The organism is Rheinheimera tangshanensis (genome assembly GCF_014645135.1).
GTDB lineage: Bacteria > Pseudomonadota > Gammaproteobacteria > Enterobacterales > Alteromonadaceae > Pararheinheimera > Pararheinheimera tangshanensis.
Genome location: NZ_BMLH01000008.1, coordinates 1 through 180,869 on the forward strand (window position 1 = coordinate 1; position 180,869 = coordinate 180,869).

The following is a 180,869-nucleotide window of genomic DNA, read 5'->3' on the forward strand; positions in this document are numbered from 1 at the left end:
AAAAATCAGTGGTGATCGTCACCGAAGACAAAAAACAATGGAAAGTGCCACCAGCTCTGGTCAATGTGGTGAAAAGTGTTTAGTTAATAAATTGGTCCGTCAATACGTCGTAGAGTGAACGGTTACCTGAAAGCGGACGTTTAAAGGAATAAATGAATTCTTATGCTCGAAATTTTGAAGCCTGAACACAAAACTGAAAACTGCCAGAACAAGTCTGAGCTAATACAATTAACGTGATTAAATTGGCCAAACTATCCGGTCGAAATCCGCTTGGCATTTGCTGGCAAAGTTTTTATCTACAGCTTTAGCAAATGATAAAAGGCCAATTATGTGATTTCTTAGTCCTATAATGGAGACAAAACCTTTATGTTGAGCATGCTCTACTGGTCCAACATTTTCACTGTTTAGAAAGAATAGATGTTGCCTTAATCTAGATTTAAATTCCTTTGTTAGCATCACCCCTTTCTCGGTTAGCATAAGACCTAAAATCACTTTTCTCGCTCCTGGATGCAATACTATTGTTTTTGTCTTATTAGGAGATAAGCCGTTAGACGCCATTACACGATATAATTTGTTAATTATGTTGCTACACTCATTTTTTTTCACATCTCGATGGATAGAGAGCACAATATCATCGGCATAGCGTGTATAGATAAAACCCTCTTGAGCGCAAAATTTGTGGATTTCTTGATCTAATCTCAGGGAAGCGAGATTAGAGAGCATTGGGCTTGTTGGAGCTCCTTGAGGGAGAAAGCCTTGTAGAAGCTGCGCGTAGGCAGAAATTGTCTCTCGTCTTCCTGTCGATATCCATTTTTTACTTCTAGATGGAAGCATTGCTCGTTTTTTAGTACAGATTCGAGCGAGCTCAAAAGACAAGAGAGCGTTAAACCCCAGCCCCCTAAAAACTCTGTATACAGATATCTCGTTTATAGATTCAAAAAAATTCTTCAGATCAACTTTGATTACCCATTTCGCGCCAACATGCGCATTTACAGCCTCTATTATTGAACTGTCTTTATGAAAAGCCATTGAGCATTGGTGTGGACTAACATGGGAAAGGATATGTTTATTAATCCACTGCTGTGTTTTCTTTAAATCATGGGAAGGTACATTTATATTTCTATATCGTTCTTTATCATTTTTACGGCGTTTCCGCTTCCGAATCTGAAAGGTTCGGTAAGAGTCTATCCGGTCATCACGGCTAACAATGGCTCTTAAAAATCCATAATCAGCTTTCGCCATGTAAGACAGATGCCGTAAGGAGAATATCGGGGTAATTTGAGAGTTTTTAAGCTGTATTAATGCGGCAGCGTTTAGGCAATTGTCTATCACATCTTCAGAACGTCCGAGCCGTCTAGCTTCTTTTTGAAATAACTGAGAGCTCCATCTGTTCATTTACTTCGACACCCGCAGGGTGAGGAGGACCGCGCGATTAGGCAAGGCCTCGACGCCATCCGACGCAGTCGGAATTGCGTGGTCATGCTTAGCATCAATCGGATGCTATTTCCAAGGAGGACAGACTCTGACTCCCCTCTACTCATAATAAAATTATGAGAGAAATGCTTAACACATTGGTCTACAGACGAATGCATTTTACATTGGTTCAAGCTAAACTCCATTTAGAGCTCTCAGTTGTTTAGGAACATAATATATAGGAACATTGTTGTCTAGTTGTTTAGCTAAAGCACCATGTTTTGTTCTCATAAAATCCAGTTGTTGCTTCCCGAAATCAGTGAGGATGTATTTTTCGTTTATGAATTTACTTGATATAGCTTCTTGATGTAATTCTTGAATCTCTGAAACTGTTAGCCCTGTTTGCTCTGATATTTCATTCCAAAATTTGTATCTATTTGCGGCCGCTAGGAATACGATCAATCTTGGGGAATGATCTGGTAGATCATTTTTCTTAATAAATGTTTGGATATTATTTTCACGTAATTTGATCAAAGCCTTTTCGATATCTAATTGGCTATTTCTCTCCAAAAGGGGAGTGATCGAGTAATCTATTACTCTACTTTTAAAAATAGGCTGCCATTTAGGTGACGCCCTGAATAGAATCTCAGGAACATTATTTGGAACTCCATAGGAAAACGACATAAGTGCTCCAATACCACGATAACCTAGAGGATCATATTTTGGTCTCGAGAAAAAACCATCATTTATTGTTTCTTTATTCGGAGCGTATTTGTTACACAAATCGATTATACTTTTTCGCTCTTTGATATCGCTAAATACAGTCCATATTGTTGGGCATGGCTCACCTATGTATATTTCTGGCTTAGCTTTGTGCCTTCTGACTGTCTCGCTTCCAATCTGGGTTGCGCTGTAAGCCACGACATGGAATTTTACTGCTTTTAGAGAGTTCCAACTTCTTATACTTTTAACTTTCCAAAAGGCGTCGAGGTAATCACAAATTCTTGTCCCGCTGCCAATAAAATCAGTAACAATAATTAGATGACGTACTTTTTGCCCTCTAATCTTATCTGGTCCAGGATGAGTTATAACTCGACTGCGTTTAGTTTTGCAGATTTGAGTGATTATGTTGGCTATTACTCCTTCACTACCTACATCCTGTTTATATCTGAATATAGGGTCTATTGCTTTTGGACCACTCCCTATGGCTCTCTTTACTTTAGTTTGAGTCTCTTTGAATATTTTATGCACAGAGCCTCTTGTTTTTCTAATTTCTCTCTCCGCATACAAACCAACAACGCCCTTTTGATTTTGTAGTATTTCGCCGATGAGGAACTTCAACTCCCTAGTTACCTTTTCGACAGAAATATGTCTAATCGAATTCAAAAGAGATTCTGCCTGAGTTTGATCTTGACACGAAAACTGTGACAACCAGCCTTTTGCTAATTCAGTTGAAATAAATGATTTCCTTTGCAATTAGACGCCCTCATTAAAAGTGTGATTTTTGCTTGAAAGCCAACTATAAACCTATCAACAGAATGTTCTTAGCCATCTGCGCATACAAGAAAGCTTCGCCAAGTAATGAGATGTTAAAATTTATCTAATGCCACTAAAATCAACGCCAGCGTTTCAAGTTGAGAGTTGTTCAAAATCGTCTACCTTTCCCAAATAGGGAAGCGTAAACCATGTACTTTGTTGTCAGGAACTAAAAAACCGACGCTGTATCTGGCTCGAGTGATCGCAACATACATTCTATTTTGTGCAGTTTCTGCGTCTTGAGAAAAAGGAGTGTTTCCATCCAAAACGAAATGCATTTGGCTATCGGCCGGCAGAATTAGTACTCGATCAAAGCTCAATCCTTTACTTTTACCAAAATTGCAGCAGCGAGCGTGAGCAGGAAGAATCTTCTTTCCTGATGAAATACTTGAGCGCAATACAATTGGGTCGTATGCATTGATGTAACCGTCTAAGTCTGATTGTTTAACAATAAAAACGCCGAGATGACTACGAAATTCTTCAGGTGTTAAGTCGACAGCAGATTTAGTTGCGCCATAAGTTCCTGCATGAACTGTATCGGCTACCTCGCAGATTTGCTGTATGCATCTTCGATTAGATGCCAGAACTTCTTCTTTAAAGCCCATCGAATTAAACGCTTTGATTTTGTCTGCAGCTACTTGAGGAGATTTGTGACCAAAGGATGTTTCGTATACAGTCTGTCTGAAATCGCCGACACAAGTGATAGGGCGTTTCATATATTTACTCAAACTCTTTAATACTTCGTAATCCCATCCGACCAAATCTTGTACCTCATCGAAATAGACCTGGCTATAGATATCACCAAGACGTGCTGCAGCCGAGTTTTTTGTTGCTTTCATAATCCGGACTGCTAGTTTTGCCAAAAAGCCTGTGTGTGCTTTGGTATGGCACTTGGTCAGGAAATGGTCTGGATTGAACTGCTTGTTGTTTAACTGTTCCTTGCGACCAAGTAACATAGCTGTTGAACCAGGCTTAAGATGAGGATTGCGTTCGTTAAAGAAAATTCCATCTATACGTTTGGGGAAAAACACTTGCTGATATGGTCTAACCAAGTCTTCCAAATAGAACGAGAACAAACCTTTGACCACGAATCGATCACAACTCCTACCAAAAGCAGCCAAAAATCGATTTCTTAGTTCTTGTTGGTTGCTGGTGGTGTAGGTCACTACCAGCACTTTGCCGCCGTTCTTTATCTTCGCAATTGATTCTGTAATTATTTTGTGGGTTTTGCCTGACCCTGCGCCAGCTATACATAATGTGTTAGACAAAAGTCAGCACCTCGTGAAGAAATGCTGGATACTTGAAAGTTTCGGTGGTTTCGAACAGTCTGATTGCTGAGTCAACTTTCTTTTTACCCTTACCATCGCCTTTCGTACTCGTAAACCACTCCATGATAAAAGATCGTTTTTCATTGAATGATGGTTTAGCCATGAGCTGCTTGTAGGTCTGTGTAGATAGCGTTATCTTTGCGAATATGTCCAACTCGACTTCAGTTGCAGAATTTGCTGAAATCAAAGCTGGTTCAAGTGAGAAGTCAGCTTTGTCAGTAGCAGAAAATAGTTTGATATTTGGGTGCGCTGCGTATGTTTTTTGCGGCTCGGCTACGTTGGACACGTAATCTCCGTCATTGTCGCGCAACACATGTATCGCGGTGCCTATCTCTTTTCCGATCTCTATAAATGTCTCAAACCCGACTCCACGCACTACAATAATATCTATACCGTCATACTCAGGGAGACGATTATTGTTCTCCCTTTGGTATATTTTTTTAAGTACCAATTCATCAGATGGCCCTTCGACCAATATAACCTTTTTTGATAGTGCAACCCTCAGCGTGTCGAAACCAGGTAATCGCTTAAGCGTTTTTACAACACCTTTGTCTAAGAGATGTAGCCTCTTATAAGAGCTTTGGAGTAAGCAGATTTTATCAATACTTAACTTGTTTAGAACGTAAGAGCTGTGTGTGGTAAGAAATAGTTGCTTATTACCACGCTGATCTTCGATGTCCTGTATCAGCTTACTAAGTTCAATGTGAGACAAATGGTTTTCAGGCTCTTCCATCATCACAAGATCTATATCTTTTGACTTATTGTGGAGAGCTAATTTGATCTGCACCTTGCTCTGTTCACCTTTGCCAATCATGTGGAAAGGTACAGTATCTACCTTAAGCTGCAATCCATTCTGTAAGGCGCCTATTGGCATTGTGTTGGCAGCAATAGTTAGTTTTTTATCAGTGATATTGTTTTCCGAGTCGAGATCTTGGTTGACTATCTTTACCTCATCAGTTCCATTGAACGACTGAAGAGCCTCTCGATAATTGAGACTTAAGCGATACTCTTCATCTTTTTTAAGAGCTGTGTTTAAGACGTTGGAAATATACTGATTTTTACCAAAGGTGGGGTGGATCCTCGTGGGGTCGATATAGAGCGCTCTGAATTGTTTGGTCATCGGCTTTATCGTGTTCCAAGCGAAATCCATCCATTCAACTTTGTAGAATTCGACAGGAATAGTCGTTATCTGTGCTCCAGTAGCAAGGTAGGCATTATATGCATCTGTAAAATCTGGATCAAAACACGCTATGACCCGCACTCCTTCGGCATCTTTAAGTAATTTATTATTGGTCCCCCGATAATCTGGCACATGCTTCATGTAAGCTTCTATAGAAAGGACTGGTAAGTCTGCCGGAGTCTTTGGAGAGTTCAGGAACGCAGTAACAATTTCGCTATTAAATAGATCTGGAGAAAACTCACTACTGAATGAGCGGCCACGATATTGGAAGTTAAGTACAATTTCCAATGCCTCTAAGATCGTACTTTTACCGGCATTGTTATCGCCAACCAGGATATTTACATCTTCGTTGAAATCAAAAATTTTATCCTTAAACTTCTTGAAATTCAGTACATGAAGTGACTCTACAAGCACTTTTCAACTCCCTCTGACACACCAGATATAGTGTTAAAGATAGCTTGTCATTTTAGCTATCTTTTTCCAATTACTTACCGATTATGGGATCGGACAATGATATTAGCAATAGAAGCAAATCAAACTTTTTAGGCCGTCGCCCATGCCTCGCTGTTCGCTATTAATAAAGTGGCACTCTGAATTTGGCCATCTGATTGGGACGGAAATGCAGGGCTCTCGAAAAATCGAATGTCCGCAGCTAAGGCAAAGCGGACATCCTTTTTTTGGGAGTGCTTGCTCTAGACCGTCGAAATTCGCTCAAAGTGCTGCTCTGTTCTTTGCCAAAAGCGGACTTTGGACGTGCATGTCCAACACGGTGTTATTTACTTTAACCATAAAGCAGGCACGCTTTGAGCATTGAACAGGCGCATTTATTTGTTGCTGCAGAAGAAAAAACACTCTAATTTAGAAACTAAACGTGTACCAACGTTAAAATAACAGGCCAGGGAAAAGTAATAATGCGCCAGTACGCTTTTGGACGCGACCAGCAATAGCTGGTTGTAAATAATTGAATTTTTATCAATAACTTAACGCTGGTTAGTTAAATGATAAAACCAAAGAACGCGAGTCAGCACAATAAAAAAATTGTTAGGCGCAAACCGTAGATCGAAGTCTCAATAAAAAAGGATGTACATGAAAAATCAGCCAAAGCCATTTGTTTTTGTTTTAATGCCATTCGATGAAGCACTCAATGATACCTATAAATTTGGTATCAAAGGTGCCGCTGAAGACGCAGGAGCATATGCAGAACGGCTTGATGAGCAGATTTTTAATGAAGGAATGCTTGATAGGATTTTCAATCAGATTAATAAAGCCGATGTAATTGTGGCTGATATGACAGGTCGGAATCCAAACGTCTTTTACGAAGTTGGCTATGCTCACGCTTTAGGAAAGTATGTAATACTCCTGACCCAAAGTGTCAAAGATATACCTTTCGATTTACAGCACCAACAACATTTGGTTTATGACGGCAGTATAAGCAAGTTGAAGGAAATGCTTTCAAGCAAAATTAAGTGGGCACTTGAGCAAGAAAGCCCTAAAAAAAGACAAAATGAGTTTCTTTCCTTAAGAATATTTGAAGTAGAAGTCCCAGCTAATGGTGATGGCGAAGTTCCATTAATCGGTGGCAGCATCCGCCGTCGAGATGAATATTTTACCCTTCCAATTTACATAAGAAATGAATCATCAAGACCTGTTACCCCAATAACGCATGCATATCTATTTTTAGAGTCGGACTCCGAAGTCGTTCCTGCAAGCTATACAACTCAACAAACAATTACTAATGCAGGAACGCCTCATAGCAAAGAAACAAAAAAAGTTATTCCTCACCAGCTACAAGCATTTGATACATTGGCATTTGAAAATGATGGTGTGCTTACACAGCAAGTACGAATTCCAATTTCTTTTGAGGCATTACCACCTGGTGCAATCGAAGATAGACAAATCGGCTTAATGTTCAGAGAAAATGTTCAAGATATGCAACAAAGGCGCTTTAAGCTTCGAGTTCATACTCAAGATAACATCTTTGAATATACATTTGATTTATGTATTGATATATCACTAAGCGTCTAACAATTGAACTTTCCTCGGAAATAATACTAATCCATTGATGAGATCCTTCAATTTATTGGAAATCTCATTAATGTCTTGGTCTTAAATTTGAGGGATAGGTCAGCTTATATAATCGAGTCTGAGGGATTATGGACAAAATAAAGACGGTACAGGAACTTCTGGTTGTATCAGAGAAACTCCCCTCAGATGACTGGGTTGGAGGTTGGTTTTATCGAGGTCAGGCAGATGTTTCATGGAAGTTAGTACCGAAGGCTTTCAGAGCCCCTTATGAGAAGGATTTTTATTTCAAATATAAAATGTGGATAAGACAAGCTAGCCGATTTCAAGAGTTACATTACGAAAATGAATTTGAATGTATGGCAATTGCTCAACATCATGGCTTTCCCACAAAGTTCCTAGACTGGTCTTCTAATATTTTGGTTGCTGCATTTTTTGCATGCTCAGACCAGCTTGAAAAGGATGCAAGGCTCACTGCATATTTTCCAACCTGGTACATCACTGAACCAGAGGAAAAAAGTTTCGAGGACTATGACGATGTTGTTGCTTTTCAACCACCACCAATAGCAGACCGTATTCGTGCTCAGTTGGGTAATTTTACATATCACCCTACGGTAAATTCAGTCATCAAAAATAGTATTTTCCAACCAACCCAACAAGATACGCTGCATGAATGGGTTATTCCGTCAGACTGTAAAATAGCAATTCTAAAATCATTAGACCGACTTGGGGTAAACTTTAAAAACATTTATCCGGATATTAATGGTTTATCTAAGCATTTCTGCCTGATTGATGAGATAAAAAACTTTAGCTAATAAACGCATATTGTCGGACTGTTTTTCTGCAGCGTTCCAAACTAGCTGCAAATAAGGGCGATATATTTCGAGATGGCAACTGCTGGTTCGTTCGGATGAAAGTTATGGAGTATGAAGATTTCAACGAGTGGCAAGTTTAAGGTGAAAATAGTAGGAACTTAGGGTGAATTTTGCATGGTCACAAAGAGCAAAAAAAAGTTAGACGAAATTGGTGAGAATCCATCTAACTTTTAGTGCCATTATCTTTATCGTTTTACTGTCAAAATTAGTGGAAAATTAGAGAAATTATGGAAAAGTTAGAGAACAGTCTTACAAACTACGTTTTTACTGGGTTTTCTAACCTTTTAATCTAATTTTTAGTTATATGTAATTCTTTAAAATTATGTAAACAAATTAGAGCGTAATTTTGCAACTGTCAAATTTCAAATTGTTGATTTAAAAGGAACAATCAAGCTTCAGGACGGCGCCATAACCAAATGGCTACAGCACAAAGAAAAGCAGGCAGCACAAGTTTGAGCCAAAGGGGTGCTGCAAAGAGCAGCAAAAGCAAAGCTGACATCGTCATCATCACAGTCGCCAGATATTTGGCTTTACGGGGTACAGCACCCTGTTCACGCCAGCGCTTGAGCGGCGGACCAAAGCTGGGATGGGCTAATAACCAAATTTCTAAACGTGGCCAGCCTTTGCCGGCAGACCAGGCGGAGAGCAGCAAAAAAGGCACTGTGGGTAAACCAGGCACTACCACACCTATGACACCTAAGAGTAAAGTGATACAAGCCACTGTACGCCAGAGGGAAAGAGTCAGCAGTTTTAACATCACCAGAACATCGCTTTAGCGGATCCAGCCTTTGCTGATAGTACGAAAGTTATCTGTGCCTGCTTTATCCAGCCACTCAAAGGCCAACATTTCTTTACTGATAATTTGCGCACCAGCCTGCTGTAAACGCAATAACGCCAGTTGACGGTTTTGTTCAGTGCGGGAGCCTACAGCTTCTTCGACAATAAATACCTGATAACCGGCGGCTAACGCATCCATCGCAGTTTGCAACACACAAACATGAGTTTCAGTACCTATGATCACCAGCTGAGTTTTGCCGCTTAGCTTTAGACGTTCAGCGATCAGAGGTTCACGCAAAGCACTGAAATGGATTTTCTCCATCACACAATCTTCAGGCACTAACTCGGCCAAAGCGGGCAAAGTGACACCTAAACCTTGTGGATACTGCTCCGTTGCCAGCACAGGCACATCCAGTTGCACAGCGATTTGTAGCACCCAGGCAGCAGCTTGTTCAACCTCTTTACCTTGATCGATAGCCGGAGCCAGCTTTTCCTGCATATCAATCAGCAACACTAAGCTTTCATTTTGCTTCACTAACATTTTTTAGTCCGGTTCATTGGCGGCCTGTTGCCGTTCTTTACGTTCCTGCATTTCAGCAAAAGCGGCATTGATCTCATCCAGCACAGCATTGATATCAGCAGCTTGCTCTGCTTCGGTAAATTCGCCTGTCAGTTCGGTATTTGGATTCAGGTTTCCAGCTTCAAATAAAGCCCAGATCTCTTTGGCATATTTGGTAGCTGCAAGTTCAGGCGCAAACTGAGCATAATATTGGGTGATGTTATTGACATCCCGCTCCAGCATCCACTGCGCATTATTGTTGGCAGCAGCGTCGACGGCTTGCGGTAAGTCGATAATGACAGGGCCTTGTGGGTCCTGCAGTACGTTAAATTCGGATAAGTCGCCGTGCACTAACCCTACGGCCAACATACGTAAAATATGCTGCATCATAGTTTTGTGGTCACGGCGGGCTTGTTCTGCCGTCAGTTGAATATCATTCAGACGAGGGGCCACATCACCGTCCTCATCTAAAATCAGTTCCATCAGCAAAATGCCATCAAAACAGCCATAAGGTTGCGGCACCCGCACTCCTGCATCGGCCAGTTTATACAAAGCGTCTACTTCAGCGTTTTGCCAGCTTTCTTCTGCCTGCTCACGGCCATAACTTGAGCCTTTTTCCATAGCCCTGGCTCGTCTGGAGCTGCGTACTTTTCGACCTTCCTGATACTGCACTGCCTTTTTGAAACTACGCTGACTGGCGTCTTTATAAACTTTGGCGCAGCGAATATGATCCCCGCAGCGAACTACGTAGACAGAGGCTTCTTTGCCACTCATCAGTGGCCTGAGTACTTCATCCACCAGACCTTCGTCGATCAGCGGCTGAATGCGTTTTGGAGTTTTCATTGCGCACTTATACCTTGTTTAACGCAGGGGTAAAAGAGTAAATCAGGATTTTTATCAAGGCAAAGAAAGAGCCGCTGCTTAAAATACTCTAAACACACCAAAGTAATTGGAGTTGCAGCGCGACGACAAGCGAACGAACCCCCAGCAGCATAGCTGCCTATGCGACTGGGACGAGAGAACGCCGTCAACAAAGCTGCGGCTTCAAGAACAAAGGCGGCTAGTACTTAATGCTGCAACCATAAGGTTTCGTCACCGCAGGGTTCGCCGGGTTACCTGCCAATACAGCAGTTACAGCGTCAGCAAAATAAGGCGTAGCCTTGGCGATGTCATCCACTTTGGCAGACGGAATGCTGTCGATACCTCCCATATATTGCAATACCCCTTTTTTATCAATTACATACATATGAGGGGTAGTTTTGGCGTCATAAGCTTTGCCCGTAACACCTGTGTCATCAAACAGCACAGCATCCGGCATTGCATTGCGGCTTGAAGTCAATTCATCAGCTTTGACGCCAGTGACATGACCTTGCTTGCCTGGGGCTGAGGAAATCACAGTCAACCAGACCACATCCTCTGTACCAAATTGTTTTTGTAAACTCTGCATATTGCCGCTGTAGTGTTTCACCACAAAAGGACATTCATGATTGGTCCACTCCAGCACTACTGTTTTGCCAGCGAAATCAGCCAGTGAGTGACTTTGACCTTTACTGTCAGTCAGGGTAAAAGCGGGCGCCGCCTGGCCTACTTGCGGGGCGGCAAACAAAGAGCCAGCAAAAAATAAGGCGGATAAACTTAAAGCAAATTTGAGTTTCATGGGTTAACTCCTGTGACTATTGATTAGTAATTAAGGGTTGTTTACTGCTCAATTGCTCTAACGCCTGACGTAACGAATCCGGCGTTAAAATTTGTGGCAACACTTCTGGCGGCTGCCCCGGCCAATACAACACGTACAAAGGCACACCGTCGCGCTGAAACTGGCGTAAATAGGCACTGATAGCTGGGTCTTTATTGGTCCAGTCCCCCTTTAAATATGTCAGGTTATACAACGCCATAGCGGCTTTACTGCTATCGGTATCCAGGGCCACCCGTTCATTGACTAAACAGGTAATGCACCAGTCGGCTGTCATATTGACCAACACCGGCTTTCCATCCTGCAGTAGTTGTTTTAAGCGTTGTTCTGACCAGACTTCGGCGTGATCGGTTTTTGCTGATTGCTGCGTTGCAGGCTGCGGATACCACAATAAAGCCACTGCACCGGCAAATAGCAGCACAGCCATCACTGCACTGGCCTTGCCTGCCTGTTGCAGTTGAAGCAGGCCCCATAACCAACAAGCCGCCGCCACAAACACCAGCCCAACCAGAGCCAAAGCCAGAGCGTCTATGCCCTGCTGACGACCATAGACCCAAAGCAGCCAAACCGCGCTTAAATACAACGGATAAGCCAGCCATTGTTTTAGCTTTTCCATCCAGAGTCCGGGTTTAGGTAATAGAGCCGCAAAACCCGGCGACCAGGCTAACGCCAGAAAAGGTAAAGCCATACCTAAACCCAAAGCCGCAAAAATAGCCAAAGCCGCTAAAGCAGGCTGCGTGGCGGCATAGCCTAAAGCCGTGCCCATAAAGGGCGCGGTGCAAGGACTGGCGACAACTACGGCTAATACTCCGGTAAAAAACGATCCTCTAGCGCCGGGCTTTTCTGTCAGTTGTTGACCTGAGTTCATCAGACCCAGCCCCAGTTGAACCACTCCAGACAAACTTAACGCCAATACAAACAGCAAGTAAGCCAGCAACCCTACAACCAGTGGGTTTTGCAACTGAAATCCCCAGCCCACAGCCTCGCCTGCGGATCTGAGCACTAACAGCATTGCCGCTAACAGCACAAAACTCAGCACTACACCTGCGCTGTACCACAAAGCTTCTGCCTTGGTGTGTTGTGCAGACTGCTGGCCGTTGACCAGACTCAAGGCTTTTAATGACAACACAGGAAACACGCAGGGCATCAGATTCAGGATCAAACCGCCGACGGCAGCCAGCGCTACCATAACCAACCAGTCGGTCAGACTAAAACTGGCCAGACTGATGGCAGATTGTTGCGGCGCACTTTCATGCTGCAGTTGCAGCAATACAGGCCCTGCTGCGGTATTTAACACCAAGTCAAACTGCTCGGGAGCCTGATTAAAATACGTATTCTGCTGCTGACGTAACAACAATTCACCGTCAACCCAGTCAATTTGTTGTGGCGCGGCGTGATCGACCAGTTCAGCGGCCGCGACAAAAAAAGCAGAAACTTTTAAATCCTCAGGCATAGGCACTGCCGCAGAGAACTGCTGATTTTGGACATCATAACGCCCGCGTAGCGGCACAGCTTTGGGCTGTTGCTGGCTGGCTTTCTCAAACAGCTTCAGATAGTCAGTCGCCAGCACCGCAGTTTGGGTCACGGGCAAGTTCAGCTCAAAACTGGCGTCAGCCGGAATACAAATCTCTTTGCACACCAGCCAGTCGACTTTGGCTTTGATCTGCAGTTGCGAGCCTTTGAAATCGACGGGAATGCTGAGCTCTGAGACTAAAATAGTTGGGCCTTCAAAACCGTAGTTCACCAATGGCGGCACCGAAATCGCCATAGGAGCAGGCCACTGAATGGCTCCTGCCTCAACACCGTCCGGCAAAGTCCAGTCAATACTGGTGGCTAAACCTGAATCTCCGGGGTTCTGCCAATAGGTATGCCAGTGCTCGTCCGGAATAAAATGCAGCGCAAGTTTAAAGCGTTGACCTGGACGAAGATCCTGATGATCACTGACCAACTCTGCTTTTAAATGACTGGCTTTAACCCAGCCACTGCTGTGCGCCTGAGCGGGACCAGTGAAAAAGAGCACGAATAGAATTGAGAAAAATAGTCGCCAAAACAAAGTCATCAGATCATTTCTGTAGCTGTATGTCAGGATATTTTTAGTGTACGGCAATAACAAAGCGGGGATCAGTCATCAAACGCAGCTGGCTGGGCTTCTGCCTCAGCTGCAGCCTACCGGGGCATAGGGGCGGGTGTTGCACCCGCCCGTCTGATAGTCCAAAAAACTCTTTATTGGGAATAGCTTCAGGGTTGTTGCAAAGCCCATTCGGTCAGCAAGCGCACACCGTAACCGGTAGCACCTTTGGTGTTCACCTCTTTGTCTGCTCTGCTTAACGCATTGCCTGCTATATCCAGGTGAGCCCATGGTGTTTCAGCGGTAAATTGTTTTAAAAACCAGGCTGCGGTTGATGCACCAGTGCTGCTGCCGGTGTTTTTCAGATCGGCAATGTCGCTTTTGAGTTCATCCGCAAATTGTGGACCCAAAGGTAAACGCCACAGCGGTTCATTCACTTTTTCGCCCGCTAAGGTCAGTTGATCCACCAGTTGCTGCTGCTCTGAGAATAAACCGGCATAGTAAGCCCCCACAGCACCTACTTTGGCTCCTGTTAAAGTTGCAATATCGACCATAGCGCGCGGCTGAAATTCTTTATTGGCATACCAAAGCGCATCGGCCAGCACTAAACGGCCTTCCGCATCGGTGTTGGTCACCTGAATAGTTAAGCCCGCGGCTGATTTGAGTACGTCGCCAGGCAGCATGGCTTTGTCCGATATCATATTTTCAGCCATCGCCATCACAGCCACCACATTGACCGGAGCTTTTTGTAAGGCTAATGCTTTGACTGTACCCAAAGCAGCTGCTGCACCCGCCATATCGCTGGTCATACGGACTATAGATTCAGAATCTGTTTTCAGGTTGTAACCACCGGTATCAAAAGTAATGCCTTTACCAACAATAGCCAGCGGCTTTTGATCGCTGCCCTGCCACTGCGCCACCACTAAACGCGGCGATCTGTTACTACCTTTCCCTACGGCTAAAAGAGCGCCCATACCCAATTTTTCCATCGCAGGTACATCCAGTACCCGGACTTTTACCCCGTACTTTTCCAAAGCCTTTGCTTGTGCTGCAAAAGTATCAGGTGTTAATGCTGCAGCAGGTTCATTCACCAAATCGCGGGCTAAAAATACCCCCTGAGTGACAGCCTGTAACTTACTGAACTGACGCTCTGCAGTTTGTTCATCTGTCACCAGAATTTCCAGCTTCTTCACTTCGTCTGCAGCTTTTTTACTGAAATAGCGATCAAAACTGTAAGAGCGCAACTCAATACCATGCGCCAGTTGTGCAGCAAAGTCGGCATTGCCTGACGCCGATTGCAGCGCTGCAGTATCTATAGTCACAGAGCGGGCTTTATCTTTTTTGACCCAGGCGGCAATATCTGCCCCCAGATTATTGCTGCTTGCTGCAGTCAATTGTGCAGGCTCACCTGTGCCTAACAGCATCACTCTGTTGTAACCCGCAACTGGCGCCAGAATATCCAGCTGAGCGGCTTTCTTCGCTGCAAAGCCTGTGGTTTTAATCGCGTGTTTGACAGCCTGATGCTGCAGCACTGCTGAGGAAGACTGCGCCAGTTGTTCCGGACTGACCAGCAACACCAGAGTGTCGGCATCAAGTTCTGCTTTCTGATTCATTTCAATGGAAGGGACTGCGGCAACGGCTGAATAAGACAACAGCACAGTGGCAATACTGGTCATAAGTGTTTTCATAGGGGCTTTCCTTTTTATTGTAATGCTGCCAAGAGTGGCTAAAGCCGGCATGAACAACAAGCTAAAATTGGTTAAATTGAAGAATTTAAGCGACCAAATCAGTTCAGCCCTCTACCCGTGCCTATAGTGTGTCTGTGCATAGCACAAGCTCACTCTAACATTCAGATTAAGTCGATTCAGGGCATATAGTTGGGTCACTTAATGCCGAAATCAGCCTGTCAAACACTAGTCTGACCCGCTCCGGCACAGGACCACGTTGTGGTCTGTAGACAGACAAAGGCCAGGGGTCTGGGTCAAGTTCAGGTAGAAGTCGAACTAAAGCGCCAGAGCGCAAATGCGGGATAGCCATACAAGATGCCAGCTGGGAGATACCCAGACCAGCCAGAGTCGCATCAGCTTCCGTTTCAGAATCATCCGCCACAAAACTGATTTTTTTGGGCGACCATAATTGACCCTCTTTAAAATACCAATGCCAAGCCCGACCTGTGGCTTTATCCATCAAGGCTGTGGTCGGCAGTTCAGCCAGTTGCTCCAGACTCTGTGGGCTGGGGTGCTTTGCCAACAACAACGGACTCGCTGTCAGGAACAGGCCTACAGACGAGACTTTCCGGGCAATAAATCCATTATCCCGTATTTGCCCAATCCGCACTCCTACATCAATTTGCTCATCCACCACATCAGCAATTTGATCGGACAAGCGCAGATCAAGCTGTAAAGCAGGATGTTGCTGAACCAGAGCACTTAACACTGGCATCAGTAAGGGTCGGATTACTCTTGGAGCAGCTACCCGCACCAGGCCGGCAATAAGATGAGTGGGAACCGCCTGATGCTGCTGAAACAAAGCATCCAATTGCTGCAGGCTATTTTTCGCCTGAACAGCAAAACCTTCGGCGAAACGAGTCAACCGGATATGGCGAGTGCTCCGATGAAACAAGACTTCGCCGGTACTTTGCTCCAGTTGTTGCACAGCCCGGGTCACAGCCTGAGGTGAAATACCAAGTCGTACAGCTGCTGCCTTAAAACTATCGCTCTCTGCCGCAGTACAAAAAATTCGCAATAATTCAACTTTATTCAGCATCCACTATTCCGTAATTAGGAATTATAAAATCAAAATATTTCCATTTTTTGGATTTGTCTATCCCTTCATACTGTTGTTGTCGAAATCAATTTTGTATAGCTCAACTGAGGACCACATCATGAGTCAGAATATTTCAGGAAAAACAGTAGTGATCACAGGCGCGAGCAGTGGTTTGGGTGAGGCTACGGCTTATCATCTGGCCAGTCTGGGCGCTCATGTAGTGTTAGGAGCCCGGCGGGAAGACAAGCTGCAACAGATAGTAGCCACTATTGAAGCCAAAGGCGGACAAGCGACTTATCTGGTCACAGATGTAACGAAAGCCAGTGAAGTCAGCGCCCTGGTGCAGTTAGCGGTGAGCCGTTTTGGTCAGGTGGATGTCATGATCAATAATGCCGGCTTAATGTCTATTGCCCCTATCAGTGAATTAAAAACCGATGAATGGGACCGGATGATCGACATCAATATCAAAGGGGTTTTATATGGTATAGCCGCTGCCTTGCCGATATTTGAACACCAAAAATCAGGTCATTTTATTAATATCTCTTCAGTTGCGGGCATTAAAGTGTTCAGTCCAGGTGGCACTGTGTACAGCGGAACTAAATTTGCAGTCAGGGCGATCAGTGAAGGCTTGCGCCATGAAGTAGGAGGTTCTATCCGCACTACGACTATTTTGCCCGGCGCTGTAGATTCTGAACTAAAACACGGTAGTAGCCATCAGCAAAGCGCTGAATTTGTTGGCAACTTCTACCAAATCGCTATTCCGGCTGATTCAGTAGCCAAAGCCGTAGCTTACGCGATAGCTCAACCTGCAGACGTTGATATCAACGAGATAGTTCTGCGTCCTACAGTGCAGGATTTCTAAACAGCACTACCACTCCAACTGAGTTTTATTGCGGAAAAATGCTCCTGTTGGGCCATCCTCATCTAACGTGGCTAGCCAAACAGGAGTTTCCGCACCTTGTTCAGGACTCAAATCTGCCGCATCACCGCCCATTCGGGTACGAACCCAGCCAGGGCAGGCCGCGTTGACCTTCACCTCTGGCATCAGCTCGCGCGCGCAGCTGACCGTCACAGCATTCAGTGCAGCCTTACTGATGGCATAGCAGGCAGGGCCTTCCAAACCTTCAGAGAAATTTCCCCAACTGGATGACACATTTACAATACGGCCATAACCCCGTTGTTTCATCAAATGACCGAATACCTTGCAGAGCATAAAAGGCGCTACTGTATTGACTGATAAACTGAGCAGTAAATCTTCCGCCTGAGTGTGCTGTAATTCAGAAGAGTGCAACACTGCTGCATTGTTGATTAACACATCAACAGGACCATACTGCCGTTCTATTTGCAGCGCCTTTTGTTCAACCAGCAAGGGATCAGTTAAATCAAGCCGAAGTGCAATACCCGCACCTAACAAAGCTGCTGCCTCTTCTGCATCTTTTTGCTGACGGGCTGCCAGCAGCACACGAAATCCACCTTGCTGTACTAATGTTTTTGCTATCGCAAAACCAATACCGCGGTTAGCTCCAGTGATCAATACTGTTTTTAGTTGCTTTGCCATATATCCGCTCCTGGAAATGTCGACTGGACTTAGTTTTTAGCCTTTTCACGTGAAATAGTCATGACTGAAGTGCAAAATTCCCTAAACTGAGCCACATTAATCAATGAAGCTCCTACTTAACAAAGGAAAACTTCTGATGTATAGCATCAGCTTACTGCAAAAAGCAGTGTTCTCGTCCCTATTTTGGTTTTTTTGCACCTCTATTGCGACGACTGCAATGGCTTGTGAGTTTGAAATAGAGCTAGAGCGCTCTTGTGCAGAGCAACTGGAAGAGGAGTTGATGGCTACAGTCCCCTTTCGGGTGCAACGCAACAGTAACTTTTTGCATTTGCAAACTCAGGCAGCAGCTTTAGCATTCCCTATTTTTCATGAAAAAACAGATGAAGATACCCAACCCTATTTGGTGTCCTATTTGCAAGCTGTGCACCTGGCAGTGGTATGGGTATTTGAATATCGTGGCCGCAGTGTCTATCTGGTGAATACCCAAACTGGCCTACAAACTCAGATCAACGGCTTCCCGCTGCTGTCGCCGGACAATCAACGTTTACTGGTGTATTCCGAAGCTCATTCCGATAAAGAAAATGCCAATCTGCTGGTCATTTATCGGATCCGCAATCACAAACTGCAGGCCGAACTGGTATTGAGTGGTGATGACAACAGAATACAACCCTGGAACCCACTGGATGTGCGTTGGGTCAGTCCGGATAAAGTCGAATTTACCAGATTGCATTACCACAATGGTGAAGAAGAACAAAAGCTGCAGAGCCTGCAGCTGCAGCAAGGAAAGTGGTTTTTACTTTGAAATCCCCTTTCTGACCAGAAGTACAGAGTCGTTAATGCAGATAAGACCCTTTGGGCACAGCTCGGGATAGTTGCCATTGCTTATATCTTTTGCAAGCCGCCTGATATTCGGCTCTGAGTTTGGCCGACTCCTGCAATACCGCGATACTAGCAGGATGATCGCCATCCAAACGCTGTAGCATCTGCTCAAACCAATTTAAACCATGCCTTAATGTAGTCTGACAGCGCCGCCAGCGTTGCTGTTGTGCATAAGTTTCAGCCAGATTCTGAATTGAAATGGACAGACAAAAAGTCGGTAACGAGGCTTCTTCACGACTCAATTCCGGAGGACAACAGACAAAAGCACAGTGATACCAGACAGGCCAGACATCTGAAATAGCCTGGCGATATAAGCTTTCGGCCGCGCTTAGGTGCCGTTCAGTAAAAGCCTGATTACCTCGTGCAATGATCTGCTGCCAGTGTTCCATAGATGCTACCCAATTGCGAATTTATATCATCTAGACTATTTCAATTGCGAGTAGTTCGCAACAACATCAAAAAATATTATCCCAGCCGCTATCAAGCTGTAATTCCAAATGTGAAATAGCTGTCCCCAAAATGATAGTCCACACTCTGCATTGCCGGTCAGGACCCGAATCAGGGCCGGAATTCTTATAACAACAGTTTGAGGACATCATAGATGCAACATCAACATTTACTCTTCCCACTTTTCGCAATCAGCTGCGCTGTCAGTGCTGCTGTGCATGCTAACAATCTGGCCATCACAGGTCCGGGTGCCGGCGCCGATGGTTCAAGTAAAGCCAGTGGTATCAGTTATTCGTCTGTCCGGGATGCTAATCTGCAAAGCTACTGGCAACCTTCTGCGAACTCAAATCAGCGGGTGTCGGTAAAATGGAGTTCAGCTGTCCAGCTCAATCAGGTGGTGCTGAAAGAATCCGGTTCGGCCGTCACCAGTTGGCGGTTGGTTAATAACGACACTGGCACAGAACTGGCCAGTGGCAGCAGTATTGGCAGCAATAAGGTGGTAAATATAAGCACTATCAGCAGCCAAAAGCTGAATCTGGAAATTATTAGTGCCAGCTCCGCACCCCGCATCGCCGAATTTGAAGTTTATCTGACCACCGGAGGTGGTACAGCGCCGGATCCAACAGATCCGGTTGACCCTACGGACCCAGTTGATCCAACAGAGCCTCCACCTACAGGCGAGGTGACCTCCTGCAGCGCCAGTCCACAAGGTTATGCCTCGCTGGATGGTGGTACCACTGGTGGTGCAGGTCCAAATGCAGTGACAGTCACAGCGACAACAGGGGCGGAAATTCTGGCCGCTTTGGCGAACCGGGATTTAAACCGGCCTCTAACTATCAGAGTCAACGGCACCATAACACCAGCAAACTCAGGCGGCGTCAGTAAGTTTGATATTAAAGATATGAATAATGTCAGCATTATTGGAGTCGGTAATACGGCTTTGTTTGATGGCATAGGGCTAAAGGTATTTCGCGCCAATAACGTGATTATCCGCAATTTAAAACTGCGTTACGTCAATACCGGGGATAAAGACGCTATTACACTGGAAGGACCGGCCAGCAATATCTGGATCGATCACAACGAAATCTACAACAGTCTGGATGTGGATAAAGACTTTTATGACGAGTTAGTCAGCGGTAAAAAAGACGTGGATAAAGTCACCATTTCCTACAACTACCTGCATGACAGTTGGAAAACCTCGTTATGGGGCAACAGTGATTCCGACAATTACAACCGTCGTATTACCTTTCATCATAACCACTGGCAGCGAGTGAATTCACGTCTGCCGTTATTCCGCTATGGTCAGGGCCATATTTACAACAACTACTACAGTGATGTGCAGGACACAGGCATTAACAGCCGCATGGGTGCTGTGATCCGCATTGAAAATAATGTGTTTGAAAACACCACTAACCCCATCGTCTCTTTTTATTCCAGCGCTTTGGGCTACTGGGATACCAGAGGCAATGAGTTTAGCAATACCACCTGGCAAGCTATGCCAGCAGAAGGTGTGATTGCAGGCCCAGATGTGCAGTCTACCGCTGTACTCAACCTGCCGTACAGCTTTGCTCTGCTGCCCACCTCTGAGGTGAAAGCTCATGTGCTGGCGAATGCAGGTGTAAACAAATGTAGTTTTTAGACCCCGTTAAAAGTAAAAACCACCTGCATAACAGGTGGTTTTTAAATGGAGCTCAAAGATGTGGTTAGTCTTTTTTCGCTAACAAAAAAGCCACCAGCGCGTCTAAATCCTGCTGGAAATTCTCTTGGCTTAAACCTGAAAACTTCACCAGATATTTGCCGTTCACCAATAAAGTAGGTACACCTCTGAGCACTTTGGCTTCAGAATAGTGATCCTGACTCTTTTTCATAGCTGCAACTTCATCATTCACAGCCTGACTGACCATACCTGAATCAAATAACATGGCAGGAATATCGTTGACCACCAAGAGGTTACGAATATCCTGTTCGTTGCTGAAGCTGGCGCGCTGATTATGCAAATAATCAAAAATCACATCGGCAATACGATCGCCCTGACCGGCATTTTTTGCTACTACATAAGCCTTAGCCAGAGACTGCTGTAACTCTGGTGGAGCCACCTGTAAAAAGTCGACATGATGTTTAGTCAGACTGACACCTTTTGGCAGACTTTTATCCAGGTTTTGAGCAAAAGGCTCAAAAGCTTTGCAATGTGGGCAATAAAAGGAAAAAAACTCCAGCACTTCAGGTTTAGCTGTCTCTTTTTCTGCGACGACTTCGTAATGCACTCCTTCCTGAAAACTGACAGGAGAAGCAGCAGAAGCAAAAGCCAGTACAGGGGCGAATGCCAAAGCGGCTAATAATTGTTTCAACATAAAAAATGCCTTTTGATTAAGATTGAGTCAGTAAAAAATTCACTAACTGCTTAAATTCTTCATCCTGATTTTCACGGCTCAGGCCCTGGTTCAGGATTTTGTATTTACCATTGATAATAAAAGTGGGTACACCAGTTAATACACGACGCGACGACAAGGCTTCCTGTTCTTTTTTCATCTGCTTGGCACCACCGGCAACAGTAAAACTTTTGATGGCTTTATCGTAAGTGTCTGCATCAATACCCTGAGCGACAACCACAGCTTTGATGTCGTCATCATTGGCAAAGGTTTTGCGGTCAACATGAATATGATTAAAAAAAGCACTGGCCACCTGATCCCCTTTACCCAGGTTTTTTGCCACCAGATAAGCTTTGGCTAAAGTGACCTGAATTTCCACAGATGCATGCTGTAAAAAGTCGACATGGACTTTTTTCAGCTCAGCACCAGCAGGCAACTGCTTTGCTAAAGCCTGTACTTTAGGCTCAAAACCAAAACAGGCAGGGCAATAAAAAGAGAAATATTCTTTCACTTCAGGCTTAGCTGTGGCTTGTTCTGAAATGACTTCGTAGTGTTTACCTTCTTCAAACTGAGCAGCAAAAGCTGCCAATGGCAATAACAATGCACCTACTAACAACGCTGTTAACTTTTTCATTATTCGAATGTTCCTTGGAATAAAACTGTCACTACTCTAACAAAAACTTACCACTGAGGCATCAGAGAAAGTGGGCTCTGGTCACAGAATTTCAGCTGTTCATCCAGCGCCCGCACTTGTTGCTGCCAGTATTGGTCCGTACTGAACCATGGAAAGTTCTTCGGAAAAGCCGGATCGCTCCACCTTTTTGCTATCCAGGCCATATACGACAAAATCCGCATAGCCCGCAGCGGTTCTATTAAACGCAGCTCTTTATGGTCAAAATCGCAGTACTGCTCATACTCTTCCAGCAATAACGACAACTGATAAGTTTGCTCTAGCCGATCACCATTGAGCAATAACCACAAGTCCTGCACTGCAGGTCCATTGCGGCTGTCATCAAAGTCCAAAAGCAAAGGCCTGTCATCATGCCACAGCAAATTGCCTATATGACAATCGCCATGCACCCGCCGGATTTTTTCTGGCTTATACAAAGGACCGACCTTGTCGCACAATTGTTGCATCATGGTCTGATAATCTTTTTCTAACGAGGGTGGAATAAGGCCCGACTGCAACAAGCTTTGCTGACTGTCGAGTAAAAACGTTTGATGGTTGATGGTGGGTCTGTGCAGAAAAGGCCGGGCAGCGCCCACCTGATGCACCATGCCTAAAAAACGCCCCAGCTGCAGCAGCTGATTTTCGTTGTCAGGCTCTAAAGTACGGCCGCCACGGCTTGGAAAGACGGATAAATAAAAACCTCCGAAGGATAAGACTTGCTGGCCATCCCGCTCAACAGCTTCGGCCACCGGCACTTCAATCTCTGCCAGTTCCCGCACAAACTGATGCTCCTCGTTCAGTTGTTCTAAGCTCCAGCGTTCCGGCCGGTAAAACTTCACCACCCAGCTTTTGCGATCATCGTCTCTAAACTGGCAGACTCTGTTTTCAAAGCTGTTCAGTTGCAATAAACCAGAGCTGACATCAAAGCCATAATGAAACAAGGCATCCAGCATTAAATCCGGACTTAAGGTAGAAAAATCAAAAGTGCTCATAAAATTCCGTAGCAACTATAAAAATGGGGTCAGATCACATTGTTAACAGTTAACAATGTGATCTGACCCCATTTTATGGGTAGCTTAGTCTAACGCTTTTAAAAACTTAACGGGCGGAAAAGAACTTGCTGCCCTGAGTTAAGCGGATATCCGGTTCGTCGCTGTCCTGCAGTACAAACTCAATTTCCAGTACAGGTCTTTTTGCATCCACAGGATCCAGCGATAAACTGATCGGCAAATTCGCAGTTTCCCCGCCTTTTAAGGTCAACTCTTTCTCGCCAAGCCACTGCGCTTCGTCTAAACCTTGTACCGACAACTGATAGGTTTGCTCCAATTGCGACTTGTTAATCACCTTTAAGGTATAGGTGTTTTCAATTAGCCCTTCGTCGGTTTCACGGTACAAGGCGCCGCGGTCACGCACTATGTCCATCACCACAGGCTTACGTACGACTAAGGTCCAGGCAAAGGCAGCACATACAGCCACCAGCACCATAAAGTAGCCGACTAATTTACCCCGCACCACTTTGGTAGTTTTACCTTCCAGACTATGTTCTGTGGTGTAGCTGATTAAGCCTTTGGCATACCCCATTTTATCCATCGTATCGTCGCAGGCGTCGATACAGGCACCGCAGTTAATGCACTCGTACTGCAGACCATTACGAATGTCGATGCCGGTAGGGCAAACATGCACACATAAATTACAGTCGATACAATCGCCTAAACCTTTGGCTTTGTAGTCCGTGTCTTTACGGGCGCGTGGGCCACGATTCTCACCGCGCTTGGCATCGTAAGTCACAGTGAAAGTGTCTTTATCAAACATGGCCGACTGGAAGCGCGCATAAGGGCAAATATGAGTACACATAATTTCGCGCATCCAACCGGCGTTACCGTAGGTACAGAAGGCAAAAAACCAGACCGATACTGCAGCCCAGAAGCTGGCTTCGAAGGTAAAAAACTGAATAAACAGCTGATCGACAGGAGTAAAATAACCAACAAAAATCAGCGCGGTAAGCACAGAAAAAGCCAGCCAGCTGAAATGAGTCAGGCCTTTTCTCCATAGCTTATTGAAGCTCCAGGGTTCCTGATCCAACTTCATACGCTGATTACGGGTGCCCTGGAGTTTCTCTTCAAACCACATAAAAATAAAAGTCCAGACGGTTTGTGGGCATAAATAACCACACCAAACCCGGCCATAGAAAGTAGTCACAAAAAATAAGGCAAAAGCGCCAATCACAAAAATCCAGGCCAGAATAGTGAAATCCTGCGGCCATAAGGTCATACCGAAGATATAAAACTTCTGCTCGACTATATCGAGCAAAATGGCTTGCTGGCCGTTAAATTGCAGCCAGGGTAACAGCATAAAAGCCGCCATAAATATAAAGCCAATATTACGCCTTAAGGTTTGATGCAAACCCTTCACCGCACGCACATAGATGCGATCTCTTGGGTTGTATTTGGCTTTTTTGTCCGGATCGGGTTTGTGCACCTCAACCGGAATATTTTTGATATCTATCTTATTATCCACGCCCATACCTCGTGCTGCTCTCTGATACTTAGTGTAGCAGGCTGTTTATTGCAGCTTGTTGATGCAGGACAAACCAAGCCTTGTTCTGACGAAACCTAAAGCAACTTACCTGTCTGCGATCGGTAATTTGCTCCAGCTGGCGGCTTATCCTGGCTGCTTTGTGTTTTAACCCAATGAACTGTCTGCAATAATTGAACCAAAGGTCTATAGTATATAACACTCTGATCCATATTGAATTTTAATCTTAGGCTCAGTTTTATTCTGTCAACCTGGTTGACACCCAAGGCAGTTCTGACTGCCTGGTTGACAGTGGCAGGCCAGACACACCGTGTGATAACCAATCAAGTCGCAGCTGAGGTAACAGGTGATGCGCAATTTTTTGCTGTTATGTTTGCTGATTGTCAGCACCCTGACTTTTTATGACCACCCACGAATTCTGCCTTACTCAGAACCCGTGCTGGACTGGCTGGCTGAACATATTTCATTGCCTGGAGTTCAGTCGGATTCAGTAATCACCCGCAAAATTCAGAAAGCTTTTTATGCGATAGGCCAGGATTACGGCACAGGCCAGCAAGAAGCTTTAGCCAAAGCCGCGCAGGACATCAACAGCCTGCTGCAATTTCGTCGCGACTACTGTCAAAACGGCGATTTTCATCCGGCCTTATTTGGCGATGCCATGCAAAGAGCTTGTGATGTGTTAAAGCAGTATCCGAAGCTGGAAGAGTTCATAGGCTAAAGCGGCACAACACTGAGTTTTGCCCTCTATCCGTCAAATCAGTGGGATGATCACCAGATAGGCCATGAGCCCCTAAATATCCCGAGGATTTTTTCTATACTTTATTCTCAAATAGAAATAATAAACCAATTCGAAGCCAAGCAAACCAACACCAAAAAACAGAGGGAACATCTGATAATACCAGTCGAGTAACGCTCCTATAAAACCACCGGATAATCCCCAAAAAATCAGTTGTTTTGCGTGTCGAATACCTTTAGATGCCATTTTTTATTCTCTTTTTTCAAAGATGAACGCCAATCAAACAGGTGGGCTTTGTCATTCCTTCGACTTATCCAGACTCCATTTGCCCCTTACGCATGCCATGTGATAAAAAAATACTTATTCACCACCAACTATAGTGTTATCTTTGACCATCTCTCGCCGCACAAGAAATAACGATAGCAATAAAGAAAACAAAAAAGAGCCAATCAAAATCAAAAAACCTTCAATTTTCGATGGAAACACAATTCTCGAAATTAGGCCAAAGAGAACAAAACAAAAAATAAAAACAACCAAAAACAGCGATCTATCATTTTGCTTCATGCGTATATCATCAGTAACCGCAAATCTTGAGATAAAATTTAAAAATGGCATAGACTCTATCTTATGCCTTATTTCTACACCGCTTATGAAAAGATAGCTAGGCAATACCATCGCACATGAGCAAGCACCAAAAAAAATAGAAAAAATAAAATTGTTGTTCATTAAATTTAAAGAGTACATAATCAAAGAACATAAAAATAAAATTTTTATATGTTGGTAACCCATTTTTAACTCCATAAAAAAGAATATTTTGATAATATTCTTTTTTTTATCTAATCAAATAGCTGGTAGTTATTGCACATTATCACTTACATAGTTACATTATCACTTACATAGTCATAAATGAAAATAAAAGTTCCCGCAACACCACCTACAACACCGCCTACAACAGCACCAGCAAGGCCGCCAACAGCAAAGCCTATACCTGCGCCTGTAGACCCCCCAGCTCCAGCGTCACCAATTGCCGCACCGACTGCACCACCAACAGTTACTTCACCACCGGCAATCACTTGCATTTTATCATTGTTTAATTCACGCATTATTTTTCCTTATTGTTGAGCTAACTCGTAAACCCCACCGATAACTAAGCCCGCAGCGATTATTCCCAAGCTAACAGGATTACCAAATGCTGCAACAGCACCTAAGGCCGCGAGCCCAGCATTTGCGCCAACCAATGCAGCCCCAGCGGCCCCCCCAGTTAAAGCACTGCTAGCAACATCAGCCCAATCACCGCCACTAACGCCTACTACTTGCTCAAAAGTTAACTCATGCATACTATCTCTCCTTGAGATGATTAAAGATTACAGCCTGCCTTTCAGGCTTAAGATCGGCTCAAACAACAATGCCATCAGGTTGCGTTGTTCCAGCACTATATCTGCGCTTAACGACATGTCCGATAAAAGCCAAACATCCGATGAGAGCATGGTGTTGCGACCGACAACTCCAACCTTACCTGAGTATTTTTATTGAATGAACTGGCAGTTCTGACAGGTTTTCGGCGTTTTTTTGCTGCTGTTGGCAGTAAAAAGGCAATGACAGGAGTGGGCATCTCAGAAAAGACAACAGGGCCCGCAGGCCCTTTATGGTTAGATTCAGTAAAGTAACGCTATACCTTAACTGCCGCTATTGAACTTAGCTGAACAGTAAATAAAAACACCTCTTGCAACTACAGGCGCTGTAATAGCAGAAAAACCACATAAAAAAATCCAAATTTATGGTATGCATCAAATAAATAAAACGGGATTACAAAGACAAGAAAAAATGTCAATAACAGAGAAAACACCAAAATAGCTGCATATCGGCTAGTGGACTGTTTTAGCATTTGATAACCCTGAATAACTGATTGTCCATCAGAACAAATTTACGCAATCCCATATCTATACATTCAGTGGCTTCAGATCGGTAGATTATTCAATCTAGAGTCTCAGCTCTATCTTTTTTCCAGATTTTTATTCAATCTACGAACATAATAAAGACCAAAAACAGAACCAAACACAAAACCTGTGACATGACTAATATTGTCAATAAGGTTTGGCATCACGGCTCCGGCGACAAAAATCAAAATTAAACCATGAAATATTTCGCGTGATTTATCAACAACAAGCAAAAAACTCAAAACAGAGATAACACCTCCAGATATACCAACCGAATAGCCAGACACAGAAAAAAAGCTGAATGATATTGCAGCCACAGGAACTGACAGGATAAAAGTAGATGCAAGATAGAGTCTTCTGTTATCGGACGAGTATTTGAGATCCCAAAACAAATAATATAACGCGTATAGGTTCAACCAAAGATGTAACAAAGAGGCGTGTGCAAAAGGCCCCAGTAGCAATCTATACCATTGATGCTCATAAAGCATCATCTTCGATACACCGTAGGTTTCAATCCATAGTGTACTGCCATAGAAAAACTTCCAGATGGATACTGATAAACAATAGATTATTGTGATTAAAACAAGTATTTTCATTTTTTACTTCGCAGAGATACCCGGTGAAATCACCGAGCATCTATTAAAATAGAAGACTTATGCAGCATTTTTTTCTTTCGGCTGTTGATGATCCAATTGTCTCATCACTTCTGAATAACCTCCGTATGCAGCATCTATTTTACCAAATAATATGGATCCTCCAGGACCAGCTTTGGTTCCTACTGCTACAGCCAGCCCTACGAATCAGTCGGAACCACCTAAAGCGCCTTGGCCTTGGCCTGCTCAGTTACATAACACTACTCTTTTTTTATCGGTGCATTCAGCGACCGACGACTCCAACCTTACCTGAGTATTTTTATTGAATGAACTGGCAGGTAAAGGACTACAGAAGATCGACCTTAATTTGTACATTCAATTTATAAATAGCGATATAAAACCAAGCATTATGGATACAATAGCGACCAACAAAACAATGAAAACCAGTAGTTGGGCGACATCTTTATCACCACATATAGATTCAAAAAACCCAACCAACGCGCCCTCACCTGTAAGTGAAGATATAATGTCTTTGATATCTTTCATAATTCAATTCACACAGAAGTCAGATTCAGAAAAGCAACGCTATACCTTAACTGCCGGTATTGCACTTAGCTGAACAGTAAATAAAAATACCTCTTGCAACCAGAGGCGCTGTAATAGCAGAAAAAATCACATAAAAGAATCCAAATTTATGGTGTGCATCAAATAAATAAAACGGAATTATAAAGACAAGAAAAAATGTCAATAACAGAGAAAACACCAAAATAGCTGCATATCGTCTAGTGGATGGCTTTACCATTTGATAACCCTCAATAAATGAGTTTCCATAAGAAAGACTTTGTGCACTCTTAGACCGATAATGTGCATTCAGCAGCTTCGGATTCGTAAATCATATTAGTTAAACTTGGACCTTGCTGAGGTGATAACAAAGTAAAAAACTGAAAACGCACCTAACAAAGGGATAGCATCATACAGAGTCATGCTCGCCTCCATATTAAATCTCATCAGATAAAAAATAGTGATCATATAGAGAATAAGCAGACAAAAAATGCCTGTTGACAAAAGCTCACGAGCTCTAAAATTATAAAGTGCGACGGCAGATAGTCCGATAAGAGACAGCCCAAAAAGGAGCTCCTTGACTTGAAAATCTGCACAATAAAGCTGGAAGGCACAACTTTTCACCAGTGAAAAATACCCACCAAAAATTAAAAAAAATAGCAGAGAGAAAAATGTCGCCGTCCTCGTTGCCAAATACATTTCATCACCTTTTTGATATTCAGGGTGTAAGACACCCTCAGGGTCATAACTTATTCTAAAAAAACAGCTACTACTTCTTTGAAAAACAGCTGCTGCGCCACCTACAATAGCACCAATACCAGCTTCAACACCTAAGGCTGATGCCAAACCACCAGCAGTTCTGGACGAGGCGGGCTCCCCCAGAACAACATGCCCGATAAAAGCCAAACATGCAGATGAGAGTGGCGTTGCTACCATCCCCGCTGCATAACAATACGTTGGTGCTGGCCTGCTCAGTTAGATAACACGGATCTGCTTTTTATCGGTACGTTTAGGGCCGACAACTCCAACTCTACCTGAGTATTTTTATTGAATGAACTAGCAGTTCTGACAGGTTTTCGGCGTTTTTACTGCTGTGAGCAGTAAAAACGCAATGACAGGAGTGGGCATCGCAGAAAAGACAAAAGGGCCCGCAGGCCCTTGTTCTCAAACATCAAAAATGAATCGCCGGGTGAAACAACCTAAAGCACTTCCACCTTAATTTTGGCAATCACATCCAGCGCTTTTTGTTTGGCCTGTTCGACATTGTCGCCTAAAGCCAAGGCCACCCCCATACGGCGCTCACCTTGCACTTCGGGTTTACCAAACAGGCGCAGGTCGGTGTCGGGTTGCATTAACGCCTGAGCTAAGTTGCCATAACTGATGTGCTGCGAGTTACCTGGTACCAGTAAGACAGCTGAAGCGGCCGGGCCGTATTGGCGAATCAGCGGAATAGGCAAACCTAAAATGGCGCGGGCATGCAAAGCAAATTCAGAGTAGTTTTGTGAAATCATGGTCACCATGCCGGTGTCGTGTGGCCGGGGTGATACTTCGCTAAACCAGACTTCGTCGCCTTTTACAAACAACTCAACGCCAAATAAGCCAAAACCACCCAAAGCTTCAGTTACTTTAGCTGCGTAATACTGGGCTTTTTCTAAAGCTGCAGCTGACATGGCCTGAGGCTGCCATGATTCGCGGTAATCGCCTTTTTCCTGACGATGGCCGACTGGTTCGCAGTACTGAGTGCCGGACACAGAGCGCACTGTTAATAACGTGATTTCGTAATCGAAGTCGATAAATCCCTCTACTATCACCCGGCCTTTTCCTGCGCGACCACCTTCCTGAGCATAAGCCCAGGCGCTTTCTAAATCGGCGTCGGATTTCAGCACAGACTGGCCTTTACCGGAGGACGACATAATAGGTTTCACCACACAAGGGTAACCAATATGCGCCACAGCGGCTAAATAGCTGGCTTTGTCATCGGCAAAACGGAAAGGCGACGTAGGAAGTTGTAACTCTTCAGCCGCTAAACGGCGGATGCCTTCACGGTTCATGGTTAAGTTGGCGGCTTTGGCGCTTGGGATCACGGTAAAACCCTGCTGCTCCAGCTCTACCAGGGTGCTGGTGGCTATAGCTTCCAGCTCCGGGACTATCAAAGCAGGTTTTTCTTTGATCACAATTTGACGTAAAGCCGCACCGTCCAGCATGGAGATGACGTAACAACGGTCCGCCACCTGCATGGCAGGCGCATTAGCATAGCGGTCTACGGCTATCACTTCACAGCCAAGACGTTTGAGTTCTATACATACTTCTTTGCCCAGCTCACCGCTGCCCAATAGCAGTATTTTAGTGGCGTTGGCCGCGCCCGGGGTTCCTATCTGGCTCATGCGTTGCACTTCCTCAGCGAAATTTAATGGCCAAGAGCATACCAAAAATCAGCGCTGAACACTTAATGATTTCAGCCGGAATCGGCTTGCTGAGGTATAGTAAAACACAGTCCAGACCGAGGTTTTTATGTCAGAGCAATTATGCCCTTTATGCCAGCAAAACAATTTATGCAAAGCTGGTACAACCGAACAAAACCAGTGTTGGTGTATGGCGCAGCAATTTCCGCCAGAACTCTTGGCACAGGCACCGGATCAAAGCAGCTGCATTTGTGCAAATTGCTTAGCGCGTTTTGTGCAACAAACAATAGGGGCGCAGCAGTTTACACCTGCATGATTTATTTGCTGTTTTGCCATTTGCCCGAACGTTTCATTGTACCCCAGCTGCTTTTGCTGTTGCGCGCCCAAAGCCACAAGCCTTTTAACCGCCACCAGGAATTCAGTTGGCGATAGCCAAAATTTTCCAGCACCGCCATGAAAAACAACCGCATGATGCTGCGCCCGCCCGGATAGACAGGATACGACATTTCTTCCAACACCAGCGCCACGACAGAAATCAATATGCCAAAACCTATGGTCACCACTAAAAAGGCCAATAAAGCGGCCGGGTCTAACCAACCGGCAAGCCAGGTAAATAACATAAATAAATAACCCATGACTTCCAGCGCCGGACCCAGAGCCTCAAATAACAAAGCAAAAGGAAAAGCCAGCCAGCCAACAGCACCGGATTTAGGATGGAATAATAACGACATATTAGCGCTTAAGCTTTCCAGTAAACCTCGTTGCCAACGCACGCGCTGCTGCGCAAGTGTAGCTAAATCTTCCGGTGCTTCAGTCCAGCAGACGGGGTCAGGAATAAAATAAATGCGGTACTTTCGTTTTTGCAGTCGCATATGTTTATGCATCCGCACTACCAGCTCCATATCTTCGCCTATGGTTTTATGCCGGTAACCACCCACTTCAATCACCAGATCTTTTTTAAACAAACCAAAAGCACCACTGATGATTAATAAGGCATTTAAAGACGACCAGCCTAACCGTCCAAACAAGAAACCGCGCAGATACTCTACTATTTGCAATTGCGGCAATAGTTTATTCGGTAAGGCAGCTTTGAGTAACAAACCATCTTTAACCTGGCAGCCATTGGCGATACGTACTGTACCTCCCGCGGCTATGGCGTCCGGGTCTTCCAGAAAAGGCCGGATAATGCGTAGCAAACTGTCGCGTTGCAAAATAGAGTCGGCATCCACACCACAAAACAGTGGAAAACGCGATAAATTCACACCAGCATTCAAAGCATCGGCTTTACCGCCATTGGCTTTGTCTATCACTTTTAAATTCGGGTAACGGCTGGACTGGTAAATACCGCGAATTTGTTGGCAAGGTAAACGAATAGGGCAAGTGGCTGATGATAAAGTCAAAGCAAAACTGTCTTTCAGTACCTGCAAGGTGTCATCTTTTGAGCCGTCGTTGATGACGATCACTTCGTATTCAGGATAAGTCAATTGCAATAAGGACAACACTGAACTGGCAATGGTTTCCTGCTCGTTGTAAGCAGGCACCAGCACAGAAATGGGAGTTAAAAAGCTGGCATAGCTGGCTGGTAATAACTCAGTGCGCGCCGACTGAATATGACTGCGCATCACCAGCAGAGCTACTAAATTCAGTGTCAGATAACCGACTGACAAACAGACAAAATAACCCACCAATAGCCACTGCAAAGGCACCAGCCATGGCGCTAAATCCAGTTGTTGTATCCACTGATGCGTCAGCTCTGTGAACTGCTGTACCCAGTCATATGCCATCAGGTTCTCCCTTGTTGCTGACGTTGTTGTTCTTCTTTCACTTGCAACAAAATCGCCAGCGCAAAAGGGTCCGTCAGTTGTTGTTGCCAGAGTTGCAGCTGAGCATCATCAATGCCAGGTAGTGAAATCAGGCTTTGTGCTGAACGATAACGTACCCACCAGTTAGGGTCTGACAGCATTTTTACTAATAAAGGTGCATCAGAACTATCGCCTAACCGCGCTAATGCCTTAGCGAGCTGTACCCGAACTTCCCATTGCGGGTTAGTAACCTGCTGGCGTAACAACGGCAATAAGTCGGGGGATACTGCGCAGGCAAAAGCTGTGGTCAAGAGTTCCATTTCATCCGGGTAATGCACTAAAGCGTGCTGGATCAAAGGCTGACTGTCGATGGGCGATAAAATATGCATCAGCTTAATTAAACGCCTTAGCTCTTTGGCTGTGGCTTTTTCGGCACATTCTGTAATAGACCGGACTATAAGGTCGTGAGGCAAACGCACCAACAAACCAGCGACCCGGCTAACAGACCAATCGTCCCGGTAAATTTGACTTAAAATGACAGGTAAACCCAGTTTGGCATCTATCGACAACAAAGCCCGGGCTGCCACCAAAGAAAAAATCGTTCGTTTATCCAGTACATGAGGCAGCAGCTCAGCAAAAGCCGATTTCTCCTGCACTATGCCAAGCGCCATAATGGCGGTTAGTTTTTTATCTGTACTGTAACCATGCAGCCACTGTTTCATTACCGGGATCAGATGTAAGCGCTGAGCCAGTTCGGCCAAACGACTGGATGCACTGCCGCGAACCGTTTGTTCAAGCTGCAACCATAATTGCACCACAAAACCAAAACCTTCCGCATTGAGCTGGGGTAAAGGCCCCGTATTTTCTTCCGGTGAATAAATCCAGGAAAACAGAATTGGAGTCCACTGTTCAGTCGCCTGCAGGCGGCTTTTTTCGCGCTGCCGCCTTTCGTAATGCATAAAAAGCGTCAACAGCAACAGCGCCAGTGTCATCAGTAACAACACAGCGCTGCTGTACCACACCAACTGTACTATCACATCAGAGTGTGTATCGGACACCTAAGCCCACCTCAGTTTTTTCGTATAACACATCTTGTTCAGACCAGCTCAGGTTGTATAACAAGCTCCAGTCGGTCGCAAAAGAAAATTGACCAAATAAGCCAATACGAGTGACATCCATCACCAATACACGGTTTGGCAAACGTTCCAGTTCTTTACCTTTGACCAGCAAAGCAGTCAGTGAATCCGTATCGTTAAAGTAATAGCTGGCTTGAATGAGATGGGTATTGGCTGAGCCTGTGTCTTCAGGTCTGGAGTGATACCAGGTATAGGCATAGCGCCATGAACCCCGATAATGTTCGTTCATCAGGCTATAGCTGCGACTGTCCTGCTGATCATCATTGGCAACCGACACTCCGGGTGTCACCACCCAACCTTTAGTCCATTGCCAGGCCAATTGATTACCGATAGATAATTCAGGCCGAACTCTGTTTTGCGGACTGTAACCGGCTTGCCCCAACCAGGTCAGATTATCACTGATTTTATAGTAGCCATCCGTCAGCCATTCCTGATCCTTTAAGTCAAAACGCTTACTGCGCTGCCAGCGGGCTCCCCAGCCATAATCTGTGGTCGCATGGCGTAATCCGGCATAATAAAACGAGCCATCGGCAAAACTATTCGACAACTGTTCATACCCAGCACCGGTTTCCAGTTGATAACTGTCTGCTGCCACACAACAGGCAGGAGTTAAAGCAGCCAGTATAAAGAGTGAGCTTTTCATCATCCTTGTTTCCCTATCAGACGACGTAAACGGGCACTGAGCTCAGGCGGCTGAAAGGGTTTCACTAAATAATCATCTGCACCTTTTTTCAGGGCTAGCGCTATATCGTCTTCGCCCATTTTAGACGTCAGAATCAGCACTGGAACACTAGCCATGGCAGCCTGATTGCGAATTAACTCCAGCAAAAATAAGCCATCAAAAAATGGCAGCATTAAATCCAGTACCACAGCACTAAAATCGCGACCGGATAACACCAACTCCTGCGCCTGCTGACCATCTTTCAGCCATTCCACCTGATAACCATCACGTTGCAGAATAAAAACCAACAACTTGCCAATCAGCTCATCATCCTCAACCAGCAATACAGTTTTAGCGCCCATTCATACTCCATAGATCTGGCTGTCTCTGGTTCCTTTCTTAAGCTAATTCCCCCACTTGTTCAAGCTGTAGAGAAAAAAAAGGCAACTGCGGCTAACAAACCAGGGTTAGTCACTGGATTTTGTATACAAATTAAATTAATGTATTCAAAAATTATGTATCAGGTGAACTTCGATGTGGCGCGACTTTAGCGTATCGACCATAGCTGCTGGTTTTGTGGCTGTCTTGGTGGGCTTTGCCAGTTCAGTGGCTATTGTATTTCAGGCGGCCGCTGCGGCTGGCGCCGATCAGGCCGTGATGGCCTCCTGGATTTTGGCTTTAGGTTTGGGTATGGGCCTGACTTGCATTGGTTTGTCTTTGTATTTTAAAGCCCCAGTCTTAACCGCCTGGTCCACGCCCGGAGCTGCACTGTTAGTCAGTAGCTTGCAAGGTCTGAGCTTAGCCGAGGCCGTAGGTGTATTTATCTTCGCTGCAGCTTTAAGTTTAGTGCTGGGCCTGACAGGTTGGTTTGAAAAACTCAGCAATAAAATTCCGCTACAAATCGCCTCCGCCATGCTGGCTGGTATTTTATTTAATTTTGGTTTGTCGATATTTACCTCTTTGCAGCAAGACTTGTGGCTGGTTGGTTTGATGTGCGTCACTTACCTGATCAGCAAACAGTATCAGCCCCGTTACGCTATTCCACTGGTGTTGCTGGTGGCTGTGCTTTATGCCAGTCTGCAAGGTCAATTGAGCCTGGCACAGGTGCATTTTGACTGGCCAGCACCAGTCTGGATTTGGCCAGAGTGGTCCATCAGTGCATTAATTGGCGTGGGCTTACCACTTTTTATTGTCACTTTAACTTCGCAAAATATTCCGGGTTTGGCGGTGTTTAAAAGCAGCGGGTACAACCTGCCGGTATCACCCCTGATCAATACCAGCGCTTTTACTACTATAGTGCTGGCGCCACTAGGGGCATTCTCTATTAACTTAGCCGCTATTACTGCCGCTATTTGTGCCAGCCCTGAAGCCCATGCCGATCCAGCAAAAAGATACAGCGCAGGTGTGGCTGCCGGTATTTTTTATTTGCTAACAGGCTTGGCAGGCGCTGCTGTTGTGGCTTTATTTGCTGCCTTTCCCACCACTTTAGTCACAGCTTTAGCTGGCCTGGCTTTGCTTGGCACTATAGGCACGAATTTAGCCTTGACCACACAAGCAGGGCCCGACAGAGAAGCAGCGGTAATCACCTTACTGGTGACAGTCTCAGGCGTCAGCTTTTTTGGTATAGCTTCAGCCTTTTGGGGTTTAGTGGCTGGGTTACTCTGTGTACTGGCACTTAAACTCCCAAAAAAGCAGGCGGCCTGAGATGACCAAAGCCAGTTTATATCAGCAGTTAAAGCAGGATATTCGTCAGGGTATCTGGCCTGCGGGTGCGGTGCTGAATCAGCAAAAGTTATCAGAGCATTACCAGGTCAGTCGTATTCCGGTGCGGGATGCATTACAGCAACTTAAAGCTGAAGCTTTAGTGGTGATGGCAGGTAAAGCCAGTTTAATGGTGCCGCCTTTGACAGCAGCGGAAGCTGAAGAGTTATACCAAATCCGCTTGCAACTGGAGCCTATGGCACTACGCCGTGCTTTTCCCCAGCTCAGTTTTAGCCTGCTGGGCCAGGCTGAAGATTTATTGCACAGAATTGAGCAGGATCAGCATTTATCTGCAGCGGACAGAGGCGCACTTAATTGGCAGTTTCACCTGATGTTGTATCAGGCCAGCCAGTGCCCACATTTACTGCGTTTACTGCACAGCCTGCACCAGCAAGTGGAACGTTATTTAGGTTTCCAGGAAATCAGCATGAATTACGCAGATACCAGCCATCAGGAACACTGGCAACTGCTGGAGTTATTAAGAGCTCAGCAACTGGAGACTGCCATTGCTTTACTCCAGCAGCATATTCAGCAAGCAGGTGAACTATTGGTGGCTCACCTGCGTGCATTAACCAAATAGCTTTTACCCAAGGTAATGGATGTTGCAGCCAGAGCACGCAGTCAACTGAGCTGCAACTTCAAGTACGAAGGGGTTAAACCTTAGGACGACGCCAGAAGGCCAAACCAGCCAAAACCAGTAATAAAGCAGAACCCATTGAACCACTGCTTGAACCACTGTCAGTCACCTGACCTATCAGCGTATTTGGCTTGGGATTCAGGTTGGCCGCTGTAGTTGGGCTGTCATCGATAATGGTCATACGTTCAATAGTTACCAGATTACTGGCTGTTACCGGTACCTTATTCGTCCAATCCGTCAGGCTGTAATTACGCAGCGGGGCTTCTCTAAAAGCGCCTCCCGGTACATACAGAGTATTGATACTGTCAACAATAGACATGCCGGTTCCAGTCACTACCCCAAACACCGTATAACCGCCATTGTCTTTGTCCAGGTTTGCAGAGTTATCTTTGATATTCACATACCAATTCGTAGTAGCGCTGTTCGGACTGTTGTTTATTTTTGCCATAGCTACAGTGCCACGTACATTCGATAATTTGGGTTCATTATCAACCGGGCCACGTGCCGGAATATCGGTAAAAGGTGCAGAGTTATTGCCGCTGTAGCGCTTGCCGCCGCCTTGAATCACAAAGTCTTTTAATGAGCGGTGAATGACAGAGTTGTTATAGGCACCATCTCTGACATAAGTCAGGAAGTTAGTCACAGTTTTTGGGGTAGTTTGGTCAAACAGGTTGATTTCAAAATCACCCATATTAGTTTCAACCAACACAATAGTAGCGGCGGCGTTATGGCTAATAGCTAAAGCAGCGGTAAAAGTTGCCGCAAGCACAGATTTTTTCAACATGGTATGGCTCTCTGATTTTAAAGTGACCAGACTTTAATCGAAGAACCGGAACTCAATCCAGCTGCATTACAATTGGTAACGAACTAGCTAACTTTATTAACTCTTTTGCCTTTCGCAGTAGAGGGAAAACGTCTTTTATTCTTATAGGCTGGCTTTTGTTGAGGGGCGGTTTTTGCGATTTCAACCGACACCTGTGCCTGTTGCACCAGGTTGATAATTTCTGGCTGCAACTGCGCCATAAACTCTGGATAATTTTTTTGTTGATGACAAATCTGCTCCAGCTGAGCTTCCCATAAAGCTGTTAGATCCGGTGTGGTAATACGCTCTGGCAAACTTTGAATAAAAACACGCCCTAGCTGGCTGGCCCGAATTTGTTTGCCATGGCGCTGCAAGTAGCCGCGTTTAAATAACAACTCCAGAATACCAGCCCGGGTCGCTTCAGTGCCCAAACCTGCGGTTTCTTTTAAGATACGTTTTAGTTCCGGGTCAGTGACAAAACGGCTGATCCCCGTCATGGCCGCTAATAAAGTCGCATCAGTGAAATAAGCCGGTGGCTGGGTTTGTTTCGACACTAATTCTGACTGACCTGACTGCAACTCTTGGTCTTTGGTTAAAGGCGGCAAGCTTTGTTGCTCATCAGTATCCTCATCTTGTTGCTCTTTTTGACTGGCTTTATAAAAAGCCTTCCAACCCAAAGACTGCTCTAGTCTGGCCTGAGCTTTAAATAAACCTCCGGCAATTTTCAGCAGCGCCTGCTGCTCCAGATAACAAAACGGCGGGAAAAACTGCCATAAAAACTGCCGGGCGATCAGCCAGTAGAGTTTGGCTTCAAAGCTATTCAGGCTGGCTGATTTCAATGATTTGTCGGTCGGAATAATAGCGTGGTGAGCGGTAATTTTGCTGTCATCCCAGGCTTTGCTGCGCAGGCTCATACTGGCTTGCTGTTGCATCTCTGCAAGCTCTGGGCTGTTCGCCACTATAGCCCGGCAGACAGCTGCAGACTGGCTAAATTGCTGCTCTGGCAAATGCCGGCAATCCGAACGAGGGTAAGTGATCAATTGATGGCGTTCATACAATTGCTGACAATTATCCAGCACTTGTTGTGCTGTCATGCCATAAAGTTTTGCAGCTTCAATTTGCAAAGCTGACAAGCTAAAAGGCAAAGGCGCGTACTGCTTTTTCGGCAGTTGTTGCACTTGCTCTACTACAGCGACTTGATGGCTGGTTTTACGTTGCACCAGTTCTGCCAATTCGCGGCTCAATACCCGACCTTCCTCATCCTGATAAGGGGCACAAGCTTCGCTGGGTTGCCAGATCGCAGTAAAAGGCCAGTCGGCTCCTGTTAAATGCGCTTTGACCTGATAAAAATCACGGCTGACAAAATTCTCGATTTGTAATTCACGCTGCACGACCAAACCCAACACCGGGGTTTGCACGCGCCCTACAGATAACACGCCCTGATAACCTTGCCTCTGGCCATGTAAGGTATAAGCCCGGGTTAAGTTAATACCATACAGCCAATCTGCCCGGCTTCGCGCCAGGGCACTTTGCGACAAAGGCGCAAACTCAGAATTCTGCTTTAACTGCTGTAAGGCCAGACGCACAGCGGCAGGAGTTAAATCGTTCAGCAACAACCTTTTGGTTTGCTTCAGTTTAGTTTGACTGATTTTACTGTGTTGCAGCACCTCATCCACCAGCAACTGGCCTTCCCTGTCCGGATCGCCAGCATGCACCAGTTCAGTCGCCTCTTTAATCAGTTGAGTCAGAATTTTCAGTTGGGCTTTGCTTTGTGTTTTGGCCACCAGCTTCCATTGGTCTGGCACTATAGGTAAATGCTCCAGTCGCCAGCTTTTAAAGCTTGGGTCATAGGCTTCAGGTTCGGCCTGCTCCAACAAATGGCCGAGACACCAGCTGACTTTATCGCCATTGCTAAGTTGCAGATACCCCTGCTGTTTTTGATGTGAGCCAAAGGCGTCGGCGATAGCACGGGCCATACTGGGCTTTTCAGCAATATACAATCTCATTAGCAATTCACTGTATGAAAACACAGTTAATTTAACCGTAATTTTTACCAAAAAGCAAAGACCGGAGCATTTGTTTTCTTATGGGCACGGAGTAAGCTAGAACTTTGCCGGTACAGACCGGAGTCAAGTCAGGTGAATTGTCAGTTTTGATCTCTCTTTCAGCCTTTAGTACCGCCTTAATCCGCAGCCTCTTGCTGGCTGTTGGTTACTTTTCGTTTGGATATCTTGCCTTGATGCAGGCCATAGCTCCGGGTCTGGCCACCGCAGTGTTTCCTTCTATTGGTATTGCCATCGCAGCCACTCTGCTGTGGGGGTACTCCATGCTGTTTGGCGCTTTCATTGGCTCTTTTGTATTAGTCTTCAGCATCGGCGATTGGCCGGACAGCAGCTTATGGCAGGAGCAACTAAGGCACTGTTTTAGCATGGCGGCTATCACTGTGCTCACTGTCGCTTTAGCCGTCTGGTCTGTTCGACGTTTTGCTGACTTTCACACCGCACTGACCCACGAACGCAGCATCATTGGTTTATTTATTCTGGCAGGCCCAGTTGCTTGCCTGGTCAGCTCAGGTTTATCTACTGCGGTTTTACTGCAGGGTAATTTACTCAGTGTCGACAATATCCAACAGAATTGGCTGACCTGGTGGATAGGTGACATGTTGGGCGTGATGATCTTTCTGCCTTTAACTTTTATGTTGTTTGCCAGACCCAGGGCTTTATGGCGGTCGCGCTGGCTGACCGTTGGTTTGCCTTTGCTGGTGTGTGCTGTTTTGGTAATCGCATTGTCTATTCGCGCCCGTTTTCAATATCAGGACTCTCAGCAGCAACGTTTTTTTGACCAGGCAGACCAAATCAATGCCACCCTCCAGTTCAGGGTCAGCAAAGTTCTGCAAAAAATGCAGTCGCTCGAGCGTTTATTTGCCACACAACCTGAAATTACAGAGGCAATGTTTCAGCAGTTTCTGCGTAATTATCCTTGGCAGGAGTCTGGTGTCTTGTATTTTGATTGGGTCGAACAAGTCAGCCATGCCAGGCGGCTTGAACTTGAATCTGAGTTCCCTTTTCTGGAATATGCCACGCCCGGAGTAAGACCTGCCGCGCTCAGACCCAACTACAGTATTATCCGCTATATGGCATCAGCAGCGGGCGACCGCCATTTAATTGGCCTGGATTTAAGCGCTGAAGCTAAACGCAAAGAGGCCATGGACTACGCCAGAGATCTGGGTGATATCAGTATGACAGCCCCGGTCAAGCTGGTGAATGGGGATGATGCAGTGCTGTTTTTCATTCCTGTGTATCAACATGGTACAGAGCCTAAAACTCTGGCCGAGCGCAGACAACAACTACGTGGTTTTGTCTGTGGTATTTTTTCGACAAAGGTGCTGATACAAACCAGCTTAAGCCAGTATGACAATTCAGAATTCCAGTTACAGATTAAAGATTTAGGAACGGGAGATTTTTACTACGGGACACCAGTAGCTTCATCAGGTGCCAGTTGGCTGAACTGGGTTAATTTCTGGTCTTATGCCGGCCGGACCATGGAGTTACAGCTGGTCCCAGGCCCCAAAATACTGGCTGCAAGTTCTGGCCATCAAAGCTGGTATGTGCTGAGTGGTGGATTGGTGTTGTGCAGTTTATTAGGCATATTTCTGTTGGTTCTGACCGGCCGCTCAGCCCGTATTGAGCACTTAATAGCACAGCGTACTAAAGAGTTAAGTTCGATTCTTGATAACGCAGTAGAGTCCATCATCATAGTGGATCAGCAGGGCATCATAGAGCGTGTTAATAAAGAAACCTCCTTGTTGTTTGGCTACACAATGCCTGCGTTGTTGCGTCAGCCCGTCAGCAAGTTACTGGCGTATTTACCCGAACATAAAAATCACCAGCTACTACAACCCTTAACTATCGACCAGTTGAACTTGTGGGTAGGCCACACAGTGGAGATCACGGGGCTGAGCGAAGAGGGTCAGCAAATACCGCTGGAAATGGGGTTAAGCCGGGTTGATGTTGCAGATAAACATTTATACACCCTGATGCTACATGACCTGCGTGAACGCAAAAAAATTGACCGGATGAAAAGCGAGTTTATATCGACAGTCAGTCACGAACTGCGTACTCCTTTGACCTCTATAAATGGCTCTTTAGGCTTATTAGCTGGAGGTGTAGTGGGCGAATTACCCCCACAAGCGCAGCAACTGGTGCAAATAGCCAAAACGAATACCGACCGTTTGGCCCGTCTGGTCAACGATATTCTGGATATAGAAAAGCTGGAATTTGGCCAGTTAAAGCTGCAGCCTTCAGAGGTTGAAGTGCTGGCTTTATTGCAGGAAGCCAAAGAGCAAAATCAGGCTTATGCTGATAAATATTTAGTACGACTGGATTTAGTTGTGCCATCAGATACCAAGCCTGTTTATTTGTATCAGGACAAATTCCGCTTGCTGCAAATTCTGTCGAATTTAATCTCTAATGCCATTAAATTTTCGCCCATTCATTCGGTCGTCACTTTAAGTTATCAGTTAACACAACAGCAGTTGGTGATCCAGGTGACAGATCAGGGTGCAGGCATAGCCGAATCCTTCAGAAGCAAGATTTTTCAGAAATTCGCTCAGGCCGACAGCTCAGACAGTCGCAGCAATCAGGGATCAGGCTTAGGTTTAAATATTAGTAAAACACTGGTAGAGATGATGCAAGGCAGTATCGACTTTGAATCAGAGCTCGGTAAAGGTACCTGCTTTAGCCTGACTTTTCCTTACTACCCACAATTCAATCGACACGAAAAAACTCAGCGGCCTGAGTAGAGACAAGCGGGCTTAAAAAAGAAATTTCGTGGTGTTGTCGATACTCATCCCCCCGGTCCGACTAAGCTGTGTGAATCATAAATCCATTACACAGCAACAGGAGGGCTTATGGCCAAAATGCTTTTTGTTAATTTACCTTGCAGCAACTTAACTGCTGCAATCGAATTTTATCAGGCACTGGGTTTTAGCCAGAATATGCAGTTCAGCGATAACACAGCAGCTTGTATGGTCTGGAGCGAGCATATTTTTGTTATGTTACTCACGCACGCCAAATGGCAGAGTTTTACCCAAAGACCAATACCAGACTCAGGCAGCAGCGAAGTGATGCTGGCGTTAAGTTGTGACAACAAAGCAGCGGTGGATCAGGTCTGTGCTGCGGCGGATAAAGCCGGTGGTACCGCCGACATCAATGCAAAACAGGATTTAGGTTTTATGTATGGCCGCTCAGTGTTGGATTTAGATGGCCATATCTGGGAGTTTTTCTGGATGGACCCGGCCGCAGTGGCTGGTTAGAGCATCAGGCGATAACCTATCCCAGCCTCGGTTTTCAAGTACTTAGGTTCGGTAGGGTCGTCGCCTATTTTTTGCCGTAGGTGGCTTACCACAATACGTAAATAATGGCTGTCCTGACCATGGGTTGGGCCCCAGATTTGTTCCAGCAACTGCTTTTGTGTGATCACGCATTGCCTGTGCTGAGCCAAGGTCGCCAGCACCGCATATTCTTTTGGCGTCAGTTCAACTTCCTGCGTTTTGCAGGTCACCAAACGGCGTGCCAGATCTATATGCAGATAACCATCGTCCAGCACAGCCGGGGTTTTATCCGGTAAACGGTCGCGTAATTGCGCACGCACCCGCGCCAGTAACTCTTCGACACTAAAAGGTTTAGTCACATAATCCTGAGCGCCTATATCCAGCGCTTTGATTTTGTCGGAGTCACCATTACGCACTGACAAAACTATGACAGGTACTTTGGAAAAACTGCGCAGTTCGCTTAATAACTCCAGACCGTCGCCATCAGGTAAACCTAAATCCAATACCAGTAAATCCGGCTGCTGGCGCACTAAAGCCGCCAGACCGGATTCGACTGAATCAGCTTCTGTCACCTCATAACCGACACTTCTTAATGCGATCCGCAGCATTTTGCGGATTTGCATTTCGTCATCAACAACCAGAATTCGGGCAGACAATAGACTTAGTCTCCTGCTTGGGTTTCAGGCAATGGCAATTCGACAATAAAACGTGAACCAGTGCCAACACGGGCTGAAGTGGCTTTGACCGATCCGCCGTGCGCACCAATCATGCCACGGCAAATCGCCAGCCCCATGCCGGTATTGTGCCTTTTACTGTCGCCATCGGCCACCACATAAAACATGTCAAAGACTTTTTCCCGCAATGCTTCAGGAATGCCGGGGCCACTGTCTTCAATTTCAATACGGCAGACTTTACCTTGCTGACTAACCCAAACCCGCACAGGCTCGCCATCAGGACTGTATTTAGCGGCATTTTCCAGAATATTAAACAGCCCTTGTTCCAGCAAAGCGGCGTGAGCATACAGCAATGGCAAATCCGGTGTTGCTTCGTAGTCCACTTCCACTTGTGGGAAAAAACGTTTTAAACGTTGTTTGGCACTGCCAATAATATCGGCCACCGACACCCAATCCCGTTCCAGTTTTAAGGTGCCATGACCTAAACGCGTCATATCCAGCAGATTCTGGATATAGCGGTCCAGCCGCTGACTTTCCAGCAGTATGGTGCTTAACAGCTCATTCCGATCTTCTTTGGATAACTGCTGGTCCAGCACCTGCAAACTCTCAGCAGAACCCATCATGGCCGCCAGCGGAGAACGCAAATCGTGTGACACAGAAGACAACAAGGCCGAACGCAATTGCTCCATTTCGGCTTTCAGTTTTGAGCTCTCCAGTTCCGTATTCAGACTAATGCGCTGCCAGACACTGACTGCCTGCTGGTTTAAAGTGGCGATTAAATCCCGGTCGTCCGGCCTTAACACCTGCACAGTAGTGGGAAACTGCAGCACTATGACGGCGATAGTTTTAGCTTGCACAACCAATGGCAGAGCTGTCCACTGGCTGGCATTGAGGGTATCGCTAAAACGCCCCGCCATTTGCTGATGCCGTCTGGCCCAGTCAATCATCGCCTGATCCAGCGCCAGCAACGGCTGATTCAGCGCAGGCAGAAGCTTCTGCTCTGATTCAAAACTGACCAGATGTACAGGGCAGCGCAGTGCTTGGGTCAGCTGGGTAGCCAAAATAGTCCAGAGTTCATCGGTTTGATGGATCACTGTTAATTGTTGGGCAAAATCCCGTTGTAATTCTGAGTATCTGTTGGCTTCTTTTAATAGCAACAATTGCTGCCGGATACGCGAAGCAGCAGGACCACAGGTCATGCCTATCACCAGCATAAAAATCAGCGTGGCGACATCATCGTTTTTATTCACGTTAAAGGTGAAATAAGGTTCGGTCAGAAAAAAGTTAAAGCTGAAAAACGACAACAAAGCGGTAAAAATAGCGGGGCGGGCGCCGTATTTCAGACCACAAAGCACCACAGCCAACACAAAAATCAGCACCAGATTGCCACTTTGCAGCCATTGGTCCAAAGCTAAAGCCAAAGCACTGGCGGCTGCGGTAAAAACTGCACCAAAAGCATAACCGGCTTTTTGGCCAAAGGTGCCCGAAGCAGGTGCTGACACTCTGGCTTGCTGGGTCGATTCACCAGAGCGATACACCGAAACTTCTAACGGTAAACAGCTATTAATCAGTTGTTGGTACAAGGGCTTACGCCAGGGTTGCATCACACGTTTTGTACCAGCACCAACCAGCACAGCGTTAATCCTATGCTCTGTGATATAAGGCAAAATGGTCTGTAAAGTAGAAGGACCACGCAAAATATCGGTCTGAGCGCCAAGTTCACGCGCCAGGGCAAAAGCCGACTGCAAGCGTTGTTGTGTCGACTGATACTGCATTTGTCCTGTGTCGACCCAAACCACCAGCCAGGGCATCTGCCGTTTTTCGGCGACACGGCGACCAATGCGGATCAGGTATTCATGGTCGCGGCGGTTGGAGATCAGCACCAGCAATTTATCCTGAATAAGATAATCACTGCCACGGGCTTTGGCGTCCTGCTCAGTTTTTAACTGCGCATCCACATGGCTCATCACCAGCTTCATCGCCATTTCACGCAGCGCTGTTAAAGTTTCCAGCTGGAAAAACTGCTTCACCGCCAAAGCGGCATAATCAGCGACATACACCTTACCTTGCTGCAACCGCTCCAGCAGGTGATTGGGCGCTAAATCGACAAAAACTAATTGTTGTGCACTGTCGATAAACTGATCAGGCACTGTTTCTTTTACGCGTATACCACTGATTTGCAGCACTAAATCATTCAGACTGGCGATATGCTGCACATTGATCGTGGTGTACACATCTATACCAGCGGCCAATAACTCAGCGATATCCTGATAACGCCTTTTATGCCGGCTGCCCGGAATATTACTGTGCGCCAGCTCGTCCACCAGCAAAAGTGCTGGCTTGGCGGCTAAAGCCGCATCTAAATCAAATTCGGTGAGTTGTTGGCCCTGATAATCCAGCTGACGCCGTGGTAACAGCTCAAAACCCTGCAGCAAAGCTTCTGTGTCGGCACGGCCATGTGTTTCCACTAACCCCACCATAACTGCTGTGCCTTGTTGCATGCGCTCGCGGGCAGCATTGAGCATGGCACAGGTTTTACCTACACCAGGCGCTGCACCTAAAAAGATCTTCAGCTGGCCACCCTGTTGCTGTTGCAGGTTTTTTAACAGCGCATCAGCTTGTTGTCTGCGGGAGTCTGTTACCACGGATTCTTTCCTTAAAACGTTTTGCCGACGCTGATAAGCCAGCGATTATCACAAAGTTCGCTGCAGGCTGAACTACTCACTGAAGTTCCTGCGTACCCCACAGACCAGTTCAGGCCCAGCTGGCTGGTGTTTAGCCTGACCCCCCAGTCGGTGTAGCCAGAACCATCTTCGCTTGCTGAAGCTAAAAAGCTGTTAAATTCCAATGCATTAGCAAACTTATTGTAGCCCAGATGCCATTGCAGCTGCAGCTGCTCCGTGAGTTGCTGATTCCAGTCCGCACTTAAGTACCAGAATTTACCCACACCGGCGCCAAAATAATCGTCGGTCAATGCCAGCCCAAAAGTCCAGTCCTGATAAATCAGCTTGCCGTACCCTTCGATAAAATTAAATTGATCGGTGCTGTTATCGCCCTTAGGGTAACGGTATTGCATCAGGCCCAGATCCACTGTCCAGTCCGGGGCTACAGCAAAGCTGCGGCCAGCAGAAATATCCAGCTCCATGCTGCCTTGACCAAATTTAATATTGGAACCCCAGGCACTGGCATACCAACCCGATTCGGTGGCCAAGGTCAGGCTCCCCTGCAATGCAGGACCTTCATCGGTTTGTGAAATACCGCGGAATAAATAATCTGAAATCATTAGCACAGAGCCCGTGCTATGAACGGTTTCAGCCTGAAGCTGGCTAACGAATAACAGGCCTGAACTCAGAATGGCCGAAGTGAAAGTCGATAATTGAATACGCATAATAAGTCCTGATTATTTCACTAGAAATTGCTGATCTACAGCCAGATTTAACAGCAGCACATTAACGCGTGGTTGACCAAAAATGCCCCACTGTGGTGCTTCTGTGTGTTGCTCCACTAATTTACCCAGCACCTCTGTTGGTATGCCGCGTGCAGCAGCCACCCGCTTTAACTGCAAAGCTGCAGCTTCAGGCGATATATGTGGGTCAACACCAGAGCCTGAGCTTGCCAGCAAGTCCACTGGCAGTTCAGTGGCAGGGAGTTGATAACGTTCGGTCAGTACCGCACTTTCTGCCGCTACTCTGTCGCGTAAAGCTGGATTGGAAGGCGCTAAGTTACTGCCGCCTGTGGACATAGGGTCGGTATTGACACTGCTTGGACGGCCATGAAAATACATATCGCCGCTAAATGGCTGGGCGACTAAAGCCGAACCTACGGCTTTGCCGTCGACTATCACCAAAGAACCACTGGCTTGCTGTGGAAATAACAATCCTGCTAAACCTGTGACGCTAGCGCTATAGACCAGACCACAAGTCACCAGCATTACAGCTGCTAAACCCAAAGCCGGACGCCAGATGGCGTGTTGTGACGAAAGGGCACTATCAGATACAGCACGGGAAATTCCAGAACGAGAAATTAAATCAGTGTTCATAGTTAAAACATCCAGTTCAGTAAAATATCAATCAATTTGATCGCGGCAAAAGGCAATAACACGCCACCTAAACCGAAGATCAACATATTGTTGCGTAACAGTTTTTCAGCGCTGATAGCACGGATTTTTACGCCTTTGAGTGCCAGCGGAATCAGGGCTGGAATAATCAGCGCATTAAAAATCAGCGCAGATAACACTGCCATTTTTGGATCCGGCAGCTGCATAAAATTCAGCGCAGCAATACCAGGCATAGCGGCAGCAAATACGGCGGGCACTATGACAAAGTACTTAGCGACATCATTGGCTAACGAGAAGGTGGTTAAAGCGCCACGGGTGATCAGCAATTGTTTGCCCACTTCCACCACGGCCAGCAGTTTGGTGGGGTCTGAATCCAGATCCACCATATTGCCCGCTTCTTTGGCGGCCTGAGTACCGGAGTTCATGGCTAAGCCAACGTCGGCCTGAGCTAAAGCGGGCGCGTCGTTGGTACCATCACCAACCATAGCCACTAAGCGGCCTAAAGCCTGTTCACGACGGATCAATGCCAGCTTGTCTTCTGGCCGGGCTTCAGCCACAAAGTCATCCACACCAGCAGCAGCGGCAATAGCACCAGCCGTAATAGGGTTGTCACCTGTGACCATAATGGTGCGCACACCTAAAGCACGCAGCTCGGCAAAACGCTCAGCCACACCAGGTTTAATCACATCAGATAACTGGATCACACCCAAAATACGTTGCTGATTGGCTACCACTAAAGGCGTTGCACCTTGTTGCGCCACTTTGGTGACTATAGGGTCCAGATTGTTAGGTACAGCCAGGCCGCGACTTTGTGCCCATTTCTTTACCGCATCGGCAGCGCCTTTCACCCAATGTTCACCGCTATCCAGTTGCACACCGGATAAACGGGTTTGAGCGCTGAATGGAATAAACTGGGCATTGTCGGGCAGATTTTCAGCTGCAGCACCTTGTTCCTGTGCCAGGCGCACCACAGACTTACCTTCAGGTGTTGGGTCCTGCACAGAGCACAGCACAGCACCACGCACCAGCTCAGATTGAGCCACACCAGGCAGTGCAAAAAACGCAGTAGCCTGACGGTCACCAAAAGTGATGGTGCCGGTTTTATCCAGTAATAAAGTATCGATATCACCTGCTACTTCAACAGCTTTACCGGACTTGGCCACTACATTGGCCGCCAAAGCGCGGTTCATGCCGGCAATACCTATGGCAGGTAATAAACCGGCAATAGTGGTTGGAATTAAGCAGACCACCAGAGCGATGAGCATCAACAGGTCGAGTTCGATACCAACAAAAGCGGCCATTGCAGGTAAGGTTGCCACAGCTATTAAGAACACCAACGTCAAAGCGGCTAACAACACTGTCAACGCCAGCTCGTTTGGTGTTTTTTGTCTGTTGGTGCCTTCCACCAGGCTGATCATTTTATCAAGGAAACTATGACCAGCTTCTGCCGTCACCAGCACAGTAATAGTGCCGTTTAATACCTTGGTACCGGCAATCACACCTGAGTGGTCGGTACCAGCTTCACGCAGCACCGGCGCTGATTCGCCCGTTAAAGCCGACTCATTGATAGTGGCAACACCCAGGATAATTTCACCGTCGGCAGGTACAAACTGGCCTGCTTCCACCAGCACTTTGTCACCGGCTTTGAGCTGACTGGCGGAAACCGCTATAGGTTCTTCGGATTCACGCAGCAACTGGGCTGTTAAATCACGACGGGTGGCCTTTAAGCTGGCGGCCTGACCACGGCCACGGGCTTCGGCTATGGCTTCGGCAAAGTTAGCAAACCATAAGGTGAAAAACAGGATCAGACTGCTGGCCAGTTCAAAGCCATAGTCTTTGCCATTGATGACACTGTTGGCTGTCATACCCAGCGCCAGCACTGTACCCACCCATACCACCAGCATCACCGGGCTTTTAATCGCCTGTTGTGGCTGTAGTTTTACAAAAGCCTGTACGCTGGCCTGAGCTAAGGCATTACTCATTTTAAATCACCTGCAATAGAAGTTAATTCCAGTGCTTCGCCAATAGGACCCAGCACCATCGAAGGTAAAAAGGACAGGAAATTCAGTATTAAAATCACTGTGACCAAAGTGACACCAAAGGTCAGGTTATGCAGAGGTAAGGTACCGTTGCTGAACGGGATCTGACGTTTTTTCGCCAATAAACCTGCAATCACCAGCGGGATCACCAGCGGTAAATAACGACCCAGTAACAGCACTATCACACAGCTGATATTCCACCACGGCGTATTGTCGCCTAGGCCTTCAAAACCAGAACCGTTATTGGCAAAAGCTGAAGTGTATTCATAAAACACCTGGGCAATACCGTGCAAACCAGGGTTGCTGTTGCCGGTAATGGCAGGGATAGCGACGGTAATAGCGGTAAAAGTTAAGATCACGGCACTGGGTAATACCAGCAATACACCCAGCCAGCTGATTTCGGTTTTTTCCAGCTTACGGCCAAAGATTTCCGGCGTGCGGCCTATCATCAGACCGGCAATAAACACCGCTATCCAGACGTAAACAATAAAGTTGACGAAACCACAACCAATACCACCCCAGATGGCATTGATCAGCATGCCGGAGCGGGTCACTAAAGCTGCAACAGGATTTAGCGAGTCGTGCATGGCATTGACTGAACCATTGGAAGTTTGCGTGGTTAATGTTGCCCAGAGCGCGGATAAGTCGGTGCCAAAACGCACTTCCTTGCCTTCCATATTGCCTGCCTGCTCTGCTAAACCACTAAAGGCGGCATTCGGCTGCTGTTCGCTGTAAATGGCTGCACCTACACAAAACAAACTTAAAAAGCCCATCACCGCCAAAGACATTCTGGCAAAACCGCGTTGGCGTAACAGACCACCGGCCATAAAGACGATCGCGATAGGGATCAGCACCAGCGCTATGGTTTCAATGGCGTTAGCAACAGGAGTTGGGTTTTCCAGCGGGTTAGCGCTATTAGGGCCATACCAGCCACCACCATTGGTACCCAGTTGTTTAATAGCCACCATAGCGGCCACAGGTCCTAACGGGATTTTTTGTTCAGTCAGTTGATCGACAGAAGCTTGGCCTTGTTCAACTACTGGTACTGTTGGGCTGGCCTGATAGGTCGAAGGCACGCCCTGGCTGGCTAATAACAGCGCAACCACCGCGGCTAAAGGCAGCATCAACCTCAGCACAGCACGCACTGTGTCCTGATAGTAGTTACCTAAATCACGTTCTTCGCCCTCTTCCGCATCCTTAACGTTACGACCACCCATCAAACCACGTAATACCGCCAGACAAACCGCCAGGCCCATAGCTGGGGTGACAAATTGCAAAGTAACAATGACAAAACCCTGGCTTAAATAGCTCAGTTGAGCCTGACCAGAATAGTGTTGTTGGTTGGTGTTGGTTAAAAAGGACACAGCCGTATGCAGCGCCAAATCCCAACTTAATGGGCCTATGCCATCTGGGTTCATCGGCAATACATGCTGAAACATCAACAGCAAAAAGGCGATCACGCCCAGCACCAGGTTACTGATTAAAAAAGCTATACCATAGCTTTTCCAGTTCATGCCTGCACTGGCGTTGATGCCCAGAATTTTAAAGATCCCTTTTTCAACAGGAGCAAAAACCTTATCACTCCAATGCTTTTGACCAGAGAAAATCCCGGTCATATAAGCACCCAAAGGCCATGCCAACAGCAAAGCCAAAGCTAAAATCAATAGAACGTCCATCAATGGCTCCTCAGAACTTTTCCGGTGCCAACATGGCGTAAATCAACAAAGCGCTTAAGGCGCCAATCAATATCAATAACAACCAGCCCATCACGGTAATCCTCAGTGGTGTAAATCCGCTGCAAAGCTTAGGAGCCAGAGGCGTAAAGTCTCCAGATGGATAAAAGTGAAGGGCGTAAAGAGATCGTAAAGATTGGGGGAAATAACTTTATTATCTGTAGGCAGTAAATCGATAACGTATGACCGAGCCCGCTAGGTGGATTTCCACAAAGGCAATAATTCCCATTGTTCAGGAAAACCCATTGCTTTTGGATTGGCGCTCGGATGTATCTTTGTCAGATGAATTAAGCGTTGTTTGAAGTGGTGATCAGGAGCAATAACATTCATAAAATGACACAAGATAGCCAAGGTATTATAAAGCTCTTTAGGACGTTCCAGATTTAAGCTTGACAACAGCTGCTGCGGTCCTCTGCGAGGCAGTTTCATGGTAATGGTAAAATCTCTGTTCCATAAACGAGCATGATGAGCACAGATATTTCTGACCATGGTCAGGTGGTGTAAGACTGAACAAAATACAGTTTCATTAAATTGAAAATGATCTGCGATATTCATTTTTAACGAGCGCCGGGCCAAACCGTCGACACATTTGGACAACCATCCAAAACTCAGTAACTCGCAGCAAATCCAAACAGCCGGAGTCGCCTCATCGTACTTATCCATTTGTCGCTTAATATTAGGCTCTGTGGTTCTGCCCAACTCCTGATGAACTGCAGCCATAAACCCATCATAGTCAAACTCTTTGGAGTTAAATAAACTCCGATCTAAATGAACAAAAGGGCCACCGTGATGAGCAAGATGATATGCCCATTGTGTTCTGACAGCAATTTCAATTCGTTCAATAGCGTCCAACACTAACAACCTTAATTCCCGGTCGAAAACATAAAGATCCAGAACCAGTTGAAAGGTTGTGCCAGCACGAAATTTATGGGTTTTATGATCATCGATAAAAGACCACCAATAAGTGCCTAATCGGTAGTAATTGATATGTGACAGGTAATAAGCAGCTAATTCTTCATCATCGACTGTAAGCCCACGAGAGATGAGTTGTTGTACTTGCTGTTGAATCGTAAACGGGGGTTTTGTGAACTGCATTCAATTGCCTGTTCTCAAAAAAAGTAACCCCTCACAGGGCGCTGATCTTACGGGTAGCGGGAGGGGTGTTGTTGCCGGGTATTATAGGCAAGTAAGCTCATAATTCAAGCGAAGTTTCCGATTAAGGTATTATTTTCTAAAAAAACCTCACTCCCAACTCACGCCTTTTTGCTCACGTATAGCCGCCTGCATTAATGCAATTAACGGCACGGCGCGGTGTTTAAGCGGAATCGCATTGGGTTTGTCCTGATATTTGTCTGCTGAATCATCAGGTAATTCAGCCTGCTGACGGGCTTCCAATTCGGTTAAACCTTGTTGCAACACAGCTAAAGCTTCGGCTACGTCTTCCGCAAATAAAGCGCCTGGCGCTTTAGGCAAACGGCCCATCAACTCTAACAGTTGCAAAGCAACATGACCAAACATTGGTACTGGCGCTGCGGCTACAGATTTAAAAGTAATTAACATAACTATCTGACTTCCGGAGAAATGAAACCTCAGCATGCGCTGTTCGGCTATAAAGCACAAGCGAATACCGTGATGCTCTGGCAGAGCCTATACAAAAGGCTCGTACCTCTTTAGAATTCAATAAATTTGCAAATTTTACATAAGCTAACGATCTGGTTACAAGGATAGTGTATGACAGTGTTGCCACGTGTTTTGTCTGGTCTGTATGTTATTTTTTCTCTGCTATTTTTAACCGCCTGTGGGGGTTCCGATAAAACTGAAGATGCTACTGCTGTTGCTGTCAGTGCCAGCACGGCCAGTCTGGATATAGGTTTTCCTGAGCGTTTTAGCACTATTTCCGCTACGGTCAGAGACGCGAACGGCGAGCTGTTACGCAATGCTACAGTCCAGTTCAGTACCGACTTAGGCAGCTTTAGTGCAACAGAAGTCATAACCCGCACAACAGCTGAAACGGGCCGTGGTGGTTCTAATGATGCTGGTAATGGTGTCGCTGCTGTACGTTTGTATCCGGGTCAAAGTGCAGGTTCAGCGACAGTGACTGTGTATGTCAATGGTGTGCAGACCACCACCACAGTCACTGTCGCAGGCACTGCAGTCGAACCTGAACGACCTGTACCCGCCAGCATCAGCATTGCGGCCAGTGAACGCGCTATTTTTGTCGCTGGTGTCGGCCAAATGGAAAGCAGCGCTATTACGGTACGTTTATTAACCTCTACGGGCGGTGCAGCTCAGGATGCGCCGGCAGGCATCAATAATGTGCGGGTGAGTTTTGTCACTCAGCCTAATGGTGGTGAGTTATTGCTCGGTACTCAGGCTTCAGGTCAGTTAGTACAGAACACTAAAACTCTGGATGTAGCCACCACCAATGGCGTTGCCACCTTAACGCTGAACTCAGGCCAGTTACCCGGAGTGGTGGAACTCAAAGCTGAAGCTTTGGACACAACAGGCGCCAGTTACAGCCCGGCGATCCAAACCACAGCGTCGGTACTGAGTATAGCCTCAGGCCCGGCTCACTCTATTGTGTTCAGTTATCCAATCGAAGCTGGTATTCAGAATATGGGTAATGGTACCTACAGAAGGGAAGGCGGTTTGCTGGTGACAGACAGATACGGCAACCCTGTGGCTGACGGCACAGTGATCAACCTCGGGGTGATTGACAGCGTGTTATTGTCCAACAGAGCACCACAAATTAACTACGGTTTTGGCAGCACTGTGACTGATGGTCGAGCCGCAACCACAGCTAATTCAGCTACGCTGACTGATTTAAGCAATGCCTTGTTTCAAAGTGCAGTCATTACCCGCAACAATACCAACCGTTTTATCGAAGCACAGGACAGGGTGTTGATTTTTAACGCTCAGGCCGAAGATAAAAGTCGTTTTGTCGCCGCCTTGCCTACTCAGGCCAGCAGCGTGACAGTCAATAAAAACTACCTGAATACGGACACTGAGCTCGAATACCTGATTGGGGCTTCATTATTAGGTATGCAGGTTGCGGGTGTAGACCCGGCCAAAGAAGGCCTGGTTAGCGGTCAGGCGGTAACAAAAGATGGTGCCGCCAGCTTTTACCTGACCTATCCGGCGAATCAGGATACTATTTCAACGGGTTGTGTGTCGCCTAATCTGGATACCCGTCATTCACCGCGCGGCTCGGCTCAGGTTTTTGTGGTGGCTGAAGCCAGTGGCAGCAGTGCCACCACTATTGATGACAGAGCCTGTTTCAATTACATCAGCCCTGCAGTGATCAGCTCCGGTATCACCAGCATCAGCGGTGACACTGTGCTGAGCCTGGAGATACGGGATCAAGGTGCAGTGCGCTTGCCTTTCCTTGGCTTTGATGCAGGTATTAGTTACGGTGCGTCAAACAGCGGGAATTTGCAGGTGGAGGTGGGACATTGTTTGGCAACGGCCAGCTTACGCACCGATTTGTATGGGCAATGCGAACTGCAAATCAACACCAGCGGAGGCACTTCGGGTGATACCGCCACCATCACTTTAGGGGTTTCAGGTGGCACACCTTTAGCTATCTCTGTCACTGTGCCTTAACTTTTCTGCTGCAGTGGCAGACTAATCACCGCCTGAAAACCACAGACAATACCCGAAGCTGCATAGAGGTTATGCAGCTTTAACTCTCCACCACAACTTTCCACTGCTCTTTTAGCAATACTTAAGCCTAAACCTACCCCGTCTTTTTTGCTTTGAGCGCGGAAAAAAGGCGTAAAAAGCTTGGCTAAATCATCGTGTGCCACACCAGTTCCCTGATCAGAAATGCGGATCTGCACCAGCTGTTCTAGCTGTACCAGCTCCACTGTCACTTCTGTATTGGGCGGGGTAAATTTGATGGCATTGCGGATCAGGTTTTCCAGCGCCCGGTACAATAAATCCGGGTCGGCCTGTATCTGTCTGGCCGTTTCCGCTTTCACCCGTAGTTGTTTTTGCTGCGACAAAGCCTCAAGCCGGCCATCTTCAGCCACGGATTCCAGTAACTCCAACAGATCGACTTGCTGTAACTTTACTGCAGCGGCACCACTTTCCAGTCGTGAGTAGGTCAGAATTTCTTCAACTAAGGCGTTGAGTTTCTGGGTTTCGGCTTCAACTTTATCCAGTACCATAGCGCTTTCCGAAGGGGTTTGCCGCGCCAGCCCGACCAAAATTTGTAAGCGGGCTAAAGGTGAGCGGAATTCGTGAGAGACATCATGTAATAAACGGCGCTGACCACTGATCGCTTGCTCGACACTTTTAGCCATGTCGTTAAAACTGCGGGCCACAGCGCCAAATTCATCATGCCGCCCTGTGACTTTAGGACCCAGTTGTGTCAGCCATCGGTCAGAGGCCAATGACTCTAAGGCTCGTTTTAATTGTCGCACTGGCGATGCAAAGTACCAGGCCAACCATAAACTGACAGATAAGCTGGTGAACAAAATAGCAGCCAGTAAAAATGCCGGATGAAACCAGACTGGAGGCATAGGCATAGCAGTTTTCCCCGCCATACCATGCATTGGAGGAGGCGGGCCTTTGTCATCAAAGTCAGGTGATTCAGGAAGATGAGGCGCAGCAGGCTTATTGGCCAACATGCCTCTGCCGCTGCGTAACCAATCCAATAAAAACTCATGGCGCGGCACAGCCAATAAAAACCAGCTTTGCCCGGATTTATCCTCTACTTTGTAGTCAGGTTGATCTTTGAGTAATTCGGCCCAGTTTGGCGGCACCTCACGCTGCAGATAATCTTTACCCTTGTCATTGAGCAGCAGAATTTTGTCGCGGGACATAGGGTCGTCTTCCCAGCGCTGTAATACATCGCCGAGCAATTGAATGCCGCCTGAGTCCACCATCAGTTGAGCTGAACCTAACACCAGACGCAGTTGTGGTCCTATCCAGACGGGCCTGGGCTCATCGTCTGCCGCACGACTCACTTCATTGACAGTCCAGACTAAAGTGCCAGCCAGGATCAACGCAGCCCAAAAAGCTACTAAGAACTTCCAGAATACCTGCCCCATGATTAGTATCTGTGTATCAGTTGGTAACCTTTGCCACGCACAGCTTCAATCCAGGCTTGCTCATCTTGCCTTTTACCGAGTTTTTGCCGGATATTACTGATATGCACGTCCAGACTGCGGTCGTATTGGGTTAGGGTTTTACCTAAAGCCTGCAACGATAACTCAGCTTTGCTGACTAATCTCCCCGCCTGACAAGCCAACACCCATAGCACACTAAACTCAGCACCAGTTAACTGAATTGGCTGACCGTGGACCCAGGCCTTACGTGAACCGGGTTCCAGAGTTAAAGGCCCGACTTTTACTTCGGTAGGTTCGTCTTGCTGCTGTTGCACGCGGCGTAAAATAGCCCGAATTCGCGCCACTAATTCGCGGGGTAAACAAGGTTTAGCGACATAATCATCTGCACCCAATTCCAGGCCCAGCACTTTGTCTATGTCATCTCCTTTGGCAGTTAACATAATGACAGGCACTGTGGAATGCTGACGTATTTGGCGCAGCAGCGATATGCCATCCAAGCCTGGCATCATCACATCCAGCACCAGGAGTTCATACTGACCAGAAATGGCCTGTCGCAAACCGAGCTGACTGTTATTGGCTACCTGCACGACAAAACCCTCGCGCTGTAAGTAAGTACTTAACATCGAGGTGAGTTCCTGGTCATCATCAATCAGCAATAGAGGGTTCAAAGGCTTGCACTCCGGATTCTGTTGGCCGCAGTTTAACCTTAAGCTGCTCAGTAATAGAGCAGCTTTACATTTCTATACATTAGCCGATGCTCAAACGGCAGCTTTTAGTTTAATCCGCAATAAATAGTTGGAAGCCGTGATGTATAAATACTGTTTATCCAGACTTAAAGCCACATTGGCGGCAGCAACACCAGTTTGAATAGTGCCCAGATGTTCGCCTTGGGCATTAAACACCAACACACCACCAGGGCCTGTTGCCAGCAAATGGCCTGAAGGCAATACTTTTAAGCCATCAGGTAAACCAGGTTTGCTTTTAACCCATGCCGTTGCGTCAAAAAACAGCTGACCTTCGCCTACAGTGCCATCTGCAGATAAAGGATATTTCCACCACTGCGCCGCTTGTGGGTCTGAGTTAGCGACATACAACCACTTTTCATCCGGTGATAAAGCCAAACCATTAGGTCGGGTTAGTTGATCAGTCACCAGCGTGACATCGCCACCTTTGAGCCAATACACGCCATTAAAAGCCAGCTGCTTTTGCTTGGAGTCATCCGCGTCTTTGAGGCCATAAGGTGGATCAGTAAAGAGGTAGCTGCCATTGCTGTGCTGCACCAGATCATTTGGGCTGTTAAACAACTTGCCCTGATAGCTGGTCGTCAGGCTTTGATACTGTGGCCCTGTTGCGCTGACTGAGGTTAATACAGCTAAACGTCTGTCGCCATGCTGCGCCAGCACCAGCTGACCTTTTTGGTTGAAAATCAAACCGTTAGAACCTTCTTTAATAGAAGGTTCGTCGATAAAACCTGTATGGCCAGAAGGGCTCAGATACAAAGTTAAACCGTCTTTGCTATTCCAGCGCCAAACTTTATTATCAGGCACATCGGAAAATAAAATATCTCCGGTTTTAGGTTCAGCCACAGGGCCTTCAGCCCAGCGAAAACCTTCAGCCAGTATTTCCAGCTGAGCGTCTGCAGCAACAACCTGACTCAGTTCAGGTTTTAATTGCTCTACCGGATTAGCCGGAATAGGAGATGGATTGGCAAAAGCCAGAGATGATGTAAATAAAAGCAGCGCTGCACTATGTCGCATCCTTGTCACCTTAGTTGTATTGGAAAGCTATTCATGTTTCAAACAATGTAGCATTGTTAGCGCAACCAAAGCACTGGCACAGACATAAAAAACCGCAGAATTAATCTGCGGTTTGTTCAAAGGCTGGCGTTACAACAAGCTTAGAAGCTTACGTTAACACTCATCCATAAGTTACGGGCTTTGTCTTTGTTATTGAAGTGGTCAACATAGCTGGCCTGATAGCCGTTTGCGCCATTCGCATCCAGAATACAACTGGTACCGCTGTCACACTCTACAAAGGCTAAATCGTAGGTGGTGAAGTCCTGATCAAATAAGTTGTTGATCCGCGCTGTAAAAGTGACTGAATCGCTGGCTGCATAGCTGGCACCTAAGTGGTACACGTCATAAGCTTTGTAGTTCAGCGGTGCATTCTTAACTGTATCCCAGGCGCGGAAACGTTTGGTGCGGATTTCTGACGTCAGGAAGACTTTTAACTCATCGGTCGCATTCCAGTCTATGGTCAGGTTCGCCATATGTTTGGCTGTGTTGGTCAGAGGCTGGCCTTTATTGGCACCACTTTTCTGTTCGCTGTCTGTGTAGGTGTAGTTAGCACGGAAAGCGACGCTATCGATAATCTGCCAGCGCCCTGCTACTTCGGCACCTTTAATAGTCACACTGTCGATATTAACGGTTTTTGTACTGGTGGCATACCCCAAATCGGCGTATTCACCTGTACTGCTGCACACCAGTGCAGTGGCAGCACCACAAGGCTGAGAAGCAATTTTATCGTCAAATTCATTGTTGAAAATGGTGACATTGAAGTTGTGGTTGTCAGGGTGTTCCCAGTAAGCCGCAATTTCAGTCGAGGTGCTGGTTTCCGGTTCCAGCTCCGGGTTACCAAACATAGGGGATGTACCCTGACCACCAAAGCCTACGACACCATCATACAACTGGGTTGTTTTTGGGGTTTTAAAGCCTGTGCTGACGCCACCTTTGATAGTCCACTGTTCTGTTAATGTATAAACACCATACAGACGTGGGCTCATTTCGCTGCCAAATATTTCATGGTCGTCACGACGTAAACCTGCAGTGATGGCAAATGCCTGAGTGGCGTCCCAGGTGTCTTCCGCAAATACGGACCACATATTGTGTTCCTGCACGCCGCCAGGAGTGCCGCTTTCCATACCAAATACACCGTCTTCCAGCTCACCACGGATCACTTGCGTACCAAACACAGCTTTGTGTTGGCCTGCCAGTTCAAATGGCATATCCATTTTGGCATCCAGAGTATATTGGTTACTGGCCATTTTACGTTGAGCACGAGGCAGGAAAGTCTCTTTAGCTATGGCTTTACGCTCGTCGACGCTCAGGCCCGCATAAGCGCCGGTGGCATCAATCATCGTCAGTAACTGCGCACGTTCTGCCAAAGTAAAAGGTAAAGTACGGCCATGGTTTTGGGTGTCGACATAAGATAAAGACACAAAACTGTTGCCCAGATCCCATTTGCCTTCGTGACTTAATGACCAGGTATCACGGCTAAATTCCTGAGTTGGGCTGTAGCCGACTTGTGGGTTAGCGCGGCGTGCCCAGGTACCACCACCAGCAGTACATTTTTGCTGTTGGTTGCCACCAGAGGTTGGTACAAAGCCTTTACAGAAATTACCTGCGGCCCAGATACTATCTATATTGTCGACTGTGCCTACAGGGTATTCGCGACTGCCATCATCGTTAATTACCGGGCTGTTATCGTATTCTTGGGTCGAAGTGTCGATATCAAACCAGACGGCCTGATTCTCAGCAGGAGTCCAGCTCAGACGAGCACCTAAGACTGTGCTGTCGTTATCTACGGTTTTACCGCCAGCACCAAAACCTAATGAACGGCTACGGACTTCACCATTTGGATAGACCACATCGGCGTATTCCGGAGTGGAGGCCATACGGTTGTATTCACTACCACGAATCGACATACCAAGCACACCAGGGATCAAAGGGCCCATCACGTTGAAGTCGGTGGTGATCTCTTCACCAAAGCTGTCATCTGTTTGCGCTGTGCGGCTATGGCTGACTGAGCCAGCCCACTCGTTAGTGACTTTTTTGGTGATGATATTGATCACGCCACCCAAAGCGTCGGCACCATACAAAGTAGACGCAGGGCCACGTATCACTTCAATACGTTCTATCGTATCCAGAGGTGGCATATGACCGAACTGGTTACCACCGAAGTTATTTGGGTAAATATCACCATGGTTATTCTGACGTTTACCGTCGACCAGGATTAAAGTGTAATCCGATCCCATGCCACGCATACTGATCGTGCCCTGACCTGTTTTATCGCGGGTTTCACCAATATCGACCCCTTCCAGATCGCGCACGGCATCCAGTAAGGTCGTGTATGGGCGGGTACGCAGCTCTTCTGCTGTAATAACGGAAATACTGGCAGGAGCATCCACCAGCTTTTGTTCAAAACCTGAAGCCGTAACCACAATGCGCTCTATAGACTCATCGTTAACAGCTGCTGCATCTTCTGCCTGAACTGTAGCTATCAGACCTAAAGCGAGCTGGGTGGCTAACACCAGTTTGGCCGGACGGGACTTGAACATAAACACTCCTGTTGTTCGAACAGATCATCGCAACGCGGATAAAATCTGACCTCGATTTGTAAAGATAAGTTAATAAATTCCAATGGCCGACAATGATAGTGATTCTCATTAGAAGATCAATAGCAATTGCGAACTATTTGCACTAGCAATTGTCGCGTTAAAAGGCTGATGACAGTAAAAATCAATAAGCATCTAAATCAGCTAGTTGCGAAAAACTTGCAAATAAGAACAATTCTCAGTAGCATGCTAGCTGTTTTTTAGGGGGTACTGTGAAGAGTTCAGCTTTAGCTCGTTGGATGCGTTGGTTACATACCTACAGCGCTATGTTGGTGTTGTTGCTGTTGTTATTTTTTGCCATCACAGGCATCACTTTAAATCACCCTGAAATCAGCAGTAGTTTGGGTAAAACCAGTCAGCAACTGCAGTTGGAGCTGCCGGAACAATTGCCGGATTTACTGAACTTGCCAGAGGATCAGCAGCAAGCCGCTATTGCTTTGTATGTCGACTGGTTAAAGCAGGAATATCAGTTACAGGGCGGTTACAACCTGAATTTTTCACCTGAAGATGAACTACTGGAAATCGACTTTAAACGTCCTGCAGGCTATGCCGCAGTGGTGATTGATTTAGCTGAGCGCAGCGCTGAATTAGATGCAGAATTTGCTGGTTATCTGGCCTTGGCCAACGACTTACATAAAGGCCGTTACGCCGGTAGTAGCTGGAAATGGTTGATTGATATTACCGCTGTATTTTGTCTGTTATTTGCCTTGTCGGGCTTTTATTTATTGTGGCGTCAGCCGAACAGAAGAGATTTTGGTAATGCCACAGCAGTCGCTGGTGTGGTGTTGGCTTTATTAGCTTATATAGCGTCGTTTCATTAATTTAGAGTTGTTTCACCGATTTATAGTCGTTTCAATGATCTTAAGTCGTTTCACTAAGAGGGAATTGTATGTACAAGTATTTAGTCGCTGCGTTGCTGTTGTGTTGCGGCTCTGCCATGGCACAGCAGGAACTGGAAATTCAGGTCGAACTGCCAAAAATTGATACCGGCACGTATCACAGACCTTATGTGGCGGTATGGATTGAAAACGAGCAGCAGCAACCCGTGCGCCTAATCGAAGCCTGGCTGGAAAAACCAGACTGGATTAAAGACTTACGTCGTTTCTGGCGCAAACTTGGCCGCAGTGAACCTCAATTAGTAGATGCAAAAACTGGCGCTACCAAAGGGCCAGGCAGCTACAAAGTGCGTTGGGATGGTAAAGACGAACAAGGCAAAGCAGTTGCTGCTGGCACTTATGTACTTTTTGTTGAAGCGGCCCGTGAACAAGGCGGCCGTAATCTGGCGAAACAAGCATTCACATGGGACGGCAGCAGCGTTCAGATCGAAATAAAAGCCAGCAAAGAGCTGGGCAAAATTCAACTTACTTCAGCACAGGGAAACTAATCCAATGAAAAAATCTATTCTGGCATCATTCGTGATTGCAGCTGCAATCAGCGCTCCGGCTATTGCTCATACTTTATGGGTTGTACCCAGTCATTTTGTCTTGTCGAAAACAGGCAGCTGGGTATCGGCTGATGTTAGCGCCGCCAACATGACTTTTGTGGCTGACAAAGGTATCCCGGTTGATAACGTATCTTTGTATACGCCAGAGGGTAAAAAGCAGGCTATTGAGCATAAATACCAGGGCAAACGTAAGTCTCAGGTCGATGCACAGTTAAATGCTGAAGGTACCTACAAACTGGAATTAGGTGGTCCTGTACGTTTCGGTACTATGTACAAAGTAGGTGATGAGCGCAAGCGCATCATGGCGGATAAAAAGACCCGAGCTAAAGAGCTACCGGCCAATGCCACCGATGTAGTGACCAGTCAAAGCCGCAGTCGTTCAGTCGCTTTTATCACAGTGAACAAACCAACCTCAGAAGTGCTGGCACTGAAAAACGAAGGTTTAGAATTTAAAAGCTCTGTGCACCCAGCTGACATAGTCGCAGGCGAGCCTGTTACTTTTACCTTTTTAGTGAATGGTAAGGCGCAAGCTGGTGTTGAACTGGAAGTGTCCTACGAAGGTGAGCGTTATCGCGATGAAGCAGGCAGAGTGCAGCATAAAACCGATGCCACTGGCCAGTTTACTTATACGCCTGTTGAAGCGGGTGTATTCCTGATTGAAGCCTCCTATTCAGCCAAAGCTGAATCTGAATTAGCCGACCAAATCCGTGAAGGCTTAACTTTAACGTTAGAAGCGGCTTTACCTTAAGCCAGACACAGCCTCCGTATCAGGCGGAGGCTGTTTTACCCTTTACGGATAGCGGAATTACGTACCACTAGTTCTGGCTCAAATACGTTTTCCACTTCAATATCATGTTTGTAGAGGTTCTTCAGTAACCACAAAGCGGCCATTTTGCCCATTTCATGAATAGGGTTATTCACTGTGGTCAGCTTAGGTGACACATAACGGGCAAAAGGAATATTGTCGTAACCGACAAAAGATAAGTCTTGCGGTATTTTCATGCCTCGTTCCAGACAGACCGAAATAGCACCGGATACCATCTGATCGTTCGCACAAACAACGGCGGTGAATGTTTTGTTTTGGCTGAACAGGTAGTTCATTCCTTCCACGCCACTGTCTTCTTTGTAATCACCTTCAAAACACAAAGCAGGATCAAAAGACACTCCCACTTCTGCCAAAGCTCTTTTATGGCCTTCAAGACGTTCTGTCGCATCGTGTTTTTTCGCAGGGCCTGAAATATAGGCGATATCGCGGTGTCCCAAATCAATCAGATGCCGTGTGGCCATATAACCACCCAGTTCGTTATTCAGATAAATACAGCAGTCGCTGATTTCAGCTATGTATCTGTTGATCAGCACTATAGGAGTGGAACTTTGACTGAGTTTAATCAGGTAGTCATCGGAGATAGCTTCGACGTCCAGGATCAATGCATCGCAGCCTTTACTCAGTAAAAACTCAACGCTGTCAATTTCCTGAGCCGCATCACTGTGGCCCACAGCGATAATGACATGGCGGTTATCAGAGCGCAGTGCAGCTTCAATTTCCGCCATCATAGGACCGTAATATGGACCATCCAGTTGCGAAACCAGCACGCCAACACTATTCGAGCAATTCGACGCCAAAGACTGAGCAAAAGTGTTAGGTCTGTAACCTAATTCGGCCATAGCGGCTAATACTTTTTGTTTAGTCTTTTCGCTGACATTAGTGTTTTTGTTCATCACCCTGGAAACTGTCGCCAGAGATACACCTGCAAGCTGAGAAACGTCGTAAATGGTCGCCATATAGTGCTGTCACTTCTTATTGAGTCGAAGAAAATCAGAAACCGCAGAGTAATTCAGCAAAAACTGAATTGCTCTGCAAGTTGGTCATACTATCAGCTTTTACTCTGCAGCTCTCTTCAATTCCAACGTGATTTCATCAACTTTTTGCGTGTTGAGTTTATAAGCACTCATCACAAAAGCGACAATTAAAGAACCAATAGCCGGATACAGACTAAAAGCCAATAATAACCCTGCTTTGGTTTCTTCGGTTTGAGTCACGTCAGCCTGATAGCCGATGCCAGCCAGTAACCAGCCGCCTAAAGCACCGCCTACTGCTATACCCAATTTGATAAAGAAAATAATGGAGGAATACACCATACCAGTAGTGCGAATACCGGTACGCCACTGGCCATAATCTACAGTGTCTGCCATTTTAGCCCACAGCAGCGGAGTGCCTGTATTAAACACCAGATTCCACAACACATATAAACCAATGGCCAAAGTCACATTGTCAGCCGCGACAAAATAGCTGCTGGCACAAAGGGCGGCCGCCAAAACCTGAATGCCGATATAGAGTTTTACTTTGCAGTATCGTTTTGCCAGCGGTTGAGCTATAACACAACCGACCATACTGCCGAGCATACCCAAAGTAATAAACAACGTGATGCTATCCGGCATTTCCAGATAATACTTCACATAATAAATAGCCAGTGTAGTGCGCAGCACATAACCACTCATCAGACACAAAGCCACCAGCGCTAACACCCGCCACTGATCGTTTTTCCACAACTGACGGAAGTTATCCATATAGCTGCGGCTGACCGCCTCTTTCGGTGGGTTGATGCGCTCTTTGGTGCCATAAAAACAAGCTAAGAACATCAGTACACCTAAGGCACTCATCGCCATAATAGTCAGTTGATAACCTTTGGCCCTGTCGCCCTGGCCAAAAAACTCGACTAAAGGCAAAGTTAAAGCCGTCACCATCAGTCCGCCCAGCATGGCAAAAACAAAACGGTAGGACTGCACAGACACTCGCTCTTTTGGATCGGCTGTCAATACAGCGCCTAAAGCACAATACGGAATATTAATAGCGGTATAGACCAGCATCAGCAGGGTATAAGTGACGAAGGCGTAGATCATTTTGCCTTCTTCACCAAAGTCTGGTGTGGTAAAAGCCAGCACGCTGATCAGGCCAAAAGGTAAGGCAAACCACAGTAAATAAGGACGGAACTTACCGTATCTGCTTTGGGTGCGATCGGCAAGAGCGCCCATGATAGGATCTGTCACTGCGTCGATAATACGCACAGCCAGAAACATGGTGCCGACAAAAGCCGGCGAAATGCCGTAGATGTCGGTATAAAAAAACGTCAGAAACAACATGACGGTCTGGAACACTATATTGCTTGCCGTATCCCCAAGGCCGTAAGCAATTTTCTCCTTTACACTAACCATGTCAGGCGCATCCTATAAAGTGTTGATTTGAAATTATTATTTTTTATAAATTAACGGTTACTGATTAAATTTTTGTAAGCCAGGCCGCTGTTTTTCACAGTTCTTTGCTGGCTGTTGTAGTCGACATAGACGATACCAAAACGCTTTAAGTAGCCTTCAGCCCACTCAAAGTTGTCCATTAAACTCCAGGCAAAATAGCCTTGAATATCGACACCTTGCTCAACCGCCTGATGCACTGCATTCAGATGCGACTGGTAGTAGGATAAACGCAGTTGATCATCCACTGCGCCATTGTGCAGTTGATCGGCTGCCGCTGCACCATTTTCGGTAATATAAACAGGTGGCAGTTTGTATTTCTGATGCAAAGACACTAACAGATCGGTAAAGGCCTGTGGATAAATTTCCCAGCCAATATCTGTTTTCGGCGCGTCGGCCATATCGACTTCAATAAAGTCACGGCCTTCAGTGGCCCTATACACAGTACGGGTGTAGAAATTGACGCCTAAAAAGTCCAGAGGAGCTTTGATAATGTCAAAGTCACCAGGCTCAATCACTGGCTTGTCTTCATCAGCCAGCAGAGCAAAAGAATCCGGGTAAGCGCCATCAAATACAGGCTTGATATACCACTGGTTAAAGTAGTCGTCAGCCAACTGCGCTGCTCTTTGATCGGCAGGGCTGTCGGTTAGCGGATAAGCTGGGGTGAAGTTCAGCACTATGCCGTTCATGCTGTTTGGACTGTTTTTCCGCAGTACCTGCATCGCCAGACCATGTGCTAACAATAAATGGTGTGCTGACTGACGGCCAAAGGCTTTTTTAGTTAAACCAGGCGCGTGAATACCAGCCTCATAACCTAAATACGAGCTGCAAAATGGCTCATTTAAGGTCGCGTACGAATAAACTCTGTCGCCAAAGGCTTTACTTAACTTGTCAGCATAATCCTGGAATAAATAAGCGGTGTTGCGATTCAGCCAGCCGCCCTGATCTTCAATATGCTGAGGTAAATCCCAGTGATACAAGGTGACAAAAGACTTAATATTTTTAGCTTTTAGCTCATCCAGAATGTTGATGTAAAAGTCGACGCCCCGCTGATTCAGGCTACCGTCTTTATTCATTACCCTTGCCCAGGCAATAGATAAACGATAAGCATCGACACCAAGGGAGCTTATCAGAGCGATATCGTCACGCCATAAATGATAGTGATCACAAGCTAAATCGCCGTTTGAACCATCTTTTACTTTGCCCGGTGTAGCGCAAAAAGTATCCCAGATACAAGGCAAGCGATCTTCAATGCCACCTTCAATCTGGAAAGATGAAGTGGCCACACCATAAGTAAATTCTTTGTTCAGCAGTCTTGAGCCTTTTGGCAATTCATAATTCATCGTTATCTTCTTTTCATCTTTAAAATTGGAGGGAGAACATGATCTTATTTACGCAACACTAGGCATGTAATCGCTTTCATTTTTTGTGTTGTCGTGACCATATTCAGTTCCTTGGTGTTATGGGTTCATAAGGTTTGGTTTTATACGAAATCGATAAACATGTTCGCCGTTAAACGCCCTGTGACTGGCGAACCATTGATGTCAGTAGCTACATCTACCAATGACGAATGCAGCAGATTACCGGGATAAATAATCAGTCTGTTCGCCTGATAAGGGATCTGGTGATACAGCTCATAATGTTGATTGCTCTGCACCTGATAACGCTGCGGCGGCGCACCATGCTGGTCGATAAACTGCTGCGCTGACTGAAAATAGTCCTGCCGTCTTTGCTCTGTCACTCGCTCAAAACCCGTAGGTTTATGCCGGAAAAAACCTGTACTGCCATGAGGACCGTCATTCAGATAATGCAACAGCGCAAAATAATAAGGCGAGCTGGTATCAAAATGCGGCATACATTGCAGCGGATGCAGACTGTTTTCTGGCTGAGTGATCAACGCATAAAACAGCATTTGTGGTTTTAACCTCAGCGTATCAGGTACCTGATACACCTGGTAAATGAGCTGATACACTGCATTTAAGCTGGCGGCCACATAAGCTTTTGGCAATACGGCACGCTGCCCTGGGTAATAGGTTTGACTCTCACGCATAAAATCGCTGTGCTGAGCCTGCTGGCGTAAACCAGACAAGTCCAGAGCAAAGTGATCAATCATAATCAATGGCGTTTTTTCCAGCCCGAGATAGATAACTTCGGGCCGAATGGCGGTATTGACCTGATAATTCAGCGCGTCCTGCATCATTGTTTCAGACCAGAGACGACTTGCAATAATGCTGAATAAACTCATGATGAGTCGGGAACTGACTCACAGTGCGTTTCACATTCTGTTTAATGCTCATCAGGAAATCATTCAGTTCAGAATCCGGCATTAAATCGACAATAGGATGGTACTGCTCTGGCATTAAGCCCTGACCAATCAGCACCTGTAACCAGGAGCTTTCGCCAAATAATTCCTGTGCAAACTTATAGACTTTGCCGGATTGCTTAAACAATTCCATCCGATGAGCAAGACTATCTGGGATTTCCATATCTTTGCAGTAACGCCAGAATTTAGTATCTGTGCGCTCCGTAGCTTTGTAGTGCAGGATGATAAAGTCGCGGATATTATCCATTTCGATCTTCGTCTGGCGATTAAACTCAGCCACATCAGCAGAATTTATGCCGTTGGACGGAAACATCTGCAGCAGACGAATAATGCTACGCTGGATCAAATGAATACTGGTCGACTCTAAAGGCTCCAGGAAACCACTGGATAAACCAATAGCGACACAGTTTTTATTCCAGTGCTGACGGCGTGTGCCGGTTTTAAATTTGATCAGCCGTGGCTCAAACATCATTTCGCCTTCAAGATTATCCACCAGCGTTTGTTTGGCTTCAGCTTCCGTTATAAATTTGCTGCAGAATACCAAGCCATTACCCACCCGGCTTTGCAGCGGAATCTTCCATTGCCAACCCGCTTGGCGGGCTATGGCTCGGGTATAAGCCACTGGCTCTTGTGTCGTTTTGGTTTGTACCGCATAAGCGCTATCACACGGCAACCAGTGGCTCCAGTCTTCAAAACCTGTGTTGAGTGTTTGCTCAATCAATAAAGCACGGAAGCCAGTGCAATCGATGAACAAATCGCCCTCAAGCAGCTCACCGGATTCCAGCAATAACGCACTAATATTGCCGTCCATATGCTGCTGTACTTCACGAATTTTACCTTCAATGCGTCTGATGCCATGTTGCTCGGACATACGACGCAGAAATTTGGCATATAAGGACGCATCCATATGGTAAGCGTGGTTCAGATCCTGATTCGGCAGCACAGCAAAACGGCCCTGACGGGCGCCTAAATGCTCAACACAGTAGTCACCTATTTCAGTCGCTATACCTTTTTGTTTAGCTTTAACCCAAAAATGCTGAAATCCACAGGCCCAGCAGTCTTTACCTAAAAATCCAAAGGAGTGAATATAATCTTCGCCTAGGTTTTTCCAGTTTTCAAACTGAATACCCAGCTTAAAAGTGGCATTAGTAGCCGCCATCACTTCAGATTCTTTGATATTCAGTAAGCGGTGAAAGATATGCATAGTGGGGATAGTGGCTTCACCGACCCCCACAGTGCCAATATCGTCGGACTCCACTAAAACCACTTCCAGGTTTTTGCCCAGTAATTTAGTCAGGCCAGCCGCTGTCATCCAGCCAGCGGTGCCACCGCCTGCAATCACGACCTTTTTGATTCTGTTGTGTTGGTTATTCATCTGTTCACCCTGTTGATTGGTGTCTTTATATTTTTAGTTGGTTGTCAGCGTTTTAATTTATTCAATAAATCAGCCCTGATCTGGCGTGCATTCAGCTCATCCAATGGCTTGGTTAACATCTTTAAAGCATCAGGCTGAATATGCTCCTGCGCTACATCGTCGTGCTCAAAAATGTAGTAATCAAAAATAGCTTTCCAGGCCTGACGCTGAGCTTTAGGCAAGCTACGCAAGCTCAATACTGCCATAGACAGCGCATTGTTAGGCCGACCTAAATAGGCTGGAGTATCGCGCCACCAGTGACTGATCAGCACATTAAAGGCGTCCAAGGCCTCGACATGGTGCCACCACATGCTGGGAATAAATAACACATCACCGGGTTCCAGTTCGGCTACCTGTGCATGTTTTAATGCTTCGGCAAACTTAGGGAAACGTTCAAAATCAGGCGCGGCAAAATCGACCATACTGACATCCTGACCTCCGGGTGCAAATTCCATAGGGCCAGGATATAAATTGCTGATTTGCTCTGGCGGAAATAAGGTAAAAGTACGGTGTCCGACCGCATTACAGGCCAGATTTTGCGGAAAGTCATAATGAGCAGCGATACGGGATTGATTACCAAGCCAAACACTGGTTAATGGACTGATGCCTGGCATGGGTAGCGTATTGTGCTCTGCCAAACCCGGAAACCAATGGTTGATCTCGGTTGAACCCATGTAATAGGTGGGCACTTCAGCTTGATTATTCAACGCAAAAAGACGGTCCAGCAACTGATTAAAGTCTATTTTTCCGCCCTGATAATTAAAGCCATTTTGCTCTGGATTATAAAACACCCGGCCTTGCTGATCGGGCTCCAGGTAACAGGCACTGACGGGAATCCCCTGATAAAACTGCCGAAGGTAATCTGCGGCAGACGAAGCGGAAATAACACCCGCCTTGACCAAGGGCCAGTCTTTACACAAGCCTTTGAAAATTAAAGGGGAAGAGGCCTTAGCTATTAAACTCAGAGCATCAGCTAAATCGCATCCTTCCAGAGTTTTTACTTGTACTAAAGGCGTTGTCTTGTGCATGGCTCGTCAGACCTTACTCAAACTGCTTATTCTTTAACTGCAATAAATGTCGGATATTGGCCTGCGACGCAATAGCCATATAAATAGCCTGCAAATAACCTTTTTGATGCAGCTGCGCTAAAAGCTCCGGCGATAAAGCCGCGAGGTTGTCCTCATGAATAGTATAAAAACCTGCCAACTGCTGCTTCTGGCCATTACTGAAGGTTAAATCCAGAGTAAAAGATTCCAGCAGTTGATGCTCAAGCAACAGATCAATAAAAGTTTTGCTGTCGAGCATGCCATGATGAATGGTTTCCAGCATGACTGCGACTTCATCCAAATAAGGGCTGTTGCCACCAAAAGGTAAAAACAGCGCTTCGCCTTCAGTTTGGCTAACGCGCGGGTTATCTAAGTCGATGTGGATCACTCGTTGAGTGGTTTCGATTCCATCCTCACGCACCAATTGCTGGCCAATCAAAAAAGGCTGACGTCTGAGCATCAGAGGAATATAACAACCACGCCAGTTATCCTGTTGTAAAAAGAGATTTTCCTGATCCTGAAAACCAAACAAAGTCACAGCGAAAAACTGATTGCTGTTGCTATCTTTGTGAAAAAAAATCGGGTAGTGCGCCTGAACAGTACGAAATTCTTTGGGAAAAGTGACAGTAAACCAGACTGCATCACCATAGTGTGCGCCTCTGGTCGTGATCACTTTCAGGTCTCTGTGTTCAACGCTGTTTAATAAAACATTTTTACTCATGCTATATCCCGACCTTTACCGTATATTTTTAGTTATAGTTTGATTAAACCTGTCGCTGGATACGAAAGCTACTGGTTTTTTGTTTAAGTACGAAGCTATAGAAAAAATGAAGAAACGGCATTCCCAACCCAGGCTGAAAATGCCGGAACAGAATGGGCCATATCCTTATGGCCCTGGATCAGCTTAGAAGCTGTAACGCGCACCCAGACTATAACGGGCACCTGATTCAACCAAACTTAACACTTGCTCGGTGGCACGACCGTGAACACGGATATGCTCATCAGTGACGTTTAAGGCCTCAACAAAAATAGTCAAACCCTCGACTTGCGGTAAGTCATAGCTGACCGACATATCAATTTGATGATAGGCCTCAGTATATTTAGGGTTAGCGCCAGTATCCTGTCCTTTAGAGTTCAGGAACTCATCTCGCCAGTTATAAGCGATACGAGCCTGGAAACCATCCATTTCATAGAACAAAATAGCGTTAGCGGTGTCACTTAAACCAATCACAGCTGGCTGATCCTGTAACAGGAAATTGTTATAAGACCTTTCGCTATCGACCATGGTGTAGTTAGCAATAGCGCCAAAACCAGTTTCACCAAAGGCGTGTTGTACCGCGAACTCCCAACCGTCAATAACATCAGAATCAGAGCCGTTCGAAGGAGTATCAATTTTGAACAGTAAAATTTCATCTTCACCAGCCACACCATCTATGGTGCGGTTAGCAACATCTACACCTGGTGCATTCGGGTAGTTAGCAAAAATCCAGTTACGAATAGCTCCAGCGTCATTCCCTACAGCAGCTACTGCTTCATCGTATTTTTTACCATCTACAGGGTTTGGAATACTGTAGATAGAGGACTCAACAATAGTGTTACTAATAAAGTTACTGGTATCCTTGCGGAAGTAGCCAACGGAAACGTAACTAGCTGGTGAATAGTACCATTCTGCCGACAAGTCGATATTTTTCGACTCTAAAGGCAACAGGCTTGGGTTACCTGCATTACCACCACCACCAGCACGGTTCGCTATAGTGGACACTACTGTACCGCCCTGAATCGAGACATAATCAGGACGACCTATAGTTTCACTGTAGGCTGCACGTAACATCACATCATCGATGACTTCGATATTGAAATTCATGCTAGGTAAGACGTAGTCGTAATCACCCGTTTTCGTCTGGAACTCGCGCTGACCGCTGGCTTGCAGAACGACTTCGGTATCAGCTACCCAACGCGCACCATTGTATGCAGCAACAGCAGAAGTTGAAGTTACATCTGTGGTTTCATAACGCACGCCTACATGAAGATCATACGGCATACCCGAGATTTCATTTTCGTAGTTGTACTGCACATAAGCAGACTGTGATTCTTCTTTGGTATAACGGTTTACGTCACTATCGTAATCGGTCGAAGGGCAGAAGTTAGTACCACAATCACCAGCACCGACGAAACCAGCCGGGGTATATAACTCTTCGGCACGAGCGCGAACCGTATTGAAGTCCCAGAAGAAAATAGTATTCAGCACTTCAAAATCACGATCTGGCATTAAGGAGAAATCACCTTTACTGCCGTTGAACTTGTCATGGATAGTGCCAGCCGGGAAGAAGGAATCATCGAAATCACCTGCCTGACCTACACCACCCCAGTCGTTACGTTGCACGTTGACTGATTTTGAATGGTTGTCTACGTTCGTCAGTGCAATACCAAAATCGATGCTGCTATTACTATTTTCAAAAATATACTCACCATCAAACTGGTACTGATCAATTTCAGATTTGTTGGTAGAGTTACCAAATACGCTACCTGTCACCACCATATCTGATGGACGAACTGAGTTACCACCTTCAACAGCTAGCAGTGGAATATCTCCGGTAAAATCTGTTGCAGCACTTTGACGAATAAAAGCCGCTGTGCTTAAAGTGTTGCTTGAGCCCAACACATGGTTTGGTTTGAATTCAGCGTCAGATTTGTGCGCATCAAAACTCAGTTTTAAGTTATCAGTAGCTTGCCATTCCAGATTCAGGCCTAAAGAGCCACTTTCGTTCCGAACACCGTAATCGCCAGCACCCATAGATAAATCTGCAGGAGTAGCATATTCCTCAGAATAAATTAATGGTGAAGAGATAGGGCCATCGGTCCAGACACTCCGTGAAGGCACATAGGTATACCAGGCAGACACGTCATTGTACTGAGTGTCGATATCATTGCGCATGTAAGTGTAGTCAACGCTGGCCGTCAGAGTATCTGTCGGTGCATATTGCAACACTAACTGACCATTGGTACGGGCACGTTGCTGTTCTTCAAATTTATAAATGGTCGTTTGTGGTACAGAGTACACATCATCAGCACCAGGGCGGTTCTCTTGGTTACCTACTGGAACAGCACCCCACTCACCGGAAGTGATATCGACAGAGCCAGGAAAACTACGCCAGCCTGTACCTACGTTGGCTTGCTGGCTACCACTTTCACGCTCCTGATAGCTGGCGGACACTAACACACCAAACTTATCATCGTTAAAAGTAGTGGAATACAAACCTGCTAACTCAGGAGTTGCGCTGCCTTCTTCTGTCGATCTGTCATCGACCATAGCAGCACTGAATACCGCTTTTTCACCACCAGCGCTTAAAGGTTTTAAGGTTTGTACATCAATAACCGAACCTATACCACCCGTAGGATTGGAGGCAAAACTGGTTTTGTTGACTTCAACACCGCTGATGGTGTCGGCAGAAATATTGGCGAAATCAAAAGAACGTGAACCCGTAGTCACAGGCATTTGACGACCATTCAAGGTCACTAAGTTTTGGTCCGGACCAAAACCACGGACTGATACTTTACTACCTTCGCCGTTGACACGGTCAATAGACACACCGCTGATACGCTGCAGCGATTCTGCCAGGTTAGTATCTGGAAATTTACCTATATCTTCGGCTGAAATGGCATCCACAATACCAGTGGAAGAACGTTTGGTGTCCATAGATTTAATCAGACTACCGCGAATACCGGTGACGCTGATCACTTCAATTTTTTCTTCGGCTTTTTGTGCGTTCTGTTCCTGCGCGTCATCCGCGAAGGCAGGCATAACAACGCCCACGCCAAGTACTAACGACAGACTGGTGGCGAGTCTGGTCTTTTTGAACGTTTTGGATTTCATGTGTAGTTCCCTGTCGACTGTTTTTGGTTTTTTACTTGCTACGAAATTCAGTTCACGCAGGACAGGTAGTTTTTTACTCCCCAAAACTAACTGTAAGCGCTTTCACAAAGTTAGGTGATTTTTTTTAACTCGTCAATACAGAAAAACTAAATCTTACAATTTGGTTAAAAAACAGTTGGCAATAACGACTTTATCAGCTAAAAATGAAACCGCTTACAATTACATTATTCCTGAAGAAACTGTGTATTTTCAGTCTTCACGACAGGAAAAATACAAAGCGCATAAAAATAAGAATAAGCAAATCATAGATTTGTATGCCGGAGCTTCATCATAAGCACCGGAGGACACGGGGACAGAATATCAAGCACCCATCAGAACTTTTGTATGCCTTTGCGTATATAAACCGCTGATCTGCCTGCCAACCCCGCCGATAAAAACTCTGCTGATACAGTGAAAAGACCCGACTTTCAGACGAAAGCGGACACAAAGGCAGACAGAGCTCAACAGGATACTCATTATGTTTCGATACACTCGATTGGCGTTATTGTGCAGTGCTGCCCTTATCACAACCTTGTCTGGCTGCGGCCCACAAAATACGACCACAGAGAAAGCGGCAGAGGTGAAAGCAGTTGCACCTGACAGTCTGAGTCTGTGGCCTGAATTAAAAAGCCCTTTAATCAACAACGACACAGAACAAAGGGTGCAGCAACTGCTGTCTGCTATGACGATTGAGCAAAAAGTAGCTCAGTTGATCCAACCAGATATCCGCTGGATGACAGTAGAAGATATGCGCCAGTATGGTTTTGGTTCTTATCTAAATGGTGGCGGCGCCTATCCAAATGATAATAAAAACTCTACAGCAGCAGACTGGGTTGCTTTAGCTCAGGCTTATTACGACGCTGGTGTGGATGCAACGAAAGATGGCAGCAGTATCCCTCCTATTTGGGGCACGGATGCGGTGCATGGCCACAATAATGTCATTGGCGCGACTATATTTCCGCACAATATAGGTTTGGGTGCAGCCAACAATGCAGAGTTAGTCGAAGCAATAGGTAAAGCCACCGCCACTGAAGTGGCTGCGACAGGTATTAATTGGATATTTGCGCCCACAGTAGCGGTCGCCCGCGATGATCGCTGGGGTCGCAGCTACGAAAGTTATTCTGAAGACCCGGCCATCGTTAAAGAGTTGGGCGCTGCTTTAGTCAAAGGTATTCAGGGCAATCCTGGTTCTGACTTTATGCAAAGCGGCCGTTTAATTGCTACAGCCAAACATTATTTGGGTGATGGTGGCACTGAAAATGGTAAAGATCAGGGCAATACGCTCAGCAACGAAGCCGATTTAGTCCGTCTGCATGCTCAGGGTTATATCACTAGCCTCAATGCAGGTGTGCAAACTGTGATGGCGTCTTTTAACAGCTGGCATGGCGACAAAATGCATGGCAATCATTACCTGCTCACCACTGTTTTAAAAGAACGCCTGGGTTTTGATGGTTTAGTGGTCGGCGACTGGAACGGCCATGGTCAGTTGCCTGGCTGTACCAACACTAGCTGTGCCGCGGCTATTAACGCTGGTGTTGATATTTTAATGGCACCGGAAGATGGTAAAGCGCTCTATACCAACACTCTGGCTCAGGCCAAAGCAGGTGAAATCTCAGCAGCGCGTTTAGATGATGCCGTCAGTCGTATTTTAAGAGTCAAAATCCGCGCTGGTTTATTTGAAAAAGGTAATCCAGCTCAGTCTGAACTGGCGGGCAAAGCAGAACTGATTGGTCATGCTGATCATCAGGCCATTGCAGCCCAAGCTGTGCGTGAATCTTTGGTTCTACTGAAAAACAATAACCAATTACTGCCCTTAGCTCCAAAACAAAAAGTACTGGTGACAGGCGATGGTGCAGACAATATCGGCAAACAAAGTGGTGGCTGGACTTTAACCTGGCAAGGCACAGGTAATGTCAACGCAGACTTCCCGAATGGCCGTTCTATTTACTCAGGCATACAACAGCAAGTCGAAGCGGCGCAAGGCACTGTCGAGCTCAGTGCTGATGGCTCTTACCAGCAAAAACCTGACGTCGCTATTGTTGTCATAGGTGAAAACCCATACGCCGAATTTGATGGCGATATCAAAACACTGGATTATCAGGCGGGTAAAAACACCGATCTGGAATTACTGAAAAAACTTAAAGCCGATGGTATTCCGGTAGTGACTGTGTTTTTAACGGGTCGGCCTTTATGGGTCAATCCTGAACTGAATCAGTCTGACGCTTTTGTCGCCGCCTGGTTGCCTGGTTCCGCGGGTCAAGCCGTGGCAGAGGTATTATTTAAAACTGCAGCTGGTGAAGTGCACTATGACTTTAAAGGCAAACTGCCTTTCTCCTGGCCAAAAACGGCAGATCAAACCCCGCTCAATCAGGGTGAGAGCAATTACGAGCCACTCTTTGCTTTGGGTTATGGCCTGACTTATCAGGATAACACCACCATTGCCAATGACTTGTCCGAGCAAATCAACAGTGCTCAGAGTGTTAGTAATGACAGCTTAAGTTTATTTGAACGCCGTCCAGCTTCTGGCTACAGCCTGATTTTGCAGGATGAAACAGCTGTGGTTACTGTCACAGGTAACAAAGCTAAAAGTGCCGACCAAAGCCTGAACTTAGCCGCTGTGAACTGGCAAAAACAGGAAGACGCTTTACTCTTGGACTGGGCTGCCAATTCGAAAGCCAAACTGGTACTGCAAGCAGCTGCGCCGCTGGATGCCAGTGGTTATGGTCAGTTGGTGGTCGATATGAAATGGAATGCAGCACCCACAGCAGCAGTCACTTTAGCCCAGTCTTGTGGCTCAGGTTGTGGGGGTACTTTGAATTTAGCTGAACTTATCGGCAGTAAAGCCGCTGGTCAATGGCATAAAGTGGTGATTGATTTAGGGTGTTTTGCCGCCAAAGGCGCAGCGCTGAATCATCTGCAGCAACCTTTTGTGTTGCATAGCGAGGCCGCTTATCAGCTGAGTATTTCTAACATTCGCCTGACGCCAGCCACAGCAACGGCCGATTTAAGTTGCCCTGCAACTTAATCTACTTAAACAGGAACTGATTATTATGCAATCCATTTCACAGGCCGAAATACAGAGCTCCGGCACCCCTGTCAGCAGTTGGGCTTTACCTACTCTGACGTTTCTATTTTTTATCTGGGGTTTTATTACTTGTCTGAATGACATTTTAATTCCACATTTAAAAGCTGTGTTTGACCTGACGTACACCCAGGCCATGTTGATCCAATTCTGCTTTTTTGGCGCTTATTTTGTAGTGTCATTACCTGCTGGAGCTCTGATTAACAGACTGGGCTATCAAAAAGGCATAGTGATAGGCTTAGCTATTGCAGGCTTTGGCACTTTAAACTTTATTCCGGCCGCCAGCTTTCACAGTTATCCCTGGTTTTTAGCGGCATTGTTTGTGCTGGCCTCCGGTATCACCATTTTGCAGGTCGCGGCTAACCCTTATGTCACAGTGCTTGGCAATCCAAAAACGGCTTCCAGCCGTCTGACCATGACGCAAGCTTTTAACTCTTTAGGCACTACTGTGGCTCCATTGATTGGCGCTGCTTTAATCTTGAGTCAACTCGATAGCACTGAAGGCGCAGACGCTGTGCAACTGCCGTATCTGATACTGACTGTCGCCTTGTTTGTCGTCGCTTTAATTTTTTCCCGCTTGAATTTGCCTGTGGTCGAAAATGCGACTGCTGCGGAAAAAATATCCATTAAAACGCTGCTGCCTTTTACCCATTTGTGGCTGGGTGCTTTAGGTATTTTTATGTACGTGGGCGCTGAAGTTGCTATAGGTTCAGTGATGGTCAACTTTATTGCCTTGCCTGAAATTACAGGACTGGCAGAAGCTGACGCGGCACACTATGTCGCCTGGTATTGGGGTGGCGCCATGGTCGGCCGTTTTGTTGGTGCTTTGTTGATGCAGCGCATGAATGCTGGTTTATTGCTGGCCATTCACGCTGCTGCAGCCATGTTATTGCTGGTACTGGTAATTACAGGTCAAGGACAACTGGCTTTATTTGCGCTACTACTCGTCGGTATCGCTAACTCCATTATGTTCCCAACTATTTTTAGTCTGGCTTTACATGGTTTAGGTAAATACACCAGTCAGGGGGCAGGTTTATTGTGTCTGGCTATAGTAGGCGGAGCTTTAGTACCTTTAGCTCAAGGCAAGCTGGCAGATACTTTTGGTCTGGCTTTGTCTTTTATTCTGCCGATCTTTTGTTACATCTACATCTGCTACTTCGGTTTACGCAGTCGCAAGGTGACAGGTTAAGGCGCAAGCCGGGGCAAGGCGCGTATTCCCGGTTGGCCTTGCCCATTTTATGCTTCAGGCTGAGTCAAACCTCAGCCTTTTTTCTGTCACTTCACTGTATTCAAAACACCTTGTTGTGCTGTGTTCCGCCGAAATTTACTTAACGCCAGATATACAGCTGGAGTGCTGTACAAGGTCAGCAGCTGACTAACCAGCAAACCGCCCACTATAGTGATACCTAAAGGCTGGCGTAGTTCTGAACCTTCGCCCATACCAAATAGCAAGGGCACAGCGCCTAACAAAGCCGCAAAGTTGGTCATTAAGATAGGTCGCAAACGTTGTGCTGCCGCCAAAGCGACCGCCTCTTGGGGTGATAAACCCAGATCCCGTTCGGCATGTAAGGCAAAATCGACCAGTAAAATGGCGTTTTTCATCACTATACCAATCAGCAAAAACAGCCCCAACAAAGCAATCAGGTTAAAGTCGGTATTGCTGACATAGAGCGCCAGCAAAGCGCCCAAACCAGCGCAAGGTAAAGTCGATAAGATAGTGATCGGCTGAATAGTGCTTTCATACAACACCCCAAGCAGCAGGTACACAGTAAAGATCACGCCAATAATCAACCACAACTGATCGCCGGTTTTAAACATGGCATTACGTTGATCTTCCCCATTGATGGTGTAAATGCCACTGGGCACCATGGCCCGCGCCAATACCTGGTCAATGGCAGCGGAGGCTTGCTGCAAAGTAACACCAGGTGCCAGGCCATACCCTATACCGACAGAGGCAAACTGACCATCGCGGCGGATACGGTCATTGGCCAGACTGTACTGATAACTGGCAATACTGGATAAAGGCACTCTGTTACCGTCGGCCGTCACCAGCTGCAGTTGCTTTAATACTTCAGGCTGAGCGGTATAACCTGGTGTCAGTTCCATCACCACACGGTATTGGTTCATCTCATCATATAAAGTCGCCACCTGCCGCTGGGAGAAAGAGTTATTCAGCAAAGTAGCAATAGTGCGCATATCCACACCTAAACGCTGTGCAGCTTCACGGTCTATCGTCAATGAAACTTGTTGTGCATCTTCGCCGCTTGGCGTATCCACATCCACCAGCTCCGGTAGTTCCTGCATTTTTTCCGCGACTTGTTTGCTCCATTTGCGCAACAACTGCAAATCACCGGAGAGCATCAACAGCTCATAATCACTGCGGCCAAAGGGCGATGACAAGCGGATATCCTGATCGACATTCAAGAACACCATGCCACCCGGAACTTTCGGGGCTGTAGCGCGAATACGATCGACCACTTGCTGAGCTGATATTTTGCGCTCCGCCAGAGGTTTTAACCGTACCCGCATCCAGCTGTTACTTATGCCCATATCGCCACCGCTGGACCCCGTCACATCAGCGATGGCCGGGTCTTTTAATAAATGCTGACGGAAGGCTTCAATTTTTGGCTGCATGATTTGAAAGGAAAACCCATCATCACCACGCACAAAACCATTCAGCTGGCCAGTATCCTGATCCGGCAGTAAACCTGTAGGCACTTTGGTGTATAACCAGGCATTAGCAGCGAATAACAAGACTAAAGCGGCCAGCAACCAGCGGTAATGACTTAAGCTCCAGCTCACGCTCTGGTGATATTTCTGCTGAAACTTCTCAAAGCCGCCGATCTTTGTCTCGCCAGGCTTTTTGCTTTTCAACAGCAGGGCAGACAGACTTGGCGTTAAGGTCAGCGAAATCAGCAGACTGATAGTCATAGCAGCAGCCAGCGTGATGGAAAACTCCCGGAATAAACGCTCGACCAAGCCGCCCATAAACAAAATTGACAGGAAAATCACCACTAACGCCAGGTTCATCGCCAGCAAAGTAAAACCAACTTCAGACGCGCCTTGTCGCGCTGCTTGCAAAGGCGTTAATCCCCGTTCTATATGACGTTTTATATTTTCGACTACGACAATAGCGTCATCCACCACTAAACCTGTGGCGACAATCAGCGCCATCACCGACAAATTATTCAACGAAAAATCACAGAGATACATCACAGTAAAAGAGCCAACCAAAGACACAGGAATGGCCAGACTTGGGATCAAGGCACTGCGCAGGCTGCCTAAAAAAGCCCAGACAACCAGCACCACCAAAGCCACAGCAATCAATAAACTGATTTGCGCTTCAGTTAAGGTCGCGCGGATCACCGGGCTGCGGTCCATCACTACAGCTAAATCCGCGCCAGCTGGTACCAAAGCTTGCAGTAGCGGCATTTGCTGGTAAATAGCGTCTATGGTTTCCACTATATTGGCGCCGGTGCGGCGACTGATCAGTAAAATCACCGCATTTTTATCGTTATGAAAACCTGCGCTGTAGCGGTTTTCTGTTGAGTCAGTGACTAATGCCACATCCGACAAGCGGATAGGCGCGCCATTGACGTATTTCACCACTAAATTCTGATAGTCCGACGCCTGCCGCAACGTCTGGCTGGTCGCCAACTGCCAGCGCTGATCGCTGCTCTCCAATACACCCAGAGGTACGGCGGCGTTAGCGCCGCTGATCGCACTGCGCACCTCATCCAAAGCCACACCGTATTGTGTCAACATACCAGGGTTTAATTGCACCCGCACCGCAGGCAAAGAAGCCCCTGTCACTTCAACCTGACCTACGCCAGTAATAGCAGCCAGTTTTTGCGCCAATACAGTAGAGGCCGCATCATATAGAGCACTGGAGGCCAAGTGCTCTGAGCTCAACGCCAGCGCCATGACAGGAGCCTGTGACGGGTTAAATTTGCGGTAACTTGGATTGCCCGGCATACCGGATGGCAACTGACTGCGGGCCGCATTAATAGCGGCCTGTACTTCACGGGCTGCTTCGTCGACATTACGGTCTAAATCAAATTCCAGCCGTATTTGTGCAGAACCCTGATTGCTGCTGGAACTGATGCGGTTAATGCCGGCGATGCTGCCCAAAGCCCGCTCCAGCGGCGTGGCCACAGTGGCCGCCATACTTTCAGGGCTGGCACCAGGTAAACTGGCGGTGACCACTATCATTGGGAAATCGACCGCAGGCAAAGGCGACACAGGCAATAAACGCCAGCACAACATGCCCAGCAACAAAATCGCGGTGGCAATTAAACCACTGGCGACGGGGCGCTGAATAAAGGGTTTAGCTAAATTCATAGCGCTTTTGCCTCAGCTTCAGGTAAGTGTTCTTGACGACCTTCTTTGCTACTAAAATAACGGTCAAACCACAGATACACCACTGGCGTGGTAAACAGTGTCAGCACCTGACTAACCAATAAACCACCCACCATCACCAAACCTAAAGGCTGGCGCAATTCAGCACCTGAGCCGCTGGCCAGTAACAATGGAATAGCACCAAACAGCGCTGCTAAAGTCGTCATTAAAATAGGCCGGAACCGCATTAACGCCGCCTGATAAATAGCTTCAGTCGGCGATAAGCCCTGATGGCGCTGCGCTTCCAGTGCAAAGTCGACCATCATAATGCCGTTTTTCTTCACTAAACCTATCAGCAACACTATGCCGATGACAGCGATCAAATCCAAAGGCTGACCCGCAATTAACAGCGCCAATAAAGCACCGACAGTAGCTGAAGGTAAAGTCGACAATATGGTGACCGGATGAATTAAGCTTTCATACAAAATACCCAGCACTATATACATGGTGATCACCGCCGCCAGCACCAGCCAGAGCGTATTGCTCAAAGAGGCTCTGAACGCTTCAGCAGCACCCTGAAAGGTCAGTTCCATTTCAGCTGGTAATTGCAATTGCTGCTGTACTTCTTCGATGGCTGCTACAGCCTCACCCAGCGAATAACCTTCAGCCAGGTTAAAAGACAAAGTGACAGAAGGGAACTGGCCCTGATGGTTAATCAATAACTTGGCAGGTCGTTGTGTCACTTTCGCCACAGCAGACAGCGGCACAGGCGTACCTGAGCTGGTGCTGATATAAAGCTTATTCAGCGCATCCACACCATTGATCTGATCCGGGTCTACCTCCAGAATCACCCGGTACTGATTAGCCTGAGTAAATAAGGTGGTGATCTGGCGCTGGCTATAAGCACTTTGCAGCACAGTACTGATTTGCGACACATTAATACCTAAACGTGCTGCGGCAGTGCGGTCAATATCGATATAGGCCTGCAAGCCCTGTTGCTGCAGGTCATGTGCCACTTCGGACAATTCAGGTCGTTGTTGCAAGGCTTCCACTAAAACGGGCAACCACTGGTTCAATACATCCTGATCCGGTGTGGTTAAGCTGAACTGGTATTGAGTGCGACTCACACGGTCTTCAATACTCAGTTCCTGCACCGGCTGGAACCAGCCTTTAATGCCAGGTACGGCCTGCACTTGCTGTTCCAGCTCGCGAATGACTTCCACAGCCGACAAATCACGTTCGCCATGTTGTTTCAGGTTGATCTGAATTCGGCCACTATTAATGCTGGTATTGCTGCCATCAACACCGATAAAAGACGATAAACTGCTGACGGATGGATGCTGCAAAATATTTTCCGCCAGTTCCTGCTGGCGCGATGCCATCGCCTGAAAAGAAATATCCTGTGGCGCTTCAGTCACCACCTGTATAACGCCACTGTCCTGCACCGGGAAAAAGCCTTTCGGCACCGCCAGATACAACAGCGCAGTTAAAGCCACTGTCGCCAACATACTGAACATGGCTAAAGTTTGGTGACGTAATACCCACTGTAAACCACGGCCATAAGAGGCAATAATGCGGTCCATCAAGCCATTTTGATCATGATGCTCTGGCAGCGTGGTTAATAAACGCGCGCACAGCATAGGGGTGAGCGTTAAAGATACCACCAGAGAAATCAGTATTGCCACAGCCAAAGTCACGGCAAACTCAAAGAATAAACGCCCTACTACATCCGCCATAAAAAGCAGAGGAATAAGCACGGCGATCAGCGAAAAGGTCAGGGAGATCAGCGTAAAACCAATTTCTTTGGCACCTTTCAGTGCAGCTTCCATTGGCGAAGCCCCTTCCTCACGGTGCCTTGCGACGTTTTCCAGCATAACGATAGCGTCATCCACCACAAAACCTGTGGCTATGGTCAAGGCCATTAAGGTCAGGTTATTGACGGAGAAATCCAGCAACACCATCACAGCAAAAGTACCAATCAAAGATAAAGGCACGGCCAGACTAGGGATAATAGTGGCCGGAATAGTGCGCAGGAAGGCAAACGTCACTAACACCACCAGCACTATGGCGAATACCAGCTCTTTTTGTACATCCCGCACTGAAGCACGAATACTGTGAGTCCGGTCCGTTAAGACTTCTACTTTCACAGCAGCAGGCATAGTGGCCGTTAGTTGCGGTAATAATTCCTGTACTCTGTCGGCCACATCAATCACATTGGCACCGGGCTGGCGCTGAATATTGACCAGCACAGCAGCTTTTTGGTTAGCCCATGCAGCGAGGAACCTGTCTTCAGCACCATTTTCAATTTTTGCCACGTCTTTTAAGCGCACAGGTGCGCCTTCACGGTAGGCAATAATTAACTCTTCGTATTCGTCGATACTGCGAATTTGGTCATTGGCTTCCAGCATAGTGGAGCGAAAGGCACCATCAAAACTGCCTTTGGGCTGATTGGTATTGGCTGCGCTGATAGCACTTCGCAGACTTTCGACACTTAAATCCAGGCTGGCCAGAGCAGCCGGATTAGCTTTGACGCGAATGGCAGGGCGCTGACCACCGGCCAGGCTGACCATACCCACACCAGTCAGCTGAGCCAGCTTCTGTGCCATACGGGTATCCACTAAATCGTAAACAGCAGGCAAAGGCAGCGTGTCGGAGCTGACAGCTAAAGTCAGAATAGGTGCATCGGCCGGGTTTACTTTGCGATAGACCGGAGGCGTAGGTAAGTCGCTTGGTAACAAGGAGGAGGCTGTATTAATAGCGGCTTGAACCTCCTGCTCGGCCACACCCATATCCACCACTAAGGCAAACTGCAACGTAATAACCGAAGCACCGGCCGAGCTATTGGACGACATTTGTTTCAGACCTGGTATCTGGCCTAAACGCCGCTCTAAAGGCGCTGTGACAGTGCGCGCCATAATGTCTGGGCTCGCACCAGGGTTAAAGCTAAACACCTGAATGATAGGGTAATCCACCTGAGGCAAGGCAGCCACAGGCAGCAAACGCCAGCTTAAAAGGCCAGCGATTAAAATCGCCAACATTAATAACGAAGTGGCAACAGGGCGTAAAATAAAAGGCTTGGACAGGTTCATCATTTACCCCTTAGGCGCGTCCTGGATCACCTCAACTTCGCGGTCTGGTCTTAAACGGTCTAAGCCTTCCAGTACCACTTTATCCCCGGCTTTTAAGCCTTCTTCCACCGCCACTAAGCCGTTATCGACAGCACCTAACTTCAACAAACGGATTTGCGCTTTGTTGTTGTCATCGATCATATAAACATAAGTCCCTTGGGCACCGTATTGCACGGCATCCTGTGGAATAGTGACAGCGCCACTTTGTACTGCCACATTCAAGCGCACATTGACAAACTGATTCGGGAATAACTCTTCGTTCTGATTAGCAAATTCAGCTTTGAGCTTCAAAGTGCCTGTGGCTATATCAATCTGGTTATCTAAGGTGGTTAAGGTACCGCTGGTCAGCTGCATTTGTTCAGCTCTGTCCCAAGCCTCCACCGATAAGGCAGAGCCTGCACGAAAGGCACTGCGCACTTGCTGCAACTGAGTTTCAGGAATAGTAAAAACTACAGCTATAGGTGAGCTTTGAGTAATAGTGACCAGACCTTCGGCACTATTGGCCTGAATTAAATTGCCTGGGTCGACAGCTCGCAAACCTAAACGGCCACTGATAGGAGCTTTAATTTGGGTATAAGACAACTGCAAAGCAGCGGCATCAATAGCAGCCTGATTCGACTTAATAGCACCTTTGAGCTGACTGACTAGAGCTTGCTGCGCGTTCATTTGCTGTGCTGCTATCGTATTTTGCTCTTTGAGTTTGGCAAAACGCTCCAGGTCCTGTTCCGCACTTTTCAGCAGCGCTATATTTTGTTCTTTCTGACCCTGCGCCTGAGCCAACTCTACTTTGTAATCGGCCGGATCAATCTGAGCTAACAACTGACCAGCTTCAACTTTCTGACCTTCTTCGAAGAATACTTGCTGTAAAGGACCGGAAACCCGACTTTGCACCAGAACAGTGTTCAATGGCGTTACTGTACCTATGGCTTTAATCTGCACTTTTAAATCGGTGGAACCCGCTTCAATCACCCGCACAGGAACTGGCATAGCCCAGGGATTATTGGCCATAGCAGGACGTGCTCCTCCTGGTCTTTGCCCCGCTGGTCGTTGTCCCGGGCCAGGTTTGCCTGCAGCAGCTTGTCCTGCCCCAGCAGGTTCAGCACTTGGCCAAAACCAATACAGAGCGGCAGCAGCAACAGCCAGACTAACAGCTAAAACAACAGGCTTTTTCAGCAAAGACATAAGATAAATCCCTGTAACAAAAATTAAGTTCAGTAAAAACGGGCTTACTCTAATTCAGCCGCGAAAGCCCTGCAATGAAGCGAGTGTCAAGATTGAGTAAAGATGACATGACATTCGGTCAGATGTCTTTTTACAGCGACCAATAGCTTTATGTGCAATTACATACTGTTTATACAGCACAAAGGATCAATGGAATGCGCTGATGAGCACAAGTGGAGCGTTCAGTCAGTAGCTACTGACATCTGAACTCAGTAAAGCTAAGCCTAACTCTGTGGTGGCTATCAGATTTGTGTTCAATGAAAGTGAACACTACTGACATAAGGTTGTCAGTCTGGACTGCTACTCTGACAGGGTCAAGTAAAAGGAGCGCATCATGACTGTGTTAGATACTGCAATTGATCGTTATTTTTCAGCGACTAACGAGCGAAATAATACATTGGCCGCTGAATGTTTTGACCCGGACGCCTCCGTCTTTGATGAGGGCGAGCAATTAACCGGGCTAGAGTCAATTCAGCGCTGGCTGCAGCAAACTCAACAAAAGTATCAACCCATGATTCAGGTACTGACTGCAGAACGCAACTATGGTGAAGTTTGGGTTAAGGCGAATGTATCTGGCCAGTTTCAGGGTAGCCCCATTCAACTGAACTATGTATTTGCCTTGCAGGATGGCAAAATCAGTCGGCTGATGATCCGTTAATTGCGCCAATACCAAGAGAAACAGATGAATCGTGTAGACAGATTACTGGCGTTAATTTTGTATTTGCAAAGTCGCCGCACCTGTACAGCCGAAGCCATAGCAGAACATTTTGGTTTAAGTGTTCGTACTATTTACCGTGATATTGCTGCCTTAGGCGAAGCCGGAGTGCCTATTCTGGCTGAAGCAGGTATTGGCTATAGCCTGATGAAAGGTTATTTACTACCGCCAGTGAATTTTTCGGAACAAGAGGCCTATGCCTTGTCCACTGGCGTGATGCTGGCGCAGCGCATGACGACTCACAGCTATAACGAAAAAATGCAATCAGCTTTAGATAAAATCAAAGCTGTATTGCCCAATGAAGCCAAACAACGACTGGAGTTGTTAGCCAAAGGCATGGCCACTCCAACGACAGAGCATCCGCAACAGGCAGATTTGTCCGTATTACAACAAGCCATAGCCAGGAAACAACTGTTGAGCTTTGATTATCAGAGTGCCAGCCAGACTCACAGCCAACGTGAAGTAGAGGCTGCAGGTTTAGTGTTTTATCTGGGCCGCTGGCACTTGATTGCCTGGTGCAGACTACGACAGGATTTTCGTGATTTTCGCACTGACCGTATCCACAATCTGCAACTGCACAGCGAACAGTTTCAGGCCAGAACTGATTTTAACGCCAAGGACTTTTTACAAAATAGCACTCCGATCGCCCAACTGACAGCTCAAGTCAGGTTTATCCCTGCAGCAGCGGACATAGCCAGACGGGAATGGTGGCAAGGTATAACGGACGAGCAACAGCATGATGAAGGGGTAGTGATGACGCTCAACTGCAGCGATTGGGGCTCTTTAGCCTGTTGGTTATTGTCCCTTGGCACAGCAGCGACAGCGCTTGCTCCTGATGAAATAAAACAGGAGCTATGCAGACAAAGCCAAGCTATTTTGGCTTTGTATCCGACAACTTAACAGTTACTTTCTGCACCCAGTTGCTGCAGTAAACGGGCCTGTTGCAACAGTTTCACCTGAGTTTTGATCCTGTGTTTCAGGGTCACCGCATTCACAGGTTTGAGCACAAAATCAGCGCCACCGGCTTCCCAACATACAACCTCCTCTTCCTGACTCTGCATGCCAGTGACAAAAATTACCGGTATGTGGGCTAACTCAGGCTGTTGCTTTAATAAACGACAAGTCGCTACACCGTCCAGTTCCGGCATAACAACATCCAGCAGGATCAGATCCGGCGGGTTGCTTTGGCACAAACTTATCGCCTGAGCGCCGGATGTCGCCATAAAAATCTGGTAATCAGCATTAAGCATCTGATGAATGATTTGAATATTAACGGGCTGGTCGTCTACCACCAGAATTTTTATTTTATCCACACTGGGTGTTGAGATCGCACTCATCAATCACTGCCTTTTAATAACGTCTGATACTGCTCTGTGTAAAGTACGGCCTGCACAAAATTCAGTTGCTCTAGTGCAATTTCCAATGGCCCCAGCCATTCAGGGTTGAGTTGCTGTAGTGCCTGTTTAAGCTGTGCAAACTGGTCCAGGGCACTCATATTAAAGCTTTGCAAAGAAGTTTGCAGCTCAACCAATAGAGCCTTAAGTTCAGCATCATCTGGCAAATCAGCCAGCTGCGTCTCAACTGTCGGCGCTGTTTCGGCCAGCAGTAAAGGCACAAAACGCACAAATGCTTCGGCATCTTTAACAAACTTCGTTATGGCCATGGGTAAATCCAGGGCGGTTTTTTGTTTAATAGATTGCTCTATTGCCGCAGCAGGTTCAGATAAACGCACAATACCCAAAGAACTGGCGGAGCCTTTTAACGAGTGGGCCAGCAAATACAACTCTTTTTCCGGCAAAGCCGCGCCAGCTTTAAGCTTGACCAAGGCGGCCTCGAGTTCTGCCACAAAAGACTTCAGCGTTTTATGATACACAGTCACCGAGTTACCCAGACGGTTTAACGCGGAATTTAGCTGTACCCCTTGCTGTAAAGCCTCATCAACCAAGGCTGAGCTCAGCAATGGCTGCTGCATACTTGCGACAGACCGACTGAGGTCGACCGGAGTTTTTGACCACTTCAGTATGGTTTGAACCAGCGTGTCAATAGCAAAAGGTTTCGCCACATGATCGTTCATGCCCGCATCCAGACAGGCTTGTTTATCCGATTGCATCGCATTTGCCGTCATAGCCACTATCGGCAAAGTCAGCATAGCCGCTTTACTGCGGATACGGCGGGTGGTTTCATAACCATCCATATCCGGCATCTGAATATCCATCAACACCAAATCGTATTTATCTGGCTGCTGTTCCAGCATAGCCAAAGCAAAAGTGCCACCTGGCGCTATGTCGACTAAAGCCCCTTCATGGCTCAATAACTCAGACGCCACTATCTGGTTGGTCGGATTATCTTCCACCAGCAACAGTTGCAAACCATTCAGCCGACTTTGCCGTGGTGCCACATCCTGCAGCGCATTGGAAAACATCTGTTTACCAGCCAGCGCATCCAGCACAGCATCGAGCAAACGGCTAGGGGTGACAGGTTTGACAATAAAACCATTAAGCAAATGCTGACTTTGTTCCTCCTGCTGCTTTTGCGCCAGACATTCCCGGCCATGAGCTGTCACCATAATAACCAGCGGCATATCCGGCCCTTGCACTAACTCACGGATTTTCTCTGCGGTTTGCCAGCCATCTAATCCGGGCATTAACCAATCCAATAGCACCAGCTTGTAATTGTTGCTTTGTTGCAACAACTGCAATGCCTGTTCGCCACTACTGGCTAAATCTACCTGACAGCCGTAATGGCGCATCACCTCAGATAAAATCTGCCGGGATTGCTGGTTGTCGTCTACCACCAGTACTGTTAAATCCTTAAGTAAGGATAAGTCCGACTTGGCAGCAGGTAAGTTCAGACAATTCAACCAGAGTTCAAACTCGAAACTACTGCCCTGTCCGAAGCAGCTCTCTACTGATAATTGTCCGCCCATCAGCTCAACCAGGCCACGACTGATGGCCAGCCCCAGACCTGAACCGCCATAACGACGGCTAATGGACGACTCGGCCTGACTGAAACTCTGAAAAATCAGTGCAAGCTGCTGTTCAGTCATGCCTATACCAGTATCTTTGACTGTAAACTTCAACCGGACAGCATCGGCAGTGCGGGCTGTGACTCCGATGCTTACCACTATTTCCCCTTGCTCAGTGAATTTGATGGCATTACCGGTCAGATTCAGCAGTACTTGCTTCAGTCTTAAACTATCTCCAACAACAAGTTGAGGTAAATCGTCGGCAAATTGATACAAGACCTCCACATCTTTACTGCCCAGATTGGCAGACAGAATGATCCCTATGTCTTCCATGAGCGCGGCCAGTTCAAAGCTGTGGCTATCCATTTCCAGCTTACCGGCTTCCACTTTCGAGAAGTCGAGAATATCGTTCAGAATAGCTAACAAGGATTTAGCGGCAATTTCTGTCTGACGAATATAATCGTCTTGTCTTTTGGTTAAGCTGGTTTGTTGCACCAGTTGCAACATGCCCAGAATAGCATTCATCGGCGTACGGATTTCATGGCTCATATTGGCCAGAAAAGCCGACTTTGCGTCATTCGCTGTATCCGCCAACCGTCTGGCCTCGGCCAGCTCGCGCTCCCTCTTGTGTTGCTCAGAGCGATCACGGGCCACCAGATAGAAGTAGTCTCGTTGTTCAAAACGGATCCAGGATAAATTCACCGATAAAGGAATTTGTACAGCTGTAGCGTCCTCAAACTGAGTTTCAAACTGCACACTGCGCTTTTTCTCCGAGCTTTGAGTCAGTTGCTGTAGTCGATCGCCTACTAATTGACCGACAAGCTTTGTTGGGCTCAATTCATCGGAACAGCAGGCTAAAGCCGCTGGATTTGCTTTAATGACTTGTGCACTATCACTCAACCAGAACACCAGATCCGGACTTTGTTCTGTCGACACTTTCGCCAAAGCAAGCTCAAACTCCAGCTCTTTTTGCACTGTTAAATCGCGGGCTATACCCAAATAACCTACCACCTGCTTTTGCTGATCCAGCAAAGCTGTTACCGCAAGCTGGACAGGAAAACGGCTGCCATCTTTACGACTGTAAGTCCATTCTCTGGTATCTGTTTTCCCTTGTTTAGCCTTTTCGATAAAAACGCCAAAACCAGGCTCGACCTTGTAGCCAAGCTCCTTGGTCAGCAGCTCTGCATACTCAACAACTTCTCCTTGATCATGAAATACAGCAGGGCTATAACTACCAGCGAGCTCAGCTTCCTTATACTGCAACATAGCTTCAGCTGCCGGGTTAAAAGACGTGATACTGCCGTGTAAATCAGTCGTGATAATAGCGTAGTTGGCGTTACGCAGAATGCTGCGCTGCAAGGTTGATACCCGTTCAATTTCAGCAGTACGCAGCTCGACCTGATGCTCCAGCTCTTCATTAGCTTGCTGCAGTTTTTGTTCAGCCTGCTTAATATGGCTGATGTCGTTTACCGTCAGTGCTGAGCCGATAAACTGGCCTTTTTCATCCAGAATAGGTGATACGTTTAATGAGACTGCATATTGCAGACCAGACTTGTGCTGACGCACAGTCTGAACATAACGTATTTTCTGGCCTTTACGGACCAGTTGCTCCAGCTGCGCTTGTTCATCCAGACAAGAGTCAGGAACAATCAACTGACTGATGGTTTTGCCCAGACTTTCGGCTTCGCTATGGCCAAACATTTGTTCTGCCGCCGGGTTCCAGCTACTGATCTTGCCTTGTTTATCCAGACCTATCACGGCCTCATTCGCATTTTCTACTATGGCTGCCAACACGGCCTGCTGCCTGGATAGTTGAAAACGCCGAAAAAACGTCAGCTGGGCAAAAGCAACAATGACGATCAGCAAGGCACTAAATCCTGCCGAGGTGTAAAACACATCCTTGGGGGCGGGTAATGCCAAAGCAGTCACGAAATGCTCTGTAGCCTGCAATCTGACCAGCCATTCGCGACCAAAAATAGATAACGGCTGCTCAGCCCGATAAGGAGTTAACGTCGAATCTGTAACTGTTGTTTTAAAAAAAGCCTGCTGCGGATTAAATGCAATATCTATGACGTCCAGCTGAACCTGTGCATCTGCGGTTTTGATACTGGATAAGATTTCATCAATGGTTAAAGGGGCATAAACCCAACCATATAACTGCTGATAACGTTCTTCAGCCGTTTGCGGCGCTTTACCTTGCAAATAGATGGGCATTAACAACAAAAAGCCCTGAGATTTTTTGTTTTGCGCTTGCACCAAAGTCACAGGATCTGTCAGTACAGCACTGTTTTCCCGAACAGCCTTCAGGGCAGTTTGATAACGACTTTGCTCCGAAGCTATATCAAAACCTACAGCCTCCTTATTGTCAGCCATAGGTTCAATGTATTGAATCACGAATAAATCATGCGTATGCACGCTTTGCTGACGAAAGTTAAAATAGTCAGCATTTTCAGCCTCAGCTTGAGCTAAAAATTGCGGAAGTGCAGCAGGCGTTACTTTACGGATCATGCCAAAACCGCGGGCACCTGGAAATTCTAGCTTTAAGTCACGGCTTTGACTGTAATTCAGCATGTTTTCATAGCCGAATTTTTCTGTGCCGGCACTTAATACAGCGCCGCGGACACCACGTAAACCATACTGATAAATAGTGAGTTTTTCACCTATCGCATCAGCCAGTTGCTTAGCTTTATTATCTAAACTTTGTTGAATACGTTGCTGATTCTGTTCCTCTTGCCGTTGTTGCAAATGCCCCGACAGATAAAAGCCAATTACCGAAAACAACAATACCGGGATCAACACAGGCCAAAGCTCTGACAACGTGCGCTTCAAACCTGTCATTGACCTGCTTCCTTATGCTGCATAATGCGTTTCAGGCGTTCCGTCGCAGCCACAAAGTTTAATGTCATAATTTCCTGCTCCATCAGCACAAAATCTTCAGCTCCTAAATAGGCGATCCACCCCGATCTTTGTTGCTGAAACAGGCTGTAAGCCTGCATATCACTATTTTCAAGATACTGAATATACTGCAAAACGTCAGGTGTAGTGGTATCTGAATGATGCTCAAACTGAGTCAACCACAACTCCAGGGCGGCACTGGTTTGCTCCACACACTCCAGATACTCTGCAAAAGCTTCGGCACCAGGTAGCTGGCCTGACTGATGCAGAGCTTGCTCCATAGGGCGTGATAATTCAGGCAAGGTAGTAGCCCCCAAAGTCGCGTAACTGCCGCGTAATTTATGCATAAAGTACTCAATAGCTTTAGCATCGTTGTTTTGATAGGACTGCTTAAGTTTCTGTAGCTCAACAGAGGTAGACCTGATCAGTTGAGTCATAGCAGGCGAGAGATGCTGAAAAGCATCTTGCGAAAAACCAATTAATTGCTCCAGTACACTAAAATTAAACAACGTTTTGGCCTATCCAAATGATTTATCACAGCATAATTGGCTTTGGGTGAAAAATCCCGCGCTTTATCCGGTTAATTTTTCGTCTACACTAATAAAAGATTGGGCAAAAAACAGGGAAGTGCCGAATGCAGATCATGCAAGCTATTGTACCAGCAGCAAAAATTTTATTAGTGGATGATCAGGCATCGTCCTTATTAGTCCTGCGCGAACTATTGCAGGATTTAGCGACTTTGTATTTCGCCACAGATGGGGTTCAAGCCATTGAGCTGGCCGTTTTGCATCGCCCTGAACTCATCATTTTGGACATAGAGATGCCAGGTATGGATGGCCTTACCGTATGTCGAAGCTTAAAATCCAATCCCGCCACCCAAGATATAGCTGTTGTATTTGTCACGACTCATATCGATATAGAACATGAAATAGCGTCACTCAATGAAGGCGGCATAGATTTTTTACGTAAACCTCTGCATGCAGTATCGAGTCGGATGCGGATTAAAAATCTGCTGGATTTAAGCCGCTACAGCAGACAAGTCGCAGCGGAAAGAGAGTGGCTACGCGTGACCTTAGATTCTATAGGCGATGCGGTGATAGCCACAGATCTGGACGGCAAAATCAGCTTTATGAATCCTATTGCCGAACGTATGACAGGTTGGCTTGCCAGAGAGGCGCTGTTTCGCCCTATCGAAGAAGTCATGCAATTAAGAGATGCCCACAGCTTAGAACCGCACTGGAACCCAATTTATTTTGCGCTAAAAGAACAGCGTGTTGTAGCCATGGCATTGAATTGTCAGTTGGTATCACGCACAGGGCAGCTGTATCAGGTCGAAGACTCAGCAGCACCTATTATCGACAGTAACGGACATTGTCTTGGCAGCATAGTGGTATTTCATGACGTCAGCGAAAGTATGGCGCTGGCGTTAAAAATGAGCCATTTAGCGAATCATGATCCTTTAACCAACTTGCCTAATCGTGTTTTGCTGTATGACCGTATCGAACAGGCCATTAAAAAAGCTGAGCAGTTGCACCATAAATCGGCTTTACTGCTGATCGACCTGGACCACTTTAAATATGTGAATGATTCTATTGGTCATAATCTCGGTGATTTGCTGATCAAACAAGCCTCTGAACGCCTTAGTTCTATTTGTGATGCCGGAACTACACTGGCGCGCTTAGGGGGTGATGAGTTTGTGATGGTGCTACCAGAGCTCTGGTCTATCGAAGAAATCGCTTTGTTCAGCAGTCAGGTGCATAGTCAATTTCAGCAACCTTTTACGCTGGACGAAAAGAAATACCAAATGACCGTCAGCATAGGCGTCAGTATTTATCCTGATGATGCCCAAACCATTGAAATGGTTATGCGCCACGCCGACGTTGCTATGTTTAAAGCCAAATCTGAAGGCCGTAACAGAACCAGCTTTTTCTCCGACGAATTGGAGCAGCAAATCATCTATCGCCATCAACTGGAACTGCTGTTACGCGACACCTTGGCTAACAGGCAGCTACAGGTGTATTACCAACCCAAGCTTTGTTTAAAAACAGGCAAGCTGTTAGGAGCTGAAGCTCTTGCTCGGATGCAAAACCAGCAGGGACAATGGGTCTCTCCGTTAGAATTTATTCCGTTGGCAGAAGAAACAGGTTTAATTGTAGAGTTAGGCCTACAAGTGTTACGTCAGGCCTGTCAGGAGTGTTTAAGTTGGCAACAACTGGGTTATCAGGTGCCTGTGTCTGTCAATATTGCAGCGGCTCAGTTTGCCGATCCACAGCTGGTGCAGCAAATCAAAGATCTGCTGGCAGAACTGCAGATCTCAGCACAACTTCTGGAATTGGAAGTGACAGAAAGTGCACTGATGCTGGATGTCAGTAAAACCCAAAGCATGTTAAGCCAACTCAGAGCATCTGGCATTCGTACTTCGATAGACGACTTTGGCACCGGCTATTCCAGCTTGTCTTATCTGAAAAAGTTTCAGGTTGATGTGCTGAAAATAGATAAATCCTTTGTGCAGGAAATGCTGACCGACAGAGGCGACATGGAAATAGTCAAAGCAGTGATCTCTCTGGCTCAGTCGATGAATTTACAGCTGATAGCTGAAGGTATTGAGAATGAGGCGCAAAAAGACATGCTGATCAAACTCGGTTGTGAGGTTGGGCAGGGCTATTTATTTAGTAAACCTTTGTCGGCAGCCAATTTCAGAACATATGTATGCCAATAGCATGCTGGACTCACAACAAGCTTTGTTCTCCGCTGTCATTCAGCCGGAAATACTGCCCTTGCCGGATCAACAGCCCTTCAGAGCTGCGAGGCGGAATACTGCCTCTGTAATCACGCGGGTGCCTGACGTTTACGGCCAGTACTTTGCCCTGATACAAGCTTTTTACCCGCCACTGCGGCGTATGGCCTACCACTACAGTCTGAGCTTTAAACTTCGCCAGCGTCGCGTCTATCTGTTGCTGGCTTAAGTCGTCCTCGAAATAACCTCTGTACCAGGATGGGCCATAACGGGTAGACAACAGATATTCCAAATCCCCCTGATCTGGCTTAGGAAAATAGCCTATGCGGTACTGGCTACGTACTATCTGATTCAGGTCGTGCAGGTTATAGTTCAGCTCTGCCAGTTTAGGGTGCAAGCCACCATGCACAAATAAATGGCCGTTGATCAGCTCAGCTGTGTTTTTACTGGCCAGCCAACGGCCTAGCAACGACTGTTCACCATACAGCTCAAACTGCTGTTTGCCCAAAAGAGTAGCGACATACTGGTATTTTTTTGCAGCGCTCTGAAAATTACCCTGCAGGTTTTTAATTTCATGATTGCCTAGAATGTAATGCACAGTGCCACCTTGCTGCTGCGCCAGTTGCTCCAGCCGGTAGATAAACCACAGTACCTGAGTGGTAGACGAATCGCGGTCGACAAAGTCGCCCAACAGCACCAGATGCCCTTTACCAAAAGTCCAGTTCAGCTCTGTATCTATCACTTTTGCAGCGATTAAAAAGTCGCGCAGGCTCTTATAGGCGCTTTCAATATCAGACAGCACCAGTATGGGTTCATCATCCTGATATTCAATGGCTGGTGTTTTAATATCGTCATGAATATCAAGGCTGAAACTGGTGTTTTCCAAAGGAAAATAGACTTCTGTTTTCAGGCGTTGCCCCAGCGGAACCAGTTGTTGCTGCAGATAAAAACCTTGCTCGCGGCTGCCTCTGATATGGTTCACCTGCAACTGATCGCCCTGAAAAAATACATGAGGGCCTTCATCACCCACTTTATAAGAGCGCTCGTCATCGCCGTAATCTACATCCACACCAAAATACAGAGCTACAGCAAAAGCCACAGCGAGCAGCAGTGTCAGAGTGGCAAAAAAGTGCTTTAAATTGGTCAGAATCAATTGCATTACAACTCTCCTTTTGCATTAGCAACCCGCTGAATTACATATTGTTTTTTAATACTCTGAGCACTTTTCTGGTTAAGGTTATAACCAATAGGGCACTGAAGATGGCGACGGGTATAAACCAGGCACCCAGCAATTCCTGATCCGCAGGATAAGGCGAAGCAAAAAAGCCGATAGCTAAACTGTTGCCATTACCAGCAGACCAGGCGCCGACCGAATCTGGCATAAAGATTTTTGCTCCGGCAACAAAAAGTAATGCAAAAGCAATACTGAAACCAAAAGCCGCCATGGTGTAATACAAAGTCGCGGTCACTCCCTGTTTTACTTTTTGAATGGCTTTAAAACCAGCAGGAGGTGGCGCACCATCCGTGATATGAGCGATATAGGCAAAAGCCAACTGACGGGGTTCACCAAAGCCCTGCAAAATTGCGCTGGCATCCACAACCTGACCTGAACCTTGTTGCTGTTCCAGCACATCAAAAATATGACTTTCAATTTCCTTTAGCACTTCCTGCGCTTGAGCCTTCTCCAGTCTTGCCAGATAACGCTCCAGCTCTTTCAGGTACTGATGAATCATGTCGCGTTGTTCCATCTTTATTCTCCTTGAACAGGTAAAACATCAGGGCCCGGGTGAGCCAATAAAAATTCAATATCAAACACGGACTGACGCCATAAGGTGATCAAATCGGCCAACTTATGATGACCGGTAGTCGTCAGGCTATAATACTTACGCGGCCTGACATCGCCTTCCTGCACCCACTGGGCATCCACAATACCTTCACGTTTCAGTCGGTCTAACAGCGGATACAAAGTACCTTCGGTAATGGCGGCACTTTTAAAACTTTGCAGCAGCTTCAAAAGCTCCAGCCCATACAAAGTACGGTGTCGCAGTGCAGCTAAAATCACCAGCTCCAGCGTGCCTTTACGCAACTGCACTTCCCACTTTTCCTGAGTTTTTTCTTCTTTTTCTTCTATTGTCATAAAGTAACCATGCGATGAATTATACCTTGCATTACATAGTAATATGTATAGCAGATCACATTCTGCACTAGCAAGAGGATTTTTTGAGCACTGTTTACTGAAATGGTAGAAATAACTAAAACCAAAGCCGCAGTGATGCGGCTTTAGTTCTTTAGCTGTGTTGCGAAGGGATATTCAGATGAAAGTGACTGTTTAACTCAGTCTGGCTTGTACAAGATCCGCCAACCGAAAACCAATCAACATAAAGACGACAAAAAGCAGTCCTTCTATAGCTCCTGAGCCAGCCAACACCAAAGCAGGGCCAGGACACAGACCCACTAAGCCCCAGCCTAAACCAAACAGCGTGCTGCCGATCAGTAGAGGTTTAGTAATAGCTGTAGCATCAGGCCAGTTGAACTTCGTCTGTAACAGACTGTGCGGCATTTTTTTGCTGAGGCTAAAAGCGATAAAAGCCACGACTATGCCGCCAACCATCACCAAAGCCAGCGATGGATCCCAAAGCCCTGCTATATCTAAAAACCCCAGCACTTTGGCAGGATTTGCCATACCAGCCATCAGTAAACCCAAACCAAACAGCAGACCGCAGATAAAAGCGCTCAAGGTTAAAAATCTGTGTTTTTTCATGCAGCACCTCTCTGTGCCGCACCCTGAAGGGCAGCCTGCGGCTGTGAAAATTGTCTATCCTGCCAATTTTTCATGATGAAGTCCTTATAGCAGATGACGGACAACAAAAACTGTGACCATAGCAACTGTCATAAAAGTAACAGTAGCGACTAAAGAGCGGCCTGACAGTCGGGATAAACCACAGATGCCGTGACCGCTGGTACAGCCAGAGCCTAAACGAGCACCAAAGCCAACCAACAAACCCGCCAAGGCTAATAGCTGGTAATTCGACGTGACTTGAACTTCTGGCAAGGGAGCCAACAGCAGCCAGACCCAGGAAGACAATACCAACCCCAGCACAAAAGCCAGCCGCCACCACCGTTCAGCGCCGGAGGAAGTCAGACTACCGGCCGCAATACCACTAATCCCGGCAATACGACCATTCAGCAACCATAACAGGGCTGTCGCAAGACCAATAAATAGCCCACCAAGTAGCGACTGTTGTGGAGTAAAATTCATCCAGTCCATCTTCAATACCTCTTGGTAACTCAGGGAAAACAACTGCGCATTAAACACAGAGGTTAATCACTTATTAATATAAGCATATACCCAAAAAGAATATTAGTAAATACTAAAAAACTATCAAGTCTGGCGATCAAAATACCCAGAGCCACAAAGGCTTAAAACTATCTGTACAACCTAATGAACACAGCATAGCCAAATTTTAGGCATAAAAAAAGCTGACATAGTCAGCTTTTTATTTTTTAAATCAATAACTTAAACCTATTCCACAGTCACTGACTTCGCCAGGTTACGTGGCTGGTCTACGTCTGTGCCTTTGATAATGGCGACGTAGTAGCTTAATAATTGCAGCGGAATAGTGTAGATGATTGGTGCAATCAGCGGGTGTACGTGTGGCACGCTGATCACACGCTGTGTTGCGTCTGATTTAAAGTGAGCATCGATGTCAGCGAATATGTACATGATGCCGCCACGGGCACGCACTTCTTCCACGTTTGACTGCAGTTTTTCCAGCAGTTCGTTGTTTGGCGCTACCACAATAATTGGCATATCAGCGTCAATCAGTGCCAATGGGCCATGTTTCAGCTCGCCTGCGGCATAAGCTTCAGCGTGAATGTAGGAAATTTCTTTCAGCTTCAGCGCGCCTTCCATAGCGATAGGGTACTGGTCGCCACGGCCTAAAAACAACGAGTTGTGCTTGTCAGCGAACTCTGTCGCCAAAGCTTCGATTTTTGGCGCTAGTGTTAAAGTTTCTTCCAGTTTGGCTGGCAGCGATTTTAATGCCTGCACCATGTCCTGTTGCTGCTGTGAGGTTAAACCATTGTATTTACCAATGGCCAACGTCAGCATCGACAAACCTACTAACTGAGTAGTGAAAGCTTTAGTAGATGCAACACCAATTTCAGCGCCAGCACGGGTCATAAAGGCCAGATCTGATTCACGTACCAGTGAAGAACCAGCCACGTTACAAATAGTTAAGCTACCGATGTAACCCGCTTCTTTGGCTAAACGTAAGGCCGCTAAAGTGTCTGCCGTTTCACCAGACTGGGAAATGCTGACCAGCAAGCTGCCTGGCTGCACAAACGACTTGCGGTAACGGAATTCAGAGGCAATCTCCACGTTACAGGAAATACCAGCTAAAGATTCCAGCCAGTAACGTGCCACCATACCTGAGTGGTACGAGGTACCGCAGGCAACGATTTGCACGTGACGGACTTTTTTGAACAGTTCAGCGGCGCCGTTACCAAAAGTCTCGTCCAGCACTGAGTCTGAACCTAAACGACCTTCTAAGGTGTTGCTGATAGCATGTGGCTGTTCGTAGATTTCTTTTAACATAAAGTGGCGGTACTGACCTTTGTCACCGGCATCATAGCTGGCGGTAGATTCAGTAATAGTGCGCTCGACTTGGTTGCCGTTTTTGTCGTACACAGTCACGCTGGTACGGGTAATTTCAGCCACGTCGCCTTCTTCTAAGAACATAAAACGACGAGTGACTGGTAACAGAGCTAACTGATCAGAAGCGATAAAGTTTTCGCCTATACCAAAACCTATCACCAATGGGCTACCTGAACGGGCTACCACTAAATGGCTTGGGTCGTTTTGGTCCATCAGTACAGTGCCGTACGCGCCGTTAAATTGTTTGACCGCAGTTTGTACTGCAGCTAACAAAGAACCAGCTGTTTTCATTTCTTCAGCCACTAAGTGCGCAATAACCTCAGTGTCAGTGTCAGAATTAAACACATAACCTTTGGCTTTTAACATTTCACGCAGCGGGCCGTGGTTTTCGATAATGCCGTTATGCACCACTGAAATATTGCCGGAAACGTGTGGGTGAGCGTTACGCTCTGAAGGTTCGCCGTGGGTAGCCCAGCGAGTGTGCGCAATACCAGTGCCGCCAACAACAGGGGTTAATTTTACTGCGTCAGACAACTCTTTTACTTTACCTAAACGGCGGATACGTTGTAATTCGCCTGTTGGGCTGATGATCGCCACACCGGCAGAGTCATAACCACGGTATTCCAGACGGCGTAAGCCTTCCACCAAAATGTCGACTACGTCACGTTGTGCTACAGCACCTACTATTCCACACATAAAGTCTTACTCCACTGATCCAAGGGGGGCGCAAATCACTTTTACGCCTTGTTGTTCTATTTGTTGTTTTGCGCTGGCGGGTAACTTGTCGTCTGTTACCAGTATTTTGATGGACGACCAGGGCAATTCTAAGTTGTGGATTTTCCGGCCTATTTTGTCGGACTCCACCATCACCACCACTTCACGCGCCACTTCTGCCATCACCCGGCTTAAGCTGGTCAGCTCATTAAAAGTAGTAGTACCACGCTGCAGATCAATGCCATCGGCACCAATAAACAGCTGGTCGAAATCGTATGCACGTAAAACCTGTTCCGCCAGCTGGCCCTGAAAAGCCTCAGACTGTGGGTCCCAACTGCCACCTGTCATCAGCAGTGTAGGTTCGTTTTCCAGTTCACGTAATGCATTGGCAATAGACAAGGAATTAGTCATCACTACTAAACCTTGTTTATGCGACAGTTCAGGCAATAAAGCTGCTGTGGTGCTGCCGCTGTCGAGAATAATGCGGTTGTGGTCACGAATCAGCTCTGCAGCAGCTTTGGCCAGAATTTGCTTTCGTTCTGAAACTTTTTCGACCGCGGCTTCCTGGATCAGTTCATGCGGCACTTGCACTGCTCCACCATAACGACGCAATAACAAGCCATTATCTTCCAGTGCAGCTAAGTCTTTACGAATAGTCACTTCAGAAGTTTCAAAGTGATGGGCCAACTGCTCAACACTGACTTCGCCCTGCAGATTCAGCAGATCAAGAATAGCGCGGCGGCGTTGTTGGGTGTTTCGTTTGTTCATCTGCCAGTCATTTAAGTTTCGTTTCGAAAGATATTTTACAGAAACGAAACTTAAACGCAAGAGTGAAAGTTAAATTCAGTGTTTGTGGAGAGTGTGAGCAGTCAACAAAGCTGCGGCTTTAAATACGAGAAGTGTTTAGCCTAAGTAATTGATGATGCAGAGAGGCGACAAGCAAACGAGACCCCAGGAGCATAGTTGTCTATGCGACTGGGGCGATACTCTTTCCTCAACATCAGGCGCAGTCAACAAAGCTGCAGCTTCAAGTACGACGGCTAATTAGTGTTGATGTGAAGCTTCAGGCCCTATCAAAACCAGCATCAGCAGCACACCAAGCCCCATCATCAGGCCATGTAACCACAGAGGTTGTTCAACATTTTTGCGCAGCAGCGGCATTAAATCGGCGCTGGCTAAATAAATAAAAGCACCGGCTGTAATAGCCAATAAGATATTCAGATTAGGGGTTAACCAATGACTGATAGTCAAGGTCGCTACTGCACCTAATACACAAGCGCTGGCCGATAACAGGTTATACAACAAAGCTTTTTTACGGCTGAAACCGGCATGCAGTAATACAGCAACATCGGCAATTTCCTGTGGTATTTCATGGATCAGAATAGCGACTGTCGTTGTCACACCCAATAAAGGGTCGACCAGAAAACTGCCTGCTATTAATACACCATCAATAAAATTGTGAACTCCATCAGCCACCAGATTCACTTTGCCATAGCTGGCGGTGCTTATCGCCTGATCCGGTAGTTGTGGATGGCCATGTTGCAGCGCACGTTCCAGAAAGTAAAAACCTAATAAACCCGCTAATACCCAACCAAAAAGCTGACGATGCGACTCCTGATGCTGCAGTGCGTCCGGCAATAAATGTAAAAAAGCATTGGCCAGCAATACACCTACAGCCAGACTTAAAATCAGTGGTAAAAAACGTTGTAGTTTTTTTTGCGGCAGCAGAAATAACACGGCCCCGGACAGGGATACCAGCATCACCAAAAAGGCAGCCAGCAGGATAAACAGAGTTAACATAAAAAATCCTGTCCTATGGGAAATAACAGCGGATAAAGATGATCAAGGTAAGGCAGCAAGAGCCACACTAAAAACCTGTGACATTATAACGTTTTTTCCTTAATGTGATCTTTGTTTTTAAAGAAAAAATCGTCAGGAACGATTTTTAACAGCTTCAGCTGGCCCAAAGGGTAAGCGCCATGGATGGCTGCGAATAAAAAATCGTCAGGAACGATTTTTAACAATGCGAAGCATTGGCCCGAAGGGTGAGCGCCATGGATGGCTGCGAATAAAAAATCGTCAGGAACGATTTTTAACAGCTTTAGCTGGCCCAAAGGGTGAAGCCGGAAATAGCATTGCCAACAAGTTTGGCAATGCCCGGATGAGCGCCAGTGGCTCTGTCCACTGGCCGGAATGCGCCAAGGACAGTTGCGACATACCGTCCTTCCCTGGACATAAAAAAACCACCTGTCTTCCCAGCAGGTGGTTGAGCATTCTCTCAAAAGACCAGGGTAACGTAGAAAGCGGGGCAATTTAGGGGCGCGGTTTATCCGCGCCGCCGGAGGTTGAACCCGATCTCCGTCAAGGATCAGAAACTGTAACTGACACTCAACTTGGCATAACGGCCCGGTTCGCTGTAACGCAGAATACCGTCGGCACTGATATTGTTTCTGCTGCTGGCGGCATAACGAATACGCTCCCAGCGGTAGTATTCTTTATCCAGCAGGTTATAAACTCCGACATTCAGTAACCAATTGTCGCCAAATTCCATAGTGCTGACTAAATCCATCACAGTAGAGCTGTTTGGTAAATAGGTCACCAGCGCGGTCTGGGTGCCGTCGTCTTCGGTTTCATAGGCGTCTTCAGCTTTGACTTCAGCGCTGTAACTTAAGTTAGCCGCCAGACTCCACCAGTCGGTTGCTCTGTAACTGACCCCTGCCACTAGTTTATCCGGGCTGATGGTGATCATCGGATCGCCGTTTTCTTTTTCGCCATCATGATGAGTGTACGCCAATTGAGAGCTCCAATTCTGACCGAAGCGCCATGCCCCCTGGATCTCAATACCTGTTACATCGACGTCACCGACGTTTTCATTGATGGTATATGCGTTGCCTTGCGTTTCTGTACAGCCTGAAGTGGTACAGTTTTGATACACAGTGTTCGGATTTTGCACCCGGGTTGCAATGGCAATCATGTCTTGATAATTGTCTTTAAATACAGCCAGTTTAATTCTGCTGTTTTCACCCTGCCACTGATAGGCCAACTCCAGGTTGGTGCTGTATTCAGCGTCCAGGTTTGGATTCGATACTGAACCGTACAAACCTGAAACTGTTGCTCCGGTTGCTTTGTCTGTACGACTGACGGAGGAGGTTTGGAAATACATTTCTTCAGTACTTGGCGCCCGGAAACCACGACCCAGTTGCAAGGCGACACTTTGCTGTTCTGTCAGCTGATAAGTTCCGACTAACTGACCAGTCAGGGCGCTGAAACTGGCATCCTGCACTGTACCTGTAGCGTCGGTAAAGCCTTGATTTAAAGTAGGGCTATACGCGACATGGTCATAACGTAAGCCACTGATTAAACTAAAAGCGCTGTCATTAAATTTGATGCTATCGCGCAGATAAAGATGCCATAAGTCCGCGTCTGTCTCTGGCACAAAATCAGGGTCTATTTCCTGCTTTGCTACAGCCATGGTTTGACCGACATAACTGGTGTCTATAGCGGAGAAATCAACAGATTTTTGCTCCAAAGCACCGCCATACACCAGCTGATGGCTGCTGCCCTGAGTGTGCAGCTCTTTGTCCAAAGCAAAAGCCCACTTCAGCAAATCCTGTTCGTAATCACGGTCTTCACTGCGGTAACAAGGGCCTGCTGTACATAAACGCGCTGCACTGGCAGGAGCAAGCATCAAGGTGAAAGCGTCATTTTGGGTTTTCTGATAATCCAGGCTGGTAGAGAAGGCGTCAAATAATTGATGACCAGCTAACCAATTGTATTGTAAACCAATACGGCTGCGTTCCTGCTGGTCGTCACTGGTGCGGGTCAGGTAGCTACGGCTTAACCAGGATAAGTTATTGGTGTCGATATCTGCTTTAAATAACTCAGCGGTCAGGCCAATATCCTGCGTCTCTGTCAGCTGGTACTTTAATTTGGTCAGTATATTGTGGCTGCTGTTGTCTTGTGGATCGGCAACAGGGCGGCCTGAACCTGTAATGGCCTGGCGCTCTGCTGAGTCGGCATAGTTTTCCATTTCGTGGCCTTCACGCTTGGTCAGCACGGCCAAAGCTTCCAGTTTGCCAGTACGGTTTGCCACTGTCACAGTGCCTTGAGTTTCATCATTGGCACCACTGTAAGCCGCTTTTAACCGGACAAAAGTATCGTTACCTTCTGGTTCTAAATAGTCTGCTGCGTCTTTAGTGACAAAAAGTACGGCGCCGCCTAAAGAGCCACTGCCTGCGGCTATGGCGTCAGCACCTTTGACGATTTCAATTTGTTTCACCGCATCCGGGTCTATACCACCACGGCCGGCCGCAAAGAAATCGTAAAAGGCATAAGTGGGCGGGTTTAAGGTTTCACCTACAGACAAACCGTCGACCGTCATAGCGACCTGATTGCCTTCCAGACCACGGATATTAAAGCCGGCCGAACCAAAACGGCCCTGATCAGTTAAGCTGACGCCAGGGATATAACGCACCATGTCTTCTAAACGCTGCACCTGCTGTTGTTCCAGCTGTTTGGCTTTGATCACTGTGCTATTGGCTGTGGTCGATTTTTTATCTTCAAGCGCAGTAGCAGTGACAGTCACAGCATCCAGTTGTGACAACTCTTTTGCGGCCTCTTCAGCTGCAACTTCGGCTAACAGGGAGGTGGAAAATAAGCTGCTAATAGCAACAGCAATTACAGTTTTAGAACAGGGCATGACGCTCTCCTTGACGAGCTAAAGAGGTGTGGTAAGTCCACAGGATGGCGTTATGCTAGATCAAATAAGAATCATTCTCAATAATAAAATTCAATTTATTTTATATATTTCAATAACTTATTATTTTAATAACGCAAAAAACTCCCTATCCAGAGAATAGGGAGAACAACAGGAGTTGGCAGGCAACTCAACAGGAATTTGATTCTAAAAACTTAGCCGTCTTTGCTCTGAAGTTGCAGGCGCACCAGCCCCAGTTCAGCTTCACCGTGCTGCTGTACTGGCTGCAGATCGGCTTGCCAATTCAGCGGCAAAGTTAAATGTTCGTGGCCACCATGTTCACGCGCTACTTCCAGATGTAACTGGTATTGACCCCATGGCACCACAGCACCTTGCTGATCACGACCATCCCACTGCAGCTGATAAGTACCGGGCTTTTGCGTAGCGCCGGCAATCTGATCTATTTGCTCCGGATTTTTCCGACCCAATCGACGCCACCAGTGATTCAGCTCCTGATACCATCGGCTTTGCTGGCCGACCAGACTCAATTGCCGTACAGGTTTTTTCTGCTGATCGGTCAGCCATACCGACACATAAGGTCTTTTGTAATTACCATCAGTAAATTTGGGGAGCTGATAGCTGATCTGCAGCTCTAGTTGCTGGCTTTGGCTTTTATCCGCCAGATAGTGATACCAGGAGTTAGACGCATACCAGTTGGCCGAATCTGTTTTGATTAAAGCTGCGGCCTGCTGTTGATCGGTCAGCTGCTGGCCCTGCTTCAGATCCAGCACTGCCAGACTTTGCGCCAATAAATAGGCTGTGACTGCATCTTTAGCGAGCACTGTAGCTGTTGGACCGAATTCCACTGGCCAGCCTTCTGCCGGGTTCAATAGCGGGCTAAAAGTCCGGTACGACACTTTATAACCTTGCTGAGTATCAGCAGTTTCAGTCTGAGCTAAAGCGATTGAACTCAGCTGTAGTTGCTGCAGTAAGGGCTGTTCAGTGCCCAGACTCAGCGGTATGGCGCCCGCATCAGACCATAACAACCGGCTGACACCAGATTGCAGATCAATCTGCTTTAATTGCGGGAACCAGCTCTTAAACAGCGTTGCCGTTTCGTCCAACAAACGGGCATTGGCTAAACCGTCCAGCTGCCAAAGCACCGCAGATTTATTGGCTTCAGTCAGTACCATCTGCTCTATGGCTCTGGTTTGACGGCGTAATTCCACTCTGTCCGGCAATTGCTGGCTCTTAACCGCTTGTTGCCATTGCTGTGCTATAGCGCCTAAACGGCAGCTGTAACTTTGCTGGCTTAGTGCACGCCATTCCTCGCAGAGCTTAATTAGATCTTGTTGCTTGGGTTGAGACGTGGCTAACCAGTGTTGAAACTGGGGTTGTCTGGCCTGCCAGTCCTTTTGGCTGACGCCTTCCAGCTGCAATTTCAGCTGCTTCCCTGCAACATCTTGCTGATAACTGACAGAGTCAGCCAGCACCAGCACAGGACTGAACGATAATAGCGTCAATGGCCAGACAATAGCTTTCATTACTCAGCCGTACCTTTGTTTGCTTCTGCTTCAATAACAGGCAAGGCTTCCGCCATAGTCACTTGCTGGTTTAGATCCGTATCCCAGCGTTTGAACATACGTTCGCCCGAGGCATTAAACTCGGCGCTACTCACTTGCTGATTGTTGTCTTTATCCAAAGCTTTAAAGCGTACTGCAGCCTGCTTTAGCTGGGCGGTACGGGTTTTGGCGATTTGACGGTCCAGACGATCCACAAATTCGTTCAGGTATTCATCGCTGCTCAGCTCAGCGTTTTTGTCCAGATCAGTACGGGCAAAAGCGGCATCACGTTGTTGTTGGTATTCAGTTTTGTCGACCTTACCGTCGCCATTCTGGTCATACATATCCAACATACCAACCACACTGTGGGTCGTTGGCATCACTAAAGCTGGGCGGGCGCGCACTGTTTGTTTGGCATCGGGTTTACGCTCACGCTCTGGTAGTGGGTCAGCTTTACTGATCACGCCATCTTTATTGGTATCTATATAGGCAAAAGCTTTATCACCAGAGGCGTTGTATTCGTCGTGGCCTATGGTTTTGCTTTTGTTTTTGTCCAGCGCTTCGATGCGCACCAGCGTTTGTTTGATTTGGCCTGTACGTTCGGTATCGAGTTTTTTATCCAAACGACCAGCGTATTCATTAACGTATTCGTCCACCGACACCTGACCATTTTTGTTCTCGTCCATAGCGCTGTAACGCTGCTGACGTACTTCTGCAAATTCAGCCTCACTGACAGTGCCGTCTTTATCTAGATCATAATCCTGAATAAAACTGGCTTTACCCTGAGCTGTAGGCTGATGGGCTGGCTTTTTAGGGGCTTTTTCATCTGCAGCTAAATAACAGCTGGTGATGGCTAAAAATAAAGTAAGGGCTGTGCTTCTGCGTTGCATCATAAACTCCTGTTATTCAGTGACTTCAACTACAGCGCTGTAGCTGTAACTGTAAGTTGGGGCTTTGGCACCTTTGGGTGCATCGGTACGAAAACGGGTCAGCAGCACATAGGTACCGGCGTTATCCAGCTCGAAATTCAGCTGACCTTGTTTGTCAGTCATTAATTCTTTGGAGGCTTTGGTTTCTGCTTCTGCCGAGTTGGCCGGATACACTTGTACTTTTTGTTCGGCTAAAGCTTTGCCGTTATAAAGCACAGTGGCTTTGATTGGGCTTTGGATATACAGGTCGTTGGGATGGCTTTGGAACACCAGCTCCAGCCCATGATTCGTTGGCTTCAATGCGGTTTGGCTTGGTGCGCCTTTGCTGACATAAGTTTCAGCCAGGGTCACCGACTGGAAATGTGCGGTTAACTTAGCACCAGAAGGAATTTGTTCTTTTGGATCTCTGCTGTTATGGGTTTTGCCGTCCTGCTGCCAGCTACGAAATACAGCGCCATAACGCTGTCCCGTGCTGAATTTATAAGTACCGTCCTGTTCCAACTGGTGCGCCACTGCAATGCGGGTTTTACCGGAAAACAGCTCTTTTGGTGCAACAGCTTTGCCGTCTGGTTGCAGCACTTTAAATTCGCTTTGATCAAAGGCCACTTCGGGTACAAAAAACTTCTCAGCAAAAGCAGCGTCCAGCGTCACCCAACCACCTAAAGGTTCAAAACTGGCTGGTGCCAGATAAGGAGTGTGAGCAGTCGCAGTAAAAGTCAGCAACAATGAGGCAGAACAAAGCAGGGGTTTGAGTTTAAACATAAAGCGCTCCAGTTAATGAGAATAGATCTCATTTAAGTAGTGGGCGCCACTCTAGATCAAATGAGAATCGTTTGCAACTAGATCATTCCATCTTTACATTAAACAGCCTAAAAGGCCCTGTAACTGAGAGCCTTACTGCTGAAAACGATGATTACTGAGCAGAATAATTAGGCTTTAATAACAACTCGCCTGGTTGCAACACCAAAGTTAAAGGCATGCCACATAAGACTTTTTCCGTTACTTTGCTGCAATCTAACTTATAGACAGGCTGACGATTCAACAGCTGCGCCAGAATAGCTTTGGCTTCATTGCTTAAAGGCGCCAGTTTGAGTTGCGAGCTACCACTGCCGACACTGGAATCCAGAATGGTTAAGTTTTTCAGATAAATGGCGTTTTTCTCGTCGTCAAAATAAGGCAAAGCCGACAAGTGTAGATTCAGATCTGTATTCAGAGGTTTCAATAACGCATCCACTTCAGCACCCAGCGCCAGCTTGAGTTCTATCTGCTGCTTGTTATCCGGAGCTAATTGCAGCTCCAATTGACGTACAGTTAAAGTCAGCGGCAGACCCAACATTTTACCTTTGCCTTGCTGTTGCTCTAATTGATCCAGCAATAAGCTCTGTAACTCTTGCTGTTTCAGGCTGAAAATATCCAGATGATTCAGCTGAGAACAAGAGGCCAACAGCAGTAAAGCAAGAGCCAGAATTTTGTGTTTGGTGATCATTTTATTGTCCTTAGGGGGCAGTTTGGCGCGAACTTTAGCAAGTCCGAATGAACCTGTGCTGATTTTTTTTCGTAACGCTTCCAACTATTTCGCAATCAGACCCGACTTAGTATCAGAACTTCAGGGAGAGCGGCGATGAATACACAAGACTCGATTCAATTACCAGGCCTGCGGCAGCTGATGACCGCTTTTATTGTGCTGGTGCTGCTGTTGCTGGCTTTTGATTCAGTATTACAGTGGCTCAGTGTTGGGTTGCATCGGCATGCTTTAATAGCGCCAGAGTTATTATTTCCAATGAGCTGGCTATCGGTTTTGTTTTAATTTGGCTAATCATAGCCGCAACTCTGTTCCCTACAGTTGCGACATACAGTCCTTCCATGCACATAACAAAAACCCGCCAACAAGGACGGGTTTCTAGTCTGATCAGCCGATCATTATTTCTTAATTTTCACTGGTCTTTTCCAGCCACTGATATGACGCTGCTTAGAGCGAGCAACCACCAGTTCATCCGCCGCGACACTGGCTGTCACTACAGAACCAGCACCTACGGTGGAGTTTTGGCCTAAAGTGACAGGAGCCACTAAAGAGCTGTTGGAACCGACAAAAACACCGTCTTCAATAGTGGTGACAAACTTATTGGCACCATCGTAGTTACAGGTGATAGTGCCGGCACCTACGTTCACTTTGCTGCCAATCACCGCATCACCTAAATAGGTTAAATGGTTGGCTTTAGAACCTACACCTAAAGTGGTTTTTTTCAGCTCAACAAAGTTGCCGACATGACTGTCGTCAGCTAATACAGAATCAGGACGAATACGGGCATAAGGGCCGACAGAACAGCCAATGCCAATAGTGGATTTCTCAATCATGCTGTTAGCTTTCACTTCAGTGTTGTCACCAATCACTGCATCTTTAATCACGCAGTTGGGGCCAATCACCACGCCATTGCCCAGCACTACTTTGCCTTCAAAAATCACGTTGATATCAATCATCACATCGTTGCCAACGGTGACGTCACCCCGTATATCAATGCGTGCCGGGTCGCGCAGGTTAGCACCGTTGAGCATTAACTCTTCAGCTTTACGCGCCTGATAAGCCCGCTCTAACTGCGCCAGTTGCACACGGTTATTCGCGCCTTCAGTTTCAATGGCTGTAGCAGGATGAGCTGTCGTGATGTCTACCCCTTCTTTGTGCGCCATAGCGATAATATCGGTCAGGTAGAATTCGCCCTGCGCATTGTTGTTCTGTAACTGGCTTAACCATTTTTTCAGTTGCTTACCCGGAACCGCCATAATGCCGCTGTTTACTTCAGTGATTTTCAGCTGTTCGGCGTTGGCGTCTTTTTGTTCAACAATACCCACCACTTTGCCATTTTCTCGCACCATGCGGCCATACCCCATAGGATTGGCCAGATGCACTGTCAGCACTGCTAAACCATCGGCAGATCGGGCTGCCAGCAGTTGCTCTAAAGTTTCTTTGCGGGTTAAAGGCACATCACCGTAAAGCACCAGCACTGTATCGTTATCTGCGATATGAGGCACGGCCTGTTGCACTGCATGGCCGGTACCTAACTGTTCGGCTTGCAATACCCAGTGTAAATCCTGTTCACCTAATGCAGCTTTCAGCTGGTCGGCGCCATAGCCATACACCAGATTAATAGATTGTGCACCCAGAGAGCGGGCTGTATCGATTACATGCTGCACCATAGGGCGTTCGGCAACTTTGTGCAGCACTTTAGGTAAAGCAGATTTCATCCGCGTGCCTTTACCGGCAGCCAGGATCACAACATTCAAAGCCATAAAATAACCCTTGTAATAATTTTGTGGTTATTCTAATAGATAACTTTACAGAATACAGGTTCAGTATGAAATTTTCCTGAGCTGTAACGCATTACAAAAAAACCGTATTGCCCTCAGGTATGCCAAAAAAACGTTGAAGGTTTTAAGGTAACAGTATCACCTGATATTTTTCATGTTCAGGCATAAATGCTTCCGACTGGACGAACCGAAAACCTAATTTCAACGCTTCGGGTTTGACTTCAGCATGAGCCACAGAAAAAAGTATCAGCTGTGTCTTTTGTTGTTCAGCACTTAACTCATAAGTTTGACCAACCTGAAAGAAGTCTCTGTCACGATCTGAAGCCCAGAAATAAAGCGTCGTCTCGCTTGCACTTCTGCCTTGCTGCTCATTGCTAAAAGTCACATAAACAGGTGCCAGCGCATACTGGTACATAAACCAACCACAAAGCACCATCAGCGCTGCAACCATAACTTTCATCATCACAATCCCTTATAGCCTGCCACGTAAACTGATAATAGGTTCAAACAACCAGTTCAAAAGGCTGCGTTGCTCCAACACAATATCGGCGCTGAGTAACATACCTGATTGCAACATCACTTCTGCACCGTAGGCATTTACAGCCTGCGATTCTAACTTCACATGCACCTGGTACATAGGTTCATTTACAGGAACAGGCATGCTGACTTCGTTGGGTAACAAAACAGACTTGGAATACTGCACTATCTCACCTTTGTACAAACCAAAACGTTGGTAAGGGAAGGCTTCATAGCGCATCCGGGTCTCTTGTCCTGGCTGAATAAAACCAAAAGCACGGGTTGGAACTAAGAGTACGGCATACAAGGTGCTGTTCTCCGGAACTATGGTCAGAATAGACTTTCCAGCCAATGCCATGCTGCCCAGTTCAGCAACCAGATTAGTGACCCTGCCAGCAACAGGGGCTGTTAGCAGCACTTCGCTTCTGGCCGTCATTTCAGTTTGTTGTTGGGACAATTGCGCAAGTTCTGTAGAAACCTGGACTTTTTGTTGCTCATAATCGTTAGGCAATGCCTGGTACTGAGCTTCCAGCTGAATTAATTGCCCCTGCTGTGCCTGATAATTAATTTGCAGATCTTTTTGTTGCTGTTGCATAGTCAGCACAGATTCCCGCAAGTTATTCAATTCGGTATTTGAGATATGCCCCTGCTCACGTAAATGTTTGAAGTCTTTAAGTTTTTGCTCATTCAGTCTGAGGCGCTCAGCCATAACGGACTGTTGTGATTTGATTTCGCTTAACTGAGACTTGATGTTCGCCAGACGCCCCTCCAGAGCTTCTTTTTGCTGGCGATAACTCACTTCGTACTCACTTAATCTGAACATAAGATTAGTGCGTTGTTGTTCAAGGGCAGCAAGCAGTTGGGAGCTAAGATTATTGCCCTGTTCCAGATATTCATCTGAAGAAATCAATGCCAGTTTTTGCCCGGCTTGTACTGTTTGTCCGTCTTCAACATACAAAGTCACTATAGTTCCATTGCGTTGAGGAGCTATTCTGGCCACTCCCAAATCTGGTTTTAAGTAACCATTCACTGTTTCTTTGCGGTTAAAAGAGGACTGACTCAAAAAAATCAGCGCAAGAATCACTGTACTGACAAGGGCTGCAACCAAAACTGTAGCTTTTATTGGTTGCGCAATAATGACATCGCCATCTAGCTTTACACCTTGTTGTTTTACGGCTTCTGGCCGGAACAAGCTCTCAGAACTCATTGCAAATGTCCTCGAAATTGAAATCTGTCCAATAAGTGTATTCAGATTTAGATCTTACAAAAGCTGTTAAAAATGACAGGCTTCACGTTGACAGGCGGTAAATATGGTTATATCTTTTGGACACATAATCTAAATCTCCATTAAGATTGTGACCGCCGGGTTCTGCAGCAACAGTCCCGGCTTTTTATTGCCTGTTCGTATTAGAACAACTCAGGCAGACCGCCACCTTCTTCGCCTACAGCCAAAGTTGTGAAGATTGGGCCAGTACCAGTTTCATCACTCAACTTTGACACTGAGCCAACGCCATCTTCAGGCTGTTTCATGGTCACGAATTTAAAATCGCCAGAGATCAAACCGCCGTTTACTTGCTCGATGTCTGTTGTCGTGATTTGGGCAAAAGGGTGAACTGGTAATTTAGTATTCATCATTGTAATCTCCATTGATTTTGTTTCAGGCTATGCCTGGTAAGTTACTTAGGTTAATTCAAACACCGCTACTGCGATGTATTTGCAGCCCATGCAGCAACATGAGCTGACAAATTCTTCGATCAGGCTGCTACTAAAAGTTGTGCGAGATGTCTCGCAACGGGTAGGCCTGTGTAAGTTTCGAAATTAGCAAACATAGGACTTGGGTTTGCCTCAAGAAAGTAATAATCGCCCTGCATATCCCGACGCCAATCGATACCAGTCCAGGCTAATCCCAGTGTCGTTTTTATCGCTAAGGCTTGTTGCCTTACATGCTCAGGTAGCTCAATGACGGTTAATTCAATCTCACCGTCAGTTCTGAAATCTGTGTGTTGGGAGCGAATTTCCGCGCTAAATACCTCGTCACCAATAACATAGGTACGGATGTTAGTTCCTTTGATAAAGCGCTGTAATGTGACCGGAGCCTGGCGCAAGCTCTTGTTTAAATGCTCAACAGACAAATGTTCTTCGGTTAACAAGTGAGCATAATCACCACCTGTAACGGGTTTAAAAATGACTTCGGAATGTTGCTGGCAAAATTCACGCACAGCCAGTGGATCATTACCCACATAGGTGGCAGGAATTTTGACGCCTAACTTTGCAACAGCTGCCAATTGACGTGGTTTCTCCTGATGGAAATGCACGGCTGCAGCACTGTTTTTAGCTCTCCCGCCTAACTCGTTTAGTACAGATTTTAACAAGCTGACGCTGTCTTTGTGGGCTATAGGATTATCACTGCCATGGTTTGGTGCCAGATAATTCCGCCAGTACATAGACTTCACATCGTCTAACGCAAATGTTTGACCACCGATCTTCAACACCATGTTTCCACTTTGTGGCTGATAACCAATAGTGTCTATTTGAGGAAAAGCTGAGCTATCAAATACGGAATACTCTTGTTGCATTGCATCCAGTTGTGTTGCCACACTAAGGATTTGTGCGTCGTCTTTAGCACCCATCAATAAAATCATTTTTCATTTCCTCTGTGTTCATCTGATGAGTTCATAGTGCCCGTAGTTTATGGCTGGCGAAACTGTCAGCTTTGACAGGTAACAACGAATATATCTGTTCACAAAAGTTGGCAGTTGTAGACCTACAACGACGAGCTGTGCATAGCAGGGACAAAGATGCTAAACAACCATAGAGTTTCAAGAATCAACAACACAAAGTAACGACTTTTAGGAAAAGTAAGAAACACTCTCAGGCAGAGTAGTTGAAAAGCAAAGCCGGACCAAAAACGTCAGATTGGCCCGGGAGCATTACATCTTTCACAAGAGTAAGAACCCGCAAAAGTGGATGACAGGAGAGTAGAATTTCAAGCTGTTTTTTACTGTTCTAAAGCCTACGGAATAATAAATTAAGAAAGCTCTGTCTACATTACATAAAACGATTATTCGCAATCATCGACGTGATAGCATGAATCAATCATTGAGGTAGATAGATACTCTCTATAAAAACGGCAGCCCAGTTTCCTGATGGAAAACATGGGCTGAATACGATGCATCAGAATTAGGTGCATTTATTTAATAAGCGCAGCACTTTACAACTCAGTAATTTGTCTTATTTAGATTTAATAAACATACCTCTAATAAAGTAACCTAGACAAAAACAGATAACTCCAACTATAGACACCAATAAAACATCAGAAAAAGGGCGTCCAGAGTAATAAATCATCAAGACAATTAAAAACACACCAACAATAACTAATGTTAATGCGGCTAATTTCATTTTCTCCATAGTTCAGGTATTCCTGCATGTTGAATGGGGAGGATACCCTCCCCTAACTATTGAATCACCAGTAGCCTGCACCTTTCATCGCAGCTATCAACCCGACGTCTGCAACAAGGGTTGCTATTTTAAGTGAGAGCTATCAGGCGCATTTAGCCGCGAGTGCCGCATGATACTGTTCAGTGATATCCAGAATTTTTCCCTGATGCAACTGCACTATGCGATCAGCGCTACGAATCGTCTCTGGACGATGAGCGATAATAATCCTGGTCATGTTCAGTTGTTTAATAGCGCTGTTTACATGGTGTTCCAGTTGTACATCCAGGTTACTGGTTGCTTCATCAAGAAACAGGATTCTAGGACGTCGGTACAACGCTCTGGCTAGCAGGATCCTTTGGCGCTGACCACCGGAGAGTGAACTTCCCATATCTCCAATTAATGCGTTGTACCCCATAGGCATAGCAGCTACATCCTGGTGTATACCTGCCAGTTGCGCACAGGCGACAACCTTTTCCATATCCATTTGTGGGTCAAAGAAGGCAATATTCTCAGCCAGAGAGCCTGTCATCAACTGATCATCCTGCATAACAGCCGCCACCTGCTGGCGATACTGACGCAGACCCAAATGACGGATATCTGTACCATCAACTTCAATTTTACCGTTTTCTGCCGACAATAATCCCAGCATCAGTTTAGCTAATGTCGTTTTACCTGCACCGGAAGGGCCGATGATAGCGATACTTTCACCCGCTTTCACTTCAAAATTCAGATCATTAAATAACAAGGGGTCCGTTGCTGAATAGCGATAACATAAACCACTAACTTTAATAGCCCCTGTAATTTCTCGTTGCTGACCAACCCCACCTTCATTTTCTTTTTCCGTCAAAGCGATATCCGCCAGCCGGTTTAAATGCAATCTGGCCATATACAATTGCACTACCTTCTCAATTAAGGCTGCAGTTCGCTCGGTAAACTGGGTTTTATAGGTGATAAAGGCAAACATCATCCCAACACTCATCATGCCATCCATCACTGCATAAGCTGCCAGAAAAATCACCAGCGTATTTTCAATACCAAATAGTAACTGGTTAATCGTCTGATAAGAGATCTGCCATTTACCTAGTCGAAAGTTTTCGTTGATCGTGTCGGCAAAACGATTTTGCCACAGATTCAAACGCTGACTTTGCTGACCAAATAGTTTGATACTCTGCATGCCCCGCACTGTTTCCATGAAGTTGGATTGCTCTTTAGCGCTGGCAATAATACTAGCCTCGGTCCGTTCACGCAGGGGTTTGTAAAGAGCCCAACGTAGCAGAGCATAAAGCAGCACAGCGACAATCACTACCACAGCCAATTGCGGGCTGTAGATAAACATCATAACCAGTACCGTAATGGCCATAATGCCATCAATGACGCCTTCAACCAGGCTTGTTGTCATCAGCTCTCTTACCTGAGCCAAAGAACCGAAACGCGATACAATATCGCCGATATGACGTTTTTCGAAGTAACTGAGTGGCAGATGCAATAGATGCCTGAACAAATTGGTTGCCATCTGTAAATTCATCACAGACCCCAAATGCAAAATAACCCAGCCTCGTAACGCTTGAGTGATCACTTTGAGTAACATCATCAAACCAAAACCCAGCGCAAGAACAGTCAATAATGGTTGGTCCATACTGATTAATACGTCATCAACAACCAGTTGCATATAGTAAGGAGACGCCAGCAAAAACAATTGCAACATCAATGACAGCGCGAAAATCTTCAACAACGAGGGGACCAGACCTTCAACCCGACTCCAAAAAGCGGTTAAGCCAAGTTTGACCCTTTCATCAACTTTTTTAAATTCCTGAGTAGGTTTCATCTCCAACGCAACACCGCTGAATGAGGTGGAAACCTCGTCCATAGCAACCTTTCTTTCACCGGCACCTGGGTCAAGAATCACAATATGTTTGGCTGATACCTTCTTCAGCACCACGAAGTGGTTCATATTCCAATGTAAAATGCAGGGGAGCTGTAACTGGCTTAAGTGCTCTAAGTCAAGGCGGAGCGCACGCCCAGCCAAACCCAATTGATCACCCAACTGCATTAAATGTTGCAGATTGGCTCCTTTAAGTGACACCGCGTATCTGTTTCGCAGAGTACTTAAATCCAGCTGATGGCCATGATGATTCGCAATCATCGCCACACAGGCCAAACCACATTCAGCGGCTTCAGATTGATAAATAAGTTGCACCTGATATCCCTCAAAGTTACTTCTGGCAGCCAAGGCGTCCCCAGAACATCAAACCTAGTGAGATTGTGATAGAAAACCGCAGGCTACATAAGCTGGTATATCTGACAGGCAAAGAAAAACCGCAGCGAAGCTGCGGTCTTGAGAACTTAAGGATATAAATATCCACCGTTGTAATACTCCAGCCACTCCTGATAATCCATTCCAGGGGTGTAGGCCAGAAAAGCCCCACCAAACACATGGGTCAATTGACTTTTATTCAGCTCTTTCATTGTGTACCGCCATTAAAGAGCTAATTTCACGACTATTTTAATTGGATTAGGGATACATCCTTCACCATTTTCGCCTTCCCACACACCTGCAGCAACAAGAGTGCAATCAGCTATCTGCATTATTTTCATTTTATAATCTCCATTAGGATTAAGATATCCAGACTATTAGGGATTTAAATAATCTAACCAATCTTCCAGAACATCCCGGATATGATCGGCAATTGAGCCACCATTCACAGCATTGCATTCAGAACTATTCAACGTTTTCACCATACCCTCCTCAATTTAAAAGATTTCTGATGATATCAATGAGCCTTAACTCACTGTCGTGAGGTGTAAAAGTAGTACCGGCTGATATCTTATTACATGATTCAGGATCTAAAATTAACATAAAAACTCCAGGTTAAACTTGCTAACTCAAGGTTCCAAAATCATGTCAATGATTCGTTGTATAGAATCCAGAGTCGCATATACTGCATCTTTTATAGACCCACCGGATACCATCTCTATGTCGTTCGATTTAATTTCTTTCATAACCATCAACTCCTTATCGAGTTTAAAATTGATTAAATGTCATTAAAAATAACCTCGCCCACATCTATTTGAACCAACAATCCATAGATGACAAATAAATAATATATCCAACATCAAAAAAAACAAAGCTGATAAATGTTACAGGTAATCTCTATATTCTATTAAAAACATCTGCCGCATAAAAAATAAGCCCAATCTGAAATAGAATAAATATTGATTTCATGGCATGAATTATACGTGAGTGTCAAAAAGATAAAATGTATTGCAAAGATAACCAGATGCCTGGATGTTGTGGAAAAACAGAGATTGATTAGTAAAAGGTGTAGCCACCAAAATGACTACACCTTTTTTATTAGCAATGGATCCAATGTGCTAACGCATTACCGATCGACTTGCCAGTTTCATATAAAACATCGACAACTTCACCTAAACCCAGTACACCGCCATTCACATCTTCAATTTGTACAATAGTTAACTCTTTCATTTTTCACCTCGATTAATTTATTTTTCTATAAGTTTGTTTTAATTATTAAATAATTACTTATAAAATTATTAGTGCTGGCTGATATGATCTAGATAGCCAGAAACAATGCCAGCCAAAACTATTGCACCAGCTACTGCAGCAGCTGCCGCAAAAGGACCAATCCCACCATTTACATCTTGTACTTGTTGAAAAGTAAGTTCGTTCATTTTATTTCTCCATTAAGTTGATTGTTTATCGGAGCCAGCAAGCTGCCGATGAAAAAAATGTAGCTTGTTATTTGAATATAAAAAAGCTGGTAGTTATGACAGGTTTTGAATGATGACTTGGAGGAAAATAGAAAATTAATGGAAATATAGAACGGAATGAATCAGTATTTTTATATAGGTAGTAACGCGACCGGGGTTAGAAAAATATTAGCCTTGCGGAAGATCATGAATAGTAGCGTTTATATTGACGACACAACCATGAACCTCATCAGCCACCTAAAGTTTGATGTGAAAAAATCAATTGAAAAGCAGATGCCCAGTGACTGGTGAAATGTTTAAAGAAATGCGGCTCACCGGATTGGGCAATACTGAAACTGCAGACATTTGAATGTACTGGAATTGATGGCTATGAAACTGGTTAGCTCAGTCATGAAGCTATACATCACTGCCTGCGCTATGACTGCAGCAGGCAGTGAAACAAAGGGATTGGACACCCTTTTTTAAATTTACAGGTTGTGGATAAACTCTTTCCCGCCACCAAACTCATACCACAAAGCGACACCAACAGGGATCATCCATAATGCAGCACCGTTTACAGCATTTAAATCTTCAACTGATAATGTAGTCATGCTCATTCTCCTTATTTAAAAGCGTTATAAAGTTCGAGAGCAATAGCTACAAGAGCATCGCCTAAGCTAGGAAGTGGAACTTCAACTCCACCATGAACACTTTCCAGGTTTTCGTTATCTAAAATATGCATTTTAATCTCCATTAATTTTTACGGTTTACCGGAGCCAGCAAGCTACCCGATAACTTAAATGTACAGAGACATGATTCATGATGAAAGCTGTTAATTCTGGCAGGTAGTCTTTGTGAAAAAAAGCTAGAAGCAGGGCGGTAAAGGTTTAAAAAGGGCCTGTCAAAGCGCTCCTCAATTCATTCTGCAGGTGGTTTTAAATTTTGGGGAATGAGCACTCCGTTTTCATTTCATCAGCCTCCCCAAAAATCAGTATAAACAATGCAGCAGAAAACCCGGCTGAGGCGCTCAGGCGGATTTTCTGCTTTATCAGCATTAAGCGGAGTCTTGCGATGTCTGTTTATAGTATTCCTGTGGAGGTTGCTGAAGCTGCATGTAGCTAACTGTCGTGTTTTCTACTTCACTGACAAGCATATACAAAGCAGACGCCTCTATATTGTTTACAGAGTGTGTAATCCCTGTTTGACTTATGTTCATATTCATCTCCACTAACTTAGTAAAGAGACAGTGATTCTGTCTTGGTTAAACATAAATGTGACCGCCAGCTACGCATTTACTTATCGCCTGCTGTCGATTACAGCTATTTGTTTTTCGAATACAGTTACCCAGATGAAAGTTAACTGTGCGTTCCGAAATCGACAGAATTTGACTAATCTCCCATGACGTTTTGCCTTTCGCTGCCCAAACAAGGCAAGCATGCTCACGGCAAGTCAGCATAAAGTGTTCAGTCTGCTCACTGACTCTCATGAAACGATGTATGGCTTCATACAAATAATTTGCCACAATAGACCAATACCAGGCGATTTGTTGTGCCATAGTGGCCTGCTCAGGCTGTAAGCCAATGATTAACGCAGCAGCCTCCAATCCATTCCCCCGGAGGGGAACTACCAGCGCATCGGAAACTAAGTCAAGAGCAGGCTCTAACTCCGAACTTAATGCTGGAGTAAACCGCTTCAGACAAATTTGTCTGAGTGCAGTTTGACTGGCTACAGCCTTAAAGTCGTCTGTCTGACTGGCAGCAACAATATCTCGTTTATCGTCAGCATGCCAAAGGACCAAGCCACAAAACTTATATTTATATTGCATTTGCATGGTATTAAAAAAATCTGCAAGCTCGTCAAAAGATGTCATAGCCTGCAGTTTTTTCACCATAGGTTCCAGTTGACTCATAACAACCTCTTTTACAACAAGTAGTTAATCTTGTTTTGCTGTCACGCCACTTGCCTCAGCATAATCGTGTGGTGGTGGTGGTGCACAATTTTGCAGGAACCAAATACATTGCATTGGCTTTGCCTTTTTCAGGTCATCATCTTTTGTCTCACTGGCTACCGCACCGCCCGCTATGAACAAAGCCAGTAATAAGGTGAAAAGTATTTGAACATATGTTTTTGTCATTTTGTAGCTCCTAGTGTTGGTGTTGAATTTCAGAACAGTTTCAGACTATCCATGCATTCATCCCATCACAATAACCGAGGAGTTACCTTCAAGTGACTTTACTGACACTTAGTTATAACTAAAGTTATAACCTATCTTAACCAATTGATTTATATGCTCATTCTCTATAGTCACAATGGATTTTGTGCCGTCATTATTAAAAGAAAAACTGGATTTTATAGGCAAAGAAGTACTGAATTGCGACTCACTGTTTCCTGTCAGCAGCTCTAAAGTCATCAGAGACCAGTTTGAATCAGTCTTCAGATTGGCGCTTACCAGCTTGTCCCCTAATAAGTTGACCTGATGCCTTAGCTCAAAATTTACCTTTAGCGGTAGCGATTTGACCAAATGGAAATCAGGATCTAACAGATAAAACTGTCCCTTCGGGTCTGCGGCAATGTAGCTATCACGCCAGGGTAACAGTAGCCGATAGCCTTTAAGTATCCGGATTTGTGTTTTCGTTTGCCTGTCAAACAAATTAACTAACCATTCGTTCCCAATTTTTTCTGTAAAGATGACCTTCGACTTGTCTGAGCTGGGCGCCGCCGTCCATACCTGCTGATTTTCATACGAAATATGATCCAGTTCTCCGCTTTGCAGCTCCAAAAGTCTGAGTTGATTTTTTTGCAGCAGCAATACATAGTCCGGTTCTTCGGCAATCAAGGTAAACACTTCCTCGCTTTGCAAAATTAGCTTTTTTTCACCCGTAGCAGGAAAAAAGCTATACAAACTAAAGCTGTCTTTATTTTCCTCCACCAGCCATAACCTGCCAACTTCATCGCTATAGGTTAAACTAACCACTTGTTCTTCAAATGAAAAATAGCGCTGGACAGTGTCAAGATCGGGCAATTGGATCTGATAAAAATCTTTACCTTGCGGCTTTAACAACAAACCAAACATATTGCCAGCAATATCACGACCAAAACCGGTAAAACGTTCAGACAAAGGCAGTAATGTCGCAGCACCAGTTTCAATATTCAATTGCTTAAGTTTATGACCATAGTTGACCAAGAGTTCCTCTTGATTAATCCACATCAGATTAAGCTCATCTGCCCCTAAAGCATTTTGTGAAAAAGACTCTTCAATTAATAACTTTTTATCTGCTATCCGATAAATTTGAATATGGTACACAGAATCCCTGCGGATCAAAGCAAGATGCTTCTTATCGGGAGATAGCACAGCTCCAAAATCAACAGATCCTTGTTTCGAGCTATAGGTGAACTGTTCTAAGCTTCTTTTTTCAAGGTCAAAGAAATAATACAGACCATTGATTTCCTGCTTTTTTTTACCATTAATAAGAATAATATTGTCTTTATAGGATACAGCTTGGCCAATGTCCGAAAACTCCTCCAGCAGGAGTGGCTTTGCTGGAAGATTTAAATTTAATGCAGAATACAAATACAACTTAGCTAACCCATTCTCCTGCGAAGAAATAGCCACCACGTCATTATTCAACATAGAAACTATGTGATAAGCAGCATCATTTGGAACAGAAATTCTTTGTAGTTGTCCTAATTTGAAATCATACAGGTAGGGCTGCCAAGGCCCACTTTGATTGAGTCGACCAGTAAAAGTATGGAATCGACCGTCTTCCGAAACAGATAAAAATCTCTTTTCACCCGCTATATCAACGAGGGGTTTATTATTGACTACAATTTTTTCGCTAATGGTGTTCGTCAAAACAACGAGCGCAAGGACAGTAAGCAGGAGCAACGAAAATGCAGTAACATACCTGGATATACTGAAATGTCTTGATGGTGTAACAGAGGTTTCTCTCTCTTTTTCCAAAGAACTTATCGAGCTAACGGGCGTTTCATTGCTCAGGAGTTTATCCGACTCCACAGCTCGTCCAGACTCTTGCTGATAAATAAATTGGTAGCCACGCTTCATTTGCGATCGGATATAACGTGGACTTTCAGGCTCCGTATCACCTAACAAAGTTCTCAATTTGCTGATAGTACGCCTGACAGCTGTATCAGTGACAACTCTGCCAGCCCAAACCTCTGTATGCAGCTCCTGTAAACTAACATACCGCGAAGAATGCTGGATCAGATAACACAACACATCTATGACTTTAGGCTCAACCGGTAGCTCACCTTCGCTGTTATAAATGCGTTTTTCTTTCACATCAACATCAAAATCGCCGATATTTACTAAATCCATAATGTAAACCACTCACCTAAAGACAAATCAGCTTTTCAGCGCACTTATTATTTATACTAATTCGTGTTGTTGCAAACAGGCCTGCCTCTCTTAAGTAGAGACCTGTATTCTGATCACTCTGTTAGAAGTGTTTTTCCGGTTTTGCAAATATTCTGATTATTAATCAACAACATAATCTGAGTTTTAATGTTCTCGATGCTCATAGCCTAAATTGCTTGTGTGTCATAAAGTAGTTAACAAGGCTCTTTTACCTTACCATGTTGGTTACTTTAATTCTCTAAGTGTGTTTTTTGCGCATTAATAAAGGCAGAACAAGTTCATTCGGGCCAATTGGGTACAGCTGTTTATCATTTGGTGTCAAAACTCAGATTACACCAAGTGCCACGTATTACTGCCCTTTACCGCGAAAAGGCCGCACACATAATTGTAAACAAATACAATAACAAATTTTACCTTAGTCCCCATATTAACGCAAAAATGAAAACAATATGTAGTTTTGAATGCTTTTAATTTTTGCCTGCTCAGTTCATTTTTTCATAAAAAAAGCCACCCGAAGGTGGCTTTTTAGCATGCAGTAATCCGCTTATTTTTTGCGAAGTTTCTGGATTAAACGTAACTGGGCAATAGCTTCAGCCAATTGAGCTGCAGCTTCTGCGTAGTTGAAATCAGCGCCTGCATGTTGCATCGCTTCTTCTGCACGTTTCTGAGCAGCTAAAGCAGCTTGCTCGTCCAGATCTTCAGCTCGTACCGCGACATCGGCCAGCACTGTGACGCTGTGCGGCTGAACTTCCAGCACGCCACCAGCGACATAAATCAGATGCTCTTCGCCAAACTGTTTAACGATACGAACCATACCAGGCTTGATTCCAGTAAGAAGCGGAATGTGACCAGGTAAAATACCTAATTCACCTTCACTACCTGTTACCTGAATGGATTCCACCAGACCAGAAAAAATCCGCTCTTCGGCGCTTACCACATCCAGTTGTACTGTCATTGCCATTTCGCTCTCCTAAAGCTGTAGTTGATTACAGCTTCTTCGCTTTTTCGATCGCTTCGTCGATAGAACCAACCATGTAGAAGGCTTGTTCTGGCATGTGATCGAATTCACCGTCCAGAATGCCTTTGAAACCACGGATAGTTTCTTTCAGCGGAACGTATTTGCCTGGAGAGCCAGTGAATACTTCGGCTACGAAGAATGGCTGAGACAGGAAACGTTGGATTTTACGTGCACGGTAAACCACAGTTCTGTCTTCATCAGACAATTCGTCCATACCTAAGATGGCGATGATGTCTTTTAATTCTTTGTAACGTTGCAGCACTGACTGAACACCACGGGCTGTATCGTAGTGTTCTTTGCCGATCACTAACGGGTCCAACTGACGTGAAGTAGAGTCCAGTGGATCGATCGCAGGGTAAATACCCAGTGAAGCGATGTTACGAGACAATACAACAGTCGCATCTAAGTGAGAGAACGTAGTCGCTGGTGACGGGTCAGTTAAGTCGTCCGCTGGTACGTAAACCGCTTGTACAGATGTGATAGAACCAGTTTTAGTTGAAGTGATACGCTCTTGCAGTACACCCATCTCTTCGGCCAGCGTTGGCTGGTAACCTACTGCAGATGGCATACGGCCTAACAGAGCTGATACTTCAGTACCGGCCAGGGTGTAACGGTAGATGTTGTCCACGAAGAACAGAACGTCACGGCCTTCGTCACGGAACTTCTCGGCCATAGTCAGACCGGTCAGAGCTACACGTAAACGGTTGCCTGGCGGCTCGTTCATCTGGCCATACACCAGTGATACTTTGTCCAGTACGTTTGAATCGTTCATTTCGTGATAGAAGTCGTTACCTTCACGAGTACGCTCACCTACACCGGCGAATACAGAGTAACCACTGTGCTCGATCGCGATGTTACGGATCAGTTCCATCATGTTTACGGTTTTACCCACACCGGCACCACCGAACAGACCCACTTTACCGCCTTTAGCAAACGGACATACCAGGTCGATAACCTTGATGCCTGTTTCTAACAGAGCGTTTGAAGCGGCTTGATCTTCGTAGCTTGGTGCAGCACGGTGGATTGGCATACGCTCATCTTCACCGATAGGACCCGCTTCGTCGATTGGCTCGCCTAATACGTTCATGATACGACCTAAAGTCGCTTTACCTACTGGTACGTGGATGGCTTTGCCAGTGTTAGACACTTCAGCACCACGACGTAAACCGTCGGTTGAACCTAACGCGATAGCACGTACAGTACCGCCGCCTAATTGCTGTTGTACTTCAAGTACTAAACCAGCCAGGTCGCCGCTTGTTACGTTTAACGCGTCATAGATACCAGGTACCGATTCTTGTGGAAAGTCGATATCCACAACGGCGCCAATGATTTGGACTACCTTACCTTGACTCATGTTTAATCCTCTAATTTCTGTAACCTAAGCCTTAAACAGCAGCGGCACCGGCGACGATTTCGCTCAGTTCCTGGGTAATAGCTGCTTGACGCGCTTTGTTGTAAACCAACTTCAGGTCATCCATTAAGCTACCAGCGTTGTCTGTGGCGGCTTTCATCGCCACCATACGGGCCGCTTGTTCGCTGGCCGCGTTTTCAACTACACCCTGATACACCTGAGACTCTACGTAGCGGCTCAGTAATTTATCTAAAATTACCTTTGGATCCGGTTCGTATATGTAATCCCAGCTATGGCTTTTCGCTGTTACGTCTGCTTTTGGCAAAGGTAAGAGTTGTTCGATCACTGGCTCTTGTTTCATGGTGTTGACGAATTTGTTGAACACCAGGAACAAGCGGTCGATACGGCCTTCTTCGTATGCTTTGAGCATCACCTGAACCGAACCAATCACATCAGCTAAACGTGGGTTATCGCCAGGGCCAGTTTGTTGTGCCAGCACCTTACCGCCAAAACGTTTGAAAAACGCTGTAGCTTTATTGCCGATCACCGCAATCTGAGCCTGAGCTCCCTGCTCTTTCCAGTTCTTCATATCCAGAGCAATACGTTTGAACTCATTGGTATTTAAGCCGCCGCAAAGGCCACGGTCTGTCGATATCACAATGTAGCCAACATTTTTTACCGGACGTTCCGTTAAAAACGGGTGACGGTATTCAATGCTGCCATTTGCGATATTGCCGATCACTTTGCGCATACCTTCAGCGTATGGACGGCTATGTGCAACCCGCTCCTGCGCTCTGCGCATTTTGCTGACTGCTACCTTTTCCATTGCGCTGGTGATCTTACGAGTATTATTAATACTCCCGATCTTACTTTTTATCTCTTTTGCGCCGGCCATGACTAATCTCCGAAAGTTTCAACGACCGGGTGCAGTTGCCCACACCCGATATGTTTACCAAGTCTGAGTTGCTTTAAACTTCTCAATAGCGCCTTTTAAAGTCGCTTCGATTTGGTCGTTGTAGTTACCGGTTTTGTTCAGATCAGCCATAAACGCTGCGTGCTCTGAGTGCATGTAAGCAATTAAAGCGGCTTCAAAATCAAGGATTTTGGCAACTTCGATGTCTTTCATGTAGCCTTTTTCAATCGCGAAAATAGACACACCCATGTCAGCCACGCCCATTGGCGCGTATTGTAACTGTTTCATCAGTTCAGTAACTTTCTGGCCGTGGTCTAACTGCGCACGAGTCGCGTCATCCAGGTCAGATGCGAACTGAGCGAATGCCGCCAGTTCAGAGTACTGAGCTAAGGCTAAACGGATACCGCCACCCAGCTTCTTGATGATTTTGGTTTGAGCAGCACCACCAACACGAGATACCGAGATACCAGCGTTAACAGCTGGACGGATACCGGCGTTGAATAAACCAGATTCTAAGAAGATCTGACCGTCAGTGATCGAAATTACGTTGGTTGGAACGAACGCAGAAACGTCGCCAGCCTGAGTTTCGATAATTGGCAGTGCAGTTAATGAACCGGTTTTGCCTTTCACTTCACCGTTGGTTAAACGCTCAACATAATGCTCGTTTACACGAGATGCGCGCTCTAACAGACGGCTGTGGAGATAGAATACGTCACCTGGGTAAGCTTCACGGCCTGGTGGACGACGTAACAACAGAGAGATTTGACGGTAAGCAACAGCTTGTTTAGACAAGTCGTCGTATACGATCAGTGCATCTTCACCACGATCACGGAAGTATTCACCCATAGTACAACCAGAGTATGGCGCCAGGAATTGCAGTGCAGCGGCTTCAGAAGCAGAAGCTACAACCACAATAGTGTGGGCCAGAGCGTTATGCTCTTCCAGTTTACGTACTACGTTAGCGATAGTAGAAGCTTTTTGGCCGATAGCTACATAGATACATTTCACGCCAGAAGTTTTCTGGTTGATGATGGCATCGATAGCTAAAGCCGTTTTACCCGTCTGACGGTCACCGATTAACAATTCACGCTGACCACGACCGATTGGGATCATGGAGTCAACTGACTTGTAACCAGTTTGCAGAGGTTGGTCTACTGAACGACGATCGATAACGCCCGGAGCGATTTTTTCTACTGGTGCGAAACCAGCTGCATCGATTGGACCTTTACCGTCGATTGGCTCACCTAAAGTGTTAACCACACGGCCTAACAGACCTGGGCCAACTGGTACTTCAAGGATACGGCCAGTAGATTTAACTTTTGTGCCTTCACGCAGGTCCGCATAAGGACCCATAACTACAGCACCTACTGAGTCGCGCTCAAGGTTTAATGCGATAGCGTAACGGTTGCCTGGAAGCTCAATCATCTCACCCTGCATACAATCAGCAAGGCCATTGATACGAATAATACCGTCAGTAACTGCGACGATAGTACCTTCGTTGCGAGCTTCACTGACAACCTCAAACTGCTCAATACGTTTTTTGATCAGTTCAGAAATTTCAGTGGAATTCAGTTGCATGCTCTAATCCCCAATTATGACTGCAGTGCAGTAGCTAAACGATGTAATTTGCCACGAACCGAGCCATCAATAACCATATCACCGGATTTGATAACCATACCGCCAACGACGGCCGGATCTACACTGCAGTTCAATTTTACTTTACGTGCTAAACGTTGCGATAAAGCGTCAACCAGTTTGGCTTGTTGAGCTGCGTCTAATTCGGTCGCGGAAACCACTTCTACAGTGGCTTCTTTTTCATATTCAGCTTTTAACTGAATAAAGGCGTCGAAGACTTCAGGCAAAGCAACCAAACGGTGGTTTTCAGCCATGATCCGGATCAGGTTTTGGCCCGAACTATTCAGCTGTTCTGCGCATACTTTGATAAAAAAGTCAGCTTGCTTTTCTGAAGAACCCAAAGCTTGTAAGCGTGAAGCTACTTCTGTAGTTTTTGCAACTTCAGCTGCAAAAAACAACATAGTAGCCCACGAATCTAATGCTTTTTGTTCTACAGCAACGTCAAAGGCTGCTTTAGCATAAGGACGAGCAACGATAGTCAGTTTAGACATGGCTCACCCTCATTAAAGTTCTGCGACCAGTTTTTCCAGGATGTCGCTGTGTGCAGCAGCATCAATAGAACGCTGAAGAATTTTTTCGGCGCCAGCTACAGCTAATACTGCAACCTGCTTGCGTAATTCTTCTCTGGCTTTAATACGTTCAGCGTCGATTTCGGCTTTAGCCTGAGCAAGAATTTTCTCGCGCTCAGATTGAGCTTTAACAGAAGCTTCATCAATAATTTGTTGTTCACGCTTTTTAGCCTGATCAATTAATGCAGAAGCCTGTGTTTTGGCTTCAGCTAATTGCTGCTTGACCTTCTCCTGAACCAGACGTAAGTCTTGTTCAGCACGGTCAGAGGCTGCTAAACCGTCAGCAATTTTTTGCTGACGAGCTTCTATGGCACCAATCAATGGTGGCCACACAAACTTCATGCAGAACAGCACGAACACTGCGAAAGCTATTAACTCTCCGAGTAGAGTGGCGTTAAGATTCACGACCCCTCCTCCTATTAAAGTTGTTGTTCATTAAAAAACGAGTGTTTTGAATTACAGAACGAACAACAACACCATCGCAATACCAACACCGATCATAGCTACCGCATCGATCAGACCTGCAAGGATAAACATTTTAACTTGCAGTGAAGGCGCTAACTCTGGCTGACGGGCACAAGCTTCTAAGAACTTACCACCCATGTTACCGAAGCCAATTGCAGTGCCGATAGCACCGAAACCGATCAACAGAGCAACAGCGATATATTTTAAACCTAATACTAGTTCCATTTTTTTCTCCAAAGTTTCAATTGTTAAAGTTAAAGCGAAATCTTCTAGTGATTATCAGCACTGGCCATGCTCAGATAAACAATGGTCAGCATCATAAATACGAAAGCTTGTAACACGATAACCAGGATGTGGAATACAGCCCAGATAAAGTGCAGTGGTAACTGCATCAGACCAACAGCACCGATCAGGATAAAGATCAGCTCGCCGGCATACAGGTTACCGAACAGACGCAGAGCCAGCGAGAAAGGCTTAGCAACTAATGCGATCAATTCTAATAACAGGTTAAACGGTACTAATAACGCCTGAACAAAACCGTTTGAAGCGCTAAAAGGGTGCAGAGTTAGTTCTTTAATAAAACCTGTCACACCTTTAATTTTAATGGAGTAACCAATCATCAGCATAAATACACCGATAGCCAGAGCTGCCGTCATATTGATATCTGTGGTTGGTACGATTTTCATGTAGACGTCATGAGAGTCAACACCAAAACCAACTTCGCCGACATAACCTGCAAATGCTGGAAGGAAATCAACAGGGATTAGATCCATCAGGTTCATTAAGAACACCCAAACGAAAATCGTCAGGGCTAACGGAGCAATAAGTTTGCTTTTACCATGGAAAGTGTCTTTCACGTTGTTGGCTACAAATTCAACAACCATTTCGATAAAACACTGGAATTTACCAGGTACGCCCACAGTGGCTTTAGTGGCTGCTCTTTTGAATAAAAACAAAAAAAGCAAACCTAAACCAATAGACCATGCCAAGGTATCAATGTGCCATGTCCAGAAGCCAGCCTCACTACATGCTTTGTTAAACGCGACACTGCCATCAACAGTACACATTTTTGCATTAGTAAGGTGGTGCTGAATATGACCGGTGAGAGTAATCTCTTCGCCTGCTGCCATTTTTAGTCCCAATAGTTAATGTTTAAAAAAGAAACCTGTACAAAATTGCAGCACCACTACGATAGCGTAGGTCAACAAAAAAGGGGCGGCTTCAATGGCCGAACCACTTAAAACAGCTGCAAATAATAAAATACTGATCATCGTTTTCAGGGATACGGCTTTTTGCATCATCTGCCTGGCCACTTCTTGATTTTGTGATGCATCCACTTTAAACGATAAAAAAACAAATACTACATTAGCAATTACAGCAATAAGTCCGCCTTTTAGGGCTGATTTTGCTTCTGGCTGACCAAAATATAAGAAACCAGCGGCAATCAAAAACGTCAGAGCCAGTTGAAAAACAACAAATTTATAGGCCTGTTTTTTATTTTCTTGGTGTGAGGCCACTGTAATTTGCTCAGTCTGAACCATCTGTAAACCGCAGTTAAAATGCCGTCGCAAGTATACTTATCTGCCTTTTTTTTGCAAGAAAAAGCGGGCTTACTGCAACTTTTGTCTGAGATAGTGAAAAATTACAAGCTAGGATTCAGAATACTCTGACTGTAATTTGCTCAGTATGCCTTCCAGCTCATCTAAGCTGCTGTAGGAAATCACCAGATTGCCTTTGCCTTTTTTGTTGTAATTAATCTCAACAGGAGCGGCAAAACGTTCACTTAAGCGTTGCTCGAGCGAACTGACATCCGGGTCTTTTACTTTTGGAGTGGCTTCAGGCGCAGGTTCAAGCAGGCGGCGCACCAGATTTTCAGTATCACGCACCGTCATCTGTTTTGCTGCAACTATACGGGCGGTATCGGATTGCTGAAAAGAATCCAATGCCAATAAAGCACGGGCATGACCCATTTCAATATCACCATGTTCCAGCAATAACTTCACATCGTCATTCAGTTGATTCAGACGTAACAAATTAGTCACACTGGTGCGCGATTTACCCACAGCATCAGCGACTTGCTGATGAGTGAGTTCAAATTCGGATAACAAACGCTGCAGAGCTATAGCTTCTTCCATTGCATTCAGATCTTCGCGTTGAATGTTTTCAATCAGAGCGATAGCAACAGCGGCTTCGTCAGGTACATCTTTGATAATACAAGGAATAACATCAAGTTGTGCCAACTGGCTGGCACGCCAGCGCCGCTCACCCGCGATGATTTCGTAGGACTGTTCGCCGATTTGACGCACGACAATGGGCTGAATTACGCCTTGAGAACGAATAGAACTGGCTAAATCGTCCAGCGCATCCTGGGACATATCTTTACGTGGTTGGTATTTACCAGGCTTGAGCCATTCAATAGGCAGCTTTTGCAATTCACTTTGCTGCGCTGAAGATAAGTTGGCGCCATTCTGTTGATCAGACACAGGTTTAGTGGTGAGTAAAGCGTCTAAGCCCCGGCCTAAGCCACGTTTTTTTACCGACATCTTCAGTTGTATTCCTTGTCAATTAGGCAGGAGTGGAGGTTTTTACAGTTTTTTTATCGGCGCGGCGTAAAATTTCGCCAGCAAGCGCCAGATAGGCCTTAGCACCTGTTGAACCTTTGTCGTAATACATCACCGGAGTACCAAAGCTCGGCGCTTCGGCTAATCGCACATTACGCGGGATCACGGCGCGGTAGACTTTATCGCCAAAATGTTGCTTCAGCTGCTCAGACACATCATTGGCCAGACGATTGCGCGGGTCGTACATGGTCCGCAATATACCTTCGATTTTAAGGTCAGCATTGACCACTGAGGTCAGCTGATTGATGGTATCCATCAGGGCAGTCAAACCTTCCAGCGCGTAGTATTCGCATTGCATAGGCACCAACACTGAGTCGGCGGCTGCCATAGCATTGACCGTCAGCATGTTTAGTGCGGGCGGACAATCAATAAAAATAAAATCATAGTGCTGACGCGCATCTTTGAGCGCATTTCGTAGACGTAATTCCCGGGCAAAGACATTCAATAAACGCACTTCAGCTGCTGTTACATCTGAATTAGCAGCAACCAGGTGATAACCACCAGCGGTTTCTTTCACCACGACTTCAGCAAAAGGTTTTTCTTCGACCAGCAATTCATAAGCGCTGGCAGGTACGGCGTATTTGTCGACACCGCTGCCCATGGTCGCGTTGCCTTGAGGGTCTAAATCAATCAGTAGCACCTTACGTTTGGTTGCGGCCATAGAGGCAGCCAGATTGACCGCTGTGGTTGTTTTGCCCACACCACCTTTCTGGTTTGCAATAGCTATGACTTTTCCCACAAGGACCCCAATACGTATTTGATTAAATTAGACTTTCTCCAACACCACCAGATAACGTTCGGCGTTCAGTGTTGGCACCTGTAACGGATGACTGCCGACAACTTTAACAAAATTCGGCAAAGCTGCAATTTCTTCTTGAGCCAAAGCACCTTTCATGGCTAAAAACTGGCCATCAACGGCTGGCAAATGCTGACACCAGTTCACCATATCAGTCATTGACGCAAAAGCACGACTTAAAACCGCATCATACCCTGTTTCAGGTTGATGATCTTCCACCCGACTCTGAATAGCTTCAAAGTTCTGTAGTTTCAGCTGTAATTTGACATGATTTAAAAAACGAATACGTTTACCAAGGCTGTCGAGCAGGTAAAATTGCTTGTCAGGTAAAGCGATCGCCAGTGGTATACCAGGTAAACCAGGACCGGTACCGACGTCTATAATGCGTTTTCCAGTGACAAAAGGCGCCACAACCAGGCTGTCCATAATATGTTTCACCAGCATTTCTTCCGGATCACGCACTGAGGTCAGATTGTAAGCACTGTTCCACTTGTCCAGCAGTTGAACATAAGCCACCAGTTGTTGCAATTGGTGTTCAGATAAAACTAAGCTGGTCTGTGCGACCAGCTTTTTTAATATTTCCAGCATGATGATCCCAATGCTTAAGCAGATTTGCGCAGTAAACCCTGTTTTTTCAGGTAGACCAGCAATAACGAAATAGCGGCAGGCGTGATGCCTGAAATACGCGACGCCTGACCCATAGTTTCAGGTTGCACCTGATTCAGCTTCAGTATCACTTCGTTGGATAAACCTTTCACCGCTTTGTAATCAAAGTTTGCAGGCAAACGGGTGTTTTCGTTGCGCTCCTGCTTGGAGATCTCGTCCTGCTGGCGATTGATATAACCTTCGTATTTGATTTGAATTTCAACTTGTTCAGCTGCTGCAGGGTCAGTTAAGCCAGGGCCAATTAAATCAATTTTCATCAGATCCTGATAATTCACTTCAGGGCGACGGATCAGATCTTCAAGGCTGGCCTCTTTGCTCAGCGGTGTTTTCACCAACAGGTTCACTTCAGCCAAAGCCGCGTGCTGAGGATGGATCCACTGCTGTTTTAAGCGCTGACGTTCCAATTCAATTTGTTCAATTTTCAGGTTAAATGCGGCCCAACGTGCATCATCAACCAAACCTAATTCACGGCCTTTGGCAGTTAAACGAATATCGGCGTTGTCTTCACGTAACATCAGACGATATTCAGCGCGGCTGGTGAACATACGGTATGGCTCTTTGGTACCCATAGTCGTCAGATCGTCAATCAACACACCGACATAGGCTTGATCACGGCTTGGTGTCCATGAATCTTTGTCCTGAGCAAAAAGCGCTGCGTTCATACCCGCCATTAAGCCCTGAGCACCGGCTTCTTCGTAGCCTGTAGTGCCGTTGATTTGACCGGCAAAAAATAAGCCCTTGATAAACTTAGTTTCCAATGAGGTTTTTAAATCCCGTGGATCAAAAAAGTCATATTCAATGGCATAACCAGGGCGTGTAATATGGGCGTTTTCCATACCTTTGATGGAACGGACCAGGTTTAACTGCACATCAAAAGGCAAACTGGTAGATATCCCGTTTGGATACAACTCATGTGTGGTTAAACCTTCAGGTTCAATAAAGATCTGGTGTTTATCTTTGTCAGCAAAACGGGTGATCTTATCTTCAATCGAAGGGCAATAGCGTGGGCCTATGCCTTCAATCACACCAGTGTACATAGGCGATCGGTCTAAACCGTTACGAATAATATCGTGGGTTTGCTCGTTGGTGTAGGTGATATGACAAGGGATCTGAGTGGGTTGATCCTTGTGGGATCCCATAAACGAAAATACCGGAGTCGGGTTATCACCTGGTTGCGCCTGCATCACTGAAAAATCAACAGTTCTGGCATCAATACGGGGTGGAGTACCAGTTTTTAAACGGCCAACACGGAAAGGCAATTCACGTAAACGTCTAGCCAGAGCTATGGATGGCGGATCACCGGCACGGCCACCACTGTAATTTTCTAAACCAATATGGATCTGGCCACCAAGGAAAGTACCTACGGTCAGCACCACTGATTTCGCTTTAAACTTCAACCCCATTTGGGTCACTACGCCACAAACTTGATCGTTTTCAACGATCAAATCATCACAGGCCTGTTGAAAGATCTTCAGATTTGGTTGGTTTTCAAGAACCAAACGTACAGCTGCACGATAGAGCTGACGATCTGCCTGCGCACGGGTTGCACGTACAGCAGGGCCTTTCGAACTGTTTAAAGTTCTGAACTGGATCCCGGCACGATCCGTAGCTTTCGCCATCACACCACCCAGAGCATCAATCTCTTTCACCAGATGGCCTTTACCAATGCCACCAATGGCCGGATTACAGGACATCTGACCTAAAGTCTCAACGTTGTGAGTCAGCAATAAAGTTTGCATTCCCATGCGGGCCGCAGCAAGTGCAGCCTCTGTGCCGGCGTGACCACCACCAACAACGATGACATCAAATGTTTCCTGATAAAGCATATAGGCCTCGAACTCTAAACCAGTTCTGTAAAAAGGGCGCGTATTGTAACTGGATCTGAGGCGTTGTGGAATGATTAAAACTCGATCACGATCCTCGAAAGATCACTAATAATATATAAGGATCTTTAAAGAGATCTTTTTATTATGTTTACTACTATACAGAGCCTTTTCTGTGGGTAACCCTTGATCTGTTTTGAAGATCAATCAGTTAGAAAGGATCGGATCCTGTGATCAACACAAGATCCTGAGTCGGATAAGCGGTGTTTAACTAGCACTTTTATACACAGGGCCTAAAACCTGATTTGTTACACAGAGGATAACTCCAGCTTTTACATAAGTTATAACTAAACTTATACACATTAGACCTAAAAATAAGTGAAAACTGTGGATATCTATGTGTAACTGGATCATAAGTATGATCCTCTCTATATAGAAGTGGATCATGATCGGGTCATGTAGAGAAAAGGCCCTTTGTTTATGGGCCTTTGAGTGATGAAGGGTAAAAGATCCTGTTCTGTATAACTAAGAAGAGTTTAAGGCAGAGTTTTGATAAATTCAGGCAGCCAAGCTAAAGCCTGATCTTCAGGTAGTTCAGCTGTTAAAACATCAATATCTAGTCCTGGTAACAATAAACTTGCACCTAAAGAGGCAAAAAGGTCAGAGATTTTTTTACCGGCCAGACAAAAAGTATCGTAGCTGGAATCACCTAAAGTGATCACTGCGTAGGAAACTGTGGTAAGATCTGTTTGATCTTGTGCTAATTGATCCACAAAAGGTTGGATATTATCGGGCAGATCCCCTGCGCCATACGTCGAAGTGACGACTAACCAGATACTATGTCTGGTTATCAGTGTTAAATCAGGGGTGAGATGAAGTTTTACTTCATAACCCGCTTTTTCCAAAGTTTCAGCTACTTGTTCTGCTGCATATTCCGCAGCGCCCATTTGGCTGCCCACAAGGATCTCAATCATACTGCATCCTATTGTCAGTGAAATGATTGGCTATACTACTGGAATTAAAACGTGCAAAGCGAATGCTTCTTGCACCTTTTTGGGTATTTTTACTGCAAAGCAGGCTCAGTAAATCTACGATAGCACAAACCGTTCGCCTGCGTGTTATTGAGGTTTATACAATATATGTCCGAGTCCATGTCTTTTTCCCAGCTAGCGCTGCCGGAACCTATTCTTCGTGCAGTTTTAGAACTTGGTTATGAACATCCGTCTCCAATTCAGGAAGCGGCTATTCCTAAGTTACTAGCTGGTGAAGACTTGCTAGGCCAAGCCCAAACAGGTACTGGTAAAACAGCTGCGTTTGCACTGCCTTTATTAGCCCGTTTAGATCCGGCCCAAAATGATCCACAAATTTTAGTGTTGGCACCAACCCGCGAACTGGCTATCCAGGTTGCTGAAGCGTTCCAGGCTTATGCCCGCTATATGCCGGCTTTCCATGTTCTGCCTTTATACGGCGGTCAAAACTACACCACTCAGTTAAAAGCACTGAAACGTGGCTCTCAGGTTATTGTGGGTACGCCAGGTCGTATCATGGATCACCTGGATCGTGGCACTTTAGTGCTTGATAAACTGCGTGCCATAGTACTGGACGAAGCCGACGAAATGTTGCGTATGGGTTTTATCGATGATGTGCAAACTATCATGGATGCGACTCCGCCAGGCCGCCAGGTGGCGATGTTCTCTGCCACTATGCCAAATCAGATCCGCGCTATTGCTCAGAAGCACTTAAAAAATGCGTCTGAAGTGAAAATTGAGTCCAAGACTTCTACTGTTGAACGTATTCAACAGCGTTATGTGATGCTGGACAATAACCAGAAGCTGGATGCGTTAACTCGTATCCTGGAAGGCGAAGAATATGATGCAAGCATCATTTTCGTTCGTACCAAAAGTGCGACTGAAGAAATTGCAGAAAAGCTGGGCGCCCGTGGATATGCAGTGGCCTGCTTAAACGGTGATATGAACCAGGCTCACCGCGAGCAAACCATCCGTCGTTTAAAAGCCGATCAGCTGGACGTGATAGTGGCAACAGACGTTGCAGCCCGTGGTCTGGACGTGGAACGTATCAGTCTGGTTATTAACTATGACATTCCATACGATAGCGAAGCTTACGTACACCGTATTGGTCGTACTGGCCGTGCTGGTCGTGAAGGTAAAGCGATACTTTTCGTATCACCACGTGAACGCCGTTTATTGCGTACTATCGAACATGCGACCCGTCAGCCGATTGAAAAAATGTCGCTGCCGACAGGTCAGGTGATTGAACAACGTCGTATCGAGTCTTTCCGTGCTCAGTTAGCTCAGACCATTGAAGCGAAAAACTTAAGCTTCTTCCAGGATCTGGTGAACGATTGGCGTGAAAAGTTAGAAACGACCGATGTAGATATGGCTGCTGCCCTGTTGTATATGGCGCAGAAAGATCAACCGTTAAACGTAGCTAACCAGTTCCCGGAAATCCGCGAACCGCATAGCCGTGACCGTGATGATCGTGCTCCATCTTCAGGTCGCGATAAATTTGCCCGTGGTGACAGACCAGAACGTTCTGGTGATCGTGCTGAACGCGGCGATCGTCCACCACGTCCACGTCGTGAGTTAAAAGGTGATTACACCAATTATCGCATTGAAGTGGGTAAGGAACATGGCGTACGCGCTGGTGACATCGTTGGTGCTATCGCCAACGAAGCCAACATCGATAGCCAGTTCATCGGTAACATCAAGCTGTTTGATCATTTCAGTACTGTAGAATTACCAGCCAATATCCCGGCTGAAACTATGCAGCATCTGAAAAAAGTTTATGTGCGTAAGCAGAAACTGAATATCAGTGTGGACACTGGCTCACCAGCCACAAGTTCGGCACCACGTCGTGAGCGTACTGAGCGCTCTGATGGCAGCCCAGGTCCGCGTCCAGGTGCTGCTCCACGTGCACCGCGTAAACCAAGAGATTAATCGTACAAGTATGGATTCGTCGCAACACAGTTCCAGATAGTTGCGACGTACCGTCCATCCTTAGACATAAGACCGGCGAAAGCCGGTTTTTTTATAGCTATAACTCTATAAAAAACCATACTAGGGCCATATGTAATTTAAATAGTTAAATCCGGAGCTAGTTATGATTATTGCCTGTCCCCATTGTTCTACTTTAAACCGGGTTCAGCCGGAAAAGTTTACCGATCAGCCTAAGTGCGGTCAGTGCAAAGACGCGCTGTTTGCCGGAAAACCCATAGAGCTCACCCAACAGAATTTTGTCAATCAGATCCAAAAGTCAGAATTGCCTGTGGTGGTGGATTTTTGGGCCAGCTGGTGTGGGCCTTGCCTGAACTTTGCACCAGTGTTTAATCAGGCTGCTGCTGAATTAGAGCCACAATTTCGGTTTGCCAAAGTAAATACTGAACAGCAACAACAGTTGGCTGCGCAGTTTCAGATTCGCTCCATTCCAACCTTGATGCTGTTTAAAGCGGGTAAGCTGGTTGCTCAGCAATCAGGTGCTATGCCAAAACAGATGTTTTATCAGTGGTTACAGCAACATAGCTAAAGCACCGCGAACTATGTTAGTCGCAAAAGTCTGGATTTGCCTGTCTGCAAAGTTCAGACTGACAATCTAATTCGTTGTTTTGATCCATAGTTAAGGAAAAAGCATGACATCTACCTTATTTCAACTGACTAGCCCTGATATCCGAGAAGGCCACTTCATGGCGAAGACTTTTGAATTTAATGGCTTTGGTTGTGACGGCCCAAATTTATCACCTGAGTTAAGCTGGAAAAACCCTCCAGCTGGTACTCAGAGTTTTGCTATTACTGTGTTTGATCCGGATGCGCCCACAGGCTCAGGCTTTTGGCATTGGTTAGTTCTGGATATTCCTGCCACTGTCACTTCATTGCCGCAAGGCGCAGGCAATGGCCAGTTGCCTGCAGGCTGCCGCAGTTTTAGCAACGACTATGGCATCAAAGAATTTGGTGGTGCCTGCCCACCAGAAGGCCATGGCATGCATCGTTATCAGTTTACCGTCTGGGCTTTACCTGAAGCTACTTTAGGGGTGCCAGATGATGCCAGCGCTGCCGTCGTAGGTTTTATGCTCAATGCGACAGCTCTGGGCAAAGCAACCTTAACCGCAACTTACGCCAGATAAAATATAGATTTTGACAAGGCCAGCACCAGCTGGCCTTTTTAGTTAAAGCAGGAAATTATGGATCTGTGGGTACTGACGTTATTTGTGTTTGCCGGTTTAGCAGGTGGTTTGTTGTTGGGGCTGATAGGGGTCGGCATGGCCTTGGTGACAGTACCTTTTTTAACTTTTATGTTGCCATCTTTAGGTTTTAACACGGAAGCTTCGCCTCTGATAGCTCTTGCCAGTTCTATGGTGATCGCCGCTATAGGTTCTGTGTCTTCACTGCGGGTGCATCAGCAAAAGGGCACTATTAACTGGGGGTTGATCAGGTTGATGTTACCGGCCAGTTTATTTGGCGTTGTGCTTGGTTCCTTGCTGGTGACACGTTTGCCAGCTTTATGGCTGCAGTGCATTTTTGCCGCTTTTTTGTTTTATGTGGCTTTCTCTATGTTAAAGCCATCAGCAAATACTGCTCAGTTGCAAAAAACACCCTCAGCTCAATGGTTACGTTGGTTTCCGGCTTTAGTTGGTTTCACTGGTAGTTTTATTGGTGCTGGCGGTGGAGTGTTGATGGTACCTTTTTTAAATCGTTTTATGGCAATGCCCAAAGCTGTAGCCAGTTCAGTGGCTGTCGGTTTTCCTGTGACTGTGTTTGGCGCCATCTCCTATATGCTGCAAACTGCTCCTGTCTCTCATCCGGATCTGATTGGTGCTGTGTATTGGCCTGCAGTGCTTGGAATGAGTATTGGCTCTGTAGTCGCAGCTCCACTTGGTGTGCGGCTCGCCACAATAGTGCCAGCGGCCTTATTGAAGAAGTTGTTTGCCTGCGTATTACTCTTGATAGCCTTCAGGATGCTGTTGTCTTTTTAAGTTAAGTCGGCGAACAGCTTATCTCTGCGACTATTCGCCTATAGCTTTGCGTTGGGTTGGCTGTCAATCTGATGAAAATATGCGAGTGCTAAAAGAAGGGAATGTATGTCTGATCCAGTGGCGCGCCGCTTCCTGTTGGCTGGTTTTTTTAGTCAGCTGTTGTGTTTGGGTATAGCGCGTTTTGCCTACACCCCGCTTATTCCTTTAATGTCCGGCGCAGGCCTTACTGAAGCTCTGGCCGGCTATTTAGCCGCAGTCAATTACCTGGGGTATTTTGCCGGTGCTTTATTGGCTGTAAGGTTAAAAGACTGGCAGTGGAAGTTTTATGCCTATCGTATAGGTTTGGTTTTTGCGGTGCTAAGCACACTGGCCACAGCTTATAGTTCAGACCCGCTATTTTGGGGCTTGTGGCGCTTTCTGGCAGGTTTAAGTTCTGCAGCTTCAATGTTATTGGCCTCAGGTCTTATTTTGCAGCAGCTGGCTGCGCGTGGCGCTAAAGCTGAACTGGGGTTACATTTTGCAGGCTTGGGCCTGGGCATAGCTTTAGTCGCTTTATTCGTAGAGCTGCTTAGCGCTGCGGCTTTGAGTTGGGATCAGCAATGGTTGGCGCTTAGTGTACTCGGATTGGTGCTGATAGTTCCGGCCTGGCGCTGGTTACCCGCACCACAGCTGGCGTTATCCGGCAACAACACAGACGCAACTCCTTTAGCCTTACCGCGTAGTTTCCTCTGGCCCTTATTTTTGATGTATTTCTGCGCCGGTTATGGCTATGTGGTCACTATCACTTTTATTGTCGCTATGGCGAGCTTAAATGTAGAACTAACAGGTTTTGGTAACTGGGCATTTTTTGCTTTAGGTATAGGAGCCGCACCAGCAGCGATTTTCTGGGATAGGGTTGCAAGACGTTCAGGTTATTTAGTCAGTTTACGTTGGGCTTTACTGCTGAACGCTTTGGCTATTGTGTTACCCGTGCTTTGGAGTCAGGCGCTGGCGTTATTGTTCAGTGCCTTTTTATTTGGCATCAGTTTTGTCGGTTGCGTCAGCTTAATGCTGACGATGGCAGGGCGCTTATTACCAGAAAAACCTGCTCAGTTGATGGGCAAGATGACGCTTTGTTATGGCACTGCCCAAGTTATTGCACCTGCGATCAGTGGTTATTTAGCCAAACAAAGCGGCAGTTTTGATTCAGGTTTACTACTGGCCAGCGTGATTACGTTGTGTGGAGCAGGAGTACTGACGCTGCTGATCCGCCGCACCGCCAGCGATCACCTGGCAATGCGGGGAGGGAACTAGAATTGAGTTATTTGCCGATACAGAACGAGCTGAATATCCTGCCCAATAAATCATCCGAACTAAATTCGCCGGTGATTTCATTCAGGTGTTGCTGAGTCAGGCGTAGTTCTTCTGCTAACAGCTCGCCAGCTAAGTGGTTATGTAACTGAGCATCGCCTATGGCTAAATGCTCTGCAGCGCGTTCCAGCGCGTCTAAATGGCGGCGGCGGGCGATAAAGCTGCCTTCGGTATTGGCGTCAAAGCCCATACAGGCTTTGAGGTGATCGCGTAACTCTTCGATGCCTGAATTGGTTTTGGCTGAGATATGAAACACCGGATAGTCACCGTCCTGACTGGCACCCGTCGTCTCGCCCGTTAAGTCAGCTTTATTGCGGATCACTGTTAAGCCTAAATCTTTGGGTAAACGTGACATAAAATCTGGCCAGATTTCGGCCGGGCTGGTGGCGTTGGTGGTGGTGCCGTCGACCATAAAGAGCACGCGGTCGGCCTGCTCTATTTCCTGCCAGGCGCGTTCTATGCCTATTTGTTCTACTTTGTCTGTGGCTTCACGTAAACCAGCGGTGTCGATGATATGCAAAGGCATACCGTCGATATGAATATGCTCACGCAACACATCACGGGTGGTGCCTGCGATTTCTGTCACTATGGCGGCTTCACGGCCGGCCAAAGCGTTTAATAAGCTGGATTTGCCCGCATTAGGTCGGCCAGCTATTACCACACGCATGCCTTCACGCAATATGCTGCCTTGAGTGGCTTGTTTTTGGATGCCGGCTAAATCAGAAATAATTTCTGCTAAGTCACCAGCCACTTTGCCGTCGGATAAAAAGTCGATTTCTTCGTCCGGAAAGTCGATAGCAGCTTCAACGTAAATCCGCAGGTAAATTACTTTTTCGACCAAATCATGTATCTTGCGCGAAAACTCACCCTGCAACGAATGCATAGCGGAACGGGCGGCTTGCTCTGAGCTTGCGTCAATTAAGTCGGCTATGGCTTCGGCCTGAGTTAAATCCAGTTTGTCGTTTAAAAAAGCCCGTTCAGAAAACTCGCCGGGGCGCGCTATGCGCACGTCTTTTATATCCAGCACACGGCGCAGCAGCATATCTAAAAGTACAGGGCCGCCGTGGCCTTGTAATTCCAGTACATCTTCTCCGGTAAAGGAATTAGGGCCGGGGAAATACAAGGCGATGCCCTGATCCAAAGTTTGTTGTTGTGCGTCTAAAAACGGCAGGTATTCAGCGGTACGGGGTTTAGGCACTTTGCCCAGAATGGCAGAAGCTACCGCGGATACGGCAGGACCTGATACCCTTATTATGCCTACACCGGCACGACCTGTGGCTGTGGCCTGAGCGGCAATGGTGTCTGTGCTGTACATAGATCAAACCTCAAACGTTTTTAAACTCAACAAAACAAAAAGGCCTGAAAACAGGCCTTCGAAGTGTAGCTCAGGAGCATCAGGCCTTAGTGTATAAGCCTTTTTTCTCCATGCCACGGTAGATATACAACATCTGGGCCAATGAAATCAGGTTGCTGACTAACCAGTACAACACCAGACCACTTGGGAACCACAGGAAGAATACGGAGAACACTACTGGCATCCACAGCATAATTTTTTGCTGCATTGGATCCGTCACTGTCATAGGCTGTAGTTTTTGCATCACAAACATACTGATACCAAACAGCACTGGTAACACATAATACGGGTCTTGGGTGGATAAATCCTGGATCCACAACATAAACGGAGCCTGACGTAATTCCACACTCTCAACAAACACCCAGTATAACGCCAGGAAGATTGGCATTTGCACCAGCATAGGTAAGCAACCACCCATAGGGTTTACTTTTTCTTTGCGGTACAGTTCCATCATGGCCGGGCCCATCTTTTGACGGTCGTCTTTATAACGGGCTTGTAGTTCGTCAATTTTTGGCTTCAGATTACGCATCTTGGCCATAGACTCATACTGCACTTTGGTCAGAGGGTACATCACACCTTTCACAATCAAGGTGATGATAATAATAGCCACGCCCCAGTTGCTGACAAAACCCTGGATCAAGGTCAGTAACCAGAATAAAGGCTGGGAAATAAACCATAAGAAACCGTAGTCGACTGTCAGATCCAGACCGTCCGCAATAGCGGCTAAGTTATCCTGATCCTTTGGACCTGCATAAAAAGTAGAAGCAATAGTCAGGCTTTCTCCGGCCGGGATTGTCAATTCAGGGCCTTTAACGCCTACAATCCCGTTACCGTTATTCACTAAGCTATACAGCTGATTGTCTGCAGTTTTTTCCGGAACCCAGGCGGCAACAAAGTAGTGCTCCAGCATAGCCACCCAACCACCTTTGGTAGATTGAGCCAGGTTAGTTTCCTGCATATCTTCAAATGTATATTTTTCATAACGTTTGTCTGAAGTAGAGAAAGCACCACCACGATAAATAGGCATCATCATACTGCTGCTTTTGCCGTTATCAATGGTTTGCACCAGATGCTGGTAAGACTGCACTAACTTCGTTTGCGCAGTGGTATTTTTCAGCAAATATTCTACCCGGACATCATATTTTCCAGCGGTAAAGATGTAGCGTTTTTCAATCTCTAAACCGTTATGGTTAAAGGTTAAAGGTACTACTATTTGCTGTTCGCCATTGGCTAACTGGTAGTTGGTTTGTGCAACGCTGTACACAGGACGACCACTATTACGTTTATCATCCGGACCGTCTGCCAATAAGCCAGATTGTGCCACGTATTCAAAACCGTTCAACTTACGCATCAGCTGATAAGGCTGGTCGCTGTCTTTAGTCAGAGTAAAAGCTGGTAAAGTTAAATCAACAATATCGCCACCTTTAGTGTCGATTTGTACTTTTAATACATCAGTACTGACGGTGATCACTTGTTGAGTAGCTACTGGCGCCGCAGCTTGAGCTGAAGTACCAGAACTGCTTAATTGTAAGTCGGCTGAACCTGCTGAAGTGGTTGTGCTTTGTTCAGTGACCGGAGTGACTGGTTTAGGCGCGTGATCGGTTTGCCATGCCTGCCATAACAATAAGCTCACGAAGGCGAGGGCTATCACTAATAAACTGCGTTGAGAATCCATCTGTTAGTTAGTCTCTTTCTGCTTTTGTGGAACCGGGTCTTCACCACCGGGATGTAAGGGGTGACATTTTAATAAACGTTTTGTAGTTAACCAACCACCTTTTACAGCACCAAAGCGTTCTATGGCTTCAATGGCGTAATGAGAACAGGTGGGATAAAACCGGCAACTGGGTCCAAATAACGGACTGATCAACTTCTGATAACCACGCACAGTGGAAATTAGCAGTCTTGCACCAGTGTTTTGTATTGGCGAGCTATTTTGCCCCATAACTTATCCAGTTGCTTGTGCAATTCTTCATTGGGCGTATTGCTGATATCACCTTTTACCATCAAAACTAAATCAACAGGTGGAAGTTCATGTTGGTGTAGCCGAAAGCTATCCCGTGAACATCTTTTGATGCGGTTTCGATGCGTGGCTAATTTAACACGTTTTTTGGCAATAGTCAGACCAAGTCTTGGATGAACAGACTGATTAGGTTTGCACAAGATAGTAAAGAGAGGAGAAGAAACCCGAAAAGGATTTTGGAAGACGTTGTCGAATTCGCGGGGAGTTAACAGACGTAACTCCCTGCTGAATGTATAGCTGACCACGCAGCGCTTACGAATCTGACTAGACTGTTAAGCGCTTGCGGCCTTTAGCACGGCGACGTGCAATCACTTGACGGCCATTTTTGGTAGCCATGCGAGCACGGAAGCCGTGGACGCGAGCACGTTTTAAAACGCTAGGTTGAAATGTTCTTTTCATAACTTCGTCCGTCCGGTCGATATTTACTAAGGGTCTGTGTTTTAGTAAAAACCAAAACGCAGCGATTAAAAAAGAGCGCGAATTCTAAGCGGGTCAGCAGCTGTTGTCAATGCAGATCCTTCTGTTTCTGCTGATCTGATCATTATTTTTTACTGATCTTTAAAAGTTGTCCACAAGGCAGGTCATTTAACTGGGATAAAATGTGAGTTGTTTTAAAAAACAGCGGTTTTTGGACCGCTTTGGTCTGATCTTTTGCTTGCATATCAGTAAATGGAATAAGAGGTTTATTTCAATATAAAACAATAGGTTACATATTGTTTTTGTCGCTCGTCGCATTTTTGCAAAAGTCAATATTGAACTTGTGGATAAGATCGTATGATAATGCTGCTCTTTTCACTTACGCCTGCCTAACTAAATAATAATTATTAGGGGCTTTTGGAGATATGGTGTATCAGTCCGTTTGGAAAAATTGCCTCGAAGCGCTCCAAGCCGAGCTACCAGCTCGTGATTTTGGAACCTGGATCCGTCCATTACAAGCTGACAGCTCGCATGACGCACTGACTTTGTATGCGCCTAACCGCTTTGTGCTGGATTGGGTGCGTGACAAATACCTGAACCGGATCAATGAACTGATCCAGGGCTATTGTGGCGATCATGCGCCACGGCTGCGCTTTGATGTAGGTTCAACCCAAAAGCCTTTAGCTAGCCCTGTGAATCAATTACCACGGGTTGCTCCAGCTGCAGCTCCGGTGGCCGCTATGCCTGAGCCAGCGCCAAAAACTATAGTGAACAGCAACGTCAATGCGAAGCATAACTTCGATAACTTTGTTGAAGGTAAATCGAACCAGTTAGCGCGCGCAGCAGCCAAGCAAGTGGCCGACAATCCGGGCACTGCTTATAATCCGCTATTTTTATATGGCGGTACTGGTTTAGGTAAAACTCACTTATTGCATGCGGTAGGTAACGGTATTCTGGCGAAAAAGCCTGATGCTAAAGTGATTTATATGCACTCAGAACGTTTTGTACAGGATATGGTTAAAGCCTTACAAAACAATGCGATAGAAGAGTTTAAACGCTATTATCGCTCTGTGGATGCGCTGCTTATCGATGATATTCAATTCTTCGCGAAAAAAGATCGTTCCCAGGAAGAGTTCTTTCATACCTTTAATGCTTTGCTTGAAGGCAACCAACAGATCATTTTAACCAGCGATCGTTACCCAAAAGAAATAGACGGCGTGGAAGAGCGCTTAAAAAGCCGGTTTGGCTGGGGTTTAACTATAGCGATCGAACCACCAGAGTTAGAAACCCGGGTTGCGATCCTGATGCGTAAAGCGCAGGAGATCAATATTCGTTTGCCGGAAGAAGTGGCGTTTTTTGTCGCTAAACGTTTGCGCTCTAATGTGCGTGAATTAGAAGGGGCGTTAAACCGTATTTCTGCTAATGCCAATTTTACTGGCCGTCCTATTACCATCGACTTTGTGCGCGAAGCATTACGCGATATGCTGGCTTTGCAGGACAAGTTAGTCACTATTGAGAATATTCAGAAAACTGTGGCCGAGTATTACAAAATACGGGTGGCGGATTTATTGTCCAAACGCCGCAGTCGTTCAGTGGCCCGCCCACGTCAAATGGCGATGGCTTTGGCGAAAGAACTGACCAACCACAGCTTGCCGGAAATTGGCGATGCTTTTGGTGGCCGTGACCACACCACTGTGTTGCATGCGTGTCGTAAAATCGAATCGTTAAAAGAAGAGACGCATGAAATTAAAGAAGATTTCCAAAACTTAATTCGAACATTGTCTTCATAATAGGGAATGGTGATGCAATTTACTATTGAACGCGACGCTCTGCTCAAACCCTTACAAATGGTGTCAGGTGCTATTGAACGGCGCCATACTTTACCTATTTTGTCGAACGTGTTGATTGAAGCGCGCGAAGACGGTCAGCTCATTCTGACCGGTACCGATTTAGAAATCGAATTGGTGGCTATGTCACCTATCCAGCAACTGATCAGTCCAGGCCGTATAACTGTGCCGGCGAAAAAGATTCTGGATATTTGCCGTAGTTTGCCTGACACCTCTTTATTAAGTGTCACAGTGCAGGGCGATAACTGTGTGGTCAGCACAGGCAAAAGTAAATTTACGTTATCGACTTTAAGTGCCAACGATTATCCAAATTTAGAAAGCTGGCAAGGTGAAGTTGACTTGCAGTTACCACGCAGCCAGTTACGTCATTTACTAGATGATACAGCATTTTCTATGGCGAACCAGGATGTGCGCTATTACCTGAACGGTTTGTTATTTGAAGTAGATAACGGCACTTTACGTTCTGTCGCAACCGACGGTCACCGTCTGGCCATGAGTTCTATTGAATTGGCTGCTACGGCCGGTCATCAAAAACAAATCATTATTCCGCGCAAAGGTGTGCTGGAAGTCATGCGTTTATTGATTGCTGATGATCAACTGGTGACGTTAAGTTTAGGTCAAAACCATATTCGTTTAACCGATACTCAGTTCAGCTTCAGCTGTAAATTGATTGACGGCCGTTTCCCTGATTATCGTCGTGTTTTGCCACGCAACAGCACTAAGCTGGTGACCGCACACCGTGATGTATTAAAAGACTCTTGTGTTCGCGCTTCTATTTTATCGAATGAAAAATACCGTGGCGTGCGTTTTACTTTGAGTTCAGGCGAGCTGCAGATTGTGGCGAATAACCCGGAACACGAACAGGCCGAAGAAAGTATCGAAGTGGAATACCAGGGCGATACGCTGGAGATTGGTTTTAACGTCGGCTACTTGCTCGACGTACTCAATACCTTATCAACCGACCTGGTGGTGCTGCATTTAAGTGACGGTAACTCCAGTGCGCTGATTGAAGGCGTCGGTGCTAAGTCAGGTGCCATGTATGTTGTGATGCCAATGCGTTTATAGTGAATGGCATTAAATACGCTTAGAATTCAGCAGTTTCGCAACATTGCCGAAGCTCATTTAGAGTTTCGTCCCGGGATAAACCTGATTTATGGCGAAAATGGTAGCGGCAAAACCAGTTTGCTCGAGGCCATTTATTATTTGGCGCATGGCCGCTCTTTTCGCAGCAGTAAGCCAGAAAAGCTGATCCGCTACGAACAACCAGCATTTTTACTGAATGCCAAAGTTGAAATGGCAGAGCAGTTATTAAATTTGGGCTTGCAGCGCGAACGCGAAGGCGAGCTACGGATGCGGTTAAACGGCGAAGACCTGCACCGTGTCTCAGAACTGGCGCAATTGCTGCCGGTACAATTAATAACCCCAGAGAGCTTTAGGCTACTACTGGGCGGGCCAAAAGAAAGACGGCAGTTTTTCGATATGGGATTGTTTCACGTGGAACACAGTTTCTATTCCTTGTGGAGCAAATTGCAGCGAGTGTTGAAACATCGCAATGCGTTGTTAAAAACACAAAAGCGTTATAACGATGAATATGCCTACTGGGACCAGAATCTGGCCAGTTTGGCATTTGAACTACAGGCTTTACGCCAGCGTTATATTTCAGCTTTAGATACAGCGGTTCAGCCTCTATTGGTTGATGCGCACTGGGCTTCGGGTTTAACCCTGCAGTTGTATTCAGGCTGGCCTGAACGAATCGAAACGCCAGAGCAATTACAGCAGTTACTGCAGCAAAATTTTCTGCAGGATTTGCGTTTAGGACATTGTCAGTTTGGCCCCCAAAAGGCGGATTTAAAGCTGAAAGTAGCGGGCCAGGCGGTCGAAGAAGTGTTGTCACGTGGACAACTCAAAGTATTACTCTTTGCGCTGAAAGTGGCGCAAAGTAACGTGATTTATAACTATGGCCATAAAAAGCCAGTGTTATTAATTGATGATTTGGCCTCGGAATTAGACGATAATTCCAAGCGTCATATATTTAGTTTTTTAAACACCATTAATTCGCAGGTATTTATTTCAGCGATTAATACTGATCAGGTTCTGCCAGCAATACCGGATGTGAATCCAGCATTGTTTCACGTGGAACACGGACAGATAACAATACGGACAGAATGAAGATGGCCGAAGAACATATTTACGACTCGTCGAGTATCAAAGTATTAAAAGGCCTGGATGCCGTACGTAAAAGACCCGGTATGTATATCGGTGATACGGACGACGGTTCAGGCTTACACCACATGGTATTCGAAGTTGTCGACAACTCCATCGATGAAGCCTTAGCTGGCCACTGTACTGATGTATGGGTAACTATCCATACCGATAACTCAGTATCGGTGCGCGACAACGGTCGTGGTATTCCTACAGATATGCACGAAGAGGGTGTATCTGCAGCTGAAGTGATCATGACGGTATTACACGCCGGTGGTAAATTTGATGATAACTCTTACAAAGTGTCTGGTGGTTTGCACGGTGTAGGTGTATCGGTAGTCAACGCTTTATCTGACAAGTTAGAGCTGACCATTCGCCGTAAGCAAAAAGTGCATTCACAAATCTACCGTTTAGGTGTGCCTGACGCACCGTTAGGAGTTATAGGTGAAACTGAAGGCACTGGTACTTCGATTCGTTTCTGGCCAAGCCCAACCATTTTCAGCGATATCAATTTCCACTACGATATTCTGGCCAAACGGTTGCGCGAACTATCTTTCCTGAACTCTGGTGTCAGCATTATTCTGACCGACGAACGTGACGACAAAACCGACCATTTCAAATACGAAGGTGGTATCGAAGCTTTTGTGCAGTACTTAAACCGCACTAAAACTCCGGTTCACCAGAAAGCCTTTTACTTCACTTCTCAGCGTGAAGAAGATGGTATTTCTGTAGAAGTAGCGATGCAGTGGAACGATTCCTTCCAGGAAGGTATTTATTGTTTCACCAACAACATTCCACAACGGGATGGTGGTACTCACTTAGCCGGTTTCCGTTCTGCTTTAACACGGGTGTTAAACACCTATATGGAGCACGAAGGCTACGCTAAAAAGATGAAAATCTCTGCCACAGGCGACGACGCTCGTGAAGGCTTAACTGCTGTTATCAGCGTTAAAGTGCCGGATCCTAAGTTCAGTTCTCAGACCAAAGACAAGCTGGTGTCCAGTGAAGTGAAGTCTGCAGTTGAAAGTGCAATGCATGAAAAACTGAACGAATATCTGTTAGAAAACCCGGGCGAAGCCAAAATTATCGTCGGCAAAATTGTAGACGCTGCCCGTGCCCGTGAAGCGGCCCGTAAAGCCCGTGAAATGACGCGCCGTAAAGGTGCCTTAGATATCGCAGGTTTACCGGGTAAACTGGCCGACTGTCAGGAAAAAGACCCAGCTTTATCAGAACTTTACCTGGTAGAGGGTGACTCTGCGGGTGGTTCTGCCAAGCAGGGCCGTAACCGTAAAAACCAGGCTATTCTGCCGCTGAAAGGTAAAATCCTCAACGTAGAAAAAGCCCGTTTCGACAAGATGATTTCCTCGCAGGAAGTAGGCACCCTGATCACAGCTTTAGGTTGTGGTATAGGTCGTGACGAATACAACCCGGATAAAACCCGTTACCACAGCATCATCCTGATGACGGATGCTGACGTCGACGGTTCTCACATCCGTACTCTGTTATTGACCTTCTTCTATCGTCAAACGCCAGAGTTGATTGAACGTGGTTACATCTATATTGCTCAGCCGCCTTTATACAAAGTGAAAAAAGGTAAGCAAGAACAATATATTAAAGATGACCCGGCCTTAACTGAGTACTTAACGACTTTGGCGCTGGATGAAGCGACATTGCATGTTAATGCCGATGCTCCAGGCATAGGCGGTGCTCAGCTGGAAACATTGGTACAGCTATACCATAAGGTCACAGCCACTATCACTCGTTTAAGCCGTAAGATCCCATCGAACTTATTAAACGAACTGGTGTATGTGCCTGCCATTACGCCTGAGCTGTGCAAAGACGCAGCTTTGGCCGAAACTTGGGCCAAAAACATCATTACTCGTTTACAAGAACGTGAAGGTGATGGTTCAAGCTATGGTTATGCGGTTGTAGAAGACCGTGAGCGTCAGCTGTTTATACCAAAAGTCATCATCCGTCAGCACGGTATCGACAATGAATACCTGCTGCATTACGACTTTATCACTTCTGTCGATTACGGCCGCATTGTTGAATTAGGCACTGCAATCCGTGACTTAATTGAAGAGGGTGGTTATGTCCGCCGTGGCGAAAAGATCAAACCAGTAGAAAGCTTTGTCGAAGCACTGGAATGGTTAATGGCCGAGTCGAAACGTGGTTTATATATCCAGCGTTATAAAGGTTTGGGTGAGATGAACCCTGAACAGTTATGGGAAACCACTATGGATCCAAATACCCGCCGCATGCTGCGTGTGACTATTGAAGATGCCATAGGTGCCGACCAGTTGTTTAATACCTTGATGGGTGACGACGTAGAACCACGCCGTAACTTTATTGAAGAAAACGCGCTGCGGGTTGCAAACCTGGACGTGTAAGCTGTAAAGCTTGAAAACAGAAAAGGCTCCTCACGGAGCCTTTCTAATTTAATAAAGCTTAAAAAACCCATAAAAAACGCGGCTTAGCGCTACAGTTCGACGCCGCAAATAGGTATACTTTTCAGTCATTTTTACCAGCAGGTCAGGCTAATGCAAAAGTACGATATGAAGACCTTCCAGGGGTTGATCCTGGCATTACAAGATTATTGGGCACGCCAGGGCTGCGTTATTGTTCAGCCGCTGGATATGGAAGTAGGGGCCGGTACTTTCCACCCGATGACATTCTTACGTTCTTTAGGCCCTGAGCCTACCAACGTGGCTTACGTGCAGCCTTGCCGCCGTCCTACTGATGGCCGTTACGGTGAAAACCCTAACCGTCTGCAGCACTACTATCAGTTTCAGGTGATCTTAAAGCCGTCACCAGCCAATATTCAGGAGCTGTATTTAGGTTCCCTGCGTGAACTGGGTATTGATACCCTGGTGCACGATATCCGTTTCGTCGAAGACAACTGGGAATCGCCAACGCTGGGCGCCTGGGGTCTGGGTTGGGAAGTGTGGCTAAACGGCATGGAAGTGACTCAGTTCACTTATTTCCAGCAAGTAGGTGGCTTAGAGTGCCGTCCTGTTACTGGCGAAATTACCTATGGTTTAGAGCGTCTGGCGATGTACATCCAGGGCGTCGACAGTATTTATGATCTGGTCTGGGCGGACGGTCCTTTAGGTCGTGTCACTTACGGTGATGTGTTCCACCAGAACGAAGTAGAGCAGTCCACTTACAACTTTGAATATGCGGACGTACCTGCGCTGTTCGCATACTTCGACCAGTGTGAAGCCGAAAGCCAGAAGCTGATTGAAGCAGGTTTAGCTTTACCTGCTTATGAAAAAGTAATGAAAGCCTCACATGCGTTTAACTTATTGGATGCCCGTCACGCCATTTCTGTGACTGAGCGTCAGCGTTATATTCTGCGGGTGCGCACCCTGGCTAAAGCCTGTGCTGAAGCCTATTTCGCTGCGCGGGAAAAGTTAGGTTTTCCCTTATGTAGTGATAGCAAGCGCCGTAACCAGTCAACGCAGGAGGCATAATGTCTGTGCAAGATTTTTTCGTAGAAATTGGTACCGAAGAATTACCACCAAAAGCTTTAAAAACTCTGGCGACCGCCTTTGCTGACAATATCACTGAAGAACTGGCCAAGCAGAACCTGAGCCATGGCGAGGTCCACTGGTATGCAGCGCCGCGCCGTTTAGCGGTTCGTGTCAACCAACTAGCCTTGCAGCAACAAGACAAAGTGGTAGAAAAACGTGGCCCGGCTTTGGCTGCTGCTTTTGATGCCGATGGCAAGCCCACTAAAGCTGCTGCAGCCTGGGCCGCATCAAACGGTATTACTGCAGATCAAGCCGAACGTTTAGAAACTGACAAAGGCGCCTGGCTGATTCATAAAGCGCTGATTAAAGGTGAAAGCACAGCTTCTTTATTGCCAGCTGTAATCACTACTGCTTTAGCTAAGTTGCCTATTGCCAAGCCAATGCGCTGGGGGAATTCAACAGCTGAATTTATCCGCCCTGTGCACACTGTGACCTTGTTATTAGGTGATGACGTAGTGCCTGCTACTATTCTTGGCAAAGAGTCAGGTCGTGTCAGCTATGGCCACCGTTTCCATGCACCAGCTTTGGTTGAGATTAAAAATGCTGATAGCTATTTAAGTACGCTTGAACAGTCTTATGTCATTGCCGACTTTGCCAAACGTAAAGCTATTATCGCTGAAAACGTAGCAGCTCAGGCCAAAGCCTTAAACGGCGTGGCACTGATGGATGATGCTTTATTGGAAGAAGTGGCTTCATTGGTTGAATGGCCAGTTGTGCTGGTCGGTTCTTTTGAAGAACGTTTCCTGCAAGTTCCGGCTGAGCCGTTAATCTCCACCATGAAAGACAACCAAAAGTATTTCCCGCTGGTTGATAACAATGGCAAGTTGCTGAATAAATTCATCTTTGTCGCCAATATCGCCAGCAAAGACCCAAGCCAGATTATCTCTGGTAACGAAAAAGTGGTGCGCCCACGTTTATCTGACGCTCAGTTCTTTTTTGTTACAGACGCTAAAACCAAACTGGTCGATCGTCTGCCAGCCTTAAGCACAGTATTGTTCCAGCAAAAGCTGGGTACTTTGTTAGAGAAATCAGAGCGTATCGCCAAAGTGGCCGCTTTTATTGCCGGCAAAATTGGTGCTGATGTTACTCATGCAGAACGCGCTGGTTTGTTATCCAAAACCGACTTAATGACCAATATGGTTGGCGAGTTCCCAGAAGTGCAGGGCGTGATGGGTATGCATTATGCCCGTTTGGACGGTGAAGCCGAAGCTGTGGCTGTAGCGCTGAACGAGCAATACAAACCACGTTTTGCCGGTGACAGCCTGCCAAGCCAGCTTGAAGCTTGTGCTGTAGCCATCGCCGATAAAATGGATTCGCTGGTCGGTATCTTTGGTATAGGTCAGGCGCCAAAAGGCGACAAAGATCCGTTTGCCTTACGCCGTGCTGCCATTGGTGCACTGCGTATTATGGTGGAAAAACAGTTACCTCTGGATCTGCTTGAACTGATTGAATTCAGCAAAACCACCTTCGGTGACAAGCTGACTCAGGCCAGCGTATCCGACGAAGTACTGGACTTTATGCTGGGCCGTTTCCGCGCCTGGTACGAAGGCGAAGGCTTTGGTGTGGACGTGATCCAGGCTGTATTAGCCCGTCGTCCAACCAATCCGGCCGACTTCGACCGTCGTGTCAAAGCTGTAGCTGAATTCCGCAAACTGGACGCTGCTTTAGCTTTAGCTGCCGCCAATAAGCGGGTAGCGAATATTCTGGCCAAAGTCACAGAAGCTATTCCTGCCAGCGTTAACAGCGCTCTGCTGAGCGAAGAAGCGGAACAAGCTCTGTACAAAACCATAGTGGCTGAACAGGCTTATCAGGCCACTGTAAGCAGCTACGCTGAGGGCTTAAGCCATCTTGCCGCCATGCGCGATGTAGTAGACCAGTTCTTCGACAAAGTGATGGTAAACGCTGATGACGCCGCAGTACGCTTAAACCGTCAGGCTTTGTTACAGCAATTACGTGAGTTATTCCTGCGTGTAGCGGATATTTCTGTATTGCAGTGATATGTAACTGATTGATAATAATTAAAAAAGGAGCTTCGGCTCCTTTTTTGATGTTCCCGTGAAAACACAGAACCCAAAGTTATTGTCAAAAAGTGTAGCCCTAAGTGCTATATTCAGTTTTTTACAGAGGTAAAAATAGATGGGTAACTCTATTCTGGATATGGTGCAGGAAACGGCACGCGATTTACATAAAGCCGGAGTGCTAAAAGACCAAACATTAAGAGACTTTGATCTGTTGTGTTTGCCTGTTGTAGAGGAATTTGATGCGGAGCAAATCAAACAAATCCGCTTAGATAACAAAGCCAGTCAGGGTGTGTTTGCCGCATATCTGAATACCAGCAAATCTACAGTACAAAAATGGGAGCAGGGCCAGAAAAAGCCGAATGGCCCGTCACTAAAACTGCTGAATCTGGTCGCTAAAAAGGGTCTGGAAGTGTTGGCTTAGTGTGGGATTAGCAACTCACTGATTTAACCACTTTCTAAACAAAGCTGTTCTGGTTTTACTGCTGATGGCGGGTTCTTTCTCGCAGCTTAGTACTACAGCCACTGACTCTTTGTTGTAAGGCTCTACCTGCAAAATACTGCTGATATGAATGATATCACTGCGGTTCAGCCGGAAGAATTCACTGGGGTCGAGCTGAGTTTCAATATCGCCTAAATTGGCTTCTGTCAGTATATGCACGCTGTTATTTTTATCTGTGGCCAGCAATACACCGTTGGCGGCTCGAATAAGCAGAATATCGGCGACTGGTAAAATAGATAAGCTTTGGCCTTTGCGTAATAAAAAACGTTTTTTGTAGGCCGGAGCTGCTGCCGTGGTAAAAGCAGGCTGTTGCAGCTTATGTTTAAGCTGGGCAAAGTTCAGCATGGCTTCGGCGAATCTGGGGTAGGAGAAGGGTTTGAGTAAATAATCCACTGCCTGGTACTGAAACACCTGCATCCAGTATTGATCATAAGCCGTGGTAAATAGCACTGGGCAAGGCAAATCCAGTTGTTCTAATGCGGTAAATGTTTGGCCATCCGATAGCTCTACATCAGAAAAAATCAAATCCAGTTGCTGTGCTTTTGGCTCTGCAGCAAAAAACTCCAGCACCTGAGCTACAGAGCTTAGCTGAGCTATAACTTCGACGTCAGGCTGATAACGAGTCAGATAACCTGCCAGTTTTTCCGCCGCTAATGGCTCGTCTTCAATAATCAGCACTTTCATGACTTATCCTTGTTTATGCCGCTTTTTTAAATGCACTGCCGCAGTGGTACTTTGACGATAAATTCGTCGTTTTGGATCAGATCAAGTGGTTGACCTATTATTGCCAGACAACGTTCCGCTAAATTAGTTAAACCAGTGCCGGTGCCGGGCTGGGCAAAAGCTTTAGGTCGCATCGGATGGCGTATGACCAACTGGTTTTGCTGCAGCTCTATTTGAATCAATAAAGGCTGTTCGGCCGAAGCGCTATTGTGTTTTACCGCGTTTTCCAATAACAGCTGCAGACAGCAGGGCACTAACTGATACTTTGTTTGTTGTTGCGGCTCAATAGTGATTTGCAACTGAAAACTGGCCGGGAAACGTTGAGCCAACAGCGCCATATACTGCTGTGCAAAAGTCAGCTCGTCGGCCAATGACACCAACATTTTGCTGCCTTGTTGCAACTGGTAACGGTAAATATCGGCAAAATGGTCGAGAAATTGCTCGGCCTGGTCCGGGCTTTTGTGAATAAGTACAGAGAGCACATTTAAGTTATTAAACAAAAAGTGCGGGTCCAGCTGTTGTTGCAGCAATTGCAGCTTGAACTGCTGGTTATGCTGCTGCGCCTGCATCAGCTCCAGTTGCTGTTGTTGTTGGCGTTTTAACACCTGCCACAACAAGTCTGCACCCGCTATTAAGCTATGTACCAGCAGATACATCAGACTAACCCGCAGATACTGCTGTAGCACTAAGGGCTGGCTAGTGGCGGTATCTATCAAAAGCTGGATGCCAGTCATCAGGCTAACAAAAACCAGTAAACTTAAACCAAAGCTCTGGCTGTAACGCTGCCGCAATGAAGCCGAGGTGCCTTTAGCCCAAAGTACTGCATCCAGCTTGCGGCTTAGCCACAGCGATAACGCAGCTTGCAAGGTTAGCCAGACAGGAGCATCGGCATGAAACTGCAGGGGTTGCCCTGGCGCTGTTTGCAGCAGCGCCAGATACAACATCAAACCATAAGAAAAGGCCAATAACACAACAAAGGTTTTTAGCTGTTTCATTAGTTCACCTGCACTGCTTCAGGTAAACGCAGCAGCTCGCTGCCGTCTTCAGCATAAAACACCAGTTGAGGTTTGCCATCCTTGCCCACTGCCATTTCAATTCGTTTATTTCCTTGTGGATCATTAAGTTGCAGCATTGCCTTTTTGTTTAATGTGCCATAAAAAGCCCGTCTGTTACCATGAATATCTGGGTGGAGTTGCTCCAATTCTTTGATCTTGGCTGCAGCCTCAGCGTCACCTTTTTCAGCGGCAAACATCAGCTGCATATAGTCGTCTATCGGGTATTGCGGTCTGTCTACCACGTTCAGGCCTGAGATCAGCATACCGTCTTGTTCAATATGCTGCAGTGCCAGGCTTTGATCCTGATTGTAACGGTCAAAAGATAAATGCAGGCCATGTTCTACTTTGCCGTCTTTTTCAAACCCCCGGAATACAAAACCACCGTTTTCTGTGCCTTCGTCATTGTAGAAAATCATGCCTGGGCGTGGGCCCGGATCAAAAAACTCTTTGCCATCTTTAATGGCTTTAGGCGCATGGCTTGTATTAGCGATTACCAAACGTGGATGGCCGCTGGGTTCCATTACATTAATACGTTGCACATTCAGTTCACGCACAGTGCTGCTGTCGCTTGGCAGCAATTGGGTTTTAATGGTTAAAGCCGCCAGCGCTGTGATTAATAGCAGGTTTAAGTTGGTTTGGTTAAAGATTTTGTGTGTCTGTTGCATCGTATTTTCCTTGTTTATCAGAGGTTAAGTGTCTTGATGCAGGCAGTGTGGCGTAGCGGCATAGGCCCTTACAGTGCGAACCGATAAAGGGCAGAAAGTGGTCAATAAAGGGCAGAAAAAGGTAGTTAAGAGTGTTTGCGGTGTTTTGAATTATTAGCCGGATTTTTTCACCAAATAGCGATAAGGCTCGCTACTTGTATCGCTTGCCACCAGCTCATGCTCCATAAAACGGCAAAAGGCTGGTATATCGCGGGTAGTGGCAGGGTCGTCAGCAGTGATCAACAGCGTCTGGCCCGCCGTCATTTTACGAATAGCCAAGCGGGTTAACATTACAGGCTCAGGACAACGTAAACCTAAAGTATCCAGTTGCTGATCCGCTGCTGCAAATAAGTGTTCAGGGTTCGACATAGTTCAGGTTCCACGTGAGAAAAGGCGCATATGCTAACTTAGGCTGAATATAATAAAAAGGGCTGGCCAAAGCCAACCCTGTTATTCAACAGCTAACTGCTGGTATTTATTCGACTCTTTCAAATACTGTCGCTATACCCTGGCCTAAACCGATACACATAGTGGCTAAACCGTATTTGCCGCCTTTGTCTTCCAGTACGTTAATCAGCGTAGTGCTGATACGTGAACCTGAACAGCCTAGCGGGTGACCGAGGGCTATAGCGCCACCGTTTAAGTTCACTTTGGTGTTCATATGTTCCAGTAAACCTAAATCTTTCATTACAGGCAGAGCCTGAGCAGCAAAGGCTTCGTTTAACTCGGCGTAGTCGATATCGGCAATAGTGATACCTGCAGCTTTTAAGGCTTTTTGACTGGCTGGCACCGGACCGTAACCCATGATAGACGGATCACAACCAGCTATACCCATACCTATGACTTTAGCGCGGATTTTTAAACCCAAAGCTTTGGCTTTTTCTTCGCTCATCACCAGCATGCCAGAAGCACCGTCTGATAAAGCTGAAGAAGTACCGGCAGTCACAGTACCATTGGCTGGGTCAAACACCGGACGTAAAGCAGCTAAAGCTTCTACCGTAGTTTCTGGACGTATCACTTCGTCTGTATCAAAGACTTTGAGTACGCCGTCAGCGTCATGGCCCTGTACCGGGATAATTTCGTTTTTAAAACGACCCTGCAAAGTAGCTTCATAGGCCAAACGGTGCGAGCGGGCGCCAAACTCGTCTTGTTGCTGGCGGCTGATGCCATGCAGTTTACCTAAGAGTTCAGCCGTTAAGCCCATCATGCCAGAAGCTTTAGCGATGTTTTTACCTAAACCCGGGTGGAAATCCACACCGTGAGTCATAGGCACATGGCCCATATGTTCCACACCACCAATTAAATACACGTCACCCATGCCGGTTTGAATGGCACGCACTGCGTCGTGTAATGCCTGCATCGATGAACCACAAAGGCGGTTTACCGTTACAGCCGGCACAGAATGCGGAATGCCTGCTAATAAAGCGGCATTCCGGGCGACGTTAAAACCTTGTTCCAGAGTTTGTTGCACACAACCCCAGATCACGTCGTCAATTTCAGCCGGATCTAAAGCTGGGTTACGTTCAACCAGAGCTGCCATCACATAAGCGGATAATTCCTCTGCACGCACGTTGCGGAAGATACCTGCTTTAGAACGACCCATAGGGGTACGGATACAATCAACGATCACTGCTTGTTTCATTTGTTTCTCTCCGCCTTAAACCGGGTAGAACACGGCACCAGAAGCTGCCATGGCGCGGGTTTTGTCTGTTACCTGATAGATTTCACCTAAGTGAGCGTATTTGTCGGCTAAAGCCACAAAGTTCGCCAGACCAATGGTGTCAACGTAACGCAGCGGACCACCGCGGAACGGAGGGAAACCTAAACCATAAATTAAGCCCATGTCTGCTTCGGCTGCTGTAGCTACAATGCCTTCTTCCAAGCAGCGGATCACTTCGTTAATCATTGGCACCATACAACGGGCAATAATATCGTCCGCGCTGAATTCCACACCTGAAGCGCCGGCTTTAGCCAGTAAGTCATAAGATACTGCATCAGAATCTTTTTTCGGTTTGCCCTTCGCGTCTTTGCTGTAGGCATAGAAACCTACACCGTTTTTCTGACCATAACGCTGCGCCTGATACATCAGAGCGACTGGGTCGTTTTCGACTTTGCCCATACGGGTTGGGAAACCAGCTGCCATCACGTCTGTGCAGTGGAAAGCAGTATCTAAACCAACAACGTCCAGCAAGTAAGCAGGGCCCATAGGCCAGCCGAAAGTTTTTTCCATCACTTTGTCTACTTTGGCAAAGTCAGCACCGTCTAATACCAGTTTGCTGAAACCAGCGAAGTATGGGAACAAGACGCGGTTGACGTAAAAACCAGGGCAGTCGTTGACCACAATAGGAGATTTACCCATTCTGGCAGCGTAAGCCACTACAGCAGCTACTGTTTCTTCACTGGTGTCTTTACCACGAATGACTTCGACCAATGGCATTTGATGCACAGGGTTAAAGAAGTGCATACCACAGAAGCGACTTGGGTCTTTTAAGTTGGCCGCTAAAGAATCAATAGAGATAGTCGAAGTGTTAGAAGTAATAATGGCATCTGCCGCTACTAATTCTTCCACTTCTTTTAACACAGCACCTTTGATTTTTGGGTTTTCAACTACAGCTTCTACCACTATATCAACGCTTTTTACCGGTTCCATGCTCAAAGTTGGCTGAATGCTGGCAATCACTTTTGCCATGCCTACTGCATCTAACTTTTTGCGTTCAACCTGCTTGTTCAGCAACTTAGTGGCTTCGCCCATACCCAGCTCTAAAGCTTTGTCGGCTATGTCTTTCATGACCACTGGCACACCTTTCAGTGCAGACTGGTAAGCGATACCGCCACCCATAATGCCTGCGCCTAAAACGGCTGCTTTTTTGATATCTTTGGTTGCTACTTTGGCGGCTTTTTTCGCTTTGCCTTTAATCAACTGGTCATTGAGGAATAAACCAATTTGGGCAGCAGCTGCTGTAGTTTTTGCCAGTTTGGCAAAAGCAGCGTTTTCTAAAGCTACAGCACCAGCACGGTCTAAACGGGCTGCGGCTTCAATAGTTTCTACCGCCACCATAGGAGCTGGGTAATGTTTACCTGCATTGGCAAACACCATACCTTTGGCGGTGTTGAAGCTCATCATGGCTTCAATTTTATTCAGCTTCAGTGGCTGTAATTTGGCGGCGCGTTTTTTCTGCCAGTTCAGTTTGCCTGCTATGGCATCCTTGAGCATGGAAAGCGCAGCGTCTTTTAATTTTTCCGGTGCAACTACGGCGTCAATAGCGCCTTCTTTTAACGCAGCGTCAGCGCCACGTTCTTTGCCTGTTGTGATCCATTCCATGCCACCGTCAGCACCAATAATGCGAGGTAAACGCACTGAACCGCCGAAACCTGGCATTAAGCCCAGTTTCACTTCAGGTAAACCTACTTTGGCTGTGGTATCGGCCACACGGTAGTCTGCTGTTAAGGTCCATTCGAAACCACCACCTAAGGCAAAACCACGAATAGCAGCAATGGTTGGAACTGGTAAATCTTCCGCCAGGTCAAAGACGTCAGAGGCAGATTTGATCCAGGGGATAAGTTCAGCTTCAGGCTGCTGGAATGTACCTAAAAACTCAGTAATATCGGCGCCTACGATAAAAGCGTCTTTTGCTGAGGTGTAAATCACGCCTTTGAGGTTTTTATCTGCATGCAGCAGATTCAAAGCGGCGCGACAATCTGCTAAGGTTTGTTGGTCAAATTTATTAACTGAACCGGCAGCATTAAAGGTAAACTCGGCAATACCATCTGCCAGATAGGCGACGGTGATGCTGTTACTCTGGTAGATCATGAATGTTCTCCTTCGTCCGATAGGGTGGACTGTTGCTTTTATTTGCAACTGGTAAGATGAGTCTATTGCAGACTCAGTGTGTCGCGGTTCAGTAAAAATTTCAACCGTTATTTAAACACTTGTTTGAATTTGCGATAGATGTCTTTGTAACTATAGGTGGTAAATATTTGTATGTGGCGTTTCTCCTCTATTTTCCGTCCATCGCTTTGGTTGCTGACAACCGCCGCCTTATCCGTTGTGTTCCCGGCTCATGCCATCAATGAGGGCATGCGTAAGCGTTTTGAGCTGGCTGAAAAAAATATTCATAAACTGACCGATGCTCAGGCGAAAAAAGTATTAAAAGAGATGGCGGCTTATCCATTGCAGCCTTATCTGGAGCTGGAGTGGCTCAGTAAATCGCTGGATGACACCAATGCGGTCGTGCGTTTTATGCAGGAGCATCAGGGTACGCCATTGGAGCGTACTTTACGCAAACGCTGGTTGATTTATCTGGCTGATCGCAAACAAGCTCAGCTCTTTTTGAAAAATTATCAATATGGCTCGGATGTGAGCTTGGATTGTAAGGCACTGGAGATGCGGCTGGTGCTGGAAAAGCCTGCTGCTGTATGGCCAGCAGTGCGTGACTTATGGGCTGTTGGTAAAACCCGTCCTGATGAATGTGACCCTCTGTTTGATCGTTGGCGTAAAGCCGGTCAGCGCACGCCTGAAGCCGTTTGGCAAAGATTATTAGCGGCAGTAAAAGCTGATAATCAGCGTATGTTGCCTTATTTGCGTAGCTTGTTACCAAAGAATCAACAGTATCTGGCCGAAAAGTGGGTTCAGGTAATGGATAATCCTGCACTGGTGTATCGCAAAAATTTTCTTTCATTACGCAGCCCGCTGGAGCGTGATTTAGCCGCTTATGGCATACAAAAGTTGGTCTGGAAAAAGCCAGATCAAGCCATTGAAGTCTGGAACAGATTTGCCCACGACCCGGCCTTCAGTAATGAAAACCGGGCTGTGACTGCTCGTCAAATCGCTATAGCTTTAGCCAGTAAAAACGACCCTCGTGCTGATAAATTTATTGCCATAGTGCCGAATCAATATAAAGACACCTTGTTTGTGCAATGGCAATTAGCCAGTCTGCTGCGGAAAAAAGACTGGTATGGCGTGATTGAAGCAGTAAAAGCATTACCTGAAAAATTGGCAAAAGAAGACGCCAGTCAGTACTGGCTAGCCCGTGCTTATCAGCAGGTAAACTTAAAAGAATCTTCAGTGCATATTTATCAGCAGTTGGCCAAGCTGCGCAGTTATTACGGTTATCTGGCAGCAGCTCATTTAGGTCAGCCACCCAGCCTGGCGCATAAACCAGTGCCAGTATCGGCTACTGATTTTTTAGCTTTTAAAAGTAGTGCACCAGTGCGCAGGATGAAAGAATGGCAAGCCATCAAAAGACCTAACGCGGCTAAACGTGAACTGACACATTTGCAGCAATATGGGACTGATTTACAAAAATACAGTGCCGCTAAATTGGCGTATGAGTGGGGTTGGTACGACAACGCTATAGTGGCACTGGCCAAAGCTGGTTATTGGGATGATGTCGACTTACGTTTCCCTATGGCCTTTAACAAAGAAATTCAGACCTACTCGAAAAAAGCTAAGGTCGATCCAGCCTGGGCTATGGCGATAGCACGGCGTGAAAGTACTTTTATTCCAACGGCCAAGTCTCCTGTTGGCGCTCATGGCCTGATGCAAATTATGCCGGCAACAGCTAAACATATTACCGGCCGTCGTGTGCCGGTTGAGCAGTTGTATAATCCGGTCACCAATATTAACTACGGTACTTACTATCTGAATTATCTGATGAAAAATACCGGCAATAATGTGGTGTTCGCCACGGCGTCTTACAATGCCGGTTTTAGCAGGGTGAAGTCCTGGATCCCGAAAGATGGTTCAGTGCCGCTGGATATCTGGGTAGAAACTATTCCTTTTAAAGAAACCCGTGACTATGTCAAAAACGTCATGATGTACTACCAGATCTACAGTTTAAAAATGCAGCAGAATCAGCATATTTTCGAGCCTCTGGCAGATATGCGGGTGGGGATAGAGGGCTAAGGTTCTCATGGTACTATTGGTTTGAATTTATAACTGTTTATTGGGGTCCGAATTTATGCGTCCAGCTTATCAAGAACTTTACGCCGCTCATTTGTTTACTCTGCAGCAACGTACTAAAGCCGTGTTGGCCCGTGAGAATCTGGATGCTTTAGTGATCCACTCAGGTCAGGCCAAGCGTCAGTTTCTCGATGACATGGATTACCCTTTTAAAGTCAATCCGCTGTTTAAAGCCTGGATCCCCGTGGTAGACAACCCGAATTGCTGGCTGATTGTCGATGGTGTGAATAAACCTAAACTGGCTTTTTATCTGCCGAAAGACTTTTGGCATAAAGTACCTGATGCTCCTGATTCATTCTGGTCTGGTTTTTTTGATATTCAGATTCTGGAAAAAGCCAATCAGGTTGAACGTATTTTGCCTTATGACAAAGGCCGCATGGCCTATCTGGGTGAACATATTGAAGTCGCAACTGCTTTAGGTTTTAGCGAAATTAACCCTGAGGGCGTGATTAGTTATCTGCATTACCATCGCGCCTACAAAACTGACTATGAGCTTGCTTGTATGCGTCAGGCGAATAGTCTTGCAGTCGCAGGGCACAATGCTGCCAAAGCCACTTTTATGGCGGGTGGTTCAGAGTTTGATATTCAGCTGGCGTATCTGGCTGCAGTGGGTCAGGGCGAAAACGAAGTACCTTATGGCAATATCATAGCACTGAATCAAAACGCGGCTATTTTGCACTACACTGCGTTAGAGCGTAAAAAGCCAGACCAATTCCACTCGTTTTTAATAGATGCTGGTGCCAGTTTCCATGGTTATGCTGCTGATATTACCCGCACTTATAGCTTTTTAGATGACGAATTCGCAGCTCTGATCAATGCGATGACGGATATTGAGCTGAAGTTAGTGGATGGCTTAAAACCTGGTATCAAATACCCGGATTTACATATCGAAGCTCATCAGCATATAGCGAAAATTCTGGCTGACTTTAACTTTGTGCAAATGTCTGCTGAAGGCATAGTTGAAAACGGTATCAGCCGTACTTTCTTCCCGCATGGTTTAGGCCATCACTTAGGGTTGCAGGTGCATGATGTCGGTGGTTTTATGGCGGATGAACGCGGCACCCATGTCGCAGCGCCAGCCGATCATCCATTCCTGCGCACGACGCGTCTGGTAGAAGCCAATATGGTCTTTACCATAGAACCTGGGTTGTATTTTATTGACTCCTTATTGGCGGATTTAAAAGCGACTGCCTATGGTAAAGCGGTGAACTGGGATAAAGTTGCTGAATTTCGTAAGTACGGCGGTATCCGCATTGAAGATAACGTCATAGTGCACAAAGACCGCAATGAAAATATGACCCGAGAGCTGAAACTGGCTTAAGGTGTTTTGATGTCCGGTTGTTGGGTATTGGCTAAAACGGCTTTGTTTGAACAAGAAATCAAACGCAGCCGTTTTTTATGTACTTTATGGCCTATTCAGAGTCTGGCTGAAGGCCAGCAGATTATTCGCCAGCAAAAACAACAACATCCACAAGCAGCTCATGTCTGCAGTGCTATGCTGTTGCCAGCCAGAGCAACGGGGCAGCCACAAGCCTTCAGTGATGATGGGGAGCCTTCAGGTACCGCTGGCAAACCTATGTTGGCGGTGTTGCAAGGTTCTGGCATGGTAGGGCTTTGTGCTACTGTGGTGCGCTATTATGGTGGCATTCAGCTAGGCACTGGCGGATTGGTTCGCGCTTATAGTGATGCGGTACGGCAAGCGCTAACGCTGGCAGAGCGCGAATTTATACCCATACGGCAGCGGGCCAGTTTGTCTGTGCCTTATGCAGTTTTTGAAGCCATACAACGTCAATGGCAACATCGCTGGCTGATAGACCAGCAAGAGTTTGAGCAGCAAGTGCGGTTAATTGTACGTATAGCTCAAAGCGACCAACAGGAATTTGAACAGCAGTTTATGCAGACCATACTCAGACTAAAAGAACCTCAAGCCACCTTGATTTGGCATAACCCGTCAGAGCAGGACTCCTGATGCAATACCGTTCCATTATACGGATTTTAGGTCTGCTGATCGCAATCTTCAGTATCACCATGGTTCCTCCGGCTTTTATTGCCTATTGGTATCAGGACGGTGCTGGTGTGCCTTTTATCTTGTCCTTTTTCCTGTCCTTATTGATTGGGTTTGTTGTCTGGTACCCGAATCGTTATGAAAAGTCTGAACTCAAAGTGCGGGAAGGCTTTTTAATTGTCGTATTGTTCTGGACTGTATTAGGTGCCGTAGGGGCTCTACCATTCTGGCTGGCGGAACAACCTGACATGAATCTGGCCGCCAGCATGTTTGAGTCTTTTTCCGGCTTAACCACCACTGGGGCTACAGTACTGACTGGGTTAGAAAGTTTACCCAAAGCTATTTTGTATTATCGCCAGCAGATGCAATGGTTTGGTGGCATGGGGATCATAGTTCTGGCTGTTGCCATATTGCCGATGTTAGGGGTAGGGGGCATGCAGTTGTACCGGGCTGAAACTCCAGGCCCAGTCAAAGATAACAAAATGACCCCCCGTATTGCAGATACCGCTAAGCATCTGTGGTTTATTTATCTCGGTATCACAGTTGCTTGTGCTTTTGCTTTTTATGTTGCAGGTATGAGTGCGTTTGACGCCATTTGCCATGCATTTTCCACTGTGGCCATTGGTGGTTTTTCAACCTATGACGCAAGCATTGGTTATTTTAACAGCGTCAGTATCAATATGATTTGTGCAGTGTTTTTGCTGATCAGCTCAGTCAATTTCCCGCTGCATTTTGCAGCTATACGCGGTAAAAATATTAAAACTTACTGGCGTGATCCTGAGCTAAAAGCTTTTATCACTATTCAACTGGCATTGATGCTGATTTGTTTTCTGGTGCTGGTCGAAGAACAAATTTATCCGGATTGGTTCAGTGCGCTCAATCATGGCTTGTTTCAGGCTGTGTCTATGTCGACGACTGCGGGTTTTTCTACTGCAAGTTTTTCCAGCTGGCCGCTGTTTTTGCCAATACTGTTAATCTTCGCCAGTTTTATTGGCGGTTGTGCTGGTTCTACTGCCGGTGGTTTAAAGGTAGTCCGGGTATTGCTGCTATTTTTGCAAGGTAAAAGAGAGCTGAACCGTTTAGTGCATCCTCGTGCTGTGTACTCGATCAAGCTGGGCCGACGGCCTGTACCGGACCGGATAGTTGAAGCGGTTTGGGGCTTTTTTGCTGCTTATGCTTTTGTATTTGTGGTGATTATGTTGTCACTGCTGTTAGTAGGTATGGACAATATCAGCGCCTTTACCGCCACAGCGGCCTGTTTAAATAACTTAGGCCCGGGTTTAGGGGAGGTTGCTGCCAACTTTGCGTCAGTGCCTGATGCTGGCAAGTGGATTTTGGTGGTGGCCATGATCTTTGGTCGCCTGGAGATATTCACTTTACTCGTACTTTTTACCGCAGCCTTTTGGAAAGATTAGATCTTTGTGGTTTTATACGGGCGCGGATAAACCTCGCCCATAGTCGAAACATCAAATAAATATCGCACTGACCTGAAATAAGCGTTCTACTTCTGTGATGTATTTCTTATCCACTAAAAACAAAATCACATGGTCATCGGTTTCAATCACCAAACTATCGTGGGCTATTAACACTTCCTCGCCACGCACTATGGCGCCTATAGTCGCACCAGGCGGTAGTTTAATCTGCCCTATGGCCTGACCTACTACTTTGGATGTCGACTTATCGCCATGAGCCACAGCTTCAATAGCTTCAGCTGCGCCTCTGCGCAGTGAGTAAACGTTCACTATGTCGCCACGGCGGATGTGAGTCAGCAGAGCTGAAATAGTGGCCTGTTGTGGTGATACCGCTATATCGACTTCGCCACCTTGCAGTAAATCTACATAAGCGCCGCGTTTAATCAGCACCATAGTTTTTTGTGCGCCCATACGTTTGGCCAGCATGGCGGACATAATATTGGCTTCATCGTCATTGGTGACGGCTAAAAACACATCCACCTGCTCGATGTTTTCTTCTTCTAACAATTCCGGGTCTGACGCGTCACCGACATACACCACTGTATTATCCAAAGCGCTCGATAGGTATTCGGCGCGCTCTTTGCTGCGTTCTATTAGTTTGACACTGTGGTTTTTCTCTAAAGCACGGGCCAGACCATAACCGACATTACCACCACCAGCGATCATAATGCGGTGATAGCTTTTCTCCAGCTTTTGCAGCTCGCTCATCACAACGCGAATATGTTTAGTGGCGGCGACAAAAAATACTTCATCGTCCGCTTCTATTACAGTTGTGCCTAAAGGCTTAATCGCATGACCACGACGGTAGATAGCGGCAACACGGGCATCTACATGTGGCATATGCTGTTTCAAGGTGGATAAGGCATGACCGACCAATAAACCACCGTAATAGGCTTTTACTGCAACTAAACTGACCTGACCCTCGGCAAATTCCACCACCTGCAAAGCGCCAGGGTAGTCAATCAGACGTTTGATGTAGTCAGTGACCAGCGTTTCTGGCGAGATAAAGTGGTCGACTGGCATATCGTCTTTGTTAAACAACTGATCGCGGTATTTCAGATACTGATTGGTACGGATTCGGGCAATTTTAAGCGGTGTGTTAAAAATACTGTAAGCCACCTGGCAAGCGACTATATTCACTTCGTCGCTGCTGGTGACCGCAATAATCATATCGGCGTCTTCCGCACCAGCACGTTTTAGAATATCCGGGTGCGCGCTATGACCATGCACCACCTGCAAATCGTATCTGTCCTGCAGGGCGCGCAGCTTTTCAATATTGGTGTCGACGACAGTAATGTCGTTTTGTTCACCAACCAGGTTTTCCGCTAAAGTGCCACCCACCTGACCTGCACCCAGAATTATAATTTTCATAAAGCCTCTGCGTTAGCGCTGTGTCTTGCGAAGTTTGGCATAAAAGAAACCATCCATCTGCTGTTGGCCTGGCAAAATTTGCCAGTGCAAATCCGGGTGGCTGTCGGCCAGCGGGATTAATTTTGCATCCGGGTGCTCTGCTAAAAAGACCTGAATTTGTTGTAAGTTTTCTTCCGGCAACACTGAGCAGGTGGCATACAACAATTCGGCATCAGGTTTTAATAAAGGCCAGATCTTGCGCAGAATTTGTTGCTGCAACTCCACCAATGGCGCTATGTCGGTTTTCTTCCGCAACCAGCGAATATCCGGGTGACGACGAATGACGCCAGTGGCGGAGCAAGGGACGTCGAGCAGGATACGGTCAAAGGTTTGAAAACCTGCCCAGTCGTCTGGCTCTGCCGCATCAGCGGCCATCACTCGGGCATCTAAACCTAAACGGTCCAGATTGTCGTACACCCTGTCTAAACGGCGCGGATCTTTATCCAGCGCTAACACATCGGCTTCTGGTGCCAGTTCCAGAATATGGCAGGTTTTACCTCCCGGAGCGCAGCAGGCATCCAGGACAGAATCATTATTACGGGCACCCAGAAAATAAGCCGCATGCTGAGCTGCACCGTCCTGTACTGAAAACCAGCCCTCAGCATAACCCGGCAATAAAGTCACATCAGAAGCCTGTTCCAGCAGCAGAGCACAAGGTAAATAGGCAAAAGGCTGACTGGCAGCTATGCCTTGTTCCGCAAGAGCGGCCAGATAAGCTTCAGGTGTAGTACGTAACTGATTGACCCGTAGCCACAACGGCGCCTTTTGCTGATTTTCAGCCAGTATTTGTTGCCACTGCTCCGGATAAGCTTGTTGCAGCTGCTGAATGATCCAGCCCGGGTGATTGTACTGCACTGCCAAAGGGGCTTGGCTGAAATCAAAGACTTCAGGCTGACGCTGCACTGAACGTAACACGGCATTAATTAAGCCTGTCAGGCTTTGGCCTTTTAAGGCCCTGGCCGCTTCTACCGTTTCGCCTATAGCGGCATGATCAGGTACCCGCAGGAATTTCAGCTGATACAAACCAACATAAATTAAAAACTGCAAAGGGCGTAGATGTTTCACCAAGGGTTTATCCATCAGCTTCTGACAGACAGTTTCCAGTTGCGGCAAATAGCGCATCACACCAAAACAGATTTCCTGCAGCAGGGCTTTATCTAAAGGCGAGTCCAGCTCTTGCTGGGCTTTTTGCAGAACTTCGGATAAAGACTTGCCTTGATCCACCACCTGATAACAGGCTGTTGCCGCTAAGGCGCGTAAGTTTTTACTCATCAGCTTTGCCCATCAGCAGGGCTCAACATCTGGCCCGGCTGAAACCAATCGGCGCGGCCATTGAGGAAATCCACCACTTTCATGGCTTTTTTGCCGGCAGGTTGTAATTCGGTGATCACCAACACGCCATCAGAGGTTTGAATGGCGATGCCTTTTTTATCCACCCGCAGTACCTGACCCGGCTGGCCTGAGCCCAGCTCTGTTACAGCGCGCCAGATTTTTAATTGCTGAGTGCCCAGTTGCAGATAACTGACAGGCCAGGGATTAAAAGCGCGGATTTCACGCTCAAGCGCTATGGCTGGCTTGGTAAAATCGAGCAGGGCTTCTTCTTTGGATAGCTTTTCGGCGTAGCTGGCTAACTCATCCTGTTGTGGCTGAGCCTGGGCCTGCAGTGCTTGCAGATTAGCTAAAGCTTCTACCAAAGCTACAGGGCCTGTTAAAGCTAACTTATCGTATAAGCTGGTGCTGGTCTCATCAACAGCTATAGGCGTGCTGACCTTGCTTAGCATAGCGCCTGTATCCAGCCCTATATCCATTTGCATAATAGTGACACCAGATTCGGCATCGCCCGCCCAAATGGCGCGCTGAATAGGCGCAGCACCGCGCCAGCGTGGTAATAACGAGCCATGCACATTGATACAACCTAAACGTGGTGTATCCAGCACAGCCTGAGGCAAAATCAAGCCATAAGCCACCACCACCATTAAATCGGCATTTAAGGCAGCTAATTCTTGTTGAGCCGCGGCCTTTTTTAGTGATTTCGGCTGATACACCGGAATATCGTGTTGCAGTGCCAGCTGTTTCACCGGGCTTTGTTGCAACTGATGACCACGACCTGCAGGTCTGTCGGGTTGGCTGTAGACAGCAATCACCTGATGAGGAGAATCCAACAGGGCAGCGAGATGGCGGGCAGCAAAGTCTGGTGTGCCCGCAAAAATAATACGTAAAGGAGTGGTCAAAATAATTCCTGCTTGGTTAACGGGCTGCGAGGCGAGCTTCTTTTTCCAGCTTTTTCTTAATACGGTCACGTTTTAGTGGCGATAAATAGTCGATAAACAACTTACCGACTAAATGATCCAACTCATGCTGTAAACAAATAGCCAGTAAACCTTCAGCCTGAAGTTCAAACCAGTCGCCTTTTTCATTTTGCGCTTTGACTGTCACAGCTGCGGCGCGCTCTACTTTGGCGTAGCTTTGCGGCACCGACAAACAGCCTTCTTCGTATTCAGTGTCACCACTTTTGGCAATGATTTCCGGGTTAATAAAAACCATGGGTTCATCACGGTTTTCTGAGATATCGATCACGACAACACGCTTGTGCACATTGACCTGAGTCGCCGCTAAACCTATGCCATTTTCGTCATACATGGTTTCCAGCATGTCTTTTACGAGTTGTTTAATTTCGGCCGTAACTGCAGGCACTGCTTGAGCGACTGTGCGTAAGCGTTCATCTGGATAATGTAAAACTGTTAATACTGTCATGGGACCTACAAAAATCGTCTATGTTCAATGGGCTGTGCTATGGTCTAATTTTAGCCATTTATGCTCAGTATGAATAGCGTCGTATGCAAGAATTACGACAAGTACAGACGGGGATGAGGTTATGCGACAGCAGCTTCTTGCTTTTTTGGTCAGCTTTTCTGTGTTTTTCAGCACTATGCTGCTGGCTGACGAGCTGAAACTTAAGGCTGACGCCCCCAGCTTATATCTGGTGAAATCCGGCGATACCCTATGGGATATTGCTGGTTTGTATTTACAACACCCTTGGTTATGGCCGCGGTTATGGAAGTTAAATCCACAAGTCAGCAACCCTCATCTGATTTACCCAGGCGACGAACTGCATCTGCAGTTTGATGCCGACGGCCAGCCAATACTGAGCTTAAATAGTCAGAGAGAGGCCGTCAGTCGTGCGGGTACAACTCAGGTTCAAAACTATTCCACCACGTCTGCAGCTATCAAATTGACCCCTAAAGTTCGCCGGATGGCAAAGGCTGATAAAGCCATACCAGCAGTGGCGCTTGCTGCCATAGACCCCTTTTTGTCGGAAGAGCACTTGTTAGCTGCAGAGCAGTTGGAAAGCCTGCCTTATGTGCTGGGTGGCAAGGAGAACGTAAAAAATGCGGTATCCGGTCATCTGCTGTATGTACAGGGCGAGCTGGATCAAACTCTGCGTTATGGCATTTACCGCCAGGGTGAGGTGTACGAAGACCCACAAAGCGGCGATATATTAGGTTACGAAGCGGTATTAATGGCAGAAGCTAAAGTCTTGCCGCCCGCTATGGTGGGCGAGCAGCACATCAGTCGGATTGAAGTGCAAAAATCCAGACGAGAGGTAAAACAGGGGGACCGGTTAATACCTTTGCCGTCGCAGTCGGTGTATCCAGACTTTTTTCAGCTGCAATCGCCAGACACTGTCGTTTCCGGTGTGATAGTCGATAGTGCATCCGAATGGCGCGAGTTTGCTAAAGGCGAAATTGTGCTGTTGAATCAAGGCCAGAATGCTCAATTACAACCTGGCCATCTGCTCGGGATCTTCCGTCCGTCGCCCGCAGTTGTTGATTTTGGCGATAAACCTTCGTATCCGGAAGACAGCGACAAGCTGCAGCGTATTTTGCATGAAGTGGCAGGTTCTGCCGATGAAATGCCGACTGAATTAGTGGGCCAGCTGATGATTGTGAAAGTCAGTGAACACAGCAGTTTTGCGATGATTTTGCGCACAGAGCAACCGGTGCGGGTCGGGGATTTGATAGGTAATCTCTGAGGTTCTGATAAAGGAGAGGAAGATGGATGACCTCGAGCATTGGATCCGTTTAGCTGCTATTCCGTCTATGGACAGGCTAAAACATCAGCAGTGGTCGACACTGGTCTCGGCCGATGATTTTCATCAGCTGGACGATCACCAACTGCAGCAACTGGGTTTTACTTCAGGCCAAATCCAATGTCACAGAGCTATTACGCCACGGCGTATTGAACATTGTATGGAATGGCTGCAAGCCAGTCCCGATCACCATTTTATCCGTTACACAGATCCGCTTTATCCCGAATTACTCTGTCAGATTAAACAACCACCTTTTGCCTTGTTTATCAAAGGCGATCTGGCTTTATTAAACGAAGCGCAGATAGCGATAGTGGGTAGTCGTCAGCCCACTGCTACAGGTAAACAAGTAGCCTTTAACTTTGCTGCCGATTTATGTCGTTTAGGTTTAACTGTCACCAGCGGTATGGCCAAAGGCATAGACGGGTGCAGTCATAGAGGCGCTTTGTCAGTACAGGGTAATACCATAGCTGTGCTTGGTCATGGTTTTGATACGGTTTATCCGGCGCAGCATAAAGAGCTGGCAACAGACATTGCCACCAGCGGCGCTTTGGTCTCGGAGTTTCTACCTGATGTGCCGCCGAAAGGGGAGCATTTCCCGCTGCGCAACCGTATTGTAGTAGGGTTAAGTTTAGGAACTTTGGTGGTAGAGGCTGCGCTTAAAAGCGGTTCTCTGATCAGCGCTGGTTATGCCGCGGAGTATAGTCGGGAGCTTTTTGTGATCCCCGGTTCTATCTACAATCCACAGGCTGCGGGCTGTCATCAGTTAATTCAGCAAGGTGCTAAATTAACCACTTGCGTGGCCGATATCATAGAAGAATGGAGCTTTTTGCAAAATAACGGTCTAAGTACTGTAAAGGGCAAAGAAAAAAATTTACAAACAGGCTTGTTTGACGACGGCTTGTTGGCTAACGTAGGTGATGAGGCCACGGCGATTGATGTCATAGCAGATCGCAGTGGTTTATCTGTAGCGCAAGTCTCAATTGAATTGCTTCAACTGGAATTGGCCGGTGAAGTGGCAGCAGTACCTGGTGGTTACATCAGAGTGAGGAGGGCCTGACTATGTTTGATATCCTCATATATTTGTTTGAAAACTACATCCACAACGAGTCAGAAATTTATGTGAATCATGCCGATCTGCAGCGTGAGCTCAGCAAAGCTGGTTTCCATGATGATGATATTTTTAAGGCCCTGCGCTGGCTGGATTCTTTATCTGCCTTGCAGGAAAGTCATGTTAAGCCCTATTTAACCAAAGTGAATTCGACTGCAGTACGTATTTATACTGCAGAAGAGCAACGTAAGCTGGAGACTGAGTGTCAGGGTTTCCTGCTGTTTCTGGAACAAATCAACGTGCTGGATGCGCCCACCCGCGAGATGGTATTGGACAGAGTGATGGACCTGGATCAGAGTTCTGTCAGTCTGGACGATTTAAAATGGGTGGTGTTGATGGTGCTGTTTAATGTGCCTGGTCGTGAAAATGCTTATGCCCAGATGGAAGACCTTATTTTTGATGAACCTACAGGGCCGCTGCATTAAGCGGCCTTTTTCTACCCTTCGTACTTGAAGCCGCAGCTGCGTTAACTTCACTCTTTCACCCCAATCACATAGGACACTATGCTCATGGGGACTCTTTCGTTTGTCGCCTTGCTGCAACTCCAATTACTTTGGGTATATAATCTGTGCTGTTTTCTTCTATGGCCTTTGTATGTTCCAGTCTGACAATACACTTTTTCAACACGAAAAAACCGCAGAGCCTTGTCCTTTGTGTGGCCATGCTTTGCAGATTAAAACTGGCAAAAATGGGCCTTTTTTAGGCTGTAGTAATTATCCGGTCTGTAATTACCTGAAAGCGCTGCATCCACATGAAAATACAGTGGTTAAAGTGTTAGAAGATCAACTTTGTCCGGAATGTGGAAACGAACTGGCCGTAAAAAATGGCCGCTACGGTATGTTTATTGGCTGCAGCAACTATCCGCATTGTCATTTTATTGTGCATGCCGATGAACCCGAACCCAGTGATGTGCCTTGTCCTGAATGCAAAAAAGGTCAGTTGCTGGAGCGGACCAGTAAATACGGCAAAGCCTTTTATGGCTGCAGCAGATATCCTGACTGCAAATGCCTGCTAAATTTTAAGCCTGTCGAAGGGCAGTGTCAGTTCTGCAACTATCCACTTTTAATGGAAAAACCTTCGGCTTCTGGTGTGAAACTACTCTGCGCCAGTAAGAAATGTCAGAAAGTGCAGGGCACTTAAAGCTGGCAAAGGCTGGCCGCAAATAGAAAAGGCCCTTTCGGGCCTTTTTGCTAACGGCAGATTTATTATTGCAGTTGTTTTAGACGCGCAGCTACCAAGTCCAGTTCAGGGAATTCCTGCTCTGGTAAATGTTGACGTAACAGATCAAAACGTTGTGCCAGTTCGCTGGTGCTGGCGGCACTTAGATTGATATGGCCCATTTTGCGGCCTGGTCTTTTGCCTTTGCCGTACCAGTGCAAATGGCAGCTTGGTAAGCTTAATACGGCAGGGCTGACATGATCTTCACCCAGAATATTCACCATCAAAGTTGGACGCACTAAAGCTGTGCTGCCCAAAGGTAAACCACAAACTGCCCGTAAATGGTTTTCAAACTGGCAGGTGTCTGCACCTTGTTGGGTCCAGTGTCCTGAGTTATGCACCCGCGGCGCTATCTCGTTGACCAGCAATGTGTCGCCGACCTGAAAAAACTCCAGCGCCAACACACCGACATAATCCAAAGCTGTAGCTACAGCTTCAAACATCTGTTTGGCTTGTTGTTGCAATTCCTGCTGACCAGGTAAGGCAAGAGATACTGCCAGCACACCCGCGACATGATGATTTTCCGTCAGAGGGTAGACCACCATATCGCCCGCCTGGTTGCGGGCTCCGACTAAACTGACTTCACGGTCAAAGCGGACAAACTGTTCAGCTACTATGGCTTGAGGTAACGTGTGATCCGCGCCTGCCATAAACTGCTGGATATCAGCCCACACCGCTTGCGCATCAGCCTGAGTTTTTAAACGCCATTGGCCTTTGCCATCATAACCTGCCAAAGCACTTTTCAGCACCAGTGGCAAACCCAGCTGTTCAATGGCCTGATAAAAATCCTGTTCAGTCACGACAATTTTGTAGGCTGCGTTGGTCACACCCGCTTTATCCAGCAATTGTTTTTCCTGACGGCGATCGCCACCTGCTTTTATCGCTGTGCTGTTGGGTAAAAACTTACCGCTTTGCTGACACAGCTCCTGCACCGGATAAGGAATATGCTCAAACTCAGAGGTGATCACATCGGCATTGGCAATAGCTTGTGCCAGACCTGTGCCCAGTTGCAGCTGAGTGACTGGGTCAACAATAGTGTCGCTGTTTACATCATAAGCAGAGACTTTTAAATTCAGTGGAGTACCTGCCAGACTCATCATACGAGCCAGTTGGCCAGCACCTAAAACCAGAACCTTCATCACTTATTCCTCGGCTGGATTCGGATGAGCCAATACAGAGTCGGTTTGTTCTTTACGGAAGGCATCAATTTTGCTCATCAGCTCTGCATCAGAGGTCGCCAGAATTTGTGCTGCCAATAAGCCAGCATTGGCTGCACCTGCATCACCAATAGCCAGGGTACCCACTGCCACACCTTTTGGCATTTGTACTATAGATAACAAGGAATCCAGGCCTTTTAAGGCTTTCGACTGCACTGGCACACCTAAGACTGGCAGGCTGGTAAAAGCTGCTGCCATACCAGGTAAATGCGCTGCACCACCTGCACCGGCAATAATGACTTTTAAACCACGGCTAGCTGCATTAGTGGCGTAATCCGCTAAAAGCTGAGGAGTTCTGTGAGCTGAAACAACGGTAGTTTCATAGGCAATTTGAAAACGATCTAACATATCGGCCGCGTTTTTCATCGTGGGCCAATCAGATTTAGACCCCATGATAATACCTACTTTCATCGTTGTTTCCTTAAAGCTGCAAAGAACTGGCATAATAAGGCCGCTATTATATACGCAAAGTCATTGAAGCTGTAGCTTCAGGGAAGACTCTGGCCTTGACCGGCCCCATTTTTGACGAAAAACCTCAGATACAGGACTCAGAAAAGTGACAGATCTCACATCTGCCGTTAACGCCCTGCGACAAGGTCAGGTGATTGCCTACCCAACCGAAGCTGTGTTTGGTGTCGGTTGCGACCCGGATAATAGTTTGGCCATCGAAAGCTTGTTGCAGGTCAAACAAAGGCCAAAATCCAAGGGCTTAATCTTAATAGCTGCAGACTTTTCCCAGTTGATTCCTTATATTGCAGCCGACAAGCTAAGTATGGAACAAACTCAGCTGATGCTGGATTCATGGCGCGACAGTGCAGGCGTGAAAGATAAAGCTGCTGTGACCTGGGTAGTGCCTGCTTCGAATCTTTGCAGTGATTGGCTAACAGGGCAGTTTGATAGCATTGCGATTCGGGTTTGTGATCACCCTATTGTTCAGCAGTTATGTCTGGCTTTTGGTAAACCTATCACGTCCACCAGTGCAAATTTATCAGGCCTGGAACCTTGTCGCAGCACCGCCGAAGTTCAGCAGCAACTGGCGGATAAAGTCGCTGTAATAGTAGATGCTGCAACAGGTGGACGAGCTGTGCCGTCAGAAATACGAGATATCACTACAGGTCATATTTACCGCGCGGGTTGATAGCCGGCTGCGAATCAAGAGATAAGCAAATGCAAAACGTCGATAAACATCAGGTAAAAGCGTTTTTAATGGCACTGCAGGACAGTATTTGCGCTGAACTTGCCGCTGCTGATGGCGCAGCAAGTTTCGCAGAAGAAAGCTGGGACAGAGCCGAAGGTGGTGGTGGACGCAGCCGAGTGCTGACTCAGGGTGCTGTGTTTGAGCAGGCTGGTGTGAATTTCTCTCATGTGTTTGGCGACAAGATGCCAGCCTCAGCCACTGCGCATCGGCCTGAACTGGCTGGACGTAAGTTTGAAGCTATGGGCGTGTCTTTAGTGATCCACCCGCTAAATCCTCATATCCCAACCAGTCACGCCAATGTGCGGTTTTTTATCGCCGAAAAAGAAGGTGAAGCGCCGGTCTGGTGGTTTGGTGGTGGTTTTGATTTAACTCCTTTTTATCCGGTTGAAGCCGATGTAGTGCATTGGCATCAGGTGGCCAAAGACTGTTGTGATAAGTTTGACGCCACTTATTACCCTAAATACAAAAAATGGTGTGACGAATACTTCTACTTAAAGCACCGCAATGAAACCCGTGGTGTAGGTGGTTTGTTTTTTGATGATTTAAACGAGCCTGGTTTTGAGCAAAGTTTTGCTTTTATGTCTGCAGTGGGAGAAGCCTTTACTATGGCTTATCTGCCCATAGTGGAGCGTAATAAAAACAAAGCTTATTCGGAAGCACAGCGCCAGTTCCAGCTGTATCGCCGTGGCCGTTATGTCGAATTTAATCTGGTGTTTGACCGTGGCACTTTGTTTGGTCTGCAAAGTGGCGGTCGCACCGAATCTATTTTGATGTCGATGCCACCTTTAGTGCGCTGGCAATATGGTTATCAGCCGGAAGCCGGTAGTGCAGAAGCGAAATTATACGAGCGTTACCTGCAGCCTCAGGATTGGTTGGGTCTTGGTCATTAACCAGAGGCGCTGCATTGCGCCTCTTGATGTTTATCTGTTGATCATATGGCTGGCCAGTTGCGCCAGCGAATGACTTAAGCCTTGGCGCAACAACTTGTCTTCTACCACTTCAGCCAAAGCTTTATCCATACAAAACATCCATTGATCGCGCATCTGCTGATCCACAGCAAAAGGCATATGGCGCATTCGCAAACGTGGATGACCGTATTTTTCTTCAAACAAAGCAGGGCCACCCAACCAGCCAGATAAAAACTCAAAAAACTTTTGCCTTATCGTATCCAGAGGCAGAGGATGAATAGCATACAATTCGGCTGCTTCTGGTGCTGTCGACATAATGTCGTAGAATCTGTTGGCCAGACGCCGTGTTGCTGCTTCGCCACCAATCAGCTCGTAAGGCGTGGTCGCCGGAGTTGGATGTGGCTTGCTATTTGGCTGGCTTTTATTAAAAATCGCGTCAAACAACTTTTTCATGGTGAACCTGTGGACCGTTACGCTGTATTTGGAAATCCTGTTGGGCACTCAAAATCGCCGCTGATCCATAGCTGGTTTGCCAAACAAACCGCACAAGCTTTGAGTTACGAAGCCATTTTAGCACCGGTCGACGGCTTTGCCGACAGCTGGTTTAGCTTTGTCGCTGCGGGTGGCAGGGGTGGCAATGTCACAGTGCCCTTTAAAGAGCAGGCCTATCAGTTGGCAGAACAACTCAGTGAACGTGCTTTGCAGGCTGGTGCGGTCAACACTCTATATATAGATAAATCCGGTGTGCTTTGTGGTGATAACACCGATGGTTTAGGTTTAGTGGCTGATTTAACCCGGCTGGGAGCACAGCTTCAGGATGCTTCCATATTGGTATTAGGTGCTGGTGGAGCTTGTCGTGGTGTAGTCGGGCCTTTATTGGTTGCTGGTGTAAAGCACATCCATATAGCCAACAGAACTGCAGCTAAAGCTGAAGCCATAGCCGCGCTGTTTGATGGCAGAGTCACAGCATCAGGTTATGAGCAAGTTCCTGCTGAAAAATGGAGCCTGGTGATCAATGCCACTTCAAGCGGGCTTGACCAGCAAAGACCGCCGTTAGCAGAACAACATCTTAAGCACTGCACCTTGGCCTACGATATGTTGTATGGCAAAGAGCCGACCGCTTTTCTGATCTGGTGTCAGCAACAAGGTGTGCCTCAGTGCGCTGATGGTCTAGGTATGTTAGTCAGTCAGGCCGCTGAAAGTTTTGCGATATGGCGGGGTGTTAAACCTGATGTCACTCCGGTACTGCACCAACTGACGGCTATGGTGAAAGCATGAACCAGCAGTTGATCTTTAATCATGACTTCAATTTTGATGAAAACACAGATTCAGTCAGCTGTAGTTGTTTAGCTGCAGGCATGCGGTTACGTATCTATATAAAGAAGCCACAAGGCTGGGATAACCAAAGCTGGCTTGAGCAAATAAAAGAAGACTGCTTTTATTGGGAAGAACAAATAGAAGAAGCGGCCAAAGCAGACCGCTTTAATGAGGATGGTGTATTGTACCTGGATGGCTCAGCTTAACGGCTCGGCCAGATACTCATCTTTTAATACCACATAGTTAATAGCAGACTGAGTCAGAAAACTACGTTCTGCTTCATTCAGCGGCCTGGCTTGTTTCACCGGGCTGCCTACATAGAGATAACCAGACTCTAATCTTTTGCCAGGTGGTACCAAACTACCAGCACCAATAATGACATCGTCTTCTACTATCACGTCGTCCATTACTATAGCGCCCATACCTACCAGAATACGGTTTCCCAACTGGCAGCCGTGCAACATCACTTTATGTCCGACTGTGACATCGTCTCCTATAAGAAGAGGAGAACCGCCCGGGTTCTTTGTGGTTGGTCGCGATACATGCAGTACAGAACCATCCTGCACATTAGTACGTTCACCAATACGGATAATGTTCACATCACCCCGTGCTGCTACTAAGGGCCAGATACTGCTATGAAGGCCAATTTGAATATCGCCAACTAAAACAGACGATGGATGCACATAAACCCCGTCAGCAAGCTGTGGAGTTTTACCTTTATATGAAGTTAATGACATAAGAATTTCCTCTGCTGCTGCAGGAGTATGCGACAAATGTTGAAAAAAAGCACGGTTCGATTGAATTTCAGGCTGTCGCACTCAAAAGTACAAGTTTTCTTAAAAAGAGTATTGCACGCAGCCAAAAACTCCCTATAATGCGCGCCATGCCAACGGGGTGATGCGAAAGCAGCTCTGGGGTGGTTTTGAAATGAAGTGAAAAATGATGCAAAACATCGCTTGACACGAGATTGAAAATCACTAAAATGGCCGCCTCGCAACGCGGTGGAGTCGAAAGGTTCAAAAGT

The 180,869-nt window shown here is 46.4% G+C and carries 164 protein-coding genes; 45 read left to right on the forward strand and 119 right to left on the reverse strand.

Annotation, left to right across the window (positions count from 1 at the left end):
• Positions 1–237: 237 nt before the first annotated feature.
• The 4 genes from IEW88_RS14065 to IEW88_RS14080 all read right to left on the reverse strand — a co-directional run bounded on the left by IEW88_RS14065 (position 238) and on the right by IEW88_RS14080 (position 5,871).
• Positions 238–1,395, reverse strand: coding sequence for a reverse transcriptase family protein (locus IEW88_RS14065; protein WP_147905559.1), 1,158 nt, complete (start codon positions 1,393–1,395; stop codon positions 238–240).
• Positions 1,396–1,608: 213 nt separating this feature from the next.
• Positions 1,609–2,889 carry a phosphoribosyltransferase-like protein gene (locus tag IEW88_RS14070; protein WP_147905560.1) on the reverse strand — a complete coding sequence of 427 codons (1,281 nt, stop codon included), beginning with the start codon at positions 2,887–2,889 and terminating at the stop codon, positions 1,609–1,611.
• 179 nt (positions 2,890–3,068) lie between these two features.
• Positions 3,069–4,217, reverse strand: coding sequence for a UvrD-helicase domain-containing protein (locus tag IEW88_RS14075; protein WP_147905561.1), 1,149 nt, complete (start codon positions 4,215–4,217; stop codon positions 3,069–3,071).
• On the reverse strand, positions 4,210–5,871 hold the full coding sequence (locus tag IEW88_RS14080) for an ATP-dependent nuclease (RefSeq protein ID WP_147905562.1): 1,662 nt from the start codon (positions 5,869–5,871) through the stop codon (positions 4,210–4,212). The genes IEW88_RS14075 and IEW88_RS14080 overlap by 8 nt, the downstream gene beginning before the upstream one ends.
• Positions 5,872–6,543: 672 nt before the next feature.
• Between IEW88_RS14080 and IEW88_RS14085 the strand changes: the two genes are divergently transcribed.
• Together IEW88_RS14085 and IEW88_RS14090 are read left to right on the forward strand one after the other, a co-directional pair.
• A complete protein-coding gene (locus tag IEW88_RS14085) occupies positions 6,544–7,482 on the forward strand; it encodes a TIR domain-containing protein (protein WP_147905563.1) in 939 nt (312 codons plus the stop codon).
• A 128-nt stretch (positions 7,483–7,610) separates the two neighbouring features.
• On the forward strand, positions 7,611–8,294 hold the full coding sequence (locus IEW88_RS14090) for an FRG domain-containing protein (RefSeq protein WP_147905564.1): 684 nt from the start codon (positions 7,611–7,613) through the stop codon (positions 8,292–8,294).
• A gap of 448 nt (positions 8,295–8,742) precedes the next feature.
• Here IEW88_RS14090 and IEW88_RS14095 read toward each other — a convergent pair whose 3' ends face one another.
• From IEW88_RS14095 to IEW88_RS14125, 7 genes are all read right to left on the reverse strand, one after another.
• Positions 8,743–9,111, reverse strand: coding sequence for a YbaN family protein (locus tag IEW88_RS14095; RefSeq protein WP_147904609.1), 369 nt, complete (start codon positions 9,109–9,111; stop codon positions 8,743–8,745).
• A gap of 15 nt (positions 9,112–9,126) precedes the next feature.
• Positions 9,127–9,672: a hydrolase gene (locus IEW88_RS14100; RefSeq protein ID WP_147904608.1), complete on the reverse strand. Its 546-nt coding sequence runs from the start codon at positions 9,670–9,672 to the stop codon at positions 9,127–9,129.
• Positions 9,673–9,675: 3 nt separating this feature from the next.
• Complete coding sequence (locus tag IEW88_RS14105) at positions 9,676–10,533, reverse strand: PA4780 family RIO1-like protein kinase (protein WP_147904607.1); 858 nt, start codon at positions 10,531–10,533, stop codon at positions 9,676–9,678.
• Between the two features lie 217 nt (positions 10,534–10,750).
• A complete protein-coding gene (locus tag IEW88_RS14110; protein ID WP_147904606.1) occupies positions 10,751–11,347 on the reverse strand; it encodes a redoxin domain-containing protein in 597 nt (198 codons plus the stop codon).
• Between the two features lie 16 nt (positions 11,348–11,363).
• Positions 11,364–13,442 carry a protein-disulfide reductase DsbD family protein gene (locus tag IEW88_RS14115; RefSeq protein WP_147904605.1) on the reverse strand — a complete coding sequence of 693 codons (2,079 nt, stop codon included), beginning with the start codon at positions 13,440–13,442 and terminating at the stop codon, positions 11,364–11,366.
• A gap of 179 nt (positions 13,443–13,621) precedes the next feature.
• Entirely contained in the window at positions 13,622–15,139 is a 1,518-nt protein-coding gene (locus tag IEW88_RS14120; RefSeq protein WP_147904604.1) for a leucyl aminopeptidase, read from the reverse strand.
• Between the two features lie 166 nt (positions 15,140–15,305).
• A complete protein-coding gene (locus IEW88_RS14125) occupies positions 15,306–16,217 on the reverse strand; it encodes a LysR family transcriptional regulator (protein ID WP_147904603.1) in 912 nt (303 codons plus the stop codon).
• A gap of 118 nt (positions 16,218–16,335) precedes the next feature.
• On the opposite strand from IEW88_RS14125, the gene IEW88_RS14130 reads away from it, so the two are divergent.
• On the forward strand, positions 16,336–17,079 hold the full coding sequence (locus IEW88_RS14130; RefSeq protein WP_147904602.1) for an SDR family oxidoreductase: 744 nt from the start codon (positions 16,336–16,338) through the stop codon (positions 17,077–17,079).
• Between the two features lie 6 nt (positions 17,080–17,085).
• Here the strand turns inward: IEW88_RS14130 and IEW88_RS14135 are convergent, their stop codons facing one another.
• Complete coding sequence (locus IEW88_RS14135) at positions 17,086–17,775, reverse strand: SDR family NAD(P)-dependent oxidoreductase (RefSeq protein ID WP_147904601.1); 690 nt, start codon at positions 17,773–17,775, stop codon at positions 17,086–17,088.
• Positions 17,776–17,911: 136 nt separating this feature from the next.
• On the opposite strand from IEW88_RS14135, the gene IEW88_RS14140 reads away from it, so the two are divergent.
• Positions 17,912–18,577, forward strand: a complete 666-nt coding sequence (locus IEW88_RS14140; RefSeq protein WP_147904600.1) for a hypothetical protein — start codon at positions 17,912–17,914, stop codon at positions 18,575–18,577.
• Positions 18,578–18,608: 31 nt separating this feature from the next.
• Here the strand turns inward: IEW88_RS14140 and IEW88_RS14145 are convergent, their stop codons facing one another.
• The gene (locus tag IEW88_RS14145) at positions 18,609–19,043 is read right to left on the reverse strand and encodes a YcjX family protein (protein WP_147904599.1); all 435 of its coding nucleotides are present in this window, start codon (positions 19,041–19,043) and stop codon (positions 18,609–18,611) included.
• A gap of 212 nt (positions 19,044–19,255) precedes the next feature.
• On the opposite strand from IEW88_RS14145, the gene IEW88_RS14150 reads away from it, so the two are divergent.
• Positions 19,256–20,740, forward strand: a complete 1,485-nt coding sequence (locus IEW88_RS14150) for a pectate lyase family protein (protein WP_147904598.1) — start codon at positions 19,256–19,258, stop codon at positions 20,738–20,740.
• A gap of 64 nt (positions 20,741–20,804) precedes the next feature.
• Here IEW88_RS14150 and IEW88_RS14155 read toward each other — a convergent pair whose 3' ends face one another.
• From IEW88_RS14155 to ccoG, 4 genes are all read right to left on the reverse strand, one after another.
• Complete coding sequence (locus IEW88_RS14155; protein ID WP_147904597.1) at positions 20,805–21,452, reverse strand: thiol:disulfide interchange protein DsbA/DsbL; 648 nt, start codon at positions 21,450–21,452, stop codon at positions 20,805–20,807.
• Positions 21,453–21,468: 16 nt separating this feature from the next.
• Entirely contained in the window at positions 21,469–22,104 is a 636-nt protein-coding gene (locus IEW88_RS14160; RefSeq protein WP_147904596.1) for a thiol:disulfide interchange protein DsbA/DsbL, read from the reverse strand.
• 47 nt (positions 22,105–22,151) lie between these two features.
• Positions 22,152–23,132, reverse strand: a complete 981-nt coding sequence (locus IEW88_RS14165) for a serine/threonine protein kinase (protein ID WP_147904595.1) — start codon at positions 23,130–23,132, stop codon at positions 22,152–22,154.
• Positions 23,133–23,238: 106 nt separating this feature from the next.
• Positions 23,239–24,657 (reverse strand): cytochrome c oxidase accessory protein CcoG, encoded by a 1,419-nt coding sequence (ccoG, locus tag IEW88_RS14170; protein ID WP_185148611.1) that lies wholly within the window; start codon positions 24,655–24,657, stop codon positions 23,239–23,241.
• A 367-nt stretch (positions 24,658–25,024) separates the two neighbouring features.
• Here ccoG and IEW88_RS14175 point away from each other — a divergent pair, with 367 nt between their 5' ends.
• A complete protein-coding gene (locus IEW88_RS14175; protein WP_147904593.1) occupies positions 25,025–25,393 on the forward strand; it encodes a hypothetical protein in 369 nt (122 codons plus the stop codon).
• A 72-nt stretch (positions 25,394–25,465) separates the two neighbouring features.
• Here the strand turns inward: IEW88_RS14175 and IEW88_RS14180 are convergent, their stop codons facing one another.
• The 7 genes from IEW88_RS14180 to purT all read right to left on the reverse strand — a co-directional run bounded on the left by IEW88_RS14180 (position 25,466) and on the right by purT (position 30,886).
• Positions 25,466–25,657, reverse strand: a complete 192-nt coding sequence (locus tag IEW88_RS14180; RefSeq protein ID WP_147904592.1) for a hypothetical protein — start codon at positions 25,655–25,657, stop codon at positions 25,466–25,468.
• 114 nt (positions 25,658–25,771) lie between these two features.
• Positions 25,772–26,200 carry a hypothetical protein gene (locus IEW88_RS14185; protein ID WP_147904591.1) on the reverse strand — a complete coding sequence of 143 codons (429 nt, stop codon included), beginning with the start codon at positions 26,198–26,200 and terminating at the stop codon, positions 25,772–25,774.
• An 83-nt stretch (positions 26,201–26,283) separates the two neighbouring features.
• Positions 26,284–26,514, reverse strand: coding sequence for a hypothetical protein (locus IEW88_RS14190; protein WP_147904590.1), 231 nt, complete (start codon positions 26,512–26,514; stop codon positions 26,284–26,286).
• Positions 26,515–26,523: 9 nt separating this feature from the next.
• A complete protein-coding gene (locus IEW88_RS14195) occupies positions 26,524–26,748 on the reverse strand; it encodes a hypothetical protein (RefSeq protein ID WP_147904589.1) in 225 nt (74 codons plus the stop codon).
• Positions 26,749–27,404: 656 nt separating this feature from the next.
• Positions 27,405–27,839 (reverse strand): rhomboid family intramembrane serine protease, encoded by a 435-nt coding sequence (locus tag IEW88_RS14200; RefSeq protein ID WP_185148610.1) that lies wholly within the window; start codon positions 27,837–27,839, stop codon positions 27,405–27,407.
• Between the two features lie 999 nt (positions 27,840–28,838).
• On the reverse strand, positions 28,839–29,438 hold the full coding sequence (locus IEW88_RS14205; protein WP_147904587.1) for a hypothetical protein: 600 nt from the start codon (positions 29,436–29,438) through the stop codon (positions 28,839–28,841).
• Between the two features lie 263 nt (positions 29,439–29,701).
• Positions 29,702–30,886 carry a formate-dependent phosphoribosylglycinamide formyltransferase gene (purT, locus tag IEW88_RS14210; protein ID WP_147904586.1) on the reverse strand — a complete coding sequence of 395 codons (1,185 nt, stop codon included), beginning with the start codon at positions 30,884–30,886 and terminating at the stop codon, positions 29,702–29,704.
• Positions 30,887–31,013: 127 nt separating this feature from the next.
• On the opposite strand from purT, the gene IEW88_RS18900 reads away from it, so the two are divergent.
• Positions 31,014–31,220, forward strand: coding sequence for a cysteine-rich CWC family protein (locus tag IEW88_RS18900; protein ID WP_147904585.1), 207 nt, complete (start codon positions 31,014–31,016; stop codon positions 31,218–31,220).
• 1 nt (position 31,221) lies between these two features.
• Here the strand turns inward: IEW88_RS18900 and IEW88_RS14220 are convergent, their stop codons facing one another.
• From IEW88_RS14220 to IEW88_RS14235, 4 genes are read right to left on the reverse strand one after another with little or no spacing between them, the layout of a single operon-like run.
• On the reverse strand, positions 31,222–32,688 hold the full coding sequence (locus IEW88_RS14220; RefSeq protein ID WP_147904584.1) for a glycosyltransferase family 2 protein: 1,467 nt from the start codon (positions 32,686–32,688) through the stop codon (positions 31,222–31,224).
• A complete protein-coding gene (locus IEW88_RS14225) occupies positions 32,688–33,764 on the reverse strand; it encodes a HEAT repeat domain-containing protein (RefSeq protein ID WP_147904583.1) in 1,077 nt (358 codons plus the stop codon). The genes IEW88_RS14220 and IEW88_RS14225 overlap by 1 nt, the downstream gene beginning before the upstream one ends.
• Positions 33,745–34,488, reverse strand: a complete 744-nt coding sequence (locus tag IEW88_RS14230; RefSeq protein ID WP_147904582.1) for a YaiO family outer membrane beta-barrel protein — start codon at positions 34,486–34,488, stop codon at positions 33,745–33,747. The genes IEW88_RS14225 and IEW88_RS14230 overlap by 20 nt, the downstream gene beginning before the upstream one ends.
• The gene (locus IEW88_RS14235; protein WP_147904581.1) at positions 34,485–34,865 is read right to left on the reverse strand and encodes a response regulator transcription factor; all 381 of its coding nucleotides are present in this window, start codon (positions 34,863–34,865) and stop codon (positions 34,485–34,487) included. The genes IEW88_RS14230 and IEW88_RS14235 overlap by 4 nt, the downstream gene beginning before the upstream one ends.
• A 172-nt stretch (positions 34,866–35,037) precedes the next feature.
• On the opposite strand from IEW88_RS14235, the gene IEW88_RS14240 reads away from it, so the two are divergent.
• A complete protein-coding gene (locus tag IEW88_RS14240) occupies positions 35,038–36,207 on the forward strand; it encodes a benzoate/H(+) symporter BenE family transporter (protein ID WP_147904580.1) in 1,170 nt (389 codons plus the stop codon).
• Position 36,208: 1 nt separating this feature from the next.
• Complete coding sequence (locus tag IEW88_RS14245) at positions 36,209–36,844, forward strand: GntR family transcriptional regulator (protein WP_147904579.1); 636 nt, start codon at positions 36,209–36,211, stop codon at positions 36,842–36,844.
• Positions 36,845–36,917: 73 nt separating this feature from the next.
• On the opposite strand, the gene IEW88_RS14250 is transcribed toward IEW88_RS14245, so the two are convergent.
• Both IEW88_RS14250 and IEW88_RS14255 read right to left on the reverse strand, forming a co-directional pair.
• Entirely contained in the window at positions 36,918–37,685 is a 768-nt protein-coding gene (locus tag IEW88_RS14250) for a peptidylprolyl isomerase (RefSeq protein ID WP_147904578.1), read from the reverse strand.
• An 83-nt stretch (positions 37,686–37,768) separates the two neighbouring features.
• Complete coding sequence (locus IEW88_RS14255; RefSeq protein WP_147904577.1) at positions 37,769–39,709, reverse strand: DNA topoisomerase III; 1,941 nt, start codon at positions 39,707–39,709, stop codon at positions 37,769–37,771.
• Positions 39,710–39,900: 191 nt separating this feature from the next.
• On the opposite strand from IEW88_RS14255, the gene IEW88_RS14260 reads away from it, so the two are divergent.
• Together IEW88_RS14260 and IEW88_RS14265 are read left to right on the forward strand one after the other, a co-directional pair.
• A complete protein-coding gene (locus IEW88_RS14260) occupies positions 39,901–42,504 on the forward strand; it encodes a CHASE domain-containing protein (protein WP_268237898.1) in 2,604 nt (867 codons plus the stop codon).
• Positions 42,505–42,612: 108 nt separating this feature from the next.
• Positions 42,613–43,017 (forward strand): VOC family protein, encoded by a 405-nt coding sequence (locus IEW88_RS14265; RefSeq protein WP_147904575.1) that lies wholly within the window; start codon positions 42,613–42,615, stop codon positions 43,015–43,017.
• Here the strand turns inward: IEW88_RS14265 and IEW88_RS14270 are convergent.
• From IEW88_RS14270 to IEW88_RS14310, 8 genes are all read right to left on the reverse strand, one after another.
• Entirely contained in the window at positions 43,014–43,691 is a 678-nt protein-coding gene (locus tag IEW88_RS14270; RefSeq protein WP_147904574.1) for a response regulator, read from the reverse strand. The genes IEW88_RS14265 and IEW88_RS14270 overlap by 4 nt on opposite strands.
• Before the next feature lie 5 nt (positions 43,692–43,696).
• Complete coding sequence (locus IEW88_RS14275) at positions 43,697–46,354, reverse strand: DUF4118 domain-containing protein (protein WP_147904573.1); 2,658 nt, start codon at positions 46,352–46,354, stop codon at positions 43,697–43,699.
• Between the two features lie 11 nt (positions 46,355–46,365).
• On the reverse strand, positions 46,366–47,097 hold the full coding sequence (locus IEW88_RS14280) for a TorF family putative porin (RefSeq protein WP_147904572.1): 732 nt from the start codon (positions 47,095–47,097) through the stop codon (positions 46,366–46,368).
• A 12-nt stretch (positions 47,098–47,109) separates the two neighbouring features.
• Positions 47,110–47,748, reverse strand: coding sequence for a potassium-transporting ATPase subunit KdpC (gene kdpC / locus IEW88_RS14285; protein WP_147904571.1), 639 nt, complete (start codon positions 47,746–47,748; stop codon positions 47,110–47,112).
• Between the two features lie 2 nt (positions 47,749–47,750).
• Positions 47,751–49,748 (reverse strand): potassium-transporting ATPase subunit KdpB, encoded by a 1,998-nt coding sequence (kdpB, locus tag IEW88_RS14290; RefSeq protein ID WP_147904570.1) that lies wholly within the window; start codon positions 49,746–49,748, stop codon positions 47,751–47,753.
• Positions 49,745–51,481, reverse strand: a complete 1,737-nt coding sequence (gene kdpA / locus IEW88_RS14295) for a potassium-transporting ATPase subunit KdpA (RefSeq protein ID WP_229670507.1) — start codon at positions 51,479–51,481, stop codon at positions 49,745–49,747. Before kdpA ends, kdpB begins: the two co-directional genes overlap by 4 nt.
• A 252-nt stretch (positions 51,482–51,733) precedes the next feature.
• Positions 51,734–52,633, reverse strand: coding sequence for an Abi family protein (locus tag IEW88_RS14305; RefSeq protein ID WP_147904568.1), 900 nt, complete (start codon positions 52,631–52,633; stop codon positions 51,734–51,736).
• 147 nt (positions 52,634–52,780) lie between these two features.
• Positions 52,781–53,098, reverse strand: a complete 318-nt coding sequence (locus tag IEW88_RS14310) for a DUF1840 domain-containing protein (protein WP_185148608.1) — start codon at positions 53,096–53,098, stop codon at positions 52,781–52,783.
• Between the two features lie 171 nt (positions 53,099–53,269).
• Between IEW88_RS14310 and IEW88_RS14315 the strand changes: the two genes are divergently transcribed.
• Positions 53,270–55,141 carry an Ig-like domain-containing protein gene (locus IEW88_RS14315; RefSeq protein ID WP_147904566.1) on the forward strand — a complete coding sequence of 624 codons (1,872 nt, stop codon included), beginning with the start codon at positions 53,270–53,272 and terminating at the stop codon, positions 55,139–55,141.
• On the opposite strand, the gene IEW88_RS14320 is transcribed toward IEW88_RS14315, so the two are convergent.
• From IEW88_RS14320 to IEW88_RS14335, 4 genes are all read right to left on the reverse strand, one after another.
• A complete protein-coding gene (locus tag IEW88_RS14320; RefSeq protein ID WP_147904565.1) occupies positions 55,138–56,592 on the reverse strand; it encodes a sensor histidine kinase in 1,455 nt (484 codons plus the stop codon). The genes IEW88_RS14315 and IEW88_RS14320 overlap by 4 nt on opposite strands.
• Positions 56,593–56,594: 2 nt before the next feature.
• The gene (locus IEW88_RS14325) at positions 56,595–57,278 is read right to left on the reverse strand and encodes a response regulator transcription factor (RefSeq protein ID WP_082335640.1); all 684 of its coding nucleotides are present in this window, start codon (positions 57,276–57,278) and stop codon (positions 56,595–56,597) included.
• 90 nt (positions 57,279–57,368) lie between these two features.
• On the reverse strand, positions 57,369–58,367 hold the full coding sequence (locus tag IEW88_RS14330; protein ID WP_147904564.1) for an SMP-30/gluconolactonase/LRE family protein: 999 nt from the start codon (positions 58,365–58,367) through the stop codon (positions 57,369–57,371).
• Between the two features lie 140 nt (positions 58,368–58,507).
• Complete coding sequence (locus IEW88_RS14335) at positions 58,508–60,946, reverse strand: TonB-dependent receptor domain-containing protein (RefSeq protein ID WP_147904563.1); 2,439 nt, start codon at positions 60,944–60,946, stop codon at positions 58,508–58,510.
• Positions 60,947–61,215: 269 nt separating this feature from the next.
• Here IEW88_RS14335 and IEW88_RS14340 point away from each other — a divergent pair, with 269 nt between their 5' ends.
• The 3 genes from IEW88_RS14340 (at position 61,216) to IEW88_RS14350 (ending at position 63,195) form a co-directional block, all read left to right on the forward strand.
• A complete protein-coding gene (locus IEW88_RS14340) occupies positions 61,216–61,824 on the forward strand; it encodes a PepSY-associated TM helix domain-containing protein (RefSeq protein ID WP_229670509.1) in 609 nt (202 codons plus the stop codon).
• Between the two features lie 68 nt (positions 61,825–61,892).
• The gene (locus IEW88_RS14345; protein ID WP_053422992.1) at positions 61,893–62,387 is read left to right on the forward strand and encodes a DUF2271 domain-containing protein; all 495 of its coding nucleotides are present in this window, start codon (positions 61,893–61,895) and stop codon (positions 62,385–62,387) included.
• Between the two features lie 4 nt (positions 62,388–62,391).
• The gene (locus IEW88_RS14350) at positions 62,392–63,195 is read left to right on the forward strand and encodes a DUF4198 domain-containing protein (RefSeq protein ID WP_147904562.1); all 804 of its coding nucleotides are present in this window, start codon (positions 62,392–62,394) and stop codon (positions 63,193–63,195) included.
• A 35-nt stretch (positions 63,196–63,230) separates the two neighbouring features.
• On the opposite strand, the gene IEW88_RS14355 is transcribed toward IEW88_RS14350, so the two are convergent.
• From IEW88_RS14355 to IEW88_RS14390, 8 genes are all read right to left on the reverse strand, one after another.
• Positions 63,231–64,229, reverse strand: a complete 999-nt coding sequence (locus IEW88_RS14355; protein ID WP_053422994.1) for a LacI family DNA-binding transcriptional regulator — start codon at positions 64,227–64,229, stop codon at positions 63,231–63,233.
• Positions 64,230–64,328: 99 nt separating this feature from the next.
• Positions 64,329–65,660 carry a glycoside-pentoside-hexuronide (GPH):cation symporter gene (locus tag IEW88_RS14360; protein ID WP_147904561.1) on the reverse strand — a complete coding sequence of 444 codons (1,332 nt, stop codon included), beginning with the start codon at positions 65,658–65,660 and terminating at the stop codon, positions 64,329–64,331.
• A 50-nt stretch (positions 65,661–65,710) separates the two neighbouring features.
• Positions 65,711–67,039 (reverse strand): GH1 family beta-glucosidase, encoded by a 1,329-nt coding sequence (locus tag IEW88_RS14365; protein WP_147904560.1) that lies wholly within the window; start codon positions 67,037–67,039, stop codon positions 65,711–65,713.
• A gap of 140 nt (positions 67,040–67,179) precedes the next feature.
• The gene (locus IEW88_RS14370; RefSeq protein ID WP_229670511.1) at positions 67,180–67,941 is read right to left on the reverse strand and encodes a DUF6445 family protein; all 762 of its coding nucleotides are present in this window, start codon (positions 67,939–67,941) and stop codon (positions 67,180–67,182) included.
• Positions 67,901–69,394 (reverse strand): tryptophan halogenase family protein, encoded by a 1,494-nt coding sequence (locus tag IEW88_RS14375; RefSeq protein ID WP_147904559.1) that lies wholly within the window; start codon positions 69,392–69,394, stop codon positions 67,901–67,903. The genes IEW88_RS14370 and IEW88_RS14375 overlap by 41 nt, the downstream gene beginning before the upstream one ends.
• Positions 69,395–69,438: 44 nt before the next feature.
• Positions 69,439–70,461, reverse strand: coding sequence for a cupin-like domain-containing protein (locus tag IEW88_RS14380; protein WP_147904558.1), 1,023 nt, complete (start codon positions 70,459–70,461; stop codon positions 69,439–69,441).
• A 13-nt stretch (positions 70,462–70,474) separates the two neighbouring features.
• Entirely contained in the window at positions 70,475–71,200 is a 726-nt protein-coding gene (locus IEW88_RS14385) for a SapC family protein (RefSeq protein ID WP_147904557.1), read from the reverse strand.
• Positions 71,201–71,383: 183 nt separating this feature from the next.
• Positions 71,384–74,353, reverse strand: a complete 2,970-nt coding sequence (locus IEW88_RS14390) for a TonB-dependent receptor (RefSeq protein WP_147904556.1) — start codon at positions 74,351–74,353, stop codon at positions 71,384–71,386.
• A gap of 517 nt (positions 74,354–74,870) precedes the next feature.
• On the opposite strand from IEW88_RS14390, the gene IEW88_RS14395 reads away from it, so the two are divergent.
• A complete protein-coding gene (locus IEW88_RS14395) occupies positions 74,871–77,417 on the forward strand; it encodes a glycoside hydrolase family 3 protein (RefSeq protein WP_147904555.1) in 2,547 nt (848 codons plus the stop codon).
• A 25-nt stretch (positions 77,418–77,442) separates the two neighbouring features.
• Positions 77,443–78,663, forward strand: a complete 1,221-nt coding sequence (locus tag IEW88_RS14400) for a sugar MFS transporter (protein WP_229670513.1) — start codon at positions 77,443–77,445, stop codon at positions 78,661–78,663.
• 86 nt (positions 78,664–78,749) lie between these two features.
• Here IEW88_RS14400 and IEW88_RS14405 read toward each other — a convergent pair whose 3' ends face one another.
• From IEW88_RS14405 to IEW88_RS14415, 3 genes are read right to left on the reverse strand one after another with little or no spacing between them, the layout of a single operon-like run.
• Positions 78,750–81,815: an efflux RND transporter permease subunit gene (locus tag IEW88_RS14405; protein WP_147904553.1), complete on the reverse strand. Its 3,066-nt coding sequence runs from the start codon at positions 81,813–81,815 to the stop codon at positions 78,750–78,752.
• A complete protein-coding gene (locus IEW88_RS14410) occupies positions 81,812–84,901 on the reverse strand; it encodes a multidrug efflux RND transporter permease subunit (RefSeq protein WP_147904612.1) in 3,090 nt (1,029 codons plus the stop codon). Before IEW88_RS14410 ends, IEW88_RS14405 begins: the two co-directional genes overlap by 4 nt.
• Positions 84,902–84,904: 3 nt before the next feature.
• A complete protein-coding gene (locus IEW88_RS14415; RefSeq protein WP_147904552.1) occupies positions 84,905–86,122 on the reverse strand; it encodes an MdtA/MuxA family multidrug efflux RND transporter periplasmic adaptor subunit in 1,218 nt (405 codons plus the stop codon).
• A gap of 373 nt (positions 86,123–86,495) precedes the next feature.
• Here IEW88_RS14415 and IEW88_RS14420 point away from each other — a divergent pair, with 373 nt between their 5' ends.
• Together IEW88_RS14420 and IEW88_RS14425 are read left to right on the forward strand one after the other, a co-directional pair.
• Positions 86,496–86,819 (forward strand): nuclear transport factor 2 family protein, encoded by a 324-nt coding sequence (locus IEW88_RS14420; RefSeq protein WP_053423005.1) that lies wholly within the window; start codon positions 86,496–86,498, stop codon positions 86,817–86,819.
• 24 nt (positions 86,820–86,843) lie between these two features.
• Entirely contained in the window at positions 86,844–87,776 is a 933-nt protein-coding gene (locus IEW88_RS14425) for a helix-turn-helix transcriptional regulator (protein ID WP_147904551.1), read from the forward strand.
• Here the strand turns inward: IEW88_RS14425 and IEW88_RS14430 are convergent.
• The 3 genes from IEW88_RS14430 to IEW88_RS14440 are packed head-to-tail and all read right to left on the reverse strand — an operon-like array spanning position 87,773 to position 93,245.
• Complete coding sequence (locus tag IEW88_RS14430) at positions 87,773–88,213, reverse strand: response regulator (RefSeq protein ID WP_147904550.1); 441 nt, start codon at positions 88,211–88,213, stop codon at positions 87,773–87,775. The genes IEW88_RS14425 and IEW88_RS14430 overlap by 4 nt on opposite strands.
• Positions 88,213–92,679 (reverse strand): CHASE domain-containing hybrid sensor histidine kinase/response regulator, encoded by a 4,467-nt coding sequence (locus tag IEW88_RS14435; protein ID WP_147904549.1) that lies wholly within the window; start codon positions 92,677–92,679, stop codon positions 88,213–88,215. Before IEW88_RS14435 ends, IEW88_RS14430 begins: the two co-directional genes overlap by 1 nt.
• Positions 92,676–93,245, reverse strand: a complete 570-nt coding sequence (locus IEW88_RS14440; RefSeq protein WP_147904548.1) for an Hpt domain-containing protein — start codon at positions 93,243–93,245, stop codon at positions 92,676–92,678. The genes IEW88_RS14435 and IEW88_RS14440 overlap by 4 nt, the downstream gene beginning before the upstream one ends.
• Positions 93,246–93,370: 125 nt before the next feature.
• Between IEW88_RS14440 and IEW88_RS14445 the strand changes: the two genes are divergently transcribed.
• The gene (locus IEW88_RS14445; protein ID WP_147904547.1) at positions 93,371–95,455 is read left to right on the forward strand and encodes a putative bifunctional diguanylate cyclase/phosphodiesterase; all 2,085 of its coding nucleotides are present in this window, start codon (positions 93,371–93,373) and stop codon (positions 95,453–95,455) included.
• A gap of 10 nt (positions 95,456–95,465) precedes the next feature.
• On the opposite strand, the gene IEW88_RS14450 is transcribed toward IEW88_RS14445, so the two are convergent.
• From IEW88_RS14450 to IEW88_RS14515, 15 genes are all read right to left on the reverse strand, one after another.
• Positions 95,466–96,632, reverse strand: a complete 1,167-nt coding sequence (locus tag IEW88_RS14450; RefSeq protein ID WP_147904546.1) for a metallophosphoesterase — start codon at positions 96,630–96,632, stop codon at positions 95,466–95,468.
• 34 nt (positions 96,633–96,666) lie between these two features.
• Complete coding sequence (locus tag IEW88_RS14455) at positions 96,667–97,221, reverse strand: HAAS signaling domain-containing protein (RefSeq protein ID WP_147904545.1); 555 nt, start codon at positions 97,219–97,221, stop codon at positions 96,667–96,669.
• 2 nt (positions 97,222–97,223) lie between these two features.
• Positions 97,224–97,610, reverse strand: coding sequence for a PadR family transcriptional regulator (locus tag IEW88_RS14460; protein ID WP_147904544.1), 387 nt, complete (start codon positions 97,608–97,610; stop codon positions 97,224–97,226).
• Positions 97,611–97,802: 192 nt separating this feature from the next.
• Complete coding sequence (locus IEW88_RS14465; RefSeq protein WP_147904543.1) at positions 97,803–98,234, reverse strand: DUF6691 family protein; 432 nt, start codon at positions 98,232–98,234, stop codon at positions 97,803–97,805.
• Between the two features lie 84 nt (positions 98,235–98,318).
• Positions 98,319–98,741, reverse strand: a complete 423-nt coding sequence (locus IEW88_RS14470) for a YeeE/YedE family protein (protein ID WP_147904542.1) — start codon at positions 98,739–98,741, stop codon at positions 98,319–98,321.
• Between the two features lie 255 nt (positions 98,742–98,996).
• Positions 98,997–100,826: a glutamine--fructose-6-phosphate transaminase (isomerizing) gene (glmS, locus tag IEW88_RS14475; protein ID WP_147904541.1), complete on the reverse strand. Its 1,830-nt coding sequence runs from the start codon at positions 100,824–100,826 to the stop codon at positions 98,997–98,999.
• Positions 100,827–100,832: 6 nt separating this feature from the next.
• Positions 100,833–101,612, reverse strand: coding sequence for a DeoR/GlpR family DNA-binding transcription regulator (locus IEW88_RS14480; protein ID WP_046521496.1), 780 nt, complete (start codon positions 101,610–101,612; stop codon positions 100,833–100,835).
• Positions 101,613–101,888: 276 nt separating this feature from the next.
• The gene (locus tag IEW88_RS14485) at positions 101,889–102,644 is read right to left on the reverse strand and encodes a ZIP family metal transporter (protein WP_147904540.1); all 756 of its coding nucleotides are present in this window, start codon (positions 102,642–102,644) and stop codon (positions 101,889–101,891) included.
• An 83-nt stretch (positions 102,645–102,727) separates the two neighbouring features.
• A complete protein-coding gene (locus IEW88_RS14490; RefSeq protein WP_188713512.1) occupies positions 102,728–102,958 on the reverse strand; it encodes a hypothetical protein in 231 nt (76 codons plus the stop codon).
• Positions 102,946–103,080 (reverse strand): hypothetical protein, encoded by a 135-nt coding sequence (locus tag IEW88_RS18790; RefSeq protein ID WP_260394376.1) that lies wholly within the window; start codon positions 103,078–103,080, stop codon positions 102,946–102,948. The genes IEW88_RS14490 and IEW88_RS18790 overlap by 13 nt, the downstream gene beginning before the upstream one ends.
• Positions 103,081–103,212: 132 nt before the next feature.
• Positions 103,213–105,543 (reverse strand): TonB-dependent hemoglobin/transferrin/lactoferrin family receptor, encoded by a 2,331-nt coding sequence (locus IEW88_RS14495; RefSeq protein ID WP_147904539.1) that lies wholly within the window; start codon positions 105,541–105,543, stop codon positions 103,213–103,215.
• Positions 105,544–105,755: 212 nt separating this feature from the next.
• A complete protein-coding gene (locus IEW88_RS14500; protein WP_147904538.1) occupies positions 105,756–107,084 on the reverse strand; it encodes a DUF2271 domain-containing protein in 1,329 nt (442 codons plus the stop codon).
• Positions 107,084–107,995 carry an EF-hand domain-containing protein gene (locus IEW88_RS14505; RefSeq protein WP_147904537.1) on the reverse strand — a complete coding sequence of 304 codons (912 nt, stop codon included), beginning with the start codon at positions 107,993–107,995 and terminating at the stop codon, positions 107,084–107,086. The genes IEW88_RS14500 and IEW88_RS14505 overlap by 1 nt, the downstream gene beginning before the upstream one ends.
• Positions 107,996–108,004: 9 nt before the next feature.
• A complete protein-coding gene (locus IEW88_RS14510) occupies positions 108,005–108,793 on the reverse strand; it encodes a DUF4198 domain-containing protein (RefSeq protein WP_147904536.1) in 789 nt (262 codons plus the stop codon).
• Positions 108,794–108,944: 151 nt separating this feature from the next.
• The gene (locus tag IEW88_RS14515; RefSeq protein ID WP_147904535.1) at positions 108,945–109,517 is read right to left on the reverse strand and encodes a DUF1439 domain-containing protein; all 573 of its coding nucleotides are present in this window, start codon (positions 109,515–109,517) and stop codon (positions 108,945–108,947) included.
• A 135-nt stretch (positions 109,518–109,652) separates the two neighbouring features.
• Here IEW88_RS14515 and IEW88_RS14520 point away from each other — a divergent pair, with 135 nt between their 5' ends.
• Positions 109,653–109,838, forward strand: coding sequence for a hypothetical protein (locus tag IEW88_RS14520; protein ID WP_053423020.1), 186 nt, complete (start codon positions 109,653–109,655; stop codon positions 109,836–109,838).
• Between the two features lie 113 nt (positions 109,839–109,951).
• Here the strand turns inward: IEW88_RS14520 and glmU are convergent, their stop codons facing one another.
• From glmU to mioC, 28 genes are all read right to left on the reverse strand, one after another.
• Positions 109,952–111,316 (reverse strand): bifunctional UDP-N-acetylglucosamine diphosphorylase/glucosamine-1-phosphate N-acetyltransferase GlmU, encoded by a 1,365-nt coding sequence (gene glmU, locus IEW88_RS14525; RefSeq protein ID WP_147904534.1) that lies wholly within the window; start codon positions 111,314–111,316, stop codon positions 109,952–109,954.
• A gap of 142 nt (positions 111,317–111,458) precedes the next feature.
• On the reverse strand, positions 111,459–111,797 hold the full coding sequence (locus tag IEW88_RS14530) for a hypothetical protein (RefSeq protein WP_147904533.1): 339 nt from the start codon (positions 111,795–111,797) through the stop codon (positions 111,459–111,461).
• 9 nt (positions 111,798–111,806) lie between these two features.
• Entirely contained in the window at positions 111,807–113,057 is a 1,251-nt protein-coding gene (locus tag IEW88_RS14535) for an HlyD family secretion protein (protein ID WP_147904532.1), read from the reverse strand.
• Between the two features lie 200 nt (positions 113,058–113,257).
• Entirely contained in the window at positions 113,258–113,485 is a 228-nt protein-coding gene (locus tag IEW88_RS14540; protein WP_053423939.1) for a hypothetical protein, read from the reverse strand.
• Between the two features lie 119 nt (positions 113,486–113,604).
• Positions 113,605–114,492 (reverse strand): ATP-grasp domain-containing protein, encoded by an 888-nt coding sequence (locus tag IEW88_RS14545; RefSeq protein ID WP_147904531.1) that lies wholly within the window; start codon positions 114,490–114,492, stop codon positions 113,605–113,607.
• Positions 114,493–115,081: 589 nt separating this feature from the next.
• Positions 115,082–115,258, reverse strand: a complete 177-nt coding sequence (locus IEW88_RS14550; RefSeq protein WP_229670514.1) for a hypothetical protein — start codon at positions 115,256–115,258, stop codon at positions 115,082–115,084.
• A 133-nt stretch (positions 115,259–115,391) separates the two neighbouring features.
• Positions 115,392–117,485 (reverse strand): peptidase domain-containing ABC transporter, encoded by a 2,094-nt coding sequence (locus tag IEW88_RS14555; RefSeq protein ID WP_147904530.1) that lies wholly within the window; start codon positions 117,483–117,485, stop codon positions 115,392–115,394.
• Between the two features lie 146 nt (positions 117,486–117,631).
• Positions 117,632–117,754 carry a hypothetical protein gene (locus tag IEW88_RS18795; protein WP_260394375.1) on the reverse strand — a complete coding sequence of 41 codons (123 nt, stop codon included), beginning with the start codon at positions 117,752–117,754 and terminating at the stop codon, positions 117,632–117,634.
• A gap of 886 nt (positions 117,755–118,640) precedes the next feature.
• Positions 118,641–118,772 (reverse strand): hypothetical protein, encoded by a 132-nt coding sequence (locus IEW88_RS18800; protein WP_260394374.1) that lies wholly within the window; start codon positions 118,770–118,772, stop codon positions 118,641–118,643.
• A 68-nt stretch (positions 118,773–118,840) separates the two neighbouring features.
• Entirely contained in the window at positions 118,841–118,978 is a 138-nt protein-coding gene (locus tag IEW88_RS14560) for a class IIb bacteriocin, lactobin A/cerein 7B family (RefSeq protein ID WP_082335710.1), read from the reverse strand.
• Between the two features lie 506 nt (positions 118,979–119,484).
• Positions 119,485–119,607, reverse strand: a complete 123-nt coding sequence (locus IEW88_RS18805; RefSeq protein WP_260394373.1) for a hypothetical protein — start codon at positions 119,605–119,607, stop codon at positions 119,485–119,487.
• A 650-nt stretch (positions 119,608–120,257) separates the two neighbouring features.
• Positions 120,258–120,887, reverse strand: a complete 630-nt coding sequence (locus tag IEW88_RS14565) for a helix-turn-helix transcriptional regulator (protein WP_229670515.1) — start codon at positions 120,885–120,887, stop codon at positions 120,258–120,260.
• Between the two features lie 42 nt (positions 120,888–120,929).
• The gene (locus IEW88_RS14570) at positions 120,930–121,130 is read right to left on the reverse strand and encodes a hypothetical protein (protein ID WP_053423942.1); all 201 of its coding nucleotides are present in this window, start codon (positions 121,128–121,130) and stop codon (positions 120,930–120,932) included.
• A gap of 108 nt (positions 121,131–121,238) precedes the next feature.
• A complete protein-coding gene (locus IEW88_RS14575) occupies positions 121,239–123,332 on the reverse strand; it encodes a winged helix-turn-helix domain-containing protein (RefSeq protein WP_147904529.1) in 2,094 nt (697 codons plus the stop codon).
• A 583-nt stretch (positions 123,333–123,915) separates the two neighbouring features.
• Entirely contained in the window at positions 123,916–124,332 is a 417-nt protein-coding gene (locus IEW88_RS14580; protein ID WP_053423945.1) for a F0F1 ATP synthase subunit epsilon, read from the reverse strand.
• A gap of 25 nt (positions 124,333–124,357) precedes the next feature.
• Complete coding sequence (gene atpD, locus IEW88_RS14585; protein ID WP_053423946.1) at positions 124,358–125,743, reverse strand: F0F1 ATP synthase subunit beta; 1,386 nt, start codon at positions 125,741–125,743, stop codon at positions 124,358–124,360.
• Positions 125,744–125,774: 31 nt separating this feature from the next.
• Positions 125,775–126,635 carry a F0F1 ATP synthase subunit gamma gene (gene atpG / locus IEW88_RS14590; RefSeq protein WP_053423947.1) on the reverse strand — a complete coding sequence of 287 codons (861 nt, stop codon included), beginning with the start codon at positions 126,633–126,635 and terminating at the stop codon, positions 125,775–125,777.
• A 54-nt stretch (positions 126,636–126,689) separates the two neighbouring features.
• Positions 126,690–128,231, reverse strand: coding sequence for a F0F1 ATP synthase subunit alpha (gene atpA, locus IEW88_RS14595; RefSeq protein ID WP_053423948.1), 1,542 nt, complete (start codon positions 128,229–128,231; stop codon positions 126,690–126,692).
• Positions 128,232–128,245: 14 nt separating this feature from the next.
• The gene (gene atpH / locus IEW88_RS14600) at positions 128,246–128,779 is read right to left on the reverse strand and encodes a F0F1 ATP synthase subunit delta (protein ID WP_147904528.1); all 534 of its coding nucleotides are present in this window, start codon (positions 128,777–128,779) and stop codon (positions 128,246–128,248) included.
• A 12-nt stretch (positions 128,780–128,791) separates the two neighbouring features.
• Positions 128,792–129,262, reverse strand: coding sequence for a F0F1 ATP synthase subunit B (gene atpF, locus IEW88_RS14605; protein ID WP_053423950.1), 471 nt, complete (start codon positions 129,260–129,262; stop codon positions 128,792–128,794).
• Positions 129,263–129,313: 51 nt separating this feature from the next.
• On the reverse strand, positions 129,314–129,547 hold the full coding sequence (gene atpE, locus IEW88_RS14610) for a F0F1 ATP synthase subunit C (RefSeq protein WP_004335261.1): 234 nt from the start codon (positions 129,545–129,547) through the stop codon (positions 129,314–129,316).
• 44 nt (positions 129,548–129,591) lie between these two features.
• Complete coding sequence (atpB, locus tag IEW88_RS14615) at positions 129,592–130,452, reverse strand: F0F1 ATP synthase subunit A (protein WP_053423951.1); 861 nt, start codon at positions 130,450–130,452, stop codon at positions 129,592–129,594.
• Between the two features lie 15 nt (positions 130,453–130,467).
• On the reverse strand, positions 130,468–130,863 hold the full coding sequence (locus IEW88_RS14620) for an ATP synthase subunit I (RefSeq protein ID WP_147904527.1): 396 nt from the start codon (positions 130,861–130,863) through the stop codon (positions 130,468–130,470).
• 108 nt (positions 130,864–130,971) lie between these two features.
• On the reverse strand, positions 130,972–131,865 hold the full coding sequence (locus IEW88_RS14625; protein ID WP_147904526.1) for a ParB/RepB/Spo0J family partition protein: 894 nt from the start codon (positions 131,863–131,865) through the stop codon (positions 130,972–130,974).
• Between the two features lie 22 nt (positions 131,866–131,887).
• Entirely contained in the window at positions 131,888–132,682 is a 795-nt protein-coding gene (locus IEW88_RS14630; RefSeq protein ID WP_147904525.1) for a ParA family protein, read from the reverse strand.
• 27 nt (positions 132,683–132,709) lie between these two features.
• A complete protein-coding gene (gene rsmG / locus IEW88_RS14635) occupies positions 132,710–133,327 on the reverse strand; it encodes a 16S rRNA (guanine(527)-N(7))-methyltransferase RsmG (RefSeq protein ID WP_147904524.1) in 618 nt (205 codons plus the stop codon).
• Positions 133,328–133,341: 14 nt separating this feature from the next.
• The gene (gene mnmG / locus IEW88_RS14640; protein WP_147904523.1) at positions 133,342–135,231 is read right to left on the reverse strand and encodes a tRNA uridine-5-carboxymethylaminomethyl(34) synthesis enzyme MnmG; all 1,890 of its coding nucleotides are present in this window, start codon (positions 135,229–135,231) and stop codon (positions 133,342–133,344) included.
• Between the two features lie 533 nt (positions 135,232–135,764).
• Complete coding sequence (gene mioC, locus IEW88_RS14645; protein ID WP_147904522.1) at positions 135,765–136,202, reverse strand: FMN-binding protein MioC; 438 nt, start codon at positions 136,200–136,202, stop codon at positions 135,765–135,767.
• Between the two features lie 165 nt (positions 136,203–136,367).
• Between mioC and IEW88_RS14650 the strand changes: the two genes are divergently transcribed.
• From IEW88_RS14650 to IEW88_RS14670, 5 genes are all read left to right on the forward strand, one after another.
• A complete protein-coding gene (locus IEW88_RS14650) occupies positions 136,368–138,185 on the forward strand; it encodes a DEAD/DEAH box helicase (RefSeq protein ID WP_185148606.1) in 1,818 nt (605 codons plus the stop codon).
• Positions 138,186–138,348: 163 nt separating this feature from the next.
• Positions 138,349–138,771 carry a thioredoxin TrxC gene (trxC, locus tag IEW88_RS14655; RefSeq protein ID WP_147904521.1) on the forward strand — a complete coding sequence of 141 codons (423 nt, stop codon included), beginning with the start codon at positions 138,349–138,351 and terminating at the stop codon, positions 138,769–138,771.
• A gap of 103 nt (positions 138,772–138,874) precedes the next feature.
• Complete coding sequence (locus IEW88_RS14660; protein ID WP_147904520.1) at positions 138,875–139,366, forward strand: YbhB/YbcL family Raf kinase inhibitor-like protein; 492 nt, start codon at positions 138,875–138,877, stop codon at positions 139,364–139,366.
• Positions 139,367–139,423: 57 nt separating this feature from the next.
• A complete protein-coding gene (locus tag IEW88_RS14665) occupies positions 139,424–140,215 on the forward strand; it encodes a sulfite exporter TauE/SafE family protein (protein ID WP_147904519.1) in 792 nt (263 codons plus the stop codon).
• Positions 140,216–140,320: 105 nt separating this feature from the next.
• Positions 140,321–141,508, forward strand: coding sequence for a YbfB/YjiJ family MFS transporter (locus tag IEW88_RS14670; RefSeq protein WP_147904518.1), 1,188 nt, complete (start codon positions 140,321–140,323; stop codon positions 141,506–141,508).
• A 7-nt stretch (positions 141,509–141,515) separates the two neighbouring features.
• On the opposite strand, the gene mnmE is transcribed toward IEW88_RS14670, so the two are convergent.
• The 5 genes from mnmE to rpmH all read right to left on the reverse strand — a co-directional run bounded on the left by mnmE (position 141,516) and on the right by rpmH (position 145,338).
• A complete protein-coding gene (gene mnmE / locus IEW88_RS14675; RefSeq protein WP_147904517.1) occupies positions 141,516–142,880 on the reverse strand; it encodes a tRNA uridine-5-carboxymethylaminomethyl(34) synthesis GTPase MnmE in 1,365 nt (454 codons plus the stop codon).
• Positions 142,881–142,959: 79 nt separating this feature from the next.
• The gene (gene yidC, locus IEW88_RS14680; protein WP_147904516.1) at positions 142,960–144,594 is read right to left on the reverse strand and encodes a membrane protein insertase YidC; all 1,635 of its coding nucleotides are present in this window, start codon (positions 144,592–144,594) and stop codon (positions 142,960–142,962) included.
• 3 nt (positions 144,595–144,597) lie between these two features.
• Positions 144,598–144,861, reverse strand: a complete 264-nt coding sequence (gene yidD, locus IEW88_RS14685; protein WP_008897166.1) for a membrane protein insertion efficiency factor YidD — start codon at positions 144,859–144,861, stop codon at positions 144,598–144,600.
• Entirely contained in the window at positions 144,813–145,184 is a 372-nt protein-coding gene (gene rnpA / locus IEW88_RS14690) for a ribonuclease P protein component (RefSeq protein ID WP_082101823.1), read from the reverse strand. Before rnpA ends, yidD begins: the two co-directional genes overlap by 49 nt.
• Before the next feature lie 19 nt (positions 145,185–145,203).
• Positions 145,204–145,338 carry a 50S ribosomal protein L34 gene (rpmH, locus tag IEW88_RS14695; protein ID WP_008897167.1) on the reverse strand — a complete coding sequence of 45 codons (135 nt, stop codon included), beginning with the start codon at positions 145,336–145,338 and terminating at the stop codon, positions 145,204–145,206.
• 446 nt (positions 145,339–145,784) lie between these two features.
• On the opposite strand from rpmH, the gene dnaA reads away from it, so the two are divergent.
• From dnaA to IEW88_RS14730, 7 genes are all read left to right on the forward strand, one after another.
• Positions 145,785–147,146, forward strand: coding sequence for a chromosomal replication initiator protein DnaA (gene dnaA, locus IEW88_RS14700; RefSeq protein WP_147904610.1), 1,362 nt, complete (start codon positions 145,785–145,787; stop codon positions 147,144–147,146).
• A 12-nt stretch (positions 147,147–147,158) separates the two neighbouring features.
• Entirely contained in the window at positions 147,159–148,268 is a 1,110-nt protein-coding gene (gene dnaN, locus IEW88_RS14705; RefSeq protein WP_147904515.1) for a DNA polymerase III subunit beta, read from the forward strand.
• 3 nt (positions 148,269–148,271) lie between these two features.
• Complete coding sequence (gene recF / locus IEW88_RS14710; RefSeq protein ID WP_147904514.1) at positions 148,272–149,372, forward strand: DNA replication/repair protein RecF; 1,101 nt, start codon at positions 148,272–148,274, stop codon at positions 149,370–149,372.
• 2 nt (positions 149,373–149,374) lie between these two features.
• Positions 149,375–151,795, forward strand: coding sequence for a DNA topoisomerase (ATP-hydrolyzing) subunit B (gene gyrB / locus IEW88_RS14715; RefSeq protein WP_053423969.1), 2,421 nt, complete (start codon positions 149,375–149,377; stop codon positions 151,793–151,795).
• A 150-nt stretch (positions 151,796–151,945) separates the two neighbouring features.
• The gene (gene glyQ, locus IEW88_RS14720) at positions 151,946–152,878 is read left to right on the forward strand and encodes a glycine--tRNA ligase subunit alpha (RefSeq protein ID WP_046519754.1); all 933 of its coding nucleotides are present in this window, start codon (positions 151,946–151,948) and stop codon (positions 152,876–152,878) included.
• Positions 152,878–154,935 (forward strand): glycine--tRNA ligase subunit beta, encoded by a 2,058-nt coding sequence (gene glyS / locus IEW88_RS14725; RefSeq protein ID WP_147904513.1) that lies wholly within the window; start codon positions 152,878–152,880, stop codon positions 154,933–154,935. The genes glyQ and glyS overlap by 1 nt, the downstream gene beginning before the upstream one ends.
• Before the next feature lie 139 nt (positions 154,936–155,074).
• On the forward strand, positions 155,075–155,380 hold the full coding sequence (locus tag IEW88_RS14730; protein ID WP_147904512.1) for a helix-turn-helix domain-containing protein: 306 nt from the start codon (positions 155,075–155,077) through the stop codon (positions 155,378–155,380).
• Between the two features lie 15 nt (positions 155,381–155,395).
• Here IEW88_RS14730 and IEW88_RS14735 read toward each other — a convergent pair whose 3' ends face one another.
• The 6 genes from IEW88_RS14735 to fadB form a co-directional block, all read right to left on the reverse strand.
• The gene (locus IEW88_RS14735) at positions 155,396–156,142 is read right to left on the reverse strand and encodes a LytR/AlgR family response regulator transcription factor (RefSeq protein WP_147904511.1); all 747 of its coding nucleotides are present in this window, start codon (positions 156,140–156,142) and stop codon (positions 155,396–155,398) included.
• A gap of 26 nt (positions 156,143–156,168) precedes the next feature.
• On the reverse strand, positions 156,169–157,176 hold the full coding sequence (locus tag IEW88_RS14740; protein ID WP_147904510.1) for a sensor histidine kinase: 1,008 nt from the start codon (positions 157,174–157,176) through the stop codon (positions 156,169–156,171).
• A complete protein-coding gene (locus IEW88_RS14745; RefSeq protein WP_147904509.1) occupies positions 157,176–157,901 on the reverse strand; it encodes a hypothetical protein in 726 nt (241 codons plus the stop codon). Before IEW88_RS14745 ends, IEW88_RS14740 begins: the two co-directional genes overlap by 1 nt.
• 153 nt (positions 157,902–158,054) lie before the next feature.
• Complete coding sequence (gene tusA / locus IEW88_RS14750) at positions 158,055–158,309, reverse strand: sulfurtransferase TusA (RefSeq protein ID WP_147904508.1); 255 nt, start codon at positions 158,307–158,309, stop codon at positions 158,055–158,057.
• Between the two features lie 106 nt (positions 158,310–158,415).
• Positions 158,416–159,582 carry an acetyl-CoA C-acyltransferase FadA gene (fadA, locus tag IEW88_RS14755; protein WP_147904507.1) on the reverse strand — a complete coding sequence of 389 codons (1,167 nt, stop codon included), beginning with the start codon at positions 159,580–159,582 and terminating at the stop codon, positions 158,416–158,418.
• Positions 159,583–159,597: 15 nt separating this feature from the next.
• Complete coding sequence (gene fadB, locus IEW88_RS14760) at positions 159,598–161,751, reverse strand: fatty acid oxidation complex subunit alpha FadB (RefSeq protein ID WP_147904506.1); 2,154 nt, start codon at positions 161,749–161,751, stop codon at positions 159,598–159,600.
• A 171-nt stretch (positions 161,752–161,922) separates the two neighbouring features.
• Here fadB and IEW88_RS14765 point away from each other — a divergent pair, with 171 nt between their 5' ends.
• Genes IEW88_RS14765 through IEW88_RS14780 form a run of 4 tightly spaced genes read left to right on the forward strand, consistent with a single transcriptional unit; the run spans position 161,923 to position 167,322 of the window.
• Entirely contained in the window at positions 161,923–163,845 is a 1,923-nt protein-coding gene (locus IEW88_RS14765) for a transglycosylase SLT domain-containing protein (protein ID WP_147904505.1), read from the forward strand.
• Positions 163,846–163,900: 55 nt separating this feature from the next.
• A complete protein-coding gene (gene pepQ / locus IEW88_RS14770) occupies positions 163,901–165,223 on the forward strand; it encodes a Xaa-Pro dipeptidase (RefSeq protein WP_147904504.1) in 1,323 nt (440 codons plus the stop codon).
• Positions 165,224–165,232: 9 nt separating this feature from the next.
• Positions 165,233–165,871 (forward strand): IMPACT family protein, encoded by a 639-nt coding sequence (locus tag IEW88_RS14775; protein ID WP_053423982.1) that lies wholly within the window; start codon positions 165,233–165,235, stop codon positions 165,869–165,871.
• A complete protein-coding gene (locus IEW88_RS14780) occupies positions 165,871–167,322 on the forward strand; it encodes a TrkH family potassium uptake protein (protein ID WP_053423983.1) in 1,452 nt (483 codons plus the stop codon). The genes IEW88_RS14775 and IEW88_RS14780 overlap by 1 nt, the downstream gene beginning before the upstream one ends.
• A gap of 51 nt (positions 167,323–167,373) precedes the next feature.
• Here IEW88_RS14780 and trkA read toward each other — a convergent pair whose 3' ends face one another.
• From trkA to def, 4 genes are read right to left on the reverse strand one after another with little or no spacing between them, the layout of a single operon-like run.
• A complete protein-coding gene (gene trkA, locus IEW88_RS14785) occupies positions 167,374–168,750 on the reverse strand; it encodes a Trk system potassium transporter TrkA (protein ID WP_053423984.1) in 1,377 nt (458 codons plus the stop codon).
• A gap of 12 nt (positions 168,751–168,762) precedes the next feature.
• On the reverse strand, positions 168,763–170,061 hold the full coding sequence (gene rsmB / locus IEW88_RS14790; RefSeq protein ID WP_147904503.1) for a 16S rRNA (cytosine(967)-C(5))-methyltransferase RsmB: 1,299 nt from the start codon (positions 170,059–170,061) through the stop codon (positions 168,763–168,765).
• A complete protein-coding gene (gene fmt, locus IEW88_RS14795) occupies positions 170,061–171,020 on the reverse strand; it encodes a methionyl-tRNA formyltransferase (protein WP_147904502.1) in 960 nt (319 codons plus the stop codon). Before fmt ends, rsmB begins: the two co-directional genes overlap by 1 nt.
• 16 nt (positions 171,021–171,036) lie before the next feature.
• Positions 171,037–171,543 carry a peptide deformylase gene (gene def / locus IEW88_RS14800; protein WP_053423987.1) on the reverse strand — a complete coding sequence of 169 codons (507 nt, stop codon included), beginning with the start codon at positions 171,541–171,543 and terminating at the stop codon, positions 171,037–171,039.
• 121 nt (positions 171,544–171,664) lie between these two features.
• Between def and IEW88_RS14805 the strand changes: the two genes are divergently transcribed.
• The 4 genes from IEW88_RS14805 (at position 171,665) to IEW88_RS14820 (ending at position 175,127) form a co-directional block, all read left to right on the forward strand.
• The gene (locus tag IEW88_RS14805; protein WP_147904501.1) at positions 171,665–172,822 is read left to right on the forward strand and encodes a LysM peptidoglycan-binding domain-containing protein; all 1,158 of its coding nucleotides are present in this window, start codon (positions 171,665–171,667) and stop codon (positions 172,820–172,822) included.
• A gap of 22 nt (positions 172,823–172,844) precedes the next feature.
• Positions 172,845–173,936, forward strand: a complete 1,092-nt coding sequence (gene dprA, locus IEW88_RS14810) for a DNA-processing protein DprA (protein WP_147904500.1) — start codon at positions 172,845–172,847, stop codon at positions 173,934–173,936.
• Positions 173,937–173,938: 2 nt separating this feature from the next.
• Positions 173,939–174,412, forward strand: a complete 474-nt coding sequence (locus IEW88_RS14815) for a DUF494 family protein (protein WP_053423990.1) — start codon at positions 173,939–173,941, stop codon at positions 174,410–174,412.
• Positions 174,413–174,581: 169 nt separating this feature from the next.
• Positions 174,582–175,127, forward strand: a complete 546-nt coding sequence (locus IEW88_RS14820) for a DNA topoisomerase family protein (RefSeq protein WP_147904499.1) — start codon at positions 174,582–174,584, stop codon at positions 175,125–175,127.
• Between the two features lie 65 nt (positions 175,128–175,192).
• Here the strand turns inward: IEW88_RS14820 and IEW88_RS14825 are convergent, their stop codons facing one another.
• Together IEW88_RS14825 and purE are read right to left on the reverse strand one after the other, a co-directional pair.
• On the reverse strand, positions 175,193–176,344 hold the full coding sequence (locus tag IEW88_RS14825; protein ID WP_147904498.1) for a 5-(carboxyamino)imidazole ribonucleotide synthase: 1,152 nt from the start codon (positions 176,342–176,344) through the stop codon (positions 175,193–175,195).
• 3 nt (positions 176,345–176,347) lie between these two features.
• Positions 176,348–176,833 (reverse strand): 5-(carboxyamino)imidazole ribonucleotide mutase, encoded by a 486-nt coding sequence (gene purE / locus IEW88_RS14830; protein ID WP_127019041.1) that lies wholly within the window; start codon positions 176,831–176,833, stop codon positions 176,348–176,350.
• Positions 176,834–176,978: 145 nt separating this feature from the next.
• Here purE and tsaC point away from each other — a divergent pair, with 145 nt between their 5' ends.
• Positions 176,979–177,560 carry an L-threonylcarbamoyladenylate synthase type 1 TsaC gene (tsaC, locus tag IEW88_RS14835; protein ID WP_147904497.1) on the forward strand — a complete coding sequence of 194 codons (582 nt, stop codon included), beginning with the start codon at positions 176,979–176,981 and terminating at the stop codon, positions 177,558–177,560.
• 29 nt (positions 177,561–177,589) lie between these two features.
• Positions 177,590–178,510, forward strand: a complete 921-nt coding sequence (gene hemF / locus IEW88_RS14840; protein WP_147904496.1) for an oxygen-dependent coproporphyrinogen oxidase — start codon at positions 177,590–177,592, stop codon at positions 178,508–178,510.
• A gap of 30 nt (positions 178,511–178,540) precedes the next feature.
• On the opposite strand, the gene IEW88_RS14845 is transcribed toward hemF, so the two are convergent.
• The gene (locus IEW88_RS14845; protein WP_147904495.1) at positions 178,541–178,981 is read right to left on the reverse strand and encodes a group II truncated hemoglobin; all 441 of its coding nucleotides are present in this window, start codon (positions 178,979–178,981) and stop codon (positions 178,541–178,543) included.
• 9 nt (positions 178,982–178,990) lie between these two features.
• Here IEW88_RS14845 and aroE point away from each other — a divergent pair, with 9 nt between their 5' ends.
• Together aroE and IEW88_RS14855 are read left to right on the forward strand one after the other, a co-directional pair.
• A complete protein-coding gene (gene aroE / locus IEW88_RS14850) occupies positions 178,991–179,806 on the forward strand; it encodes a shikimate dehydrogenase (RefSeq protein WP_147904494.1) in 816 nt (271 codons plus the stop codon).
• Positions 179,803–180,051 (forward strand): DUF1488 domain-containing protein, encoded by a 249-nt coding sequence (locus IEW88_RS14855; protein ID WP_147904493.1) that lies wholly within the window; start codon positions 179,803–179,805, stop codon positions 180,049–180,051. Before aroE ends, IEW88_RS14855 begins: the two co-directional genes overlap by 4 nt.
• Here IEW88_RS14855 and IEW88_RS14860 read toward each other — a convergent pair.
• The gene (locus tag IEW88_RS14860; RefSeq protein ID WP_127685366.1) at positions 180,043–180,582 is read right to left on the reverse strand and encodes a gamma carbonic anhydrase family protein; all 540 of its coding nucleotides are present in this window, start codon (positions 180,580–180,582) and stop codon (positions 180,043–180,045) included. The two genes, IEW88_RS14855 and IEW88_RS14860, sit on opposite strands and share 9 nt — an antisense overlap.
• A gap of 67 nt (positions 180,583–180,649) precedes the next feature.
• On the reverse strand, positions 180,650–180,869 hold a 220-nt coding region (locus IEW88_RS18705), incomplete at its 5' end, for a hypothetical protein (RefSeq protein WP_229670518.1).

Bases quoted from the DNA above. Each gene is read 5' to 3' on its own strand.
- IEW88_RS14065 (WP_147905559.1), bottom strand. From the start codon at position 1,395: ATGAACAGATGGAGCTCTCAGTTATTTCAAAAAGAAGCTAGACGGCTC.
- IEW88_RS14085 (WP_147905563.1), top strand. From the start codon at position 6,544: ATGAAAAATCAGCCAAAGCCATTTGTTTTTGTTTTAATGCCATTCGAT.
- IEW88_RS14090 (WP_147905564.1), top strand. From the start codon at position 7,611: ATGGACAAAATAAAGACGGTACAGGAACTTCTGGTTGTATCAGAGAAA.
- IEW88_RS14095 (WP_147904609.1), bottom strand. From the start codon at position 9,111: ATGTTAAAACTGCTGACTCTTTCCCTCTGGCGTACAGTGGCTTGTATC.
- IEW88_RS14100 (WP_147904608.1), bottom strand. From the start codon at position 9,672: ATGTTAGTGAAGCAAAATGAAAGCTTAGTGTTGCTGATTGATATGCAG.
- IEW88_RS14105 (WP_147904607.1), bottom strand. From the start codon at position 10,533: ATGAAAACTCCAAAACGCATTCAGCCGCTGATCGACGAAGGTCTGGTG.
- IEW88_RS14110 (WP_147904606.1), bottom strand. From the start codon at position 11,347: ATGAAACTCAAATTTGCTTTAAGTTTATCCGCCTTATTTTTTGCTGGC.
- IEW88_RS14115 (WP_147904605.1), bottom strand. From the start codon at position 13,442: ATGACTTTGTTTTGGCGACTATTTTTCTCAATTCTATTCGTGCTCTTT.
- IEW88_RS14120 (WP_147904604.1), bottom strand. From the start codon at position 15,139: ATGAAAACACTTATGACCAGTATTGCCACTGTGCTGTTGTCTTATTCA.
- IEW88_RS14125 (WP_147904603.1), bottom strand. From the start codon at position 16,217: ATGCTGAATAAAGTTGAATTATTGCGAATTTTTTGTACTGCGGCAGAG.
- IEW88_RS14130 (WP_147904602.1), top strand. From the start codon at position 16,336: ATGAGTCAGAATATTTCAGGAAAAACAGTAGTGATCACAGGCGCGAGC.
- IEW88_RS14135 (WP_147904601.1), bottom strand. From the start codon at position 17,775: ATGGCAAAGCAACTAAAAACAGTATTGATCACTGGAGCTAACCGCGGT.
- IEW88_RS14140 (WP_147904600.1), top strand. From the start codon at position 17,912: ATGTATAGCATCAGCTTACTGCAAAAAGCAGTGTTCTCGTCCCTATTT.
- IEW88_RS14145 (WP_147904599.1), bottom strand. From the start codon at position 19,043: ATGGAACACTGGCAGCAGATCATTGCACGAGGTAATCAGGCTTTTACT.
- IEW88_RS14150 (WP_147904598.1), top strand. From the start codon at position 19,256: ATGCAACATCAACATTTACTCTTCCCACTTTTCGCAATCAGCTGCGCT.
- IEW88_RS14155 (WP_147904597.1), bottom strand. From the start codon at position 21,452: ATGTTGAAACAATTATTAGCCGCTTTGGCATTCGCCCCTGTACTGGCT.
- IEW88_RS14160 (WP_147904596.1), bottom strand. From the start codon at position 22,104: ATGAAAAAGTTAACAGCGTTGTTAGTAGGTGCATTGTTATTGCCATTG.
- IEW88_RS14165 (WP_147904595.1), bottom strand. From the start codon at position 23,132: ATGAGCACTTTTGATTTTTCTACCTTAAGTCCGGATTTAATGCTGGAT.
- IEW88_RS14175 (WP_147904593.1), top strand. From the start codon at position 25,025: ATGCGCAATTTTTTGCTGTTATGTTTGCTGATTGTCAGCACCCTGACT.
- IEW88_RS14180 (WP_147904592.1), bottom strand. From the start codon at position 25,657: ATGGCATCTAAAGGTATTCGACACGCAAAACAACTGATTTTTTGGGGA.
- IEW88_RS14185 (WP_147904591.1), bottom strand. From the start codon at position 26,200: ATGGGTTACCAACATATAAAAATTTTATTTTTATGTTCTTTGATTATG.
- IEW88_RS14190 (WP_147904590.1), bottom strand. From the start codon at position 26,514: ATGCGTGAATTAAACAATGATAAAATGCAAGTGATTGCCGGTGGTGAA.
- IEW88_RS14195 (WP_147904589.1), bottom strand. From the start codon at position 26,748: ATGCATGAGTTAACTTTTGAGCAAGTAGTAGGCGTTAGTGGCGGTGAT.
- IEW88_RS14200 (WP_185148610.1), bottom strand. From the start codon at position 27,839: ATGATGCTTTATGAGCATCAATGGTATAGATTGCTACTGGGGCCTTTT.
- IEW88_RS14205 (WP_147904587.1), bottom strand. From the start codon at position 29,438: ATGGTAGCAACGCCACTCTCATCTGCATGTTTGGCTTTTATCGGGCAT.
- purT (WP_147904586.1), bottom strand. From the start codon at position 30,886: ATGAGCCAGATAGGAACCCCGGGCGCGGCCAACGCCACTAAAATACTG.
- IEW88_RS18900 (WP_147904585.1), top strand. From the start codon at position 31,014: ATGTCAGAGCAATTATGCCCTTTATGCCAGCAAAACAATTTATGCAAA.
- IEW88_RS14220 (WP_147904584.1), bottom strand. From the start codon at position 32,688: ATGGCATATGACTGGGTACAGCAGTTCACAGAGCTGACGCATCAGTGG.
- IEW88_RS14230 (WP_147904582.1), bottom strand. From the start codon at position 34,488: ATGATGAAAAGCTCACTCTTTATACTGGCTGCTTTAACTCCTGCCTGT.
- IEW88_RS14235 (WP_147904581.1), bottom strand. From the start codon at position 34,865: ATGGGCGCTAAAACTGTATTGCTGGTTGAGGATGATGAGCTGATTGGC.
- IEW88_RS14240 (WP_147904580.1), top strand. From the start codon at position 35,038: ATGTGGCGCGACTTTAGCGTATCGACCATAGCTGCTGGTTTTGTGGCT.
- IEW88_RS14245 (WP_147904579.1), top strand. From the start codon at position 36,209: ATGACCAAAGCCAGTTTATATCAGCAGTTAAAGCAGGATATTCGTCAG.
- IEW88_RS14250 (WP_147904578.1), bottom strand. From the start codon at position 37,685: ATGTTGAAAAAATCTGTGCTTGCGGCAACTTTTACCGCTGCTTTAGCT.
- IEW88_RS14255 (WP_147904577.1), bottom strand. From the start codon at position 39,709: ATGAGATTGTATATTGCTGAAAAGCCCAGTATGGCCCGTGCTATCGCC.
- IEW88_RS14265 (WP_147904575.1), top strand. From the start codon at position 42,613: ATGGCCAAAATGCTTTTTGTTAATTTACCTTGCAGCAACTTAACTGCT.
- IEW88_RS14280 (WP_147904572.1), bottom strand. From the start codon at position 47,097: ATGCGTATTCAATTATCGACTTTCACTTCGGCCATTCTGAGTTCAGGC.
- kdpC (WP_147904571.1), bottom strand. From the start codon at position 47,748: ATGAACACTGATTTAATTTCTCGTTCTGGAATTTCCCGTGCTGTATCT.
- kdpB (WP_147904570.1), bottom strand. From the start codon at position 49,748: ATGAGTAATGCCTTAGCTCAGGCCAGCGTACAGGCTTTTGTAAAACTA.
- kdpA (WP_229670507.1), bottom strand. From the start codon at position 51,481: ATGGACGTTCTATTGATTTTAGCTTTGGCTTTGCTGTTGGCATGGCCT.
- IEW88_RS14305 (WP_147904568.1), bottom strand. From the start codon at position 52,633: ATGCAGTTCACAAAACCCCCGTTTACGATTCAACAGCAAGTACAACAA.
- IEW88_RS14310 (WP_185148608.1), bottom strand. From the start codon at position 53,098: ATGTTAATTACTTTTAAATCTGTAGCCGCAGCGCCAGTACCAATGTTT.
- IEW88_RS14315 (WP_147904566.1), top strand. From the start codon at position 53,270: ATGACAGTGTTGCCACGTGTTTTGTCTGGTCTGTATGTTATTTTTTCT.
- IEW88_RS14320 (WP_147904565.1), bottom strand. From the start codon at position 56,592: ATGGGGCAGGTATTCTGGAAGTTCTTAGTAGCTTTTTGGGCTGCGTTG.
- IEW88_RS14330 (WP_147904564.1), bottom strand. From the start codon at position 58,367: ATGCGACATAGTGCAGCGCTGCTTTTATTTACATCATCTCTGGCTTTT.
- IEW88_RS14335 (WP_147904563.1), bottom strand. From the start codon at position 60,946: ATGTTCAAGTCCCGTCCGGCCAAACTGGTGTTAGCCACCCAGCTCGCT.
- IEW88_RS14345 (WP_053422992.1), top strand. From the start codon at position 61,893: ATGTACAAGTATTTAGTCGCTGCGTTGCTGTTGTGTTGCGGCTCTGCC.
- IEW88_RS14350 (WP_147904562.1), top strand. From the start codon at position 62,392: ATGAAAAAATCTATTCTGGCATCATTCGTGATTGCAGCTGCAATCAGC.
- IEW88_RS14355 (WP_053422994.1), bottom strand. From the start codon at position 64,229: ATGGCGACCATTTACGACGTTTCTCAGCTTGCAGGTGTATCTCTGGCG.
- IEW88_RS14360 (WP_147904561.1), bottom strand. From the start codon at position 65,660: ATGGTTAGTGTAAAGGAGAAAATTGCTTACGGCCTTGGGGATACGGCA.
- IEW88_RS14365 (WP_147904560.1), bottom strand. From the start codon at position 67,039: ATGAATTATGAATTGCCAAAAGGCTCAAGACTGCTGAACAAAGAATTT.
- IEW88_RS14370 (WP_229670511.1), bottom strand. From the start codon at position 67,941: ATGAGTTTATTCAGCATTATTGCAAGTCGTCTCTGGTCTGAAACAATG.
- IEW88_RS14375 (WP_147904559.1), bottom strand. From the start codon at position 69,394: ATGAATAACCAACACAACAGAATCAAAAAGGTCGTGATTGCAGGCGGT.
- IEW88_RS14380 (WP_147904558.1), bottom strand. From the start codon at position 70,461: ATGCACAAGACAACGCCTTTAGTACAAGTAAAAACTCTGGAAGGATGC.
- IEW88_RS14385 (WP_147904557.1), bottom strand. From the start codon at position 71,200: ATGAGTAAAAATGTTTTATTAAACAGCGTTGAACACAGAGACCTGAAA.
- IEW88_RS14390 (WP_147904556.1), bottom strand. From the start codon at position 74,353: ATGAAATCCAAAACGTTCAAAAAGACCAGACTCGCCACCAGTCTGTCG.
- IEW88_RS14395 (WP_147904555.1), top strand. From the start codon at position 74,871: ATGTTTCGATACACTCGATTGGCGTTATTGTGCAGTGCTGCCCTTATC.
- IEW88_RS14400 (WP_229670513.1), top strand. From the start codon at position 77,443: ATGCAATCCATTTCACAGGCCGAAATACAGAGCTCCGGCACCCCTGTC.
- IEW88_RS14405 (WP_147904553.1), bottom strand. From the start codon at position 81,815: ATGAATTTAGCTAAACCCTTTATTCAGCGCCCCGTCGCCAGTGGTTTA.
- IEW88_RS14410 (WP_147904612.1), bottom strand. From the start codon at position 84,901: ATGAACCTGTCCAAGCCTTTTATTTTACGCCCTGTTGCCACTTCGTTA.
- IEW88_RS14415 (WP_147904552.1), bottom strand. From the start codon at position 86,122: ATGTCTTTGCTGAAAAAGCCTGTTGTTTTAGCTGTTAGTCTGGCTGTT.
- IEW88_RS14420 (WP_053423005.1), top strand. From the start codon at position 86,496: ATGACTGTGTTAGATACTGCAATTGATCGTTATTTTTCAGCGACTAAC.
- IEW88_RS14425 (WP_147904551.1), top strand. From the start codon at position 86,844: ATGAATCGTGTAGACAGATTACTGGCGTTAATTTTGTATTTGCAAAGT.
- IEW88_RS14430 (WP_147904550.1), bottom strand. From the start codon at position 88,213: ATGAGTGCGATCTCAACACCCAGTGTGGATAAAATAAAAATTCTGGTG.
- IEW88_RS14435 (WP_147904549.1), bottom strand. From the start codon at position 92,679: ATGACAGGTTTGAAGCGCACGTTGTCAGAGCTTTGGCCTGTGTTGATC.
- IEW88_RS14445 (WP_147904547.1), top strand. From the start codon at position 93,371: ATGCAGATCATGCAAGCTATTGTACCAGCAGCAAAAATTTTATTAGTG.
- IEW88_RS14450 (WP_147904546.1), bottom strand. From the start codon at position 96,632: ATGCAATTGATTCTGACCAATTTAAAGCACTTTTTTGCCACTCTGACA.
- IEW88_RS14455 (WP_147904545.1), bottom strand. From the start codon at position 97,221: ATGGAACAACGCGACATGATTCATCAGTACCTGAAAGAGCTGGAGCGT.
- IEW88_RS14460 (WP_147904544.1), bottom strand. From the start codon at position 97,610: ATGACAATAGAAGAAAAAGAAGAAAAAACTCAGGAAAAGTGGGAAGTG.
- IEW88_RS14465 (WP_147904543.1), bottom strand. From the start codon at position 98,234: ATGAAAAAACACAGATTTTTAACCTTGAGCGCTTTTATCTGCGGTCTG.
- IEW88_RS14470 (WP_147904542.1), bottom strand. From the start codon at position 98,741: ATGGACTGGATGAATTTTACTCCACAACAGTCGCTACTTGGTGGGCTA.
- glmS (WP_147904541.1), bottom strand. From the start codon at position 100,826: ATGTGTGGAATAGTAGGTGCTGTAGCACAACGTGACGTAGTCGACATT.
- IEW88_RS14480 (WP_046521496.1), bottom strand. From the start codon at position 101,612: ATGAACAAACGAAACACCCAACAACGCCGCCGCGCTATTCTTGATCTG.
- IEW88_RS14485 (WP_147904540.1), bottom strand. From the start codon at position 102,644: ATGTTAACTCTGTTTATCCTGCTGGCTGCCTTTTTGGTGATGCTGGTA.
- IEW88_RS18790 (WP_260394376.1), bottom strand. From the start codon at position 103,080: ATGTCCAGGGAAGGACGGTATGTCGCAACTGTCCTTGGCGCATTCCGG.
- IEW88_RS14495 (WP_147904539.1), bottom strand. From the start codon at position 105,543: ATGCCCTGTTCTAAAACTGTAATTGCTGTTGCTATTAGCAGCTTATTT.
- IEW88_RS14500 (WP_147904538.1), bottom strand. From the start codon at position 107,084: ATGAAAGCTATTGTCTGGCCATTGACGCTATTATCGTTCAGTCCTGTG.
- IEW88_RS14505 (WP_147904537.1), bottom strand. From the start codon at position 107,995: ATGATGCAACGCAGAAGCACAGCCCTTACTTTATTTTTAGCCATCACC.
- IEW88_RS14510 (WP_147904536.1), bottom strand. From the start codon at position 108,793: ATGTTTAAACTCAAACCCCTGCTTTGTTCTGCCTCATTGTTGCTGACT.
- IEW88_RS14515 (WP_147904535.1), bottom strand. From the start codon at position 109,517: ATGATCACCAAACACAAAATTCTGGCTCTTGCTTTACTGCTGTTGGCC.
- IEW88_RS14520 (WP_053423020.1), top strand. From the start codon at position 109,653: ATGAATACACAAGACTCGATTCAATTACCAGGCCTGCGGCAGCTGATG.
- glmU (WP_147904534.1), bottom strand. From the start codon at position 111,316: ATGGCTTTGAATGTTGTGATCCTGGCTGCCGGTAAAGGCACGCGGATG.
- IEW88_RS14530 (WP_147904533.1), bottom strand. From the start codon at position 111,797: ATGATGAAAGTTATGGTTGCAGCGCTGATGGTGCTTTGTGGTTGGTTT.
- IEW88_RS14535 (WP_147904532.1), bottom strand. From the start codon at position 113,057: ATGAGTTCTGAGAGCTTGTTCCGGCCAGAAGCCGTAAAACAACAAGGT.
- IEW88_RS14540 (WP_053423939.1), bottom strand. From the start codon at position 113,485: ATGATGAATACTAAATTACCAGTTCACCCTTTTGCCCAAATCACGACA.
- IEW88_RS14545 (WP_147904531.1), bottom strand. From the start codon at position 114,492: ATGATTTTATTGATGGGTGCTAAAGACGACGCACAAATCCTTAGTGTG.
- IEW88_RS14550 (WP_229670514.1), bottom strand. From the start codon at position 115,258: ATGGAGAAAATGAAATTAGCCGCATTAACATTAGTTATTGTTGGTGTG.
- IEW88_RS18795 (WP_260394375.1), bottom strand. From the start codon at position 117,754: ATGAAAGAGCTGAATAAAAGTCAATTGACCCATGTGTTTGGTGGGGCT.
- IEW88_RS18800 (WP_260394374.1), bottom strand. From the start codon at position 118,772: ATGAAAGAGTTAACTATTGTACAAATTGAAGATGTGAATGGCGGTGTA.
- IEW88_RS14560 (WP_082335710.1), bottom strand. From the start codon at position 118,978: ATGAACGAACTTACTTTTCAACAAGTACAAGATGTAAATGGTGGGATT.
- IEW88_RS18805 (WP_260394373.1), bottom strand. From the start codon at position 119,607: ATGACTACATTATCAGTTGAAGATTTAAATGCTGTAAACGGTGCTGCA.
- IEW88_RS14565 (WP_229670515.1), bottom strand. From the start codon at position 120,887: ATGGTGAAAAAACTGCAGGCTATGACATCTTTTGACGAGCTTGCAGAT.
- IEW88_RS14570 (WP_053423942.1), bottom strand. From the start codon at position 121,130: ATGACAAAAACATATGTTCAAATACTTTTCACCTTATTACTGGCTTTG.
- IEW88_RS14575 (WP_147904529.1), bottom strand. From the start codon at position 123,332: ATGGATTTAGTAAATATCGGCGATTTTGATGTTGATGTGAAAGAAAAA.
- IEW88_RS14580 (WP_053423945.1), bottom strand. From the start codon at position 124,332: ATGGCAATGACAGTACAACTGGATGTGGTAAGCGCCGAAGAGCGGATT.
- atpD (WP_053423946.1), bottom strand. From the start codon at position 125,743: ATGAGTCAAGGTAAGGTAGTCCAAATCATTGGCGCCGTTGTGGATATC.
- atpG (WP_053423947.1), bottom strand. From the start codon at position 126,635: ATGGCCGGCGCAAAAGAGATAAAAAGTAAGATCGGGAGTATTAATAAT.
- atpA (WP_053423948.1), bottom strand. From the start codon at position 128,231: ATGCAACTGAATTCCACTGAAATTTCTGAACTGATCAAAAAACGTATT.
- atpH (WP_147904528.1), bottom strand. From the start codon at position 128,779: ATGTCTAAACTGACTATCGTTGCTCGTCCTTATGCTAAAGCAGCCTTT.
- atpE (WP_004335261.1), bottom strand. From the start codon at position 129,547: ATGGAACTAGTATTAGGTTTAAAATATATCGCTGTTGCTCTGTTGATC.
- atpB (WP_053423951.1), bottom strand. From the start codon at position 130,452: ATGGCAGCAGGCGAAGAGATTACTCTCACCGGTCATATTCAGCACCAC.
- IEW88_RS14620 (WP_147904527.1), bottom strand. From the start codon at position 130,863: ATGGTTCAGACTGAGCAAATTACAGTGGCCTCACACCAAGAAAATAAA.
- IEW88_RS14625 (WP_147904526.1), bottom strand. From the start codon at position 131,865: ATGTCGGTAAAAAAACGTGGCTTAGGCCGGGGCTTAGACGCTTTACTC.
- rsmG (WP_147904524.1), bottom strand. From the start codon at position 133,327: ATGCTGGAAATATTAAAAAAGCTGGTCGCACAGACCAGCTTAGTTTTA.
- mnmG (WP_147904523.1), bottom strand. From the start codon at position 135,231: ATGCTTTATCAGGAAACATTTGATGTCATCGTTGTTGGTGGTGGTCAC.
- mioC (WP_147904522.1), bottom strand. From the start codon at position 136,202: ATGATTGAGATCCTTGTGGGCAGCCAAATGGGCGCTGCGGAATATGCA.
- IEW88_RS14650 (WP_185148606.1), top strand. From the start codon at position 136,368: ATGTCCGAGTCCATGTCTTTTTCCCAGCTAGCGCTGCCGGAACCTATT.
- trxC (WP_147904521.1), top strand. From the start codon at position 138,349: ATGATTATTGCCTGTCCCCATTGTTCTACTTTAAACCGGGTTCAGCCG.
- IEW88_RS14660 (WP_147904520.1), top strand. From the start codon at position 138,875: ATGACATCTACCTTATTTCAACTGACTAGCCCTGATATCCGAGAAGGC.
- IEW88_RS14665 (WP_147904519.1), top strand. From the start codon at position 139,424: ATGGATCTGTGGGTACTGACGTTATTTGTGTTTGCCGGTTTAGCAGGT.
- IEW88_RS14670 (WP_147904518.1), top strand. From the start codon at position 140,321: ATGTCTGATCCAGTGGCGCGCCGCTTCCTGTTGGCTGGTTTTTTTAGT.
- mnmE (WP_147904517.1), bottom strand. From the start codon at position 142,880: ATGTACAGCACAGACACCATTGCCGCTCAGGCCACAGCCACAGGTCGT.
- yidC (WP_147904516.1), bottom strand. From the start codon at position 144,594: ATGGATTCTCAACGCAGTTTATTAGTGATAGCCCTCGCCTTCGTGAGC.
- yidD (WP_008897166.1), bottom strand. From the start codon at position 144,861: ATGGGGCAAAATAGCTCGCCAATACAAAACACTGGTGCAAGACTGCTA.
- rpmH (WP_008897167.1), bottom strand. From the start codon at position 145,338: ATGAAAAGAACATTTCAACCTAGCGTTTTAAAACGTGCTCGCGTCCAC.
- dnaN (WP_147904515.1), top strand. From the start codon at position 147,159: ATGCAATTTACTATTGAACGCGACGCTCTGCTCAAACCCTTACAAATG.
- recF (WP_147904514.1), top strand. From the start codon at position 148,272: ATGGCATTAAATACGCTTAGAATTCAGCAGTTTCGCAACATTGCCGAA.
- gyrB (WP_053423969.1), top strand. From the start codon at position 149,375: ATGGCCGAAGAACATATTTACGACTCGTCGAGTATCAAAGTATTAAAA.
- glyQ (WP_046519754.1), top strand. From the start codon at position 151,946: ATGCAAAAGTACGATATGAAGACCTTCCAGGGGTTGATCCTGGCATTA.
- glyS (WP_147904513.1), top strand. From the start codon at position 152,878: ATGTCTGTGCAAGATTTTTTCGTAGAAATTGGTACCGAAGAATTACCA.
- IEW88_RS14730 (WP_147904512.1), top strand. From the start codon at position 155,075: ATGGGTAACTCTATTCTGGATATGGTGCAGGAAACGGCACGCGATTTA.
- IEW88_RS14735 (WP_147904511.1), bottom strand. From the start codon at position 156,142: ATGAAAGTGCTGATTATTGAAGACGAGCCATTAGCGGCGGAAAAACTG.
- IEW88_RS14740 (WP_147904510.1), bottom strand. From the start codon at position 157,176: ATGAAACAGCTAAAAACCTTTGTTGTGTTATTGGCCTTTTCTTATGGT.
- IEW88_RS14745 (WP_147904509.1), bottom strand. From the start codon at position 157,901: ATGCAACAGACACACAAAATCTTTAACCAAACCAACTTAAACCTGCTA.
- tusA (WP_147904508.1), bottom strand. From the start codon at position 158,309: ATGTCGAACCCTGAACACTTATTTGCAGCAGCGGATCAGCAACTGGAT.
- fadA (WP_147904507.1), bottom strand. From the start codon at position 159,582: ATGAAACAAGCAGTGATCGTTGATTGTATCCGTACCCCTATGGGTCGT.
- fadB (WP_147904506.1), bottom strand. From the start codon at position 161,751: ATGATCTACCAGAGTAACAGCATCACCGTCGCCTATCTGGCAGATGGT.
- IEW88_RS14765 (WP_147904505.1), top strand. From the start codon at position 161,923: ATGTGGCGTTTCTCCTCTATTTTCCGTCCATCGCTTTGGTTGCTGACA.
- pepQ (WP_147904504.1), top strand. From the start codon at position 163,901: ATGCGTCCAGCTTATCAAGAACTTTACGCCGCTCATTTGTTTACTCTG.
- IEW88_RS14775 (WP_053423982.1), top strand. From the start codon at position 165,233: ATGTCCGGTTGTTGGGTATTGGCTAAAACGGCTTTGTTTGAACAAGAA.
- IEW88_RS14780 (WP_053423983.1), top strand. From the start codon at position 165,871: ATGCAATACCGTTCCATTATACGGATTTTAGGTCTGCTGATCGCAATC.
- trkA (WP_053423984.1), bottom strand. From the start codon at position 168,750: ATGAAAATTATAATTCTGGGTGCAGGTCAGGTGGGTGGCACTTTAGCG.
- rsmB (WP_147904503.1), bottom strand. From the start codon at position 170,061: ATGAGTAAAAACTTACGCGCCTTAGCGGCAACAGCCTGTTATCAGGTG.
- def (WP_053423987.1), bottom strand. From the start codon at position 171,543: ATGACAGTATTAACAGTTTTACATTATCCAGATGAACGCTTACGCACA.
- IEW88_RS14805 (WP_147904501.1), top strand. From the start codon at position 171,665: ATGCGACAGCAGCTTCTTGCTTTTTTGGTCAGCTTTTCTGTGTTTTTC.
- dprA (WP_147904500.1), top strand. From the start codon at position 172,845: ATGGATGACCTCGAGCATTGGATCCGTTTAGCTGCTATTCCGTCTATG.
- IEW88_RS14815 (WP_053423990.1), top strand. From the start codon at position 173,939: ATGTTTGATATCCTCATATATTTGTTTGAAAACTACATCCACAACGAG.
- IEW88_RS14820 (WP_147904499.1), top strand. From the start codon at position 174,582: ATGTTCCAGTCTGACAATACACTTTTTCAACACGAAAAAACCGCAGAG.
- IEW88_RS14825 (WP_147904498.1), bottom strand. From the start codon at position 176,344: ATGAAGGTTCTGGTTTTAGGTGCTGGCCAACTGGCTCGTATGATGAGT.
- purE (WP_127019041.1), bottom strand. From the start codon at position 176,833: ATGAAAGTAGGTATTATCATGGGGTCTAAATCTGATTGGCCCACGATG.
- hemF (WP_147904496.1), top strand. From the start codon at position 177,590: ATGCAAAACGTCGATAAACATCAGGTAAAAGCGTTTTTAATGGCACTG.
- IEW88_RS14845 (WP_147904495.1), bottom strand. From the start codon at position 178,981: ATGAAAAAGTTGTTTGACGCGATTTTTAATAAAAGCCAGCCAAATAGC.
- IEW88_RS14855 (WP_147904493.1), top strand. From the start codon at position 179,803: ATGAACCAGCAGTTGATCTTTAATCATGACTTCAATTTTGATGAAAAC.
- IEW88_RS14860 (WP_127685366.1), bottom strand. From the start codon at position 180,582: ATGTCATTAACTTCATATAAAGGTAAAACTCCACAGCTTGCTGACGGG.